Origin of the sequence: Leclercia sp. Colony189 (genome assembly GCF_009740165.1) — a bacterium.
Classification (GTDB): domain Bacteria; phylum Pseudomonadota; class Gammaproteobacteria; order Enterobacterales; family Enterobacteriaceae; genus Enterobacter.
The window spans coordinates 3266166-3496851 of sequence record NZ_CP046557.1 but is presented as its reverse complement, the minus strand read 5'-3'; the positions used below and the strand labels follow the sequence as shown (position 1 = coordinate 3496851).

204 protein-coding genes, 7 tRNA genes and 1 other RNA gene (2 of these 212 only partly in view) are annotated in these 230686 nt (G+C 57.0%); 129 read left to right on the top strand and 83 right to left on the bottom strand.

The window, feature by feature from the left end; all coding sequences use genetic code 11:
• The 9 genes from rodZ to GNG29_RS16600 all read left to right on the top strand — a co-directional run.
• On the top strand, positions 1 to 229 hold the 3' portion of the coding sequence (rodZ, locus tag GNG29_RS16640) for a cytoskeleton protein RodZ (RefSeq protein ID WP_156655027.1). It extends 779 nt beyond the left edge of the window; the window shows 229 of its 1008 coding nt (coding positions 780-1008); its start codon lies off the left edge, out of view; the stop codon is at positions 227 to 229.
• 30 nt (positions 230 to 259) lie between these two features.
• On the top strand, positions 260 to 1378 hold the full coding sequence (gene ispG / locus GNG29_RS16635; RefSeq protein ID WP_103824628.1) for a flavodoxin-dependent (E)-4-hydroxy-3-methylbut-2-enyl-diphosphate synthase: 1119 nt from the start codon (positions 260 to 262) through the stop codon (positions 1376 to 1378).
• A 91-nt stretch (positions 1379 to 1469) separates the two neighbouring features.
• Positions 1470 to 2744: a histidine--tRNA ligase gene (gene hisS, locus GNG29_RS16630; protein WP_103180708.1), complete on the top strand. Its 1275-nt coding sequence runs from the start codon at positions 1470 to 1472 to the stop codon at positions 2742 to 2744.
• 13 nt (positions 2745 to 2757) lie between these two features.
• Positions 2758 to 3378 carry a YfgM family protein gene (locus tag GNG29_RS16625; protein WP_103180707.1) on the top strand — a complete coding sequence of 207 codons (621 nt, stop codon included), beginning with the start codon at positions 2758 to 2760 and terminating at the stop codon, positions 3376 to 3378.
• 10 nt (positions 3379 to 3388) lie between these two features.
• A complete protein-coding gene (gene bamB / locus GNG29_RS16620) occupies positions 3389 to 4567 on the top strand; it encodes an outer membrane protein assembly factor BamB (protein WP_103180706.1) in 1179 nt (392 codons plus the stop codon).
• 110 nt (positions 4568 to 4677) lie between these two features.
• Positions 4678 to 6150 carry a ribosome biogenesis GTPase Der gene (der, locus tag GNG29_RS16615; protein WP_103181122.1) on the top strand — a complete coding sequence of 491 codons (1473 nt, stop codon included), beginning with the start codon at positions 4678 to 4680 and terminating at the stop codon, positions 6148 to 6150.
• Between the two features lie 300 nt (positions 6151 to 6450).
• Positions 6451 to 8004 carry a peptide MFS transporter gene (locus GNG29_RS16610; RefSeq protein ID WP_103180705.1) on the top strand — a complete coding sequence of 518 codons (1554 nt, stop codon included), beginning with the start codon at positions 6451 to 6453 and terminating at the stop codon, positions 8002 to 8004.
• Positions 8005 to 8065: 61 nt separating this feature from the next.
• Positions 8066 to 9103 carry a Gfo/Idh/MocA family oxidoreductase gene (locus GNG29_RS16605; RefSeq protein WP_103180704.1) on the top strand — a complete coding sequence of 346 codons (1038 nt, stop codon included), beginning with the start codon at positions 8066 to 8068 and terminating at the stop codon, positions 9101 to 9103.
• A gap of 52 nt (positions 9104 to 9155) precedes the next feature.
• Positions 9156 to 9377, top strand: a complete 222-nt coding sequence (locus GNG29_RS16600; protein ID WP_103180703.1) for a zinc ribbon domain-containing protein — start codon at positions 9156 to 9158, stop codon at positions 9375 to 9377.
• Here the strand turns inward: GNG29_RS16600 and GNG29_RS16595 are convergent.
• Both GNG29_RS16595 and GNG29_RS16590 read right to left on the bottom strand, forming a co-directional pair.
• Positions 9374 to 9724, bottom strand: a complete 351-nt coding sequence (locus GNG29_RS16595) for a protealysin inhibitor emfourin (RefSeq protein ID WP_103180702.1) — start codon at positions 9722 to 9724, stop codon at positions 9374 to 9376. The genes GNG29_RS16600 and GNG29_RS16595 overlap by 4 nt on opposite strands.
• A complete protein-coding gene (locus tag GNG29_RS16590) occupies positions 9725 to 10744 on the bottom strand; it encodes a M4 family metallopeptidase (protein ID WP_156655026.1) in 1020 nt (339 codons plus the stop codon).
• Between the two features lie 155 nt (positions 10745 to 10899).
• On the opposite strand from GNG29_RS16590, the gene GNG29_RS16585 reads away from it, so the two are divergent.
• Positions 10900 to 12030, top strand: a complete 1131-nt coding sequence (locus GNG29_RS16585) for an MFS transporter (RefSeq protein ID WP_156655025.1) — start codon at positions 10900 to 10902, stop codon at positions 12028 to 12030.
• A gap of 5 nt (positions 12031 to 12035) precedes the next feature.
• Here the strand turns inward: GNG29_RS16585 and xseA are convergent, their stop codons facing one another.
• Entirely contained in the window at positions 12036 to 13409 is a 1374-nt protein-coding gene (gene xseA / locus GNG29_RS16580) for an exodeoxyribonuclease VII large subunit (protein WP_156655024.1), read from the bottom strand.
• A gap of 159 nt (positions 13410 to 13568) precedes the next feature.
• Here xseA and guaB point away from each other — a divergent pair, with 159 nt between their 5' ends.
• The gene (gene guaB / locus GNG29_RS16575; RefSeq protein ID WP_156239545.1) at positions 13569 to 15035 is read left to right on the top strand and encodes an IMP dehydrogenase; all 1467 of its coding nucleotides are present in this window, start codon (positions 13569 to 13571) and stop codon (positions 15033 to 15035) included.
• 63 nt (positions 15036 to 15098) lie between these two features.
• Complete coding sequence (guaA, locus tag GNG29_RS16570; protein ID WP_103180698.1) at positions 15099 to 16676, top strand: glutamine-hydrolyzing GMP synthase; 1578 nt, start codon at positions 15099 to 15101, stop codon at positions 16674 to 16676.
• A gap of 61 nt (positions 16677 to 16737) precedes the next feature.
• On the opposite strand, the gene GNG29_RS16565 is transcribed toward guaA, so the two are convergent.
• The 3 genes from GNG29_RS16565 to GNG29_RS16555 are packed head-to-tail and all read right to left on the bottom strand — an operon-like array spanning position 16738 to position 18245.
• A complete protein-coding gene (locus GNG29_RS16565; RefSeq protein WP_156655023.1) occupies positions 16738 to 17484 on the bottom strand; it encodes an alpha/beta fold hydrolase in 747 nt (248 codons plus the stop codon).
• A gap of 9 nt (positions 17485 to 17493) precedes the next feature.
• Complete coding sequence (locus GNG29_RS16560) at positions 17494 to 17748, bottom strand: DUF1471 domain-containing protein (RefSeq protein WP_156655022.1); 255 nt, start codon at positions 17746 to 17748, stop codon at positions 17494 to 17496.
• Positions 17749 to 17783: 35 nt separating this feature from the next.
• A complete protein-coding gene (locus GNG29_RS16555; RefSeq protein WP_156655021.1) occupies positions 17784 to 18245 on the bottom strand; it encodes a DUF6130 family protein in 462 nt (153 codons plus the stop codon).
• A gap of 220 nt (positions 18246 to 18465) precedes the next feature.
• On the opposite strand from GNG29_RS16555, the gene GNG29_RS16550 reads away from it, so the two are divergent.
• Positions 18466 to 19191 carry an SDR family oxidoreductase gene (locus GNG29_RS16550; protein WP_156655020.1) on the top strand — a complete coding sequence of 242 codons (726 nt, stop codon included), beginning with the start codon at positions 18466 to 18468 and terminating at the stop codon, positions 19189 to 19191.
• Here the strand turns inward: GNG29_RS16550 and GNG29_RS16545 are convergent.
• Positions 19188 to 20369, bottom strand: coding sequence for an MFS transporter (locus tag GNG29_RS16545; protein WP_156655019.1), 1182 nt, complete (start codon positions 20367 to 20369; stop codon positions 19188 to 19190). The two genes, GNG29_RS16550 and GNG29_RS16545, sit on opposite strands and share 4 nt — an antisense overlap.
• A gap of 98 nt (positions 20370 to 20467) precedes the next feature.
• Here GNG29_RS16545 and GNG29_RS16540 point away from each other — a divergent pair, with 98 nt between their 5' ends.
• Positions 20468 to 21352: a LysR family transcriptional regulator gene (locus GNG29_RS16540; protein WP_103180693.1), complete on the top strand. Its 885-nt coding sequence runs from the start codon at positions 20468 to 20470 to the stop codon at positions 21350 to 21352.
• A 27-nt stretch (positions 21353 to 21379) separates the two neighbouring features.
• On the opposite strand, the gene GNG29_RS16535 is transcribed toward GNG29_RS16540, so the two are convergent.
• A complete protein-coding gene (locus tag GNG29_RS16535; RefSeq protein ID WP_103180692.1) occupies positions 21380 to 21586 on the bottom strand; it encodes a YfgG family protein in 207 nt (68 codons plus the stop codon).
• Between the two features lie 346 nt (positions 21587 to 21932).
• Between GNG29_RS16535 and GNG29_RS16530 the strand changes: the two genes are divergently transcribed.
• Complete coding sequence (locus GNG29_RS16530) at positions 21933 to 24173, top strand: EAL domain-containing protein (RefSeq protein ID WP_156655506.1); 2241 nt, start codon at positions 21933 to 21935, stop codon at positions 24171 to 24173.
• Between the two features lie 8 nt (positions 24174 to 24181).
• Here GNG29_RS16530 and ppx read toward each other — a convergent pair whose 3' ends face one another.
• The 4 genes from ppx to purM form a co-directional block, all read right to left on the bottom strand.
• Positions 24182 to 25723, bottom strand: coding sequence for an exopolyphosphatase (ppx, locus tag GNG29_RS16525; RefSeq protein WP_103180690.1), 1542 nt, complete (start codon positions 25721 to 25723; stop codon positions 24182 to 24184).
• Between the two features lie 3 nt (positions 25724 to 25726).
• Positions 25727 to 27787 carry a polyphosphate kinase 1 gene (gene ppk1, locus GNG29_RS16520; RefSeq protein WP_103180689.1) on the bottom strand — a complete coding sequence of 687 codons (2061 nt, stop codon included), beginning with the start codon at positions 27785 to 27787 and terminating at the stop codon, positions 25727 to 25729.
• Between the two features lie 193 nt (positions 27788 to 27980).
• The gene (purN, locus tag GNG29_RS16515) at positions 27981 to 28622 is read right to left on the bottom strand and encodes a phosphoribosylglycinamide formyltransferase (protein WP_156655018.1); all 642 of its coding nucleotides are present in this window, start codon (positions 28620 to 28622) and stop codon (positions 27981 to 27983) included.
• Positions 28619 to 29656: a phosphoribosylformylglycinamidine cyclo-ligase gene (purM, locus tag GNG29_RS16510; RefSeq protein WP_103180687.1), complete on the bottom strand. Its 1038-nt coding sequence runs from the start codon at positions 29654 to 29656 to the stop codon at positions 28619 to 28621. The genes purN and purM overlap by 4 nt, the downstream gene beginning before the upstream one ends.
• 278 nt (positions 29657 to 29934) lie before the next feature.
• Between purM and GNG29_RS16505 the strand changes: the two genes are divergently transcribed.
• From GNG29_RS16505 to GNG29_RS16490, 4 genes are all read left to right on the top strand, one after another.
• Positions 29935 to 31365 carry a 6-phospho-beta-glucosidase gene (locus tag GNG29_RS16505; protein WP_103180686.1) on the top strand — a complete coding sequence of 477 codons (1431 nt, stop codon included), beginning with the start codon at positions 29935 to 29937 and terminating at the stop codon, positions 31363 to 31365.
• A 256-nt stretch (positions 31366 to 31621) separates the two neighbouring features.
• Positions 31622 to 32248 carry a uracil phosphoribosyltransferase gene (gene upp, locus GNG29_RS16500; RefSeq protein ID WP_032613066.1) on the top strand — a complete coding sequence of 209 codons (627 nt, stop codon included), beginning with the start codon at positions 31622 to 31624 and terminating at the stop codon, positions 32246 to 32248.
• A gap of 94 nt (positions 32249 to 32342) precedes the next feature.
• On the top strand, positions 32343 to 33632 hold the full coding sequence (gene uraA / locus GNG29_RS16495) for a uracil permease (RefSeq protein WP_156655017.1): 1290 nt from the start codon (positions 32343 to 32345) through the stop codon (positions 33630 to 33632).
• A gap of 95 nt (positions 33633 to 33727) precedes the next feature.
• Positions 33728 to 34429, top strand: coding sequence for a DnaA inactivator Hda (locus GNG29_RS16490; RefSeq protein WP_214422612.1), 702 nt, complete (start codon positions 33728 to 33730; stop codon positions 34427 to 34429).
• A gap of 32 nt (positions 34430 to 34461) precedes the next feature.
• Here the strand turns inward: GNG29_RS16490 and arsC are convergent, their stop codons facing one another.
• Together arsC and bepA are read right to left on the bottom strand one after the other, a co-directional pair.
• Positions 34462 to 34821 carry an arsenate reductase (glutaredoxin) gene (gene arsC, locus GNG29_RS16485; RefSeq protein ID WP_103180683.1) on the bottom strand — a complete coding sequence of 120 codons (360 nt, stop codon included), beginning with the start codon at positions 34819 to 34821 and terminating at the stop codon, positions 34462 to 34464.
• Between the two features lie 11 nt (positions 34822 to 34832).
• On the bottom strand, positions 34833 to 36296 hold the full coding sequence (gene bepA / locus GNG29_RS16480; protein ID WP_103180682.1) for a beta-barrel assembly-enhancing protease: 1464 nt from the start codon (positions 36294 to 36296) through the stop codon (positions 34833 to 34835).
• A 222-nt stretch (positions 36297 to 36518) separates the two neighbouring features.
• On the opposite strand from bepA, the gene GNG29_RS16475 reads away from it, so the two are divergent.
• Positions 36519 to 37580 (top strand): AI-2E family transporter, encoded by a 1062-nt coding sequence (locus tag GNG29_RS16475; RefSeq protein ID WP_103180681.1) that lies wholly within the window; start codon positions 36519 to 36521, stop codon positions 37578 to 37580.
• 95 nt (positions 37581 to 37675) lie between these two features.
• Here the strand turns inward: GNG29_RS16475 and bcp are convergent, their stop codons facing one another.
• Together bcp and GNG29_RS16465 are read right to left on the bottom strand one after the other, a co-directional pair.
• Positions 37676 to 38146, bottom strand: a complete 471-nt coding sequence (bcp, locus tag GNG29_RS16470; protein ID WP_039029687.1) for a thioredoxin-dependent thiol peroxidase — start codon at positions 38144 to 38146, stop codon at positions 37676 to 37678.
• Positions 38146 to 38715, bottom strand: coding sequence for a glycine cleavage system transcriptional repressor (locus tag GNG29_RS16465; protein WP_197431813.1), 570 nt, complete (start codon positions 38713 to 38715; stop codon positions 38146 to 38148). The genes bcp and GNG29_RS16465 overlap by 1 nt, the downstream gene beginning before the upstream one ends.
• A 145-nt stretch (positions 38716 to 38860) precedes the next feature.
• On the opposite strand from GNG29_RS16465, the gene dapA reads away from it, so the two are divergent.
• The 6 genes from dapA to ypfH all read left to right on the top strand — a co-directional run bounded on the left by dapA (position 38861) and on the right by ypfH (position 45388).
• A complete protein-coding gene (dapA, locus tag GNG29_RS16460; RefSeq protein WP_103180679.1) occupies positions 38861 to 39739 on the top strand; it encodes a 4-hydroxy-tetrahydrodipicolinate synthase in 879 nt (292 codons plus the stop codon).
• Between the two features lie 16 nt (positions 39740 to 39755).
• Positions 39756 to 40790, top strand: coding sequence for an outer membrane protein assembly factor BamC (gene bamC, locus GNG29_RS16455; protein WP_103180678.1), 1035 nt, complete (start codon positions 39756 to 39758; stop codon positions 40788 to 40790).
• 109 nt (positions 40791 to 40899) lie between these two features.
• Positions 40900 to 41613 (top strand): phosphoribosylaminoimidazolesuccinocarboxamide synthase, encoded by a 714-nt coding sequence (purC, locus tag GNG29_RS16450; RefSeq protein ID WP_103180677.1) that lies wholly within the window; start codon positions 40900 to 40902, stop codon positions 41611 to 41613.
• A gap of 126 nt (positions 41614 to 41739) precedes the next feature.
• The gene (locus GNG29_RS16445) at positions 41740 to 42603 is read left to right on the top strand and encodes a neutral zinc metallopeptidase (protein ID WP_156655015.1); all 864 of its coding nucleotides are present in this window, start codon (positions 41740 to 41742) and stop codon (positions 42601 to 42603) included.
• Between the two features lie 15 nt (positions 42604 to 42618).
• Positions 42619 to 44619, top strand: coding sequence for a tRNA(Met) cytidine acetyltransferase TmcA (locus GNG29_RS16440; RefSeq protein WP_409201140.1), 2001 nt, complete (start codon positions 42619 to 42621; stop codon positions 44617 to 44619).
• A 73-nt stretch (positions 44620 to 44692) separates the two neighbouring features.
• Complete coding sequence (ypfH, locus tag GNG29_RS16435) at positions 44693 to 45388, top strand: esterase (protein ID WP_103180674.1); 696 nt, start codon at positions 44693 to 44695, stop codon at positions 45386 to 45388.
• Positions 45389 to 45426: 38 nt separating this feature from the next.
• Here ypfH and GNG29_RS16430 read toward each other — a convergent pair whose 3' ends face one another.
• From GNG29_RS16430 to GNG29_RS16420, 3 genes are read right to left on the bottom strand one after another with little or no spacing between them, the layout of a single operon-like run.
• Positions 45427 to 45624, bottom strand: a complete 198-nt coding sequence (locus GNG29_RS16430) for a YpfN family protein (RefSeq protein ID WP_039029679.1) — start codon at positions 45622 to 45624, stop codon at positions 45427 to 45429.
• A 26-nt stretch (positions 45625 to 45650) separates the two neighbouring features.
• Positions 45651 to 46778, bottom strand: coding sequence for a succinyl-diaminopimelate desuccinylase (gene dapE, locus GNG29_RS16425; protein ID WP_156655013.1), 1128 nt, complete (start codon positions 46776 to 46778; stop codon positions 45651 to 45653).
• Between the two features lie 3 nt (positions 46779 to 46781).
• Positions 46782 to 47138, bottom strand: coding sequence for an ArsC family reductase (locus GNG29_RS16420; protein ID WP_103180672.1), 357 nt, complete (start codon positions 47136 to 47138; stop codon positions 46782 to 46784).
• 389 nt (positions 47139 to 47527) lie between these two features.
• On the opposite strand from GNG29_RS16420, the gene ypfM reads away from it, so the two are divergent.
• Positions 47528 to 47587, top strand: coding sequence for a protein YpfM (gene ypfM / locus GNG29_RS16415; RefSeq protein ID WP_015572204.1), 60 nt, complete (start codon positions 47528 to 47530; stop codon positions 47585 to 47587).
• A 107-nt stretch (positions 47588 to 47694) separates the two neighbouring features.
• On the opposite strand, the gene acrD is transcribed toward ypfM, so the two are convergent.
• On the bottom strand, positions 47695 to 50808 hold the full coding sequence (acrD, locus tag GNG29_RS16410) for a multidrug efflux RND transporter permease AcrD (protein ID WP_156655012.1): 3114 nt from the start codon (positions 50806 to 50808) through the stop codon (positions 47695 to 47697).
• 199 nt (positions 50809 to 51007) lie between these two features.
• Complete coding sequence (gene narQ, locus GNG29_RS16405; protein WP_156655011.1) at positions 51008 to 52702, bottom strand: nitrate/nitrite two-component system sensor histidine kinase NarQ; 1695 nt, start codon at positions 52700 to 52702, stop codon at positions 51008 to 51010.
• A 197-nt stretch (positions 52703 to 52899) separates the two neighbouring features.
• Here narQ and aegA point away from each other — a divergent pair, with 197 nt between their 5' ends.
• The 3 genes from aegA (at position 52900) to GNG29_RS16390 (ending at position 56671) form a co-directional block, all read left to right on the top strand.
• On the top strand, positions 52900 to 54861 hold the full coding sequence (aegA, locus tag GNG29_RS16400; protein WP_156655010.1) for a formate-dependent uric acid utilization protein AegA: 1962 nt from the start codon (positions 52900 to 52902) through the stop codon (positions 54859 to 54861).
• A gap of 65 nt (positions 54862 to 54926) precedes the next feature.
• Entirely contained in the window at positions 54927 to 55502 is a 576-nt protein-coding gene (gene nudK, locus GNG29_RS16395) for a GDP-mannose pyrophosphatase NudK (protein WP_103181120.1), read from the top strand.
• A gap of 125 nt (positions 55503 to 55627) precedes the next feature.
• A complete protein-coding gene (locus GNG29_RS16390; RefSeq protein ID WP_103180668.1) occupies positions 55628 to 56671 on the top strand; it encodes a DUF1176 domain-containing protein in 1044 nt (347 codons plus the stop codon).
• Positions 56672 to 56757: 86 nt separating this feature from the next.
• On the opposite strand, the gene tkt is transcribed toward GNG29_RS16390, so the two are convergent.
• A complete protein-coding gene (gene tkt, locus GNG29_RS16385) occupies positions 56758 to 58746 on the bottom strand; it encodes a transketolase (protein ID WP_103180667.1) in 1989 nt (662 codons plus the stop codon).
• 19 nt (positions 58747 to 58765) lie between these two features.
• Complete coding sequence (gene tal, locus GNG29_RS16380) at positions 58766 to 59716, bottom strand: transaldolase (protein ID WP_103180666.1); 951 nt, start codon at positions 59714 to 59716, stop codon at positions 58766 to 58768.
• Between the two features lie 290 nt (positions 59717 to 60006).
• On the opposite strand from tal, the gene maeB reads away from it, so the two are divergent.
• Positions 60007 to 62286 (top strand): NADP-dependent oxaloacetate-decarboxylating malate dehydrogenase, encoded by a 2280-nt coding sequence (gene maeB / locus GNG29_RS16375; RefSeq protein ID WP_156655009.1) that lies wholly within the window; start codon positions 60007 to 60009, stop codon positions 62284 to 62286.
• A 69-nt stretch (positions 62287 to 62355) separates the two neighbouring features.
• Here the strand turns inward: maeB and hemF are convergent, their stop codons facing one another.
• Together hemF and amiA are read right to left on the bottom strand one after the other, a co-directional pair.
• Entirely contained in the window at positions 62356 to 63255 is a 900-nt protein-coding gene (gene hemF / locus GNG29_RS16370; protein WP_103180663.1) for an oxygen-dependent coproporphyrinogen oxidase, read from the bottom strand.
• Positions 63255 to 64130, bottom strand: coding sequence for an N-acetylmuramoyl-L-alanine amidase AmiA (gene amiA / locus GNG29_RS16365; RefSeq protein ID WP_103180661.1), 876 nt, complete (start codon positions 64128 to 64130; stop codon positions 63255 to 63257). The genes hemF and amiA overlap by 1 nt, the downstream gene beginning before the upstream one ends.
• Positions 64131 to 64342: 212 nt before the next feature.
• On the opposite strand from amiA, the gene GNG29_RS16360 reads away from it, so the two are divergent.
• The 10 genes from GNG29_RS16360 (at position 64343) to pdxK (ending at position 72686) form a co-directional block, all read left to right on the top strand.
• Positions 64343 to 64768: a GNAT family acetyltransferase gene (locus GNG29_RS16360; protein ID WP_032613000.1), complete on the top strand. Its 426-nt coding sequence runs from the start codon at positions 64343 to 64345 to the stop codon at positions 64766 to 64768.
• Positions 64755 to 65204 (top strand): DUF2919 domain-containing protein, encoded by a 450-nt coding sequence (locus tag GNG29_RS16355; RefSeq protein ID WP_103180659.1) that lies wholly within the window; start codon positions 64755 to 64757, stop codon positions 65202 to 65204. Before GNG29_RS16360 ends, GNG29_RS16355 begins: the two co-directional genes overlap by 14 nt.
• 62 nt (positions 65205 to 65266) lie before the next feature.
• On the top strand, positions 65267 to 65842 hold the full coding sequence (locus tag GNG29_RS16350; RefSeq protein ID WP_156655007.1) for an RpoE-regulated lipoprotein: 576 nt from the start codon (positions 65267 to 65269) through the stop codon (positions 65840 to 65842).
• Between the two features lie 93 nt (positions 65843 to 65935).
• Positions 65936 to 66835 (top strand): Dyp-type peroxidase, encoded by a 900-nt coding sequence (locus GNG29_RS16345; RefSeq protein ID WP_156655005.1) that lies wholly within the window; start codon positions 65936 to 65938, stop codon positions 66833 to 66835.
• 174 nt (positions 66836 to 67009) lie between these two features.
• Positions 67010 to 68026: a sulfate ABC transporter substrate-binding protein gene (locus GNG29_RS16340; protein WP_103180653.1), complete on the top strand. Its 1017-nt coding sequence runs from the start codon at positions 67010 to 67012 to the stop codon at positions 68024 to 68026.
• The gene (gene cysT / locus GNG29_RS16335; RefSeq protein ID WP_103180651.1) at positions 68026 to 68859 is read left to right on the top strand and encodes a sulfate/thiosulfate ABC transporter permease CysT; all 834 of its coding nucleotides are present in this window, start codon (positions 68026 to 68028) and stop codon (positions 68857 to 68859) included. The genes GNG29_RS16340 and cysT overlap by 1 nt, the downstream gene beginning before the upstream one ends.
• Complete coding sequence (gene cysW / locus GNG29_RS16330; RefSeq protein ID WP_103180649.1) at positions 68859 to 69734, top strand: sulfate/thiosulfate ABC transporter permease CysW; 876 nt, start codon at positions 68859 to 68861, stop codon at positions 69732 to 69734. The genes cysT and cysW overlap by 1 nt, the downstream gene beginning before the upstream one ends.
• Positions 69724 to 70818 (top strand): sulfate/thiosulfate ABC transporter ATP-binding protein CysA, encoded by a 1095-nt coding sequence (cysA, locus tag GNG29_RS16325; RefSeq protein WP_103180647.1) that lies wholly within the window; start codon positions 69724 to 69726, stop codon positions 70816 to 70818. Before cysW ends, cysA begins: the two co-directional genes overlap by 11 nt.
• Before the next feature lie 114 nt (positions 70819 to 70932).
• Complete coding sequence (gene cysM / locus GNG29_RS16320) at positions 70933 to 71844, top strand: cysteine synthase CysM (protein WP_103180645.1); 912 nt, start codon at positions 70933 to 70935, stop codon at positions 71842 to 71844.
• A gap of 5 nt (positions 71845 to 71849) precedes the next feature.
• Positions 71850 to 72686, top strand: coding sequence for a pyridoxine/pyridoxal/pyridoxamine kinase (gene pdxK / locus GNG29_RS16315; protein ID WP_156655003.1), 837 nt, complete (start codon positions 71850 to 71852; stop codon positions 72684 to 72686).
• A 48-nt stretch (positions 72687 to 72734) separates the two neighbouring features.
• Here pdxK and crr read toward each other — a convergent pair whose 3' ends face one another.
• From crr to cysZ, 5 genes are all read right to left on the bottom strand, one after another.
• Positions 72735 to 73238, bottom strand: a complete 504-nt coding sequence (gene crr / locus GNG29_RS16310) for a PTS glucose transporter subunit IIA (RefSeq protein ID WP_039029658.1) — start codon at positions 73236 to 73238, stop codon at positions 72735 to 72737.
• A 43-nt stretch (positions 73239 to 73281) separates the two neighbouring features.
• The gene (ptsI, locus tag GNG29_RS16305; RefSeq protein ID WP_103824678.1) at positions 73282 to 75009 is read right to left on the bottom strand and encodes a phosphoenolpyruvate-protein phosphotransferase PtsI; all 1728 of its coding nucleotides are present in this window, start codon (positions 75007 to 75009) and stop codon (positions 73282 to 73284) included.
• A gap of 44 nt (positions 75010 to 75053) precedes the next feature.
• On the bottom strand, positions 75054 to 75311 hold the full coding sequence (ptsH, locus tag GNG29_RS16300) for a phosphocarrier protein Hpr (RefSeq protein WP_000487600.1): 258 nt from the start codon (positions 75309 to 75311) through the stop codon (positions 75054 to 75056).
• Between the two features lie 379 nt (positions 75312 to 75690).
• Positions 75691 to 76662 (bottom strand): cysteine synthase A, encoded by a 972-nt coding sequence (gene cysK / locus GNG29_RS16295; RefSeq protein WP_039029656.1) that lies wholly within the window; start codon positions 76660 to 76662, stop codon positions 75691 to 75693.
• Between the two features lie 154 nt (positions 76663 to 76816).
• A complete protein-coding gene (gene cysZ, locus GNG29_RS16290; protein WP_103180640.1) occupies positions 76817 to 77578 on the bottom strand; it encodes a sulfate transporter CysZ in 762 nt (253 codons plus the stop codon).
• 230 nt (positions 77579 to 77808) lie between these two features.
• Between cysZ and zipA the strand changes: the two genes are divergently transcribed.
• The 3 genes from zipA to GNG29_RS16275 all read left to right on the top strand — a co-directional run bounded on the left by zipA (position 77809) and on the right by GNG29_RS16275 (position 81123).
• A complete protein-coding gene (gene zipA / locus GNG29_RS16285) occupies positions 77809 to 78822 on the top strand; it encodes a cell division protein ZipA (protein ID WP_103180639.1) in 1014 nt (337 codons plus the stop codon).
• Between the two features lie 68 nt (positions 78823 to 78890).
• On the top strand, positions 78891 to 80906 hold the full coding sequence (gene ligA, locus GNG29_RS16280; protein ID WP_103180637.1) for an NAD-dependent DNA ligase LigA: 2016 nt from the start codon (positions 78891 to 78893) through the stop codon (positions 80904 to 80906).
• Between the two features lies 1 nt (position 80907).
• On the top strand, positions 80908 to 81123 hold the full coding sequence (locus GNG29_RS16275; protein WP_103180635.1) for a DUF3820 family protein: 216 nt from the start codon (positions 80908 to 80910) through the stop codon (positions 81121 to 81123).
• Here the strand turns inward: GNG29_RS16275 and GNG29_RS16270 are convergent.
• On the bottom strand, positions 81120 to 82118 hold the full coding sequence (locus GNG29_RS16270; protein ID WP_156655001.1) for a bile acid:sodium symporter family protein: 999 nt from the start codon (positions 82116 to 82118) through the stop codon (positions 81120 to 81122). The two genes, GNG29_RS16275 and GNG29_RS16270, sit on opposite strands and share 4 nt — an antisense overlap.
• A gap of 89 nt (positions 82119 to 82207) precedes the next feature.
• Here GNG29_RS16270 and GNG29_RS16265 point away from each other — a divergent pair, with 89 nt between their 5' ends.
• Positions 82208 to 83143, top strand: coding sequence for a LysR family transcriptional regulator (locus tag GNG29_RS16265; RefSeq protein ID WP_103180632.1), 936 nt, complete (start codon positions 82208 to 82210; stop codon positions 83141 to 83143).
• Here the strand turns inward: GNG29_RS16265 and GNG29_RS16260 are convergent.
• The 6 genes from GNG29_RS16260 to GNG29_RS16235 all read right to left on the bottom strand — a co-directional run bounded on the left by GNG29_RS16260 (position 83140) and on the right by GNG29_RS16235 (position 84167).
• A complete protein-coding gene (locus tag GNG29_RS16260) occupies positions 83140 to 83481 on the bottom strand; it encodes a FlxA-like family protein (RefSeq protein ID WP_103791325.1) in 342 nt (113 codons plus the stop codon). The two genes, GNG29_RS16265 and GNG29_RS16260, sit on opposite strands and share 4 nt — an antisense overlap.
• A gap of 132 nt (positions 83482 to 83613) precedes the next feature.
• Positions 83614 to 83738, bottom strand: a non-coding RNA gene (locus GNG29_RS16255) — RtT sRNA.
• 29 nt (positions 83739 to 83767) lie between these two features.
• Positions 83768 to 83843, bottom strand: a tRNA-Lys gene (locus GNG29_RS16250).
• 4 nt (positions 83844 to 83847) lie between these two features.
• Positions 83848 to 83923 (bottom strand) — tRNA-Val (locus GNG29_RS16245).
• Between the two features lie 48 nt (positions 83924 to 83971).
• Positions 83972 to 84047, bottom strand: a tRNA-Val gene (locus GNG29_RS16240).
• A gap of 44 nt (positions 84048 to 84091) precedes the next feature.
• Positions 84092 to 84167, bottom strand: a tRNA-Val gene (locus GNG29_RS16235).
• A gap of 257 nt (positions 84168 to 84424) precedes the next feature.
• Between GNG29_RS16235 and gltX the strand changes: the two genes are divergently transcribed.
• Positions 84425 to 85840, top strand: coding sequence for a glutamate--tRNA ligase (gene gltX, locus GNG29_RS16230; protein ID WP_156655000.1), 1416 nt, complete (start codon positions 84425 to 84427; stop codon positions 85838 to 85840).
• A gap of 42 nt (positions 85841 to 85882) precedes the next feature.
• Here the strand turns inward: gltX and GNG29_RS16225 are convergent, their stop codons facing one another.
• Complete coding sequence (locus GNG29_RS16225) at positions 85883 to 86278, bottom strand: YfeC-like transcriptional regulator (RefSeq protein WP_103180628.1); 396 nt, start codon at positions 86276 to 86278, stop codon at positions 85883 to 85885.
• 1 nt (position 86279) lies between these two features.
• A complete protein-coding gene (locus GNG29_RS16220) occupies positions 86280 to 86639 on the bottom strand; it encodes a YfeC-like transcriptional regulator (RefSeq protein ID WP_103180626.1) in 360 nt (119 codons plus the stop codon).
• A gap of 220 nt (positions 86640 to 86859) precedes the next feature.
• Between GNG29_RS16220 and GNG29_RS16215 the strand changes: the two genes are divergently transcribed.
• The 3 genes from GNG29_RS16215 (at position 86860) to GNG29_RS16205 (ending at position 89447) form a co-directional block, all read left to right on the top strand.
• Positions 86860 to 86935, top strand: a tRNA-Ala gene (locus GNG29_RS16215).
• A gap of 41 nt (positions 86936 to 86976) precedes the next feature.
• Positions 86977 to 87052, top strand: a tRNA-Ala gene (locus GNG29_RS16210).
• 208 nt (positions 87053 to 87260) lie between these two features.
• The gene (locus GNG29_RS16205) at positions 87261 to 89447 is read left to right on the top strand and encodes an EAL domain-containing protein (RefSeq protein ID WP_156654998.1); all 2187 of its coding nucleotides are present in this window, start codon (positions 87261 to 87263) and stop codon (positions 89445 to 89447) included.
• Between the two features lie 46 nt (positions 89448 to 89493).
• On the opposite strand, the gene GNG29_RS16200 is transcribed toward GNG29_RS16205, so the two are convergent.
• Positions 89494 to 90681 (bottom strand): NupC/NupG family nucleoside CNT transporter, encoded by a 1188-nt coding sequence (locus GNG29_RS16200; RefSeq protein ID WP_103180623.1) that lies wholly within the window; start codon positions 90679 to 90681, stop codon positions 89494 to 89496.
• 342 nt (positions 90682 to 91023) lie between these two features.
• On the opposite strand from GNG29_RS16200, the gene GNG29_RS16195 reads away from it, so the two are divergent.
• Entirely contained in the window at positions 91024 to 92265 is a 1242-nt protein-coding gene (locus GNG29_RS16195; RefSeq protein WP_103180621.1) for an Nramp family divalent metal transporter, read from the top strand.
• Between the two features lie 29 nt (positions 92266 to 92294).
• Here GNG29_RS16195 and ypeC read toward each other — a convergent pair whose 3' ends face one another.
• Entirely contained in the window at positions 92295 to 92639 is a 345-nt protein-coding gene (gene ypeC, locus GNG29_RS16190; protein ID WP_103180619.1) for a DUF2502 domain-containing protein YpeC, read from the bottom strand.
• Between the two features lie 126 nt (positions 92640 to 92765).
• Positions 92766 to 93764, bottom strand: coding sequence for an L-glyceraldehyde 3-phosphate reductase (gene mgrA, locus GNG29_RS16185; RefSeq protein WP_103180618.1), 999 nt, complete (start codon positions 93762 to 93764; stop codon positions 92766 to 92768).
• Between the two features lie 184 nt (positions 93765 to 93948).
• On the opposite strand from mgrA, the gene ipdC reads away from it, so the two are divergent.
• Complete coding sequence (gene ipdC / locus GNG29_RS16180; RefSeq protein WP_156654996.1) at positions 93949 to 95604, top strand: indolepyruvate decarboxylase; 1656 nt, start codon at positions 93949 to 93951, stop codon at positions 95602 to 95604.
• On the opposite strand, the gene GNG29_RS16175 is transcribed toward ipdC, so the two are convergent.
• Entirely contained in the window at positions 95605 to 96840 is a 1236-nt protein-coding gene (locus GNG29_RS16175; protein WP_103180614.1) for an ion channel protein, read from the bottom strand.
• Between the two features lie 204 nt (positions 96841 to 97044).
• On the opposite strand from GNG29_RS16175, the gene glk reads away from it, so the two are divergent.
• On the top strand, positions 97045 to 98010 hold the full coding sequence (gene glk / locus GNG29_RS16170) for a glucokinase (RefSeq protein ID WP_103180613.1): 966 nt from the start codon (positions 97045 to 97047) through the stop codon (positions 98008 to 98010).
• 41 nt (positions 98011 to 98051) lie between these two features.
• Here the strand turns inward: glk and GNG29_RS16165 are convergent, their stop codons facing one another.
• Positions 98052 to 98789 (bottom strand): LytTR family DNA-binding domain-containing protein, encoded by a 738-nt coding sequence (locus GNG29_RS16165; RefSeq protein ID WP_103180611.1) that lies wholly within the window; start codon positions 98787 to 98789, stop codon positions 98052 to 98054.
• Positions 98790 to 98801: 12 nt separating this feature from the next.
• A complete protein-coding gene (locus GNG29_RS16160; RefSeq protein ID WP_156654994.1) occupies positions 98802 to 100499 on the bottom strand; it encodes a sensor histidine kinase in 1698 nt (565 codons plus the stop codon).
• A 387-nt stretch (positions 100500 to 100886) separates the two neighbouring features.
• Between GNG29_RS16160 and alaC the strand changes: the two genes are divergently transcribed.
• Positions 100887 to 102128: an alanine transaminase gene (alaC, locus tag GNG29_RS16155; protein ID WP_156654992.1), complete on the top strand. Its 1242-nt coding sequence runs from the start codon at positions 100887 to 100889 to the stop codon at positions 102126 to 102128.
• A 55-nt stretch (positions 102129 to 102183) separates the two neighbouring features.
• Here alaC and ypdK read toward each other — a convergent pair whose 3' ends face one another.
• The 6 genes from ypdK to GNG29_RS16125 form a co-directional block, all read right to left on the bottom strand.
• Positions 102184 to 102264, bottom strand: coding sequence for a membrane protein YpdK (gene ypdK / locus GNG29_RS23535; RefSeq protein WP_197080173.1), 81 nt, complete (start codon positions 102262 to 102264; stop codon positions 102184 to 102186).
• 349 nt (positions 102265 to 102613) lie between these two features.
• Positions 102614 to 103534 carry a kdo(2)-lipid IV(A) palmitoleoyltransferase gene (gene lpxP / locus GNG29_RS16145; RefSeq protein WP_103180605.1) on the bottom strand — a complete coding sequence of 307 codons (921 nt, stop codon included), beginning with the start codon at positions 103532 to 103534 and terminating at the stop codon, positions 102614 to 102616.
• Positions 103535 to 103784: 250 nt separating this feature from the next.
• Positions 103785 to 105227 (bottom strand): hypothetical protein, encoded by a 1443-nt coding sequence (locus tag GNG29_RS16140; RefSeq protein ID WP_156654990.1) that lies wholly within the window; start codon positions 105225 to 105227, stop codon positions 103785 to 103787.
• Entirely contained in the window at positions 105224 to 105568 is a 345-nt protein-coding gene (locus GNG29_RS16135) for a hypothetical protein (protein ID WP_156654988.1), read from the bottom strand. The genes GNG29_RS16140 and GNG29_RS16135 overlap by 4 nt, the downstream gene beginning before the upstream one ends.
• A 94-nt stretch (positions 105569 to 105662) precedes the next feature.
• A complete protein-coding gene (locus GNG29_RS16130; protein WP_156654986.1) occupies positions 105663 to 108995 on the bottom strand; it encodes a CapA family protein in 3333 nt (1110 codons plus the stop codon).
• A 24-nt stretch (positions 108996 to 109019) separates the two neighbouring features.
• Positions 109020 to 109898 carry a S9 family peptidase gene (locus GNG29_RS16125; RefSeq protein ID WP_231736532.1) on the bottom strand — a complete coding sequence of 293 codons (879 nt, stop codon included), beginning with the start codon at positions 109896 to 109898 and terminating at the stop codon, positions 109020 to 109022.
• A 116-nt stretch (positions 109899 to 110014) separates the two neighbouring features.
• Between GNG29_RS16125 and GNG29_RS16120 the strand changes: the two genes are divergently transcribed.
• The 6 genes from GNG29_RS16120 to GNG29_RS23215 all read left to right on the top strand — a co-directional run bounded on the left by GNG29_RS16120 (position 110015) and on the right by GNG29_RS23215 (position 118644).
• Entirely contained in the window at positions 110015 to 111676 is a 1662-nt protein-coding gene (locus tag GNG29_RS16120) for a Mur ligase (RefSeq protein WP_156654984.1), read from the top strand.
• A gap of 8 nt (positions 111677 to 111684) precedes the next feature.
• A complete protein-coding gene (gene lapG, locus GNG29_RS16115) occupies positions 111685 to 112377 on the top strand; it encodes a cysteine protease LapG (protein ID WP_103180595.1) in 693 nt (230 codons plus the stop codon).
• Between the two features lie 9 nt (positions 112378 to 112386).
• On the top strand, positions 112387 to 114333 hold the full coding sequence (gene lapD, locus GNG29_RS16110) for a cyclic di-GMP receptor LapD (protein ID WP_156654982.1): 1947 nt from the start codon (positions 112387 to 112389) through the stop codon (positions 114331 to 114333).
• 26 nt (positions 114334 to 114359) lie between these two features.
• Entirely contained in the window at positions 114360 to 114701 is a 342-nt protein-coding gene (locus tag GNG29_RS16105) for a tryptophan synthase subunit beta (protein ID WP_156654981.1), read from the top strand.
• Positions 114702 to 114976: 275 nt separating this feature from the next.
• The gene (locus GNG29_RS16100; RefSeq protein WP_156654979.1) at positions 114977 to 116329 is read left to right on the top strand and encodes a retention module-containing protein; all 1353 of its coding nucleotides are present in this window, start codon (positions 114977 to 114979) and stop codon (positions 116327 to 116329) included.
• Positions 116239 to 118644 carry a hypothetical protein gene (locus GNG29_RS23215; RefSeq protein WP_197431811.1) on the top strand — a complete coding sequence of 802 codons (2406 nt, stop codon included), beginning with the start codon at positions 116239 to 116241 and terminating at the stop codon, positions 118642 to 118644. The genes GNG29_RS16100 and GNG29_RS23215 overlap by 91 nt, the downstream gene beginning before the upstream one ends.
• Here the strand turns inward: GNG29_RS23215 and GNG29_RS23210 are convergent.
• Complete coding sequence (locus tag GNG29_RS23210) at positions 118641 to 118781, bottom strand: hypothetical protein (protein ID WP_197431810.1); 141 nt, start codon at positions 118779 to 118781, stop codon at positions 118641 to 118643. The genes GNG29_RS23215 and GNG29_RS23210 overlap by 4 nt on opposite strands.
• Here GNG29_RS23210 and GNG29_RS23205 point away from each other — a divergent pair.
• The 4 genes from GNG29_RS23205 to GNG29_RS16080 all read left to right on the top strand — a co-directional run bounded on the left by GNG29_RS23205 (position 118758) and on the right by GNG29_RS16080 (position 125248).
• Positions 118758 to 120092 (top strand): hypothetical protein, encoded by a 1335-nt coding sequence (locus GNG29_RS23205; RefSeq protein WP_197431809.1) that lies wholly within the window; start codon positions 118758 to 118760, stop codon positions 120090 to 120092. The two genes, GNG29_RS23210 and GNG29_RS23205, sit on opposite strands and share 24 nt — an antisense overlap.
• Positions 120093 to 120258: 166 nt before the next feature.
• Positions 120259 to 121608 carry a TolC family outer membrane protein gene (locus GNG29_RS16090; RefSeq protein WP_156654977.1) on the top strand — a complete coding sequence of 450 codons (1350 nt, stop codon included), beginning with the start codon at positions 120259 to 120261 and terminating at the stop codon, positions 121606 to 121608.
• A gap of 138 nt (positions 121609 to 121746) precedes the next feature.
• A complete protein-coding gene (locus GNG29_RS16085) occupies positions 121747 to 123897 on the top strand; it encodes a type I secretion system permease/ATPase (protein WP_156655504.1) in 2151 nt (716 codons plus the stop codon).
• Positions 123884 to 125248 (top strand): HlyD family type I secretion periplasmic adaptor subunit, encoded by a 1365-nt coding sequence (locus GNG29_RS16080; protein ID WP_156654976.1) that lies wholly within the window; start codon positions 123884 to 123886, stop codon positions 125246 to 125248. The genes GNG29_RS16085 and GNG29_RS16080 overlap by 14 nt, the downstream gene beginning before the upstream one ends.
• 45 nt (positions 125249 to 125293) lie before the next feature.
• Here the strand turns inward: GNG29_RS16080 and GNG29_RS16075 are convergent, their stop codons facing one another.
• Together GNG29_RS16075 and GNG29_RS16070 are read right to left on the bottom strand one after the other, a co-directional pair.
• The gene (locus GNG29_RS16075) at positions 125294 to 125833 is read right to left on the bottom strand and encodes a DUF2058 domain-containing protein (protein WP_156654974.1); all 540 of its coding nucleotides are present in this window, start codon (positions 125831 to 125833) and stop codon (positions 125294 to 125296) included.
• 34 nt (positions 125834 to 125867) lie between these two features.
• On the bottom strand, positions 125868 to 126404 hold the full coding sequence (locus tag GNG29_RS16070; protein ID WP_156654972.1) for a cysteine hydrolase family protein: 537 nt from the start codon (positions 126402 to 126404) through the stop codon (positions 125868 to 125870).
• 220 nt (positions 126405 to 126624) lie between these two features.
• Here GNG29_RS16070 and GNG29_RS16065 point away from each other — a divergent pair, with 220 nt between their 5' ends.
• Positions 126625 to 128517, top strand: coding sequence for a flagellin (locus GNG29_RS16065; protein WP_197431807.1), 1893 nt, complete (start codon positions 126625 to 126627; stop codon positions 128515 to 128517).
• Between the two features lie 40 nt (positions 128518 to 128557).
• On the opposite strand, the gene GNG29_RS16060 is transcribed toward GNG29_RS16065, so the two are convergent.
• The 3 genes from GNG29_RS16060 to GNG29_RS16050 all read right to left on the bottom strand — a co-directional run bounded on the left by GNG29_RS16060 (position 128558) and on the right by GNG29_RS16050 (position 130019).
• On the bottom strand, positions 128558 to 128779 hold the full coding sequence (locus GNG29_RS16060) for a hypothetical protein (protein ID WP_103180578.1): 222 nt from the start codon (positions 128777 to 128779) through the stop codon (positions 128558 to 128560).
• A gap of 163 nt (positions 128780 to 128942) precedes the next feature.
• Positions 128943 to 129014 (bottom strand) — tRNA-Arg (locus tag GNG29_RS16055).
• A 75-nt stretch (positions 129015 to 129089) separates the two neighbouring features.
• Complete coding sequence (locus tag GNG29_RS16050; protein WP_156654969.1) at positions 129090 to 130019, bottom strand: formate/nitrite transporter family protein; 930 nt, start codon at positions 130017 to 130019, stop codon at positions 129090 to 129092.
• Between the two features lie 315 nt (positions 130020 to 130334).
• Between GNG29_RS16050 and mlaA the strand changes: the two genes are divergently transcribed.
• A complete protein-coding gene (mlaA, locus tag GNG29_RS16045) occupies positions 130335 to 131087 on the top strand; it encodes a phospholipid-binding lipoprotein MlaA (RefSeq protein WP_103180550.1) in 753 nt (250 codons plus the stop codon).
• A 46-nt stretch (positions 131088 to 131133) separates the two neighbouring features.
• Here mlaA and fadL read toward each other — a convergent pair whose 3' ends face one another.
• Entirely contained in the window at positions 131134 to 132456 is a 1323-nt protein-coding gene (gene fadL, locus GNG29_RS16040; RefSeq protein ID WP_168192031.1) for a long-chain fatty acid transporter FadL, read from the bottom strand.
• 371 nt (positions 132457 to 132827) lie between these two features.
• Here fadL and GNG29_RS16035 point away from each other — a divergent pair, with 371 nt between their 5' ends.
• The 4 genes from GNG29_RS16035 to sixA all read left to right on the top strand — a co-directional run bounded on the left by GNG29_RS16035 (position 132828) and on the right by sixA (position 137420).
• Positions 132828 to 133112, top strand: a complete 285-nt coding sequence (locus GNG29_RS16035) for a YfcZ/YiiS family protein (protein ID WP_103180546.1) — start codon at positions 132828 to 132830, stop codon at positions 133110 to 133112.
• A 155-nt stretch (positions 133113 to 133267) separates the two neighbouring features.
• Complete coding sequence (gene fadI / locus GNG29_RS16030) at positions 133268 to 134578, top strand: acetyl-CoA C-acyltransferase FadI (RefSeq protein ID WP_103180544.1); 1311 nt, start codon at positions 133268 to 133270, stop codon at positions 134576 to 134578.
• Positions 134578 to 136725 (top strand): fatty acid oxidation complex subunit alpha FadJ, encoded by a 2148-nt coding sequence (fadJ, locus tag GNG29_RS16025; RefSeq protein ID WP_156654967.1) that lies wholly within the window; start codon positions 134578 to 134580, stop codon positions 136723 to 136725. The genes fadI and fadJ overlap by 1 nt, the downstream gene beginning before the upstream one ends.
• Before the next feature lie 209 nt (positions 136726 to 136934).
• Positions 136935 to 137420: a phosphohistidine phosphatase SixA gene (sixA, locus tag GNG29_RS16020; RefSeq protein WP_156654965.1), complete on the top strand. Its 486-nt coding sequence runs from the start codon at positions 136935 to 136937 to the stop codon at positions 137418 to 137420.
• A 46-nt stretch (positions 137421 to 137466) separates the two neighbouring features.
• Here the strand turns inward: sixA and smrB are convergent, their stop codons facing one another.
• On the bottom strand, positions 137467 to 138018 hold the full coding sequence (gene smrB, locus GNG29_RS16015; RefSeq protein WP_103825178.1) for an endonuclease SmrB: 552 nt from the start codon (positions 138016 to 138018) through the stop codon (positions 137467 to 137469).
• 157 nt (positions 138019 to 138175) lie between these two features.
• Between smrB and prmB the strand changes: the two genes are divergently transcribed.
• The 6 genes from prmB (at position 138176) to GNG29_RS15985 (ending at position 142742) form a co-directional block, all read left to right on the top strand.
• Positions 138176 to 139108 carry a 50S ribosomal protein L3 N(5)-glutamine methyltransferase gene (gene prmB, locus GNG29_RS16010; protein WP_103180537.1) on the top strand — a complete coding sequence of 311 codons (933 nt, stop codon included), beginning with the start codon at positions 138176 to 138178 and terminating at the stop codon, positions 139106 to 139108.
• 76 nt (positions 139109 to 139184) lie between these two features.
• Entirely contained in the window at positions 139185 to 140270 is a 1086-nt protein-coding gene (gene aroC / locus GNG29_RS16005; RefSeq protein WP_103180536.1) for a chorismate synthase, read from the top strand.
• 2 nt (positions 140271 to 140272) lie between these two features.
• Positions 140273 to 141097: a penicillin-insensitive murein endopeptidase gene (gene mepA, locus GNG29_RS16000; protein ID WP_103180534.1), complete on the top strand. Its 825-nt coding sequence runs from the start codon at positions 140273 to 140275 to the stop codon at positions 141095 to 141097.
• Positions 141097 to 141906, top strand: coding sequence for a sulfite exporter TauE/SafE family protein (locus tag GNG29_RS15995; protein WP_103180532.1), 810 nt, complete (start codon positions 141097 to 141099; stop codon positions 141904 to 141906). Before mepA ends, GNG29_RS15995 begins: the two co-directional genes overlap by 1 nt.
• On the top strand, positions 141906 to 142454 hold the full coding sequence (locus tag GNG29_RS15990; protein ID WP_103180530.1) for an elongation factor P hydroxylase: 549 nt from the start codon (positions 141906 to 141908) through the stop codon (positions 142452 to 142454). The genes GNG29_RS15995 and GNG29_RS15990 overlap by 1 nt, the downstream gene beginning before the upstream one ends.
• Before the next feature lie 9 nt (positions 142455 to 142463).
• Positions 142464 to 142742, top strand: a complete 279-nt coding sequence (locus tag GNG29_RS15985) for a YfcL family protein (RefSeq protein WP_103180529.1) — start codon at positions 142464 to 142466, stop codon at positions 142740 to 142742.
• Positions 142743 to 142777: 35 nt separating this feature from the next.
• Here GNG29_RS15985 and mnmC read toward each other — a convergent pair whose 3' ends face one another.
• Entirely contained in the window at positions 142778 to 144781 is a 2004-nt protein-coding gene (gene mnmC / locus GNG29_RS15980; RefSeq protein WP_168192030.1) for a bifunctional tRNA (5-methylaminomethyl-2-thiouridine)(34)-methyltransferase MnmD/FAD-dependent 5-carboxymethylaminomethyl-2-thiouridine(34) oxidoreductase MnmC, read from the bottom strand.
• 157 nt (positions 144782 to 144938) lie between these two features.
• Here mnmC and fabB point away from each other — a divergent pair, with 157 nt between their 5' ends.
• Both fabB and GNG29_RS15970 read left to right on the top strand, forming a co-directional pair.
• Positions 144939 to 146156, top strand: a complete 1218-nt coding sequence (gene fabB / locus GNG29_RS15975; protein ID WP_103180525.1) for a beta-ketoacyl-ACP synthase I — start codon at positions 144939 to 144941, stop codon at positions 146154 to 146156.
• Positions 146157 to 146224: 68 nt separating this feature from the next.
• Positions 146225 to 147403 carry an MFS transporter gene (locus GNG29_RS15970; protein ID WP_156654963.1) on the top strand — a complete coding sequence of 393 codons (1179 nt, stop codon included), beginning with the start codon at positions 146225 to 146227 and terminating at the stop codon, positions 147401 to 147403.
• Between the two features lie 90 nt (positions 147404 to 147493).
• On the opposite strand, the gene flk is transcribed toward GNG29_RS15970, so the two are convergent.
• The gene (gene flk / locus GNG29_RS15965) at positions 147494 to 148498 is read right to left on the bottom strand and encodes a flagella biosynthesis regulator Flk (RefSeq protein ID WP_103180522.1); all 1005 of its coding nucleotides are present in this window, start codon (positions 148496 to 148498) and stop codon (positions 147494 to 147496) included.
• A 114-nt stretch (positions 148499 to 148612) separates the two neighbouring features.
• Here flk and pdxB point away from each other — a divergent pair, with 114 nt between their 5' ends.
• The 15 genes from pdxB to hisP all read left to right on the top strand — a co-directional run bounded on the left by pdxB (position 148613) and on the right by hisP (position 162671).
• Positions 148613 to 149749, top strand: a complete 1137-nt coding sequence (pdxB, locus tag GNG29_RS15960; RefSeq protein WP_103180521.1) for a 4-phosphoerythronate dehydrogenase PdxB — start codon at positions 148613 to 148615, stop codon at positions 149747 to 149749.
• Between the two features lie 67 nt (positions 149750 to 149816).
• The gene (locus tag GNG29_RS15955; protein WP_103180518.1) at positions 149817 to 150830 is read left to right on the top strand and encodes an aspartate-semialdehyde dehydrogenase; all 1014 of its coding nucleotides are present in this window, start codon (positions 149817 to 149819) and stop codon (positions 150828 to 150830) included.
• Positions 150830 to 151642 carry a tRNA pseudouridine(38-40) synthase TruA gene (gene truA, locus GNG29_RS15950; protein ID WP_103180516.1) on the top strand — a complete coding sequence of 271 codons (813 nt, stop codon included), beginning with the start codon at positions 150830 to 150832 and terminating at the stop codon, positions 151640 to 151642. The genes GNG29_RS15955 and truA overlap by 1 nt, the downstream gene beginning before the upstream one ends.
• A 28-nt stretch (positions 151643 to 151670) precedes the next feature.
• Positions 151671 to 152330, top strand: a complete 660-nt coding sequence (locus tag GNG29_RS15945; RefSeq protein ID WP_103180515.1) for a DedA family protein — start codon at positions 151671 to 151673, stop codon at positions 152328 to 152330.
• A gap of 142 nt (positions 152331 to 152472) precedes the next feature.
• Positions 152473 to 153378 carry an acetyl-CoA carboxylase, carboxyltransferase subunit beta gene (gene accD / locus GNG29_RS15940; RefSeq protein WP_103180513.1) on the top strand — a complete coding sequence of 302 codons (906 nt, stop codon included), beginning with the start codon at positions 152473 to 152475 and terminating at the stop codon, positions 153376 to 153378.
• A 68-nt stretch (positions 153379 to 153446) separates the two neighbouring features.
• Positions 153447 to 154715, top strand: coding sequence for a bifunctional tetrahydrofolate synthase/dihydrofolate synthase (gene folC / locus GNG29_RS15935; RefSeq protein WP_103180511.1), 1269 nt, complete (start codon positions 153447 to 153449; stop codon positions 154713 to 154715).
• The gene (gene dedD / locus GNG29_RS15930) at positions 154705 to 155409 is read left to right on the top strand and encodes a cell division protein DedD (protein WP_103181115.1); all 705 of its coding nucleotides are present in this window, start codon (positions 154705 to 154707) and stop codon (positions 155407 to 155409) included. Before folC ends, dedD begins: the two co-directional genes overlap by 11 nt.
• Before the next feature lie 197 nt (positions 155410 to 155606).
• Positions 155607 to 156095 (top strand): colicin V production protein, encoded by a 489-nt coding sequence (gene cvpA / locus GNG29_RS15925; RefSeq protein ID WP_039030950.1) that lies wholly within the window; start codon positions 155607 to 155609, stop codon positions 156093 to 156095.
• A 33-nt stretch (positions 156096 to 156128) separates the two neighbouring features.
• A complete protein-coding gene (purF, locus tag GNG29_RS15920; protein WP_103180507.1) occupies positions 156129 to 157646 on the top strand; it encodes an amidophosphoribosyltransferase in 1518 nt (505 codons plus the stop codon).
• 89 nt (positions 157647 to 157735) lie between these two features.
• Positions 157736 to 158305, top strand: a complete 570-nt coding sequence (locus GNG29_RS15915) for a UbiX family flavin prenyltransferase (RefSeq protein ID WP_156654961.1) — start codon at positions 157736 to 157738, stop codon at positions 158303 to 158305.
• Between the two features lie 297 nt (positions 158306 to 158602).
• Positions 158603 to 159385: a lysine/arginine/ornithine ABC transporter substrate-binding protein ArgT gene (gene argT / locus GNG29_RS15910; RefSeq protein WP_103180503.1), complete on the top strand. Its 783-nt coding sequence runs from the start codon at positions 158603 to 158605 to the stop codon at positions 159383 to 159385.
• A 241-nt stretch (positions 159386 to 159626) separates the two neighbouring features.
• Positions 159627 to 160409 carry a histidine ABC transporter substrate-binding protein HisJ gene (hisJ, locus tag GNG29_RS15905; protein ID WP_156654959.1) on the top strand — a complete coding sequence of 261 codons (783 nt, stop codon included), beginning with the start codon at positions 159627 to 159629 and terminating at the stop codon, positions 160407 to 160409.
• 83 nt (positions 160410 to 160492) lie between these two features.
• A complete protein-coding gene (locus tag GNG29_RS15900) occupies positions 160493 to 161179 on the top strand; it encodes a histidine ABC transporter permease HisQ (RefSeq protein WP_156654958.1) in 687 nt (228 codons plus the stop codon).
• A complete protein-coding gene (gene hisM, locus GNG29_RS15895) occupies positions 161176 to 161889 on the top strand; it encodes a histidine ABC transporter permease HisM (protein WP_103180499.1) in 714 nt (237 codons plus the stop codon). Before GNG29_RS15900 ends, hisM begins: the two co-directional genes overlap by 4 nt.
• A gap of 8 nt (positions 161890 to 161897) precedes the next feature.
• Positions 161898 to 162671 carry a histidine ABC transporter ATP-binding protein HisP gene (gene hisP, locus GNG29_RS15890; RefSeq protein WP_103181114.1) on the top strand — a complete coding sequence of 258 codons (774 nt, stop codon included), beginning with the start codon at positions 161898 to 161900 and terminating at the stop codon, positions 162669 to 162671.
• 74 nt (positions 162672 to 162745) lie between these two features.
• Here hisP and GNG29_RS15885 read toward each other — a convergent pair whose 3' ends face one another.
• The 4 genes from GNG29_RS15885 to yfcG are packed head-to-tail and all read right to left on the bottom strand — an operon-like array spanning position 162746 to position 165267.
• On the bottom strand, positions 162746 to 163255 hold the full coding sequence (locus GNG29_RS15885) for a GNAT family N-acetyltransferase (RefSeq protein WP_156654956.1): 510 nt from the start codon (positions 163253 to 163255) through the stop codon (positions 162746 to 162748).
• 55 nt (positions 163256 to 163310) lie between these two features.
• A complete protein-coding gene (locus tag GNG29_RS15880) occupies positions 163311 to 164204 on the bottom strand; it encodes a TIGR01777 family oxidoreductase (RefSeq protein WP_103180495.1) in 894 nt (297 codons plus the stop codon).
• Between the two features lie 19 nt (positions 164205 to 164223).
• On the bottom strand, positions 164224 to 164586 hold the full coding sequence (gene folX, locus GNG29_RS15875; RefSeq protein ID WP_103180493.1) for a dihydroneopterin triphosphate 2'-epimerase: 363 nt from the start codon (positions 164584 to 164586) through the stop codon (positions 164224 to 164226).
• Positions 164587 to 164637: 51 nt separating this feature from the next.
• Positions 164638 to 165267: a GSH-dependent disulfide bond oxidoreductase gene (gene yfcG / locus GNG29_RS15870; RefSeq protein ID WP_103180492.1), complete on the bottom strand. Its 630-nt coding sequence runs from the start codon at positions 165265 to 165267 to the stop codon at positions 164638 to 164640.
• Positions 165268 to 165410: 143 nt separating this feature from the next.
• On the opposite strand from yfcG, the gene yfcF reads away from it, so the two are divergent.
• The 3 genes from yfcF to yfcD are packed head-to-tail and all read left to right on the top strand — an operon-like array spanning position 165411 to position 167260.
• Positions 165411 to 166055, top strand: a complete 645-nt coding sequence (gene yfcF, locus GNG29_RS15865; RefSeq protein ID WP_103180490.1) for a glutathione transferase — start codon at positions 165411 to 165413, stop codon at positions 166053 to 166055.
• Between the two features lie 55 nt (positions 166056 to 166110).
• The gene (gene yfcE, locus GNG29_RS15860; protein ID WP_139156355.1) at positions 166111 to 166662 is read left to right on the top strand and encodes a phosphodiesterase; all 552 of its coding nucleotides are present in this window, start codon (positions 166111 to 166113) and stop codon (positions 166660 to 166662) included.
• 55 nt (positions 166663 to 166717) lie between these two features.
• Positions 166718 to 167260, top strand: coding sequence for an NUDIX hydrolase YfcD (gene yfcD, locus GNG29_RS15855; protein ID WP_103180487.1), 543 nt, complete (start codon positions 166718 to 166720; stop codon positions 167258 to 167260).
• A 54-nt stretch (positions 167261 to 167314) separates the two neighbouring features.
• On the opposite strand, the gene pta is transcribed toward yfcD, so the two are convergent.
• On the bottom strand, positions 167315 to 169453 hold the full coding sequence (pta, locus tag GNG29_RS15850; protein WP_103180485.1) for a phosphate acetyltransferase: 2139 nt from the start codon (positions 169451 to 169453) through the stop codon (positions 167315 to 167317).
• A gap of 76 nt (positions 169454 to 169529) precedes the next feature.
• The gene (gene ackA, locus GNG29_RS15845; protein ID WP_114386044.1) at positions 169530 to 170732 is read right to left on the bottom strand and encodes an acetate kinase; all 1203 of its coding nucleotides are present in this window, start codon (positions 170730 to 170732) and stop codon (positions 169530 to 169532) included.
• Between the two features lie 336 nt (positions 170733 to 171068).
• On the opposite strand from ackA, the gene yfbV reads away from it, so the two are divergent.
• The 4 genes from yfbV to GNG29_RS15825 all read left to right on the top strand — a co-directional run bounded on the left by yfbV (position 171069) and on the right by GNG29_RS15825 (position 174691).
• Positions 171069 to 171524: a terminus macrodomain insulation protein YfbV gene (gene yfbV, locus GNG29_RS15840; RefSeq protein WP_103180482.1), complete on the top strand. Its 456-nt coding sequence runs from the start codon at positions 171069 to 171071 to the stop codon at positions 171522 to 171524.
• Between the two features lie 91 nt (positions 171525 to 171615).
• Positions 171616 to 172110 carry a YfbU family protein gene (locus GNG29_RS15835; RefSeq protein ID WP_103180480.1) on the top strand — a complete coding sequence of 165 codons (495 nt, stop codon included), beginning with the start codon at positions 171616 to 171618 and terminating at the stop codon, positions 172108 to 172110.
• A gap of 11 nt (positions 172111 to 172121) precedes the next feature.
• Positions 172122 to 172781: a sugar phosphatase gene (locus GNG29_RS15830; RefSeq protein WP_156654955.1), complete on the top strand. Its 660-nt coding sequence runs from the start codon at positions 172122 to 172124 to the stop codon at positions 172779 to 172781.
• Positions 172782 to 172858: 77 nt separating this feature from the next.
• Positions 172859 to 174691 carry an SLC13 family permease gene (locus GNG29_RS15825; RefSeq protein ID WP_156654953.1) on the top strand — a complete coding sequence of 611 codons (1833 nt, stop codon included), beginning with the start codon at positions 172859 to 172861 and terminating at the stop codon, positions 174689 to 174691.
• A gap of 75 nt (positions 174692 to 174766) precedes the next feature.
• On the opposite strand, the gene yfbR is transcribed toward GNG29_RS15825, so the two are convergent.
• Together yfbR and GNG29_RS15815 are read right to left on the bottom strand one after the other, a co-directional pair.
• On the bottom strand, positions 174767 to 175366 hold the full coding sequence (yfbR, locus tag GNG29_RS15820) for a 5'-deoxynucleotidase (protein ID WP_103180476.1): 600 nt from the start codon (positions 175364 to 175366) through the stop codon (positions 174767 to 174769).
• 93 nt (positions 175367 to 175459) lie between these two features.
• Positions 175460 to 176674: a pyridoxal phosphate-dependent aminotransferase gene (locus tag GNG29_RS15815; protein WP_103180475.1), complete on the bottom strand. Its 1215-nt coding sequence runs from the start codon at positions 176672 to 176674 to the stop codon at positions 175460 to 175462.
• A gap of 947 nt (positions 176675 to 177621) precedes the next feature.
• Here GNG29_RS15815 and lrhA point away from each other — a divergent pair.
• From lrhA to nuoN, 14 genes are all read left to right on the top strand, one after another.
• Positions 177622 to 178560 (top strand): transcriptional regulator LrhA, encoded by a 939-nt coding sequence (gene lrhA, locus GNG29_RS15810; protein WP_103180474.1) that lies wholly within the window; start codon positions 177622 to 177624, stop codon positions 178558 to 178560.
• 630 nt (positions 178561 to 179190) lie between these two features.
• The gene (gene nuoA, locus GNG29_RS15805; protein ID WP_103825145.1) at positions 179191 to 179631 is read left to right on the top strand and encodes an NADH-quinone oxidoreductase subunit NuoA; all 441 of its coding nucleotides are present in this window, start codon (positions 179191 to 179193) and stop codon (positions 179629 to 179631) included.
• A 15-nt stretch (positions 179632 to 179646) separates the two neighbouring features.
• Positions 179647 to 180321, top strand: a complete 675-nt coding sequence (nuoB, locus tag GNG29_RS15800; protein ID WP_003861482.1) for an NADH-quinone oxidoreductase subunit NuoB — start codon at positions 179647 to 179649, stop codon at positions 180319 to 180321.
• An 89-nt stretch (positions 180322 to 180410) separates the two neighbouring features.
• Positions 180411 to 182213, top strand: coding sequence for an NADH-quinone oxidoreductase subunit C/D (gene nuoC / locus GNG29_RS15795; protein ID WP_103180472.1), 1803 nt, complete (start codon positions 180411 to 180413; stop codon positions 182211 to 182213).
• A 2-nt stretch (positions 182214 to 182215) separates the two neighbouring features.
• Positions 182216 to 182716 carry an NADH-quinone oxidoreductase subunit NuoE gene (gene nuoE / locus GNG29_RS15790; protein ID WP_014170998.1) on the top strand — a complete coding sequence of 167 codons (501 nt, stop codon included), beginning with the start codon at positions 182216 to 182218 and terminating at the stop codon, positions 182714 to 182716.
• Complete coding sequence (gene nuoF / locus GNG29_RS15785) at positions 182713 to 184050, top strand: NADH-quinone oxidoreductase subunit NuoF (RefSeq protein WP_103180470.1); 1338 nt, start codon at positions 182713 to 182715, stop codon at positions 184048 to 184050. Before nuoE ends, nuoF begins: the two co-directional genes overlap by 4 nt.
• A gap of 54 nt (positions 184051 to 184104) precedes the next feature.
• A complete protein-coding gene (gene nuoG / locus GNG29_RS15780) occupies positions 184105 to 186828 on the top strand; it encodes an NADH-quinone oxidoreductase subunit NuoG (RefSeq protein WP_139156354.1) in 2724 nt (907 codons plus the stop codon).
• Complete coding sequence (gene nuoH, locus GNG29_RS15775; RefSeq protein WP_039030977.1) at positions 186825 to 187802, top strand: NADH-quinone oxidoreductase subunit NuoH; 978 nt, start codon at positions 186825 to 186827, stop codon at positions 187800 to 187802. Before nuoG ends, nuoH begins: the two co-directional genes overlap by 4 nt.
• A 14-nt stretch (positions 187803 to 187816) precedes the next feature.
• The gene (nuoI, locus tag GNG29_RS15770; protein ID WP_103180465.1) at positions 187817 to 188359 is read left to right on the top strand and encodes an NADH-quinone oxidoreductase subunit NuoI; all 543 of its coding nucleotides are present in this window, start codon (positions 187817 to 187819) and stop codon (positions 188357 to 188359) included.
• A gap of 11 nt (positions 188360 to 188370) precedes the next feature.
• Entirely contained in the window at positions 188371 to 188925 is a 555-nt protein-coding gene (nuoJ, locus tag GNG29_RS15765) for an NADH-quinone oxidoreductase subunit J (protein WP_103180463.1), read from the top strand.
• The gene (gene nuoK, locus GNG29_RS15760; protein WP_049841347.1) at positions 188922 to 189224 is read left to right on the top strand and encodes an NADH-quinone oxidoreductase subunit NuoK; all 303 of its coding nucleotides are present in this window, start codon (positions 188922 to 188924) and stop codon (positions 189222 to 189224) included. The genes nuoJ and nuoK overlap by 4 nt, the downstream gene beginning before the upstream one ends.
• Positions 189221 to 191062, top strand: coding sequence for an NADH-quinone oxidoreductase subunit L (gene nuoL, locus GNG29_RS15755; protein ID WP_156654951.1), 1842 nt, complete (start codon positions 189221 to 189223; stop codon positions 191060 to 191062). Before nuoK ends, nuoL begins: the two co-directional genes overlap by 4 nt.
• A gap of 76 nt (positions 191063 to 191138) precedes the next feature.
• Positions 191139 to 192668, top strand: a complete 1530-nt coding sequence (gene nuoM, locus GNG29_RS15750; RefSeq protein WP_156654950.1) for an NADH-quinone oxidoreductase subunit M — start codon at positions 191139 to 191141, stop codon at positions 192666 to 192668.
• A 6-nt stretch (positions 192669 to 192674) separates the two neighbouring features.
• On the top strand, positions 192675 to 194132 hold the full coding sequence (gene nuoN / locus GNG29_RS15745) for an NADH-quinone oxidoreductase subunit NuoN (protein ID WP_103180457.1): 1458 nt from the start codon (positions 192675 to 192677) through the stop codon (positions 194130 to 194132).
• 109 nt (positions 194133 to 194241) lie between these two features.
• Here nuoN and GNG29_RS15740 read toward each other — a convergent pair whose 3' ends face one another.
• Together GNG29_RS15740 and rnz are read right to left on the bottom strand one after the other, a co-directional pair.
• Positions 194242 to 195246, bottom strand: a complete 1005-nt coding sequence (locus GNG29_RS15740) for a chemotaxis protein (RefSeq protein WP_103180456.1) — start codon at positions 195244 to 195246, stop codon at positions 194242 to 194244.
• Positions 195247 to 195312: 66 nt separating this feature from the next.
• The gene (gene rnz / locus GNG29_RS15735; RefSeq protein ID WP_103180454.1) at positions 195313 to 196230 is read right to left on the bottom strand and encodes a ribonuclease Z; all 918 of its coding nucleotides are present in this window, start codon (positions 196228 to 196230) and stop codon (positions 195313 to 195315) included.
• Between the two features lie 73 nt (positions 196231 to 196303).
• Here rnz and GNG29_RS15730 point away from each other — a divergent pair, with 73 nt between their 5' ends.
• The 8 genes from GNG29_RS15730 to menE all read left to right on the top strand — a co-directional run bounded on the left by GNG29_RS15730 (position 196304) and on the right by menE (position 204236).
• Positions 196304 to 196765 carry a GNAT family N-acetyltransferase gene (locus GNG29_RS15730; protein WP_103180452.1) on the top strand — a complete coding sequence of 154 codons (462 nt, stop codon included), beginning with the start codon at positions 196304 to 196306 and terminating at the stop codon, positions 196763 to 196765.
• A 62-nt stretch (positions 196766 to 196827) separates the two neighbouring features.
• Positions 196828 to 197133, top strand: a complete 306-nt coding sequence (elaB, locus tag GNG29_RS15725) for a stress response protein ElaB (RefSeq protein ID WP_103180450.1) — start codon at positions 196828 to 196830, stop codon at positions 197131 to 197133.
• 98 nt (positions 197134 to 197231) lie between these two features.
• Positions 197232 to 198527, top strand: a complete 1296-nt coding sequence (gene menF / locus GNG29_RS15720; protein WP_156654948.1) for an isochorismate synthase MenF — start codon at positions 197232 to 197234, stop codon at positions 198525 to 198527.
• Positions 198528 to 198615: 88 nt separating this feature from the next.
• The gene (gene menD, locus GNG29_RS15715; RefSeq protein WP_103180447.1) at positions 198616 to 200286 is read left to right on the top strand and encodes a 2-succinyl-5-enolpyruvyl-6-hydroxy-3-cyclohexene-1-carboxylic-acid synthase; all 1671 of its coding nucleotides are present in this window, start codon (positions 198616 to 198618) and stop codon (positions 200284 to 200286) included.
• Positions 200283 to 201059 (top strand): 2-succinyl-6-hydroxy-2,4-cyclohexadiene-1-carboxylate synthase, encoded by a 777-nt coding sequence (gene menH / locus GNG29_RS15710; protein ID WP_156654947.1) that lies wholly within the window; start codon positions 200283 to 200285, stop codon positions 201057 to 201059. Before menD ends, menH begins: the two co-directional genes overlap by 4 nt.
• On the top strand, positions 201056 to 201913 hold the full coding sequence (gene menB / locus GNG29_RS15705; protein ID WP_156654946.1) for a 1,4-dihydroxy-2-naphthoyl-CoA synthase: 858 nt from the start codon (positions 201056 to 201058) through the stop codon (positions 201911 to 201913). The genes menH and menB overlap by 4 nt, the downstream gene beginning before the upstream one ends.
• Positions 201913 to 202878 (top strand): o-succinylbenzoate synthase, encoded by a 966-nt coding sequence (gene menC, locus GNG29_RS15700; RefSeq protein ID WP_156654945.1) that lies wholly within the window; start codon positions 201913 to 201915, stop codon positions 202876 to 202878. The genes menB and menC overlap by 1 nt, the downstream gene beginning before the upstream one ends.
• The gene (menE, locus tag GNG29_RS15695; protein ID WP_156654944.1) at positions 202875 to 204236 is read left to right on the top strand and encodes an o-succinylbenzoate--CoA ligase; all 1362 of its coding nucleotides are present in this window, start codon (positions 202875 to 202877) and stop codon (positions 204234 to 204236) included. Before menC ends, menE begins: the two co-directional genes overlap by 4 nt.
• On the opposite strand, the gene GNG29_RS15690 is transcribed toward menE, so the two are convergent.
• Genes GNG29_RS15690 through GNG29_RS15680 form a run of 3 tightly spaced genes read right to left on the bottom strand, consistent with a single transcriptional unit; the run spans position 204237 to position 207186 of the window.
• Positions 204237 to 205751 (bottom strand): tripartite tricarboxylate transporter permease, encoded by a 1515-nt coding sequence (locus GNG29_RS15690; RefSeq protein WP_103180438.1) that lies wholly within the window; start codon positions 205749 to 205751, stop codon positions 204237 to 204239.
• Positions 205752 to 205762: 11 nt separating this feature from the next.
• Positions 205763 to 206194: a tripartite tricarboxylate transporter TctB family protein gene (locus GNG29_RS15685; protein ID WP_103180436.1), complete on the bottom strand. Its 432-nt coding sequence runs from the start codon at positions 206192 to 206194 to the stop codon at positions 205763 to 205765.
• 11 nt (positions 206195 to 206205) lie between these two features.
• Complete coding sequence (locus GNG29_RS15680; RefSeq protein WP_114314389.1) at positions 206206 to 207186, bottom strand: tripartite tricarboxylate transporter substrate binding protein; 981 nt, start codon at positions 207184 to 207186, stop codon at positions 206206 to 206208.
• A 149-nt stretch (positions 207187 to 207335) separates the two neighbouring features.
• Here GNG29_RS15680 and tctD point away from each other — a divergent pair, with 149 nt between their 5' ends.
• The 4 genes from tctD (at position 207336) to GNG29_RS15660 (ending at position 211367) form a co-directional block, all read left to right on the top strand.
• The gene (gene tctD / locus GNG29_RS15675; protein WP_103180432.1) at positions 207336 to 208010 is read left to right on the top strand and encodes a transcriptional regulator TctD; all 675 of its coding nucleotides are present in this window, start codon (positions 207336 to 207338) and stop codon (positions 208008 to 208010) included.
• Positions 207997 to 209406 carry a sensor histidine kinase gene (locus tag GNG29_RS15670; RefSeq protein ID WP_103180430.1) on the top strand — a complete coding sequence of 470 codons (1410 nt, stop codon included), beginning with the start codon at positions 207997 to 207999 and terminating at the stop codon, positions 209404 to 209406. The genes tctD and GNG29_RS15670 overlap by 14 nt, the downstream gene beginning before the upstream one ends.
• Before the next feature lie 128 nt (positions 209407 to 209534).
• Entirely contained in the window at positions 209535 to 210074 is a 540-nt protein-coding gene (locus GNG29_RS15665; protein ID WP_103180429.1) for a YfaZ family outer membrane protein, read from the top strand.
• A gap of 93 nt (positions 210075 to 210167) precedes the next feature.
• Entirely contained in the window at positions 210168 to 211367 is a 1200-nt protein-coding gene (locus GNG29_RS15660; protein ID WP_103180427.1) for a nicotinamide mononucleotide deamidase-related protein YfaY, read from the top strand.
• 32 nt (positions 211368 to 211399) lie between these two features.
• Here the strand turns inward: GNG29_RS15660 and glpC are convergent, their stop codons facing one another.
• From glpC to glpA, 3 genes are read right to left on the bottom strand one after another with little or no spacing between them, the layout of a single operon-like run.
• The gene (gene glpC, locus GNG29_RS15655) at positions 211400 to 212590 is read right to left on the bottom strand and encodes an anaerobic glycerol-3-phosphate dehydrogenase subunit GlpC (protein ID WP_156654943.1); all 1191 of its coding nucleotides are present in this window, start codon (positions 212588 to 212590) and stop codon (positions 211400 to 211402) included.
• Positions 212587 to 213804: a glycerol-3-phosphate dehydrogenase subunit GlpB gene (glpB, locus tag GNG29_RS15650; RefSeq protein ID WP_156654941.1), complete on the bottom strand. Its 1218-nt coding sequence runs from the start codon at positions 213802 to 213804 to the stop codon at positions 212587 to 212589. The genes glpC and glpB overlap by 4 nt, the downstream gene beginning before the upstream one ends.
• Positions 213794 to 215422: an anaerobic glycerol-3-phosphate dehydrogenase subunit A gene (gene glpA / locus GNG29_RS15645; RefSeq protein ID WP_156654939.1), complete on the bottom strand. Its 1629-nt coding sequence runs from the start codon at positions 215420 to 215422 to the stop codon at positions 213794 to 213796. The genes glpB and glpA overlap by 11 nt, the downstream gene beginning before the upstream one ends.
• A 250-nt stretch (positions 215423 to 215672) precedes the next feature.
• Here glpA and glpT point away from each other — a divergent pair, with 250 nt between their 5' ends.
• Entirely contained in the window at positions 215673 to 217025 is a 1353-nt protein-coding gene (gene glpT, locus GNG29_RS15640; protein WP_156654937.1) for a glycerol-3-phosphate transporter, read from the top strand.
• 11 nt (positions 217026 to 217036) lie between these two features.
• Positions 217037 to 218098, top strand: a complete 1062-nt coding sequence (glpQ, locus tag GNG29_RS15635; RefSeq protein WP_103180418.1) for a glycerophosphodiester phosphodiesterase — start codon at positions 217037 to 217039, stop codon at positions 218096 to 218098.
• 83 nt (positions 218099 to 218181) lie between these two features.
• Here glpQ and yfaE read toward each other — a convergent pair whose 3' ends face one another.
• From yfaE to ubiG, 4 genes are all read right to left on the bottom strand, one after another.
• Positions 218182 to 218436, bottom strand: a complete 255-nt coding sequence (yfaE, locus tag GNG29_RS15630) for a class I ribonucleotide reductase maintenance protein YfaE (RefSeq protein ID WP_103180417.1) — start codon at positions 218434 to 218436, stop codon at positions 218182 to 218184.
• A complete protein-coding gene (nrdB, locus tag GNG29_RS15625; protein ID WP_103180415.1) occupies positions 218436 to 219566 on the bottom strand; it encodes a class Ia ribonucleoside-diphosphate reductase subunit beta in 1131 nt (376 codons plus the stop codon). The genes yfaE and nrdB overlap by 1 nt, the downstream gene beginning before the upstream one ends.
• A gap of 81 nt (positions 219567 to 219647) precedes the next feature.
• Positions 219648 to 221933 carry a class 1a ribonucleoside-diphosphate reductase subunit alpha gene (nrdA, locus tag GNG29_RS15620; protein ID WP_103180414.1) on the bottom strand — a complete coding sequence of 762 codons (2286 nt, stop codon included), beginning with the start codon at positions 221931 to 221933 and terminating at the stop codon, positions 219648 to 219650.
• A gap of 327 nt (positions 221934 to 222260) precedes the next feature.
• The gene (ubiG, locus tag GNG29_RS15615) at positions 222261 to 222995 is read right to left on the bottom strand and encodes a bifunctional 2-polyprenyl-6-hydroxyphenol methylase/3-demethylubiquinol 3-O-methyltransferase UbiG (RefSeq protein WP_156654935.1); all 735 of its coding nucleotides are present in this window, start codon (positions 222993 to 222995) and stop codon (positions 222261 to 222263) included.
• 132 nt (positions 222996 to 223127) lie between these two features.
• Between ubiG and gyrA the strand changes: the two genes are divergently transcribed.
• Together gyrA and rcsC are read left to right on the top strand one after the other, a co-directional pair.
• Positions 223128 to 225764 (top strand): DNA topoisomerase (ATP-hydrolyzing) subunit A, encoded by a 2637-nt coding sequence (gyrA, locus tag GNG29_RS15610; protein ID WP_103180409.1) that lies wholly within the window; start codon positions 223128 to 223130, stop codon positions 225762 to 225764.
• Between the two features lie 143 nt (positions 225765 to 225907).
• Positions 225908 to 228754, top strand: coding sequence for a two-component system sensor histidine kinase RcsC (gene rcsC, locus GNG29_RS15605; protein WP_156654933.1), 2847 nt, complete (start codon positions 225908 to 225910; stop codon positions 228752 to 228754).
• Positions 228755 to 228864: 110 nt separating this feature from the next.
• Here the strand turns inward: rcsC and rcsB are convergent, their stop codons facing one another.
• Together rcsB and rcsD are read right to left on the bottom strand one after the other, a co-directional pair.
• A complete protein-coding gene (gene rcsB / locus GNG29_RS15600) occupies positions 228865 to 229515 on the bottom strand; it encodes a response regulator transcription factor RcsB (protein ID WP_032612710.1) in 651 nt (216 codons plus the stop codon).
• 16 nt (positions 229516 to 229531) lie between these two features.
• Positions 229532 to 230686: the final stretch of a phosphotransferase RcsD gene (gene rcsD, locus GNG29_RS15595; RefSeq protein WP_103180405.1), read on the bottom strand. The gene runs 1518 nt beyond the window's last position; the window shows 1155 of its 2673 coding nt (coding positions 1519-2673); its start codon lies off the right edge, out of view; it ends in the stop codon at positions 229532 to 229534.

Sequence of the window (230686 nt, the reverse complement as noted above, 5' to 3'; positions counted from 1 at the left end):
CTGCTGGCTGGAAGTGACCGATGCGACGGGCAAAAAGCTGTTCAGCGGTCTGCAGCGTAAAGACGGTAATTTAAACCTGACAGGCCAGGCGCCGTACAAACTCAAGATTGGTGCTCCGGCTGCGGTCCAGATCCAGTTCCAGGGTAAACCTGTCGATCTGAGCCGTTTTATCAGAACTAACCAGGTTGCGCGTCTGACCGTAAATGCCGAACAATCAGCAGCACAGTAAGTAACGGACAGGCAACGCGGGAGATTTTTCATGCATAACCAGGCTCCTATTCCACGTAGAAAATCGAAACGTATTTACGTCGGAAATGTGCCAATCGGCGATGGTGCCCCCATCGCCGTTCAGTCGATGACCAACACCCGCACCACGGATGTGGAAGCGACGGTCAATCAGATCAAAGCGTTAGAACGCGTAGGTGCGGACATTGTTCGCGTTTCCGTGCCAACGATGGATGCGGCAGAAGCATTCAAACTCATCAAGCAGCAGGTCTCTGTTCCGCTGGTTGCCGATATTCACTTCGATTACCGCATCGCGCTGAAAGTGGCGGAATACGGTGTCGATTGTCTGCGTATCAACCCCGGCAATATCGGCAGCGAAGAGCGTATTCGTGCGGTGGTGGATTGCGCCCGCGATAAAAACATCCCCATCCGTATCGGCGTAAACGCCGGTTCTCTGGAAAAAGATCTGCAGGAAAAGTATGGCGAACCGACGCCGCAGGCGCTGCTGGAATCGGCCATGCGTCATGTGGATCATCTCGATCGCCTGAACTTCGATCAATTCAAAGTCAGCGTGAAAGCCTCTGATGTTTTCCTTGCCGTTGAATCCTATCGTCTGCTTGCGAAGCAGATCGATCAGCCGCTGCACCTGGGGATCACCGAAGCCGGTGGCGCGCGCAGTGGGGCGGTGAAGTCAGCCATTGGCCTCGGCCTGCTGCTGAACGAAGGCATTGGCGATACCCTGCGCGTCTCGCTGGCCGCCGATCCGGTCGAAGAGATTAAAGTCGGTTTCGATATTCTGAAATCCCTGCGTATCCGCTCCCGTGGCATCAACTTTATCGCCTGCCCGACCTGTTCGCGTCAGGAGTTTGATGTCATCGGTACCGTGAATGCCCTTGAGCAGCGTCTGGAAGATATCATCACCCCAATGGATGTCTCGATTATCGGCTGCGTGGTAAACGGTCCGGGTGAAGCGCTGGTGTCAACGCTTGGTGTAACGGGCGGCAACAAGAAAAGTGGTCTCTATGAAGATGGCGTTCGCAAAGATCGTCTGGATAATAGCGACATGATCGATCAGCTTGAAGCCCGAATCCGCGCCAAAGCGACCATGCTTGATGAAGCGCAGCGCATCAGCGTGCACCAGGTCGAAAAATAACGTGATGGGAAGCGGTATGCTTCCTGTGTATGATTGAACCCTTCGGTTATGAACCCCAGGGTTCATTTTTGTCTATAGAAAGAGAACAAACGTGGCAAAGAATATTCAAGCCATTCGCGGCATGAACGATTATCTGCCTGCCGAGACCGCCATCTGGCAGCGCATTGAAGGCACCCTGAAGCAGGTGCTCGGCAGCTACGGTTACAGCGAAATCCGTTTGCCGATTGTAGAGCAGACCCCGTTATTCAAGCGCGCTATCGGCGAAGTGACCGATGTGGTTGAAAAAGAGATGTATACCTTTGAGGATCGTAACGGCGACAGCCTGACTTTACGTCCGGAAGGTACGGCGGGCTGTGTTCGCGCCGGCATCGAGCATGGTCTCCTGTACAATCAGGAGCAACGCCTGTGGTATATCGGCCCGATGTTCCGCCACGAACGTCCGCAGAAGGGCCGCTACCGCCAGTTTAACCAGCTGGGTGTCGAAGCCTTTGGCCTGCAGGGGCCGGATATCGACGCTGAGCTGATCATGCTTACCGCGCGCTGGTGGCGTGCGCTGGGCATCGCTGAACATGTTACGCTGGAGCTGAACTCTATCGGTTCTCTTGAAGCGCGCGCGAACTACCGCGATGCGCTGGTGGCCTTCCTGGAACTGCACAAAGAGAAGCTGGACGAAGACTGCAAACGTCGTATGTACAGCAACCCGCTGCGCGTGCTGGACTCCAAGAACCCGGACGTGCAGGCGCTGCTGAACGATGCGCCTGCGCTGGGTGATTACCTGGATGACGACTCCCGCGAACACTTTGCTGGTCTGTGCAAACTGCTGGAAGCTGCTGGTATTACCTATACGGTTAACCAGCGCCTGGTACGTGGCCTGGATTACTATAACCGCACCGTCTTTGAGTGGGTCACTACCAGCCTGGGTTCCCAGGGGACTGTCTGTGCCGGTGGCCGTTATGACGGTCTGGTTGAGCAGTTAGGCGGTCGCCCAGCACCTGCCGTTGGCTTCGCCATGGGCCTTGAGCGACTTGTTTTGTTAGTTCAGGCAGTTAATCCGGAATTTAAAGCCGATCCTGTTGTCGATATATACCTGGTAGCCTCAGGCGCGGAAACGCAGTCTGCGGCAATGCAGCTTGCCGAACGCGTGCGCGATGCGCTCCCGGAGGCTAAGCTGATGACCAACCACGGCGGCGGCAACTTTAAAAAACAGTTCGCCCGTGCCGATAAGTGGGGCGCGCGTATCGCACTGGTACTTGGCGAGTCAGAAGTGGCTAACGGCGAAGTGGTAGTGAAAGATCTGCGCTCTGGTGAGCAAACAACGGTAACGCAGGACGGCGTTGCGGCGCACTTGCGCACTCTACTGGGCTAAGGAGAAGGACTGCGTGGAAATTTACGAGAACGAAAACGACCAGGTTGATGCACTTAAACGCTTCTTTGCTGAAAACGGCAAAGCCCTGGCTGTTGGGGTCATTTTAGGTGTTGGCGCCCTGGTGGGCTGGCGTTACTGGAACAATCATCAGGTCGACTCTGCCCGTGGTTCTTCCTTACAGTATGAAAATACCGTTAGCGCAATCCGCGCCGATCAGCCACAAACGCTGGCGGCGGCAGAGAAATTTGCCGCAGACAACAAAAACACCTACGGTGCGCTGGCTTCCCTGGAAGTGGCTCAGCAGTTTGTTGATAAAAATGAACTGGACAAAGCGGCAGCCCAGCTGCAGCAGGGTCTGGCATCAGCAAGCGACGATAATCTGAAAGCGGTTATCAACCTGCGTCTCGCCCGTATTCAGGTTCAGCAGAAAAAAACTGACGACGCGCTGAAAACGCTGGACAGCGTTAAAGGTGAAGGTTACGCCGCCATTGTTGCCGACCTGCGTGGCGAAGCATTGCTGAGCAAAGGCGACAAACAGGGCGCGCGCAGCGCGTGGGAAGCGGGCGTGAAAAGTAACGCCTCGCCAGCGCTGAGCGAAATGCTGCAGATGAAAATAAATAATTTGTCCGTCTGAGAGGGACCCGATGCAATTGCGTAAATTACTTCTGCCAGGACTGCTTTCCGTTACGTTATTGAGCGGCTGTTCACTGTTCAGCGGTGAAGAAGATGTCGTGACCATGTCGCCACTGCCGACGGTTGAAAACCAGTTTGAACCTTCTACCGCCTGGAGCACCTCCGTGGGCGACGGGATTGGTGATTTCTACTCTAACCTGCATCCGGCTTCTGCGGACGGCGTTGTCTATGCGGCTGACCGTAAAGGCACGGTGAAAGCCCTGAATGCCGACGACGGCAAAGAAGTGTGGTCGGTTAACCTCGCAGAAAAAAGCGGCTGGCTGTCACGCACGCCTGCGCTGCTCTCCGGTGGTGTAACGGTCGCCGGTGGCCATGTCTATATCGGCAGCGAGAAGGCACAGGTCTATGCTCTTAACGCCAGCGATGGCTCCATTGCCTGGCAGACCCGCGTGGCGGGCGAATCGCTCTCTCGTCCGGTCGTCAGCGACGGCATGGTGCTGGTGCATACCGCAAACGGTCAGCTGCAGGCGCTGAATGAAACTGACGGCGCGGTGAAATGGACCGTGAACCTGGATATGCCTGCGCTCTCCCTACGCGGCGAATCGGCTCCGGCTACCGCGTTTGGCGCCGCCATTGTCGGCGGTGATAACGGTCGCGTTAGCGCCGTACTGATGCAGCAAGGTCAGCTGATCTGGCAGCAGCGTATCTCTCAGGCTACCGGTCCGACCGAAATCGACCGTCTGAGCGACGTCGATACCACGCCGGTTATCGTGAATGGCGTTGTGTATGCGCTGGCCTATAACGGCAACCTGACCGCGATGGATCTGCGTAGTGGTCAAATCATGTGGAAACGTGAGCTGGGCTCGGTGAACGATTTCATCGTTGACGGCAACCGCATCTACCTGGTCGATCAGAACGATCGCGTGCTGGCCCTGAGCACTGAAGGCGGCGTGACGCTGTGGACGCAAAGCGATCTGCTGCACCGTCTGCTGACCGCGCCGGCACTCTATAACGGCAGCCTGGTGGTGGGTGATAGCGAAGGCTATATGCACTGGATTGACCCGAGCAACGGTCGTTTTGTCGCGCAGGAGAAGGTCGACAGTTCCGGCTTCCTGACCGAGCCGGTATCGGTTGACGGTAAACTGCTGATCCAGGCAAAAGACGGCACGCTGTACGCGATCACGCGTTAATCACCGCGGTTGTAGTATACTCAACGGCTCCTGTTGCTTCAGGGGCCGTTTTGATTTTTTAAAAAACGCCGCAAATGCGACGTGATATCGAATTTTATGAGGCTTTAAACATGGTACCTGTGGTCGCGCTTGTCGGGCGCCCGAACGTTGGAAAATCCACTCTTTTTAACCGTTTAACACGCACCCGTGATGCGCTGGTTGCGGATTTCCCGGGGCTCACGCGTGACCGTAAGTACGGTCGTGCAGAAGTGGAAGGTCGTGAGTTTATCTGTATCGATACCGGTGGTATCGACGGTACAGAGGACGGCGTGGAAACCCGCATGGCGGAGCAATCCCTGCTGGCGATCGAAGAGGCCGATATCGTGCTGTTTATGGTCGATGCGCGCGCGGGCCTGATGCCTGCCGACTCGGCTATTGCCAAGCATCTGCGCTCACGTGAAAAAGCAACGTTCCTGGTGGCGAACAAAACTGACGGTATCGATGCCGACCAGGCGATGGCCGATTTCTGGTCATTAGGCCTGGGTGATATCTACCCGATCGCCGCCTCTCACGGTCGTGGCGTGACCAGCCTGCTGGAAACCGCGCTGCTGCCGTTTGTTGATGAGATCAACCCGCCAGAAGAGGTGGATGAAGACGCGGAATACTGGGCGCAGTTTGAAGAGAGCGAAGAGGGCGAAGAAGAGCCTGAAGACGACTTCAATCCACAGGATCTGCCGATCAAGCTGGCGATTGTGGGCCGTCCAAACGTCGGTAAGTCAACGCTTACTAACCGTATTCTCGGTGAAGACCGCGTGGTGGTCTACGACATGCCGGGCACGACCCGTGACAGCATCTACATCCCGATGCAGCGCGACGAGCGTGAATATGTGCTGATCGACACCGCGGGCGTGCGTAAGCGCGGCAAAATCACCGATGTAGTGGAAAAATTCTCGGTAATCAAAACCCTGCAGGCGATTGAAGACGCCAACGTGGTGATGCTGGTTATCGATGCCCGTGAAGGCATCTCCGATCAGGATCTCTCCCTGCTCGGCTTTATCCTCAACAGTGGGCGCTCACTCGTTATCGTCGTCAACAAGTGGGATGGCCTGAGCAATGAAGTGCGTGAGCAGGTGAAAGAGACCCTCGACTTCCGTCTGGGCTTTATCGACTTTGCTCGTGTGCATTTCATCTCTGCCCTGCACGGTAGCGGCGTCGGCAACCTGTTTGAATCCGTACGCGAAGCCTACGACAGCTCTACCCGCCGTGTCGGTACCGCGATGCTGACCCGCATCATGACCATGGCGGCAGAAGACCACCAGCCACCGCTGGTGCGTGGTCGTCGCGTGAAGCTGAAGTATGCGCACGCCGGTGGTTATAACCCACCGATCGTGGTGATTCACGGTAACCAGGTGAAGGATCTGCCGGACTCCTACAAACGTTACCTGATGAACTACTTCCGCAAATCGCTGGACGTAATGGGTACGCCGATCCGTATCCAGTTCAAGGAAGGGGATAACCCGTTTGCTAACAAACGCAACACCCTGACGCCGAACCAGATGCGTAAACGTAAGCGTTTGATTAAACACATCAAGAAAAGCAAATAATCTTTGCTGCTCTGCCAAAAAACCCGCGCCTGTCGCGGGTTTTTTTATGCCTGACAGGAACGAATAATTATTGATGTGATGTCAATCACTATTCATGTTTATCCAACATAAAATCTAAGAAATAAGATGATTGTCGAACTTTCATCTTTTGGTGGTGCACCAGGGGCTGGACAAAAGTTGCTTCAGGTTATCAAATGGTTAAATAACATTTCGCCGGATGTAAAAAAGCCACCCGAATGCTAACGGGACGGCTGACTTCCGGTGCTAACAAGTACGACGACACATCATCTCGGGAGAATTATGCAATCCTCTGTTAATAAAAACGAAAGCCGAACTTTCTTCGGCCATCCTTATCCGCTCGGCGCGCTGTTCTTCACGGAGATGTGGGAGCGCTTCTCGTTTTACGGTATCCGTCCGCTGCTGATCCTCTTTATGGCGGCCACCGTCTATGATGGCGGCATGGGGCTGGCGCGTGAAAATGCCTCCGCTATCGTCGGTATCTTCGCCGGAACCATGTACCTGGCCGCACTGCCGGGCGGCTGGCTGGCGGATAACTGGCTCGGCCAGCAAAGAGCGGTCTGGTACGGTTCGATCCTGATTGCGCTCGGCCACCTGTCGATTGCGCTTTCTGCGGTGATGGGTAACAACCTGTTCTTTATCGGCCTGATGTTTATTGTCCTTGGTTCGGGCCTGTTTAAAACCTGTATCTCGGTAATGGTCGGCACCCTGTATAAGAAAGGCGATGCGCGTCGTGACGGCGGCTTCTCGCTGTTCTATATGGGCATCAACATGGGGTCATTTATCGCGCCGCTGATCTCCGGCTGGTTGATTAAATCCCACGGCTGGCACTGGGGCTTTGGTATCGGCGGCATCGGGATGCTGGTGGCGCTGGTCATCTTCCGCCTGTTTGCCGTACCGGCCATGAAACGCTATGACAGTGAAGTGGGGCTGGACTCCACCTGGAACAGCCCGGTTGCGAAGAAAAACGGTGTCGGCGGCTGGCTGCTGGCACTGGCAGTGGGTATTGCGATTATTGTTACCCTGATTGCTCAGGGCGTGATTGTCATTAACCCGGTCGCCGTGGCCAGCGTGCTGGTGTATGTGATTGCCGCCTCTGTGGCGCTCTACTTCATCTGGCTGTTTGCCTTTGCCGGCCTGAACCGGAAAGAGCGCGCCAGACTGCTGGTCTGCTTTATTCTGCTGGTCTCTGCGGCCTTCTTCTGGTCTGCGTTCGAGCAAAAGCCGACCTCGTTCAATCTGTTTGCGAACGACTACACCAATCGCATGATCGGCGATTTTGAAATCCCGGCCGTGTGGTTCCAGTCAATTAACGCCCTGTTTATTATTCTGCTGGCGCCGGTCTTTAGCTGGGCCTGGCCTAAACTGGCGCAAAACAATATTCGTCCGAGCAGCATCACCAAGTTCGTGATCGGTATTCTGTGCGCGGCAGGGGGCTTTGGCCTGATGATGCTGGCGGCGCAGAATGTCCTCAGTAACGGTGGGGCGGGTGTCTCCCCATTCTGGCTGGTGGGCAGTATTCTGATGCTGACCCTCGGTGAACTGTGCCTGAGCCCGATTGGTCTGGCGACCATGACCCTGCTGGCCCCGGAAAGAATGCGCGGTCAGATGATGGGGCTGTGGTTCTGCGCCAGCGCGCTGGGCAACCTGGCGGCGGGCCTGATTGGCGGGCACGTGAAGGCCGACCAGCTGGATATGCTGCCGGACCTCTTCGCGCGCTGCTCCATTGCCCTGCTGATTTGTGCCGCTGTTCTGACGGTGCTCATTGTTCCGGTGCGTCGTATGCTGGAAAATGCGCAAACGAAAAGTGAGCCGAAACCCGTAACCAACGCCTGAATCTGACCTTTCCTGGCCGGGGCGGTGTTACGCCCCGGCAATGCAACGAAAGAGGTAACAGATGCAGATTGGATTTGTCGGGCTTGGCGCGGTGGTTGAAACCGCCTACCTGCCCGCACTACAAAATACCTTTGGTGATTCACTCCACTCTCTGGGGTTTGATATCCAGCCCGCAAAGACCCTTGCAGGCATCACCCGATCTCCTGCGCTCGACGACCTCCTTGCCCGCCCCCTCGATACGCTTTTTATCACGACCTCATCACTACACCATCTGGATGTGCTTGAGCAGGCGCTGGCCTCCTCCATATCGAGGATTGTGGTCGAAAAACCGATTGTCGCCACGCTTGCCCAGGCCGAAAAACTGACATCGCTGCTGGCGAGGCCGGAGGCGGCCTCCCGGGTGCTGGCGCTCGATCACTGGATGGCGCGCATTCATCTGATACGTCTGGGGCTGATCGGCTCCTTCTCTGACATCGTCAGGATCGAGGGCTTTTTGCAGGAGCCGAGCGGGTTTAACGCGGCGGGGGAACCTGTCGCGCTTAACTTTGCCACCGGCGAGCCGGATACCCGGACGCTTCGCCACCCGGATGGGGTGATCCTCGATATCGGCACGCACGTACTGGCGATGATGCGCGAAACGGTGCGCTATCTGGGCGGCAGTGGGGATCTGGCCTTGCAGGTGGTGACCGCCAGAGATCGGCTGGGGCGCGATATCGCTAAAGGCGACCTGACCACCGCGGAAGGCGAGGCGCATCTTCAGGGGCAGATTAGCGGCGTGCCGGTGGATATCTGGCTCAACAAATATGCGGGGCCGAGCGGCGGGCAAAAAGGGCTGCGGCTCTATCTGCGTGACGGCCGTATCCTCAGCCACGACCGGCGCGGAGCGGAAGATGTGCTGGAGCTCATTGATAAGGGGCAGGTTGTTCAGAGCTGGCGTTTTGGCGGCACGATTTACGCCCACTGTCTGGCGGAGCATATCCTGGGGGAGCAGAGCCTGTTTGAACGTGCCCCGCAGGAGGTGAGCCGCACAACGCAACGTCGGCTGGAGGAAGTAACATGCCTGCTGACATTACAGCAACAGCTACGTGGCCCCCACTGAGCGCATCGTGTTAAAATCAACAGCGTACTGAATATCCTTTCAAGGAGTCATCATGTCGATTACCTGCCCGGATTGCCATGCGGAGATTGAACCGCAAAACGGCGTGGCGCATTGTGAAAACTGCAACCAGGATATTGCCCTGGAAGCGCGCTGCCCGGAGTGCCATAAGCCGCTCGAGGTGTTAAAAGCCTGCGGTGCGGTGGACTATTTCTGCCAGAACGGCCACGGCCTGATCTCGAAAAAGCGCGTTGAGTTCGTCCTGCCCGGCGCTTAATCGCAGACGCAGTCTTCGCCCTTACGCCACAAATCTACCAGCGAGGGCGGGGCTTCCTGTTCCGGCACCAGCAGGATCACGTCGGTATACTGCGCCTGGTTGTGCCGGGTCCAGACGATCTGGATGCGAAAATAGCGCTGATCCCCGCGCCCCGGTGATGATGCCTGGCCGGGCGGCTGGCCAAGGTTCAGCGCCTGGTCGAGGATCGCTACCACCCGCTGGCGCTGCTGCTCGTTCAGTTCCGAGAGGGCGATACGCCGCAGGCCGCTCAGCTTAGGAATAAAAGCGACGCCGCCCTCGCGGGCCAGCTCAACCACGGCGTCATCCGTCAGTTCCGGGATCTGCATTTACAGTACTCCTGTGCTCTTCCAGGCCTGTTCAATGGCTGCCGCCACGTCGCCGCCGGCGCGTTTCTCTCCGTGATAGATGGTCAGCCGTGCAAAGGCGGCAAAATCTGCGTCCTGCGCCAGGTTGCGATCGCACACCGTATCGTACCAGGCGTAGCCAGCCTTTTCCCAGGCATAGCCCCCAATGGCGGTGGCCGCCAGGTAAAAGGCGCGGTTAGGGATGCCGGAGTTCAGATGAACGCCGCCATTGTCCTCACGGGTTTTAATGAAATCATCCATATGCCCCGGCTGCGGATCTTTGCCCAGCAGTGGATCGTCGTAGGCGCTGCCCGGCTCGGACATGGAACGCAGAGCCTTGCCGTTAACGCCCTCTGCCAGCAGGCCTTCGCCAATCAGCCAGTCGGCCTTATCGGCGGTTTGCTTAAGATGATACTGCTTCACCAGCGCACCAAAAACGTCAGATAACGACTCGTTCAGCGCCCCGGACTGTTCAAAGTAGATAAGCCCGGCTTCGGTTTCGGTGACGCCGTGGCTCAGCTCGTGGGCGACCACGTCGATGGCGATGGTAAAGCGGTTAAAAATCTCACCGTCCCCGTCGCCAAAGACCATCTGCTGCCCGTTCCAGAAGGCGTTCTGATACTCCCGGCCATAATGCACGGTACCGGTGAGGATTAGCCCTTTGTTATCGAGGGAGTCACGCTGATAGTTTTTCCAGAAAAAATCATGGGTGATGCCCAGATAATCGTAGGCTTCGTCCACCGCCACGTCGCCGTTAGAGCGTTGCCCCTCATAGCGCACCTGGGTGCCCGGCAGCTCCTGGGTCTGCCTGGCGTCGTAAATGTCCCGCTCCAGCTGCCCGGGTCTGTTCACGTGCGGTGCGACAGGTTTGCCCGGCATATGGGCCATCAGCGTCTGGACATGGGTCAGGGTCTGGCGAGCGCAGCGCTGCTGCGGCTCAGAGCCGCTCTCAATAATACGGCGAAGGATATAGGGCGGGATCACACTATAGATTCGGGTCATGCGTCTCTCCTGTTATGGCAATGCCGAAAAAAGCAACAGCTTAAGTGTATGCCATCGCAGCAAAACGGCAGGCAAGTCGGACAAATCGCGGGGCGAAAAAGTGGCGCACCCGGCGCGCAGGGTTTAGGTTTTAACGACCCAACGCGAGGAACGGCATGAAGAAAAACCTGGCTCTGGCCATCACAGGATTTACCTTGATCGCTATCACCTATGGGATGGCGCGCTTTTCATGGGGCATCATGTTGCCGGATATCCGGCAGGCTATCCCTTTCTCGCCGCAGGCCGCGGGCCTGATTGCCGCCTGCAGCTACGGGGCCTATTGCCTGTCGGTTTTTTTCGCCTCGTCTCTCACTGAGCGCTTCGGGCCGCGCTTGCCGGCGGTTCTGGCGGCCTTAACGGCGGCGGCCGGGCTGCTGATTCTGGCGTTCGCCCCTTCGCCGCCGGTGCTGGCCGTGGGCCTGTTCATTGCTGGCCTCAGTTCGGGGCTGGCGTCTCCCGCCCTGGCAGGGGCCGTAAGCATCGGGGTTAACCCCGAGCGGCAAACTCAGGTGAACACCATTATCAATGCCGGGACCAGCGGTGGCATCATTCTGTCGGTGCCGGTGCTGTTTTTTGTGCCGGGAGGCTGGCGGGTTGCCTGCGCGATCTTTGCCCTGCTGGCGTTAGCCTCTCTTCTTCCCGTCTGGCGCTATCTGCCCCGCGCGGGAAGGGCGGGCGAAACGACCCCGGGCTGGCGCAGCCTGATGCATAAACCGGGGATGATTCGGCTCTCCGCTATTGCGCTGGTCAGCGGCATCGCCAGCGCCGCCTGGTGGAGCTTTGGCCCCGAGCTTTTGCAGCGCCATACCAGTCTGGAGGACGCCGCCACCAACATCCTGTGGCTGGTGAGCGGCGGGGCTGGGGTGGCCGCCGTATTTACCGGCAGCCTGGCGAAACGCATCGGCATGCGCGGGGTTTATCGCGGATCGCAGATCTTTATGGCGGGGTCGCTGATTGCCCTGGCCTTCAGCAAGGGCTTTGCCTGGTGGCTGGTACCGGTGGTGGCGATGAGCGGGGCGGGATATGTGATTTTATCCGGCGTGCTGCTGGTTCAGGGGGCGCGGGTCGCGGAGCCTTCGCCTGCGGCCGGGGTCAGCGTTGCCTTTCTGATGCTGGCGGTCGGGCAGATTATCGGCTCGGTGCTCTTTGGCCAGCTGTATGGATTTGTCGGCGCGGCGTGGGCGCTGCTGGCCTTCTCCGCGTTATCGCTGGCGATGGTGATGGTGAGTCCCGCCCCCCGGAATTAACCGCGTCAGGCCTTTTTGCGGGCGCGGGTTTTCCTGGCCGGCGTCACGCCTTTCACTTCGCTTTCCACCCAGCCGTCTGACAGGCGGGTAGTAAGCACATCCCCCGCTTTAACCTGTTTCGTCTGCTTCAGCACTTTGCCGTCGGTTGCCGTGGTCACGCTGTAGCCGCGCGCCAGGGTTGAGAGCGGGCTGACGGCTTCCAGGTGGGTGACCGCATTACCAAAACGCTCGCGGGTGCTGCTCAGGCGGGCACGCAGATTCTCCGCAAGGCGATACTCCAGCTGCTGAATGCGGGTTTGCGCGCGGTAAATACGCGGCTGCGGGTTGTGCTGGTTCAGGCGCTGGGTAACGCGCTGCTGGCGTTGCACCGCCCGTTTAAGCTGACTATCCACCGCCACGTTCATCCGCTGGCGCAGACGTTCCAGCACGGTTTGCTGGCGCGCCAGGCGCAGCTGCGGGTGCTGCTGTTGCAGACGATGATGAAGCTGGGTAAAGCGACGGGTGCGGTTGGCGAGGAAATAGTCCATCGCCATCTCCAGCCGTTGCTGGCCGTTTTGCAGCTGGCGCAGCAGCTCGAGCTGATTACGGCTCACCATCTCTGCCGCAGCGGACGGTGTGGGGGCCCGCAGGTCAGCAACAAAATCGGCGATAGTGACGTCAGTTTCATGGCCGACGGCGCTGACTACCGGGATCCGGCTGGCAAAAATTGCCCGCGCCACCCGTTCGTCGTTAAAGCTCCAGAGATCCTCCAGCGAGCCACCGCCGCGCCCGACAATCAGCACATCACACTCCTGACGGGCGTTAGCAAGCGCAATGGCGCGGACAATTTGACCCGGCGCATCATCGCCTTGCACCGCGGTCGGATAGATAACGACCGGCAGGGAAGGGTCGCGGCGTTTCAGGACGTGCAGAATGTCATGCAGCGCGGCGCCGGTTTTCGAGGTGATCACCCCCACGCAGTGGGCGGGGGAGGGGAGGGGCTGTTTGTACTGCTGATCGAACAGGCCCTCAGCGGAAAGCGCCGCTTTCAGCTGCTCATATTTTTGCTGAAGAAGCCCTTCCCCCGCAGGCTGCATGCTCTCAACGATAATCTGATAATCACCGCGCGGCTCGTACAGCGTGATACTGGCGCGAACCAACACCTGCTGCCCGTGCTGCGGACGGAAGGTCACCCGGCGGTTGCTGTTGCGGAACATCGCGCAGCGCACCTGAGCGGTATTGTCCTTCAGGGTGAAGTACCAGTGACCGGACGCCGGCTGGGTGAAATTGGAGATCTCTCCGCTGATCCACACCTGGCCTATTTCCTGCTCAAGCAGCAAGCGGACCGTCTGATTCAGGCGGCTAACAGTATAAATTGAGGGGGACTGGGAGGATAACATGTGAGCGGGATCAAATTCTAAATCAGCAGGTTATTCAGTCGATAGTAACCTGATAAGAGGCAATCGCAAGCATTATTTATAAAAAAGTGTGGATGCAATCGGTTACGCTCTGTATAATGCCACGGCAATATTTAACCACCCAGGTCAGAGATATTGCCCATGCTACGTATTGCTAAAGAAGCACTGACGTTTGACGACGTCCTCCTCGTTCCCGCTCATTCCACCGTTCTGCCGAATACTGCCGACCTCAGCACGCAGTTAACCAAGACCATTCGCCTGAACATTCCTATGCTCTCCGCGGCAATGGACACCGTGACGGAAGCGCGCCTGGCTATCGCCCTGGCTCAGGAAGGCGGCATTGGCTTTATTCATAAAAACATGTCTATCGAGCGTCAGGCGGAAGAAGTTCGCCGCGTGAAGAAACATGAATCTGGCATCGTTACCGACCCACAAACCGTTCTGCCAACCACCACCCTGCACGAAGTGAAAGCGCTGACCGAGCGTAATGGTTTTGCAGGCTATCCGGTTGTCACCTCCGATAACGAACTGGTGGGCATCATCACTGGCCGTGACGTGCGTTTCGTCACCGACCTGAACCAGCCAGTCAGCGTTTACATGACCCCGAAAGAGCGTCTGGTCACCGTGCGTGAGGGTGAATCCCGCGACGTGGTCTTCGCAAAAATGCACGAAAAACGCGTTGAAAAAGCGCTGGTTGTGGACGACAGCTTCCACCTGCGCGGCATGATCACCGTTAAAGACTTCCAGAAAGCAGAACGTAAACCGAACGCCTGTAAAGACGAGCATGGCCGTCTGCGCGTTGGCGCGGCGGTGGGCGCAGGTGCGGGCAACGAAGAGCGCGTTGATGCGCTGGTTGCGGCGGGCGTTGACGTGCTGCTGATCGACTCCTCTCATGGCCACTCCGAAGGCGTTCTCCAGCGTATTCGTGAGACCCGTGCAAAATACCCTGACCTGCAGATCATCGGCGGTAACGTGGCAACCGGCGCGGGCGCGCGTGCCCTGGCTGAAGCGGGCTGTAGCGCAGTGAAAGTGGGTATCGGCCCAGGCTCCATCTGTACCACCCGTATCGTGACCGGCGTGGGCGTTCCGCAGATCACTGCGGTATCCGACGCGGTAGAAGCGCTGGAAGGCACCGGTATTCCGGTTATCGCTGACGGCGGTATCCGTTTCTCTGGCGATATCGCGAAAGCGATCGCGGCCGGTGCGGCAGCGGTAATGGTGGGTTCCATGCTGGCCGGTACCGAAGAGTCTCCGGGCGAAATCGAACTGTTCCAGGGTCGTTCTTATAAATCTTACCGTGGAATGGGCTCTCTGGGCGCGATGTCCAAAGGCTCCTCCGACCGCTACTTCCAGACCGACAACGCTGCTGACAAACTGGTGCCGGAAGGTATCGAAGGCCGCGTGGCCTATAAAGGCTACCTGAAAGAGATCATCCACCAGCAGATGGGCGGCCTGCGCTCCTGTATGGGCCTGACCGGCTGTGGTACTATTGACCTGTTACGTACCAAAGCGGAATTTGTGCGTATCAGCGGTGCGGGTATCCAGGAAAGTCACGTTCACGACGTGACCATCACCAAAGAGTCCCCGAACTACCGCATGGGCTCCTGATAAATTTCCACGCCCGGCTATAAGCCGGGCGATTTTGTTTCACTTGCCTCGGAATTAGCGTCAATGACGGAAAATATTCATAAACATCGCATTCTCATTCTGGATTTCGGTTCGCAGTACACTCAGCTGGTGGCACGTCGCGTACGTGAGCTGGGCGTTTACTGTGAACTGTGGGCGTGGGATGTCACGGAAGCACAGATTCGCGAATTCAACCCAAGCGGTATCATTCTCTCTGGCGGCCCGGAAAGCACCACCGAAGAGAACAGCCCGCGCGCGCCGCAGTATGTATTCGAAGCCGGTGTGCCGGTGTTCGGCGTCTGCTACGGCATGCAGACCATGGCGATGCAGCTGGGTGGCCATGTAGAGGGCTCCAACGAGCGTGAGTTCGGCTATGCACAGGTTGAAGTACAGACCGACAGCGCCCTGATCCGCGGTATCGAAGACTCCCTGACCGCCGACGGCAAAGCGCTGCTCGACGTCTGGATGAGTCACGGCGACAAAGTCACCGCTATCCCGTCCGACTTCGTGACCGTTGCCAGCACCGAGAGCTGCCCGTTTGCCATCATGGCGAACGAAGAGAAGCGCTTCTACGGCGTGCAGTTCCACCCGGAAGTGACCCACACCCGTCAGGGCCTGCGCATGCTGGAGCGTTTTGTCATCGACATCTGCCAGTGTGAAGCGCTGTGGACGCCAGCAAAAATCATCGACGACGCCGTGGAGCGTATCCGCCAGCAGGTGGGTGACGACAAAGTGATCCTCGGTCTGTCCGGCGGCGTTGACTCCTCCGTGACCGCGATGCTGCTGCACCGCGCCATCGGCAAAAACCTGACCTGCGTCTTCGTCGACAACGGTCTGCTGCGCCTGAACGAAGCCCAGCAGGTGATGGACATGTTCGGCGACCACTTCGGTCTGAACATCGTTCACGTGGAAGGCGAGCAGCGCTTCCTCGACGCGCTGGCGGGTGAAAACGATCCGGAAGCCAAACGTAAAATCATTGGCCGCGTCTTCGTTGAAGTGTTCGATGAAGAAGCGCTGAAGCTGGAAGATGTGAAGTGGCTGGCGCAGGGCACCATCTACCCTGACGTGATCGAATCCGCGGCATCCGCCACCGGTAAAGCACACGTCATCAAATCTCACCACAACGTGGGCGGCCTGCCGAAAGAGATGAAGATGGGTCTGGTTGAGCCGCTGCGCGAGCTGTTCAAAGACGAAGTGCGTAAGATCGGTCTGGAGCTGGGTCTGCCGTATGACATGCTCTACCGTCATCCGTTCCCGGGGCCGGGTCTGGGCGTGCGCGTGCTGGGCGAAGTGAAGAAAGAGTACTGTGACCTGCTGCGTCGTGCGGACGCGATCTTCATTGAAGAGCTGCACAAAGCTGACCTGTACAACAAAGTGAGCCAGGCGTTCACCGTCTTCCTGCCGGTTCGCTCTGTAGGCGTAATGGGCGATGGCCGTAAGTATGACTGGGTTGTCTCCCTGCGTGCGGTGGAGACCATCGACTTTATGACTGCCCACTGGGCGCACCTGCCGTATGACTTCCTGGGCCGCGTATCCAACCGTATTATCAACGAAGTGAACGGTATTTCCCGCGTGGTGTATGACATCAGCGGTAAGCCACCGGCGACGATCGAGTGGGAATAAATCCCGCCTGTTAAGCGCATATAAATCAAGCCCGCATCGTGCGGGCTTTTTTTCGCTGGCCTCATTTCACCGCTTGCTCAATCACCCGGGCAATCTCCCTGGGATGACTCACCATCGACACATGGCTTGCCGCTACCTCGCTGGTTTTCGCATCAATCGCTTTCGCCATTGCCCGCTCCAGATCCGGGTTGATCATCCGGTCACTCTTGCTGACCACATACCAGCTCGGCTTATCGTGCCAGGCCGCATGCGTGACCTTTTCTGCAAAAGCCTCTGCGCGGATCGGGCCCTGGGTGGCGACCAGTGTGCTTTGCTCGGCCGCATTAATGTCCGGGGCAAAGTCCTGACGTACCGATTTGGCAGGCAAATAGAGAAAACCGTCCGCGGTTTTGGCGATGCCTGCGCTGCCCGGTGGGGCAGGGTAGCTCCCCGCCAGATCCGCCGTCGACTGGCCCGAGTCCGGGGCAAACGCCGCCACGTAAACCAGCGCTTTGACCCGCGCATCGTTACCCGCCTCGCTTATCACCGTGCCGCCCCAGGAGTGGCCTACCAGCACCACATCCCTGTGGGCCCGTGCGATGGCGCGCTGGGTTGCGGCGACATCCTCTTTCAGCGAGGTGAGCGGCAGCTGAACGGCAATGACCTCGGTATGCTGGTGTTGCAGCTTGTCGATCACGCGGTTCCAGCTGCTGCCGTCGGCAAACGCGCCGTGCACCAGAACGACGGTTTTATTATTCGCCAGCGCGGAGCCGCTGGCGGCGGCCAGCAGCAGGCCCACCGCAACGGTATGGATAGAGACTTTTTTCATGGTTACGCCTCAGCGATAAATATCGGCGGTGCCGGACAGGGTGTTGTTCCCCCCGGCGGAGGTAATACGAAACGCGCTGGCGCCCGCTTTATCGGCTTTGGCCTGCAGTTTTGCCTCCAGATCCGCCAGCGACGTCGCACCGCTGCTGTCGGAAACGGTGCCAATCTTTTGCTCTCCCTGAGGCTGGTTAATTTCCTGGGCGGCGAAAGCGGAAGAGGTCATTGCGGCAGTGAAGGTCAGGACAGCAATCAGTAATGTTTTCATGGTTTAAATCCTCAAAAATAGGTCAGGGGTTGCGTTCAGTGCATAATCGCGGCATGCGGCGGCACGGTAAATTCAATGGTTTTACGATCAACAGGTTTATGAGTTGGGTCAGCGAGAATAAGGGTCACCTTGTGATGACCTGCGGGTAGCCCCACCAGAATGATCGGTTCACCGCTGGCGTCGGCCCAGTGCCAGGGATTGTCATCCACGATGACGTGGATATGGCCGATGCGCGGCGTCACTTTCAACGCCTCAGGCCCGAACACCGGTTCAATGCGCATGTTCTCTGCGCGGTATTGAATAAAGACCGCGCCTTTACTTAGCGGGCCCGCCAGCGGCGGATCCACAATCAGCTTCGCCGGAGGCTGGGGCTGTTCGAGCGGTGCTACGGCAGCAGGGCCATTCACCTCCGCCGCACTAAGCCCGCTTAACGGTGCGGCCCAGGTACAGCCTGATGACAAGGCGAACAGCGTGAGCAGGACATTTCGATGCATCATCCGGGTATCTCCTCTTCAGGTAATCAGTGACGACAGATACAGAAAACCATTTTTATGTATCGGGTCTGTTTGCTGTGGGCGGCTTTTTTGTATGGCTGCGTAAGCAGGGCGGCGTGGATACAGTGCGATACATTCCGCGCATGCGCAGGGGAGTTTCTGCTGGCAGGGTGTCTGCAGAGGCACCCGGCTGGGTGCTCAAGCCAACAGGAGAATGACCATCATGAATCACGAAAAAGTAGCGTTGATTTTCGGCGGGGCACGCGGGATCGGAGCGGCCACTGCGGCGCGACTGGCGCGCGAGGGCTACCGGGTTGCCATTACATGGGTATCCCGCCCGGATCGGGCGCAGGCGCTGGTCTCAACCATTGAACAACAGGGCGGTCAGGCGATAGCCATTGAAGCCGACAGCGCAGATGCGGCAGCAATCCAGGCGGCAGTGGATACGACGCTGCGCCGCTACGGCAGGCTGGATGTCGCGGTGGTGAACGCGGGTGTGCTTCGCCCTGGAACGATTGAGGAGTATGCCCTGGCGGATCTGGACGCCACGCTGTCGGTCAACGTACGCGGCGTCTTCCTCGCCATTCAGGCGGCGGTGAAGCCGATGACGGAAGGGGGGAGAATTATCACCATCGGCAGCAATACCGCCGTGCGTACCGGGCATGCGGGCAGCAGCGTTTATGCCATGAGCAAAGCGGCGGTGGCATCGATGGTGCAGAACCTCGCTCTGGATCTGGCGCCACGGCGCATCACCATTAACAACATTCAGCCAGGGCCTGTTGCCACCGATATGACCGCCGGGATGGCGGAGCAGATCGTCGGTAGCATCCCGTTGCAAAGAATGGGCGAGCCGGACGAAATCGCCTCGCTGGCGTCCTGGCTTGCCGGGGCGTCATCCGGCTACATGACCGGGGCAAGCCTGACCATTGACGGCGGATTTGTTCTTTAGTCACTCAGGGCAGGGATGCCCTGGCCCCCACGCGCGGCCTGTCCCTTCACCATCGCCACCGCCAGCCCGGCAATCACCAGCGTCAGCCCCCACGACAGCCACATCGCCCCCATCGTCCCTAAAGCCCGGTTCAGCCACGCATAGGCCAGCGGAGAAGCCGCCGCCATCAGCTGGGCCGGGATCAGCAGCACGCCGGTGCGTCTGGCGTACTCTTCAGGGGCAAACAGCTGCAACGGCAGCGTGGCTTTGACGATGGTCACCAGCCCGTTAATCGCCCCGTAGCCCAGCACAAAACCGGCGGCTGACCAGAGCCAGAGCGTACTGCAGAGCCCCAGCAGAAAGCAGACCGGCATGGCAAGCGCGGTGAGCAGCGTCAGGCGCAGCGGAGTCAGTCCCGCTCCGGCCACCACCTCCAGGAACCGCGCCCCGGTCTGCCCAATTCCCCATAACATGCCGACGGCAACCGGCAGCCCGACGCTGGCGATAAATTCCGGCAGATGGGTCGAGGTGCCGTTAGAGACAAAGGTGATCAGCGCGATAAACGCGGCGTACAGCCAGCCGTTGCGCCGATCCTCTCCCCCGGCAGGGGCGGCGGGTTTGTTGGCTAGAGGGTGAGTTTGATTGGGTAGCGACAGGGTTAACGCGGCGCTCAGCAGGCCGAACAGGGCATAGATCAGCAGCGCTTCACGCCAGTACATGACCATGAGCAGTGCCTCTCCCAGCGGCCAGAAGACCACCGAGGCCAGCCCGCCCGCCAGCGTCACGCGGGAGATCGTTCGCCGCGCCTGCTGACCGTAGAGATTCACCAGTGCCGCAAACAGCGCGTCGTACAGCGACAGGCGCATACCGATGCCAGTTAACACCCAGGCGCCGTACCAGGTCATAAGCGAGTGCGTGTAAGCCATGAGCAGACAACTCAAGGCGATCAGCAGGGAGCCGGTCATCACCACGCGCTGGCCGCCGATCCACGCCAGTAAGCGGGCGACAAACGGCGAGAGGGCAGCCATCACCAGCATGGCGAGCGTCAGGCCCGAGTAGATTTGCGCTGACGACCAGCCGGTATCCGCCGTCATCGCCCGGGCAAAGGTGCCGGGCATATAAAAAGAGATCCCCCAGTTGATAAGCTGGTTACAGCCGGCAGTGAGGGAGAGGGCGCGGGGCAGGGCAGGGTTTTTCATTATCTTTCATTCCATCAGGGCGTTATGCTGAGCATATCGGTTGCATCAGGACCCTGGCAGGCCGGTGCATTTATGGCTCCTATAAGAGAAACTTTGTGATGACGACGCTGAATCTGGGACAGCTGGCGACCTTTCGTCTGGTGGTGCAGCGGGGCAGTTTTTCTGCCGCGGCGGATCTGCTGGGACTTTCGCAACCGGCCGTCAGTCTGCAGATCCGCCAGCTGGAGCAGTTTCTGCAGGCGCGATTAATCGAGCGAACCGGACGGGGGATTAAAGCCACCGCGGCGGGGCTCACGTTACTTACGCACGGCGAGCGCATCGAGCAGGCGGTGGATGAGGCGATACGCGCGATAGGGGCCTTCAGCCATGAGGTGAGCGGCACCATTACCCTCGGAATGGGTGCCACGGCCTGCATCCATCTGCTGCCACCTCTGTTGCAGCAGCTGCGTCAGGATCATCCCCTGCTGCGGGTTGGCGTCACCACCGGCAATACCCTTGAGATTGTTCGCGCTATCGAGGAGAACCGTCTCGATCTGGGGCTGGTGACACTCCCGGCTGCCGGGTCTGCGCTTTCGATCGCACCGGTGATGAATGAGGAGTTTGTCTATATCGCCGCCGGGGAAGAGCAGAGGCAGTTCGGCATGCTGACCGCTGAGCATCTACAGGATCGACCCTTTATCGCCTTTAGTGCGGGAAGCAGTACGCGTACGGTCATCGACGCCTGGTTCCAGGCAAGCGGCGTGGAGGTGCAGCCGGTGATGCAGTCCGGCAGCATCGAAGCGATCAAGCGTATGGTTCGTGTCGGGCTGGGGTACAGCATTATTCCCCGCATGGCGGTCGCCTGCGCGCAGGACAGACAGGGATTATGCGTACAATCGCTTACGCCGGTATTACAGCGCCAGCTGGCTATTGTTATGCGTCAGGACAAAATACTGAGCAAAGGAATGAGCGAAATTATTCGTTTATTACAAACAACAGAATAATTAAATTAACCAATAAAAACCAAACGATTAATTAATTGTCGATGTGGAACGCCCGGCATAATCGACAGAGAGGCTGGATTGCTGGGCCTGTTTTTTCTCCTGATGGTGATACCAGGCACCTATAGAGGAATAGACGAAACGGCCAAGGAAAAAGAAGAAGCTGATTAGCAGTATGATACGCGTCATCCGAGTGTTAAACCGATGTCGTCTTCGCATACGTGTGGCCTGACTCACTGTTGTTTTCCTGATAATACCCTGCGGGCGGTACGCCATTAAGGCATACGGGCGGGCAGGGGTCAATTAATCGTAATGTAAAATTGCGTCAACAACTCACTCACTTAATGTTATGTATAATAATTAACTTATTTACGCCATTGATAATTAGCACAAAAGTGTGGTCAAAAAATGTGAATCTAATTGAGCGATATTAATATTTTTGATTTAAGTCAAATGTCACCCGCCGTTGCTAATTAAAATCTTTTATTCCCTTCGTGTAATCGTTATTCGATGCGCGGCAACAGTGTCAGGTTGGATGCCTGTCTGAATTACCCCCGGGATCAGCGGGTTTACTATGGCATCTATGACTATTTTCACTTTATACAAAAAATACAAAGATCGCTGGTGGGCGCTGCCGATGCTTCTGCCGATCGTGCTGCTGCCCATTGCGCGCTTAGCTACTACCTACACCCAGGTTGAGGGGAGTCTGGTGGTGCTCTACTATATGCCGCTGGCGTTGTTACTCGCGCTCATGCTGTTTTATGGAATGGCGGCAGTGCCGGGCATTATGGTTGCGCTCTTCCTGCACTATTATCCCTCGATTGGCGACTACGAAACGGCGATTGCCATTGCGCATTTCCTGATCCCTATAACTCTCAGTTGGGGCGGATATCGGGTCTTCACACCCCGACGTAATATGACTGCCTATGGCGACGCACGGCTTATCGCGCAACGGATGTTCTGGCAGATGTTCTGCCCGGCCACGATTTTTCTCCTGCTATTTCAGTTCGCGGTTTACCTCGGCGTTTACCAGACGCGGTTTGACCTGGCCGGTATCAGTACTCCCGGGATCCGCTCGCTGATTAACTATCAGGGGTTACTGGTTGGCTGCCTGACAGGGGTGCCCTTCAGCTATGTGATCATCCGCATCCTCCGTCATCCCCGCTATCTGCGCAGCCTGATATCGCAGATTAGGAGCCAGATAGACCGCAAAGTGTCGCTGGCAGAAGCCCTATTATGGGTGTTGATCAACAGTGCCTTACTGGCCCTGCTGTTATGGCCGATTAACGAAAACAGCAGCATCTTCAGTACCAACTATACGCTGTCGCTGCTGATGCCGGTCATGCTGTGGGGATCGATGCGCTTCGGTTATAAGCTGATGTCTCTGATCTGGACCCCAGTGCTGATCGTCTCTATTCACTATTTTTACCGCTATATCCCCTGGTCACAGGGATACGATATTCAGCTCACCATTACCTCCTCCAGTTATCTGGTCTTTACCTTCGTGGTGGTCTATATGGCAGTACTGGCGACACGTCAGCGGGCCATCAATATTCGTGCCAGACGGCTGGCGTTTCTCGACCCGGTGGTGCACATGCCAAACCTGCGGGCGCTCAATCGTGCCCTGGGCAAAAAGCCCTGGTCGGTGCTCTGTTTCTTGCGCATCCCTGAACTGGAAGTTTTGGGGCGTAACTATGGCGTATTGCTGCGCATCCAGTACAAACAGAAGCTGGCCGCCTGGCTGAATGATTATCTGCAGCCGGATGAGTGCATCTATCAACTCTCGGGTCACGATTTAGTGTTGCGTTTAAATACCGAGCTGCACCAATCCCGTATTGAAGAGCTGGATCTGCACATCAAACGCTTTCGCTTTATCTGGGATGGGATGCCGCTGCAGCCGCAGGTGGGGGTCAGTTACTGCTATGTGCGTTCACCGGTGGTGCATATCTATCTGCTGCTGGGTGAGCTGAGTACCATTGCGGATCTCTCTCTTGCGACCAACCACCCGGAAAACCTGCAGCAGCGGGGCGCAATCAACCTGCAGCGCGGTCTGAAAGACAAGGTTGCGATGATGAATCGCGTGCAGCGGGCGCTGGAAAAAGATGAGTTTACCCTGCTGGCGCAGCCCGTACAGGGCATCCGCGGCGATAGCTATCACGAGATACTGCTCCGCCTGCAAAATGGTGATGCCGGGCTGATCTCGCCCGATATCTTTTTGCCCGTTGCCATGGAGTTTGGCCTTTCGTCGCGAATTGATCTGCTGGTGCTGGAGAAGACGCTTCAGTTTATGGCGAAGAATCGCGAAACGCTCCCGGGGCAGCGGTTCGCCATTAACCTTTCGCCAACGTCCGTTTGCCGGGCCCAGCTGCCGCTTGAGGTCAGCCGAATGTTGCAAAAATATGCCATTGAGAGCTGGCAGCTCATCTTCGAGATCACCGAAAGCAGCAGCTTCGGCAACGCCGGGCTGGCGATGCAGACCGTCAACCATCTGCAGCAGATGGGGTGCCGGATTGCCATTGATGATTTTGGTACCGGCTACGCCAGCTATGCGCGCTTGAAAAACGTGGATGCCGATATTCTGAAGATCGACGGCAGCTTTATTCGTAACATCGTCAGCAATAGTCTGGATTACCAGATTGTCGCTTCGATCTGTCATCTTGCGCGGATGAAAAAGATGCTGGTGGTGGCGGAGTATGTTGAAAGCGAAGAGATCCGCCATGCGGCTGAAGCGCTGGGCATTGACTATTTTCAGGGCTATTTGATTGGCAAACCTGTGCCGCTGGAGAGTCTGCTTAGGGGTGAGGCGCTCGGTATGAGCGCCTGACGGGAAGATTACGCGGCGACGTGCGGGGAGTGCTCTTCTTCAATTTTCAGGCACCAGCCGGTGACGGCGCTCCAGTACTGTTGCTCTTTTTCCAGATCCAGCAAGACCAGCGCATTCTGGCTAAACCAGTCATGCGGGAAACTCAGCGTCCAGTGGTTATCGTCCGTGGTGAGCGTCAGCGTAGGTGGCGTCGTCGTCGCCTGGCGCTGGTTGTTCAGCAGCACGCCCAGACGTAACAGCTGGATCAGCGGCAGGAACTGTTTTTTCTTGAACAGCGTAAAGCGCGGCAGCTCATCCAGCTTAACGGCTTTACGATGATAGCGCACCAGCGAGGCCATCATGGTCTGCTGCTCCTGGTTGAAGCCTGGCAGGTCGCTGTGTTGCAGAATGTAGGCCGAATGGCGGTGCATCCCGCTGTGGTTGATATTGAGCCCCACTTCATGCAGCATCGCCGCCCATTTGAGCAGAGCCGCCAGCTGCGGATGCGCCAGTTTCGGGTTCTGGGCTTCCCACTGCTCATACATTTGGGTCGTGGTTTCCAGCACGCGTCTGGCCTGTTCGCGGTCAATATTGTACTGGTTGGCCAGGCTCTGCGCGGTGCGGCTGCGAATATCCTGATGACGGAAACGGCCTTCCATCTCATAGAGTACCCCTTCGCGCAGCGCGCCGTCGGAAAGACGCAGCTCGCGGATCGCCAGCGCATCGAACACGCCACACAGGATCGCCAGACCCGGCACAAACACCGCTTTGCGCTCTTCGGAGAGACCCGGCAGGCTGAGGGCGGTAAAGCTCTTATGCTTGAGCACCTCTTCCATCAGCCTGGTCAGACGCTCAGGGGTAATAAAGCCATCTTTTTCGCCCATCTCCACCAGCACTTCGTGTGCCGCTTTGATCGTACCCGAGGCGCCAAGCGCCACGTTCCAGCCCTGCAGACGGTATTGCCAGGCGAGGGACTCCAGCTTCTGTACCGCGGCCATCCGCGCGCGCTGGAAGTTCTCCCGGCTGATCGCCCCGCCGGGGAAATAGAGTTGGGCAAAGCTGACGCAGCCCATCCGGCGGCTTTCGACCAGATGCGGCTCAAAGTTTTCGCCGATCACCAGCTCCGTCGAGCCGCCGCCAATATCAATCACCAGCTTGCGGCCTTTTTCAGGTTGCGTATGTTCCACGCCCATAAAAATCAGACGGGCTTCTTCGTTACCCGAAATGATTTCGATAGGGTAGGGGATCACCTTTTCCGCGCGCTTTAAAAATTCCGTCGCGTTTGCGGCCTGGCGCAGGGTATGCGTTCCGACAATGCAGACGCTCGACGGGGTGAAACCCTGCAGGCGTTCGGCAAACAGCGACAGGCAGTTCAGCCCGCGCTCCATCGCCTCTTCGCTGAGCATATTGTTCGCATCCAGGCCGTCAGCCAGGTGCACACGCTGCTTCAGACGACCGATGATCTGCATTGCGCCATCCACCTCACGGGCGATGACCATGTGGAAGCTGTTAGAACCAAGGTCGACCGCAGCAAACTCCTGCGGTCGTGGGGTCTTATCGTTTATCGGCATAGGTTAATCGGATTGCTCGAGTGATTTTATATAGTCGTAAATCGCCAGCTGTGCCCGTACTTTACGGCGATTGCCGCGCGGCACATAGCGGTTACTCAGTTCTTTATCGACATAACGTGCTTTTACAGTATCACTTAACAACAGGTCGATAATATCAAGAATTTGTTGCTTCAGCCGCGGATCGAGCAGCGGTGCCGCCACTTCAATCCGGTAATCGATGTTTCGCGTCATCCAGTCGGCGGAAGAGAGGTAGACGCGTTTATCGCCGCCATTCTCAAAAATATAGATCCGATCGTGCTCAAGATAGCGATCGACGATGCTGATGACGCGAATATTTTCACTGATGCCCTCAAGATCGGGGATCAGCGAGCACATGCCGCGGATCAGCAGATTAACCTGAACTCCCGAACTGGAGGCGGCATACAGGCGATCCACCAGTCCTTTATCGACCAGGTTGTTGAGCTTAAGCGTAATGCCGGCCGGCTGGCCGTTTTGCGCGTTGGCGATCTCGCGGTCGATCATGTCATACAGCAGACGACGGGAGTTCTGCGGGGAGACCAGCAGATAGTCGAAATTAACCGGACGATAGGGGTTTTCAATAAAGTTGAAGACCCGACGCACCTCGTTGGTGATCCGCGCATCGGCGGTCAACAGCGAGTAGTCGGTATAGATGCGCGCGGTCTTCTCGTTGAAGTTACCGGTGCCGATGTGGGCATAACGCACCACATCATCACCCTCTTTACGGGAGATGAGGAACAGCTTGGCGTGGATCTTCAACCCAGGGGCCGAGAAGATCACGTGTACGCCCGCTTCGGTCAGACGACGGGCCCAGTGGATGTTGGCCTCTTCATCGAAACGCGCCTGCAACTCCACCACCACGGTCACTTTTTTGCCGTTGTGGGCAGCGTGGATCATCGCATCGATAATGCGGGAATCTTTCGCCACGCGGTAGATGTTGATTTTAATCGCCAGCACGTTGGGGTCGAACGACGCCTGACGCATCAGCTCCAGCACATGCTCAAAGGTGTGGTACGGATAGTAGAGCAGGACATCGCGCTCGCGAATGGCGTCGAAGCCGTTACGGAACTTATCAAACCAGATATGGCGCAGGCGGGGCAGCGGCTTGTTCACCAGGTTGGCCTTGCCGACGTTTGGGAAGCCGATAAAGTCTTTGAAATTGTGATAGCGACCGCCCGGCACAATGGAGTCATAGCGGGAGATGGTCAGCTTTTCGCGCAGCATATCAACCATGGCATCAGGCATATCGCGCTGATAGACAAAGCGCACCGGCTCCGCCGTCAGACGCTGCTTAAGGCTGGATGACATCAGCTCCATCAGGCTGGCCTCCATCTCGTGCACCAGGTCATACTCGGCATCGCGGGTCATCTTCATGGAATAGGCGTTCAGCGCATCGTAGTCGAAGAAGCCTTTGAAGATATCGTCCAGGCAGTAGCGCAGGATGTTATCCAGCAGGATCATCGGCTTGCGGCGGCGCGGCGTTTCCGGTGGCAGGTTGACGAAGCGCGGCACCTTGTCTGACGGGATTTCCAGCAGCGCATAGCGGATGCTGTCGCCGCGGATAATCTCCACCGCCAGATAGGTGTAGTCATCTTTCAGGAACTGCACCAGATCGGTTTCGCGGTTAATCAGAATCGGGGTGATGTGCTGGCGCAGATACTGTTTGAAATAGTGACGCAGCCAGCTCTGCTGGTTAACCGAGAGCTGACGCTCGTTAATCAGGAAGATTTGATTACGCGCCATCTCCAGCAGCAGTTCGTTATACAGGCTGTCAAATTCCTGGTCGGCTTTCAGTACCCGGGACTGGATCTTGCCAAGCAGATGACGCGAATTCGAGTTTAAACCCTGCTCTTCGCTAATGATGATTCGACGCTTCAGTTCAGCGAAACGTACCTTATAGAATTCATCCAGATTATTGGAGTAAATCCCCAGAAAACGCATGCGCTCAATCAGCGGGTTACTTTTGTCGGCCGCTTCCTGAAGCACGCGCTCGTTGAACGCTAACCAGCTTAGCTCTTTCTCGATGTATAACTTTTCCTGACCCATTACTACTCACACTCCAGTTCAATCACAGGACGTGGTAAATCCGTCTCGCCTTTATTATGGCGAGCATTTCCACAATATGTCCAACTGTGTCAGAAAAGTATGACAGTTAAATTTTTTCTTGAGGGATAATAGAGAGTTGGCGGGGCAAAAGGTGCTGTAGGCCGGGTAAGCGATAGCGCCACCCGGCAAAAGTTTACTCTTCCGCCGCGTGACCTTGCGGGGGTAACGGCGCGCCATCCAGCCAGGCGGCGCCGTCGCGCATTTCAAGACGGCCTTCAACGAACCAGCTCACCACCAGCGGGTAGATAGCGTGCTCCTGAGCCTGCACCCGGGCGGTCACCTCCTCTTCACTGTCGCCTTCAAACACCGGCACTTTCGCCTGCAGGATCACCGGGCCGCCGTCCAGTTCGTCAGTAACGAAATGGACCGAGGTGCCGTGCTCCTCATCGCCGTTGTCCAGCACCTGACGGTGGGTATTCAGGCCAGGATATTTAGGCAGCAGGGAGGGGTGGATATTGAGCAGACGTCCGGCATAGTGCGCGACAAACGCCGGGCTTAAGATCCGCATGTAGCCGGCCAGCACCACCACATCCGGGGCGTAGGCGTCAATCTCCTGCACCAATTCGCGGTCAAACGCCTCGCGGCTGGCAAACTGGGCAGCGCTGAGCGCATGCGTGGCAATGCCCGCGAGGCGGGCACGCTCAAGGCCGTATGCATCGGCCTTGTTACTGAATACTGCGCGGAGGGTGCCGTTGATCTTCTTCTGTTTGCAGGCATCGATGATAGCCTGCAAATTACTTCCGTTACCGGAAATGAGCACCACTATATTTTTCATTCAATGACCACACGCTGTTCGGAATCAGATGCTTTGATGATACCGATTTTCCACGCGTTTTCACCTTTCGCCTGCAGCAGCGCCAGGGCATTGTCCACTTCGCTTGCCGGCAAGGCGATAACCATCCCCACGCCGCAGTTGAAGGTGCGATACATCTCATGATCGCTGACGTTACCGGCATCCTGCAGCCAGTTAAATACCGCAGGCCACTGCCAGGAGGATGCGTCGATCACCGCCTGGGTGTTATCCGGCAGGACGCGCGGAATGTTTTCCCAGAAGCCGCCGCCGGTCAGGTGGGCAATCGCGTGAACGTCCACATTCTCAATCAGCTCCAGAATGGATTTCACGTAGATGCGGGTCGGTTCGAGCAGGTGATCGGCCAGCGGTTTACCTTCCAGCTCGGTGGTGAGAGGGTCGCAGCCGCTCACTTCAACAATTTTGCGCACCAGGGAGTAGCCGTTAGAGTGCGGGCCACTGGAGCCCAGCGCAATCAGCACGTCGCCGTCGGCCACTTTGCTGCCGTCAATGATCTCTGATTTTTCGACAACGCCCACGCAGAAGCCAGCCACGTCGTAATCGTCGCCGTGGTACATGCCCGGCATTTCAGCGGTTTCACCGCCGACCAGTGCACAGCCTGACTGCAAACAGCCTTCTGCGATACCGCTGATGACGCTGGCTGCGGTGTCGACGTCCAGCTTGCCGGTCGCGTAGTAGTCGAGGAAGAACAGCGGCTCAGCGCCCTGAACCACCAGGTCGTTCACGCACATCGCAACCAGGTCAACGCCGATGGTGTCGTGGCGTTTCAGATCCATCGCCAGACGCAGCTTGGTGCCCACGCCGTCGGTGCCTGAGACCAGAACCGGTTCACGGTATTTTTGCGGCAGCGCGCACAGTGCGCCGAATCCTCCCAGACCTCCCATCACTTCCGGGCGGCGGGTTTTTTTAACTACCCCTTTGATACGGTCAACCAGCGCATTACCTGCGTCAATATCTACACCGGCATCTTTGTAGCTGAGAGAAGTTTTGTTGGTCACGGCTCAAGTCCCCACGCGATTGCATTGCGATATAAGAAAAATCGGCGCAATTCTAACAGTCCAGGCAAACGTTTGCGAGCCCATTCTGCAACAGAAAAATGTGCGCCTGAAAATTGAGTAAAAATCGACTCTTAGCATACAAACATGAACCCGTTCACGAAAATGAAACCGGGTACATTCTTATTCTTGCAACCCTGCCACTGAATGCACATCATTTCACTGAAACCGGTTTCTGTACTCTTTTTTGCCGATAATTAACGCTGAATGAGGGATATTGCATGTCAGGATTCAAAGAGGGTTTTCTGTGGGGCGGCGCAGTGGCGGCGCATCAACTTGAAGGCGGCTGGCAGGAGGGCGGGAAGGGCACGAGCGTGGCAGATGTGATGACCGCTGGCGCCCACGGCGTCCCCCGCGAAATTACCGACGGCGTACTGCCGGGCAAAAACTACCCCAACCATGAAGCCATCGATTTCTATCACCGGTATAAAGATGACATCCAGCTGTTCGCGGAAATGGGCTTTAAATGTTTCCGCACCTCCATAGCCTGGACGCGTATTTTCCCGAAAGGCGATGAACAGCAGCCTAACGAGGCGGGGCTCCAGTTTTATGACGATCTGTTTGATGAGTGCCTGAAGCATGGCATCGAGCCGGTGATCACCCTCTCGCACTTCGAAATGCCTTATCACCTGGTGAAAGAGTACGGCGGCTGGCGTAACCGCAAACTGATCGACTTCTTTGTGCGCTTTGCCAGCGTGGTATTCGAGCGCTATCAGCACAAAGTGAAATACTGGATGACCTTTAACGAGATCAACAACCAGGCCAACTTCCACGAAGATTTCGCCCCGTTTACCAACTCCGGGCTGAAGTACCAGCCGGGTGAAGATCGCGAGCCGGTGATGTTCCAGGCGGCGCACTATGAGCTGGTCGCCAGTGCCCTGGCGGTAAAAGCCGGACGCGACATCAACCCGTCCCTGAAAATTGGCTGCATGATCGCCATGTGTCCGATCTATCCCCTGACCTGCGCCCCGAACGACATGATGATGGCGATGAATGCCATGCACCGCCGCTACTGGTTCACCGATGTGCACGTGCGCGGCGCCTATCCGCAGCATCTTCTGAACTACTTTGCCCGTCGCGGTTTTGCGCTGGATATCACCGAAGAGGATAAAGCGGCGCTGAAACAGGGCTGCGTGGATTACATCGGCTTCAGCTACTACATGTCGTTTGCCACCAAAGCCACGGAGGACAACCCGCAGCTCGACTACGACGAAAGCAAAAGCCTGGTCTCCAACCCCTATGTGCAGAAATCGGACTGGGGCTGGCAGATTGATCCGGTGGGGCTGCGTTACTCCCTGAACTGGTTCTGGGATCACTACCAGCTGCCGCTGTTTATTGTCGAGAACGGGTTTGGCGCCATCGACGTGTTGGAGAGTGACGGCACGGTCAATGACCAGTACCGCATTGACTATCTCAGCGCCCATATCCGTGAGATGAAAAAAGCGGTGGTGGAAGATGGCGTGGATCTGATGGGCTATACCCCGTGGGGCTGTATCGATCTGGTCTCTGCCGGAACGGGCGAGATGAAAAAACGCTATGGCTTTATCTATGTTGATAAAGACAACGAAGGCAACGGCACGCTGAATCGCAGCAAGAAGAGGTCGTTCGCCTGGTATCAGAAGGTGATCGCCAGCAACGGCGAGTCGCTTTAAACGCCCACTGCCGGGTGGCGGCTTCGCCTTACCCGGCCTACAAAACCGTAGGCCCGTGCAAGCGCAGCACCGCCGGGCGAAAATCCGCACAAAAGCCGGCGATCCCCCGCCGGTTTTTTTTGTCTCTTTTATACTCTCTGACAGCCTCTAATTCACTTTGGTTGATCCCGGTCAAGCAAGATGGGTATGGTGCTATCCGAAAAAAGCGGTATAATCCGGCGATTTTTTTGTGGCTGCCACCCGAAGGAGAAAGAGAATGAAGATTGTGGAAGTGAAACACCCACTCGTTAAACACAAGCTGGGCCTGATGCGTGAGCATGACATCAGCACTAAGCGCTTTCGTGAACTGGCCTCTGAAGTTGGCAGCTTACTGACCTATGAAGCAACCTCCGATCTGGAAACCGAAACTGTGACCATCGAAGGCTGGAACGGCCCGGTACAGGTTGAGCAGATCAAAGGCAAAAAAATTACCGTTGTGCCAATCCTGCGCGCAGGTCTGGGCATGATGGAAGGGGTGCTGGAGCACGTTCCGAGCGCGCGTATCAGCGTGGTTGGCATCTACCGTAACGAAGAGACGCTGGAGCCGGTGCCCTATTTCCAGAAGCTGGTCTCCAATATCGACGAGCGTATGGCGCTGGTCGTTGACCCGATGCTGGCCACCGGTGGCTCCATGATCGCCACCATCGACCTGCTGAAAAACGCGGGCTGCAGCAGCATCAAAGTATTGGTACTGGTTGCCGCGCCGGAAGGCATTGCTGCGCTGGAAAAAGCGCACCCGGACGTTGAACTGTACACCGCCTCTGTCGATCAGGGCCTGAACGAGCACGGGTACATCATCCCGGGACTCGGCGATGCCGGCGATAAGATTTTTGGTACTAAATAAGTGAATAACGAAAAAGAAGCCGACTTTGATAGTCGGCTTTTTTTTGAATAAAAAACCCAACCGCTTAAAACAAACAACACTTGAGGAAGATTCTATGACGCGCCGTGCTATCGGGGTGAGTGAAAGACCGCCACTTTTGCAGACAATCCCGCTTAGTTTGCAGCACCTGTTTGCGATGTTTGGTGCAACCGTGCTGGTGCCAATCCTGTTCCACATTAACCCGGCCACCGTGCTGCTGTTTAACGGCATCGGTACGCTGCTTTATCTCTTTATTTGTAAAGGTAAGATTCCGGCCTACCTGGGCTCCAGCTTTGCCTTTATCTCCCCGGTCTTGCTGTTGTTGCCGTTAGGCTATGAAGTGGCGCTGGGTGGTTTCATTATGTGCGGCGTGCTGTTCTGTCTGGTGGCTTTCATTGTGAAGAAAGCGGGGACCGGCTGGCTGGATGTGATGTTCCCCCCTGCGGCGATGGGCGCAATCGTTGCCGTCATCGGTCTTGAATTAGCCGGTGTGGCCGCAAACATGGCGGGCCTGCTGCCTGCCGACGGGCAATCCCCGGATACTAAAACCATTACTATCTCGCTGGTCACGCTGGGCGTGACGGTCTTTGGCTCCGTGTTGTTCCGCGGTTTTATGGCAATTATCCCGATCCTGATCGGCGTACTGGCTGGCTATGCGCTCTCCTTTGCGATGGGCGTTGTGGATACCACCCCGATTGCCCAGGCCCACTGGTTCGCGCTGCCAACCTTCTACACCCCGCGCTTTGAGTGGTTTGCCATCTTCACCATTCTGCCTGCGGCGCTGGTGGTGATTGCCGAGCACGTCGGTCACCTGGTGGTGACGGCGAATATCGTCAAGCGCGACCTGATCCGCGACCCGGGTCTGCACCGCTCAATGTTTGCCAACGGCTTCTCAACCATCATCTCCGGTTTCTTCGGCTCCACGCCAAACACCACCTATGGTGAGAATATCGGCGTGATGGCTATTACCCGCGTCTACAGCACCTGGGTTATCGGCGGTGCGGCGATTTTCGCCATCCTGCTCTCCTGCGTCGGTAAGCTGTCGGCGGCTATCCAGATTATCCCGGTTCCGGTGATGGGCGGTGTTTCGCTGCTGCTGTACGGGGTGATTGGCGCCTCCGGTATTCGCGTTCTGATCGACTCAAAAGTTGACTACAGCAAAGCGCAAAACCTGATCCTGACCTCGGTGATCCTGATTATCGGCGTCAGTGGTGCCAAGGTGCACATTGGCGCCGCCGAGCTGAAAGGCATGGCGCTGGCCACCATCGTCGGTATCGGTCTGGCCCTGATCTTCAAGCTGATCTCCGTTCTGCGCCCGGAAGAGGTGGTGCTGGACGCCGAAGAGAGCGAAAAAGTCTCGCATTGATCCTGCAACCGGGTGGCCGATCCGCCCGGTTCTCTCCCCGCTTGTTCCGTGTTAAACTCTGGGCCGATTCCGAGTAAGACCTGGTTGAGGTATTTCTGAACGCACCGGCACAGCTCTCTTTGCCACTTTATCTTCCCGACGACGAAACTTTCGCGAGTTTCTGGCCGGGTGATAACCCCTCTTTACTGGCTGCACTGCAAAACGTGTTGCGCCAGGAGCACAGCGGTTACATCTATATCTGGTCACGCGAAGGCGCGGGGCGCAGCCATCTGCTGCACGCCGCCTGTGCTGAACTTTCTCAGCGCGGGGATGCGGTCGGCTATGTGCCGCTGGATAAACGCACCTGGTTTGTGCCGGAGGTGCTCGATGGAATGGAACAGCTGTCGCTGGTCTGCATCGACAATATCGAATGCGTGGCGGGGGATGAGCTGTGGGAGATGGCGATTTTCAATCTCTATAACCGCATTCTGGAGTCGGGGAAGACCCGGCTGCTGATTACCGGCGATCGACCGCCGCGTCAGCTGAATCTCGGGCTGGCCGATCTGGCTTCGCGTCTCGACTGGGGACAAATCTACAAATTACAGCCGCTTTCCGATGAAGATAAGCTGCAGGCTTTGCAGCTGCGGGCGCGGTTACGGGGATTTGAACTGCCGGAAGATGTGGGACGTTTTCTGCTAAAACGTTTAGATCGCGAGATGCGTACGCTGTTTATGACGCTCGATCAGCTGGATAAGGCATCCATCACCGCCCAGCGGAAGCTCACCATTCCTTTTGTGAAAGACATTCTCAATCTGTAGGCCCGGCGCACGCGCTACCGGGCCATTCCTGCTTACTTCACAATCTCAAGCACCTGCTCAGGCGGGCGGCCAATCCGGGCCTGGCCGTTGGCCACCACAATCGGGCGCTCAATCAGCTTCGGATGCTCCACCATCGCCTGAATTAACTCATCTTCACTGAGCGCGCTGTCTGCCAGACGCAACTCTCTGTAAAGCTCCTCTTTCTGGCGCATTAACGCTCTGGCGCTGGTCATTCCCAACTGGGCGAGCAGCGTGCGGAGGGTGTCGGCATCCGGCGGCGTATCCAGATAGAGCACCACCTGCGGCTCAACGTCGTTGGCTTTCAGCAGGTTCAGGGTTTCGCGGCTCTTTGAGCAGCGAGGGTTATGGTAGATCGTAACCGCGTCAGACATCTTTTCTCCTTTTACATCTTTTCATACGCGCGATAGCGCTGCTGCAGCTGGCGCAACTGATCGATACGGGCATCGTAACGGGCCTGTTGCAGGCTGCCGAGTTTCACCTGCGAGCTGGCGCTGCTCAGCAGGGAGATGGCCTGATCCAGACGTCCGGCCAGGGCATAACCTTCGGCGCGGGCAGCCAGCTCCTGATCGCGATGGCCGAGCGCGGCTTCCGCCTGGGCCAGCAGATCCCAGCCGTTAGGATCATCTTTATTATTGAAGGTGTAGCGGTTGAGAATGGGCGCGGCTTCCTGCGGCTGTCCACCCTGTAAGTAAGCATTCGCCAGGTTGAGTTGCAGGACCGGGTTATTGCGCAGGTCACGGGCGCCTTTCAGACGGTTGATCGCATCCTGGGCTTTTTTCTGCCCTAAGTCGATGTCAGTTGCCAGATCAAGATACCAGGCATTGTTGGCCTCTGCGGCCAGCAGCGGCTGCAGGTTTTTGCGCGCCTCGTCATAATTGCTGGCCTCCATTGCCTGTAAGGCACGGCCATACCGGGCGGCACGCTGTTCACGCACGTTGCCTTTATTCAGGGCATCGAGCAGATCGTTGGTCAGCTGGTTGCGCCCCGAGTTGTACATGCCGAGGGTTCTGACCTTCGCCATATAGAAATCTTCTGAGGACTGCGCCACCACCGGACGCATCTGGTTGGCGCGGTTGCGGGCATCCGAGAGACGGCTTTCCGGCAGGGGGTGAGTCAGCAGAATTTCCGGCGGACGCGAGGAGTAGCGCGCCCGGTCGAGTAACTTTTCGAGGAAGTTCGGCATCGCCTGCGGGTCGAACCCGGAGCGTTGCAGTACCTGAATACCGATGCGGTCCGCTTCCTGTTCATTTTGCTGGGTAAAGCTGATCATCCCCTGACGGGTGCCGGCCAGGGTACCGGTCAGCGCGGCCATACCCGCTTGCGGGCTCGCCATCGCCAGCAGGATAGAGCCCAGTGCGCCCACCCAGGTGAGCGGGGCGCTGCGCTTCTGATCTTCCATCGCGCGCGCCAGGTGACGCTGGGTGACGTGAGAAATTTCGTGCGCCATTACCGAGGCCAGCTGGCTTTCGTTGTCGGCATAGCGGAATAACGCCGAGTGCAGCACCACGTTGCCGCCGAAGAAGGCGAAGGCGTTGATCTCGTCGTTATTGATCAAATAGAAGTGGAAAGGGGTCTTTACCGAATCCGCGTGGGAGACAAGGCGCATCCCCAGCGAATTGATGTACTGCACCAGCAATGGATCGTTGATCAACGGCGCACTGCCGCGCAGCTGGCGCACGTAGAAATCGCCCATTTGCATCTCCTGACCAATGGAGAGCGTGCTTCCTGCCGAGGTGCCCATATCCGGCAATGCGTCTGCAGAGTCAGCGAAGGCTGGCATCATCTGGCCAGCGGTCAGCGCAGCGATGAGCGTCGCAACCAACGTTTTTTTCAACTGCCTGAACATAACCTCTGTCCTGTCTGGTGGGTGTGCTAATTTGACCGAAGAACCCGCATATCGTTCATCTGCGGCTGCTCTGCAAGTGTATGCGCCTCAGGGCGATAAGAAAATCCCTCTTTTCAGGCTTTTGCGTTTTGTGACGGAGCAAGAAAAAGCGAAAGTCTTTTCATTAACTCTTCGATACAATTCACTCTTTACGTTCCGCCAATATCTTCAGGGAAGGGTTGAATGCTCGAGTTATTAATGCAGTGGTACCGCCGACGTTTTAGCGATCCTGAGGCCATTGCTTTGCTGATTATTCTGGTTGCCGGTTTTGGCATCCTCTTCTTCTTTAGCGGGCTGCTGGCGCCGCTACTGGTGGCAATCGTGCTCGCCTATTTACTGGAGTGGCCTACCGTCCGGCTGGAAAATATTGGCTGTTCCCGCCGCTGGGCCAGCATCATCGTGCTGGTCTTTTTTGTCGGCATCCTGATGGTGATGTCCTTTGTAGTATTGCCGATCGCCTGGCAGCAGGGGATCAATCTCATCCGCGATATGCCGGGGATGCTCAGCAAACTCTCTGACTTTGCCGCCACCCTGCCGCGCCGCTATCCGGCCCTGATGGATGCGGGCATCATTGATGCCATGGCTGAGAACATGCGCACCCGCATCATGACGATGGGGGATACGGTGGTCAAATTCTCCCTCGCGTCGCTGGTGGGGCTGCTGACGCTGGCGGTCTATCTGGTGCTGGTGCCGCTGATGGTCTTCTTCCTGGTCAAGGACAAAGATCAGATGCTTAACGCGGTGCGCCGCGTCCTGCCGCGTAACCGTGGGCTGGCAGGGCAGGTGTGGAAGGAGATGAACCAGCAGATCACCAACTACATTCGCGGCAAAGTGCTGGAGATGATTGTCGTTGGGGTTGCCACCTGGATTGGCTTCTTAATCTTCGGCCTGAACTACTCGCTACTGCTGGCGGTGCTGGTAGGCTTCTCGGTGCTGATTCCCTATATCGGGGCGTTTGTGGTCACCATTCCGGTAGTGGGCGTGGCGCTCTTCCAGTTTGGTCTTGGCACCGAGTTCTGGAGCTGTTTCGTCGTCTATCTGATTATTCAGGGGCTGGACGGAAACCTGCTGGTTCCGGTGCTGTTCTCGGAAGCGGTAAACCTGCACCCACTCGTCATTATTCTGTCGGTAGTAATTTTTGGCGGATTGTGGGGATTCTGGGGAGTCTTCTTCGCGATCCCGCTGGCCACGCTGGTTAAAGCGGTGGTGCATGCCTGGCCGGATGTGCCGGCAGTGGAGGAGTAGGCTGTTGCCCGGCGGCGCTAACGCTTGCACGGGCCTATGGATTTTGTAGGCCGGGTAAGCGTAGCGCCACCCGGCCAAACAAGCGAAGAGCCAAATCAGGCGTTCGCTTTCACCCATTCCAGCACCACATCGTGGTGATTGCTGGTTTTGAAGTCATCAAACACGTGTTCAACTTTGCCGTCAGCGTCGATCAGGAAGCTGATGCGGTGGATACCGTCATAGGTTTTACCCATAAAGGTTTTCTCACCCCAGACGCCAAACGCGTTGCAAACCTGGTGATCTTCGTCAGAAAGCAGCGTGAAGTTAAGCAGCTCTTTTTCGGCGAAACGAGACAGTTTTTCCGGTTTGTCGGTGCTGATACCCAGCACTTCGACGCCGGCGGTTTTCAACTCGTCCATGTTATCGCGTAAGCCGCAGGCTTGTACGGTACAGCCTGGGGTCATGGCTTTCGGGTAGAAATAGACCAGTACACGCTGTCCCTGGAAGTCGGTCAAATTTACTTGCTCACCGTCTTGATCGGGCAAGCTAAATTTCGGTGCGATGTCACCGGCTTTCAGTGGATTCATTACTCAACTCCATCCTGTTCATGCTGGGAATAATTGACGACGTTAATACTGCCTTGCGCATTCAGTTCTGTACAGAGGGCTTTGAACGCTTGCTCGATATTTGAGGCATCCCGCGACGCCGGGCTGTGGGCGGTGATCTGAATAAACAGTTTCGGCACGGCGTCATCTTTGCCCGGTTGCGTCCGCGAGACCAGCTCGGCGATATTCATCTGGTGGCTGTCAAACAGGGCGGTAAAGCGTTCGATTAAATGCGGGGAGTCAGTCACTTCCACCTGGACCCAGACGGTAGCCGGCAGGGCAGGCTGCGGGCGCGCGGTGGTGCGCTTCATCACGATCAGCAGATCCAGCTCTGCGCCTTTTAACGGCAGGGTCGATTCAATCAGGGTAATCGCATTCCACGACCCGGAAAGCAGCATGATGAAAGTAAACTCTTCACCCAGCATCGCCAGGCGGCTGTCTTCGATGTTGCAGCCGCAGCTACTGACGTGGCGGGTGATGGTGTTCACGATCCCCGGCCTGTCGGCACCCAGCGCAGTAATAACCAGGTAATGTTGTGATGAGGTTGTCAAACCTGTTCTTCCTTTGCTTGGTTTAGTCTTTCTAAGGAAAGCATAAAAAAAACCGGCATACAATAACCTGGAGGTCTCACGTCGCTTGCTTTTATTACAGCACCAAACGTACCATTGAGGCTCTTGTAAGCACAGAGGATGGCCCATGTTCACGGGAAGTATTGTCGCGCTTGTAACACCGATGGATGAGAAAGGTAATGTCTGCCGGTCAAGCCTGAAGAAACTGATTGATTATCATGTCGCCAGCGGAACCTCGGCGATTGTTTCGGTAGGAACTACCGGTGAGTCTGCTACGTTGAGCCACGAAGAGCATGGCGAAGTGGTGTTGATGACCCTTGAACTGGCTGACGGGCGTATCCCGGTTATCGCTGGTACAGGTGCCAACGCCACGGCTGAAGCCATCAGTCTGACCCAGCGCTTCAACGACAGTGGTGTGGTGGGATGCCTGACGGTAACCCCATACTACAACCGTCCTACCCAGGAAGGTCTGTTCCAGCATTTCAAAGCCATCGCTGAACATACTGACTTGCCACAAATTCTGTATAATGTGCCGTCGCGCACTGGCTGCGATATGCTGCCAGAAACGGTAGGCCGCCTCGCGAAAGTAAAAAATATTATCGGTATTAAAGAGGCGACCGGGAACTTAAGCCGCGTTCATCAGATCAAAGAGCTGGTTTCAGACGACTTTATTCTGCTGAGTGGCGATGATGCGACCTCGCTGGACTTTATGCAGCTCGGCGGCCACGGCGTGATTTCCGTGACCTCTAACGTTGCAGCCCGCGATATGGCTGAAATGTGTAAACTGGCTGCGGCTGGTCATTTCCAGGAAGCGCGTGTGATTAACCAGCGTCTGATGCCGCTGCACAACAAATTATTTGTCGAACCCAATCCAATCCCAGTGAAATGGGCATGTAAGGAGTTGGGACTTGTAGCGACCGATACGCTGCGTCTGCCAATGACCCCGATTACCGACCACGGTCGTGAAACGGTCACTGCGGCGCTGAAGCATGCCGGTCTGCTGTAAAGTTTAGGGAGATTTGATGGCTTACTCAGTACAGAAGTCGCGCCTGGTGAAGGTTGCGGGTGTTTCGCTTGTTATGCTGCTCGCGGCCTGTAGCTCAGATTCACGCTACAAGCGCCAGGTGAGCGGTGACGAATCCTATCTGGATGCTGCGCCGCTTGCTGAACTTCATGCACCTGCTGGCATGATCCTGCCCATTCAGAATGGCGACTACAACATTCCGGTTGCCAACGGTAGCGGCGCGGTAGGCAAAGCGCTTGATATTCGTCCGCCAGCACAGCCTCTGGCGCTGGTAAGCGGGGCGCGTACTCAGTTCACCGGCGATACCGCGACGCTGCAGGTTGAGAGCGCGCGCAATGCCGGGCTGTGGCCGCAGGTGGTGAGCGTACTTCAGTCGAAGAACTACGCGATTACCCAGCGCGACGATGCCAGCCAGACGCTGACGACAGACTGGATCGAATGGAGCCGTCTGGATGAAGACCAGCAGTACCGTGGGCGCTATCAAGTCTCTGTTAAACCTCAGGGTTATCAGCAGGCGGTGGTGGTTAAACTCATCAACCTGGAGCAGGCGGGCAAACCGGTTGCCGACGCGGCATCCATGCAGCGTTACAGCACCGAACTGCTTAACGTGATTGCTGCGGGTCTTGATAAGAGCGCCACCGACGCGGCGAATGCTGCTCAGAACCGTAATGGTGCCACCTTCGACGTGCAGAGCGCTGCCGACGATACCGGTCTGCCAATGCTGGTAGTGCGTGGTCCGTTCAACCAGGTCTGGCAGCGTCTGCCTTCCACCCTTGAGCGTGTCGGCATGAAAGTCACCGACAGCACCCGCTCAACCGGCAGCATGACGCTCACCTACAAACCGCTCTCTGACAGCAGCTGGGAAGAGCTGGGCGTACGCGATCCGGGTCTGGCTTCGGGCGATTACAAACTTCAGGTCGGCGATCTGGACAACCGTAGCAGCCTGCAGTTTATCGATCCGAAAGGCCATACGCTGACCCAGTCGCAGAATGATGCGCTGGTCGCTGTCCTTCAGGCGGCATTCAGCAAGTAAAAAAAGGGGCTGGTTAATCCAGCCCTTTTAATTTTCGTGCTACGCAAACGTGTGCGTGGCATAATATCTCCAGTTTTGAACACAAATCATCACACCAGGAGTAATGAAGATGCAGAAGCAAGCTGAGTTGTATCGTGGCAAAGCGAAAACCGTATACAGCACCGAAAACCCGGATCTGTTGGTGCTCGAGTTCCGCAATGATACGTCAGCAGGAGATGGCGCGCGCATTGAGCAGTTTGACCGTAAAGGCATGGTGAACAACAAGTTCAACCACTTCATTATGAGCAAGCTCGAAGAGGCGGGTATCCCGACGCAGATGGAAGCGTTACTGTCCGATACAGAGTGTCTGGTGAAGAAGCTGGACATGGTGCCGGTTGAATGTGTCGTCCGTAACCGCGCCGCGGGCTCCCTGGTGAAGCGTCTGGGCATCGAAGAGGGCATGGAGCTGAACCCACCGCTGTTCGACCTGTTCCTGAAAAACGACGCCATGCACGACCCGATGGTCAACGAATCTTACTGCGAAACCTTTGGCTGGGTGAGCAAAGAGAATCTGGCGCGTATGCAGGAGCTGACCTTCAAAGCCAATGACGTGCTGAAGAAGCTCTTTGACGACGCGGGCCTCATTCTGGTCGACTTCAAACTGGAATTCGGATTGTATAAAGGTGAGGTGGTGCTGGGTGATGAATTCTCCCCGGACGGCAGCCGCCTGTGGGACAAAGAGACCCTGGATAAAATGGACAAAGACCGCTTCCGCCAAAGCCTGGGCGGCCTGATTGAAGCGTACGAAGCCGTTGCTCACCGTCTGGGTGTTAAACTCGATTAATCCTGCCCTACCTGCCAGAGGAGCACAGCCTCCTCTGGCATCTCACTCCTGTTTCCTGTGGTAATCTTGCTTCGAAGCGCCTACGATCATACCTGTTATCAAGATGATATTTTTCGAGGTGGGATTATGCGCTGGCAAGGGCGTCGCGAAAGTGACAATGTGGATGACAGACGCAGCAGTAGGGGCCCGTCAATGGGCGGCCCGGGATTTCGCCTGCCGGGAGGCAAGGGCGGCATTATTATTTTGCTGGTGGTCGTGGTGGCGGGCTACTACGGGGTCGACCTGAGCGGGCTGTTAACCGGGCAACCGATTCAGCAACAGCAGCAGGCAACGCGCTCCATCAGCCCGAGCGAAGACGAGGCGGCGAAATTTACGTCGGTCATTCTCGCCACCACGGAAGATACCTGGGGCCAGCTGTTTGAAAAAATGGGCCGTACCTACCAGCAACCGAAGCTGGTGATGTATCGCGGCGCCACCCGCACCGGCTGCGGCACCGGACAATCGGTCATGGGTCCGTTCTACTGTCCTGCTGACTCTACCGTCTATATCGATCTCTCCTTCTACGATGACATGAAACATAAGCTGGGCGCCGACGGCGACTTTGCCCAGGGCTATGTTATCGCCCATGAAGTCGGCCATCACGTGCAAAAACTGCTCGGGATTGAACCTAAAGTGCGTCAGCTGCAGCAGAATGCCAGCGAGAAAGAGGTGAATGCCCTGTCGGTACGCATGGAACTGCAGGCCGACTGCTTTGCCGGCGTCTGGGGTCACAAGATGCAGCAGGAGGGCGTGCTGGAGGCGGGCGATCTGGAAGAGGCCCTCAACGCGGCCCACGCCATTGGCGATGACCGTTTGCAACAGCAAAGTCAGGGCCATGTCGTGCCAGACAGCTTTACGCACGGTACGTCAGAACAGCGCTATAACTGGTTCAAAAAGGGCTTTGACGGCGGCGATCCGGCACAGTGCAATACCTTCGGCAAGGCGCTGTAATTTTCAATGTCAGGGATGAATTTATCAGGCCTGCCTGAACAACTGGCGCGGGAAGGGCACCGGCGGCTGCTGGTGCTGAGCGGGGATGAAACCTGGACGCAGCAGCAGGCGCGGCTGTTGAAAGAGGAGTATCCCGGGGAGTGGCTGTGGATTGGCGCTGATGCCCCGCAGCCGCCATCCTGCGCGCCCCAGGCGCTGCATCGGCTGCTGGGCCGTGAGTTTCTTCACGCTATCTTCGACGCCCGGCACGGCTTCGACGTCTCGGCCTTTGCTGCCGTGGCGGGCACCCTGCGAGCCGGCAGTCTACTGGTTTTACTCACACCCGACCTGACGCATTGGCCAAAGATTCCCGACCAGGATTCGCTGCGCTGGAGCGACAGGCCAGAGCCCATCCCTACGCCGCGCTTTATTGACCGCTTCTGCCGCCACATCCTGGGCGATCCGCAGGTGTTACGCTGGCAGCAGGGCGAGCCTTTTATGCTTACGCCAACGCCACCCGCACCCGACTGGCATCCAGCCAGCGGCGAGCCCCAGAGCGAGCAGGCTGCGATACTGGACCAGCTCATTACCATGCCTGAAGGCGTCGCCGCCGTCACCGCTCCACGCGGGCGCGGCAAGTCGGCGCTGGCGGGCATGCTGTTGCATCGCATTATGGGCAACGCCATTGTCACCGCTCCCGCCAGGGCGGCGACCGACGTCATTGCCCGTTTCGGCGGTGAGCGCTATCGCTTTATGGCCCCTGACGCGCTGCTGGCCCCGGACGAACATGCCGACTGGTTGATCGTTGATGAGGCGGCGGCCATTCCCGGCCCGCTGCTGGAGCGGCTGGTGACGCGCTTCCCCCGGGTCCTGCTTACCACCACGGTGCAGGGCTATGAGGGCACCGGCAGGGGGTTCCTGCTGAAGTTCTGCGCCCGTTTTGCCGGGCTGCGTTACTTCACCCTCTCCACCCCGGTGCGCTGGGCGTCAGGCTGCCCGCTGGAGCGCCTTATCGCCCAGGTGCTGCTGTTTGATGATGAGCCCGACGACAGCATCCCGCTGGGGGAGATCGGCTACGCAACCCTGGAGCAGGAGGCCTGGAACCGCGCCCCTGCGCTCCCGGCGGCGGTCTATAAACTGCTTTGCGCGGCCCACTACCGGACATCCCCCCTCGATCTGCGACGCATGATGGATGCCCCCGGACAGCATTTTGCCGTCGCCCGGGCAGGGGAGAGCGTCTGCGGCGCGCTGTGGCTGGTGGAGGAGGGAGGCTTAAGCCCGGCGCTCAGCCAGGCGGTATGGGCGGGCTACCGGCGTCCGCGCGGTAATCTGGTGGCGCAATCTTTGGCGGCACACGGGGGCTCGCCCCTGGCGGCAACGCTGAGCGCGAGACGGGTGACCCGCGTAGCCGTTCATCCTGCCCGCCAGCGCGAAGGCATTGGCCGGGCGCTGGTGGCCGCGGCCTGCCAGCAGACGAGCCTCGACTACCTTTCTGTGAGCTTTGGTTACACCGACGCGCTCTGGCGTTTCTGGCAGCGCTGCGGTTTTGTGCTGGTGCGCATGGGGAGCCACCGGGAGGCCAGCAGCGGCTGCTTCACGGCGATGGCACTCCTGCCGCTTAGCCCGGCGGGGCAGGCGCTGTGTCAGCGCGAGCATCAGCGGCTCTGTCGTGATGCCGCAGTGATTGAACGCATGAACGGAGAAAAGATCCCGGTAGAGCCCGCGGGTGAGTCTACCCTTAATGATGATGACTGGCTGGAGCTGGCCGGATTTGCTTTTGCGCATCGCCCCCTCACGGCGTCGTTTGCCAGTCTGACGCGCCTGCTGCGGTCAACGGTTCTGCCCCTGGCAGGCTTGCGGGGCAAAATCGAGCAGGACCGGGACGACGGCGCTCTGAGCCAGAGTCTGGGGCTGAACGGGCGCAAAGCGTTACTGAATTATCTGCGCAGCGAGGCGGGCCAGGCGCTGGCGCAGCTGGACAGTCAGCGCTGTCAGGAGCTGAAGCAGACGGTTTTGCAATGGCAATTTTTTCAATAACTTCATCAGTAAACTGGCATGTTCATTCTGCCTGTCAGGCGTAGAATCCCGCTTACCCATTAAGGAGACTGCCATGAAACATGACCATTTTGTTGTCCAGAGCCCCGCTATGCCAGCCAAACAGCTTTTGCTGCTGTTTCATGGCGTTGGCGACAACCCGGTCAATATGGGGGAGATTGGCCGCTGGTTTGCACCCCTGTTTCCTGACGCGCTAGTGGTGAGCGTGGGCGCTCCGGAGCCTTGCGGCCCGAACGGCCGTCAGTGGTTTTCCGTGCAGGGCGTGACCGAAGAGAGCCGTCAGGAGCGCGTGGATGCCATCATGCCGGCCTTTGTCGAAACGGTGCGTTACTGGCAGCAGCAAAGCGGTGTGAAGGCGGATGCCACGGCGCTGATCGGTTTTTCCCAGGGAGCGATTATGGCGCTGGAGAGCATAAAAGCGGAGCCAGGCCTGGTCTCGCGGGTAATTGCTTTCAATGGCCGCTATGCGACCTTGCCCGGACAGGCGACCACCAGAACCACTATTCATCTGATCCACGGCGGGGACGATCGCGTGATTGAGCTCTCCCATGCGGTTGCTGCCCAGGAGGCGCTGATCCGCGCGGGCGGTGATGTGACGCTGGATATTGTCGACGATCTGGGGCACGCCATTGACGATCGCAGCATGCAGTTTGCGCTGGATCACCTGCGTTTTACCGTGCCGAAACGTTACTTCGATGAAGCGCTCAGCGGCGGCAAGCCCAATGATGACGACATCGTGGAGTTCTTTTAGCGGATAACCCTCTCCCCGCCGGGGGAGAGGGGCAGGCATTACTTCTTCTGGTCTTTCTTCGGCCAGTCGTCTTCATCATCCCACTTGTCGTTAAAGTCACGATGTGGGGGGAGTTCAGGTTTGTTGGCGAGGAATTTCTTATGGTCAACGCGCTTGAGATCCTTGATCACATTCAGCAGTACGCCTACCAGAAAAACCAGTACCAGGATCCACCAGTATTTAGCCAGCCAGTCCATTCGCTTATCCTTCTTTGGGGCAACCGTCAGGCGACAAGTTGCTCCATGATACGTTGATACATACGGGCCAGCAGTTGCAAATCAGCGGCATTCACGCATTCATTGATTTTATGAATCGTGGCATTCACCGGCCCAAGTTCGACCACCTGTGCACCCATGCGGGCAATAAAGCGTCCGTCAGAGGTACCGCCTGTGGTCAGCAGTTGCGGTTTAATTTCATTATAGTGCGCGATGGCGTTAACTACCGCATCCACCAGTTTGCCGCGCCCGGTCAGGAACGGCTGGCCCGAAAGCCACCAGTCGATGCTGTAGCGCAGCTGGTGTTTCTCCAGCAGGGCCACGACGCGGGCTTTGATCATCTCATCCGTCAGCTCGGTGCTGAAGCGGAAGTTGAACTGCACAAACAGATCGCCAGGGATCACGTTGTTGCTGCCGGTACCGGCCTGAATGTTGGCGATCTGCATGCTGGTCGGTGGGAAATATTCATTGCCTTTATCCCACTCAATGCCAACCAGTTCCTCGAGCATCGGCGCGGCGCGGTGCACCGGGTTATCGGCCAGATGCGGATAAGCCACGTGACCCTGGACGCCGTGAATGGTCAGGTTGCAGGTGATAGAGCCGCGACGGCCATTTTTCACCACGTCGCCCACCATTTCGGTGCTGGACGGCTCGCCCACCAGGCAGTAATCCAGACGTTCATTACGGGCCATCAGCGTTTCAACCACCTTCACGGTGCCGTTTTTAGCGCTGGCCTCTTCATCAGAGGTGATTAAAAACGCCAGGCGGCCTTTATGGTTCGGGTATTGCGCCACGAAACGTTCGGCGGCAACCACCATCGCTGCCAGCGATCCTTTCATATCTGCCGCGCCACGACCAAAGAGCATGCCGTCGCGGATGGTCGGTTCGAAAGGAGGGTTGATCCAGCGATCGGCATCACCGGCGGGTACCACATCGGTATGTCCGGCAAATGCCAGGGTTTCACCCTGGCCGCGCCAGGCCCAGAAATTTTGCGTGTCGCCAAAATCCATCGGTTCGACGGTAAAACCAATCGCCCGCAGGCGTTCGATCATCAGAGCCTGACAACCCGCATCATCAGGGCTCAGGGAGGGGCGGCGAATAAGCTGCTGAGTCAGCTCAATGACCGGGCATGACATAGACTACACCTCAATAAAATAGGTTTGGTATTGATTTTCGTTGAAACCCAGCAGCATAGGCTTACCGGGCGCCCAGAGCAATGGGCGTTTGATGATTGCGGGCATTTCCACCATTAATGCGGCTGCGCTGTCGGCATTGTTGATGCTGGCCCGCACACTTTCATCCAGTTTGCGCCAGGTGGTGCCGCGCGTGTTGAGCAGCGCCTCCCAGCCGAGCTCAGCAATAAATTTCTGCATCAAATCAGCATCAATACCGTCGGCGCGATAGTCGTGAAAACGGTACTCAATGTTGTTGTGCTCCAGCCAGCGGCGGGCTTTTTTAATGGTGTCGCAATTTTTAATGCCATACAGGGTGATCATGGTGAATCCTTTTGTCTTAAAAGTGGTCAGTTGCTCAGTAATTTCGATGAGTAAACGTTTGTGGAAATATAACACATTTGTTTTATTACCTTATTGAATATTCAGCAGCGTGACAAATTGCACTTAAGTCCTGAATATAATTTCATCTTTATTGCATAGAGCGCTGATAGCCAAAAATGCATTTAAGAACAGCTACAAAGTTATTTTCCCGGCCCTGATTAAGGTTATTTCAAAATATTGCAGTTGGTCACATAAAATTTAACGCGAAGAGCCCATAGTATCTACAAGCCAGTCGTACCAACGGGGGTAGAGCAGTATCACTGATTAAAAACTCTTCACAATGATGATATATTCTCGTAGAATGGCCGATAATAATAAGAGAGGTAGTTATGATTGAACGTGAACTGGGGAACTGGAAAGATTTTATCGAAGGCATGCTTCGTAAATGACATTCAGCAAGTAACGCAAGAGCACTTAATTTTCTAAATAATAAAAGTGTGAAAATTAACACACAAAAAAGGCGGCCGGTAAGGACGCCTTTTTTATTATCAAGATCTTATTTCTGTTTTTCCTTTAACGGAAAACGTCGCCGTACCAGCACAAAGAACAGCGGAACAAAGTAAATGGCGAGAACAGTGGCCGAAATCATCCCGCCCATCACCCCGGTACCCACCGCATGCTGACTGCTGGAGCCCGCGCCAGAGCTGGTGGCCATCGGCAGAACGCCAAACACAAACGCCAGCGAGGTCATCAGGATGGGGCGCAGGCGCTGGCGACAGGCTTCCAGGGTGGCGGCCATCAGCTCCTGACCTTTTTCATTCATCTCGTTGGCGAACTCGACAATCAGAATGGCGTTCTTCGCCGACAGACCGATGACCGTTAACAGCCCTACCTGGAAATAGACATCATTTTCCAGGCCGCGCATCCAGGTGGCGAGCAGGGCGCCGATAACCCCCAGCGGCACCACCAGCATCACCGAGAATGGCACCGACCAGCTCTCATACAGCGCGGCCAGACAGAGGAATACCACCAGCAGCGACAGGGCATACAGCGCCGGAGCCTGGGCTCCCGAGAGGCGTTCCTGATAGGACATGGCGGTCCACTCGAGACCAAATCCGGCAGGCAGCTGCCGCACCAGATTTTCCATCACATCCATCGCGGTTCCGGTACTGACGCCCGGCGCGGCTTCACCGACAATCTCCACCGCGGCGTAGCCGTTGTAGCGCTCCAGGCGCGGCGAGCCCGTCTCCCAGCGCGAGGTGGCAAAGGCCGAGAAGGGCACCATGCCGCCCTCTTTATTGCGCACGTACCACAGGTTGATATCGTCCGGCAACATGCGGTATTTGGCCGCCGCCTGCACGTAGACCTTTTTCACGCGGCCACGATCCATAAAGTCGTTCACGTAGCTCGAACCCCACGCGGTTTGCAGGGTGTCGTTGATATCATCGATGGAGACGCCCAGCGCCTGGGCTTTACGCTGATCGATATCGATCTGCATCTGCGGGCTATCGTCCAGACCGTTGTGACGCACGCGGGTCAGGGAAGGTTCTTCTCCGGCCAGCTCCAGCAGACGGTCGCGGGCGGCCATCAGCGCATCATGTCCGGCCCCGGCGTGATCCTGCAGCTCCATATCAAAGCCCGCCGAACTGCCGAGCCCGCTGATGGCGGGTGGGCTGCTGGCAAAGACCCGCGCCTCTTTAATGCGGCTGAAGGCTTTGGTGGCGCGCTCGATAATGGCAAACGAGCTGCCGGTTGTGGCATCGCGCTCATCCCAGTCTTTCAGACGGACAAACATACGCGCCACGTTCTGTCCGTTCCCGCCCGGGCCGGAGCCGACGGTGGCAAAGACCGACAGCACGTTGTCTTTCTCCTGATTAAAGAAGTACGACTCTACCTGCTGCACTACCTTCAGAGTCTGCTGCTGGGTCGAGCCGCTCGGTAACTGCACGGAGGTAATAAACATGCCCCGGTCTTCAAGCGGCAGGAACGAGGTGGGCAGCCGCAGGAACATGAAAACCATGCCCCCCAGCAGCAGAATGTAGATCAGCATCCAGCGCAGACTGCGATGCAGAACCCGTCCCACACCCGCCTCATAGCGCGCCGCGTTGCGGTTAAACATGCGGTTGAACCAGCCAAAGAAGCCTTTCTGACCGTGGTGTTCACCTTTATGCAGGGGTTTAAGCAGGGTGGCGCACAGCGCCGGAGTGAGGATCATCGCCACCAGCACCGACAGCACCATCGCCGCCACGATGGTGATTGAGAACTGACGGTAGATCGCCCCGGTGGTACCGCCAAAGAAGGCCATCGGCACAAACACTGCCGACAACACCATGGCGATACCCACCAGCGCGCCCTGGATCTGCTTCATCGATTTACGCGTCGCTTCCCGGGGCGAGAGTCCCTCTTCGCTCATGATACGTTCAACGTTCTCCACCACCACGATGGCATCATCCACCAGCAGGCCTATCGCCAGCACCATCGCAAACATGGTAAGGGTGTTGATGCTGTAGCCAAAGGCGTAGAGCACCGTGAAGGTGCCCATCAACACTACCGGAACGGCGATGGTGGGGATTAATGTTGCGCGGAAGTTTTGCAGGAACAGGTACATGACTAAAAACACCAGCGCGATGGCTTCGAGCAGGGTTTTCACCACATCCTCAATAGAAGCCTTCACGAACGAGGTGGTCTCGTAGGCGATTTTGTACTCCAGCCCGTGCGGGAAGTAGTGCGACAGCTCGTCGAGACGGTCGATAACCCGTTCTGCGGTGGCCATCTCGTTGGCGCCGGAAGCCAGCTTAACCCCCAGCCCGGAGGCCGCCTTGCCGTTAAAGCGGCTCAGGTAATCATACTTCTCGGCCCCCATCTCCACGGTGGCGACATCCCCCAGGCGCACCTCGGAGCCATCCTGATTGACACGCAGGGTGATGTCGCGGAACTGCTGGGGCGTTTGCAACAGCGACTGGGAGTTAATGGTGGCATTCAGTGCCTGTTTATCCACGGACGGCGTGCCCCCCAACTGACCCACCGCAATCTGGGCGTTCTGCGATTCAATGGCGTCGGTGACATCTTTCACGGTCATCTGGAAGCTGTTGAGCTTCGCCGGGTCGAGCCAGATGCGCATGGAGTACTGCGACCCGTAGGCGTCGATATCCCCCACGCCGTTGATACGGCTCAGCGGATCCTGAATATTACTGGCGACATAGTCGGCGATATCCTGCTTATCCATTGAACCGTCAGTGGAGACAAAGGCGATGGTCAGGATGTTGGTATCGCCGGTTTTACGCACCGTCACGCCCTGGTTTTGCACCGCCTGCGGCAGCTTACGCAAGGCTGACTGAAGCTGGTTTTGCACCTGCTGCACCGCTTCATCCGGGTCGGCGCCCGCGGTAAAGCTGAGCGTTATCGACGCCTGGCCGGTGGCGCTGCTCTGGGAGGACATGTACATCAGGTTGTCGAGGCCCGTCATATTCTGTTCAATCACCTGGGTAACGGTGTTCTCCAGAGTTTGTGCGGATGCCCCCGGATAGTTAGCCGTGATCCGCACGTTAGGTGGGGCCAGATCCGGGTACTGCTCAACAGGGAGAGAAAAAATAGCCAGCGTGCCGGTCAGGCACAATAAAATTGCCAGCACCCAGGCAAAAATGGGGCGATCGATGAAAAAATTCGCCATTAAAATAGGACCTCGTTTTGCTGCGCGTCGTCATTGTAGATAGCCCGCTTCACTCTAGCGGCAAGGGGGATGTCAAACGTGGAGAAATAAAGGAGATAATGTAAATTATCATGCGCTTTTTCCGCGCCATCGCCCTGGTGCAGCGGTGAGTATTGTTCATCTGCGTGGCTGACAGGCGATCCCCCGCCTGTTTTTACCGTTATTTACCCTCGGTTGCGGTCGAAGAACAAAAGCGCACGCTGACCTGGGTACCGCCAGCTGGCGGCTGTGAGAAGCTCAGGGTTCCCCCCAGCCGGTCGGCACGTTCACGCATAATGTTCAGACCGTAGTGGCCCGGAGGTTCGCTGGCATCACCAATGCCGATGCCGTTATCGCAAATTGTCACCGTGTGCTTGCCATCCGGGGCGGTGATGCAGCAGACCGTGATGTCGCTGGCCTGCGCATGCTTGATGGCGTTCAGTACCGCCTCCCGGACAATCTGCAACAGGTGGACCTGCATCTGTGCATCCAGCGCCAGAGACGAAAGCTGGCAGTCGAGAGTCAGCCGCGCAGCGGTCTGTTTTTGTAAGTCATCCAGCATCTCCTGCAACGCAGCCGGCAGATTGGCCTGGTTCAGCGTCAGGCGGAAGGTGGTAAGCAGCTCGCGCAGCTGGCGGTAGGCGGCATTCAGTGCCTGGGAAAAATCGGTAATGATCCCCTGCGCCGTTTCGTTTTCTTCCGGCACCGCATGTTTGAGCAGCGTCAGCTGGATCCGCAGATAAGAGAGCACTTGCGCCAGCGAATCATGCAGTTCGCGAGCAATAGTGGCGCGCTCCTCCATCAACAGCAGCTGGTGATAGTGCTTCTGCGCCTGGTTGGAAAAGAGGCCGCGGCCAAGCATCGTCGCCACGCTTTTCATCAGCGGCATCGGGACGGGGCGCTGCGCGCTTTGCCAGCGCAGCTCACCGAAGCGGGTCTCCATCATCACTACCGGCAGCACCTGGGTGTCGAGATGCAGTGCGGCTTCACCCTCCTGCATCTGCCAGCCGTCGCTGGTGTGCAGGGCCAGATACGTGATCCCGGTATATTCGCAAACAATGTGCAGGATGTGGCGGAAGCAGTGACTGTCAATCTTGTCGGTGTTCAACGCCTGGGAGCAGGTAAACAGCATCTCCAGCTGCTGGTGGGCTTCGTGCAGGTGGTGCGTCTTCTCTTCAACCGAAATCTCCAGCGAGCGGTACAGGGTGTGCAGCTCCGCCGACATATGGTTAAAGGTGCGGGAGAGCAGGCCAAGCTCATTGGAGAGATCGGTATTCGGCACCGGGGTATCAAAATGACCTTGTTCAATGCGCAAACTGGAGGTGACCAGGTGATTGAGCGGGGCGACAACCTGCTGGCGGATGCGGCGGAGGGTGACAAACACCAGCAGAAAAATACTGGCCCCACCGGCAAAGGAGATGGCGAAGACCAGGGTGATCTTACGTTCGGCATAGTGCTGCAGGGAGAGGACAAAGGCGTCGATACGCGCCACATACTCGTCCATCTGCGCCTGATACCAGGCGTAATCACCCTGAGCGAGTTTCTGATCCACCGCCTGCCACCGGATCTGCAGCTGGCGATAGCGCTGCTTAACCTCGTCCGGGACATACCAGCTGTTCAGGGTTTGCAGGGCAGGGGCGTCCAGGGTTTGTTGCCAGATCCGGCGATGAGGCACCAGGTCGACGCTGCCCCGCTGAATGTCGTAACCCAGGCGATAGCTCTGCATCCGTAACGAACCGGCCAGGTTGATGGCTTCAGCATCACGCTGGCCGCTGGCGAGCGTAAACAGCGCAATCGCGCTGGTCAGCAGCGACAGGGCAATGATGGAGAAAAAGGCCCGGGCAAGGCTGCGTGAAACAGGTTGTTTAACTCTCACCGGTCGCGTCCTGATAAGCATTTGTGCAAGGGAATGAAACGTAATTTCACCCGCGCTGAAATAAATTGATCTGATACAGGTTCAGGCGAAATATTTTCCGTTCCTGGGCAAATGAACATTGCCTGTTACCGTTGCGGTGGGTAAATACACTATTCCGTTAAAAGAATAAGGTTATCAGGGCCAGCAAGGGAACCGTCATGAACCGTTTTATTATGGCAAATAGCCAGCAATGTATTGGATGCTATGCCTGCGAGGTCGCTTGCGTCATGGCACATAATAATGAGCAACATGCCCTCAGCCAGCGCCATTTTACCCCGCGCATCACCGTGGTCAAAGAGGGCACTAAACAGAGCGCCGTAACCTGCCACCACTGTGAAAACGCCCCCTGCGCCCAGAGCTGCCCGAACGGGGCCATCAGCCGCATGCATGACAGTGTACAGGTGGATCAGCGCAAATGTATCGGCTGTAAAGCCTGTGTGGTTGCCTGCCCGTTTGGCACCATCGAGATTGTCACTACACCGCTGGCGGCTACCGCTCAGAAGTGCGATCTCTGCCTTGAGCGTCCGCAGGGGCCCGCCTGTGTGGCGAACTGCCCGGCGGATGCCCTGTCGTTGGTGACGCCCGATAACCTGAACCAGCTGGCTCGCGCCCGGCAACTGCGCACGGCGCGCCATGAGGCCCAGCCGTGGCAGACCCGGGCGGCGAGCGTGACCAGAACAGGTAGCAAACGCGAGCAGCTGGCAGCTACGCCCGCGCGTGGCGAGCCGGATAAGCTCACCCCTGAGGCGCGGGCGGGTAATTTCAACGAAATCTATCTGCCGTTCCGTCCGGCGCAGGCGAAGCGGGAAGCCGACCGATGCCTTACCTGCGGCGAGCACTCGGTATGCGAATGGACCTGCCCGCTGCACAATCATATCCCCCAGTGGATCGAACGGGTGAAAGCGGGGGATATCGCTGGGGCGGTCGAGCTCTCTCACCAGACCAACTGCCTGCCGGAAGTAACAGGCCGGGTCTGCCCGCAGGACAAACTGTGCGAAGGCGCCTGCACGGTGCGCGACGTGGCCGGGTCGGTGACCATTGGCAACATCGAACGCTATATCTCCGACCAGGCGCTGGCGAAAGGCTGGCGACCGGACCTGAGCCACGTTACGCCGGTCAATAAGCAGGTGGCCATCATCGGCGCTGGGCCCGCCGGGCTGGCGTGCGCTGACGCGTTGATCCGTCGCGGCGTCAGCGTCACGGTCTTTGACCGCCACCCGGAAATTGGCGGCCTGCTCACCTTCGGTATTCCGGCCTTTAAGCTGGATAAATCCCTGCTGGCCCGCCGCCGGGAGATCTTCACCGCCATGGGCATCCGCTTCGAACTGAACTGCGAGGTGGGTAAAGATATCCCGCTGGCGCAGCTGCTCAGCGAGTACGATGCCCTCTTTGTCGGGGTGGGAACCTATCGCTCAATGAAAGCGGGTATTCCCAATGAAGATGCGCCGGGCGTTTACGATGCGCTGCCGTTCCTGGTGGGCAATACCCGTCAGCTGATGGGGCTGCCGCCGTCGGTGGAAGAGCCCTTCGTCGATACCGCCGGACTCAACGTCGTGGTGCTGGGTGGCGGCGATACGGCGATGGACTGTGTGCGCACCGCTCTGCGCCACGGAGCGGCGAATGTCACCTGCGCCTATCGCCGGGATGAGGCCAATATGCCGGGCTCGAAAAAAGAGGTTAAAAACGCCAGAGAAGAGGGCGCGACCTTTGAGTTTAACGTCCAGCCGGTGGAGCTCACCCTCGATGACGCCGGGCGGGTCAACGGCATCCGCCTGCTGCGCACCCGGCTGGGTGAGCCGGATGCGCAGGGACGCCGTCGTCCGGAGCCCATCGAGGGCAGCGAGTTTGTGATGCCTGCCGGGGCGGTGATTATGGCCTTTGGCTTTAACCCGCATGCGATGCCCTGGCTACAGGCGCAGGGGGTTGAGGTGGATGACTGGGGCAGGATTGCGGCAAGCGTGGAATCGCGCTATCGCTACCAGACCAGCAACCCGCAGATATTTGCCGGTGGCGACGCGGTGCGGGGAGCCGATCTGGTGGTAACGGCGATGGCGGAAGGGCGACACGCCGCCCTGGGGATCGCCGACTGGCTTGGGGTCGCTTCTCCCACCGAACATTAACCCGACGGGCGACAAGGCGGGTTTCGCAGCGTAGTATGGCCAGTATTGAGCGCAACGGAGCCCGTATTACCGTGAAAATTGAATTAATTAAAGACAAGTGCCTTTCGGATAACTATTTCATCCTGCGCAACCTGACCTACGATCTGACGCGGCGTAACGGTGAGGTGGTGCGCCACAAACGCGAAGTTTACGATCGGGGTAACGGTGCCACGGTCCTGCTTTACAACCGTGAGAAGCAGAGCGTGGTGTTGATTCGCCAGTTCCGCATTGCCACTTGGGTGAATGGCAACCCCGACGGGCGCCTGATTGAAACCTGTGCCGGACTGCTGGATAACGATGAGCCGGAAGTGTGCATTCGCAAAGAGGCGATTGAAGAGACCGGCTTTGTCGTCGGCGAGGCACGCAAAGTTTTTGAGCTCTATATGTCTCCGGGCGGCGTAACGGAAATCGTCCATTTCTTCGTGGCGGAATACAGCGACGCCCGGCGCGCCGGAGAGGGCGGGGGCATCGAAGATGAGGAGATCGAGGTGCTGGAGCTGCCCTTTGCTCAGGCATTATCGATGATACAATCGGGTGAAATACGGGACGGCAAAACGGTGATATTATTACAGTATTTGCAAAGTTCCGGGTTAATGGCTTGATCTTGTTGCCGTTAATAAGATGTATTCAGAATAAATCTATCCGATAAATCTGATTGAGCAACCCCGGTCTGAGCAGGAAGATACGCTCTGTCTGTTCAGCTATTGCTTCCGGGATCCTGCTATTCATGCGTCACTGCCTTTTACTTGTTTTCATGCTCAGCGTGCTGCCCGCGACGTTAGCCCGGGCAGCACCTGCACAGCGGTCGTTTATCGACTGGCAGGTGACCTGCAACAACCAGAACTTTTGCATCGCCCGTAATACCGGCGAACATCACGGGCTGGTGATGACCTTAAGCCGCAGCGCGGGTGCAAAAACTGACGCGCTGCTGCGCATCGATCTCGGTGGGCTGGCAACGCCCGATCCTAAACAGCCCGCCATTGCTCCCCGCTTGCTGCTCGACGGCGAGCCGTTGCAGCTTGGCCCCCCGCACTGGCAAATCACCCCCTGGCGTCTGACGACCGACCATGCCGCCACCATTACTGCCCTGCTGACTACGCTTCAGCAAAAAAGGGTCATCACGCTCGCTGGTGGCAAGCAGGTCATCTCCCTGGATGGGATGAAAGAGGCGCTACAGTTTATTGATGCCCAGCAAAAGCGTGGCGGAAGCGAAACCGCGTGGATCAACAAAGGGGCGCAACCCCCGCTGAGCGTACCGCCCGCACCGGCGCTAAAAGAGGTGGCCGTGGTAAACCCGACGCCGACGCCGCTCACTCGCGAGGAGCGCAGCGATCTGCTCGACTATGGCACCTGGCGTATCAACAACAGCCAGTGTTCACTTGACCCGGCGCGTCGTGAAGTGCGGGTCACCGCCCTGACGGATGACAAAGCGCTGCTGATGGTTGGCTGCGAGGCGGGGGCGTACAACACCGTCGATTTGGCCTGGCTGGTCTCACGCAAAAAGCCGTTTGCTTCCCATGCGGTACGTCTGCGCCTGCCGTTTGTTCCCGCCAGCGACAGCAGCGAGATGGAGTTAATGAACGCCAGTTTTGATGAGAAGAGCCGCGAGCTGACAACCCTTGCGCTGGGACGCGGGATTGCCGACTGCGGTATCCAGACGCGCTGGCGTTTTACCGGTCAGCGCTTCCGTCTGGTACGGTATGCGGAAGAGCCAAGCTGTGATAACTGGCATGGGCCGGATGCATGGCCGACGTTGTGGATAACGCGCTAAAATGCCGGGTGGCGCTGCGCTAACCCGGCCCACGGATGACGTTAACCTTCCAGGCCCGGCAAGCACAGCGCCGCCGGGCAAACCCCTTACAGTAAGGCCTGCGCCTTCTCGACCACATTCTCCACCGTAAAGCCGAAGAACGGGAACAGCTTCTCGGCCGGGGCGGATTCACCGTAGCCGGTCATGCCGACAATCTTCCCTTTCAGCCCGACATATTTGTACCAGTAGTCCGCGATACCCGCTTCCACCGCCACACGGGCCGTCACGTCTGATGGCAGCACCGACTCGCGGTACTCTTCATCCTGAGCATCAAAGATATCCGTTGAAGGCAGCGACACCACCCGTACTGCATGGCCTTCGGCGGTGAGCTTCTCCGCCGCCTTGACGGTGATCTCCATCTCCGAACCGGTCGCAATCAAAATCAGATCCGGCTTGCCGCCGCTGTCTTTCAGGATATACCCCCCGCGGGCAATATTTTTCACCTGTTCCGGGGTACGCTCGATCTGCGCCAGGTTCTGGCGGGAGAGGATCAGCGCCGTCGGGCCGTTGTGGCGCTCTATCGCCAGCTTCCAGCCGACAGCGGCTTCAACCTGATCGCACGGTCGCCAGGTGCTGAAGTTCGGCGTCAGACGCAGGCTGGCCAGCTGTTCCACCGCCTGGTGAGTTGGGCCATCTTCCCCCAGACCGATGGAGTCGTGGGTATAAACCATGATTTGCCGGGCCTTCATCAGTGCCGCCATACGCGCGGCGTTACGCGCATACTCCACAAACATCAGGAAGGTGGCGGTATAAGGCACAAACCCGCCGTGGTGGGCGATACCGTTGGCAATAGCGGTCATGCCGAACTCGCGCACCCCGTAGTGGATGTAGTTCCCGGCGATATCTTCCTTGAGCGAGGTCGAGCCCGACCAGATAGTCAGGTTACTCGGTGCCAGGTCCGCCGAGCCGCCGAGCAGCTCCGGCAGGATCGGGCCAATAGCGTTAAGGACGTTTTGCGAGGCCTTACGGGTGGCGATTTTCGCCGGATTAGCCTGTAAATTCTCAATCAGCGCCTGGGTGGTCTCTTCCCAGTTTTCAGGCAGGCCACCCCCCATGCGACGGCTGAACTCTGCCGCCAGCTCCGGATGGGCTTTCTGATAGGCAGCAAATTTGTCGTTCCAGGCCGCCTGCGCTTTTTCGCCCTCTTCACGGGCATCCCAGGCTTTGTAGATCTCTTTAGGGATCTCAAAGGCCGGGTATTTCCAGCCCAGCTTCTGCCGCGTCAGAGCTACTTCCTCTTCCCCCAGCGCCGCGCCGTGGGACTCTTCTTTGCCGGCTTTGTTCGGGGAACCAAATCCGATGACCGTGCGACAGATTATCAGCGACGGTTTATCGGTTACGCTTTGCGCTTCCTGAATGGCCGCTTTCAGTGCCTCTGGATCGTGGCCGTCAATCTCATGCACCACGTGCCAGTTATAGGCCTCAAAGCGTTTGGCCGTGTCGTCGGTGAACCAACCCTCGGTTTCGCCGTCGATGGAGATGCCGTTGTGATCGTAGAAGCCGATCAGCTTGCCCAGGCCCAGCGTGCCCGCCAGGGAACAGACCTCGTGCGAGATCCCCTCCATCAGACAGCCATCGCCCATAAAGACATAGGTATGGTGATCGACAATCTCATGTCCCGGCTGGTTAAACTGCGCCGCCAGCGTGCGCTCGGCAATCGCCAGCCCGACCGCATTCGCCAGCCCCTGACCGAGCGGCCCGGTGGTGGTTTCAACCCCTGGCGTATAACCCAGTTCCGGGTGCCCCGGCGTTTTTGAGTGCAGCTGACGGAAGTTTTTCAACTCCTCAAGCGGCAGGTTATAGCCGGAGAGGTGCAGCAGGCTATAAAGCAGCATCGAGGCGTGACCGTTAGAGAGAATAAAGCGGTCGCGGTCATACCACGTCGGATCGTTAGGGTTATGTTTCAGGAAGTCGTTCCACAACACTTCGGCAATATCGGCCATGCCCATCGGCGCGCCTGGGTGACCGGAATTGGCTTTTTGCACGGCATCCATGCTGAGGGCGCGAATGGCATTGGCTAACTCTTTACGGGACATAGTTCACTCCATGGCAAGGTTACAGTTTGGCGGCAAGCAGATCTTCGAGTTTGCGCTGGTCGACCGCAAAAAGACGGATCCCTTCTGACAGCTTCTCGACCGCCATGGCGTCCTGATTATGCTCCCAGCGGAATTCGGCTTCGGTCATGGGTTTGGGTTTTGGCAGCACCGTGGAGGAGGGCACCAGACGGCGAATAACCGGCTCATCTTTCTCCTGCAACTCTTTCAGCAGGTTAGGGGAGATGGTCAGGCGGTCGCAGCCGGTGAGGGCCAGGATCTGTTCGGTCCGGCGGAAGCTGGCGCCCATCACGATGGTTTCGTAGCGGTGTTGCTTATAGTAATCGTAGATATTGCGAACGGATTTTACGCCGGGATCCTCATCCACCACATAGGGGTCCATCGGCTGGCGGGCCTGATACCAGTCGTAGATACGCCCGACGAACGGTGAAACCAGATGCACCCCGGCTTCGGCGCAGGCACGCGCCTGAGCGAAGGAGAAGAGCAGGGTCAGGTTACAGTTGATCCCCTCTTTCTCCAGCACTTCGGCCGCGCGGATCCCCTCCCAGGTGGAGGCCAGCTTGATCAGAATGCGCGATTTCTCCACATCCTGCTCCTCGTAGAGCTGCACAATCTGCCGCGCTTTGGCGATGCTCTTCTCCTGGTCGAACGACAGCCGGGCGTCCACTTCGGTAGAGACGCGCCCCGGAATACTTTTCAGAATTTCGCTACCGATATTCACCGCCAGTTTGTCGCTGGCCTCGGCAACCTGTTGCTCTTTGGTCTTCCCGCGGGCTTTACCAAACGTAATAGCGTCGTCAATCAGGTGCGAGAAGTGCTCAAGCCCGGCGGCTTTCAGCAGCAGCGACGGGTTGGTGGTCGCATCCTGGGGTTGATAATGGCGAATAGACTCGATATCACCGCTGTCAGCCACGACTGTGGTGAATTGTTTGATGCCGTCTAGTTGGTTCATAAATGATGACTCCTTGAAAATAAAAGAGTTGGTGGAGTGTGTTAGATCACACTTCTGCGAAATTCGCGATGGACTTAACAAAAAAGCATAGCAGACGGACATGGTCTTGCTTCGCTGGGCAGGTAACATGATTGTTATAAATTGATAACAATTTTTGTTTTTGGATAGTGAGACTTTGGCACCCTTCAAAGTTTGAACCGCGGTCAGCAGCGATACTATCCGCCACCCTGGGTGAACTCAGACCATAACAACATCACCCATTTTGAACGACACGTGAAAGGAACCTTACAATGGACGATCAGTTGAAACAGAGTGCCCTCGATTTTCATGAATTCCCTGTACCCGGCAAAATTCAGGTCTCCCCCACCAAGCCTCTCGCCACCCAGCGCGACCTGGCGTTAGCCTACTCGCCGGGCGTGGCCGCGCCCTGTCTTGAAATCGAAAAAGATCCGCTGGCGGCCTACAAATACACCGCCCGCGGCAACCTGGTGGCGGTGATCTCCAACGGCACCGCGGTGCTGGGGCTGGGGAATATCGGAGCGCTGGCCGGTAAACCGGTGATGGAAGGCAAGGGCGTACTGTTTAAGAAATTTGCCGGTATCGACGTGTTCGATATTGAAGTGGATGAGCTCGACCCGGATAAATTTATCAACGTGGTGGCCGCGCTGGAGCCGACCTTTGGCGGCATCAACCTTGAGGACATCAAAGCGCCGGAATGTTTCTACATCGAGCAGAAACTGCGCGAGCGGATGAACATTCCGGTATTCCACGACGACCAGCACGGAACCGCCATCATCAGCACCGCCGCTATCCTCAATGGCCTGCGGGTGGTGGAGAAAAACCTCTCTGACGTGCGCATGGTGGTCTCCGGTGCGGGTGCGGCAGCTATCGCCTGTATGAACCTGCTGGTGGCGCTGGGGATGCAGAAGCACAACATTGTGGTCTGCGACTCCAAAGGCGTTATTTATAAAGGCCGCGAAGCCAATATGGCGGAGACCAAAGCTGCCTACGCCGTGGAGGATGACGGCAGGCGCACTCTGGCAGAGGTGGTGGAGGGCGCAGATATCTTCCTTGGCTGCTCGGGCCCGAAAGTGCTGAACGAAGAGATGGTGATGAAGATGGCGCGCGCGCCGTTAATCCTCGCCCTGGCCAACCCGGAGCCGGAGATCCTGCCCCCGCTGGCGAAAGCGGTACGCCCGGATGCCATTATCTGTACCGGTCGTTCAGACTACCCAAACCAGGTGAACAACGTTCTCTGCTTCCCGTTCATCTTCCGCGGGGCGCTGGACGTCGGCGCGACCGCCATCAACGAAGAGATGAAGCTGGCAGCGGTTCACGCCATTGCCGAGCTGGCCCATGCGGAGCAGAGCGAAGTGGTGGCCTCCGCCTATGGCGATCAGGATCTGAGCTTTGGCCCGGATTACATTATTCCGAAGCCGTTCGATCCGCGTCTAATTGTCAAAATTGCGCCAGCGGTGGCGAAAGCGGCGATGGATTCCGGCGTGGCAACACGCCCGATCGCCGACTTTGATGCCTACGTCGATAAACTCACCGAATTCGTCTACAAAACCAACCTGTTCATGAAGCCGATCTTCTCCCAGGCGCGCGCGGACGCAAAACGCGTGGTGCTGGCGGAAGGGGAGGAGGCGCGCGTCCTGCACGCCACTCAGGAGCTGGTAAGCCTGGGGCTGGCGAAGCCGATCCTGATTGGTCGTCCGAGCGTGATCGAGATGCGTATCCAGAAGCTGGGTCTGCAGATCAAGCCAGGCGTCGATTTCGAGATCGTCAACAATGAATCCGATCCACGCTTCAAGGAGTACTGGAGCGAGTACTACAGCATCATGAAGCGCCGGGGGATCACCCAGGAGCAGGCGCAGCGGGCGGTGATCGGCAACACCACGGTGATCGGGGCGATCATGGTGCACCGCGGTGAAGCCGACGCGCTGATCTGCGGCACCATCGGTGAGTACCATGAGCACTTCAGCGTGGTGCAGGAGATCTTCGGCTATCGCGACAACGTGCATACTGCCGGGGCGATGAATGCGCTGCTGCTGCCAAGCGGTAACACCTTTATTGCCGATACCTACGTTAACGACGATCCGACCCCGGAACAGCTGGCGGAAATTACGGTGATGGCGGCGGAAACGGTGCGTCGCTTCGGTATCGAACCGAAGGTGGCGCTGCTGTCGCACTCCAACTTTGGCTCATCCAAATCGGCTGCCGCCTGCAAAATGCGCCAGACGCTGGCGCTGGTGCGCGAGCGCGCGCCGGAGCTGATGATCGACGGGGAGATGCATGGCGATGCCGCGCTGGTGGAGAGCATCCGTAACGAGCGGATGCCGGACAGCCCGCTGAAAGGCTCTGCCAACGTACTGATCATGCCGAACGTGGAAGCGGCGCGTATCAGCTACAACCTGCTGCGCGTCTCCAGTTCAGAAGGGGTGACCGTCGGGCCGGTGTTGATGGGGGTGGCGAAACCGGTGCATGTATTAACCCCGATTGCCTCGGTGCGCCGTATCGTGAACATGGTGGCGCTGGCGGTGGTTGAGGCGCAGACGCAGCCGCTGTAGTGGGTAAGTGTCGGGTGGCACTTTCGCTTACCCGACCTGTAGGTCGGGCAAGCGCAGCGCTGCCTGGGGTTAAACCCAGTCGCGAACCTTAATAAAATCCTTCAGGGCAGCCTCCGGGCTGCCTTCTTTTGGCTCATAGCTGTACTCCCAGCGCACCAGCGGCGGCATCGACATCAGAATCGACTCCGTGCGCCCGCCGGTTTGCAGACCGAACAGCGTCCCGCGGTCCCAGACCAGGTTAAACTCCACGTAGCGCCCGCGGCGATAGAGCTGGAACTCGCGCTCGCGCACCCCGTAATTGTGGTTTTTCCGCCGCTCGACAATCGGCAGGTACGCATCGGTATAGCCCTTGCCCACAGCCTGCATAAAGCGGAACGCGGTATCAAAATCGGGGGTGTTGAGATCGTCAAAGAACAGCCCGCCAATGCCGCGCTGCTCGTCGCGATGCTTCAGGTAAAAATAGTCGTCGCACCACTTCTTGTATTTCGGATAGACCTCGTCGCCAAAAGGCTGACACAGATCGCGGGCGGTCTGGTGCCAGTGCACCGCGTCCTCTTCAAAGCCGTAATAAGGCGTTAAGTCGAAGCCGCCACCGAACCACCACACCGGCTCAGCACCCGGTTTTTCGGCGATAAAAAAGCGCACATTAGCGTGGCTGGTCGGTACAAAGGGGTTATGCGGGTGCACCACCAGCGAGACGCCCATTGCCTCAAAGCTGCGGCCTGCCAGCTCCGGGCGGTGCGCGGTGGCCGAGGCGGGCATCGCGTCGCCGTGGACGTGGGAGAAGTTAACCCCGGCCTGCTCGAAGACGCCGCCGTTGCGCAGTACGCGGCTGCGTCCGCCGCCACCGGCCTCGCGCTGCCACTCGTCCTGCTGGAATTCACCGCCATCGACGGCGCTCAGTTTCTGGCAAATGTCATCCTGCAGTTGCAGCAGAAAGGTTTTAACCAGCTGTGCATTGGGTTTCATCAACGTTTCCTGGAGTGCGCTTTCTGGTTATCGAACCAGTTAAAGTAACTGATAATGCCGGAGGCAATCGCGTTGGCGATCTTCTGGCGAAACGCCGTCGTGCCGAGCAGACGCTCCTCTTCCGGGTTGGTAATAAAAGAGGTTTCCACCAGTACTGATGGGATCGACGGCGATTTCAACACCACAAACGCCGCCTGCTCGGTGCCTTTACTGTGCAGACGGTGTACCGGCTTAATCTTCTTCAGAATATGCGAGCCGAGCGTCAGGCTGTTTTTGATGGTATCCGTCTGAACAAGGTCAAACAGCACCTGCTGCAGGAGATGATCTTTGTCGGTGGTTTTCTTTCCGGCCACTTCATCCGCGCGGTTTTCCCGGTCGGAGAGGTATTTTGCCATGGCGCTACTGGCGCCGCGGTTGGAGAGGGCAAATACCGATGCCCCCGCCGCCGACGGGTTAGTAAAGCCGTCGGCATGTATCGACATAAACAGATCCGCGCCGTGCTTGTGGGCGATCTCCACGCGGTCGTACAGCGGAATGAAGGTGTCGCCGGTGCGGGTCAGGCGGGCGTCAATGCCGTTGTTGCGTAAAATCGACCGGACATTTTTTGCAATTGCCAGCACAACGTGTTTTTCTTTCGATCCGTTTCTGCCAATGGCGCCGGTATCAATGCCGCCGTGACCCGGATCGAGCATCACCAGACGCTTCGCGCCGGGTTTTTTGGTTTTGGGTTTACTGTGTCCGTTACTGGTTTTGAGCGTGCTCTCGTCTTTTGCCTGAGCCTGCTTTGCGATGCCCGTTAACGTTAAGGCCGCCAGCCCCGCTTTGAGAACCTGACGACGCGATGTGAGTGCTTTTAATGGTTTGAATGTGCTCATGCGGCCTGAATTGTAAAAATTGGGGTCCTGGTGTTATATCGTATCGTCTTTTCCGTTACGACAGTCCATGTGGCGAATTGTTTTACTTTTCATTTCAATACGTGACAAAGTGCCATTATGCCAAATTTTCAGGCGTTTTTCGCGGGATATTGGCGAAAGCGGGCGTTCGCGTCATAATCACTGTTTTTGAACCCAAAAAGGCGGTTAATACCATGGAGATACGTGTTTTTCGCCAGGCAGACTTCGAAGAGGTGATCACTCTCTGGGAGCGCTGCGAGCTCCTGCGACCGTGGAACGATCCGGAGATGGACATCGAGCGCAAGCTCAATCATGACGTCAGCCTGTTTTTGGTGGCGGAGGTGAACGGCGAAGTGGTAGGCACCGTAATGGGCGGCTACGACGGGCATCGCGGCTCGGCGTACTATCTGGGCGTGCACCCGGAGTTTCGCGGGCGTGGTATCGCCAACGCGCTGCTCAATCGTCTGGAAAAGAAACTGATCGCCCGCGGCTGTCCAAAAATTCAGATCATGGTGCGGGAAGATAACGACATGGTACTGGGTATGTACGAGCGTCTTAACTATGAACATGCCGACGTGCTGACGCTGGGCAAGCGCCTGATAGAAGATGAAGAGTATTGATTTTCACCCGGGCGACTATGACAGCTATGGCCGGGTACGCCTGCCGTTTCTGTTCTGGTGCGTGCTGCTCCTTCAGGCGCGCACCTGGGTGCTGTTCGTGCTGGCTGGCGCCTCCCGGGATCAGGGCAACACGCTGCTGAGCCTGTTTTATCCCGATCGCAATAACTTCTGGCTCGGGCTGCTGCCGGGGCTCCCGGCAGTAGTTGCCTTTTTACTGAGCGGGCGGCGTCATCTCTGGCCGCGCCTGTGGCGTGCGCTGCACGGGCTGCTTATCCTTGCCCAGGGTGTGTTGCTGTGCTGGCAGCCGCTGCTGTGGCTGAACGGCGAAGCCCTGAGCGGCCCAGGCATTGCGCTGGTGGTGGCCGATATTGTGGCGCTGCTGTGGCTGCTGACCCATCCCCGTCTGCGCGCCTGTTTCACCCCCGAGAAAGATTAAACGGCACTTTTTAGCGATGCTGTACTCCAACAAGCGTTCAAATAACCAGAAAGGAACTCCCGATGAAATCGCTGCGTTTACTGTTATGTGCCCTCCCCGTTGTCCTGACGGGCTGCTCAACGCTTTCCGCCGTTAACTGGTCTGCGGCTTATCCCTGGAACTGGTTCGGCTCATCCAGCGATGTGACTGAGCAGGGGGTGGGCAACCTCACCGCCGCCACGCCGCTGGAACAGAGCGCCATCGAATCGGCATTAGGCGGTGATTACCGGCTGCGCAGCGGCATGAAAACCGAGAACGGCAACATTGTGCACTATTACGAAGCACTGAAAGATGACCAACTGGCCCTGGTGATTAACGGTAATAAAGAGACGGTGACGCGCATCGAGGTGCTGGATAGCGACATCGAAACTGACACTGGGGTGAAGATCGGTACTCCGTTCAGCGACCTCTATCAGAAAGCCTACGGCAACTGCGCGAGCGCCCCTGCAGAAGAGGGGGTGGCGGTAGAGTGCAAGGCGGAAGGCAGCCAGCATATCAGCTATGAGTTCAGCGGAACCTGGAATGGCCCGCAAGGGTTAATGCCCTCTGACGACACCCTGAAAAACTGGAAAGTCAGCAAAATTATCTGGCAGCAGTAAATTGCGCCTGGACAAGCCGCCTCGCTGAAAAAGCGGGTATAATCGCCGCCAACCATGCCACGACTTCGTGGCATCTTTTTTTCAGGAGGAGCGATGTCTCAGGTTCAGAGTGGCATTTTGCCAGAACATTGCCGCGCGGCGATTTGGATCGAAGCCAATGTCAAAGGGGATGTTGATGCCCTGCGTGCGGCCAGCAAAGTCTTTATTGATAACGTGGCCACCTTCCAGGCCAAATTCCCGGATGCCCACTGCGGCGCAGTGGTGGCATTTGGTCACAACGTCTGGCGTCAGCTGAGCGGCGGAGAAGGGGCCGAAGAGTTGAAAGACTTTGTCCCTTACGGTAAAGGTCTGGCTCCGGCCACCCAGTACGACGTGCTGATCCATATTCTCTCTCTGCGTCACGACGTGAACTTCTCCATCGCCCAGGCTGCGATGGCTGCCTTTGGCGACTGCGTTGAAGTAAAAGAAGAGATCCACGGTTTCCGCTGGGTGGAAGAGCGCGATCTGAGTGGCTTTGTTGACGGCACCGAAAATCCGGCAGGGGACGAGATCCGTCGTGAAGTCGCGGTGATCAAAGAGGGCGTGGACGCGGGCGGCAGTTACGTCTTCGTCCAGCGCTGGGAGCACAACCTCAAACAGCTCAACCGCATGAGCGTACACGACCAGGAGATGATGATTGGCCGCACCAAAGAGGCCAATGAAGAGATCGACGGCGACGATCGCCCGGCGACCTCTCACCTGAGCCGTGTGGATCTGAAAGAGGATGGCAAAGGGCTGAAGATTGTCCGCCAGAGCCTGCCGTATGGTACCGCCAGCGGCATACACGGCCTCTACTTCTGCGCCTACTGCGCGCGTCTGTATAACATTGAACAGCAGCTGCTGAGCATGTTTGGCGATACCGACGGCAAGCGCGACGCGATGCTGCGTTTCACCAAACCGGTGACCGGCGGCTACTACTTTGCGCCATCCATCGAGCGTCTGCTGGCATTATAAAACGGCACTCCTTTCACAGGCCGGGCAAGCGTAAGCGCCACCCGGCACTTTTCCCGCACCCTTATTCCCTTTTCTGCTTCCAAATCACTAAACGGTATATAAAACCGTTACTCCTTTAGTACGCGTTATAAATATCATGACCCTGAGAAAAACATCACATCTTAAGGGTGCGCAATGGCCATTACTGTACTGAAAAAAGGATCTCTGGTGCTGGCAGCTTCAGTGTTGCTGGTCGCGCAGGCGCAGGCAACCGAGCTGCTGAACAGCTCCTATGATGTCTCGCGCGAGCTGTTTGCCGCCCTGAACCCGCCCTTCGAACAGCAGTGGGCGAAAGAGAATAACGGCGATAAGCTGACCATTAAGCAGTCTCATGCCGGCTCGTCGAAACAGGCGCTGGCCATTCTGCAGGGGCTGAAGGCCGATGTGGTCACCTATAACCAGGTCACTGATGTGCAGATCCTGCACGATAAAGGCAAGCTGATCCCGGCCAACTGGCAGAGCCGTCTGCCGAACAACAGCTCGCCGTTCTACTCAACCATGGGCTTCCTGGTACGTAAGGGCAACCCAAAGAACATCCACGACTGGAACGACCTGGTGCGTTCTGACGTGAAGCTGATCTTCCCGAACCCGAAAACCTCCGGCAACGCCCGTTACACTTACCTGGCCGCCTGGGGCGCCGCAGACAAAGCGGACGGCAACGATAAAGCCAAAACTGAACAGTTCATGACCCAGTTCCTGAAAAACGTTGAAGTGTTTGATACCGGCGGTCGCGGTGCCACCACCACCTTCGCGGAACGCGGTCTGGGCGATGTGCTGATCAGCTTTGAATCGGAAGTGAACAACATCCGTAAGCAGTACGAAGCCCAGGGCTTTGAAGTGGTTATCCCGAAAACCAACGTTCTGGCGGAGTTCCCGGTAGCGTGGGTGGATAAAAATATCGAAGCCAACGGCACGGAGAAGGCGGCAAAAGCCTATCTCAACTATCTCTACAGCCCGCAGGCGCAGACGGTGATCACCGATTACTACTATCGCGTGAATAACCCGGACGTGATGAACAAGCTGAAAGACAAATTCCCGCAGACCGAGCTGTTCCGCGTGGAAGAGCACTTTGGTGCCTGGCCTGAGGTGATGAAAACCCATTTCGCCAGCGGCGGTGAGTTAGACAAACTGTTGGCGGCGGGGCGTAAGTAATGTTTGCAGTTTCCTCCAGACGTGTGCTGCCGGGCTTTACCTTAAGCCTCGGGACCAGCCTGCTGTTCGTCTGTCTCATTTTGTTATTACCGCTCAGCGCGCTGGTGGTCCAGCTCTCTGAGATGAGCTGGTCCCAGTACTGGGAGGTGATCAGCAATCCGCAGGTGGTGGCGGCCTATAAAGTGACGCTGCTGTCGGCGTTTGTCGCCTCCCTGTTTAACGGCGTGTTCGGCCTGCTGATGGCGTGGATCTTAACTCGCTACCGTTTTCCGGGCCGCACGCTGCTGGATGCGCTGATGGATTTACCCTTCGCGCTGCCCACCGCGGTGGCGGGCCTGACTCTGGCCTCGCTGTTTTCCGTCAACGGTTTTTACGGCGAGTGGCTGGCGAAGTTTGATATCAAAGTGACCTATACCTGGCTCGGCATTGCGGTGGCGATGGCCTTTACCAGCATCCCGTTTGTGGTGCGAACCGTGCAGCCGGTACTGGAAGAGTTAGGCCCGGAATATGAAGAGGCGGCAGAAACGCTGGGCGCAACGCGCTGGCAGAGCTTCCGCAAGGTGGTACTGCCTGAGCTTTCTCCGGCCCTGCTGGCGGGCGTGGCGCTGTCGTTCACCCGCAGCCTCGGTGAGTTTGGCGCGGTGATTTTTATCGCCGGTAACATCGCGTGGAAAACCGAAGTGACCTCGCTGATGATTTTTGTTCGCCTGCAGGAGTTTGATTACCCGGCGGCGAGCGCCATTGCCTCGGTGATCCTGGCGGCATCGCTGCTGCTGCTGTTCTCGATTAACACTCTGCAAAGTCGCTTTGGTCGACGCGTGGTAGGTCACTGATGGCGGAAATCACTCAATTGAAACGCTACGACGCTCCCCGTATCAACTGGGGAAAATGGGTGCTGATTGGCACCGGCGTGCTGGTATCGGCCTTCATTCTGGTCGTGCCGATGGTCTATATCTTTGTCCAGGCGTTCAGTAAAGGGATTATGCCCGCGCTGCACAATCTGGCCGACCCGGACATGCTGCATGCCATCTGGCTGACGGTAATGATTGCGCTTATCACCGTGCCGGTGAACCTGGTGTTCGGTGTTCTGCTGGCCTGGCTGGTCACCCGCTTTAACTTCCCGGGCCGCCAGCTGCTGCTGACCCTGCTGGACATTCCATTTGCGGTTTCACCGGTGGTGGCCGGTCTGGTCTATCTGCTCTTCTACGGCTCCAACGGCCCGCTGGGCGGCTGGCTGGATGAGCATAACCTGCAGATCATGTTCGCCTGGCCGGGCATGGTGCTGGTTACGATATTTGTCACCTGTCCGTTTGTGGTACGTGAGCTGGTGCCGGTGATGTTAAGCCAGGGCAGCAACGAAGACGAAGCGGCGGTGCTGCTGGGCGCATCCGGCTGGCAGATGTTCCGCCGCGTCACCCTGCCGAATATCCGCTGGGCGCTGCTCTATGGCGTAGTGTTGACGAACGCCCGTGCAATTGGCGAGTTCGGGGCCGTTTCTGTTGTATCCGGCTCCATTCGCGGTGAAACCCTGTCGCTGCCGTTACAGATTGAACTGCTGCAGCAGGACTACAACACCATCGGCTCCTTTACCGCCGCAGCGTTGCTGACGCTGATGGCTATTTTGACCCTGTTTTTGAAGAGTGTGGTGCAGTGGCGTTTAGAGAATCAGGAAAAACGTCAGCATCAGGAGGGAAATCATGAGCATTGAGATTGCCAATATTAAGAAGTCTTTTGGTCGCACCCAGGTGCTGAATGATATCTCGCTGGATATCCCTTCCGGACAAATGGTGGCGCTGCTGGGGCCGTCTGGCTCCGGTAAAACCACGCTGCTGCGTATCATCGCCGGTCTCGAGCATCAGACCAGCGGGCACATCCGCTTCCACGGCACTGACGTGAGCCGCCTGCATGCCCGCGACCGTAAAGTGGGCTTTGTGTTCCAGCATTACGCCCTGTTCCGCCACATGACGGTGTTCGATAACATCGCCTTTGGCCTGACGGTGCTGCCGCGTCGTGAACGTCCGGACGCCGCCACCATCAAGGCGAAAGTTACCAAACTGCTGGAGATGGTGCAGCTGGCTCACCTGGCTGATCGTTATCCGGCGCAGCTCTCCGGCGGCCAGAAACAGCGTGTGGCCCTGGCGCGCGCCCTCGCCGTTGAGCCGCAAATCCTGCTGCTGGATGAACCCTTTGGCGCGCTGGATGCGCAGGTGCGTAAAGAGCTTCGCCGCTGGCTGCGTCAGCTGCATGAGGAGCTGAAATTCACCAGCGTCTTCGTGACCCACGATCAGGAAGAGGCGATGGAAGTGGCCGACCGGGTGGTGGTAATGAGCCAGGGGAATATCGAACAGGTTGATGAGCCTGAGCAGCTCTGGCGTGAACCGGCGACCCGCTTCGTGCTGGAGTTTATGGGTGAAGTGAACCGACTGCACGGCAATATCCGCGGCGGCCAGTTCCATGTCGGGGCCCACCGCTGGCCGCTGGGTTACACCCCTGGCTATCAGGGGCCGGTCGATCTCTTCCTGCGTCCGTGGGAAGTGGATGTCAGCCGTCGCACCAGTCTCGACTCGCCGCTGCCGGTCCAGGTGCTGGAAGCCAGCCCGAAAGGTCATTACACCCAACTGGTCGTCCAGCCGCTGGGCTGGTACAACGAACCGCTGACGGTGGTGATGCGCGACGAGGAGCCGCCGCACCGCGGTGAACGCCTGTTTGTCGGCCTGCAACATGCGCGCATTTACCATGATAAGGATCGCATCGAGACGCGGGGAGATCTTGCTCTGGCGGAATCTGCCTGATAGGTTAACGCCACGTAGTTTTGCCGGGTGGCGCTGCGCTTACCCGGCCTACGATATGCTCTGTGTAGGCCCGGTAAGCGTCAGCGCCACCGGGCTTTTTATTGGACAGCGGTCATGAACACATTAGAACAAACCATCGGCAACACCCCTCTGATCAAGCTGCAACGGATGGGGCCGGATAACGGCAGCGAAATCTGGATCAAACTGGAAGGCAACAACCCGGCGGGTTCGGTGAAGGATCGTGCCGCGCTGTCGATGATTGTCCAGGCGGAAAAGCGCGGTGAAATCAAGCCCGGCGATGTGCTGATCGAGGCGACCAGCGGGAACACCGGCATTGCGCTGGCCATGATCGCCGCCCTCAAAGGCTATCGCATGAAGCTGCTGATGCCGGACAACATGAGCCAGGAGCGCCGTGCCGCGATGCGGGCCTATGGTGCCGAGTTAATTCTGGTCAGTAAAGAGCAGGGTATGGAGGGGGCTCGCGATCTGGCCCTTGAGATGGCGAACCGGGGCGAAGGTAAGCTGCTGGATCAATTCAACAACCCCGATAACCCCTATGCCCATTACACCACCACCGGCCCGGAGATCTGGCAGCAGACCGAAGGCCGCATCACCCATTTTGTCTCCAGCATGGGAACCACGGGCACCATCACCGGCGTCTCCCGTTTTCTGCGTGAGCAGGAAAAAGCGGTCACCATTGTTGGCCTGCAACCGGAAGAGGGGAGCAGCATCCCGGGTATTCGCCGCTGGCCTGCGGAGTACATGCCGGGCATTTTTAATGCTCAGCTTGTGGACCAGGTGCTGGATATTCACCAGCGCGAGGCGGAAAATACCATGCGTGAACTGGCCGTGCGCGAAGGTGTCTTTTGCGGCGTCAGTTCAGGAGGCGCGGTAGCGGGCGCCCTGCGCATTGCACAGGCGGTGCCGGGCGCGGTGGTGGTGGCGATCGTCTGCGATCGCGGCGATCGCTATCTCTCTACCGGCGTGTTTGGTGAAGAGAGCTATGCGCAGGGCGCAGGGATCTAAAGGCGATGGAGATGATTTTATTCCGGGATAAAACCCGGGCGCAGCAGAGCGATATTGTGGCGGTTCAGTCGCAGGTGGTGTACGGCAGCGTGGGTAACAGCATTGCGGTGCCTAATATTCGCCAGCATCGCCTCAACGTGACGGCGATACCAACCGTGCTGTTCAGTAATACCCCCCACTACGACACCTTTTACGGTGGGGTGATCCCCGACGAGTGGTTCAGCGGCTACCTGCAGGCGCTGGAAGAGCGGGACATTTTGCGGGAGCTGAAAGCGGTCACCACCGGCTACATGGGCAGCGCCAGCCAGATTATCCTGCTGGCGAACTGGCTGCGCACGATTAAGGCACAGCATCCGAATCTCTTTATCCTGGTGGACCCGGTCATTGGCGACACCGACAGCGGAACCTACGTTAAACCCGAAATCCCGGAAGCCTACCGTCAGCATCTGCTGCCGCTGGCGCAGGGGATTACGCCCAATGTCTACGAGCTGGAAGTGCTCAGTGGCAAATCGTGTCGGGATAACGCCAGCGCCATTGCCGCGGCAAAAGGGCTACTTTCTGATACGCTGCAGTGGGTAGCGATTACCAGCGCCCCGGTGGCCGGTGACGCTGACGCTATTCATGTGGTGTTGGTATCCCATGACGAGGTGACAATCAGCACCCATCCCCGCGTCAACGTCGATCTTAAAGGTACTGGCGATCTGTTCTGTTCAGAGCTTGTCAGCGCGCTGGTGCAGAATGAGAGTGTGGCGGCGGCGATAAACCGGGCAGGGGAGAGGGTGACGCAGGTCATGCAGTACACTCAGGAAAAAGGGTACGACGAGCTGGTTTTACCCCTCTGACAAACAAAAATGGCGCCCGAAGGCGCCATTTTTCTGTGCGGTCAAAAATTACTTTTTGATGCGGATAACCGGGGTTTCACCCACGGTGACGCTGCCGGACAGTTTAATCAGCTCTTTGATTTCGTCCATGTTGGAGATAACAACCGGCGTCAGGGTAGACTTGGCTTTCTCTTCCAGCAGTGGCAGATCGAATTCAATCACCGGATCGCCAACTTTAACGCGCTGGCCTTCTTCAGCGATACGCTTGAAGCCTTCGCCTTTCAGTTCAACAGTGTCGATACCGAAGTGAACGAACAGCTCAATACCGCTATCGGATTCGATAGAGAATGCATGGTTGGTTTCAAAAATCTTACCAATCGTGCCGTCAACCGGTGCAACCATTTTGTTACCGGTTGGTTTGATAGCAATGCCATCACCAACGATTTTCTCAGCAAATACGACATCTGGCACGTCTTCGATGTTGACGATCTCACCAGACAGCGGAGCAACAATCTCAATAGTTCCGGTGTCGTTATTGCCTTTGTCACCGAATAGTTTACTAAATAAACCCATTAGACTTCTCTCCTAAGCAGTAATTTGGGCCGCATCTCGTGGATTAGCAGATTGTTTTTTCTTCAATGAACTTGTTAACCAGCGTCATTAACTCGTCCGTTGTCGGTTGAGCAAGAGCCTGCTCTGCTAACACCTTCGCATCTTCGAAGTTCGTGTTACGGATAATCTTCTTGATGCGCGGGATGGAAATGGCGCTCATAGAGAATTCGTCCAGACCCATACCCAGCAACAGAAGTGTAGCACGTTCATCGCCTGCAAGCTCACCACACATGCCTGTCCACTTACCTTCTGCATGAGAAGCATCAATAACTTGCTTGATCAAGTTCAGTACGGACGGGGACATTGGCTGGTAAAGATGTGAAATCATATCATTACCACGGTCAACTGCCAGGGTGTACTGGGTTAAATCGTTGGTACCAATACTAAAGAAGTCCACTTCTTTGGCTAAATGACGGGCAATCGTCGCGGCAGCAGGGGTTTCTACCATCACGCCAACTTCGATAGCTTCGTCGAATGCTTTACCTTCGTCGCGCAGTTCCTGTTTGAAGATTTCGATCTCTTTCTTCAGTGAACGCACCTCTTCAACAGAGATGATCATCGGGAACATGATGCGCAGTTTACCGAAAGCGGAGGCGCGCAGGATAGCGCGGACCTGGTCGCGCAGGATCTCTTTACGATCCATTGCGATACGCACGGCACGCCAGCCCAGGAACGGGTTCTCTTCTTTCGGGAAGTTCATGTACGGCAGCTCTTTGTCGCCGCCGATGTCCATGGTACGGACGATAACGGCCTGGGAGCCACAGGCTTCAGCAACCGCTTTATAGGCAGCGAACTGCTCTTCTTCGGTTGGCAGGGCGTCACGGTCCATGAACAGGAATTCAGTACGATAGAGACCGACACCTTCCGCGCCGTTGCGCTCAGCGCCATCGACGTCGCGTACGGTACCGATGTTTGCGCACACTTCTACCTGATGACCATCCAGCGTAATAGCAGGCAGATCTTTCAGCTTAGCGAGTTCCGCTTTTTCAGTCGCAACCTGCTCCTGAACGGTACGCAGTTTTTCGATCTCTTCGTTAGTTGGGTTGACGTAAACCACGTTGTTTACGGCATCCAGAATCAGATAATCGTCGTTTTTCACCTGTGCGGTCACGCTACCGGTACCCACGATGGCTGGCAGCTCCAGAGAACGCGCCATGATAGAGGTGTGGGAGGTACGGCCACCCGCGTCGGTGATGAAACCCAGCACCTTGTTCAGGTTCAGCTGTGCGGTTTCTGACGGGGTCAGGTCGGCAGCAACCAGGATGACTTCATCCTGAATCGCGCTCAGATCGATAATGGCAAGGCCAAGGATGTTGCGCAGCAGGCGCTTACCGATATCACGCACGTCAGCCGCGCGTTCTTTCAGGTATTCATCGTCCAGCTCTTCCAGGGCAGATGCCTGACCTTCGATAACTTCATGCGCAGCGGCATCCGCTGTCATGCCTTTATCTTTAATCAGGGCTATGATTTCCTGCTCAAGCTCCTCATCTTCGAGCAACATAATGTGCCCTTCGAAGATGGCTTCTTTTTCTTCACCGAAAGTTTCGCCAGCTTTAGTTTTGATCGCTTCCAGTTGCGCAGATGCTTTTGCACGGCCACTCAGAAAACGTTCAACTTCCTGATTTACCTTATCAGCAGAAATTTTTTTCCGGTCGATGACGATCTCGTCTTCTTTCAACAGAAGTGCTTTGCCGAAAGCGATACCCGGGGATGCTAAAATGCCTGAAATCATAACCCTACCTTACTTGTGACTGATATTTAAAAGAACCCGGATACTTACTCGAGCTCAGCCATCAGTTTAACCAGATGCTCAACTGCTTTCTGCTCGTCTTCGCCTTCCGCGGAGATGGTCACAACGGTGCCCTGAGTCAGACCCAGAGTCTGCAGTTTGAACAGGCTTTTTGCGCTTGCGCTTTTGCCGTTGGAAGTCACAGTGATCTCAGAAGTGAAGCCTTTTGCTTCTTTAACAAACTGAGCAGCAGGGCGGGTGTGCAGACCGTTCGGAGCGGTAATGGTAACTTCTTGCTGGAACATTGTATTTCCCCAACTTATTGGTTTAGTGTTGTGGAACTAAAGTCTAGCCTGGCGGCAGGACTTTAGCCTGTATTGTTAGCACCGGCTTAACGGCACGAGGCACAAATGTGTCAAACGTATTCCGGCACTGGCATGTCAGGCTGCTGACGTCTCGCTCGACATTAAACATTATGCCGCGAAAGCAAGACTTGAACCAAATCATAAAATCGATTCAGCAGCGCGAATTCCTGGATCGATTAATTTCGTGCTTCAAAATAATTGTCAGCTTAAATACCAGAGCCAACGGGGTTGAGCAATGCCGGAAGAGATAAAAGTTTGAAGCAGGCCACAAAAAAGCACCCAGTTGGGTGCTTTTTTACGCGATATTTACATTCTGGCACTACTGTTGCAGTTCTTTTTCAGTGAAGAGATCGGCAAACAGGGCAGTACTTAAATAACGCTCACCCGACGATGGAAGAATAACCACGATGTTCTTATTGGTAAAGGTTTCATCCTCGAGTAATTTCAACGCGGCGGCTACGGCAGCACCGGAGGAGATACCCGCCAGAATACCCTCTTCTTCCATCAGGCGGCGCGCGGTAGAAATGGCTTCATCGTTGGTGATAGCCACAACTTTATCAATCAGTTTCAGATCCAGGTTGCCCGGAATAAAGCCCGCGCCGATACCCTGAATCTTATGCGGGCCCGGCTTCAGTTCTTCTCCGGCCAGCGCCTGGGCAATGACTGGAGAGTCGGTTGGCTCAACGGCAACGGTAATAAGGTCTTTTTTACCTTTTGTACCTTTAATATAACGGCTCACGCCCGTCAGCGTACCGCCGGTACCCACACCAGAGATAAAGACATCAACCTGACCGTCGGTATCTTCCCAGATCTCCGGACCGGTGGTCTTCTCGTGGATTTCCGGGTTAGCCGGGTTGCTGAACTGCTGCAGCAGCAGGTATTTAGCCGGATCGCTGGCCACAATTTCTTCTGCTTTCTGAATAGCGCCTTTCATGCCTTTTGCGCCTTCGGTTAAGACCAGATTTGCGCCCAGGGCCTTCAGCAGTTTACGACGCTCAATACTCATGGTTTCTGGCATGGTCAGCGTCAGCTTATAACCGCGCGCGGCGGCAACGTAGGCCAGCGCGATACCGGTGTTACCGCTGGTTGGTTCAACCAGCTCAACGCCCGGTTTCAGTACGCCACGCTTTTCCGCATCCCAAATCATGTTGGCACCGATACGGCATTTTACGCTGAAGCTTGGGTTACGAGATTCTACCTTCGCCAGGATGCGTCCATTACCGATACGGTTCAGTCGAACCAGGGGCGTGTGACCGATAGTCAGCGAGTTATCTTCAAAAATCTTACTCATGGCCTGTCCTTAACTGTTTGAAATTGGGATACCGTCCCAGCATACCTGTTGCATAGGTAGGGGGAAGTAAGGAAATCGCATATCTATATGCTGCATAGAAATAATGGGGATCAGTATGGAATAAGGGGCGGCATAAGCCACCCCTCTTTTTAACTTATTTCCACAAAGCGTGTTTGTCGCGATAACAATCCACCCACATCGCCGTCGCGCCGCACACCGCTACCGGCATGATGAAAAGGTTAAGGAACGGAATCATGGTGAACAGGCTGGTCAGCGCGCCAAACTGCATATTGGCCATCTTACGGCTGCGCAGGGCGGTGCGCATCTCTTTGAAGGGCACCTTATGGTTATCAAAGGGATAGTCGCAATACTGGATGGCCAGCATCCACGCACTGAACAGGAACCAGAGTACCGGCGCTACGGTCTGTCCGATGCCGGGAATAAAATAGAGGAGCAGCAGCACGATGGCGCGGGGCAGATACCATGCCAGCTTTTGCCATTCGCGTTTCATAATGCGCGGCAGATCTTTCATGATCCCCAGCACGCCGGTGTCCGGCGGCGTGGCGCCCGTCAGCCGCGCTTCCAGCTGTTCGGCGAGCAGACCGTTAAAGGGCGCGGCGATCCAGTTGGCGAGCGTCGAGAAAAAGTAGCCAAACACCAGCAGCACCGAAACGATCGCAATCGGCCATAGTAGATAGCTCAGCCATTGCAGCCAGTCGGGGACATGGCTCATGAGCGCCGGGATCCAGCTGTCCAGACGGGTAAAGAGCCACCAGAAGGCGCCCCCCATCAGCAGAACGTTGATCAGCAGAGGCAGGATCACAAAGCGTCTGATGCCGGGCAGGGAAACCAGTTTCCAGCCCTGCGAAAAGTACCAGACGCCGCTGCGTGAAGGGGAAGATGTCGATGAAACCATAACCAGGTTGAGCTCCTTTTATCACAACCAGTGAAATTGCCTGCCTATATTAGCCAGTTGCGGCACGTTGACCAGTTCGGAAATGTTCGAAAAAACAGCAAAAAGCACGATTTAACTCATCTTTATGCTGCGAATGCTCTGCACGCACTTGCACTTGACGTAATCGGCAAATACTCTTAGTGAGTAAATGTTTGCCGTGGTGGCAAGGTGTTAGAACAACAGAGAATATAATGATGCAGGATTTGCGTCTGATATTAATCATTGTTGGCGCGATCGCCATAATCGCTTTACTGGTACATGGTTTCTGGACCAGCCGTAAAGAGCGCTCTTCTATGTTTCGCGATCGCCCACTGAAGCGCATGAAGTCTACCCGTGACGACGATAGCGATGAGGATATCGACGACATGGAAGATGAGGGTGTGGGTGAAGTACGCGTTCATCGGGCCAATACTGCGCCCGGCGCAGGCCATGGGGAGCATGAAGCGCCTCGTCAGCCTCCGCAGCATCAGTACCAGCCGCCTTACGCATCTGCACAGCCACGTCCCGCTGCGCCGCAACCCGTGGCCGAACCGGTACGCCAGCCGCAGCCGCAGCAGCATGAACCTGTGCGACAGCAGCCCGTGCCGCAGCAGCATGAACCTGTGCGTCAGCAGCCGGTGCCGCAGCCGCAATATGCCGCGCAGCCTGAACCACAGCCGCAGCCACAACCTGTCGTACAGCAGGCGCCGCAGCCTGTTGCGCCAGCGCCGCAACCAGCCCCAGCGCCGGTTTCAGAGCCGGAGCCGGTTGTCGAGGCCGCGCCAGTAGCTGAAAAACCACAGCGTAAAGAGACGGTGATTGTCATGAGCGTTGCGGCTCACCAGGGCACCACCCTGAATGGCGATGTGCTGCTTAACAGCATTCATCAGGCGGGCTTTAAATTTGGCGATATGAATATCTTCCATCGCCACCTCAGCCCTGACGGCAGCGGCCCTTCGCTGTTCAGCCTGGCGAATATGGTTAATCCGGGAACCTTCGATCCGGAGATGACCGGCGATTTCACGACGCCGGGCATTACCATCTTTATGCAGGTGCCCTCGTATGGCGATGAACTGCAAAACTTTAAGCTGATGCTGCAGTCCGCTCAGCATATTGCCGATGAAGTGGGCGGTATGGTGCTCGACGATCAGCGTCGAATGATGACGCCGCAGAAACTGCGCGAATATCAGGACCGCATCCGCGAAGTGAAAGAAGCTAACGCGTAAACATTCGCGTTTGTTTCACACCTCCTCAACCCCCGCCTGTCGGGGGTTTTTCTCATTAATGGTGCGACATGGACTCAATCGAACAACAACTCACCGAACTGCGAACCACGCTTCGCCACCATGAATATCTCTATCATGTGATGGATGCGCCGGAAGTGCCGGACGCGGAGTATGACCGTCTGATGCGTGAGCTGCGCGAGCTTGAAGCGCAGCACCCCGAGTTAATCACACCGGACTCGCCAACTCAGCGCGTCGGGGCGGCACCGCTGGCCTTTTTCAGCCAGGTCCGTCATGAAGTGCCGATGCTGTCGCTGGATAACGTCTTTGATGAAGAGAGCTTCCTCGCCTTCAACAAACGCGTCCAGGATCGCCTGAAGCATACCGATGCCCTGAGCTGGTGCTGCGAGCTGAAGCTGGATGGGCTGGCCGTCAGCATTCTGTACGAAAATGGCGTGATGATCCGCGCGGCCACCCGCGGCGATGGCACCACTGGCGAGGACATTACCGCCAATGTGCGTACCATCCGCGCCATTCCGCTCAAATTACATGGCGAGAACATTCCGGCACGTCTCGAAGTGCGCGGCGAAGTTTTCCTGCCCCAGGCGGGATTTGAAAAAATCAACGAAGAGGCGCGTCGTACCGGCGGCAAAATCTTCGCTAACCCCCGCAATGCCGCCGCCGGATCGCTGCGCCAGCTTGACCCGCGTATTACCGCGAAGCGCCCGCTAACGTTCTTCTGCTATGGGGTCGGCATCCTGGAAGGGGGCGAGCTGCCTGATACCCATCTGGGCCGTTTGCTGCAGTTTAAAGCCTGGGGGCTGCCGGTCAGCAACCGGGTGCAGCTGTGCGACTCGCCGGAGGCCGTGCTGGCGTTTTATCGTCAGGTCGAAGCCAATCGTCCGACGCTGGGCTTCGATATCGACGGGGTGGTGATCAAAGTCAACTCTCTCGCGCTGCAGGAACAGCTTGGCTTTGTTGCCCGTGCGCCGCGCTGGGCGGTAGCCTTTAAGTTCCCGGCGCAGGAGCAGATGACCTTTGTGCGCGACGTTGAGTTCCAGGTGGGCCGTACCGGGGCGATAACGCCGGTGGCGCGTCTGGAGCCGGTTCAGGTGGCCGGGGTACTGGTCAGCAATGCAACCCTGCACAACGCCGATGAGATCGACCGGCTGGGGCTGCGAATTGGCGATAAAGTGGTGATCCGCCGTGCCGGGGATGTGATCCCGCAGGTGGTGAACGTAGTGGAATCAGAGCGTCCTGACGATACGCGCCCCGTTGAGTTCCCGACCCACTGTCCGGTGTGCGGGTCCGACGTTGAGCGCGTCGAAGGAGAGGCCGTAGCCCGCTGTACCGGCGGTTTAGTCTGCGGTGCCCAGCGCAAAGAGTCCCTGAAACATTTCGTCTCCCGCCGGGCGATGGATGTTGACGGTATGGGCGACAAAATTATCGACCAACTGGTAGAGAAAGAGTATGTCCATACGCCAGCCGATCTGTTCCGCCTGACGCCCGGTAAGCTGACCGGGCTGGATCGCATGGGGCCTAAATCTGCCCAGAATGTGGCCGACGCGCTGGAAAAGGCCAAAGAGACCACCTTTGCCCGTTTCCTCTACGCACTGGGGATCCGTGAAGTGGGCGAGGCGACGGCGGCGGGGCTGGCGGGCTATTTCGGTACGCTGGAGGCGCTGGAAAAGGCGACGATCGACGAACTGCAAAAGGTGCCGGACGTTGGCATCGTGGTTGCTACCCACGTCTTTAACTTCTTCTCGGAAGAGAGCAACCGCGACGTTATCGGCCAGCTGCTTAACGAAGGGATTCGCTGGCCTGCGCCGGTGGCGATCAACGCCGACGAGATCGACAGCCCGTTTGCCGGCAAAACCGTGGTGCTGACCGGCAGCCTGAGCCAGCTTTCACGCGATGATGCTAAAGCGCGTCTGACGGCGCTGGGGGCGAAGGTGGCCGGCAGCGTGTCGAAGAAAACCGACCTGGTGATTGCCGGTGAAGCGGCGGGCTCTAAACTTGCCAAAGCGCAGGAGCTGGGCATTACGGTCATCGACGAAGCCGAAATGCTACGTCTGTTGGGAGAGTAACGTGGATAAAGCGCAGCTTATTGAGATTGCCAACACCGAAATGCCGTTCGGCAAGTATAAAGGCCGTCGGCTGATTGACTTGCCGGAAGAGTATTTGCTGTGGTTTGCCCGTAAGGATGAATTTCCTGCCGGGCATCTGGGTGAGCTGATGGCCTTAACGTTGCTGATTAAAACCGAAGGGCTGACCCAGCTGGTTCAGCCCCTGAGACGTCCTTAAACTTTTGCCGCGCGGGCCTGCTCCCGGGCCTGCAACTCATCGGTCTGGCGACGGTAGCGACGCGCCAGCACCGCACAGATCATCAGCTGCAGCTGGTGGAAGATCATCAGCGGCAGCACCATCATCCCAACCACCGAGGCTGGAAACAGTATATTGGCCATCGGGATGCCGTTAGCCAGGCTCTTTTTCGAGCCACAGAAGACAATGGTGATTTCGTCAGCTTTGTTAAACCCAAAGCGGCGGGCGGCAAAGACGTTGATGGCAATGATAATCGCCAGTAGCACCAGGCTGACCACCACGATAAACAGCAGCGATCCGACTCCAACCTTATGCCAGATGCCATGCACCACGGCTTCGCTGAACGCAGAATAGACCACCAGCAAAATCGATGACTGATCGGTTTTGGCGATCCACTTCTTATGTTTCGCCACAAATGCCCCGGTCCAGGGGCGGGAAAGATGTCCCAGCACAAACGGCAGCAGCAGCTGCAGCATGATTTTGCCCACCTGCTCCAGACTGCCCTCCGCGCCATGTATATTCATCACCAGCCCCACCAGCAGCGGCGAAAGGAAAATTCCCAACAGGCTGGAGGCGGAGGCTGAACAGACCGCAGCCGCCACGTTGCCGCCCGCCATGGAGGTAAAGGCGATGGCCGACTGCACCGTAGCTGGCAAAATGCAGAGATAGAGGAAACCGGTATAGAGCGCCGGGTCGACGTTGACCGGTGCCCACCAGGCAAACAGCACGCCCAGGACCGGGAAAACAACAAAGGTGCTGCACATTACCCACAGGTGCAGTCGCCAGTGACTGCCGCCCGCGATAATCGCTTCACGGGAGAGTTTTGCCCCATGCATAAAGAACAGCAGGGCGATGGCGGCAGTGGTTAAGCCTTCAAAGAAGGGGACAAAACCGCCGCGAGCCGGGAAGAAGGAGGCGAGCAGAACCACGACGATAAGAATAAGGGTGAACGGATCAAGAATGCGCAAAAGTTTCATAAATACTCCTGAAAACAGATAACGCTATTGTGCTTAACTCCGTTTGAGAAATAAAATTGATTTATTGCATCAATTTATGAGTAAAACAGATGAATTACTCTCTGCGGCAACTTCGTATATTTGTTACCGTCGCGCAGGCGAAAAGTTTCAGCCGCGCGGGGACGATGATCGGCCTGAGCCAGTCGGCGGTGAGCCATAGCGTGAAAGAGCTGGAGTTACAGACCGGCGTGCGGCTTATCGACCGCACCACCCGTGAGGTGGTGTTAACAGAGGCGGGGCAACAGCTGGCCGCGCGTCTGGAAAGATTGCTGGATGAACTTACCAGCACGCTACGGGATGCAGGCAGAGTAGGGCAACAGCTCTCCGGAACAGTAAGGGTTGCCGCCAGCCAGACCATTTCGGCGCATTTAATTCCACACTGTATCGCGCAAAGTAATCATCAGTATCCGGATATCAATTTTGTGCTCCATGACCGGCCGCAGCAGTGGGTTCTGGAGAGCATCCGCCTGGGAGAGGTGGATTTCGGTATCGTTATCGATCCGGGGCCGGTTAGCGATCTGGAGTGTGAAGAGGTGCTCTCTGAGCCTTTCTTATTGCTGTGCCGTGACGACGATCCCCTTGCTGCTCTGGAGGAGGTGACGTGGCAGTCGCTTCAGGGTGCCAAACTGGTGTTACAGGATTACGCCTCTGGCAGTCGGCCACTCATTGATGCGGCTCTGGCAGAGCAGCAGGTAAGGGCGACGATTGTGCAGGAGATTGGTCATCCCGCCACGCTCTTTCCAATGGTGGAAGCCGGAATCGGAATTAGCGTGCTGCCCGCGCTGGCGCTCCCGTTGCCGCAGGGGAGTCGACTGACGGTAAAACGTTTCACTCCAATCATCGAACGGAAGCTGATGCTGGTTCGTCGAAAGAATCGCTCACTTTCGGGGGCCGCCCAGGCATTGTGGGAAGTGGTACGCATGCAGGCGAAGCGGCTGACGCAGGCCCGCATACGCGATCCGCTTTTTAACCCAGAAAACCGTTAAACGTAGATATCAATCTGGTGTTCAGCGGAAGGGGAGTTAACGCCTTCCACTTTAGCCTGCTGTTTATCCTGCTTCTGCTGAGCTTCTTCTGCCTGGCGGCGCTGCAACTGCTGGAGCTGAGCCTGCAACATTTTGATTTGGTTCTGCAGCAGCTCCTGCTGCTTTTTTTTCTCTTCCGCCGAGCCGCTGCCGTTGGCGACCTCTTTCAGCTGTTTGGTCAGTTTAGTGATTTGTGAGGTGAGGCGGCTGATTTGCGACGCAAGGTCATTGCCGGCGGAACTGCTGCTGCCGCTGCTTTGGGTTTGTACGGACGGGGTGGATGTCTGAATGGTTGTCATGACGATAGTCTCTTGCCTAAAAAAGAGATATCGGCAGAAAATTGAAGGGCTTGAGAATAGCTACCTGAAGAGGTAGTAAGCGCATTAATATCGCAGATAGCAAAAAGGCGCCTTTAGGGCGCCTTTTTACATTGGTGGGTCGTGCAGGATGACTCGCTTCGCTCGCCCTTCGGGCCGTCGCCGCAGGCGGCTCCGTTGACTCACTGCGTTCGTCCCGAACCTGCGCAGGTTCGAATCGTTAATATCGCATATAGCAAAAAGGCGCCTTTAGGGCGCCTTTTTACATTGGTGGGTCGTGCAGGATTCGAACCTGCGACCAATTGATTAAAAGTCAACTGCTCTACCAACTGAGCTAACGACCCGAAGTGGTGGGTGATGACGGGATCGAACCGCCGACCCCCTCCTTGTAAGGGAGGTGCTCTCCCAGCTGAGCTAATCACCCACTTCGGTACTTCATTTACTACTGCAAGAAATCCAGCTGGCGAGAAAGTGGTGGGTGATGACGGGATCGAACCGCCGACCCCCTCCTTGTAAGGGAGGTGCTCTCCCAGCTGAGCTAATCACCCACTTCTCAATTTCTTGCTACACGGCGGAGACTACATAAAGTAGTTGGTGGGTGATGACGGGTTCGAACCGCCGACCCCCTCCTTGTAAGGGAGGTGCTCTCCCAGCTGAGCTAATCACCCCCGCTGTGTGGAGTCGCATTATAGGGAGAGTTGAAAATGAGTCAACGCCTTTTCTTAAGATTTTGTTCGTTCGTCGTAAAATTAAACAAAACGATCGCAAAACCGCCTGTGGTGCATGATTTCTAAACAAAAACGGCTACAGAGAACGATCTGACAGTAACAAGATTGAGGAATCAGGCTGGAGTGATAGAATATTGCCCACTTTAGTTTCCAGGATATGCCGGTTGTCGGCATCTTTATCACTGTAAGGCCACTTCATGAAAATCAAAACTCGCTTCGCGCCAAGCCCGACAGGCTACCTGCACGTCGGCGGTGCGCGTACTGCTCTCTATTCCTGGCTGTTTGCTCGCAACCAGGGCGGTGAGTTTGTGCTGCGTATCGAAGATACCGATCTCGAACGCTCCACGCCGGAAGCAATCGAAGCCATTATGGATGGTATGAACTGGCTCAATCTGGATTGGGACGAAGGCCCCTATTTCCAGACTAAACGTTTTGATCGCTACAACGCCGTAATTGATGACATGCTTGAAGCGGGCACTGCATATAAGTGCTACTGCTCGAAAGAGCGCCTGGAAGCGCTGCGTGAAGAGCAGATGGCGAATAACGAAAAACCACGTTACGACGGTTGCTGCCGCCATGACCATTCACATCACGCTGCGGATGAACCGTGCGTAGTGCGTTTCGCTAACCCGCAGGAAGGTTCAGTCATTTTTGACGATCAGATCCGCGGCCCGATCGAATTCAGCAACCAGGAGCTGGACGATCTGATTATCCGCCGTACCGATGGTTCACCAACCTATAACTTCTGCGTCGTGGTGGATGACTGGGATATGGCGATCACCCACGTGGTGCGTGGCGAAGACCATATCAACAACACCCCACGTCAGATCAACATCCTTAAAGCGCTGAATGCGCCGGTACCGGTTTACGCCCACGTCTCTATGATCAACGGTGACGACGGTAAAAAACTGTCTAAACGCCACGGTGCAGTCAGCGTCATGCAGTACCGTGACGACGGCTACCTGCCGGAAGCGCTGCTGAACTACCTGGTGCGTCTGGGCTGGTCCCATGGCGATCAGGAGATCTTTAGCCGCGAAGAGATGATCCAGCTCTTCTCCCTGAGTGCGGTGGGTAAGTCTGCAAGTGCGTTCAATACCGATAAACTGCTGTGGCTGAACCACCACTACATCAATACCCTGCCGCCAGAGTATGTTGCGACCCAGCTGCAGTGGCACATTGAGCAGGCAAATATTGATACCCGCAACGGTCCACAGCTTGCCGATTTGATCAAACTGCTGGGTGAACGCTGTAAGACCCTGAAAGAGATCGCGGAAAACTGCCGCTACTTCTATGAGGAGTATGACGAGTTTGATGCTGATGCGGCGAAGAAGCACCTGCGTCCGGTTGCGCGTCAGCCGCTGGAAGTGGTTCGCGACAAGCTGGCAGCCATTACCGACTGGAGCGCTGAGAATGTGCATCATGCCATTCAGGCGACAGCGGATGAGCTGGAAGTCGGTATGGGTAAAGTGGGTATGCCGCTGCGTGTGGCGGTCACCGGTGCGGGTCAGTCTCCGGCACTGGACGTTACCGTACACGCCATTGGCAAAACCCGTAGCGTGGCGCGCATCAACAGAGCGCTGGCGTTTATTGCTGAACGCGAAAGCCAGCAGTAACCAGAACGTAAAAAATAAAACGGCAGGTTTCCCTGCCGTTTTTTATTGCGCTGACTGATGAATGTTCAGCCGCACCAGAAAACCCTCTATTCCCTCGCGCGCCAGCAAAACGGCCAGCCGCTCCTGCTCAGGTGGGGTCATCTTCTCCAGTGCATCCGTAATCTGCCGCAGCACGGCAACGGGTTGCCCATTACCATAGCTGGCCGAGGTCTCCGCCAACTGAAAGAGGGCCTGCCGTTTACGAATGGCGGGGATGTTCATGATGTGCTCGCGTACCTGCGCATCTATATGAATCAGGCGCGCCCGCCCACCTTTTACGCCGTTAATGCCTTCCGTTTTCCAGCCATTATTGCGCACCCAACGGTTGACGGTTTGCCTGGCGACGCCCAGCGTTTCCGCAAGCTCCTCGGTGGTCATTTTGCTACGTAATCTTTTCATATCAGTTCTGATCGCGGATCCCTAAACGTTGTAACAAACCGGTAATCCCTTCCCGGAGTAATAAAGAGGTCAATTGTTTCTGCTCTGTGGGTGTCATTTCATTGGCCAGCGTAATCAGCAGGGCCTGTAGCGAGTTCTCAGGGTAGATCTCCGGCGATGCGGCCACATCCGGGGCTCTGCGTGCGTTGCGGATAAACTCCCGAACTTTCTCATTCACATGGACCAGACGTGCTTTACCGCCCTGGACGCCGGGTTTTGGCGATGTGGACCAACCCTCTTTCCGCACCCACTTATTGATGGTCTGTCGGCTATAGCCAGTGAGTCGGGCCAACTCTTCTGGCGTCATTCGTTCCTTGATCATGCAATTTCCTGAGTAAGAGTGTGGTTAATTAGTGAGTCATTTTATAACACCCTTTTACTGGAAAACGTGACAAGATTAACTCATGGCTGCGAGCACTCTCGCAATGTGATTCATTTGCATGAATTTTCAGCGATTGAACCAGAGTGTGAGAATTTGCCGTTGACACTCAGCAATGGAATTCATATGATGCCGCCCGTCAACACGACACGCTTTACGCGATGGGGCTATAGCTCAGCTGGGAGAGCGCTTGCATGGCATGCAAGAGGTCAGCGGTTCGATCCCGCTTAGCTCCACCAAACTCTGAACCCAACAGAGTCTGGTGCGTAAAGAATACTGTGGGGCTATAGCTCAGCTGGGAGAGCGCTTGCATGGCATGCAAGAGGTCAGCGGTTCGATCCCGCTTAGCTCCACCAAAATATTAACCCTCGCCAGACGGCGGGGGTTTTTTTATGCCCGCGATACCGTTTCCTGTCTCTCCTCGTAATTCTGTAAATAAATCTTATTCAGGTTTACTCCTGAGCAGGAAATGCTATTTCCTGGACCTTAAGTTGAATCACCTGCATAAAGAAATTATTATTATTGTGAATTTAATAACGCCAGATAAACTGTTTAATAAAATTAATGAATATTAAGTTTACTATTGACGTAAAGCGCTTCTCGCTCGCTCTGGTGTTATGTCTGGTTGTCATTCCTTTCTCCCGCCTTATTTCACCGAAGTCTGTTATTGATGGTTTTGAAGTTTATCTGGCATGGATGCCGCTGAGCGTCATGCTGGCGATGATACTCTTATTTGGTCGTCAGGCTATTCTTCCAATCATCATCAGTTTTGCCATCATTAACGAATGGAATTTAGATTTAACGCCAGGGCAGGTTGCTATCTTATTATTTTGTCAGGTATTTAGTACGCTGGTGGTCTGTGGGATCCTGCGATGGCAACTTGGAACGTGCTGGCGTTATCACGTACCCAATCGCTTTATCGGCGCGCGCATTTTCTGGCTGGGATTTATCCTGCCGCTAGCCACCAAACTCTCAATGTATCTGGCCGGTTATTTATGTGATTTTCCGATTACCCTTGCGAATTTCTCCGACCGCGGCTCGGTTATTTACCATATAGTCGATATTCAAAGCCTGATTTGTGCGGTTCTGATTTTTACCATGCTGTTCTATTATCCCTTAAGGATGATTATCAATCCCCATTATGCGCGCGCTTTCTGGCGGCGCAATATTCATAATTCATTTTCATTTCGCAACAGGTTATTTACATCCGCATTACTTCTCACGCTTGTTGCTTTCCTTTTGCTGCTCTGTGTACCTTTTACCTCCGATATCATTGCAGGCTACCTGGTTCCCGTCATATTCATTTTATTCACCTTAGGGGTCAGTCGATTTCGCTATCCTTTCATCGCGTTGGGCTGGGCGCTAAGCGCTTTGCTGCTGCTTACCTACAACAGCAATTTTCTACAGGGCGTACAGAACGGTTATTCACTGGCGTTTGTGCTGTCGGTGCTGATCTCCTTCGCAATTTGTCTGGCTTATATGTCCCGCATTTTTCAGCGCAGTCAATGGCTCAAACGTGGCTGGCAGGAGAGGGCGCTGGTCGATCCATTAACCGGGCTGCGTAATCTGCGCGCGCTGGAATGCTTTATGAAGGGCAACAGGGATATCACCCTGTGCTGTTTACGCATGGACAACCTGGAGTTTCTGAGCCGTCATTACGGCCTGATGATGCGCGTGCAGTGTAAACGGGACATTATTCGCCAGCTGCAGCCGTTGCTGATGGTCAACGAACAGGTTTTTCAAATCCCGGGTAATGAGCTGGTGGTGGTGCTTAGCGGCCCGGAAACCGGAGCGCGCCTGCAGCACATTACTGATTATCTCAACAGCCGCAAAATTTACTGGAACAATATCGGCATGGATATTGAGTTTGGCGGCGCCTGGGGCGGTGTGGAATCTAACGGGGGTGAGAGCCTGTACCACACGCTGGGCCAGCTAAGCTGGCTGGCAGAAAAGGCCTGCTCGGCGAATCAGGTTCTGTCGTTGAATAACAGCTTTGAGACGGTTTCGGGCCAGACGACGGAGCGTGTGCTGATGCTGAGCCGGATCAAACGCGCTCTGGATGAGGGGGGGCTGCGTCTGTATGCACAACCCATTCAGAGAGCCGATGGCGTGGGCTACCATGAAATCCTCTCGCGACTGGAGAGCGAGGGCGAACTCCTTACGCCCGACAGATTTCTGCCCCTGGTGGCGCAATTTAACCTGAGCCGACGCTTCGATATCAGCGTGGTTGAAGCACTGCTGGTATGGCTGCAGGATCATCCTGCACAGGGGTGCTGCGCGCGTTTCTCGGTGAATCTGATGCCGTTAACGCTGATGCAAAAAGAGGTTGCGTCAGAGATCATTGCACTGTTTGAACGCTACAGCGTGAAGCCGCAGACGGTTATTATTGAGGTGACCGAAGAGCAGGCGTTCTCCAATTCGGAAGTCAGTATCGCTAACATTCAGCAGCTGCGTCAGTATGGCTTTAAAATTGCTATCGACGACTTCGGTACCGGGTACGCCAATTACGAACGACTCAAGCGCCTGCAGGCGGATATCATCAAGATCGACGGCTGCTTTGTGAAGGATATTTGCAGCGACAGCATGGATGCGATGATTGTGAAATCCATCTGTAACCTGGCAAAGACCCGGTCGCTGTGCGTGGTGGCGGAGTTTGTCGAAACGGAAGCGCAGCGGGAAAAGTTGCTCGCCTCGGGAGTGGACTATTTACAGGGATATCTGATCGGCAAACCGCAACCGCTCACTGAATGACAGACGAAAAAAAACCGGGGTGTTATCCCCGGTTTTTTTATGCTGATTACAGTACCAGTGCAGCGATGGACGCTGACAGGACGCTGACCAGCGTAGAACCGTAGACCAGTTTCAGACCAAAGCGGGAAACCACGTTACCTTGCTCTTCGTTCAGGCCTTTAATCGCACCGGCGATGATACCGATGGAAGAGAAGTTAGCGAATGAAACCAGGAAGACGGAGAGAATGCCTTCGGCGCGCGGGGAGAGGCTACCGGCGATTTTCTGCAGATCCATCATCGCGACGAATTCGTTAGAAACCAGTTTGGTCGCCATAATACTGCCCACCTGCAGCGCTTCGCTGGCTGGCACACCCATCACCCAGGCTACCGGGTAGAAGATGTAACCCAGAATCCCCTGGAAGGAGATACCCAGTACGGCAGCAAACAGGGCATTCAGCGCGGAGATCAGGGCGATAAAGCCGATCAGCATCGCGGCAACAATCACCGCCACTTTGAAGCCTGCCAGGATGTATTCACCCAGCATTTCGAAGAAGCTCTGACCTTCGTGCAGATTCGCCATCTGCAAATTCTCTTCACTTTCGTCCACGCGGTACGGGTTAATCAGTGACAGAACGATAAAGGTGCTGAACATGTTCAGTACCAGCGCAGCCACCACATATTTAGGCTCAAGCATGGTCATATACGCGCCCACGATAGACATGGAAACGGTAGACATTGCCGTTGCCGCCATGGTGTACATGCGGTTGCGGGACATTTTGCTAAGGATATCTTTATAGGCGATAAAGTTCTCAGACTGACCGAGGATCAGGGAACTTACGGCGTTGAAAGATTCCAGTTTGCCCATGCCGTTCACTTTAGACAGCACGGTACCAATAGCGCGGATGACAATCGGCAGAATGCGAATGTGCTGCAGGATACCGATCAGGGCAGAGATAAAGACGATTGGGCACAACACTTTCAGGAAGAAGAATGCCAGACCTTCATCGTTCATTTTACCGAACACGAAGTTGGTTCCTTCATTAGCGAATCCGAGCAGTTTTTCAAACATCTCGGAGAAGCCTTTTACAAAGCCCAGCCCCACGTCTGAGTTCAGGAAGAACCAGGCGAGCAATACTTCAATAACAAGTAACTGAATGACATAGCGAATGCGGATCTTTTTGCGATCGCTGCTGACCAGCAACGCAAGCACGGCAACGACAACAAGTGCCAGGACAAAATGTAGGACGCGGTCCATATTTGCTCCAAATATGAGGCAGGTTTAATTTCGCTGCACATTCTATGAAACAAGCGTAAAGAAAACGAGATCAAAGCCACACTATCGTTGAGTCCTGTGACGAGTTTCAAAAATAGTGACATACGATACATTTTTGTTATGTTATGTAAATGAGTTAAAAGTTAAGTTTGTGTGCTACGCTTCACAAAGGCGCGTGCTTCTGCCCGCTATCTATACTTCATTCCAGCCTGCTAATTGTTCTTCGCTATCACTGCAATCACGATAATCCTTTTAAATGAACTTGATAATCATTCGCATTTTGATAGCATTTAACATAGCAAAGGCTATATTACTGAGGCAAAAATGAGCAACAGTCGCGTTGATGAGAGTAGCAGTGGTAGGGCTGCACGCAAAATGCGGTTCGCATTGATGGGACCTGCGTTTATTGCCGCCATTGGCTATATCGATCCCGGTAATTTTGCGACCAACATCCAGGCCGGAGCCAGTTTCGGCTACAAACTCTTGTGGGTGGTGGTCTGGGCCAACCTGATGGCGATGATGATCCAGGTGCTGTCAGCAAAACTGGGCATTGCCACCGGTAAAAATCTCGCGGAGCAGATCCGCGACCACTATCCGCGTCCGCTGGTCTGGTTCTACTGGGTGCAGGCGGAGATTATTGCCATGGCGACCGACCTGGCAGAATTTATCGGCGCGGCGATCGGCTTTAAGCTGATCCTCGGCGTATCGCTGTTGCAGGGCGCGGTATTAACCGGTATCGCCACCTTCCTTATTCTGATGCTGCAACGACGCGGGCAGAAACCGCTGGAGAAAGTAATTGGCGGCCTGCTGCTGTTTGTGGCGGCAGCCTACATTGTTGAGCTCATCTTCTCCCAGCCGGATCTGGTTCAACTGGGTAAAGGAATGGCGATCCCAAGTCTGCCTACCACCGAAGCGGTGTTCCTTGCGGCCGGGGTACTGGGCGCGACCATTATGCCGCACGTGATCTATCTGCACTCCTCGCTGACCCAGAACCTGCATGGCGGTTCCCGGCATGAGCGCTACTCCGCGACAAAGTGGGACGTCGCCATCGCTATGACCATTGCCGGGTTTGTTAACCTGGCGATGATGGCCACCGCCGCAGCGGCATTCCATTTCAACGGCCATACCGGCGTCGCCGATCTGGATCAGGCGTACCTGACGCTGGAACCGCTGCTGAGTCACGCGGCGGCGACCATTTTTGGCCTGAGCCTGGTGGCAGCGGGTCTCTCTTCCACCGTGGTAGGCACGCTGGCAGGGCAGGTGGTGATGCAGGGATTTGTGCGCTTCCACATTCCTTTATGGGTGCGCCGTTCGATCACGATGCTGCCGTCGTTTGTGGTGATCCTGATGGGACTGGATCCGACCCGCATTCTGGTGATGAGCCAGGTGCTGCTCAGTTTTGGTATTGCGCTGGCGTTGGTGCCGCTGCTGGTGTTCACCAGTGACAAGAAGCTGATGGGCGATCTGGTTAACAGTAAGGCGGTGAGACGGACGGGGTGGGCGATCGTGGTTCTGGTGGTGGCGCTGAATCTGTGGCTACTTATCGGGACCGCATTGGGATTGTAAAAAAGGCGCCGGAAGGCGCCTTTTTCGTATCAGTGACGGTGACCGTGCCCGCCATGACCATGACCACGACCGCGTGGGCCTCGATGATCGTCACGATCGCTCCAGCCTGCGCGGTAGCCACGCTCATAGGCTTTGCGTTTATCCCAGCCACGATGGTAGCCGTTATCATGTCTGTGCCAGCGGTTGCCGCGCCATTCATAATGTCGGCGCCAGTAGTCGCGGTCACGCCAGCCGCCGCCATCCCAGTAGTTACCATAATTATCACGATCGCCAATTTGTAATTTTATGGATGGCAACAGGGTGATTTCGCCAGCATTAGCGACCAGCGGGGCTGAAGCCAGTAATACTGCTGCAAGAATCAGAGACCTGAACATGGTTTTTCTCCTTCACGATCGGAGCCGTAATCGGCTTGTTAACGCAATATTAAGGGGCGGTAAAGCCCCGGATAATCGCTTTAACTCCTAATTCAGAAGGCGTAGCACTTTTTGCTAAAAGCGCTTTTAATTTACACTATTCAGAATTCCGTCGATTTCGTTCAGTTCCTCAGGCGTGAAGTGACGGTTCGCCAGCATTCCCACAGCATCATCAATTTGCGCCGTTTTGCTGGCGCCAATCAGCACCGAGGTGACGGCCTCCTGATGTAATACCCAGGCCAGCGCCATCTGCGATAGCTTCTGGTTGCGGCGTTCCGCCAGGGCGTTAAGCTGACGCACTTTCGCCAGCTTCTCTTCGGTGAGCTGATCCGGATTGAGGAACCGGCTTCCGCTGGCGGCGCGGGAATCTGCCGGAATACCGTTAAGATAGCGGTCGGTCAGCTGGCCCCCGGCGAGCGGCGAAAAGGCGATGCAGCCCACCCCTTTATCCTTCAGGACGCCCAGTAAGCCCGCTTCCGGGGTGCGTTCAAACATCGAATATTTCGGCTGATGGATAAGGCAGGGCGTGCCTAAATCATCGAGGATCTCAATGGCCTGGCGAGCCAGCTCTGCCGGATAGTTGGATAGCCCAACGTACAGTGCCTTGCCCTGGCGCACGATGTGGTCTAACGCTTTCATCGTCTCTTTCAACGGCGTTTCCGGGTCCGGACGGTGATGATAGAAGATATCGACATACTCCAGGCCCATCCGTTTCAGGCTCTGATCGAGGCTGGCAATCAGATACTTACGCGAGCCCCAGTCGCCGTAAGGGCCCTCCCACATGGTATAGCCCGCCTTGGTCGAGATGATGAGTTCATCGCGCCAGGCGCTGAAATCTTCCTGCAAGATTCGTCCAAAGTTACGTTCTGCGGAACCCGGCGGTGGACCGTAGTTATTGGCAAGGTCGAAGTGCGTAATCCCCACATCGAAGGCACGATGTAAAAGTTGACGGCTGTTTTCGATCAATGTGGCGTCGCCAAAGTTGTGCCACAGCCCCAGGGAGATGGCAGGGAGCTTAAGACCACTTTGCCCGCATCGTTGATAATTCATTGACTGGTAACGGTTTTGATTCGCCTGATAAACCATGAGTCTTGCCCCTCTGCGTCAGAATGTCATTCAGTGTATACGTTTACACTAAACGTCAGGCAGGCAGATTACCTCGCGAAAATACGTAAAGCATTATTTCCATGGGCAGTTTATCGCCATTCCTGGACAGCTATCACGCTTCTTCAATACTCAAACTGAAGTCAACATTATAAGGATAACTGTCATGCAAACCCCCTACACCGTCGCCGATTACCTGCTGGACCGTCTTACAGATTGTGGTGCCGATCATCTGTTTGGCGTGCCGGGCGACTACAATCTGCAGTTTCTCGATCACGTTATCGCCAGCCCGGATATTGGCTGGGTAGGTTGTGCCAACGAATTAAATGCGGCCTATGCCGCCGATGGATATGCGCGCTGCAAAGGGTTTGCTGCGCTGCTGACAACGTTCGGGGTAGGCGAGCTCAGCGCCATGAACGGTATCGCGGGCAGTTTCGCCGAGCATGTGCCGGTTCTGCATATCGTGGGTGCCCCGGGCAGCGCCTCGCAGAAAAAAGGGGAGCTACTGCACCATACGCTCGGTGACGGTGAGTTTCGTCATTTCTATAAGATGAGTGAGCCCGTTACCGTCGCCCAGGCGCACCTGACCGAACAAAATGCCTGCTATGAAATCGACCGGGTCCTGACCCAGATGCTTCGGGAGCGCCGTCCGGGCTATATTATGCTGCCTGCCGATGTGGCAAAAAAACCGGCCACGCCGCCTGTGAGCACGCTCATGAACCCTCTTTATGAGAGCGACAGTTTCCGTCTTGACGCCTTCCGCCAGGCGGCAGAAAAACGGCTGGCCGCGAGCGATCGCACCGCGCTGCTGGCCGACTTCCTGGTCCTGCGTTATGGCCTGAAAAATCAGCTGCAACGCTGGGTGGACCAAACGCCCATCGCCCACGCCACCATGCTGATGGGGAAAGGGATTTTTGACGAGCGCAAACCCGGTTTTGCTGGCACCTACAGCGGCTCCGCCAGCGCAGCCGAGGTTAACGAGGCCATTGAAGGCGCCGATACCGTGATCTGCGTGGGTACGCGCTTTACCGATACGCTTACCGCAGGCTTCACCCACAAACTTACCCATCAGCAGACTATTGATGTTCAGCCGCATGCCTCGCGCATAGGCGATGTCTGGTACACCGGGATCCCCATGACCCAGGCCATTGAGGTACTTTCCAGCCTCTGCCATCAGTATGCCCAAACCGGCAATACGCCTCGCCCGGCGAGACAGCTTCATGCGGTTCATCCCGGTTCGTTAACCCAGGACAGCTTCTGGAAAACGCTGCAAACCTATATTCGTCCGGGGGACATTATTCTCGCCGACCAGGGAACCTCGGCCTTTGGGGCTGGCGCGCTGCGTCTGCCGGATGAGGTAAATTTTATCGTGCAGCCGATCTGGGGATCGATTGGCTACACCCTGGCCGCCGCCTACGGTGCACAGACCGCCTGCCCGGATCGTCGCGTGATTGCCATTACCGGCGACGGCGCGGCGCAGCTCACTATCCAGGAGCTGGGCTCCATGCTGCGGGACAAGCAGCGCCCGGTGATCATGGTGCTGAATAACGAAGGGTACACGGTGGAGCGCGCCATTCATGGTCCGAACCAGCGCTATAACGACATAGCGCTGTGGAACTGGACGCAGATCCCGCAGGCGCTCAGCCTGGATTGTCAGGCCGAGTGCTGGCGGGTGAGCGAGACGGTGCAGCTGGAAGAGGTGCTGGAGAGAGTCGCGCACCCACAACGGCTGTCATTGATTGAGGTGATGTTGCCGAAAGCCGACGTTCCGCCGCTGCTGAGCGGCATTATCCAGGCGCTGGAAGCACGCAAAAGCGCCTGATTATTTCTCATCGTTCCATGCAGCCATCATCGGTCTGCCCGCCAGCAGCAGCCAGGCGGGCAGCATCACAATACAGAGCAGCGGCAGCAGGGTGGTGTCCGGCACCACCACTGCCGCCATAAACAGGCTTAGCCACGCATCCCGGGTGACAACCAGCACCAGCCCCATAATCGAACAGGAGATGGTGATCGCCAGGGGAACCGCCTCTACATGTTCATGCAACATCAACCCCAGCGCCGCGCCGACAAACACCGCCGGGAAAATGCGCCCGCCGCGAAAACCGCAGGCCGCAGCCACTACCAGCGCCGCCAGTTTTATCAGCGCAAAGAGCAGATAATCCGACACGCTGAAGATCTGGCTGAAGGCCATCTGCTGCATCTCATCCAGGCCCTTAAACAGGGTGATATTGCCCCCGATTGCCCCAAGGATCCCCAGAATAAATCCGCCTGCGCCAAGAATAAGTACCGGGTGCTTCAGACGATGCATCAGACGGTGCAGGCGCGGCAGACACCAGACCGCCACCATCCCCAGCGCGATGGCGAAGGCGGCGACGATCGCGCCGCTGAAAATATCCACCATCTGCATCTGACTGTAGTGGGCAACGGGCAGTGAGAAGTGAGGATGAAAAAAGAGGCTGGTGGTCAGGGCTCCGGCGGCGGCGGATAAGAGCGGGGCGAACAGACGATCCCAGAGCGGGATCTCCGTGTTGCCGCTCAGGGTCTGGGAAAAAATCAGCGCCGCCGCGACAGGTGTGCCGAACAGCGCCCCGATGGTGCCGGCAGAGGCGAGAATGGTCCAGTCAAGGGCGTTTACCCGGGGGAAGGCCCGCGCCCCTATGGCGACGGCCAGGGCGATATTCACCGCCATCACAGGATGCTCAGGCCCAAGGCTGACGCCGCCCGCCAGACCAATAATCAGGGCGATAATCAACCCGGGCAGGGCAGCGGCATTGACCGGCGCGCCAATCAACGGCTCAGTGGCTGGATCTGGCCCGGCATGGCCCGGGCTGTAGCGTATCACCACTCCTACAGCGATACCGGTAAGCGTCAGGATTAAAATAACCCATACCGGCGAGCTTGCGTTAAGGCCGAGGGAAGCCGGTAATGAGGTCCACAAAACCGACTGCAGCACGGAGGCGACCTTCATGATCACAATCAGGATCAGGCTGGATGCAACGCCAATAATCAGCGCAGGAGGGGCCAGCAGCAGCATCGTTCTGGCTCGCGGATGGAGCATGATGATTTCCTTGTTAAAAATAGCTGTCTGTACTTTGCACGTTCAGCCTTATGGCAATAGTGCAAATGGTGCTGAAACGGTAAAGTTATTCTGTGATGAAGATCGATAATCCTGGGGTGCTTTTATCCAGGTCGTTGTTGTTCACGGGCCTTGAATTTAGAGTGTGCCAAACAGTTATTTTGACTTTAGCGGAGCAGTAGAAGAATGACAAAGTATGCTTTGGTAGGTGATGTAGGGGGGACTAACGCGCGTCTGGCGTTATGTGACGTCAACACCGGCGAAATCTCCCGCGCCAAAACCTATTCCGGGCTGGATTACCCCAGCCTGGAAGCGGTGGTTCGTGTCTATCTGACGGAGCATGATGTCAGCGTTGAGGATGGCTGTATCGCCATTGCCTGCCCGATTACCGGCGACTGGGTGGCGATGACCAACCACACCTGGGCATTCTCTGTCGCCGAAATGAAGGCCAACCTCGGCTTTGCCCATCTGGAAATTATTAACGACTTTACCGCGGTATCGATGGCGATCCCGATGTTAAAGCCGGAGCATCTGATCCAGTTCGGCGGCACCGAGCCGGTTGAAGGTAAGCCCATTGCCGTCTACGGCGCTGGCACTGGCCTGGGGGTTTCCCATCTGGTACATGTCGACAAGCGCTGGATCAGCCTGCCGGGTGAAGGCGGACATGTCGATTTCGCCCCAAACAGCGAAGAAGAGGGCATTATCCTCGAAGAGCTGCGCGCGGAGATCGGCCACGTCTCGGCGGAGCGGGTGCTCTCGGGTCCGGGCCTGGTGAACCTCTACCGGGCGATTGTGAAATCCGATGGCCGTCTGCCGGAGAATCTACAGCCGAAAGATGTGACCGAACGCGCGCTGGAAGATAGCTGCACCGACTGCCGTCGCGCGCTGTCGCTCTTCTGCGTCATCATGGGGCGTTTTGGCGGCAACCTGGCGCTGAACCTGAGCACCTTTGGTGGGGTCTATATCGCGGGCGGGATCGTACCGCGCTTCCTCGACTTCTTTAAATCCTCCGGTTTCCGCGGCGGGTTTGAAGACAAGGGGCGCTTCCGCGATTATGTCCGGGATATTCCGGTGTACCTGATTGTACATGACAATCCGGGTCTGCTGGGCTCGGGCGCGCATCTGCGCCAGACCCTGGGCCAGGTACTGTAATGGCTCTTCCCCGGTGACGTCTGTTCACCGGGGCATTCCCCTCACAGGTGCATCAGCTGGCGAAACTCTTTCACCTTGCTGCGACTCACCGGCACCTGAAAATCGAGATCCTTCAGCCGTAGAATGTAGGTGTTGTTGAACCAGGGTTCGATCTCGCGGATCTTGTTCAGATTGACGCAAAAAGAGCGATGGCAACGGAAGAAGTGGCTCGCCGGCAGCTTGCTGCAAAATTCGGTGATGTTCATCGGCATGACGAACGACTCGCGGCGTGTGTAGACGAAGGTCATCTTCTCATGCGCTTCGGCATAATAGATATCGTTCATCGGCGTCACGATGATGCGTTCATCCTTGATCAAATTGATCGTGTCATTTTCGCGCATGACCGGTGAGGCCGCGACCTGTTCCGCGCCGGACTGCTGGTGCCAGGCGTGTTCCAGCTTCTGCAGCATGCTGACAATCCGCGACTCCTGGTACGGCTTAAGAATATAGTCGAACGCTTCCAGCTCGAAGGCCTCCACCGCATGCTCTTTCCACGCGGTGACAAAGACAATAAACGGTTTACTGGCAAACTGGCTGATGTTTTGCGCCAGCAGTACCCCGTCCAGAGAGGGAATATTGATATCCAGAAATATGGCGTCTACCCGGTTGTGCTGCAGAAATTTCAGCACGTCCAGACCATCCTCAAAGGTGCCGACGATCTCCATCTGGCTGTGTTCTTTAATCAGCCAACTCAGCTCCTGTTGGGCGAGTATTTCATCTTCCACAATGATGACTTTCATGCGTCACTCCCTCTAAGGCAACAACAACGTCTGGGCATGAACGGCGGCGCGTTCGTTAGGAACATAAAACGCGATCTCGGTACCCGGCTCAAGGCGGCGAATGTGTAGCCCTTCACCATAGAGCAGCTTAACGCGGTGATGGACATTGAGCAGACCAATTTTATTGCCGGGCATCTCATTCGACTCCACCCGTTCAATCACTTTCGGGTCGATCCCGTGGCCGGTGTCGCGCACCGCCACCCGCACGCGGTTACCGCATTCGGCCACGCTGATGGTGACCACCCCTTTACCCTTACGCGGCTGAATGCCGTGGACAATGGCATTCTCCACCAGCGGCTGGATCAGCAGGCTCGGGATCACGCAGTTCACCTCTTCATCGATGTCATAGATGACGGTAAGCTTATCGCCAAACCGCGCCTGTTCGATGGCGATGTAATCTTTGATCTGATAAAGCTCTTTTTTGATGTCGATCTGCTCGTCGTCTTTCAACTCAATGTTGTAGCGCAGATAGCGCGACAGATTGAAGATCAACTGGCGGGCGGTGTCCGGATTCAGGCGGATCGACGAGGAGATGGCGTTCAGCGCATTGAACAGAAAATGGGGGTTAATTTTACTCTGCAGGGCGCGCAGCTCTGCCTTGTTTGCCATCTCCCGCAGCTGCTCGGCACGGGAGACCTCCAGCTGGGTAGAGATAATCTGTGACAGCCCGACCGCCATCTCCTGTAAGGTCGATGTGATCTGGTGCGCGTGGCAGTAGTAAATTTTTAGCGTGCCGGTGACTACCCCTTTTTCCCACAGCGGTATCACAAGCATAGAGTGGATCTCCGGGGTGCGGTGAGCCTCATCGTTATTCTTAATGATGATCTTGCCGCCGCTGATTGCCTGGCGGGTGGTGGGGCTGATGGTATCATCATTATCCCGGTAGTTTGCTTCACCCACGCCCACGTAGGCCAGCACCCGGTCAATATTGGTGATGGCCACCGCATCGGCGTCGATGTCGCGGCGGATGATATCGCACACCTGGCGCAGCGATTCAGCGTTAATGTCGCGAAACAGCGGCAGCGTCTTATTGGCAATATCCAGCGCCAGCTTGGCCTGCCGGGCGGCGCTGGCCTCTTTTTCGCCTTCCACACTCTGCACCAGCAGCACGATAAAGCCCACGCAGACGCTACCGAGGATCATCGGAATACCAATTTTTGAGACGATATCCAGCCCCAGCGCCGTGGTGGGGGCCCACGCCACCACCAGGATCATGGTCAGGGTTTCGCAGAGCATGCCGGCGATGATACCCGCTTTCCAGTGCTGTTTCTTAGGGACTTTGCGGTTGATCGCCCCCGACAGCACGCCAGCGATAATGCTGGTGATCAGGCAAGGAACCGCCGTCACGCCGCCGATATCAATCAGGTAACGGTGGGTCCCGGCAATGAGGCCCGTGATGATCCCGACCCATGGGCCAAACAGGATCCCGCCAGACATCACGGCGATGATCCGCACATTAACCAGGGAACCTTCCACCGGTACCCCGGACCAGGTACTGAACAGGGCAAACATCGAAAAGATCGCAGTGACCGCCAGCAGTTCCCGGGGCGAGTGGGCAGACTTATGCAGCAGCTCGCGGAACAGGCGGATGCGAATGAGGAAAAAGAGGCAAATCAGCATTAACGCCGCGCGATCGAACACCGCCAGCAGCATATTGAATATTTCGTGCACGGGTAAACCTGGGAAAAGAGGAAAGAACCATGATAAAAAACCTGACGCTCAATGACCAGCCATCCCGCTCTTTTATAAAATGGGGATAAACCACGTTAATCAAAGGGGATTGTATCTAAGGTCGCCTGAGCGGGCAGAAAAGCTAAAAAGCCACCCGGAAGTCGTAACTGTAATGATATTAAAATGTTAATAAAAAGGTATTAATAATACCTCTTTTCTTTTTTGCTTCCGTTTTTTGCCTCAGCAGAGTTCCTGTTTTAGCGCTACGCTTTTTTTTATTTCTTCCCCCCTCGACAAGGCGAATTTTTTCAGGTTATTTTCTAAGCACGCCACATCCGTGGCGACGTCGCTCGGACGGTCCGGGCGCTAACGTAATCTGAGGAATTTATGGCTGACTCCAGTCCTGAACGCCGTTTTTCGCGTATCGATCGTCTTCCCCCGTATGTGTTTAACATTACTGCTGAATTGAAAATGGCTGCGCGCCGGCGCGGCGAAGACATTATCGATTTCAGTATGGGTAATCCGGACGGCGCTACGCCGCCCCATATCGTGGAAAAACTCTGCACCGTCGCCCAGCGCCCGGACACGCATGGTTACTCAACCTCTAAAGGGATTCCGCGTTTACGCCGCGCCATTTCGCGCTGGTATCAGGAACGCTATCAGGTGGAGATCGACCCTGAGAGCGAAGCCATTGTCACCATCGGTTCAAAAGAGGGGCTGGCGCATCTGATGCTGGCGACGCTGGACCATGGCGACACGGTGCTGGTGCCGAACCCCAGCTACCCGATCCATATTTACGGTGCGGTCATTGCCGGTGCGCAGGTGCGCTCTGTGCCGCTGGTTGAAGGCGTCGACTTTTTTAACGAGCTGGAGCGCGCCATCCGGGAAAGCTATCCGAAGCCGAAGATGATGATCCTCGGTTTTCCTTCCAACCCGACCGCCCAGTGCGTGGAACTCGACTTCTTTGAGAAAGTGGTGGCCCTGGCGAAGCGCTACGACGTGCTTGTGGTGCATGACCTGGCCTACGCCGATATCGTGTATGACGGCTGGAAAGCGCCGTCGATCATGCAGGTACCCGGCGCGCGCGACGTTGCGGTGGAGTTTTTCACCCTGTCGAAAAGCTACAACATGGCGGGCTGGCGTATCGGCTTTATGGTCGGTAACAAGACGCTGGTCAACGCGCTGGCACGTATCAAAAGCTACCACGACTACGGCACCTTTACCCCGTTGCAGGTAGCGGCCATTGCTGCGCTGGAAGGCGATCAGCAGTGTGTGAAGGACATTGCCGCCCAGTATAAACGCCGTCGCGATGTGCTGGTCAAAGGGCTGCATGAGGCGGGCTGGATGGTGGAGATGCCTAAAGCTTCGATGTACGTCTGGGCGAAGATCCCGGACGCCTACGCCGCGATGGGATCGCTGGAGTTTGCCAAAAAACTCCTCCAGGATGCGAAGGTGTGCGTCTCCCCGGGGATTGGCTTTGGTGACTACGGCGATACGCACGTGCGTTTCGCGCTGATTGAGAACAGCGATCGTATCCGTCAGGCGGTGAGGGGCATTAAAAGCATGTTCCGCGCCGACGGATTACTGCCCCAGGTAACAAAGCCGATTCCAGAGCAGGCGGGTCAGTAACCCCAAAAAAAACAGGCGCCTTGGGCGCCTGTTTTTTTGACTACATTTTCTTTGCTCAGTTCATCATCAGGGCAAACGTACCGACCCATGCGAACAAAATCACTGAAAAACCCATAAAGAAATATTTCACGTTCATCGCTCCGCGTATTTCGTGATACGCAATAAAAATAGAGTCCAACTGAGTATAGAGAGGTGAAGTCAGGCCGGGGCGGAAATGAGAATTATCCCGTTTCAGCGACGACTCCAGCTCAGAATTCTGTGCTTTCAGGTAGCCAGACGGCGCTAATGTACGCTTAAATTTCAGGAGTGACAAGAGGCATTTTTCTAAATAATTTCCACGACTTACGAGTGTCGTGGAACGGCGACAGTTTAATTTCGGCGGGTAATAAATTGTCGTTCGGCAAGATAGCGTGCTAACGATAAACCTGAGTGATTACAGGTGATTGAAAAGGTTAGTTTCTAAAAGAAACTAACCTTCAACGGGGTTAAAGATAGAGGGAAGCGTGCCCCACAGGACGCGTTTTAAAACGGCGATGCACCCATAAATACTGTTCCGGCGCACGCATGATCTCGCTCTCGATCACCCTGTTGATGTAAGCCGCGGCGGCCGCCTCTTCCTGAGGATAGTTCTCCATCTCCGGCATGATAAACAGGCGATAACCGCTTTTATCGTCTTTTCTGACCATGGTGACCGTCAGCATCACCGACTTTGAAAGACGGTGAATCACAAATGTGCCGTTAGTGGTGGCCACCTCCTTTACCGCGAAGAAGGGGGCGAAGCTGCTGCCATTGCGGCCATAGTCCTGGTCCGGAGCAAACCAGACCGCTTCGCCTTTTTTCAGGGCGCTGACCAGCCCGCGTAAATTATTGCGGCTGATCATCGCCTTATTTGAACGCATGCGCCCGCACGTCTGCACCCACTCCATCAGGGCGCTGTTATGTGGACGATAAGTGGCCATCATCGGCTGGCACAACCCCATCACCCGGCCACCCAGCTCCAGCGACGTAAAGTGAACGCCGATCACCATCACCCCGCAGTTTTTTGCCTGCGCGCGCTGCAAATTTTCCAGGCCTTCAACGTCAAACCACTTACGTACCCGCGAGTCCGGCCAGAACCAGGCCATCCCCGTTTCCAGTAACGCCATGCCGATAGATTTAAAATTTTCACTAATGAGATGATCACGCTCTTCAGGGGAGAGCGCCGGAAAACAGAGTTCGAGGTTCCTGCGAGCGATAGATTCACGGCGCTTCAGAAAACGACGCGAAAGACTTCCGAGGCTGGCACCGAGCCAGCGTAGCGCCGGATAAGGAAGTTGCACGAGCAGCCAGAGGACACCCAGACCAAACCATGTAAACCAGTAACGCGGGTGCAGAAGCGTGCGCGTGAATTTGCATTGAGACAAGATAAAACGACCTTTATGGAGAGTATATTGGTAGCCCCAGACTGGCGCTACGCCGGAATGCTATTAAGACCTGCGTTAATACTATTGGTTCATGGTGATTACCGTATATGCCCAAGGTCTGAAAAAAGGCTGTCGGCGCTGGGCGGCGTAATGTAGCACTGATATATCTTAACTGCTAACACTACTTTTTGCGCAAAAAATAACCCACAAAAGGGCTCAAACCGGGGCTATTTTTATCCACATTCAAACGCGATTAGTCAGGCTTTCCATATCCAAAATCAAAGCCGAACAGCACGTTCTGGCGTATGGCATGATTCAGCGGATAGCTGTAACTCTGCCCGATGCTGACCGTATGGATCGCCCGCAACAGCGTGCCGCCGCTGAGGGGTGAGGGGGTATTGGTGATCGCCACTTCCGCTCCCTGCAATGCGTGCCGCAGCGACTGATAGGCCGGAGAAGCCGTAATACTGTTATTGGTCACGCTGCACAGGCCGAGCAGCAGGCAGATTAACAGCACCGGGAAGATCAGCGGATGGCGGTTAAGCAGGCGAACGGGCCGCCAGGCGGTAACAGAAAGCAGGGCGGCACTTAACGGCAGAAGCAGCAGATAGAGCAGTTTTGCCAGGTGGGTGAGGGCGCCGAGCAGGGAGAACATCAGCGCAATGGGAGGAACAATCACCGCCCGCGCCGCATCCTCGCCCCGTTTTTCATTTGCTCCGCCCGTGCCGTAGCTGGCCAGCGCAGCCTGCAGGCGGGGGAGTTGCTGTTGCACGGCGTAGTCAAGATGGGGAGCCTGCAGCGCCAGGGCGAACTGTTTCAGGGCGTCCTCTTTCGGATATTCAGGCTGCACCCGGGTTTGCAGCGGCAGGGCCAGCTTTTCCCGCAGCCTTTTCTGCACCGGGTCCAGCATAAAAAATGTCTCCCAGTCGAGGCGGGCCGGGATTGTCACCCCATGATAGAGCCCATTTTTCTGCGTAACGCTGGTATAGTCGAGATAGTCCTGATAAATCTCTGCGCGCGCGGCCAGCCAGAGTTTGTAATAGCCGAGGAGCCCGCCCTCCTGAACGCTGATGCTGTCGCGCAGGTTTTGCGCCGCCTCTCGCTCAAGCAGTTCGTGATAGCGGCTGACCGAACTCATAAGTAGCGGCAGCATCGCCAGAAACGCTTTCCCGGATGGGCTGGTCCAGGTTTCGCGCTGACTGCCATCGTCATCAAGCGGGATCCCCTCCAGCGTCTGGTGCCCGTCAATTAAAGACTGCTGATAGAGCTGCGCCAGCATCGACTTCTGGCGAAACTCGCCGGTACTTTGGGCGACCTGGCGCTCAATAACCCGCTCCACCGTTTGCCATGTCACCACGCCGGTGAGCAGACAGAGCGAGAACACCATGCCTGCCACCCAGGGGGCGGGAAAGGCAATGCCGCGTTTTTTCAGCCAGGCGTTCGCTGCCAGCACCAGCTGAAACATCAGCAGCGCGGCGGCGATAGCGGTTAAAGCCCGGCCATAACGCTCCATATTGTGGATGTCATCGGGGGTGGAGAGACTTCCCACCAGATCGAGCAGGCGCGAGTTAAAGGCCAGCTCGCAGATGAGATAGGTGAGGGTGAGGAGAATAACCACTGCGTTTTGCCACAGCGGCAGCGTAGGGCGCTTAATATCGGCCCGGTTTTCCAGTTCACCGAGAGCGCGTTCCGTCATGATTTCAGCTCCAGGCTGGTCTGACGGGTGATCGCAGGTTGCCAGATCTGCTCCGGCAACGAGTTATCCAGCACCGGCATGACCCGGGGCGCGGGCGGTTCGGCGGCTTTATCCTGAGGCCGTTTTTTTACTCTTACGGGCGGCGCAGGGGACGCTTCTGGCGCGTTCAGGAACGATTCAGGTGCGCTATACGCGGGCTGCACAGGCGCAGGGCGAACATATTTCGGCGCTACACGCGCCCGGCTGGGATTCTTATCATGGCTAGCACAACCGCTTACGCTCAGAAGCAGCGTTAACAACACCACCCCGCAGCGGGGCATTTTTTGCAGTAGCACGCTCATCAGTTTGTCCTGACTCTGTCGCACAGCGGAGTGAAGTCTTTTAAATGTAATCGGGAATTTTAATTCAGGTAGTTGTATCGCTTAAAAATTCTGCTTACCTCCCGGCCAGGTGCGCCAGCGGCATGATCAGCCTGCATTCACCCTCCTCACTGACGGCGCGCCAGCCCGCATCGGACGTCTCTTCCTGGGTAATGGGCATGCCCTGCGCGGTAAGCTGCGCGATCAGATCCGCAAATTCCGCCCCGGTCACCGGGCGGGGCTGCCAGAAAGTCTGTTTATTGTCGGTCAGGATCGGCAGAAGCGCGATCTGCGGCTGCGGATTGCCAAGCAGCAGGCGGACGATAAAACCATACGGCGGCACGCCGCGCGACTGGTATTCACCGTTACTGTTAAACACCCCGTTGCCGATGCTGTAGACCACCAGACTTTCGCCCTGTTTTACCGCCTCGCCTGCCATGTGCGGCCCGGAGCCGATAATCAGGTCGGCTCCGGCCTCGCAGAGACGCTGCGCCAGCGCCCGCTGTCCCACCGTTGTCCACTGGTAATCTAGCCCCCAGTGAGCGAGCACGATAGTGGTGGCTGGCCGGGGGCGTGCTTTCTCCAGACGCAGCTGTTCAGCCAGGCCGCCGCTCAGGCAGGCGACCCCTGCCCGACGTGGGCGGGCATAAAAGGCGCAATCCTGCTCCATGTAGCGCCGGTACCAGTAGGCGCTGAAAATCTTGTACTGTCTGTCGCCCACCGTCAGCACCAGCGGAGCGTGGGCCTGCTGCGCATTGCGTCCGGCGCCGATGCAGGCAATGCCGCCGCCGCCAAACGCCGCCAGGGTGCTCTCCAGCCCAGGCAGTCCGGCATCCATGGCGTGATTATTGCCAAGGGCCACCGCGTCGATACCCTGTTTACGCAGGGCGGTAACCGAGGCGACCGGATCCCCGGTCAGGCAGAACGGCTTTCGGCCTTCCAGACTGGCGCGCAGATCGGTGGCGAGGGCCGCCTCAAAGTTGGCAAGAGTGAAGTCGCTACCGCGCAGCAGGGGGGCGATGCCCAGAAAGCTGTGATCGTAGCCGTAACGTTGCAGGGCATCATCCAGACCCCGCGCCTGGCGCTTGCGGGTATACCACTCGCCAAAGTAGGTGTCGCCCAACAAGGTGAGGGTCGCCACAGGTTTGTCGATGTGCCGTTCGACGGGCACCGGTGCCGGCACTGCGCCATCAACTCCGGCCAGGAGCCCATCCAGCAGATAGTCGAGATGAAAGGCGTCATCCGCCCCGGCAGCGCAGGCCAGCCAGAGTTCGCCTGCGATCCACTGCAACGCAACGCCCCAGCGTCCGGCGCAGAATTGTCCCCATGCGCTGCCGTTGCTGTGCAGGTTGCCGCTTTTACGGTAGACCCGCTCGCCGATGGCCGCCTCGTGCTCACCCAGCCACGTAAGCCAGTGCGGGTAGCGCAGCTGGAAATGGTGCATCAGCCTGGCGATATCCGTAAGCGTGGTGCGCTGGCCGGGGCGGGGCCGACCGGAGACGTTATTGATATGGGTGTGGCGCATCTCCAGCTGGTCGACAAGGCTGCGCAGCGCCTTCAACGCCTCCGCGCTGCTGCCGGCCAGCGTTTCCGCCAGATGAATGGCGGCGTCGCAGGCGTTGTGGATGAGCATCCCCTGCACCAGCGATTTCACGGTTGCCGTGCTCCCCCGTTGCAGGCCAAGAGCCGGATTGCCCTGCAGAACGTGGGCAGCGATGCCGTGCATCTCAACAGGCGTATCAAGGTCTATTTTTTTCGCCAGCAGCCGTTCTGCCAGGCAGACGGCCAGCAGCAGCTGGCTCAAGTACGTGGGGGCAAACGCGCTGTCACCCTGCTCAGACAGCCGGGTTTCGCCGGTGGTAAGATTCATCAGCAGGCGGGCGGTTTGCCCTTTTGCCAGGGCTGGCGACGCGGTAAGTCGGCGCTTCAACAGGCCGACAACCCGCCTGAAGTCGGAATTACGCACGCTCCCTTTGACCAGCACGATATCGCCGTCGCGCAACGCTGGCGCAGCGGCTTCCACCAGCGCTTCTGCGGTGCTGAAATGACCGCTACGAACCTCCTCCGGCAGGGCGTCGTGCAGGGCACACATCTCGTCACCGTGCAGAAATGCCTGCTGACAGCCAGCCGCCAGCAGGGGCTGCGCCAGCGAGCGGTGGATGGCGGCGGACCGATCCCCGAGGTTGATGATCCGCCCCAGCAGGGCGATCACACGGCCGCCCCCTTCCTGCGCTCGCTGAGCGGCCACCTCAAACGCGTTGAGCATCGAGAGGTATTCGGCGTTATAACTGTCGTCAATCAGGGTGACAGCCCCGCCGCCCGGCAGCGGCAGCGCGGAAATGCCCATATGTTGATCATCGCTGCGCCAGGTTTCGAGGCTGGCCACGATCTCCGCCAGGCTCACCCCGAGCAGATCGGCGGCGATAAGCGAGGCCACCGAGTTAAGCGCGGCGCCTTTGCCTGGCACAGCCAGCCGGTAATTCAGGCTCTGCTGACGGAGGCTGAGCGTGATCAGGCTCCCGTTGGCATTCTGGGTAAACGCCGTGATCCGCACGTCAGCGTCGGCATCAAACCCGTAGCTGATGATGCGGGCACCGTCACGGGTGACGCTCGCAGCCACGGTGTCATAGCTGGCCATATCACGGTTTAAAATGGCGTAACCACCCGGAATAAGACCGTGACTGATGCGCGCTTTAAAGCGGGCCACATCGTCGAGAGAGGTCACGCTCCTGCCCACCTGGGTGAGGCCGATCTCGGTAATAATGACGATATGCGATTTGATACGCGGGCCGATCCCGCCGTTGCGCATCCACAGAGCAGAGATCGCCACCTCCAGCACCACCGCCTGCGGATTGCAGACTGCACGCGCCAGCGTGATGGAGGCCCCCGTGCGGGTGTTATGGTTTCCGCGGCTCGCCACTATCGACATATGCTTTGTCAGGATGCTGTTGAGCATCTCTTTGGTCGAGGTTTTGCCTACCGTACCGGTGATCGCCACCAGCTTACCGTCCAGTCGCCGCCGGGCTTCTTCTGCAAGCCAAAGCAGGGCCTGATAGCTGTTGCCCACCACCAGTTGAGGGAAGTCTGGCGGGAGATCTTCAAGGCGTCGCTGGACGATGGCCCCGCAGTAACGAGAGGCGTGGCGGGAAAGCGAAAGATGAGTATCATCCCAGCCAGCGTAAACTCCGGTGTTGCCGGAGCCCTTGTGCCAGGTGTCGGGATCGATGGCGACAAACAGACAGGGATGGCCAGGCTGCGCCTTATCATGAAAAAGGACAATGTCAGTGGCGCACCAGCCTGCATCCGGGCGATTGTACCAGACGCTACCGGGTAGTTTTTCGAGTTCGGCAGCGGTCCATCCCGGGGCTTGCGTCTCTGCGCGTGGCTGGCGGGGCGGTTTCTGGCTCATATTTTTATTCCTGCTTTTTTGGGCTTATCCGCGTAGCGGACAAAGGCGAATGGCGTTGATACCGGCATTCCCCGTCAAATTATGAAATTGCGGCGGTCTGGCGGGGCGTTCGAGCAGTTCTACCCGGTGGCCATGTTCCCGCAGCGCATCCGCGAATCGCGCCTGCAGATCGAACGGCGTATTGCGATCCTGCGGGTTGCCGATCACCAGGATCAACCGGAAGGGATCGGCGGCGATCCCGCTGATGTGGTCGAGGGGATCCCACGGGTGAGGGAGGCCGGTGCCGTCCAGTGCAGGCGCCGGGGCTTCGCCACGCTGCTGACGCAGGCGCTGCGCCCGCTCGAGTATTCCCCAGGCGCCGGAAGTAAGCACCGCGCAGGCGATGTCCCGGCGGCCGGTAGTCAACAGCGCCGAAGCGGCGGTGGCGCCTCCGCTGTGTCCGCTGAGAATAAAGCGCTGGATACCATAGCGGGCCTTGATAGCATTGAGGGCGGCATCGATAGCCTGGAACTCTTCCGCCTGACGACGGCGGTAATGGTTGCCGCTGGAGCCGTAGGTGCCGGGGCGGGCGATAATAATGGTCGGCAACCCGGTCTGGCGTAGGATCGCCCGTGCCTGACGGCGTTGGTCGGCGGCGGTGTTACCGGGAATGGTTTCGGGTGGACGCTTTATCAGCGAGACGCGGTCGCCTTTTAACATCACCACCGCCAGCGGGGCAGCCTGGAGATTTCCGGCGCTGAAATAGCGCATACAGGCGTTGCCTTGAGGGTAGTGTACCCACACGGCCTCGTCGCCGACCGGGCAGTGCTGTCGGGAGGCTGGCTGGTTCCACAGCAGCGGCGTCTCAGCGTAAGCGAAAACGCTGATTAGCAGCAGGATCCATACCGCGAAACATCGACTCACACCACCGCCCCGGAAGAAACAATAGACATACAGAATACACAACTTGTCATACATAATGGTATTATCTGGTTAGGATTTTTCTGACAGGGTTTCTTCAGGCGTTATCAGGAGTAAAAATGCCGCTCAGCCAATTACTGGCGCAAACCCGCCCGGCGATGGAATTGCTGGACGTCGCGCCCAAACCGCCGATTTGCCCCGCCTGGGCGATCTTTTTTAGTGCTTCCGATGGTCAAAGCCGTGCGCATATTGTGCAGGGCTCTGGCGACAGCTTCGATCAGGCCTGGCAGCAGGGCGTAGAGGCGCTGCTGCAGTGGCAGCAAAAGAGTGGGGCGGTGGTTTGCTGGCTGCGCGTTGACCTTGTGGATCAGGTGCAGGCCCTGCGCTGGGATAACCTGCAAGCCCGCTTAGCCAAGACCAAACGCAACTATTTTCGCTTCGGCATCAGCCTGGACCCAGCGTTTCGCTACGCGATGCTGGAGCAGGAGATTGCCGCCAACGCGCTGCTCTATCATGGCGATCACGGCGTTGCCACGCCCAATGCCACTAATCTGGCCCATTTTTCCCGCCGTCGCTTCGGCGCTGTGCTGAGCTGGCCGGAGGAGCCTGACCAGACGCTCTGGCGCTTCACCACCCGGGCGCTGTTTTGCGACGGCGAGCAGTTGTTACCCATCGAATCGACCGGGCGTAACAGCGGCTACCGCCAGCTACCCGACTGGCAGGCGACGGCGCTTGAGCCGATGATCGCCTCCGCCACCGACTACCTTGCCCGGCAGATCGCCCCCTCCGGGCGCTATCAGTACGGCTGGTTCCCCTGTTTCGACCGCGCCATTCCCACCTATAACGCCTTGCGCCACGCCAGCTCCACCTATGCACTGCTCGAAGGATGGGAAGTGACGCAGCAGCCTGAACAGTTCGCGGCAATCGAGCGGGCACTCAACGACCTCTGCGCCAGCTTTATTCGTACTTACCGGCTACCGGACGGCAGCGACGCCGATTTCCTGGTCGATACCGGGGATGAGATTAAGCTTGGCGGCAATGCGGTGTGTATTCTGGCGATGGCGAAATACAGCGAGCTGACCGGTGATGATCGGTATCTGGAACCGATGGCGCGGCTGGCGAACGGGATCGGCTTTATGCAGGATCCACAGACGGGCGGGTTTGTTCACGTGCTGAACGCAGGGGATCTGTCGCTGAAGGCGGCGCACCGCATTATCTATTACGACGGTGAGGCGGCGTTTGCGCTGATGCGTCTTTACGGACTGACTAAAGCGCCGCGCTGGCTGGCAATGGTCGAACGGGCGATGGATCATTTTATTGTGCAGAAGCACTGGCAGGCACACGATCACTGGCTCAGCTACTGCGTCAACGAGCTGACGTGCTACCAGCCGCTGGAGCGCTATTACCAGTTTGGGCTGGATAACGTGCGCGATCATCTCGACTTCGTTCAGAACCGCGTCACCACTTATCCTACGCTGCTTGAGTTGATGATGGCGGCCTCACGGATGATCGCGCGGCTTGAGACATCGCCGCATAAACATCTGCTGGCGGGCTTCGACATGGCGGTGTTCAACCAGGCGCTGGAGAGCCGCGCCCGCTATCTGGCAAACGGCTTTTTCTGGCCGGAACTGGCGATGTTCTTTAAAAACCCGCCGCGCATCGTCGGCAGCTTTTTTATTCGTCACCACAGCTATCGCGTGCGAATCGACGATGTTGAACACTACCTTTCCGGCTATGTCGCGTACCGTAAGCGCTGGCTGGCCCGGTCAGGCGAGCAGTAAGTTACGTCATGCGGCTTTATCCTTCTCTTCTGGTGAGCTGTCGACGCTGGCTGTCGCTCTGGCTGGTGCTGCTGCTGGTTATCTCCCCCGGACTCGGCGCCGGGTGGGATTTCAGCGCCATCAGCACCCGTACCGAACGGCTGTATGGCCCGGCTACCCCCGCCGCCCGGCAGCGGATTGATGAGTGGGCAGCGTTGCTTAAACAGCCGTCGCAGGGCACGATCCATGACACCTTAAACCGGGTTAACCAGTTTTTTAACGCCCGGATGGCGTTTCGCGATGATATCGTCGTCTGGAAGCAGCAGGATTACTGGGCAACGCCAATTGAGTTTTTACGTCAGGGGGCAGGGGACTGCGAGGACTTTGCGCTGGCGAAATATTTCACCCTGCGCGAAATGGGCGTGCCGGCGAACCAGTTACGTATTACCTATGTTAAAGCACTCGAACTGAATCAGGCGCACATGGTGGTGACATGGTATTCCACCCCCACGGCGATCCCACTGGTTCTGGATAACCTGAAAACCGCCATCTTGCCTGCTACACAGCGTACCGATCTGCTTCCGGTGTATGCGTTTAACGGCGAAGGGCTGTGGCTGCCGCAATCTGGCGGCAACAAACGCGTGGGTGACAGCAAACGGCTCTCCCGCTGGCAGGATCTTCTCACCCGTATGCGTGCAGAAGGATTTGTAATTCATGAATAGGATAGGGCCATGTCTCTTTATAAACAGCTACTGATTGGCATCTGTTTATTTACGCTCGTCATTTTCTGCGGCAACTTTTTCGTTACCCTGGAAAGCTCACGGGAGCAGTACCGCAATCAGCTTAGCGCCCACGCGCAGGACGCGGCGACGGCGCTGGGGGTGTCGCTGACCACCCATATCGACGATCCGGCCATGACCGAGCTGATGGTGAACTCCATCTTCGACAGCGGCTATTTCTATCGCATTCGCGTGATCGACATTAAAACCAATAAACCGATTATCGAGCGCAGCGACGTACCCCAGAGCACCCGTGTACCGCACTGGTTTGTGCGGCTGGTGAACCTCAGCCCAGGCGAAGGCGATGCCATTGTGATGCGGGGCTGGACGCAGGTTGCCCGGGTAGAAGTGGTCAGCCATCCGATGTTCGCCCTGGCCCGCCTGTGGAACAGTATCGTTGCCAGCTTTTTGTGGCTGATCGGCTGTAGCCTGCTGTTTGTGCTGGCAGCCACCCTGCTGTTGAACCGCATTCTGCGCCCGCTTAACTATATTGCCGGACAGGCGATGGCCATCTGCCGCCGCGAGTTTCTTAATATACAGGCGCTGCCAAAAACGCCTGAGCTGCGCCGGGTGGTGGACGCCACCAACATGATGGTGACCCAGCTCAAGGTGTTATTCAGCGAGCAGGCCCGGCGTACCGAAGCGCTGCGCCAGGAGGCCTATCACGACAGCCTGACCGGCCTGAGCAACCGCCGGGCGTTTGATATGCAGCTCCAGTCACGCCTGAGTGATGAAGAGAACGCCGCCGGCCACATTATGCTGCTGCGGGTGCAGGATCTGATGGGGCTTAACCACCGTCTGGGTGGGGCGAAATCCGATCAGCTGCTGGTGGCCGTGGCGGATATTCTGAGCGGCCTGCAGCGCAACTATTTCCACAACGAGGGGTTTGTAGCCCGCGTGCGCGGCGGGGAGTTTGCCATTATCGCCCCGCAGATCCTGGGCCAGGAGCTCGATAATCTGCGCAACACCCTCAGCACCCAGCTGAAGGCGCTGTCTGAGATGGGCATGAGCGACGTGACGCCGGTGGCGCATTTTGCCCTGGTGCCGTTTAACCCAGGCGATACGCCCCAGGCAGTACTGGCTCAGGCGGATCAGGCGCTGGCAAGAGCCGAAACCGAAATGCGCATCTTTGCGACGCCCGATACCGCATCGGCCACCGAGAGCGAAGACGATCATCACAGCTGGTACACCCGTCTGGACGCGGTGCTGACAAGCGGCGACTTTGCGCTCTTTTCACAGCCGGTCTACGCCTGCAACAGCGCGCGTGAGGTGCTGCATCATAAGATCCTCGCGCGAATTAAAACCCCGGAGGGGGAGCTGGTGCCTGCCGGACGCTTTATGCCGTGGATCCACCGGCTCAATCTCAGCCGCCGCATGGACATTGTGATGCTCCAGCAGACCCTAAGTGAACTGGCAAAATCACCGCGTCCGCTGGCGCTGAGCATCAGCGGGGCCAGCGTCGCGGATGACCAGAGCCTGAATGCCCTGTTGCAGCCGCTGAAAAGCGCGCCGCAGCTGGCAACCTGGCTGATCTTTGAGCTGGATGAGAATGAGTTGCCCGATGTCGAGCGGGTGAACGTTCTGGTCAGCCGTCTGAAGGCGTTGGGTTGTCGTCTGGGGATCCAGCATTTTGGTGGACGCTTCCACCTTATCGGCAATTTACCGCAATGGGGTCTGGCCTGGATTAAGGTTGATGGCAGTTATATTCGCGATATAGACAGCGAAGCCGATAAAAAACTGTTTATTGAGGCTATTTACTGGGCCGCCCGTCAGATAAATCTTCCCTTAATTGCCGAACGAGTAGAAACTGCGGGCGAGCTGGCGATCCTTGAAAAAATGGGGCTGTATGGCGCAATGGGACGCTATTTTGCTGATGCCAGTACGCTGGGCGGAAATTAACCTCACAGGCTATACAGAGGCTGAATATGTATTACGTAGAACGCGATACAGAAAGACGAATAATTCGGGTGGAGTTGACACCTTTTCCCGCAATGACAGAACAGCACGATCTCTGTACGCCCGAGATTGACGAGTGGTTGCGCCAGCGTGATATCCGCGAAGCCACGCTGTATCAGCTGCGGCAAAGCGACCTTGAGATGGTGCGTGTGCTTGAGGATCTGATCGAGGTTCTGATGAGTAAAGGGGTTATCACCATTACTGACCTGCCGCCTGCCGCACAGGCCAAACTCACCAGCCGTGCGCAGGCGCGTCGCTCGCTGAGTGGTCTGGAAGGGTTAATCGCGGATGAGGACGAGGGGCTTATTTAGCCTCTTTTGCGTACCGGGATTAATCAACAATTAATAGGGGGATATTTCCCTGGCTCCCTATTTTGATAGTACAGATCTTTTTAGTTTCCTGTTTATTCATGGCATCTATTAATATAGCGCCCTGATCCGTATCTGCATCAATAAATCTGGTGCATAAAGGCGTATTGTAGTCATAGTTGCACAGCATATTACTAATACAGATTAAATACTCTTTTAGCATTCTAAGCCTGACAAATGGATGAATTGGGCAAGAAAAAGATTGAGGGAGACAATATATGAGTGGCGTATCCGGGATTGTCAAAGCAGTAATCGGGCAGGTATTTGCCGTCAGCCCTGACGGCAGTAAGCGTTTGCTGACCGAAGGCGACCGCGTTCTCGAAGGAGAACACGTCCAGACGGGAGCGGCTGGCGCAATTACCTTATCTTTGCCGGATGGCAAACAACTGGATCTGGGGCGTGACAGTCAGTGGGACAGCTCAGGGCATATAGTGGCAGAGGCCACGGCGACCCAGCAGCAGGACGTGGCAGCCATCCAGCAGGCTATTGCCGACGGGCAGGACCCGACGCAAACCCTGGAAGCGACAGCAGCTGGTCCGCAATCCGGTAATTCTGGCGGCGAGCCAGGCGGCAGCGGCGGCGGGTCACATACCCACGTCGTGCTCGATCTTACCGGCGAAATTGTTGATCCCACTGCGGGTTACCCAACGATCGGCCTGGATTTCCCCGATGATGAGCCCCCGGAAGAATTAACGCTGCTCGATATTGATGATTCAGATGCTGATGCGGATGCTGACGCGGATGCGGATGCCGACGCGGATGCAGATGCCGATTCGGACGCTGACGCGGATGCCGATGCTGACGCAGATGCGGACGCTGATTCTGATTCTGATTCTGATTCCGATGCTGATGCTGATGCTGATGCCGATGCCGATGCCGATGCAGATTCTGACGCCGACGCCGACGCGGATTCCGATTCTGATGCGGATGCGGATGCTGATGCGGATGCGGATGCGGATGCGGATGCGGATGCCGATGCAGATGCAGATGCTGATGCTGATGCGGATGCGGATGCGGATGCGGATGCCGATGCAGATGCAGATGCCGATTCTGATGCAGACGCGGATGCCGATGCGGATTCTGACTCCGACGCGGACGCCGATGCCGATGCAGATGCTGATGCCGATTCTGATTCTGATGCAGACGCAGACGCCGATGCTGATGCTGATGCGGATGCGGATGCGGATGCGGATGCGGATGCGGATGCGGATGCGGACGCCGACGCTGATGCCGATGCGGATGCAGATGCAGATGCGGATGCAGATGCGGACGCCGACGCCGACGCCGACGCTGATGCTGATGCTGATGCGGATGCCGATTCTGATGCAGATGCGGACGCCGACGCCGACGCAGATGCGGACTCTGATGCCGACGCGGATGCCGATGCTGATGCTGATGCTGATGCGGATTCTGACGCTGATGCTGATGCTGATGCGGATGCTGATGCGGACGCCGACGCCGACGCGCGATGCGGATGCGGATGCCGATGCCGATGCCGATGCGGATGCGGATGCGGATGCCGATGCGGATGCCGATGCGGACGCCGATGCAGATGCGGACGCCGACGCTGATGCGGATGCGGATGCCGACGCGGATGCGGATGCAGATGCAGATGCAGATGCGGACTCTGATGCCGACGCGGATGCCGATGCCGATGCGGATTCTGATGCCGACGCTGATGCCGACGCTGATGCCGATGCCGATGCCGATGCCGACGCGGATGCCGATGCCGATGCCGATGCGGATTCTGATGCGGATTCTGACGCTGATGCAGACGCGGATGCCGATGCGGATTCTGACTCCGACGCGGACGCCGATGCCGATGCAGATGCTGATGCCGATTCTGATTCTGATTCTGATGCAGACGCCGACGCTGATGCTGATGCTGATGCGGATGCCGATTCTGATGCAGATGCGGACGCCGACGCCGACGCAGATGCGGACGCTGATGCCGACGCGGATGCCGATGCTGATGCTGATGCCGACGCGGATGCCGATGCTGATGCTGATGCTGATGCTGATGCGGATTCTGACGCTGATGCTGATGCGGATGCTGATGCGGACGCCGACGCCGATGCCGATGCGGATGCGGATGCGGATGCGGATGCCGATGCGGATTCTGATGCCGATGCGGATGCCGATGCGGACGCCGATGCAGATGCGGACGCCGACGCGGATGCGGATGCGGATGCAGATGCAGATGCAGATGCAGATGCTGACGCTGACGCTGACGCTGACGCTGACGCTGACGCTGATGCGGACGCTGATGCCGATGCGGACGCTGATGCCGATGCGGATTCTGATGCCGATGCCGATGCTGATGCTGATGCTGACGCTGACGCTGATGCGGACGCTGATGCCGATGCGGACGCTGATGCCGATGCGGATTCTGATGCCGATGCGGATTCTGATGCGGATTCTGACGCTGATGCTGATGCTGATGCGGATGCCGACGCGGATGCCGACGCTGATTCCGATGCAGATGCAGATGCAGATGCAGATGCGGATGCCGATTCTGATGCAGATGCGGACGCCGATGCCGATGCAGATGCAGATGCAGATGCGGACTCTGATGCCGACGCGGATGCCGATGCCGATGCGGATTCTGATGCCGATGCGGATTCTGATGCCGATGCCGATGCCGACGCTGACGCTGATTCTGATTCCGATGCGGATGCCGATGCTGATGCAGACGCCGATTCTGATTCCGATGCGGACGCAGATGCAGACGCCGATGCGGATTCCGATGCCGATGCCGACGCGGATGCCGATGCCGATGCCGACGCGGATGCCGATGCCGATGCCGATGCGGATTCTGATGCGGATTCTGACGCTGATGCAGACGCGGATGCCGATGCGGATTCTGACTCCGACGCGGACGCCGATGCAGATGCTGATGCCGATTCTGATTCTGATTCTGATGCAGACGCAGACGCCGACGCTGATGCTGATGCGGATGCCGATTCTGATGCAGATGCGGACGCCGACGCCGACGCAGATGCGGACGCTGATGCCGACGCGGATGCCGATGCTGATGCTGATGCTGATGCTGATGCGGATTCTGACGCTGATGCAGATGCGGACGCCGACGCCGATGCCGATGCGGATGCGGATGCCGATGCGGATTCTGATGCCGATGCGGATGCCGATGCGGACGCCGATGCAGATGCGGACGCCGACGCTGATGCGGATGCGGATGCGGATGCGGACGCTGATGCCGACGCTGATGCCGACGCCGATGCCGATGCTGATGCTGATGCTGATGCTGATGCTGATGCTGATGCTGATGCTGATGCTGATGCTGATGCCGATGCTGATGCTGATGCTGATGCCGATGCCGATGCCGATGCCGATGCGGATGCGGATGCAGATGCCGATTCCGATGCAGATGCAGATGCAGATGCAGATGCAGACGCCGATGCCGATGCGGATTCCGATGCAGATGCGGATGCAGACGCTGATGCGGATGCTGATGCCGACGCTGATTCTGATGCCGACGCTGATGCCGATGCGGACGCTGATGCCGACGCCGATGCCGATGCGGATGCGGATGCAGACGCTGATGCGGATGCTGATGCCGACGCTGATTCTGATGCCGACGCTGATGCCGACGCCGATGCCGATGCGGATGCCGATGCAGATGCAGACGCCGATTCAGATGCGGATGCCGATGCCGACGCGGATGCGGACGCCGATGCCGATGCGGACGCCGATGCAGATGCCGATGCGGATGCGGATGCGGATGCGGATGCGGATGCGGATGCGGATGCCGATTCTGATGCTGATGCTGATGCTGATGCCGACGCGGATGCGGATTCTGACGCCGATGCCGATGCAGATTCTGACGCTGATGCAGATGCTGATTCCGACGCCGACGTCAAACTAACCGTTACCGTCACTCCAGGCAGTAAGACGACCGAGACGACAGATGACCAGATCATCCACGTTAATGGCGGCAGCGGCGATCCTAACGGTTACGACATCCAGAACGGCGTGATTGTGGCGATCGGCAGCAACGTACATGTCTGGCTGACTCCGGATAGCCCGGACGGTAAGATCCAGGGCGACTTCGTGCCGAAGGCCGACAGCCCGGATCAGATCCACTACTACAACAGCCAGGGTAACGCCAATGCCAATAACGGCGACAAGACCTACACCGATATCTTTGTGGTCGGTGACCATACGGGTGGCTATTACCAGCAGGGTGACTGGCCGCAGGATCGCTATGAATTCCGACCGCTCAACGGCATCACTGGCAACCAGGGCTTACCTCAGAGCAGCGTGGGTAAGGACTATATCTTTGTTCAGGGGAATGAGGCTGACTACACCGTTACCGGTGTCGACCATCCACAGAATGGTAAAAACAACGATATAGATAACCTGCATGTGGTTGATAACGAGACCGGGAAGTCACCGTTCCAGAATGCCAACGGCATTGAAGGGGTGGTATTTGGTGACGGACCCTCTTCTGAGCTCGGTGGCAATACCACCGTCAGCTACACGGTGACGCTGAATCTGGATGTCAATCTCGAAAGCTCAGACAGCAGCGATCACCTTAACAGCATCACCCTGAGCGGTATCCCGGAAAACGCGACCTTCACCGGCAACTATGCGAGCGTCAGTTACAACGCCGAAGAGAAGAGCTACACCCTGACCTTTGACAACGACACCTCGCACTTCAACGGCCAGGTGAGCGTTGAACTGCCGGACGGTCAGAGCGATTTCGGGGAGATCGGGCTGAAAGTGGACTCTACCGCCGTCGATCAACACGAAACCGACTTCACCGTTGACGGGAAAGAGGGCGGAACGTTTGTCAGCGAAAGCCACGGTGGAGAAGAGCACGCCGATGATAACGTTGACGATCCCCCTCTGATGGCTGACCACAGCGTTGAGGAGAATCATGTTGAAAGCGACAGTGAAGAGAATCACAAGCAGACGAGCAGCCTGACGGCTGATGAGCATGACGCCGACCACACTCTGGCGAACGGGGATCACGCCGCATCATTAATCGATGACGACAACCTGATGCTCAATACCAACAGTGTGGATAACAACGGCACACCAACGGTCGATAATGCGCAGAGCGAAAACCTCACGCTCCAGAGTACGGATCAGGAGGAGCAGCTGAACTTTAGCGATCTCATTCATGATGAAGAGCATAACGATCTCAGCACGCTGATCCAGGCGGGGCCGCAGAGCGACACGGTGGAGGGCCCGGCGGAGGTCGAGCATGTCCCTGCTGAAGGTGGTGAGATCGCCGGAACGGAGGGGTATGACGCGGGTAACGACACGATGCTCGACAGCCTGATCGCCAAACCGGAAGAGCACGCCTGACTGGCGTCGCGCAGGGCTGGTCTGGCCTGCGCGGCAAACATTATTCAGGACAGACGAGGGATCCCGTCTGTCCGCAAAATCGCAGGGTACATTTTTCCCCTCTCTCTGATGGGGTTTCTCTGGTGAATATTGACCAATAATCAAGGGATATGAAGGAAAAAATAAGATGAAACAGTATAGTCAGTTCGTTATAGGGGCTACCCTGGCGCTGAGCGCCACATATAGCCAGGCCACGACCCTGGAACAGGCCGTGAAAGAGAGCCTGTTATGGCATCCGGAAGTTAACGCCTCGGTAAACAGCCGCTATTCCGCCGATCAGGATCTCCGCGCCGCCAAGGGTGGCTATCTCCCGACCCTGGATCTCACCGCCGGTACCGGCTGGGAGCAAACCGATAACGCCAGCACGCGCGGGGCAGGCGATCATCTGCGTGATTTGCACCGCAGCGAGTCCGCCATCAATCTGCGCCAGAACGTCTTCAACGGTTTTGCCACTACCAGCGAAGTCGACCGCCAGAAAGCGACGGTCAACTCCCGCGCCTGGACGGTAATGAATACCAGCGAATCTACGGCATTGCAGGCGATCCAGACCTATCTCGACGTGCTGATGCGCCAGAAGATGGTGGCGCTGGCAGAAGATAACCTTAAGAATCACGAGCGGGTGTTCGATCAGATCCGCCTGCGTACCGAGCAGGGGGTGGGGCGTCAGGCCGATTTCGAGCAGGCCCAGGCTCGTCTGGCACAGGCGCGCAACAACCTGCTGACCGAGCAAACTAACCTCGAAGACGCCCGCGCCAACTACCAGAGTATCACCGGCCAAGAGCCTGACACTCTCGTCATGCCCGCCAAAATCGCGGTACCCGCCTCGCTGGAGGCCGCGCGGACCGTCATGCTGGCAAACAACCCGCTGCTGAAACAGGCCGATGCCGATGTGGAAGCGACCCGCCAGCAGTACGAGGCGGCAAAATCGCGATTTTATCCGGATGTGAACGTTGAAGTTGGCCGTACCATGGATAACAACATCGATGGAACCCGCGGTCACAGCCAGGAGTGGCAGGCGATGCTGCGCATGCGCTACAACCTCTATAACGGCGGCAGCGACCAGGCAACGATCACCTCTTACGCCTACAAAATGAAAGAGGCGCAGGATGTGAAAAACAACGCCCAGCGTCAGTTGAACGAAGATCTCCGTCTGGCCTGGAACGCCCTGAAAAACGCCGGGCAGCAGGTGCCGATCGCCAAAGAGTATGCCGATCGCAGCGTGCAGGTGCGTAGCGCCTACCAGGAGCAGTTCAGCCTTGGCGACCGGACCTTGCTCGATATGCTGGACAGTGAAAACGAGGTGTTCAGCGCCCAGCGCCGCTACGTCGAGCTGCAGTTTGTCGACATGTTTACCACCTACCGCATCAGCGCCCGTACCGGCGAACTGCTTAAGAGCCTGAATATTCAGCCGCCGACGGCAGCGGAGCCGCTCACGCAAGCGAAATCTTCCCAGGCAGAACTGCCTGAATTAAAGTAAGACGCCCTGAGAGGCTGACGGGGTTGTTGCTGGCAGAGATAACGGCAACAACCCTCTCTTTTTTTATCTGCGGTTCCCGTCCGCAGAACACTGAGGCAGAGAATGACGCCTGATATTGACTCCTCTGATCGCATCGAGATGGCCCCGCAGGCGCAGGGCAGGCTGGATCCGCGGCAAAGCCATGACGATCCCCTGCTGGATGCGCTGATGATCGTCTGTAAATTGCATAACATAGGCACCAGCCGCAACGTCCTGACCGCGGGGTTGCCGCTGGCAGCCCACACCCTGACGACAGAGACCTTCCCCCGCGCCGCCGGACGGGCCGGGCTCAAGGCGCGGGTGGTGCAGCGTGGGCTTGAAAACATCACCGCGCTCTCTCTGCCCGCCATTCTCCTGCTGAAGAACAATCAGGCCGCGGTGCTGATTGGTTGGGATGCGCAGCAGCGCGTCCGGCTGCTGCCCAGTGAAACGGAGGGCGGTGAGATCACCGTGTCGCCAGAGACGCTGGCGGAGAATTACAGCGGCCGGGTGATTTTTATCTCTCCGGAGCATGAGTTTGATGCCCAGCCGACGGCCACTCTGCCGCGTACCAAAGCCTGGTTCCAGGATACGCTCAAACTGTCGAAATCCCTCTACCTGGATGCGGTGGTCGCCAGTTTCCTCGTCAACCTGGTGGCGCTCAGCGCCCCGCTGTTTGTGATGAACGTCTATGACCGGGTGGTGCCCAATCAGGCCACCGCCACGCTGTGGGTGCTGGCGATTGGCATCAGCATTGCCTTTGTGTTCGACTTTGTACTGAAGATCCTGCGGGGAATTTGCCTCGATCTGGCGGGCAAAAAAACCGACCTCGTGGTCTCCTCGGCGCTGTTCGAGCGGCTGCTGGGGATGAAGATGAAGCTCCGCCCGCAGCGGGTGGGCAGCTTTGCGCAGAATTTCCAGGAGTTCCAGTCGATTCGTGATTTTCTGTCGTCGCTGACGCTGACCGCCTTTATCGATCTCCCCTTTACCCTGCTGATCCTGCTGGTGATTGGCATCATTGGCGGCCCGCTGGTGTTTATCCCGCTGCTCGCTTATCCGCTGGCGCTGCTGGTGAACTGGTTGATCCAGCGTCCGCTGATGTCGCGGGTCAGGAAGACCTATCAGCTCTCCAACGAACGCCAGGCGATGCTGGTGGAGACACTCACCGGCCTGGATGCCATCAAAATCAACAACGCCCAGAGCGAGCGTCAGTATCAGTGGGAGCACCTCACCGGTCAGCTGAGCAAGCTGGAACTGCGGGTGAAGTCGCTCTCCTATGTGGCGGTGAACTTTACTGCCTGGCTGCAGCAGTTCAGCGGCGTGGCCCTGATCGTGGCCGGGGTCTACATCATTATCGGCGGCAACCTGAGCATGGGCGGGCTGATTGCCTGCTATCTGCTGCACCGTCGCGCCATGATGCCCATCGGCCAGCTGTGTAGCCTCATCACCCGCTACCAGCGCGCGCGAATGACCAAGGCCACCATCGACCGGATGATGGATCTTGAGCAGGAGGTGCAGGACGACGAAGTGCCGCTGAAGCGGGAAACCCTCTCCGGCGCCATTGAGCTGCGCGATGTGACCTTTATCTATCCCGGCAATCAGTATGCCTCGCTCAGCAACGTCTCGCTGACGATCCAGCCCGGGGAGAAGGTGGGGATCATCGGCCGCAGTGGGTCCGGGAAAAGCTCGCTGGCGAAACTGCTGGTCGGGTTTTACCAGCCGGACAGCGGGAATGTGCTGATCGACGGCATCGATGCCCGTCAGATCGATGTTCACGACCTGCGGCACAACATCGGCTACGCGCCGCAGGATATTCATCTGTTCAGCGGCACCCTGCGGGAGAACCTGGTGTATGGCGCCAGCTACGTTGATGACGAGACGATGCTGCGGGTGGCTACCCTGACCGGGGTGCACGAGTTTGCCCGTCGTCACCCCTCCGGTTACAACATGCAGGTGGGTGAGCGGGGAATGAGCCTTTCCGGCGGCCAGCGGCAGGCTGTCGCCCTGGCGCGGGCGCTACTGCTCGACCCGCCGGTGTTGTTAATGGACGAACCCACCAGTTCGATGGATAACACCAGCGAAGATTTGATCAAAAAGGCGCTCGTACCGGTGATTGCCAACAAAACGCTGCTGATGGTCACCCATCGTGCGTCGCTGCTGACGCTGGTGGATCGTCTGATTATTGTCGACAACGGCAAAATCATTGCCGATGGCCCGAAAGAGAGCGTCATGAGTGCGCTGAAGAAGGGACAAATTCATGCGAATCGTTGAGACGCTTAGCCGCCTGATGAGCTGGCTGTCAGGAGATAAACAGCCCGCACCGTTTACCACCAACGAGGTCAACAAAGCGTTGCTGGATGATGCCCCCCGGGTGGTGCGCGTCACGCTATGGGCTATCTTCGCCTTCTTTATCGCCATGATCCTCTGGGCATCGCTGGCCAGCATTGACGAAGTGACGCGCGGGGAAGGGCGGGCGATCCCCTCATCACGTCTGCAGAAAGTGCAGAACCTTGAGGGTGGGATCGTGGCCGAAGTCTTTGTGCATGAAGGCGAGGTGGTGAAAGCCGGCGCGCCGCTGCTGCGTCTGGATGATACCCAGTTTCGTTCCAACGCCGGGGAGAGCGAAGCCGACCGGCTGGCGCTGCAGGCGCGCATCCAGCGTCTGACCGCGCAGCTGAACGATGCCACAACCCTGACCCTGGCGCCGGAGATAGTGAAGAAGGCGCCGGAGATCGCCAGCGGTGAGATGGAACTCTTCGCCAGCGTCAACAAACGTATTCAGAGCGAACTGGCGGGGCTCAACGAACAGCTGGTGCAGAAGAAGCAGGAGCTGCTCGACTTCCAGGGCAAAGCCAGCCAGTACCGTCGTAGCCTGGGGCTGCAACAGCAGGAGGTCGCCATGTCTGAACCGCTGGTGGCGAAAGGGGCGATCTCCAAAGTCGAAGTGCTCCGCCTGCGTCGTGGCGTGGTAGAAACCCAGGGACAGCTCGACTCCGTGACCCTTGCCATTCCCCGGGCGGAAGCGGCCATCAAGGAGATTGAGAGCAAAGTCAGCGAAACGCGCGGGCGTTATCGCAGCGAGGCGCTGGGGCAGCTCAACGAGGCGCGAACCGATCTCAGCAAGATAGAGGCATCGGGCAAGGCGATTTCCGACCGGGTGAACCGTACCCTGGTCACTTCGCCGGTGCGCGGCGTGGTGCAACAGCTGATGGTCAACACCATCGGCGGCGTGATCCAGCCGGGCAACGACCTGGTGGAGATTGTGCCGCTGGACGACAAGCTGCTGGTGGAGGCCAAAATCCGCCCGCAGGACATTGCGTTTTTACGTCCGGGCCAGGAAGCAACGGTGAAGTTCACCGCCTACGACTACACCATCTATGGTGGCCTTAAAGGGACGCTGGAGCAGATCAGCCCTGATACGGTAACCGACAAAGACGGGAAAAGATTTTACGTGATTCGCCTGCGCACCGATAAAAACCATCTCGGCACGGATGAAAAGCCGCTGTTAATTATTCCGGGGATGGTGGCGTCGGTGGATATTATTACCGGTAAGAAAACGGTGATGGCCTATCTGCTGAAACCGATTCTGCGCGCCAGAGCGGAGGCGTTCCACGAACGCTAATAAGTATGGAGAAAGGCCACCTCGCCGGGAGGTGGCCTTTAAGTGTTACCACATCAAATCGTCAGGCACGACAAAATCGCCGTACGGATCGTCTTCATCCTTCGCTTCCTGCGTCAGTTCACCGCTGAAGACGATATAGCTCGCATCACGCTGGATAATTTTATTCGCCACAACGGCAGGGATGATGGCGTATTCGCTCTCGCGACCCGCTTCAGCAACCAGACGCGCAATCGCCAGACGGCCATTGATCAGCTGTTTTTGCGTGATTTTATCCACAGTGATTTTTTTAATCAGATTGCCGTCGGTGAAGTTAAAGCCGATATCGCCTTTGGCAATGACGATGCGGTTCATCTCAATCAACTGCTTGATCTGCGCCTTATACTCTTTTGCCAGCGTCGCCTGCTTTTGCTGTTCGCTAAGCTCTTTGTCGCGCTCAATTTGCGCCTGCTTATTCACTTCTACCGCTTCCCGGGCCTCACGCGCCTGGACGCGGGACTTTTTGGCGGTGCGCTGCACTTTTTCCAGCTTTTTACTGCTGACTAAGCCAGCTTTCAGCATCTGCTCTTGTAGTGTGAGTTTGGTCATCGTCGTTTCTGAAATCTGTCAAATGATGGGCAGATTATACCTGTAATTCCACTGCAGGGATAACCTGGGCAAAATCGGCCGCAAGCAGCGCAAGGGTGACATCATGAATGACTTTTGCGCTGAGCTGAGCTTGACTCAGTTCAAAGCTGATTACCGCATCTTTTAGCACCGTCATCTTTAATCCAAGGTCGGCACCCATCCTGACGGTGGAGTTAACGCAAAATCCGGCCACCGCGCCAGTGACAACAACCTCTGAAATTTGCGCATCCTGAAGATAATCCAGTAATCCCGTTGAGCTGAACGCGGAGGAGGTGTGTTTGATAAAGACCGGTTCGTTCGCTGATTCTTCAAAGGCGTCCAGGGGTAAGCTGGAGGAGGAGCTGGGATGGAAAAGCGAGCCCTGTTCAGGCGTCTGGTGGCGAACGTGGATGACGGGAAGGCCTGATTTTCTGAATTTTTCAATTACAGAGGTCATGTTTTCAATGCTGTTATGCGGGAAGTAATCCACGCCCTGCTGAATTCTCTCTGTGACAAAATTCTGCATATCGATGATGAGTAGTGCTTTTGGCATGTAATCCTCCTTAAACCTCGCCACTGGCAGGGTTATTATCGGTTTTTGGGCATCTTCTTAACGCTGGAACGCATTAACATATTCGCAATTATGCGCCACGCCCCCTACCAAATTTGGTTAAGGCTCAAATAAATCATCAACTAATCTACTGTACGACCGATAACAGCTTCAGAGAAACCTGTATCGGTATATCGAAATGCTGAGCCTAAAAACTAACCTGATGGCGTTAACGCTGCGGGGTCAATCTGCAAAAAACACCTCTGCCCTGGAGCAGTCTATCCGCAATTTGTCTTCCGGCATGCGTATCAATAGCGCGAAGGACAATGCGGCCAACCAGGCGATTGCTAACCGCATGACCAGCCAGCAAAATGGGCTGCAGCAGGCGCAGCGGAATGCTGGTGATGGCTTGTCGATGATTCAGACGGCCGAAGGCGCAATGGATGAAATTAACAATCGTTTGCAGCGTATTCGCGAGCTTACAGTCAAAGGGCTCAGTGAATCCAATACCCTGGTGGATGCCGATACCATTCAGGCCGAAATCAACTTAAATCTTAAAGAGATCGACCGCCTGAACGGCGCTGTCGACTTTAACGGCATCAATCTGTTGAATGGCAGTGCGGGTACCGTCGGTTTTCAGGTCGGCACCCGGGATAATGAAAAAATCTCCCTCGATTTATCGAAAAATTTCAGCGTAGAGAGTATCGGCCTGAAGGATTTCGTTATTCGTGGCATCAGCGGTAAGGTTTCAGATATCAATCAGGTTTCTGGAAATGCCAGTAATATCGACCTGAACAGCGGTAATGTCAGCGTAACCTGGTATCCGACGGGCTCATACAACTCGCCGCAATTGGTGCGAAACGCCACTGATGGCCGGTATTACATTCAGGACACGGGAGCCGACGGCAAGCCAGCTTATTATCAGGCCACCACGGCCGCAAGCTGGGATACCGCCAGCGGAACCGGAACTGTAAATATCAGTGCCACCAATGGAACGCCTCTCTACAGCAGCGTCACCCAGCTAAATAGCCGGACCATTACTTCGGTGAGCTATATCGATACCAACGGGGGAATGTTAAGCAATAGTCCCGCGCCGTCATTAAGAGAATCAAACGGTCAGTATTATATTGAGCAGGATGATTTCTATTATCCTGCAACCCTGAGCTACGGTTCATCGGGTGCCGTCACCGCACAAATGACCAGCACCACGGCAAAACTGGATACGGATTTCGCTACGCTTCCGGCTGTCGTAACGACTACGCCCAATATTGATGCCACGACCGCAGCATTGAGCTTCAGGGATGCGAGTAATAATCCGCTTTCCGGCTCCAGTTCCCGACTCCTGAAGTCGGGCAGCCAGTACATTATGGAAGTGGATGATGGCAATGGTAATTTTAACTATTACACTGCCTCAGTAACGACCACGACTGACGGTACGAACAGTTCGCTTGTGGTGACGGCGAATAACGCTACCAGTCTGAATAATTTCTCTGATGTGAATCAGGTCAGCGGGTCGTCAAGGGTCACGATGGATCCTGCGAAGGTCAACGTGCGTTATACCGATGCCAAAGGTAATATCTCCAACGATGTGCTGCGCCTGGACGCGGACGGTAATTACTACATGGATGTGGTGAACGGCACTGAGACAAAAAAAGCCACTCTGGTTTTGACTGATGAGAATCCTGCCCGTTTCCTGCTAAAAACGCTGAATGGTCTGGGGGATCTCCAGATCTACTACCAGGCGTCTTTTAGTGCCTCTACGGATGCGGCGACCAACTACACGACCCTGAATATCGCTGAAGTCGGCGATGAGATCCGCCTGAAAAATCCTGAGAACCCTCTGGCCGCGCTCGATAATGCCATTAAACAGGTTGATGAAAGACGCAGCACGCTGGGCGCTGTGGCGAACCGGTTGGAGTCCACGCAAAATCTCCAGGCGACAATGTCTGTTGCGGTCAGTGCGTCCCGCTCGCGGATTGAAGATGCGGACTATGCCGCGGAAGTGTCCAGTATGGCCCGGGCGCAGATGCTCCAGGAAACGTTCGCCTCGTTAATGACCAAAGCCAACCAGACGTCACAGGTAGTGTTGTCACTGCTGAATGATTCGATGAAATAACATCTGGTGAGAGCCCCGAGCTTTCGGGGCTCCGTAACGCTTAGCGAATGACGTTACCGCGCTGTACGCAATGCCCATCGTTGCAGTTAACGGCATCTACCCTGGCGGCACGGTGATTTCTTGCCTGCGCGGTAACCGTTGCAGCCGCTACCGGGTGGGCGGAATTTGCGACCACGGCTGCGCGTTCTACAGGGTGAAACACAACCCCAGCAAAGGCTGAGCATGGGGCGATTAAAGCCAGTGCGATCAGGATCTTTTTCATCAACTTCTCCGTTCAATTTTGTATTACCTGGTAAGCCAGGGATACGTTCTGATGGCGGGAGAGTACATTACAGCAACCCGTTAAGTTGTGTTTATGGGTGCTATTGAACAGAAAGTAACTTACGAAGTTGCGGGAAAAAATGGTAAATCTGACGGCAGGAAAGTGTCCCCTGCAGGAATCGAACCTGCAACTAGCCCTTAGGAGGGGCTCGTTATATCCATTTAACTAAGGGGACAAAGCGGCACGAGTATAACGTCATTTATACAATGCGTTAAGCGCGTGACCGCCTGACTGCTTAAAGTGTCGCCACTCACACCGCTTTTTTATCTTCTTCCGCTTCCTCCTGCTGGGCCTTAAGCTCGGCTTTGCGCTTATTCGACATATCGTTACGGATTTGCGCATGGCTCAGCAAGGCAAAAATAAAGGTGCCGCCGCAGATATTGCCTGCCAGAGTAGGGATCGCGAAGGGCCAGAAAAACTCGCTCCAGTGAATGGTGCCGTTAAAGACCAGATATAAAATCTCTACCGTACCCACCACGATATGAGTGGTATCGGCCAGAGCGATAAGCCAGGTCATCAAAATAATGACCACGATTTTCGCTGAACCGGCCGCCGGGAACATCCAGACCATGGTGGCGACAATCCAGCCGGAGATGATCGCGTTGGCGAACATCTCTGCCGGGCTGTTTTCCATGACTCCCATCCCGATTTTCACAAAGGCGTCGCGGGTGGGCTCATCAAATATCGGCATAAACTCGAACGCCCAGGCGGCGACACCGGTACCGATAATATTGCCGAGCAGTACCACGCTCCACAGGCGCATCAGCAGGCCGAAATTGCCCCAGGTTGGGCTTTGCATCACCGGCAGTACGGCGGTGACGGTATTCTCGGTGAAGAGCTGCTGGCGCGCCATAATCACGATGATAAAGCCAAAGGTGTATCCGAGGTTTTCGATGATTATCCCGCCGGGTACCCCTTCAAGCTCGACATGAAAAATCCCTTTTGCCAGCAGGGAAGCGCCCATCGATAATCCGGCGGCAATGGCCGACCAGAACAGCGCCATGGCGTCGCGCTCCAGCTCCTTTTCACCATCCTGGCGAATATGTTCGTGGATTGCCATTGCACGTGAGGGCAGGCGATCCTCGTCAACCTCAATCTTCTTTCCCCGGCGATTCTCCTCGCTTTCAACTTCCAGCTCTTCGGTATGGTTATCAATTTTTTCTTCTTTTAGCTCGTCCATCGCAATGCTCCATAGGTTGCAGATACCTTTAAGCGTAGCGCTTTTTCTCCCGCCGCCCGTGGGGAAGCTCTTAAATTCCTGTAATGGCAATAAAGGCGATACATCGCTGGCAAAGGCCGTATAAAATTGCCAGCCAAACGAAAACCTAAAGCCAGGCTATTCTGAGATCATACCAGAGAGTGTTTATTGCCCCGATTTGTGGTCGTAGACATCAGTAAACGCGCTGATACAATCACTTACACGTTTACAGACAGAGCGCGAAAGCGCCATGACGGATGGCTTTTGCTGATAGCCATACTTAACAGGGAGAAAGATATGAAACTTCGGCTGTCGGTGGTTGCGTTGAGCACCACGTTGCTGATGGGCTGCGCCAGCTCTGGCGAGCAGCAGGGGCGCTCCGATCCTCTGGAAGGATTTAACCGCACCATGTACAACTTCAACTACAACGTGCTGGATCCGTATGTGGTGCGTCCGGTTGCGGTGGCATGGCGGGATTATGTTCCACAGCCTGCCCGTAACGGGCTGAGCAACTTCACCAGCAACCTCGAAGAGCCAGCGGTGATGGCGAACTACTTCCTGCAGGGCGATCCCTATCAGGGGATGGTCCACTTTACCCGCTTCTTCCTGAACACCCTGTTAGGTATGGGTGGCTTTATTGACGTTGCCGGGATGGCGAATCCGAAGCTGCAGCGCGAACAGCCGCACCGCTTCGGTAGTACGCTGGGTCACTACAATGTGGGTTACGGCCCGTACGTGCATCTGCCGTTCTACGGTAGCTTCACGTTGCGTGATGACGGCGGTGATATGGTCGATACGCTCTATCCGGTGCTGTCGTGGCTGACCTGGCCGCTGTCGGTGGGTAAATGGACGCTGGAAGGGGTGGAGACGCGCGCGCAACTGCTGGATTCAGACGGTCTGCTGCGTCAGTCTTCCGATCCGTATCTCATGGTGCGTGAAGCGTACTTCCAGAATCACGACTTCATTGCTAACGGCGGTAAGCTGAAACCGGAAGATAACCCGAACGCCAAAGCGATCGAGAATGAACTCTCCGAGATTGATGCGGAATAAAAAAGAAAAGGTGAGCGCGAGGCTCACCTTTTTTATCCCTGCGTGATTAGAACGCGTAGTTGAAGTTCATGCCATAGAGCCAGGCTTTACCTTCAGAAGAGAACTCATACGGACCTTCCTGGAACGTCACTTTCTGACCATGCATATAAGAGACACCCGCATCGATGGAGGCATCTTTGTTGAATGCATAGGTCGCACCGGCGCTCAGCCAGAAGCGATCCTGATCCGGAATGGAGATAGAGCGTTTGTCTGCCGGAACCGGGCTGTCATCGAAGGCAATACCGGTACGGAATGTCCAGTTATCGTCCATGTAGTAGGTGGTACCCAGAGCGATGCGGTAAGCATCACGGAAGCTTTCGTCTTTATAGAAGAGCGTATCACCGCCGCTGTTAGTCGCTTTCAGCTCCTGGAACTGGCTCCAGCTCGTGTAGGTCAGGCTATAGTGGATGGCCCATTGCGGCGCGACTCTGTTATAACCGGACAGTTCCCACATCTCAGGTAAATTCAGGGTCAGAGAACCGCCAGTGGTGCGGCCATCCGTCCCCATTGGCAGACCAAAGTTGCCGAGGATCTGGTTATAGGCTGAAGGCAGGCTGCTCTTATAGTCGCCATCGAAATCGATTTTCACTTCAGAGCGGTAGGTCAAGCCATACCGGTTGTTCTTATCGATTTCATACAGAATACCGGCGTTCCAGCCAAAGCCCCACTCATCACCTTTCAGGTAGGCAATCTGGGTATCTCCCGGGATCCCTGCGACCTGTCGTGCCAGAGCCGGAGGTAATGCCCCGGAGCCTGCAACGATGCGACCCAGGTCACCCGCGTAGCGCTCAATTTTCGCTTTCGCATAGACCGCATCAAAGCCAACACCGAAACTCCAGTGATTATCCAGGCGATAAGCACCGCTCAGGTTCAGGTTGAGGGTCTCCAGGTCGGTGGTACCGCCGTATGCCCCTGCTGCGTAGTTGTTATTGAACTCGGTCGCCAGTCCGTAGTTAGAGGTGACGGATGCGCCCCAGCCGAATTGATCGTTGATTGGTGCGACAAAGTGCAGGTTTGGCACCCATGCTGTTGGCGCGATGTTATCCGCATTCAGGCTTGCGCCCGTTCGCGAGCGTCCGGAGATATCCACGTCAGGGTCAACAAAGATGGCACCTGCGGAGAAGGTGGGACGATCAAACATCATGATCAGGGCAGGGTTACGGCTCGCGTTCCCTGCGTCATCAGCGATAGCACCTTCCCCGGAATAGGCGCGGCCCAGGCCTGAGGAAGAGAACTCATTCAACTGAAAGCCCGCTGACCAGGCGGAGGTGGAGACGATTGCCACTGCGACTGCCAGCGCAGTTTTTTTGAACAGGGTTTTCTGGCTCATGACCATAACCTCATTGAGTTATTTTTATTCAATTTTTGTTACATACCGTAACAGGAGCGCGAAGTGTAGGGTCTGTGGTAACACTTAGAAATCAGACCAGTGGCGAGAGTATAGGTCTGACCAGATAGAATGTTGCAAGGGTGTTTATGAATATTTACCGATATGTTTTTCGAAACGGGATCTGGTTGGCAAAATTGTGACCAGTTCGCGTCCTCCTAATGGGTGATTTTTGTTTTAGATCATTTTTACTTGTGATATTGCTCACTTACCCGGTTTAAAGCCATTAACAACTGGAGCCGCTCCCGCCCGGCGCGTAAAATATCAGCATCGTGTTTATCTCGCGCCATGCGCGAATGAAGAGGAAATCTACTATGAGTAAATGCAGTGCTGATGAAACCCCGGTTTGCTGCTGTATGGATGTGGGCACCATTGTGGACAACACGGATTGCACCGCCTCTTACAGCCGTGAGTTTACCCGCCGTGCCGACGCCGAAGAGACGCTGGCCGCGCTGACCGAAAAAGCCCGCGGCGTGGAGTCTGAACCGTGTGCAATCAACGCCAACTTCACTGAAGTGGAAGGTGGCGTTCGTCTGGACATCGACTTCGTGTTCAGCTGCGAAGCAGAATCCCTGATTTTTCAACTCGGTCTGCGTTAATCCCTTCCCGCGCCTCCCTTCCGGGAGGCGTTTCGTCTCCTCTCTGTGTGTTCGCTCGCAATTTTTCCTCTCCCCGATTGGCTAATGTAAAAATTTAGTTAAGACTGTTATCAGGTCAGACCACTTTGCGCATTTGTTATTCACAGGGGAGCGTTATGAGTCAGGCATTACCGCTAATCACCCGTCAGGGGGATCGCATTGCCATTGTCAGTGGATTACGCACGCCATTTGCCCGTCAGGCGACGGCGTATCATGGCGTACCTGCCGTCGATCTGGGAAAAATGGTTGTAGGGGAGCTGCTGGCTCGCAGCGAAATCCCGCCCGAGGTGATTGAACAGTTGGTCTTTGGCCAGGTCGTGCAAATGCCGGAAGCGCCGAATATCGCCCGTGAAATCGTGCTTGGCACCGGAATGAATGTCCACACCGATGCTTACAGCGTCAGCCGTGCCTGCGCCACCAGCTTTCAGGCAGTGGCGAACGTGGCAGAAAGCCTGATAACCGGTACCATTCGCGTCGGGATAGCCGGGGGTGCCGACTCCTCCTCAGTTCTGCCGATTGGCGTCAGCAAAAAGCTCGCGCGTGTGCTGGTGGACGTCAACAAGGCCCGCACCACCGGGCAGCGGCTGTCACTGTTCTCGCGCCTGCGTCTGCGCGATCTCCTTCCTGTTCCCCCCGCCGTGGCGGAATACTCCACCGGGCTGCGAATGGGGGATACCGCCGAGCAGATGGCGAAAACCTATGGCATCACCCGTGAGCAGCAGGATGCCCTGGCGCACCGCTCGCATCAGCGCGCCGCAGAAGCCTGGGCAGAAGGCAAGCTGGCGGAGGAGGTGATGACCGCCTACACCCCACCATTCCGCGAACCGCTAAGCCAGGATAACAATATTCGCGGCACCTCTACGCTGGCGGATTATGCGAAACTGCGTCCGGCATTCGACCGCAAACATGGCACCGTCACGGCGGCGAACAGCACGCCGTTAACCGACGGCGCGGCAGCGGTGATCCTGATGACCGAATCCCGCGCCAGAGAGCTGGGCCTGAAGCCGCTCGGCTATCTGCGCAGCTATGCCTTTACCGCCATTGATGTCTGGCAGGATATGCTGCTGGGGCCGGCCTGGTCCACGCCGCTGGCGCTGGAGCGCGCCGGACTGACGATGGGCGATCTGACGCTCATCGACATGCATGAAGCCTTTGCCGCGCAAACCCTGGCCAACCTGCAACTGCTGGCAAGCGATCGTTTTGCCCGGGATGTGCTGGGCCGCGCCCACGCCACCGGCGAAGTGGACGAAAGCAAATTTAACGTGCTGGGGGGCTCCATTGCGTATGGCCACCCCTTTGCCGCGACCGGGGCGAGGATGATCACCCAGACGCTGCATGAGTTGCGCCGTCGCGGCGGTGGGTTTGGACTGGTCACCGCCTGTGCTGCGGGTGGCCTGGGTGCCGCAATGGTTCTGGAGGTAGAGTAATGGAGATGACAACGGCATTCACCCTGGACGTGCGTCCGGACAACGTGGCGGTCGTCACCATTGACGCCCCAGGCGAAAAGATGAATACCCTGAAAGCGGAGTTTGGCGGTCAGGTTCGCGCTATCCTCAAACAGGTGCGAGAAAACAAAGCCTTGCGCGGGCTGGTATTTATCTCGGCCAAGCCGGATAACTTTATCGCCGGGGCCGATATCAACATGATTGCCCGCGCTGAAAGCGCCCAGGAAGCGGAAGATCTGGCCCGTCAGGGGCAGCAGATCATGGCCGAAATTCACGCCCTGACCATTCCGGTGATTGCGGCGATCAACGGCGCCTGTCTCGGCGGCGGCCTGGAGCTGGCGCTAGCCTGCCACGGACGAATTTGTACCGACGACGCCAAAACGGTGCTGGGCCTGCCGGAGGTGCAGCTTGGCTTACTGCCGGGCTCAGGCGGCACCCAGCGCCTGCCGCGACTGGTGGGCGTCAGCACGGCGCTGGAGATGATCCTCGCCGGCAAACAGCTGCGTCCGCGTCAGGCCCTGAAAGTCGGGCTGGTAGATGAGGTGGTTCCGCATTCCATTCTGCTGGAGGCCGCCGTGGCGCGCGCGCTGAAAGGCAAACCCGATAGCCGTCGCTTACCGGTGCGCGAGCGCGTACTGGCAGGGCCGCTGGGCCGTGCGCTGCTGTTTAAAATGGTGGCGAACAAAACCGAGCAAAAAACCCAGGGCAACTACCCGGCGACAAAACGCATTCTTGAGGTTATCCATACCGGTCTGACTCAGGGCAGCAGCAGCGGCTATGCTGCAGAAGCGAAAGCCTTTGGCGAGCTGGCGATGACGCCGCAGTCTCAGGCGCTGCGCAGCATCTTTTTTGCCAGCACCGACGTGAAGAAAGATCCCGGCAGCGAAGCCGAGCCTGCGCCGCTGGCGTCAATTGGCGTGCTGGGCGGTGGCCTGATGGGGGGCGGGATCGCCTTCGTCAGCGCCAGCAAAGGCAAATTACCCGTGCGGATCAAAGACATCAATCCGAAAGGGATCAACCACGCCCTGCAGTACAGCTGGCAGCTGCTTGATAAAAAGGTCAAACGCCGCCATATCAATGCCAGCGAGCGCGATCGCGAGCTGGCGCTGATCTCCGGCACCACTGACTACAGCGGATTCCGTCATCGCGATGTGGTGATTGAGGCAGTATTTGAAGACCTGGCGCTGAAACAGCAGATGGTGGCCGAGGTCGAAGCGAACTGTGCGCCGCACACCATTTTTGCCTCTAATACCTCCTCATTGCCTATCGGCGATATTGCGGCCCAGGCCGCGCGCCCTGAGCAGGTGATTGGGCTGCATTTCTTTAGTCCGGTAGAAAAAATGCCTCTGGTGGAGGTTATCCCCCATGCCGGAACCAGCCCGCAGACCATTGCCACCGTCGTTAAGCTGGCAAAAATGCAGGGCAAAACGCCGGTGGTGGTGGCTGATAAAGCCGGGTTCTACGTCAACCGCATTCTGGCCCCCTATATCAACGAGGCTATGCGCCTGCTGACCGAAGGCGAAAAGGTCGAGCATATCGATAATGCGCTGGTGAAGTTTGGTTTCCCCGTCGGCCCAATCCAACTTTTGGATGAGGTGGGAATCGATACCGGCACTAAAATTATACCTGTGCTGGAAAGCGCTTATGGAGAACGGTTTAGCGCGCCCGCAAACATTGTTTCTGCAATTTTGAATGACGATCGCAAAGGCAGAAAAAATGGCCGCGGTTTCTATCTTTACGAGCCAAAAGGGCGTAAAAGCAAGAAGCGGGTAGACCCGGCGATTTATGGGCTTATTAAGCCAGGCGGCGAGGGCAAACTCTCTGCGACACAGTGCGCGGAACGCTGCGTGATGATGATGCTCAACGAAGCGGCGCGCTGCTTTGGTGAGAAGGTTATTAAAAATGGTCGAGATGGCGACATTGGCGCCGTCTTTGGCATTGGTTTCCCACCTTTCCTGGGTGGCCCGTTCCGCTATATGGATAGCGTAGGTGCGGGTGAAGTTGTTGCGATTTTACAACGACTGGCTGTGCAATATGGGCCGCGGTTTACACCGTGTGACACATTATTGCAGATGGCGGATCAGGGGCTGCGATTTTGGCCAGCAAAGGAAACTGACCTTGTAAATTAAGGTCAAATAAGAGTAAATCCGCCGTTGAAGGGGCTGGTCCTGTCTAATTTGTAAACAGACATTGACTATACTTACGCCGTTGAGGTAAAAAACAGCGTTTCATTCAACGGATGGATCAGGCACAATGCCCGGCCATCGGGTTTTTACCTCGTTAAGTGTTCACGCGGGGTAATAACACCGGTGATCCTGGTCAACAAAAGCGGTGCAATATGCAAGTTTTTATCATGCGTCACGGTGACGCGGCACTTGATGCTGCCAGTGACTCTGTACGTCCTCTGACGCCTTGCGGCTGTGACGAGTCCCGTCAAATGGCTACCTGGTTGAAAGGGCAAAAAGTGGATATTGAACGTGTCCTCGTCAGCCCGTTCTTACGCGCTGAACAGACGCTGGATGTGGTAGGGGAGTGTATGAACCTGCCAGCCAATGTCGATGTTCTGCCAGAGCTTACCCCGTGCGGCGACGTGGGTCTTGTCAGTGCCTATCTTCAGGCGCTGTGCAATGAAGGTGTCACCTCTGCGCTGGTAATTTCCCATCTGCCGTTAGTCGGCTATCTGGTGGCTGAACTCTGCCCGGGCGAAACGCCGCCAATGTTCAGCACCTCTGCCATTGCCAACGTTACCCTCTCTGAAACGGGTGCTGGCGTCTTCAACTGGCAGATGAGCCCCTGCAATCTGAAGATGGCGAAAGCTATCTGATGTAAAACGGACCCAGGCGGGTAGCATCCAGCCACCCGCCTGCCTCTCAGGGGAGCTCAGGCGGTTGCCACTCTTCCACTTCAATTAACACCAGCAAGGCGGCATCACCGCCATACTCTTTCGGTGCCTGATGAAATGCCATCACGTGTGGATGCTGAGCCAGCCACAGTGGGGTTTGCTGCTTGAGAATATGTTTGCCGTGGCCGTGCATCACGCAGGCGCAAAAAACATGTTCGCGACGGCAGGCGGCAATCAGCGCGCCCAGCTCCTGTTTCGCCTGCATCTGGGTTAGCCCGTGCAGATCGAGGAACAGCTCCGGCGAATAATCTCCCCGACGCAGTTTTTTCAGCTCGAAATGGCTGACGTCCGCGCGCACATATTTCACCGCACCTTCCGTATTTAGCAGCGGCTGAAACTCGTCGGAAAAGTAGTGGCTGGCGTCGGCCTGCTCCTGAATCAGCCGTTTTACCGGAACTTCACTCACTTTTTTGCGCTGCGGGCGGTGGACAATGGTGTCCTGCTTGATTTGACGCGTGCCGGTCATTAACTGACGAAACAGCGTTTGATCCTCCTCGCTGAGCGATATTTTCTTTTTCATGGGGTCGTCTCATCTCTTATTTCCGACAGTGTACCTGACTCACTGCGCGGCAAAACGCATTTTTTCAATGCCGGCGGCGGCTGACAATGCTGATTTATCGCCGTCTTCATGGCACACTAGCCGCCGAAAATTTAGCGAGCATGCCCTGGAGAACATAGTGGATAAAATTTTTGTCGATGAAGCGGTGAATGAGCTGCAAACCATTCAGGACATGTTGCGTTGGGCGGTCAGCCGTTTCAGCGCGGCCAATATCTGGTACGGCCATGGTACCGACAACCCATGGGACGAGGCGGTACAGCTGGTTTTGCCATCCCTCTATCTGCCGCTGGATATTCCGGAAGATATGCGCGCAGCCCGCCTGACCTCCAGCGAAAAACACCGCATCGTTGAGCGCGTGATCCGTCGCGTTAACGAGCGCATTCCGGTGGCCTACCTCACCAACAAAGCCTGGTTCTGCGGCCATGAGTTTTTTGTCGATGAACGCGTGCTGGTGCCGCGCTCGCCGATTGGTGAGCTGATCAACAACCAGTTCGCCGGCCTGATTGACCATCAGCCTGAGCATATCCTGGATATGTGTACCGGCAGCGGCTGCATCGCCATTGCCTGCGCGTACGCCTTCCCGGAAGCAGAAGTGGATGCTGTCGATATCTCTCCTGATGCGCTGGCGGTAGCGGAACACAATATTGAAGAGCACGGTCTGATCCATCATGTCACGCCGATCCGTTCCGATCTGTTCCGTGACCTGCCAAAAGTGCAGTACGACCTGATTGTGACCAATCCGCCGTACGTTGACGCAGAAGATATGTCAGACCTGCCAAACGAATACCGTCACGAGCCAGAGCTGGGCCTGGCTTCCGGCTCCGACGGCCTGAAGCTGACCCGCCGCATTCTGGCCTGTGCGCCGGATTATCTCACCGACAACGGCATTCTGATTTGTGAAGTCGGTAACAGCATGGTACATCTGATGGAGCAATATCCGGATGTGCCGTTCACCTGGCTCGAGTTCGACAACGGTGGGGACGGCGTCTTCATGCTGACCAAAGCGCAGCTTCTCGCCGCGCGCGAACACTTCAGCATCTACAAAGATTAATCCAACGGGCTTCGGCCCGTTTCACATTGCGCAAACACAGAAAGCTCAAACACAGAACAACGAAAACGGAGCCGTGATGGCAGGAAACAGTATTGGACAATTATTCCGTGTGACGACGTTTGGTGAGTCCCACGGGCTGGCGCTGGGCTGTATCGTCGATGGCGTACCGCCAGGCATCGAACTGACTGAAGCCGATTTACAGCACGATCTCGACCGACGCCGTCCAGGCACGTCACGCTACACCACCCAGCGCCGCGAGCCGGATCAGGTCAAAATTCTGTCAGGCGTCTTTGAAGGACGCACCACCGGCACCAGCATCGGCCTGTTGATTGAGAATACCGATCAGCGTTCCCAGGACTACGGCGCCATTAAGGATGTGTTCCGTCCGGGCCACGCCGACTATACCTACGAGCAGAAATATGGTTTTCGCGACTATCGCGGCGGCGGACGCTCCTCCGCCCGTGAAACCGCCATGCGCGTCGCGGCAGGGGCCATTGCCAAAAAATACCTCGCACAGAAGTTTGGTATCACCATTCGCGGCTGCCTGACCCAGATGGGCGACATCCCGCTGGCGATCGCCGACTGGGAGCAGGTTGAGCAGAACCCGTTCTTCTGCGCCGACGCCTCGAAGCTGGAAGCGCTTGATGAACTGATGCGCGCCCTGAAGAAAGAGGGCGACTCCATTGGCGCCAAAGTCACCGTGGTGGCTGACGGCGTACCGCCGGGCTGGGGCGAGCCGGTCTTTGACCGCCTTGATGCTGATATCGCCCATGCGATGATGAGCATCAATGCGGTAAAAGGGGTGGAGATTGGCGACGGTTTTGACGTGGTTCAGCTTCGTGGCAGCCAGAACCGGGACGAGATCACAGCCCAGGGCTTCCAGAGCAATCACGCGGGCGGCATTTTAGGCGGCATCAGCAGCGGGCAGCAGATTATCGCCAACATTGCGCTGAAACCAACCTCCAGCATTACCGTGCCGGGCCACACCATTAACCGCTCTGGTGAAGAAGTTGAGATGATCACCAAAGGACGTCACGATCCCTGCGTCGGGATCCGCGCAGTGCCGATCGCCGAAGCGATGCTGGCGATCGTGCTGATGGATCACTTCCTGCGCCAGCGCGCGCAGAATGCGGATGTGACGACCACCATTCCACGCTGGTAACCATGAAAAAAACCGCAATTGCTCTGCTGGCGCTGCTTGCCAGTGGAGCCGCTCTGGCGGCAACGCCATGGCAAAAAATCACCCATCCGGTGGCAGGCAGCGCGCAGTCCATTGGTGCGTTCTCTAATGGCTGTATCGTTGGTGCGCAGGAACTTCCTCTGCAGTCGGATACGTATCAGGTGATGCGTACCGACCAGCGCCGCTACTTCGGCCACCCGGACCTGGTGCTGTTTATTCAGCGTCTGGGTAACCAGGTGCATAACCTGGGGCTCGGTACGATGCTGATTGGCGATATGGGGATGCCGGCAGGCGGACGCTTTAACGGCGGCCACGCCAGCCACCAGACAGGGCTGGATGTCGATATCTTCCTCCAGCTGCCGAAAACGCGCTGGTCATCCTCGCAACTGCTGAAGCCGCAGGCCCTCGATCTGGTCTCCAGCGATGGCAAGCGGGTGGTGCCGTCGCGCTGGTCGCCAGAGGTCTCCAGCATGATCAAGCTGGCGGCGGAAGATAACGACGTCACGCGTATCTTCGTTAACCCGGCCATCAAGCAGCAGCTATGCGAAGATGCCGGAACCGACCGCGACTGGCTGCGCAAAGTGCGGCCGTGGTTCCAGCACCGCGCGCACATGCACGTGCGCCTGCGATGCCCGGCGAACAGCCTCGAGTGTGAAGATCAACCGTTACCGCCGCCAGGCGATGGCTGCGGCGCGGAATTACAAAGCTGGTTTGAGCCAGCGAAACCTGGACCCACCAAGCCTGAGAAGAAGACACCGCCTCCGTTGCCGCCTTCCTGCCAGGCGCTACTGGATGAGCATGCCCTGTGATGGACCAATTTGCTGAGTTGTTTATGGTGTCGCCGCTGATGCTGGTGGCGCTGTTTTTTATCGCCATGCTGGCCGGGTTTATTGATGCCCTGGCCGGTGGCGGCGGGTTACTGACGGTTCCGGCCCTGCTGGCGGCGGGCATGAGCCCGGCCCAGGCGCTAGCGACCAACAAATTGCAGGCGTGTGGCGGATCGTTATCCGCCTCGCTCTATTTTATCCGCCGCAAGGTGGTGAGCCTCGCCGATCAGAAGCTCAACATTCTGATGACCTTTATCGGCTCTACCAGCGGGGCGCTGCTGGTTCAGCACGTGCAGTCCGATATTTTGCGCCAGATTTTGCCGATTCTCGTCATCTGCATTGGTCTCTATTTTTTACTGATGCCGAAACTGGGTGAAGAGGACAGGCAGCGCCGCCTGCACGGTCTGCCGTTTGCGCTGATCGCGGGCGGTTGCGTCGGCTTTTATGACGGCTTCTTCGGGCCCGGGGCCGGGTCGTTTTACGCCCTGGCGTTTGTCACGCTGGCCGGTTTTAACCTCGCCAAATCCACCGCCCATGCGAAAGTGCTGAACGCCACCTCTAACGTCGGTGGCCTGCTGCTCTTTATCATCGGCGGGAAGGTGATTTGGGCGACAGGCTTTGTGATGATGGCCGGACAATTTCTGGGCGCGCGGGCAGGTTCGCGCCTGGTGTTAAGCAAAGGGCAACAGCTCATCCGTCCGATGATTGTCATTGTCTCGGCCGTCATGAGTGCCAAACTTCTTTATGACAGCCACGGACAGGAGATCCTCCACTGGTTGGGGATGAACTAATGAACAGTACGCATAAATATGAACAGCTGATTGAGATCTTCGACGGCTGTTTTGCTGATGATTTTAATACCCGTCTGATTAAAGGCGACGACGAACCGATCTATCTTCCTGCTGATGCAGAGCTACCGTACAACCGGATCGTCTTTGCCCACGGCTTTTACGCCAGCGGTCTGCATGAAATATCCCACTGGTGCATTGCCGGTAAAGCGCGCCGCGAGCTGGTGGACTTTGGCTACTGGTACTGCCCGGACGGGCGTGACGCCGCGACCCAGGGGCAATTTGAAGATGTGGAAGTGAAACCCCAGGCGCTGGAATGGCTCTTCTGCGTGGCGGCAGGATTTCCGTTCAACGTCAGCTGCGACAATCTCGAAGGCGACTTCGAGCCAGACCGTATTGTCTTCCAGCGCCGCGTGCACGCGCAGGTGATGGAGTATCTTGAGAAAGGCATCCCGGAACGTCCGGCGCGCTTGATCAAGGCTTTACAGAATTATTACCACACGCCGGACATCACGGCGGAACACTTCCCGTGGCCGGAAGATCTTAACTGAGGAAAGAAGATGATCGCAGAATTTGAATCACGCATTCTGGCGTTAATTGATGACATGGTGGAGCACGCCAGTGACGATGAACTGTTTGCCAGCGGTTATCTGCGTGGTCACCTGACGCTGGCCGTCGCCGAACTGGAAGCCGGTGACGACCACTCTGCGGACGCGGTGCATGCTGAAGTTTCCCGCAGCCTGGAAAAAGCGATTCTGGCCGGCGAACTCTCTCCGCGCGACCAGTCATTAGTGCTGGGGATGTGGGAAACCTTGTTTCAGAAAGCCAGCCTGAACTAATCGGTAATCGCCCGGTGGCGCTACGCTTACCGGGCCTACGCTTTCACCCTTTTCCCCTTCAACAACTTTCTCACCCATAACCGGTTCGGATTGAGCGCGGCCAGCGTGTGGCTGTCCAGCGGGATCGGCTCGTTACTCATCTGGGCGGCAAGAACCTCCGCCGTCAGCGGCGCCGTACAGAGCCCGCGGGAGCCCAGCCCGCCCAGCATAAACAAATTCCGGAACGCCGGGGCGCTGACCGCCTGGGATGTGTTGCTGGCGAGATCCTGATAAGCCGTCAGCGTGGCTTCATAGTCCGGTACCGCACCCGTCATCGGCAGATGATCGCGGGTGGCGCAGCGAATGCCGTTGCGCGCCTCGCCTGCGCTGACATCCACCTCACGCGCCCATGCCGCCTGCGGCAAACAGTCGAGCAGACGCTGGCGATTATGCTGCTGGTCCTCATCGCTGTACCGCGGCTCGGTCTGGCCGCGATGATAGCTTGCGCCGATGCAATGCTGGCCGTTGGCTGGATTTTGCGGGGTCAGATACCCGTCGTAGCAGAGCACCTGACGTAGCTGGCTCAGCCGCGGTGCCGCCGGGATATGGCTCACCTGACCGCCCACCGGGTAGACCGGCAGTGGTGCGGTCTGGCTGAACTGGCTGATGCCGTGTCCGTTCGCCAGCACCACGCTGCCATGCTGCGCCTGCTCACCGTCGGCAAACTGCAACATCCACCTGGCGTCGGTCTGGGCCAGCGACGTTACCTTGCGGCCATAGCGCACCTGCAGGCCCAGAGTTTGCGCCAGCGCGATCGCCGCTGCGGTAAGCTGCGCCGGGCACAGCCAGCCGCCGAGCGGATACTGGATCCCGCCGCAGCCGGTGGGCACCCCGGTGCTCTCCGCCACCTGTTGGGCGTTCACCGCCACCGCAATCTGCTCGGGCAGGCCCAGAGCCAGCATCTGGTCGATTTTTTTCTGGTTCTTTTCATCCCAGCCCAGCTGGGTGACGCCGCACCAGGCATGATCAAAGGCCACCGGCAGGGTGTCGTACAGGCGGCGGGCAAAGGTGAACGCCGCCGGGAAAAACTGGCTCAGTGCAGCATCCTGGGCGCTGAGCAGGGGATAGAGCGCCCCCTGACGATTGCCGGAGGCGCCCGCTGCCGGGGCATCGTCGGCGCAGTAGAGCGTCACCTGCCAGCCACGGCGCAGCAGCGCCAGCGACAGTAGCGCGCTGGCAATCCCGCCGCCCACCACGGCGGTTTCGCGCCCGTCGCTGGCCGGACGGGCAAACCACGGGGTGCGGGCAGGGGAGGGGCAATCCTGCTCCATCACCCCGACAAGCATTTCGCGCTTGCGGCCAAAGCCTTTGGTTTTTTTCATGGTGAAGCCCGCTTCCTGCAGGCCACGACGGACAAAACCGGCGCAGGTGAAGGTGGCGAGCGTGCCACCGGGCCGCGCCAGACGCGCCATGGCGGCAAACAGCTCTGGGGTCCACATATCCGGGTTTTTGGCCGGGGCAAAGCCGTCGAGGAACCAGGCGTCAACCTGCTGGTTCAGGGAGTCATCCAGCTTATCGGTGAGTTCGTTAATATCCCCCAGCCAGATATCGAGCGTGACGCGCCCGCCGTCCAGCAGCAAACGATGGCAGCCTGCGATAGGCAGCGGCCACTGGGCCTGAAGCTGTTCTGCCCAGGGGGCTAATTCCGGCCAGTGCTGGTGGGCCAGACGGAGATCGTCGGCGGCCAGCGGGTACTTCTCAAAACTGATGAAATGTAACCTTTGCAGGGTAGCGTCAGGGTGTGCCGCACGAAAGCGATCGAACGCTTGCCAGAGGGTAAGAAAATTCAGCCCGGTGCCAAAGCCGCTTTCGGCCACCACAAAGAGATCGCGGGGATGCAGCGGAAAACGGGAATTTAGCTGATTTCCCTCGAGGAAAACATAACGCGTCTCCTCCAGTCCGTTATCATTAGAGAAGTAGACATCGTCAAAATCTCGGGAAACAGGTGTACCCTCAGCATTGAATTCGAGGTTGGCGGGTTGTATAGCGTTTTGTTTCACGTAAGTTACTCGTCTGACAGGCTGTGCCGCGATCTTAACGATGTGCGTCTGATGGTGCAAATTTCCACAGAAATTGGCTGATCGGACTTGTTCGGCGTACAAGTGTACGCTATTGTGCGACTCGAAACTTAAATAGTGCGACTTACAGAGGTATTGAATGAAACGTGCAGTGATTACTGGCTTGGGCATCGTTTCCAGCATCGGTAATAACCAGCAGGAAGTCCTGGCATCTCTGCGTGAAGGACGCTCCGGGATCACCTTCTCTGAAGAGTTTAAAGATTCCGGTATGCGTAGCCACGTATGGGGTAATGTAAAACTGGACACCACGGGCATGATCGATCGCAAAGTGGTCCGTTTCATGAACGATGCCTCCATCTACGCCTATCTCTCTATGCAGGAAGCGATTGCTGACGCTGGCCTGAGCGAAGAGGTTTATCAGAACAACCCGCGTGTGGGTCTGATTGCTGGCTCCGGCGGCTCCTCTAAAGCGCAGGTGTTTGGTGCCGACGCGATGCGCAGCCCGCGCGGCCTGAAAGCGGTGGGTCCATATGTGGTGACCAAAGCGATGGGTTCAGCGGTTTCCGCTTGCCTGGCAACCCCGTTCAAAATTCACGGCGTAAACTACTCCATCAGCTCCGCTTGTGCGACCTCCGCGCACTGTATCGGTAACGCGGTAGAGCAGATCCAGCTGGGTAAACAGGACATCGTGTTTGCTGGCGGCGGCGAAGAGCTGGGCTGGGAAATGGCCTGTGAGTTCGATGCGATGGGCGCCCTGTCCACCAAATACAACGAATGCCCGGAAAAAGCCTCCCGTACCTATGATGCAAGCCGTGACGGCTTCGTTATCGCAGGCGGCGGCGGTATGGTCGTGGTTGAAGAGCTGGAACACGCGCTGGCCCGCGGTGCGCACATTTATGCTGAGATTGTGGGCTACGGCGCAACCTCTGACGGCGCAGACATGGTTGCTCCATCTGGCGAAGGCGCAGTGCGCTGCATGAAGATGGCGATGCACGGCGTTGATACCCCAATCGACTACCTGAACTCCCACGGTACCTCTACTCCGGTAGGCGACGTGAAAGAGCTGGGTGCTATCCGTGAAGTGTTCGGCGACAACAGCCCGGCTATCTCCGCCACCAAAGCCATGACCGGTCACTCCCTGGGTGCGGCTGGCGTGCAGGAAGCGATCTACTCCCTGCTGATGCTGGAAAACGGCTTTATCGCGCCGAGCATCAACATTGAAGAGATGGACGAGCAGGCCGCAGGTCTGAACATCGTGACTGAAACCACCGAGCGTGAACTGACTACCGTCATGTCCAACAGCTTTGGTTTCGGCGGCACCAACGCCACGCTGGTGATGCGTAAGCTGAAAGCATAAGCGTTTGAATGTATAGTAGAAGGGAGCCTGATGGCTCCCTTTTTTTATGCCTGAACATGGAGTTATGCATGACGGCCGTTACCACAGATAAACACGCCGCTTCCGGCAACGTCTCGCTGTTCCGTATCGCCTTTGCGGTATTCCTTACCTATATGACCGTCGGCCTGCCGTTGCCGGTGATCCCGCTGTTTGTGCACCAGGAGCTGGGCTATGGCAACACCATGGTCGGCATCGCCGTAGGTATTCAGTTTTTAGCCACGGTGCTAACCCGCGGCTATGCCGGACGGCTGGCGGATCAGCACGGCGCAAAACGCTCGGCGTTGCAGGGCATGTTCGCCTGCGGGCTGGCGGGTGGTGCATGGCTACTGGCCGCGCTGCTGCCGGTGGAGGCGGCCTGGAAATTCGCGCTGCTGGTGGCAGGGCGATTAATTCTCGGTTTTGGTGAAAGCCAGCTCCTGACCGGCACCCTGACATGGGGGATGGGGCTGGTCGGGCCTGCGCGTTCCGGCAAAGTGATGTCATGGAACGGAATGGCGATCTATGGTGCGCTGGCGGCAGGCGCGCCGCTGGGTCTTTTGATCAACAGTCAGTTGGGCTTTGCGGCGCTGGCCGTCACCACGATGGCACTGCCGCTGCTGGCCTGGGCGTTTAACGGCTCGGTGCGTAAAGTTCCGGCCCATAAAGGCGAACGACCTTCCCTGTGGAGCGTGGTGGGGCAGATCTGGCAGCCAGGCCTGGGCCTTGCGTTGCAGGGCGTTGGCTTCGCGGTGATTGGCACCTTCGTTTCGCTCTACTTTATGAGCCGCGGCTGGGCGATGGCCGGGTTTACGCTCACCGCTTTTGGCGGCGCGTTTGTCCTGATGCGGGTGCTGTTCGGCTGGATGCCGGATCGCTTTGGTGGCGTAAAGGTAGCGGTGGCGTCGCTGGTGATTGAAACCGTGGGTCTGGTGTTGCTCTGGCAGGCGCCGAGCGCGCCGGTAGCCCTGCTGGGGGCAGCCCTGACCGGCTGCGGCTGTTCGCTGATCTTCCCGGCGCTGGGTGTTGAAGTGGTTAAACGCGTTGCCCCGCAGGTGCGGGGCACGGCGCTGGGGGGCTACGCCGCCTTTCAGGATATCTCATACGGGATAACCGGGCCGCTGGCGGGGCTGTTAGCCACCTCGTTTGGCTATCCGTCGGTCTTCCTGGCAGGGGCCGTTTCAGCGGTGGTTGGGATTGTGGTGACGCTGGTGGCGTTTCGCCGGGGTTAGCTGTTTGTTGCCGGGTGGCGGCTGCGCCTTACCCGGCCTACAGTTCGTGCTTTTGTAGGCCCGGTAAGCGGAGCGCCACCGGGCAAAACATCAGGCGACCAGCCAGAAAATCGCCAGCGCAATGATTAAGGCGATCAACATCAGTCCGGGACGGGCAGACAGCGTTCTGAAGGTTTCCACTACCGGGGCAAAGAGCGGGCTGTAGATCGGCTGGATATTGCGCACTTCCGTCACGCCAGCTTCACGCTCGGTGCGGCGGACGAAGATCTCGTTGAGCAGATCCTGTACCTGGGCGGTAGTCAGCACCGTCTGCGGCGTCGCCTGCCAGTTCTGCCGGGCATAGTCCTGAATGCTGTCCCACTCCTGGGCCTCCAGCGGCTGTTTCAGCGCGGCCTGCAGGGTGTGCAGGGTTGGCGCGCTTTGCGTGCTCAGCGTCTGGCGTGCCTGTAGCCAGGTGGCAAGGTGGGTAAACTGCCTGGCCGGGATTAACTCTCCCGCTTTCACCCCCGACAGTTCCAGCATCGACTGCCAGATGAGCTTGGTCGGCTCGCCCGTGGCGGCGGCAAGTTTGGTCACCATCTGCTTCAGCGTATTGTGTTCGGCTGGCAGCAGCGGGCGCTCCGTGGCCGGGCGCTGCTGTGGCTGCGGAATATTGAGCTGATTATTTTGCAGCAGCGTCAGCACCGTTTTGAGCTGATCGGGCGTCAGCTGGTTCAGGGCGGTCTGGCCATACTGCTGGCGAATAAAATCGCTGGCCGCCTGGCGGTTATTGCCCTGAGTCAGCAGCTCCGTCAACTGGGAGACCATCTGCCGGGTGGTGTGGTTTTGCTGGGCGGTGTTCAGGCGCTGGTTGAGGTTTTGCTCCGCAGCAGGGAAGTGGCGCGACAGCATGGGCGCATCACTCTTTAATCCCAGATCGTGTTTCACTCCGGCCCACACCTCCGCATTCTGCTGCGACGTCAGAGCGATTAACCGGGTGATCAGACGTTCCAGTACAGTGCGTTGCTGTGTGGAGAGGGGCTGTTCGCCCGCGACGTGGGATGGACGCGGGCCATCACCCGGAGGTTGTGGCGGCGTACCTGAAATGGGCTGCATCGGCAAAAAATCCTTAAAGTCGTTACTCATCGTTAACCAGGTTTACGTATATGCCTGGCGGCCAGATTATGGCACACTTGACAGGTTTTCTTCCTCTCAAACAGGTACTCAGACGTGAAAATCCTCGTTGATGAAAATATGCCTTACGCCCGCGAGCTGTTCAGCCGCCTGGGTGAGGTTAAGGCCGTTCCTGGACGTCCCATTCCGCTCGCCGAGCTGACTGATGCCGATGCCCTGATGGTGCGCTCGGTAACCAAAGTGAATGAGGCGCTGCTGTCTGGCAAAGGGATCAAATTTGTCGGCACGGCAACCGCAGGAACCGATCATGTGGATGACGCGTGGCTGAAGCAGGCCGGGATTGGCTTTTCCGCCGCACCGGGCTGTAACGCTATTGCCGTCGTGGAGTATGTTTTCTCCTCTCTGCTGATGCTGGCCGAGCGTGACGGGTTTACGCTCACCAGCCGGACCGTAGGCATTGTCGGTGTCGGTAACGTCGGCAGCCGCCTGCAAAAGCGCCTTGAGGCGTTAGGTATCCGCACGCTGCTGTGCGATCCGCCCCGCGCTGACCGTGGCGATGAAGGGGATTTCCGCAGCCTGGATGAGCTGGTGGCCGAGTGTGACGTGCTCACCTTCCATACGCCGCTATTTAAAGACGGGCCGTATAAAACGCGCCATCTGGCAGACGACGCTCTGATTAGCCGCCTGAAGCCGGGCACCATCCTGATTAATGCCTGCCGTGGCCCGGTGGTGGACAACGCGGCCCTGCTGCAGCGCCTGGAAACTGGTCAGGATCTGAGCGTGGTGCTGGACGTGTGGGAGCCGGAGCCGGATCTCAACGTGGCCCTGCTGGACAAAGTGGATATCGGTACCGCGCATATCGCGGGTTACACCCTCGAAGGTAAAGCCCGCGGCACCACCCAGGTGTTTGAGGCGTATAGCGCGTTTATCGGCAAATCCCAGCAGGTGGCGCTGGATACCCTGCTGCCAACCCCGGATTTTGGCCGCATCACCCTGCACGGCCCGCTGGATCAGGGAACGCTGAAAAGGCTGGTGCATTTAGTGTATGATGTGCGCCGCGATGACGCACTGCTGCGAAAAGTAGCGGGTATACCGGGTGAGTTTGACAAGCTGCGTAAGCATTACGTTGAGCGCCGCGAATGGTCCTCTCTGTATGTGATGTGTGATGATCCTGCTGCGGCGTCGCTGCTGCATAAGCTGGGTTTCAACGCCGTTCATCACCCGGTTCGTTAATGTCTTCTTAATGCTCCCTGGCGGATACCCCGCCAGGGACGCTTTTTTATTTCTGGAGTAAACCACCATGTCTGAAGGCTGGAACATTGCCATACTGGGCGCAACGGGCGCCGTGGGCGAAGCCCTGTTCGAAACCCTTGCTGAGCGTCAGTTCCCGGTGGGCGACATCTATGCCCTGGCGCGTAATGAGAGCGCGGGCGAGCACCTGCGCTTTGCGGGTAAATCTGTCATGGTTCAGGATGCGGCTGAGTTCGACTGGACCCAGGCGCAGCTGGCCTTTTTCGCGGCCGGGGTCGAGGCTTCCGCCGCGTATATTGAAGAGGCCACCAACGCAGGCTGTCTGGTCATTGATTTAAGCGGCCTGTTTGCCCTTGAACCGGACGTGCCGCTGGTGGTGCCGGAGGTGAACCCCTTCGTGCTGGCCGACTACCGCAACCGTAACATCATCGCCGTCCCGGACAGCCTGACCAGCCAGCTGCTTAGCGCCCTGAAACCGCTCATCGACGAAGGTGGCTTGTCCCGTATCGCCGTAACCAGCCTGATGTCAGTCTCTGCCCGCGGTAAAAAAGCGGTGGATGCCCTGGCAGGGCAGAGCGCGAAGCTGCTGAATGGTATTCCGGTGGACGAAGAGGATTTCTTTGGCCGTCAGCTGGCGTTCAACATGCTGCCGCTGCTGCCGGATCGTGAAGGCAGCGTGCGCGAAGAGCGCCGTATCATCGATGAAGTGCGTAAGATCCTGCAGGACGACGGACTGATGATCTCCGCCAACTGTGTGCAGTCGCCGGTGTTCTACGGCCATGCCCAGATGGTGAGCTTTGAAGCCATGCGTCCGCTGGCTGCGGAAGAGGCGCGCGATGCCTTTGGCCGCGGCGAAGATATTGAGCTGTCTGAAGAGCGCGAGTTCCCGACCCAGGTGGGCGACGCAACGGGCAACGCGCGTCTCTCCATTGGCTGTGTACGTAACGATTACGGTATGCCGGAGCAGATCCAGTTCTGGTCGGTCGCCGATAACGTGCGTTTCGGCGGCGCGCTGATGGCGGTGAAAATCGCTGAAAAACTGGTGCAGGAGTATCTCTACTGATGTCTGAAGTGGAGCAAAAGCCCGTTCATAAGATTGCCCTCGGCATTGAGTACGATGGCAGTAAATATTATGGCTGGCAGCGTCAGAATGAGGTGCGCAGCGTCCAGGAAAAGCTGGAAAAAGCGCTCTCTCAGGTGGCGAATGAGCCCATCAATGTCCTGTGCGCGGGGCGTACCGACGCCGGTGTCCATGGTACGGGGCAGGTGGTGCATTTTGAAACCACCGCAGTGCGTAAAGACGCGGCCTGGACGCTGGGGGTAAATGCGAATTTGCCTGGTGACATCGCGGTACGTTGGGTCAAAAATGTGCCGGATGATTTTCATGCGCGGTTCAGCGCCACCGCGCGCCGCTACCGCTATATCATCTATAACCAGCGTCTTCGTCCGGCGGTGTTAGGCCAGGGCGTCACCCATTTTTACGAGCCGCTGGATGCCGATCGCATGCACCGCGCGGCGCAGGCATTGATTGGCGAAAACGACTTCACCTCGTTCCGTGCCGTGCAGTGCCAGTCTCGCACGCCGTGGCGCAACGTGATGCACATTAACGTCAGTCGGCATGGCGCGTATGTGGTGGTGGATATCAAAGCGAATGCCTTTGTTCATCATATGGTCAGGAATATTACAGGCAGCCTGATGGAAGTAGGCGCCGGACACCAGCCGGAGAGCTGGATTGCAGAGTTGCTGGCGGCGAAGGACAGAACGCTGGCGGCAGCAACGGCGAAAGCGGAAGGGCTCTATCTGGTCTCGGTCGATTACCCGGATCGGTTTGACCTTCCAAAACCGCCAATGGGCCCGCTGTTCTTAGCGGACTGATAGCCGTGGCAATAAAGGTTTAGACAATATGGATTTAATTCGCTTTCTGATCGATTTCATTCTGCATATCGATGTGCACCTGGCAGAGCTGGTCGCTGATTATGGCGTCTGGGTGTATGCCATTCTGTTCCTGATCCTGTTTTGCGAAACCGGGCTGGTGGTGACGCCCTTCTTGCCGGGCGATTCGCTGCTGTTCGTGGCGGGTGCGCTGGCGTCGCTGGAGACCAACGACCTTAACGTTCACCTGATGGTGGTGTTAATGCTGATTGCCGCCATCCTTGGCGATGCGGTGAACTACACTATAGGGCGGCTGTTCGGCGAGCGGTTATTTAGTAACCCGGACTCGAAGATTTTCCGTCGCAGCTATCTCGATAAAACCCATGCGTTTTATGAGAAACACGGCGGTAAGACCATCATTCTCGCGCGCTTTGTGCCCATCGTCAGAACCTTTGCCCCGTTTGTTGCGGGTATGGGTCATATGTCGTACCGTCAGTTCGCGCTCTATAACGTCACCGGTGCGCTGCTGTGGGTGCTGAGCTTTACCTACGCGGGCTATTTCTTCGGGACCATTCCTATGATCCAGGAAAACCTTAAGTTGCTGATCGTAGGGATTATTGTGGTTTCCATTCTGCCGGGCGTTATCGAAGTGATTCGTCACCGTCGCGCGGCGGCAAAACAAGTAAAATAAAGGCACGACTGCGGTTCGACCACTTTTTTATCCAAAGTTTCGGGCTGTTATGTTTTAATGTGCAACATTCATGGTCTGCCGGGGGCAAAAATGGCATTATGCGCCCCTTGCAGCAAACCTGGTTCAGGCAGAAAGGTTATCAATGAGCTGGATTGAACGAATTAAAAGCAATATCACCCCAACCCGCAAAGCGAGTATTCCTGAAGGGGTGTGGACTAAATGTGACAGCTGTGGCCAGGTCCTGTACCGCGCCGAACTGGAGCGTAATCTCGAAGTTTGTCCGAAGTGCGATCACCACATGCGTATGTCGGCGCGTAACCGCCTGCATAGCCTGCTGGATGAAGGTTCTCTGGTTGAACTGGGTAGCGAGCTTGAGCCGAAAGATGTGCTGAAGTTCCGTGACTCCAAGAAATACAAAGACCGTCTGGCCTCTGCGCAAAAAGAGACCGGCGAGAAAGATGCCCTGGTGGTGATGAAAGGCACCCTGCACGAGATGCCGGTTGTCGCGGCGGCGTTTGAGTTCTCCTTTATGGGCGGCTCAATGGGCTCCGTAGTGGGCGCGCGCTTCGTGCGTGCCGTTGAGCAGGCGCTGGAAGACAACTGTCCGCTGATCTGCTTCTCCGCCTCCGGTGGTGCCCGTATGCAGGAAGCGCTGATGTCGCTGATGCAGATGGCAAAAACCTCCGCAGCGCTGGCGAAAATGCAGGAGCGCGGTCTGCCGTACATCTCCGTGCTGACCGACCCAACCATGGGCGGCGTATCGGCAAGTTTTGCGATGCTGGGCGATCTGAACATCGCTGAACCGAAAGCGCTGATCGGCTTTGCCGGCCCGCGCGTTATTGAACAAACGGTACGTGAAAAGCTGCCGCCGGGCTTCCAGCGCAGTGAGTTCCTTATCGAGAAAGGCGCTATCGACATGATCGTTCGCCGTCCGGAAATGCGCCTGAAACTGGCCAGCATTCTGGCGAAGCTGATGAATCTGCCGTCGCCGAGCCCGGATGAGCCGCGCGAAGGCGCGGTGGTACCGGATCAGGAACCCGAGGCCTGATAACTGAAAAGGGCAGGGCCAGTGGCGCTGCCCTTTTGCTTTCTAACCGTAACTGAAAAGCGCGCAACATGGAAAATACTACTCTTCCCCAAGCCACGTCGCCTCTGGCCGCGTGGCTTTCTTATCTGGAAAACCTGCACAGTAAAGCCATCGACATGGGACTTGAGCGCGTCAGCCAGGTCGCGGCGCGCCTTGATGTTCTGAAACCGGCTCCCTTTGTCTTCACCGTGGCGGGTACCAACGGCAAAGGCACCACCTGCCGCACCCTGGAAGCGATGCTGATGGCGGCAGGCTACAAAGTAGGGGTCTACAGCTCACCTCATCTGGTGCGCTATACCGAGCGCGTGCGGGTACAGAATGCGGAGCTGGCTGAATCCGCGCACACCGCCTCGTTTGCGGAGATCGAAGCCGCGCGCGGCGATATTTCGCTGACCTATTTTGAATATGGCACCCTGTCGGCGCTGTGGCTCTTTAAGCAGGCGCAGCTGGACGTGGTGATCCTCGAGGTCGGGTTAGGCGGACGTCTGGATGCCACTAATATTGTCGACCCGGATGTGGCGGTAATCACCAGCATCGCGCTGGATCATACCGACTGGCTGGGGCCCGATCGCGAGAGCATTGGCCGTGAAAAAGCCGGTATTTTCCGCCCGGGCAAACCGGCTATCGTCGGCGAACCCGATATGCCGCACACTATTGCTGACGTGGCGCAGGAGAAAGGGGCGCTGTTGCAGCGCCGTGACGTCGACTGGCGCTACAGCGTGACGGAAAGCGGCTGGCGCTTTGAAGACGCGGCGGGCGCGCTGGATAACCTGCCGCTGCCGCAGGTACCGCAGCCGAATGCTGCGACGGCGCTGGCCGCACTGCGCGCCAGTGGTCTGGCGGTAGAGGAGCAGGCGATGCGCGACGGCATTCAGCATGCGATTCTGCCGGGGCGTTTCCAGATAGTCAGCGAATCACCGCGTCTGATTCTGGATGTGGCGCATAACCCCCATGCCGCGGCTTATCTCGCAGGACGTCTCAAATTATTGCCAAAAACCGGGCGCGTGCTGGCGGTTATCGGTATGCTTCATGATAAAGATATTGGCGGCACGCTGGCCTGCATGGAGAGTGTGGTCGATAGCTGGTATTGTGCCCCTCTGGAAGGCCCACGCGGGGCGACTGCCGAACAGTTAATGGCGCATCTCGGCGCAGGGCAGCGCTTTGATAGCGTGGCGCAGGCCTGGCGGGCGGCGATGGCCGATGCCAGACCAGAAGATACCGTGCTGGTGTGTGGTTCGTTCCACACGGTGGCACATGTCATGGACGTAATGGATGCGGGGAGAACCGGTGGCAAGTAAGTTTCAGAACCGTTTAGCAGGCACCATTGTGCTGGTGGCGCTGGGGGTGATTATTCTCCCCGGGCTGCTTGATGGACAGAAAAAACATTATCAGGATGAGTTTGCGGCGATCCCGCTGGTGCCGAAACCGGGCGATCGGGATGAGCCGGACATGCTCCCGGCAACACAGGCTCTGCCTGCACAGCCACCAGAAGGGGCGGCTGAAGAGGTGCGCGCGGGCGATGCCGCGGCGCCATCGTTAGATCCGGCGCGTCTGGCAGCTGGAAACAACAACGAGCTGGATCCCGTTCCGGCGCCGGTTGAGCAGTATGCGCCAAAACCGGTGCAAAAACCGAAACCGGTTGAGAAGCCGCAGCCGAAACCGCAGCGCGATAACACCAGCCAGCAGCTGGCGGCGGCGACAGAAACCCCACCGGCCAAACCGGCGGCAGAAGAGAAACCGGCCCCGACCGGTAAAGCCTACGTTGTGCAGCTCGGTGCCCTGAAAAACGCCGATAAGGTCAACGAGGTGGTGGCCAAACTCCGTGGTGCGGGGTATCGCGTTTACACTTCACCTACCACACCGGTACAGGGTAAAATCACCCGTATTCTCGTAGGGCCGGATGCGTCGAGAGACAAGCTGAAGGGATCGCTTGGAGAGCTGAATAAACTCTCTGGTTTGAGCGGCGTGGTGATGAATTACAGCGTGAACTGAGGGTTTCTCTCGTTTACGGGATAAGGCAAAAACAGGCGCAGCAGATTGCCTGAGAAGGTGACCCGCCTGGGGCGCTGAATATTTTTTCAGCGCTTTTTTTATTTACGCGCGGGAAGGAAATCCCTACGCAAACGTTTTCTTTTTCTGTTAGAATTCGCCCCGAACTGGATGACAGGGCGTTTGATCGTGGGACACATATGGTCTGGATTGATTACGCCATCATTGCGGTGATAGGTTTTTCCTGTCTGGTTAGCCTGATCCGTGGCTTTGTTCGTGAAGCGTTATCGCTGGTAACCTGGGGCTGTGCCTTCTTTGTTGCCAGTCATTACTACACTTACCTGTCTGTCTGGTTCACGGGCTTTGAAGATGAACTGGTTCGAAATGGGATTGCCATCGCGGTGCTGTTTATCGCGACGCTGATTGTCGGCGCCATTGTTAACTACGTGATTGGCCAGCTGGTCGAGAAAACCGGGTTGTCAGGAACGGACAGGGTGCTGGGGATCTGTTTCGGGGCGTTGCGAGGCGCGCTGATTGTTGCCGCGATACTATTCTTCCTTGATACCTTTACCGGGTTCTCAAAAAGTGAAGACTGGCAGAAATCGCAGCTTATCCCGCAGTTCAGCTTCATCATCAGATGGTTCTTTGACTATCTGCAAAGCTCGTCGAGTTTTTTGCCCAGGGCATAAACCCTGAGATGTGGCTTAACGAGGAAATGACGAATGTGCGGTATTGTCGGTATCGCCGGTTTCATGCCGGTAAACCAGTCTATTTATGACGCATTATCGGTGCTCCAGCACCGTGGGCAGGATGCTGCGGGTATCATCACCATTGATGCACACAACTGCTTCCGTTTACGTAAGGCCAACGGCCTGGTAAACGATGTGTTCGAAGCCCGCCATATGCAGCGTCTTCAAGGCAACATGGGTATTGGTCACGTTCGTTACCCGACTGCTGGCAGTTCCAGCGCCTCTGAAGCTCAGCCGTTCTACGTTAACTCGCCGTATGGCATCACGCTTGCCCACAACGGCAACCTGACCAATGCTCACGAGCTGCGTAAGAAGCTGTTTGAAGAGAAGCGTCGTCACATTAACACCACTTCTGACTCTGAAATCCTGCTCAACGTCTTTGCCAGCGAGCTGGATAACTTCCGCCACTATCCGCTGGAAGCTGACAACATTTTTGCCGCGGTAGCCGCCACTAACCGCCTGATCCGTGGCGCTTATGCCTGCGTCGCGATGATTATCGGCCACGGTATGGTCGCCTTCCGCGATCCTAACGGCATCCGCCCGCTGGTGCTGGGCAAGCGCGATATTGGCGATGGCCGCACCGAGTATATGGTCGCCTCCGAAAGCGTGGCGCTGGATACCCTGGGCTTTGAGTTCCTGCGTGACGTCGCACCTGGCGAAGCGGTCTACATCACCGAGAAAGGCCAGCTGTTTACCCGTCAGTGCGCAGAGAATCCGGTCAGCAATCCGTGCCTGTTCGAGTACGTCTACTTCGCTCGCCCGGACTCTTTCATCGACAAAATCTCCGTCTACAGCGCCCGCGTCAATATGGGAACCAAGCTCGGCGAGAAGATTGCCCGCGAGTGGGAAGACCTGGATATCGACGTGGTGATCCCTATCCCGGAAACCTCCTGCGATATCGCCCTGGAGATGGCGCGTATTCTGGGTAAACCTTACCGCCAGGGATTCGTGAAGAACCGCTACGTTGGCCGCACCTTTATCATGCCGGGCCAGCAGCTGCGCCGTAAATCGGTGCGCCGCAAGCTGAATGCCAACCGCGCCGAGTTCCGCGATAAGAACGTGCTGCTGGTGGATGACTCCATCGTGCGCGGCACCACCTCTGAGCAGATTATCGAGATGGCCCGTGAAGCGGGTGCGAAGAAGGTCTATCTGGCCTCTGCGGCACCGGAAATTCGCTTCCCGAACGTGTATGGCATCGATATGCCTACCGCCAACGAGCTGATTGCCCACGGTCGTGAAGTGGATGAGATCCGCCAGATCATCGGTGCCGACGGCCTGATTTTCCAGGATCTGAACGATCTGATCGACGCGGTGCGCGCCGAGAACCCGGATATTCAGCAGTTCGAGTGCTCGGTGTTTAACGGTATCTACGTCACCAAAGATGTGGATCAGGGCTACCTGGACTACCTCGATTCACTGCGCAACGACGACGCGAAAGCCGTCCAGCTGGCGAACGATCTCGAAAGTTTAGAGATGCATAACGAAGGTTAAGCACTATCGCAGGCGAGGGCATCTGCCCTCGCTTGCAACTCCCGCCAAAATCCTGCACAGTCAGCCCTGTAACAGCAAGGGCGAACATCATGAAACGATTAATTGTAGGGATCTCAGGGGCCAGCGGCGCGATTTACGGTGTCCGTTTGTTGCAGGTATTGCGCGACGTCGCCGAGGTTGAAACGCATCTGGTGATGAGCCAGGCTGCGCGTCAGACCCTCTCTCTCGAAACCGATTACTCCCTGCGTGACGTTCAGGCGCTGGCCGATGTGGTGCATGACGCGCGCGATATCGCCGCCAGCATCTCCTCCGGGTCGTTTAAAACGGCGGGCATGGTGATCCTGCCCTGTTCCATCAAAACTCTCTCTGGCATCGTCAACAGTTATACCGATACGCTGGTGACCCGTGCGGCCGATGTGATATTAAAAGAGCGTCGCCCGCTGGTATTGTGCGTGCGCGAAACCCCGCTGCATCTGGGCCATCTACGCCTGATGACCCAGGCCGCTGAACTGGGGGCGGTGATCATGCCGCCGGTGCCGGCGTTTTATCACCGTCCGCAAAGCCTGGATGATGTGATTAATCAGACCGTAAACCGGGTGCTCGATCAGTTCGACATTGACCTGCCGGACGTTCTCTTTACCCGCTGGCAGGGCGCCTGACGGTAAGGCTGTTCTGCCAGAGTGCATTTCACCGCAACGTGCCCTGTTTCAGGGCAATTCTGCAACAGCGATCATATCCTCAACATTTAATTCCTTTTTTCCTTTCCAGGCACTGCGGTTCGTTTGGCAGACCTGCTATCTTTCACCATTAAGGCAATCCTGCAACCTTTCATTAACATATTTAACGCCGTAATTTTGCGTTATCTGCAATATGGCATAAGACCTGCATGAGATTGCCTGCAACAACACACAACACAATCTATTACATAAGAAAATCACGACACTTGAGGGTAATGTATGAAGAAGACGGTTCTGGCTCTGTCTTTGCTGGTGGGATTAAGCGCTGCGGCAAGCAGCTTTGCGGCGCTCCCACAGAACGTACGTATCGGTACAGACGCAACCTATGCCCCGTTCTCATCGAAAGATGCGAAGGGGGATTTCGTTGGGTTTGATATCGACCTGGGAAATGAGATGTGCAAACGCATGTCCGTGAAATGTACCTGGGTGGGCAGCGACTTCGACGCGCTGATCCCGTCTCTGAAAGCCAAGAAGATTGACGCGATCATCTCCTCGCTCTCGATTACCGAAAAGCGTCAGCAGGAGATCGCCTTCTCTGAGAAACTTTACGCGGCGGATTCACGTCTGATTGCGGCGAAAGGCTCCCCAATCCAGCCAACCATTGACTCGCTGAAAGGCAAGCATGTAGGCGTTCTGCAGGGCTCAACGCAGGAAGGCTATGCGAACGCCAACTGGCGTGAGAAGGGCGTGGATGTAGTGGCGTACCAGAACCAGGATCTGATCTATTCCGATCTGGCGGCAGGGCGTCTGGATGCGGCTTTCCAGGATGAAGTCGCCGCGAGCGAAGGCTTCCTGAAACAACCGGCGGGCAAAGAGTTTGCCTTTGCTGGCCCGTCAGTCAAAGACAAAAAATATTTCGGCGACGGCACCGGGATCGGCCTGCGTAAAGACGATGCCGAGCTGAAGGCGGCCTTTGACAAAGCTTTCACTGAACTGCGTAAAGACGGTACCTACGACAAACTGGCGAAGAAATACTTCGACTTCAATGTTTACGGCGACTAACCGGAACTGACGGGTGCGCACCATAATGGCTCCCCGTTATGGTGCGACAATGGCCTTTGCGAACCAGGATGGTGCAAATCGTGCGCTGTGTTGGTTATAAAGTGAATAGTTAAGCACTCGCAATGCACTTTTTCGCGCTTGCCGGGCATAATCTTTTGCCTTGCCGCGGCGATTAGTGGCACATTAAAGGCGCCCCGTCGGCGTTAAAATCCCGTAAGAAGACAGTCTGTTGAGGATAGATATGAAAAAACTGGTTTTGTCACTTTCTCTGGCTCTGGCCTTTTCCAGCGCTACCGCGGCATTTGCAGCAATTCCGCAAAAAGTTCGTATTGGTATTGACCCGACTTATGCCCCCTTCGAATCGAAGAATGCGCAGGGTGAACTGGTAGGTTTTGATATCGATTTGGCTAAAGAGCTGTGCAAACGTATCAAAACAGAGTGTACCTTCGTTGAAAACCCACTGGATGCGCTGATCCCTTCGCTGAAAGCGAAAAAAATTGATGCCATTATGTCTTCCCTCTCTATCACCGAAAAACGCCAGCAGGAGATTGCCTTTACCGACAAGCTTTATGCAGCGGACTCGCGTCTGGTGGTAGCGAAATCTTCCGATATTCAGCCAACCCTTGAATCCCTGAAAGGTAAACGTGTGGGCGTGCTGCAGGGCACCACTCAGGAGACCTTCGGCAACGAGCACTGGGCACCGAAAGGAATTGAAATCGTCTCTTACCAGGGCCAGGAGAATATCTACGCTGACCTGACTGCGGGCCGTATTGACGCCGCCTTCCAGGATGAAGTGGCAGCCAGCGAAGGCTTCCTGAAACAGCCGGTTGGTAAAGATTACAAGTTTGGCGGTCCGTCCATCAAGGATGAGAAACTCTTCGGCGTGGGCACCGGTATGGGTCTGCGTAAAGAGGATAACGAACTGCGTGAAGCGCTGAACAAAGCCTTTGCTGAAATGCGCGCCGACGGCACTTACGAAAAACTGGCGAAGAAATACTTCGACTTTGATGTCTACGGTGGTTAATCCCTCCACTTAATAACGTGCGGCCCCTTCCGTCCAGGGAGGGGAAAAGACACGGCTACACCACTCACGACAGGGCAGGCGGTATGCTGTACGGATTTTCTGGCGTAATTTTACAAGGCGCATTGGTCACCCTTGAACTGGCTCTCAGTTCAGTGGTGCTGGCCGTGTTGATAGGCCTTGCAGGCGCGGGCGCGAAGCTCTCTGCGAATCGGGCGATGGCGCTGCTGTTTGAGGGCTATACCACCCTGATCCGCGGTGTGCCTGACCTGGTGCTGATGCTGCTGATCTTCTACGGTCTGCAAATCGCCCTTAACGGCATTACGGATGCCATCGGTATGGTGCAGATTGATATCGATCCGATGGTGGCCGGTATCATCACCCTGGGCTTTATCTATGGCGCCTATTTTACCGAAACCTTCCGCGGGGCCTATCTCGCGGTGCCGAAAGGGCATATCGAAGCGGCTACGGCCTTCGGGTTTACCTCCTCACAGACGTTTCGCCGCATTATGTTTCCGGCCATGATGCGCTTTGCGCTGCCGGGAATTGGTAACAACTGGCAGGTTATCCTCAAAGCAACGGCGCTGGTCTCCTTACTGGGGCTGGAAGATGTGGTAAAAGCCACGCAGCTTGCAGGCAAAAGCACCTGGGAGCCGTTCTACTTCGCGATTGTCTGCGGGGTGATTTATCTGGTGTTTACCACCGTCTCCAATGGCGTGCTGCTCCTGCTCGAACGGCGCTATTCCGTGGGTGTGAAGAGGGCTGACCTGTGATCGAAATTATTCAGGAATACTGGAAATCCCTGCTGTGGACCGACGGATACCGTTTTACCGGTGTGGCGATCACCCTCTGGCTGCTGATTTCTTCTGTGGTAATGGGCGGGATCCTGGCGATTTTCCTCGCCATTGGCCGCGTCTCCAGCAACAAATATATTCGCTTCCCCATCTGGCTGTTTACCTACGTGTTCCGCGGTACGCCGCTCTATGTGCAGCTGCTGGTCTTCTACTCCGGGATGTACACGCTGGAAATCGTCAAAGGCACCGAGATGCTGAACGCGTTCTTCCGTAGCGGGCTGAACTGTACCGTGCTGGCATTAACGCTCAACACCTGCGCCTACACCACCGAGATCTTTGCCGGCGCGATCCGCTCCGTGCCGCACGGTGAAATTGAGGCGGCGCGGGCGTATGGCTTCTCTTCGGTGAAGCTCTATCGCTGCATTATTCTGCCGTCGGCGCTGCGTATTGCGCTGCCTGCCTACAGCAACGAAGTGATTTTAATGCTGCACTCCACCGCGCTGGCCTTTACCGCTACCGTGCCGGATCTGCTGAAGATTGCCCGTGATATTAACTCGGCGACCTATCAGCCCTTTACCGCCTTCGGGATCGCGGCAGTGCTCTATTTAATCATCTCTTATGTCCTGATTAGCCTGTTCCGCAAAGCGGAAAAACGCTGGTTGCAGCATGTCAAACCTTCGACGCACTGAGAATGAAGATGGCTGAGAACAAATTAAACGTTATCGATTTGCACAAACGCTACGGCGAACATGAAGTGCTGAAAGGGGTGTCGCTGCAGGCTAATGCGGGCGATGTGATCAGTATTATCGGCTCCTCAGGGTCGGGTAAAAGTACCTTCCTGCGCTGCATTAACTTTCTTGAAAAGCCGAGTGCCGGCTCGATTGTGGTCAGCGGTGAGAACATCAATCTGGTGCAGGACAAAGACGGTCAGCTGAAGGTGGCGGATAAACACCAGCTTCGTCTGCTGCGTACTCGTCTGACGATGGTGTTCCAGCACTTTAACCTTTGGAGTCACATGACGGTGCTGGAGAACGTCATGGAAGCGCCGGTGCAGGTGCTGGGCTTAAGCAAGCAGGAAGCCCGTACCCGGGCGGAGAAATACCTGGCGAAAGTGGGTATCGACGAACGCCAGCAGATGAAATACCCGGTGCATCTCTCCGGCGGTCAGCAGCAGCGTGTCTCTATCGCCCGTGCGCTGGCGATGGAGCCGGAAGTGTTGCTCTTTGACGAACCTACCTCCGCGCTCGATCCCGAGCTGGTGGGGGAAGTGCTGCGCATCATGCAGCAGCTCGCTGAAGAGGGGAAAACCATGGTGGTGGTAACTCACGAGATGGGCTTTGCCCGTAACGTCTCCAACCACGTGATTTTCCTCCATCAGGGCGTAATCGAAGAGCAGGGGCATCCGGATGAGGTGCTGGCCAACCCGAAGAGCCCGCGTCTGCAGCAGTTCCTTAAGGGATCGTTGAAGTAGTTTGTTGCCCGGTGGCGCTACGCTTACCGGGCCTACAAAACCGTAGGCCGGGCAAACGCAGTGCCGCCCGGCATTCAGGCCGCACTTACCTCCAGTCGGTACACCCAGTCGTCATACCGCACGCCGTTAATCTCATATGCCTGCTCAAGTACCTGGGTGCGCATGAAACCCGCTTTCTCTAACACCCGCACCGATCCGCCGTTGTCCGCCAGCACATATGCGTTAATCGCTTTTACGCCCACCCGGATAAACGCATATTCACACACGGCACGCAGCGCCTCGCAGGCTATTCCCTGGCCCTGGGCGGCGGCAATCACGGTGTAACCAATATCGGCCTCTTCAGGGTAGTGGGAGCTGATTTGCAGGCCAATATCCCCGAGCGGGGTGGCATCATCATGGACGCGGATCACAAAGGTGTGCGGGGCGGTAAGACGGGCGGCAAACAGGCGTCGGATCTCTTTTTCCGGGGCGATCGCGGCCATATAGCGCATGATCTCCGGCGCTTCACGCAGCCTGTGGAAAAAAGGCCAGTCGGCGGGCTCAAAAGGGGAGAGCGTCAGCCGGGGAGTGGTAATGGTTGCCATCAAAGCGCCTTGAACAGGGAGCGAAGATAACAAATTAACATCTGACAGGGTAAATTTAACCTACCACATCTCCCAGGGCCTCTTCTAAGTCATACCACCTGAAAGCAAAGCCGGAGGCTTCCAGGCGCTTCGGCAGCGCGCGCTGGCCGCCCAGCACCAGCACGGAGGATTCCCCCATCAGCAGCCGGATAGCGGTGGCGGGCGCGCGAACTACGGCAGGGCGATGCACCGCATGGCCCAGGGCATGGGCAAACTGCTCGTTACGCACCGGGTAGGGGGAGACCATATTGAACGGGCCGCGCAGATCGTTATCCAGCAGCCAGAGAATGCCGTTGACCATATCGTCGATATGGATCCACGCCAGGTACTGACGCCCGTTACCGACCGGGCCGCCAAGACCCAGCTTAAATACCGGCAGCATTTTTCCGAGAATCCCGCCTTTGGGGGCCAGCACCACGCCGGTGCGCAACAGGCATACGCGGGTCTTTTCGCTCTGGGCACCGCAGGCAATCTGCTCCCAGCGGGCGCACAGCTTATGGGTAAATTCATTGTGCGGCGGCTCCTCTTCGGTCACCACCACCTCGCCTAAATCGCCGTAATAACCTGAAGCCGAACCGGAGATAAAGACCGAGGGCGGCGTGTCGCTGGCCTTAACCATATCGACCAGCCGCTGGGTGATGTTCCAGCGACTGTTGCACAGACGCTGTTTATGCTCTTTTGTCCAGCGCTTGTCGGCGATGGGCTCGCCTGCAAGATTGATGACGGCATCAAAGCCGTTGAGATCCTGGTGCTCCGTCAGCCCTTTCCAGATATCGATGCCGGAGCCGAGTAGCTGACGCGCCTTCTCAGGGCTACGCGTGACTACGGTCAGCTCATGGCCCAATACCTGCAAACGTGGGATTAAATGCCGGCCAATCAGGCCGGTGCCGCCGGTTACCAGGATTTTCATACCACCTCCAGGGTTGCGCTTAGCGTTGCCAGCTTAACGTCATCGAGACGGAGTCGGCGTAGCGCAGCGCGTGAAGTTTATCGATCTCGACTTCAGCATAGGTGACCCAGTGATGTTCGCGTGCGATATCCAGCACATCCTGAGTTAATTTTTCCAGCAAAGAGAAACGGTTATTCTCCACCAGATGAATAATGCTTTTGGTAATGGTGCGATAGTTCAGCGCATCATTAATGTCTTCACTGGCGCGGGCTTTGTCTGCCGGATAGTGGATCGTCACGTTAATAACGATATCCTGGCGATTAGCACGCTCCTCCTCTTTGATTCCAATAAAGGTGCGCAGGCGTAAATTTTTAATACGAATAATTGCGTCTTGCTGGGACATTGCAGGCTTCCTCCGTGTCATTATCGACACCATAATACATGAGGAAAGCGTTTATATCTGCTGCGCTTTTTGCATTGCACGCTCGGTTGCCGGGCGGGTGCGGATACGTTCAAACCAGTTGTTTACCGCAGGCCATGATGCCAGGTCGACACGATGGTTTTCATGGGTGTTGACCCACGGCCAGCAGGCGATATCCGCGATGCTGTAGTGTTCGCCTCCCAGCCACGGCGATTTTTCCAGACGCTTGTTCAGGACGTTATAGAGCCGCTGCGTTTCGACCTGGAAACGTTCGATGGCATAGGCGATAGGCTGTGGCGCAGCATGGTTAAAGTGGTAGTTCTGACCAATCATCGGCCCCAGGCCGCCAACCTGCCAGAAGAGCCACTGCAGCGTGACGTGGCGTTCGCGTAATTCCCCGCTCAGTAGCTTGCCGGTTTTCTCTGCCAGATAGAGCAATATTTCGCCAGACTCAAACAGGCTCAGCGGGGTACCGCCATCCTCCGGATCGCGATCGACAATCGCCGGAATTTTATTGTTGGGGGAAATGGCGAGAAACTCGGGGCGGAACTGTTCGCCTTTGCTGATATTGACCGGCAGGATGCGGTAGTCCAGCTGGGCCTCTTCCAGAAAAAGAGTGATCTTATGCCCGTTGGGCGTCGGGGCGTAGTAAAGGTCAATCATCGCAACTCCTGTCATAGCGCTTTTTTCTACATAGATCGAGTATAGGTGGTGATGATAAATCGTGAGTTTTCATCAAGTGACAGCCGGGGCAGGAGGTTATATTTTGGATATCTACCCATCACGCGAAGCCTTATGAGGACGTTATGAGCCAACCTGCGATTACCCTGTGGTCAGATGCCGACTATTTTTCACCCTATGTGATGAGCGTGTACGTCGCGCTGGCCGAAAAGGGATTGCCCTTTGCCCTGAAAACCATCGACCTCAGCCGGGGGGAGAACCGTCAGCCGCAGTGGCGGGGCTATGGGCTGACCCGTCGCGTGCCGCTCCTTGAAGTGGACGGGTTTGAACTCAGCGAATCCTCCGCGATTACCGAATATCTGGAAGAGCGTTTTGCGCCGCCGGAATGGGAGCGGATCTATCCGCTCGATCTGCAAAAACGCGCCCGCGCGCGTCAGATACAGGCGTGGCTGCGCAGCGATCTGATGCCCATCCGTGAAGAACGTTCTACCGACGTGGTATTTGCCGGGGTGAAAAAACCGGCCCTGAGCGAAACTGCCCAGCGCACGGCAAGCCAGCTGATTGATACCGCCACCTCGCTTCTGGCCCACGGCAATCAGAATTTATTCGGGGAATGGTGCATTGCGGATAGCGATCTGGCGCTGATGCTCAACCGCCTGGTGCTCAATGGTGATGACGTACCACAACAGCTGGTGGATTACGCCAGCTTCCAGTGGCAGCGCGCCTCGGTGCAGCGTTATGTGGCGCTTTCAGCGAAGCGGGCTGGCTGATAAGGCCTGCTGATTCAGGTATGATGGGGCGGCTTTTCACTACAAGGAGTCACTGATGAAGCTGATGTTTGCATCGGACATTCACGGCTCGCTACCGGCGACCGAAAAAGTGCTTTCGCTGTTTAACCAGAGCGGGGCGCAATGGCTGGTGGTCCTCGGCGATGTGCTGAATCACGGCCCGCGCAATCCGCTACCCGAAGGCTATGCCCCCGCTGAGGTTGCAGAGCGGCTTAATGCTTTTGCCTCGCGCATTATTGCCGTGCGGGGCAACTGTGACAGCGAAGTCGACCAGATGTTACTGCACTTTCCCATCACCGCCCCGTGGCAGCAGATCTTGCTGGAGGACTGCCGTCTCTTTATCACCCACGGCCATCTGTTTGGTCCGGATAATCTGCCCGCGCTGAATGCTGGCGATGTCCTGGTTTATGGTCATACTCATATTCCGGTGGTCGGGAAGAAGGGCGACATTATTCATTTCAATCCTGGCTCCGTCAGCCTGCCTAAAGGCGGGTTTCCACCCAGCTATGGGATGCTGGAAGAGGGCCATTTGTGCGTTATGACGCTGAATGACAGCCAGGTTATTGCAGAGTCCAGGATTAATCCGTAACTTACTCCTCAACAGTAAACGCGCCGTGAGAGCGCTATAAAGAGAAGGTTTCCCGATGGTGGAGCAGAGTCATTTGGCAAGTACTGAGTGGGTAGATATAGTCAGCGAAGACAATGAAGTCATCGCCCAGGCGAGCCGCGAGCAGATGCGCGCGCAGCGCCTTCGCCATCGCGCGACCTATATCGTGGTGCATGATGGTATGGGCAATATCCTGGTGCAGCGCCGTACCGAAACGAAAGACTTCATGCCCGGCATGCTCGATGCAACGGCCGGCGGTGTGGTGCAGGCCGATGAGCTGTTACTTGACTCCGCCCGCCGTGAAGCGGAAGAGGAGCTGGGGATTGCCGGTGTGCCGTTTGCCGAACACGGTCAGTTCTACTTTGAAGACAGCCACTGCCGCGTCTGGGGAGGCCTCTTCAGCTGCGTCTCCCACGGCCCGTTTGCGCTGCAGGAAGAAGAGGTCAGCGAAGTCTTCTGGATGACCCCGACGGAGATCACCGCCCGTTGCGATGACTTCACGCCTGATTCGTTAAAAGCGCTGGCGCTGTGGATGAGCCGCAATGCCAACAACGAACCGGCTAAGCAAGAAGAAGCGTAACGGTGATAATAAAAAAGGCGACCCTGGGGTCGCCTTTTTACGTTTGGCAGCAGCTTACTGCTGTGAAGCCTGGATCGCAGTGAGGGCGATGGTGTAGACGATATCGTCTACCAGCGCGCCACGAGACAGGTCGTTCACTGGCTTGCGCATACCCTGCAGCATCGGCCCGATGGAGATCAGGTCGGCAGAACGCTGTACCGCTTTGTAAGTGGTGTTACCGGTGTTCAGATCCGGGAAGATGAACACGGTAGCGCGACCAGCAACCGGCGAGTTAGGCGCTTTAGATTTGGCAACGTCAGCCATAACTGCGGCGTCATACTGCAGCGGGCCATCGATAACCAGATCCGGGCGTTTTTCCTGCGCCAGACGGGTGGCTTCACGTACTTTCTCTACATCGCTACCTGCACCAGAGTTACCGGTGGAGTAGGAGAGCATCGCAACGCGCGGCTCGATACCGAACGCAATCGCGGAGTCAGCGGACTGAATCGCGATCTCTGCCAGCTGTTCAGCGGTTGGATCCGGGTTGATCGCACAGTCACCGTAAACGTAAACCTGTTCCGGCAGCAGCATGAAGAACACGGATGAAACCAGAGAGCTACCTGGCGCAGTTTTGATCAGCTGCAGCGGCGGACGAATGGTGTTCGCGGTGGTGTGAACAGCCCCGGAAACCAGGCCATCAACTTCGTCCTGCTCCAGCATCAGGGTACCGAGAACCACGTTGTCTTCCAGCTGTTCGCGGGCAACGGCTTCGGTCATACCCTTGCTCTTACGCAGCTCAACCAGACGGGCAACATAGCTTTCGCGCACCACTTCCGGATCCACGATTTCGATACCCGCACCCAGCTCAACGCCCTGGGACGCCGCGACGCGGGTGATCTCATCCGGATTACCCAGCAGCACACAGGTGGCGATACCGCGCTCGGCACAGATTGCCGCGGCTTTAACGGTACGTGGTTCGTCGCCTTCAGGCAGAACAACGCGTTTGCCCGCTTTACGCGCCAGCTCGGTGAGCTGATAACGGAAGGCTGGTGGAGAGAGACGACGGCTGCGCTCGGAGGTCGCGGTCAGAGATTCAATCCAGTCAGGATTGATGCAACCGGCAACGTATTCCTGCACTTTCTCGATACGCTGATGGTCGTCAGCCGGCACTTCCAGGTTAAAGCTCTGCAGGCTCAGGGAGGTCTGCCAGGTGTTGGTGTTCACCATGAAGACCGGCAGGCCGGTGGCAAATGCGCGTTCGCACAGTTTGCTGACGCGTGGGTCCATTTCATAGGCACCGGTCAGCAGGATCGCACCGATCTCCACGCCGTTCATTGCGGCCAGACAGGCTGCAACCAGCACGTCAGGACGGTCAGCGGAGGTAACCAGCAGGGAACCTGCACGGAAGTGCTCCAGCATGTGCGGAATGCTACGCGCACAGAAAGTCACGGACTTCACGCGACGGGTATTGATATCGCCTTCGTTCACGATAGTGGCGTTCAGGTGACGCGCCATGTCGATAGCACGAGTGGCGATCAGATCGAAGCTCCACTGCACCGCGCCCAGCACTGGAAGCGGGCTGAATTCCTGCAGCTTAGCCGGATCGATTTTCACGATTTTTGCTTTGGACGAGTCGTCGAAAATTTCGGACAGGTCAGGGCGGGTACGGCCTTGCTCATCAACCGGTGCGTTCAGTTTGTTAACAATCACGCCGGTGATGTTGCTGTTTTTCGCGCCGCCGAAGCTGCTGCGGGTCAGCTCTATACGCTCTTTCAGCTGTTCCGGGGTATCGGTACCCTGGGACATCACAAACACGATTTCCGCGTTCAGCGTCTTGGCGATTTCAAAGTTCAGAGACTGGGCAAACTGATGCTTGCGCGTCGGAACCAGGCCTTCTACCAGTACCACTTCCGCATCCTGGGCGTTAGCGTGGTAGTTAGCGATGATCTCTTCCATCAGCACATCTTTCTGGTTGCTGGAGAGCAGAGACTCAACGTGGCTCATCTTCAGCGGTTCAGCGGCTGGCAGGTTAGAGTTTGCACGAACAATAGTGGTGGTCTGGTCTGGTGCGTCGCCACCAGCACGTGGTTGAGCGATTGGCTTAAACACGCTCAGACGAACGCCTTTGCGTTCCATCGCACGGATAACACCGAGGCTGACGCTGGTCAGGCCTACGCTGGTTCCGGTCGGGATCAGCATAATAGTACGGGACACGATTTATCCTCTTTCGTTACCGCCGAAAACGGGCGGGCTTCAAAACAGCACCGCCAGCATTGCTGGCGGTGGGGAATCAGGCAGTCAGACGGCTCGCGTCTTGCGCGATGACCAGCTCTTCATTGGTTGGGATAACCATTGCGAGCGTGGTGCCTTCTTTGTTGATGAAGCCAGACTTACCGAAGCGCGCGGCCAGGTTACGTTCATGGTCAACATCAAAGCCCAGCACGCCCAGTTTGCCCAGGGAGAGTTCGCGCACCATTGCCGCGTTCTCACCGATACCGCCGGTGAAGACCACGCCATCCAGACGACCGTCCATCAGCGCAGTGTAAGAGCCGATGTACTTGGCCAGACGGTGGCAGTAAACATCCATTGCACGTTTCGCGTCTTCTTTCTCGGCGTAGTTGTCTTCAACGTAACGGCAGTCGCTGGTCACTTCGGTCAGACCCAGCAGGCCAGACTCTTTGGTCAGCATCTTGTTGATATCTTCTACGCTCATACCCAGGGTATCGTGCAGGTGGAAGATGATCGCTGGATCGATATCACCGGAGCGGGTGCCCATGACCAGGCCTTCCAGCGGGGTCAGACCCATGGAGGTATCAACACATTTGCCGTTACGGATAGCAGAAACAGAACCGCCGTTGCCCAGGTGGCAAGTGATGATGTTCACTTCTTCTACCGGCTTGTTCAGCATTTTTGCTGCTTCTTGCGTGACGTAGAAGTGGCTGGTGCCGTGTGCGCCATAGCGACGAACGCCGTGCTCTTTGTACAGTTTATACGGCAGGGCATAGAGGTAAGACTCTTCCGGCATGGTCTGATGGAACGCGGTATCAAATACGGCCACGTTCTTGTCTTTCAGCTGCGGGAAGGCTTTCAGTGCTTCAGCGATACCGATCAGGTGAGCCGGGTTATGCAGCGGTGCAAAAGAGGCTGAGTCTTTAATACCCTGAATAACGCTGTCATCGATGACCACAGATTTGGTGTACTTCTCGCCACCATGAACGATACGGTGACCAATTGCGGTCAGCTGGGCGGACAGTTCCGGTTTTTGTGCCAGAATAGTGTTAACGATAAAGTTCAGCGCTTCGCTGTGAGCGGCGCCTGCACCTAAAGCCGCTTCCTGTTTGCTGCCGTCCATTTTCCACTTCAGACGTGCTTCAGGGAGATGGAAACATTCGGCCAAACCAGAAAGGTACTCTTCACCGTTGAGCGCATCGATGATGGCGAATTTCAGGGAAGAGCTACCGCAGTTCAGAACCAGTACTAACTTACTCGACATGGAAGTACCTATTATTGATACGTGGCTAAAAAAACGTCAGTGAGTCAAGGATCGTAGCGCAAGATATCGCTGACATTTATGATTAACATCATGCCTGAAGGACATTCTGGCATGACGAAAAGAATACATATGATTTTATGCCATTTTGCGCATTTTTCCGGCAATGGCATAATGTGCGATAATTTGACGAGTGAACGTTCCTCGTCTAAGGCCTTTGCAGGCCGGCACAGGATACCCGATACTGGGTAGCGCTGACAAAAGTTTTTGAACGTTGTCATGAGCAGTTGTGGTTTTGCACGAATTTTTTAAATTTTATATGTGAAGTTGAGGTAAGCCATGTCGACACCCGAGAATCCATCCGTGAGCTTTTTTAGCCTGTTTCGCCGGGGACAGCACTATGCAAAGACGTGGCCACTGGAAAAGCGCCTGGCGCCCGTCTTTATTGAAAACCGGGTGATCCGCGCCACCCGTCACGCTATTCGCCTGATGCCGCCTCTCGCGGTCTTTACTCTGTGCTGGCAGATTGCGCTGGGCGGACAGCTTGGTCCTGCTGTTGCTACCGCGCTGTTTGCCCTGAGTCTGCCGATGCAGGGGCTGTGGTGGCTCGGCAAACGCTCGGTCACACCGCTGCCGCCATCCGTGTTGTCCTGGTTCTATGAGGTGCGCGGCAAATTGCAGGATGCTGGTCAGGCGCTCGCGCCGGTAGAGGGAAAACCCGATTATCAGGCGCTGGCTGATACGCTGAAGCGGGCATTCAAGCAACTTGATAAAACATTCCTCGATGACTTGTGATTGATCATCGAAACGATGACCAAAAGAAGGCACAGTAACCCACCGTTACCGTGTCTTTTTTAAAGCTGCCATGCGCAACAGGAGTCGAAAGATGGAAATGACCCACGCTCAACGTCTGATTTTGTCCAATCAGTACAAAATGATGACTATGCTTGATCCCGACAACGCAGAGCGCTATCGCCGCTTGCAGACTATCATCGAACGTGGCTTTGGTTTACAGATGCGCGAGCTGGATCGCGACTTTGGCGAACTGAAAGAAGAGACCTGCCGCATCGTCATCGACATCATGGAGATGTATCACGCCCTGCATGTCTCCTGGACCAACCTGAAAGATGCCCAGAGCATCGACGAACGTCGTGTCACCTTCCTGGGTTTTGATGCGGCCACTGAATCCCGTTACCTGAGCTATGTCCGCTTTATGGTCAATGTCGAAGGACGCTATACCCATTTCGATGCCGGTACGCATGGCTTTAATGCCCAGACCCCGATGTGGGAAAAATATCAGCGCATGCTCAGCGTATGGCACGCTTGTCCTCGCCAATACCACCTGAGCAGTAACGAGATCCAACAAATTATTAATGCCTGACGGAGGTAGATGTGCAGTGTAAAGGTTTTCTGTTTGATCTGGACGGTACGCTGGTCGATTCGCTACCGGTTGTAGAACGCTCCTGGTGCCGTTGGGCCGACAGACATGGCATCGACCATCAGGACGTACTGAATTTTATCCATGGCAAACAGGCCATAACCTCTTTACGGCACTTTCTCCAGGGAAAAAGTGAAGCGGAAATTCAGGCGGAGTTCAGCTGGCTTGAGCAGGTCGAGGCCACCGATACCGACGGTATTACCGCGCTGCCGGGGGCCCAGGCGCTGCTCACCCATCTGAATGAATCGGCGATCCCCTGGGCTATCGTCACCTCCGGTTCGGTTCCTGTGGCTCATGCGCGTCATAAAGCGGCAGGCCTGCCGCTGCCGGAAGTCTTTATCACCGCGGAGCGGGTCAAGCGCGGCAAGCCGGAGCCTGATGCCTTTTTACTGGGCGCGGAGCTGCTGGGGCTGGCGCCTGAAGCGTGTGTGGTGGTAGAAGATGCCGCAGCCGGCGTGCTGGCGGGACTCAATGCCGGAAGCCACGTCATTGCCGTCAATGTCCCCGCTAACTCGCCGCGTCTGGATGAGGCGGATTTTGTGCTTACCACGCTGGAGGCACTCGCCGTCAGCCGCGAGCCCGACGGGAATGTAACAGTCACCCGGAAAATGTAATCACATGATTTAGCCCCACATTGCTGGGGCTTTTTTATGGCACTATCTGACGCACTCTTTTCTGACAAGGATCTGTTGTGAACGGTGAACTCATCTGGGTGTTAAGCCTGCTTCTTATCGCCATTCTTCTTTTTGCAACCGGCAAAATCCGCATGGATGCTGTGGCGCTGCTGGTGATCGTCGCTTTTGTGCTGAGCGGCACCTTAACCCTCCCGGAAGCCTTTTCAGGCTTTAGCGATCCCAACGTGATTCTCATTGCCGCCCTGTTTATCATCGGCGACGGCCTGGTGCGGACCGGCGTGGCAACCAGCATGGGTACCTGGCTGGTGAGCGTGGCGGGCAACAGCGAGACCAAAATGCTGGTCTTTTTGATGCTCACCGTGGCCGGACTCGGGGCCTTTATGAGCTCCACCGGTGTGGTGGCTATTTTCATTCCTGTGGTGTTGAGCGTCTCCATGCGCATGCAGATTTCGCCGTCGCGCCTGATGATGCCGCTGAGCTTTGCCGGCCTTATCAGCGGCATGATGACGCTGGTGGCGACCCCGCCAAACCTGGTGGTAAACAGTGAACTGCTGCGTGAAGGCCTGGACGGTTTCAGCTTCTTCAGCGTGACGCCGCTGGGGCTGGTTGTCCTGGTGATGGGCATTGTCTATATGCTGTTGACCCGCTTTGCCCTGAAAAGCGAAAAGCAGGATAAAACCCGCGACGGCTGGAAGCGCCGCACGTTTCGCGATCTGATCAAAGAGTATCGCCTCACCGGGCGGGCCCGCCGTCTGGCGATCCGCCCCGGTTCACCGCTGATTGGGCAGCGTCTGGATGATTTAAAACTCCGCGAACGCTACGGGGCCAACGTCATCGGCGTGGAGCGCTGGCGCCGTTTTCGTCGGGTTATCGTCAACGTAAACGGTGTATCGGAGTTTCGCGCCCGTGACGTGTTGCTCATTGATATGTCTTCGGCAGAGGTCGATCTGCGTGAATTTTGCAGCGAACAGCTGCTGGAGCCGATGGTCCTGCGCGGGGAGTACTTCTCCGATCAGGCGCTGGATGTGGGGATGGCCGAGGTCTCGCTGATCCCTGAGTCGGAGCTGCTCGGCAAAACCATTCGCGAAATCGGCTTTCGTACCCGGTACGGTCTGAACGTCGTGGGGTTAAAGCGCGACGGCGAGGCGATGAACGGCTCGGTGGTGGATGAGCCCCTTCAACTGGGGGATATCTTCCTGGTGGTGGGTAACTGGAAGCTGATTACCCAGCTGGGGCAGAGAGGGCGAGACTTTGTGGTGCTCAACCTGCCTGTCGAGGTCAGCGATGCATCCCCTGCCCACAGCCAGGCACCGCACGCCATTTTTTGTCTGGTGCTGATGGTCGCTCTGATGCTGACCGACGAAATCCCCAATCCGGTGGCGGCGATCATTGCCTGTCTGCTGATGGGGAAATTCCGCTGTATTGACGCTGAAAGCGCTTACAAAGCGATTCACTGGCCGAGCATCATTTTGATCGTCGGCATGATGCCCTTTGCGCTGGCGCTGCAAAAAACTGGCGGTGTCGATTTAGTGGTGAAAGGTCTGATGGAGCTCGGCGGCGGCTATGGCCCATACATGATGCTGATGTGCCTGTTTGTTATGTGCGCCACGATCGGACTGTTTATCTCCAATACCGCGACCGCTGTGTTGATGGCGCCCATTGCGCTGGCGATGGCGAAATCGATGGGAGTCTCACCTTATCCGTTCGCCATGATGGTGACGATGGCCGCTTCCGCAGCATTTATGACGCCGGTGTCGTCACCGGTTAACACCCTGGTGCTGGGGCCGGGAAGATACAGCTTTAGCGATTTCGTTAAGCTTGGCGTGCCCTTCACGATCCTGGTGATGGTGGTGTGCGTAGTGATGATCCCGATGTTGTTCCCGTTCTGACAGTTTTGCCCGGCGGCGCTAAGCTTGCTGCCTGGAAACCGTAGGCCCGGCAAGCGAAGCGCCGCCGGGCATAACTCACAACGGCGAATCTTGGCTAATCTCATCCAGCGAGAGCTGGAAGCTCGGGACAAACACCTCCATGAAGTAGTCCATCTCCTCGCTACGGCGCGCTTCGAGCGTCTTCTCCAGACGCGTTTTCGCCAGTAAAAACTCGTGATTGCCGGCAGAGAGCTCTTCCAGACACTTCAGGTAGGCGCACAGCGCATCGGCCTGCTTCACAATGAAGTGCTCCTCTTCGCTATAGCTCTGCTCGTCTATTAACGGGGCAAAAATATCGCGAAGCTCGTCCGGCACCATGTCGACCAGCTTCTGCTGGGCGATTTTTTCAATCGCCTTGTACTCCTGGGCGATTTGCGAGTTGAAGTATTTTACCGGCGTGGGCAGATCGCCCGTCAGCACTTCTGAAGCATCGTGGTACATAGCCAGCAGCGCGATACGTTCGGCGTTTAGCTGACCATTGAACTTACGGTTTTTGATGGCGGCCAGCGCGTGGGCGACCATCGCTACCTGCAGGCTGTGTTCGGAAACGTTCTCGGTGCGCACATTGCGCATCAGCGGCCAGCGGTTGATCAGTTTCAGTCGGGAAAGATGGGCGAAGAAATGACTCTGACTCATAAGTTACCTTAAATCTGCACAGCGACAGGTTTCATTGTGAGGGGAGGGGCGGTGAGATGCAAATCGGGCTGCCTGTGGCAGCCCGATTATCGTTTACTGATGGTATCCGGAGAGGAAGCGTCCGAACCGGCTGATGGCCATCTCCAGCTCATCTTCACGCGGCAGCGTTACGATGCGAACATGGTCCGGCCACGGCCAGTTAAATGCCGTTCCCTGTACCAGCAACACTTTTTCCTGCAGCAGGAAGTCGAGCACCATCTTCTGATCGTCAAAGATGTTGAAGCGTTTGATGTCGATTTTCGGGAACATATAGAGGGCGCCGTTTGGCTTCACGCAGGAGACGCCCGGAATATCGTTGATCAGCTCCCACGCGCGCTGCCGCTGCTCATACAGTCGCCCGCCTGGCACGATAAATTCGCTGATGCTCTGATAGCCACCCAGTGCGGTCTGGATCGCATGCTGGGCCGGAACGTTGGCGCACAGACGCATGGAGGCCAGCATCTCAAGGCCTTCGATATAGCCTCTGGCGTGTTTCTTCGGCCCGTTCAGCACCATCCAGCCCTGGCGGAAGCCCGCAACACGATAGGTCTTTGACAGGCCGTTAAAGGTGACGGTCAACAGATCCGGCGCCAGCGCGGCAATAGAGTGGTGCTGCGCGGCGTCATACAGAATTTTGTCGTAGATCTCATCCGCGAAGATGATCAGATTATGCTGGCGGGCCAGCTCGACGATCTCCAGCAGCAGCTCTTTGGAATAGACGGCGCCGGTGGGGTTGTTCGGGTTGATGATGACGATCCCGCGGGTGCGCGGCGTAATTTTGGCGCGAATATCATCCAGGTCCGGGAACCAGTCAGCCGATTCGTCACACAGGTAGTGCACCGCTTTACCGCTGGAGAGGGACACGGCCGCAGTCCAGAGCGGGTAGTCCGGAGCGGGAACCAGCATTTCGTCTCCGCTGTTCAGCAGGGCCTGCATCGCCTGGACAATCAGCTCGGAAACACCGTTACCAATGTAGATATCTTCTACAGTCACATCGCGCATACCCTGCGCCTGATAGTGCTGCATGATCGCTTTTCGCGCAGAGTAGAGACCTTTGGAGTCGCTGTAGCCTTGCGCCGTCGGCAGGTTGCGAATCACATCAACCAGAATTTCATCCGGTGCATCAAAACCAAATGGCGCCGGGTTGCCGATATTGAGCTTAAGTACTTTATTACCTTCTTCTTCGAGACGCTTTGCCTCTTTAAGAACCGGGCCACGAATGTCATAACAAACGTTATCTAACTTGCTGGATTTTTCGATGGGTGACATGAATCTTTGACCTTTTCACTGTTATTGCGACGTCCTGCCGTGGAAGTCAGCACGAAACAATGTACTCCTCGAACGCCCGATTTTGAAGCGTTGGCAGAAGAAGATTTTGTGCATTGCTGCCGCTTTGCCCTGAATCTTTTAACTCTTTTTTAATGGGTTAATCACTTTAACGTATGTATTTTTGGTTTTTGTTGGTGTTTTGTCCTGTTGTGGGTGTTTTAATATGGATTTTACACTGTAAAAAAGGGGTGAATTGAGCGGCTTGCGCTGGTGGTGCTACAGTTTCCTGTAGTGATTTTTCGTAAAAGCTGAATGAAACTCACTGGTATTCGCTTTCCTGCCTTTTTATATTAACGTTGCTCATGTGAAATTAATGTTAAGTATTATTAATCATTAAGTCCGGTTTCAATTATTGTTTATTTCTAAATAAAGACGAAATCGCAACTTTCGTTAATATTAATAAAATTAGTTTAGCTAGTTACCATTCAGGTTAAATCAAAGGATTTGCAATAAGGCTTATAAAGAAAAAGGTTTTAGGGTAAGATGTATGCCGGGTTTAGCGATGAAAGATAACAGGTCACAGCAGGCCTTGATGCCTGGACCTTTAATAGTTTATTGTAATTGCTGGAATTATCTCTGCCTTGAGAAGTTAAGCGATACCATTGCCGCTCAACCTGTACTGCGATAAAGTTAACGTTGGATATGCATCTTCTTTAATCGAATTTACATCATCCGGCAAATACCTATATATCTCGAACGATTTTGAGAATAAAAATAACGTCAGATAAGTTGTTTCTGACCACTGATATAACCAGCACAATTACATTATGCAGGCCCCTGCCAGACCGGGACGTCAGCGGATTTCGTTCAGAAGGAACTGTATTACTTTTACGCACACAGCTTAAACCCGGGGCAGCTCCGTACGAGCAACCTGTAAGTGAAAAGATATGATTAATGCAAATCGTCCGATACTGAATCTCGACCTCGATCTGCTGAGAACCTTTGTGGCGGTCGCCGATCTGAACACCTTTGCTGCTGCTGCGGCGGCAGTTTGCCGTACCCAGTCCGCAGTAAGCCAACAAATGCAACGACTGGAACAACTGGTCGGTAAAGAGCTTTTTGCCCGTCATGGCCGCAATAAGCTGTTAACGGAGCATGGTATTCAGCTCCTGGGTTACGCCAGAAAAATCCTGCGCTTCAATGATGAAGCATGTTCATCATTAATGTTTAGCAACCTGCAGGGTGTCTTAACATTAGGCGCCTCTGACGAGTCGGCCGACACCATTCTGCCGTTCCTGCTCAATCGCATCAGTTCGGTTTACCCGAAACTTGCTCTTGATGTCAGAGTGAAACGCAACGCCTTTATGGTTGATATGTTGCAGGAGCAGGAGGTCGATCTGGTGGTGACCACCCATCGTACCAGCCAGTTCGAATGTCTGACGCTGCGCACCTCGCCGACACACTGGTACTGCGCCGCCGAGTTCACGCTGCAGCGCGGCGAGCCGGTGCCGTTAGTCCTGCTGGACGATCCCAGCCCGTTCCGCGACGTTGTGCTGGCTACGCTCAATGCTGCCAATGTCCCATGGCGAATGGCCTATGTCGCCTCCACGCTGCCTGCGATCCGCGCCGCGGTAAAAGCGGGGCTCGGCGTAACGGCACGCCCGGTGGAGATGATGAGCCCCGATTTGCGTGTGTTAGGCAAAGCGGACGGATTGCCCGCGCTGCCGGATACGGAATATCTGTTGTGCCATAATCCGGCCAGTAACAACGAGCTTGCGCAGACCATCTTTAGCACCATGGATGATTACCATAACCCCTGGCAGTACAATACAGTGACTCAACAAGGAGGGGATGACTCGGTAATCATTGAAAGTGATTTCGAGTAAAAGGGTCCCTAATAATCTGATAACAATTCGTCCAGACGATAACGAACCACTGCTGCTGCCTCTGCGCACAGTGGTTCTTTTTTTGCATGAGATTCCAGGGATTTGATTTAAGTCATTGCTAATTTTGTGTTTTATCAATCTGATAGATATCCTGCCTTTCTCCAAAACCCCGCTATACTTGTTCTTTCTAATGTCAATGGGCATGTTAAAAAAGCAGCAAAGATGTTGCTGTTTTTTTGATTGAATTAACAAAAGCGTGTCACAGATCAAGAAAATACTCCTCTTTGGGGGGAGGAATCGACGGCAAATCCTGTCAAAATAGGCGGGTAATCTTTGTATTAGTTCATTACGGACACGATTCAACACCCCCACGCAGGTACGCGCCTCACACTTAATGAGGGTAAAGGGCATTAAATGTTAATGAAGTTCGATCAATGTAATTTAATGTGAAGAAACTTTTGTTAAAGTTGACAAAAGGTTATAGAAAGGAGTAAAAAACCACATCATTTTGCTGTCTATGTCTCATTTTCGACAGTTAGTGTACGGTTATTTGTTCCTCCCCATGAATCGATGTGATGCCCATCTGCCAGAAAGAGCAGTGTTTCAGGTATCACTTTTGATGAGTAAGCAATGAGTATGTCAACATCCACAGAAGTCATCGCTCATCACTGGGCATTCGCAATCTTTCTTATCGTTGCCATTGGCCTGTGCTGCCTGATGCTAGTCGGCGGCTGGTTCCTGGGCGGTCGCGCCCGCGCAAGGCACAAAAACACTCCATTCGAATCGGGTATCGATTCGGTAGGTACCGCGCGTTTACGCCTGTCTGCCAAGTTCTATCTGGTAGCCATGTTCTTCGTCATTTTCGACGTGGAAGCGCTTTACCTGTTCGCATGGTCGACCTCCATTCGTGAGAGTGGCTGGGTAGGCTTTGTCGAGGCCGCAATTTTCATTTTAGTGTTACTGGCCGGTCTGGTTTATCTGGTGCGTATTGGCGCGCTGGACTGGACACCTGCACGTTCACGCCGTGAACGTATCAACCCGGAAAACAGTATCCCTAATCGTCAGCAGTAACAGCGAGGCAATAAGATGGATTATACGCTCACCCGCATAGATCCTAACGGTGAGAATGACCGTTACCCCCTGCAAAAGCAGGAGATCGTAACCGACCCCCTGGAGCAAGAAGTCAACAAAAGCGTGTACATGGGCAAGCTCGAGCATGCCATGCACGATATGGTCAACTGGGGTCGTAAGAACTCCATCTGGCCATACAACTTTGGCCTTTCTTGCTGCTACGTTGAAATGGTGACGTCATTCACTGCGGTGCATGACGTTGCGCGTTTTGGTGCGGAAGTACTGCGTGCATCTCCGCGTCAGGCTGACCTGATGGTGGTAGCGGGCACCTGCTTTACCAAAATGGCACCGGTCATTCAGCGTCTGTACGACCAGATGCTCGAGCCAAAATGGGTTATCTCCATGGGCGCTTGTGCCAACTCTGGCGGCATGTACGACATCTATTCCGTCGTACAAGGCGTAGATAAGTTTATCCCGGTTGACGTTTATATCCCGGGCTGCCCACCGCGTCCGGAAGCCTACATGCAGGCGCTGATGCTGTTGCAGGAGTCGATTGGCAAAGAACGCCGCCCGCTCTCCTGGGTTGTGGGTGACCAGGGCGTGTACCGCGCTAACATGCAGTCTGAGCGCGAGCGTAAACGCGGTGAACGTATCGCAGTGACCAATCTGCGGACACCAGACGAAATTTAATTTGCGCCTGTGGGCATGGAGATAACCTTCGCATATCACTATTCAAATAGCGCGAAGCCACGCCCAACAGTCACCACGGACCTTTTGCAATGGTGAACACTATGACCGACTTAACCGCGCAAGACGCCGCCTGGCAAACACGGGATCATCTGGATGACCCGGTCATCGGCGAACTGCGCAACCGTTTTGGGCCGGATGCCTTTACTGTTCAGGCCACCCGCACCGGGGTACCCGTTGTTTGGGTGAAGCGTGAGCAGTTACTGGAAGTGGTTGATTTCCTCAAGAAACTGCCTAAACCTTACGTCATGCTGTTTGACTTACACGGCATGGACGAACGTCTGCGTACTCACCGCCAGGGTTTACCCGCGGCGGATTTTTCCGTTTTCTACCACCTGATCTCAATAGACCGCAACACGGATATCATGCTCAAGGTGGCATTGTCTGAAAACGACATGCATCTGCCGACGATCACCAAACTCTTCCCGAACGCTAACTGGTATGAGCGTGAAACTTGGGAAATGTTTGGCATGACCTTCGATGGCCACCCGCATCTGACGCGCATTATGATGCCGCAGACCTGGACCGGCCACCCGCTACGTAAAGACTACCCGGCGCGCGCCACCGAATTCGACCCGTTTGAGCTGACCAAAGCCAAGCAGGATCTGGAGATGGAAGCGCTGACCTTCAAGCCGGAAGACTGGGGCATGAAGCGCAGCACCGACAACGAGGACTTCATGTTCCTCAACCTCGGTCCAAACCACCCCTCCGCGCACGGTGCGTTCCGTATTATTCTGCAGCTTGATGGTGAAGAGATCGTCGACTGCGTGCCAGACATCGGCTACCACCACCGTGGTGCCGAGAAGATGGGTGAGCGTCAATCCTGGCACAGCTACATTCCGTACACCGACCGTATCGAGTACCTCGGCGGCTGCGTAAACGAAATGCCGTACGTGCTGGCCGTTGAGAAACTGGCAGGCATCACCGTGCCGGATCGCGTTAACGTGATTCGCGTTATGCTCTCTGAACTGTTCCGTATCAACAGCCACCTGCTCTACATCTCCACCTTCATTCAGGACGTCGGCGCGATGACCCCGGTCTTCTTCGCCTTTACCGACCGTCAAAAGATTTACGATCTGGTGGAAGCGATCACCGGTTTCCGTATGCACCCGGCCTGGTTCCGTATTGGCGGCGTCGCGCATGACCTGCCGCGCGGCTGGGATCGTCTGCTGCGTGAATTCCTCGACTGGATGCCGAAGCGTCTGGCCTCTTACGAGAAAGCCGCGCTGCGTAACTCCATCCTGAAGGGCCGTTCCCAGGGCGTTGCTGCCTATGGCGCGAAAGAGGCGCTGGAGTGGGGCACCACCGGTGCTGGCCTGCGCGCCACCGGTATCGATTTCGACGTGCGTAAAGCGCGTCCTTACTCTGGCTATGAAAACTTCGACTTTGAAGTGCCGCTGGGCGGCGGTGTTTCCGACTGCTACACCCGCGTGATGCTGAAAGTGGAAGAGCTGCGCCAGAGCCTGCGCATCCTTGAGCAGTGCCTCAACAACATGCCGGAAGGCCCGTTCAAGGCGGATCACCCGCTGACCACGCCGCCACCGAAAGAGCGCACGCTGCAGCATATCGAAACCCTGATCACGCACTTCCTGCAGGTTTCCTGGGGTCCGGTTATGCCGGCGCAAGAATCCTTCCAGATGATTGAAGCGACCAAGGGTATCAACAGTTACTACCTGACCAGCGACGGCAGCACCATGAGCTACCGTACCCGTGTACGTACGCCAAGCTTCCCGCACCTGCAGCAGATCCCGTCAGCCATTCGCGGCAGTCTGGTCTCTGACCTGATTGTGTATCTGGGTAGTATCGATTTTGTTATGTCAGATGTGGACCGCTAATTATGCACGAGAATCAACAACCACAAACCGAGGCTTTTGAGCTGAGTGAAGCAGAGCGTGCCGCCATTGAGCACGAGATGCACCACTACGAAGACCCGCGTGCGGCGTCCATTGAAGCGCTGAAAATCGTACAGAAACAGCGTGGTTGGGTGCCGGATGGCGCGATCTATGAGATTGCAAAAGTGCTGGGTATTCCGGCGAGTGACGTCGAAGGCGTGGCTACGTTCTACAGCCAGATCTTCCGTCAGCCGGTAGGCCGTCACGTGATCCGCTACTGCGACAGCGTGGTATGCCATATCACTGGTTATCAGGGCATTCAGGCTGCGATTGAGAAGAAGCTCAATATCAAGCCGGGCCAGACCACCTTTGACGGTCGTTTTACCCTGCTGCCAACCTGCTGCCTGGGTAACTGCGACAAGGGGCCGACCATGATGATTGATGAGGACACTCACAGTTATCTGACGCCGGAAGCCATTCCTGACCTGCTGGAGCAGTACAAATGAAAACTGTAATTCGTACTGCTGAGACGCATCCGCTGACCTGGCGTCTGCGTGATGACAAACAGCCGGTATGGCTCGAAGAGTACCAGAGCAAAAACGGCTATGCCGGGGCGCGTAAAGCCCTCTCCGGCATGGCGCCGGATGAGATCGTTAACGCGGTTAAAGACGCTGGCCTGAAAGGGCGCGGTGGCGCAGGCTTTTCCACCGGTCTGAAGTGGAGCCTGATGCCAAAAGACGAATCCATGAACATCCGTTACCTGCTGTGTAATGCCGATGAGATGGAGCCGGGCACCTATAAAGACCGCCTGCTGATGGAGCAGCTGCCGCACCTGCTGGTGGAAGGCATGCTGATCTCCGCCTTCGCCCTGAAAGCCTATCGCGGCTACATCTTCCTGCGCGGCGAGTACATCGAAGCGGCAGAGAACCTGCGTCGCGCGATTGCCGAGGCGACCGAAGCGGGCCTGCTTGGCAAAAACATTCTCGGCACCGGGTTTGATTTCGAGCTGTTCGTGCACACCGGGGCAGGGCGTTATATCTGCGGGGAAGAGACCGCGCTGATTAACTCTCTGGAAGGGCGTCGCGCCAACCCGCGCTCCAAGCCGCCATTCCCGGCGAGCTCAGGCGTATGGGGTAAACCGACCTGCGTGAACAACGTCGAAACCCTGTGTAACGTTCCGGCTATCCTCGCCAACGGCGTGGAGTGGTATCAGGGCATCTCCTCAAGTAAAGATGCCGGTACCAAGCTGATGGGCTTCTCCGGCCGCGTGAAAAACCCTGGCGTCTGGGAACTGCCGTTCGGCACCACCGCCCGTGAAATTCTTGAAGACTACGCCGGCGGTATGCGTGATGGCCTGAAATTCAAAGCCTGGCAGCCGGGTGGGGCAGGGACAGACTTCCTGACCGAAGCGCACCTTGACCTGCCGATGGAATTCGAAAGCATTGGTAAAGCAGGCAGCCGTCTGGGTACGGCGCTGGCGATGGCCGTCGACCACGAGATTGGCATGGTGTCGCTGGTGCGTAACCTGGAAGAGTTCTTTGCCCGCGAGTCCTGCGGCTGGTGTACGCCGTGCCGCGACGGTCTGCCGTGGAGCGTGAAGATCCTGCGTGCTATTGAGCGTGGCGAAGGCCAGCCTGGCGATATCGAGACACTTGAGCAACTGTGTCGATTCCTGGGCCCAGGTAAAACCTTCTGTGCGCATGCGCCAGGTGCGGTTGAGCCGCTGCAGAGCGCGATTAAGTATTTCCGCGACGAATTCGAAGCAGGCATCAAGCAGCCGTTCAGCAATACCCATTCAATCAATGGGATTCAGCCGAACCTGCTGAAAGCGCGCTGGTAAAAACAGAATTTTGATTAACGCTCGGTTTCGACCGAGACAACTGGAAGCATGCTAATGGCTACGATTCATGTAGACGGCAAAGAATATGAGGTCAACGGGGCGGACAACCTGCTGGAAGCTTGTCTGTCTCTCGGCCTTGATATTCCGTATTTTTGCTGGCATCCGGCGCTGGGGAGCGTCGGTGCTTGCCGCCAGTGTGCGGTGAAGCAATATCAAAACGCGGAAGACACGCGTGGTCGCCTGGTAATGTCCTGTATGACGCCAGCCGCCGAAGGTACCTTTATTTCTATCGACGATGCGGAAGCCAAAGAGTTCCGCGAAAGCGTGGTGGAGTGGTTGATGACCAACCACCCGCACGACTGTCCGGTCTGTGAAGAGGGCGGTAACTGCCACCTTCAGGATATGACCGTGATGACCGGGCACAGCTTCCGTCGTTACCGTTTCACCAAGCGTACCCACCGTAACCAGGATCTGGGGCCGTTCATCTCTCACGAAATGAACCGCTGCATCGCCTGCTACCGCTGCGTGCGTTACTACAAAGACTACGCGGATGGTCAGGATCTGGGCGTCTATGGCGCGCATGACAACGTCTACTTCGGTCGTCCGGAAGACGGTACGCTTGAGAGCGAATTCTCCGGTAACCTGGTAGAGATCTGCCCGACCGGCGTCTTCACCGATAAAACTCACTCCGAGCGTTACAACCGTAAGTGGGACATGCAGTTTGCGCCAAGCATCTGCCAGCAGTGTTCGCTGGGCTGTAACACCAGCCCGGGTGAACGTTACGGCGAACTGCGTCGTATCGAAAACCGTTACAACGGTACTGTTAACCACTACTTCCTCTGCGACCGCGGTCGTTTCGGCTATGGCTATGTGAACCTGAAAGACCGTCCGCGTCGTCCGGTTCAGCGCCGTGGCGATGACTTCATCACCCTGAACGCTGAACAGGCGATGCAGGGCGCGGCGGATATTCTGCGCCAGTCGAAGAAAGTGATCGGTATCGGCTCCCCGCGCGCCAGCATCGAAAGCAACTTCGCGCTGCGCGAGCTGGTGGGTGCGGATAACTTCTACACCGGTATCGCCCAGGGCGAGCAGGAACGTCTGCAGCTGGTGCTGAAAGTGCTGCGCGAAGGCGGTATCCATACCCCGGCGCTGCGCGAAATCGAATCCTATGATGCGGTACTGGTATTGGGCGAAGATTTGACCCAGACCGGCGCTCGCGCAGCCCTGGCGGTTCGTCAGGCGGTGAAAGGGAAAGCGCGTGAAATGGCAGCGGCACAGAAAGTGGCTGACTGGCAGATCGCGGCTATCCTCAACATCGGTCAGCGCGCGAAGCATCCGCTGTTCGTGACCAACGTTGATGACACCCGTCTCGACGACATCGCCGCCTGGACCTACCGCGCGCCGGTGGAAGATCAGGCCCGTCTCGGCTTTGCTATTGCTAACGGCCTGGACAGCAGTGCCCCGGCCGTTGAGCTGGATCGCGATCTGCAGAACAAAGTTGACGTTATCGTGCAGGCGCTGGCCGGTGCGAAGAAACCCCTGATTATCTCCGGTACCAACGCCGGCAGCAGCGAGATCATTGAAGCGGCAGCGAACGTGGCCAAAGCGCTGAAAGGCCGTGGCGCCGACGTTGGCGTAACCATGATTGCCCGTGCGGTAAACAGCATTGGTCTGGGTATGATCGGCGGCGGCTCTCTGGAAGAGGCGCTGAGTGAACTGGAATCTGGCTCTGCGGATGCCGTTGTCGTACTTGAAAACGATCTTCACCGCCATGCTTCTGCCGCACGCGTAGATGCTGCGCTCTCTAAGGCGCCGCTGGTGATGGTTATCGACCATCAGCGCACCGCCATTATGGACAAAGCGCACCTGGTGCTCTCTGCGGCAAGCTTCGCGGAAAGCGACGGGACGGTGATTAACAACGAAGGCCGCGCCCAGCGCTTCTTCCAAGTTTATGACCCGGCCTACTACGACAATACCACCCTGATGCTGGAAAGCTGGCGCTGGCTGCACTCCCTGCACAGCACCGTGCTGAGCCGTGAGGTGGACTGGACGCAGCTCGACCACGTGATCGACGCCGTTATTGAAAAGCTGCCGCAGCTGGCAGGCATCAAAGATGCGGCGCCGGAAGCGAGCTTCCGTATTCGCGGCCAGAAACTGGCGCGTGAACCGCATCGCTACAGTGGCCGTACTGCAATGCGCGCCAATATCAGCGTACACGAACCGCGTCAGCCGCAGGATAAAGACACCATGTTCGCCTTCTCGATGGAAGGGAACAACCAGCCGTCTGCGCCACGTTCGCAGATCCCATTCGCATGGGCGCCAGGCTGGAACTCCCCGCAGGCATGGAACAAGTTCCAGGCTGAAGTGGGTGGTTCTCTGCGCCACGGCGATCCGGGCGTACGCCTGATTGAAGCCAGCGAAACCGGTCTGGCGTTCTTCTCCACCGTTCCGGCACGCTTCCAGGCAGAAGAGGGTAACTGGCGTATTGCGCCGTACTACCATCTGTTTGGTAGCGACGAGCTGTCACAGCGTTCCCCGGTCTTCCAGACCCGCATGCCGCAGCCTTACATCAAGCTCAACCCGGCAGACGCCGCGAAGCTTGGCGTCAACGCGGGCGCGAACATCAGCTTTAGCTATGAAGGCCAGACAATCAGCCTGCCGCTGATTATCTCTGAAGGTCTGACAGCAGGGCAGGTGGGTCTGCCGATGGGTATGCCTGGCATCGCCCCGGTGCTGGCCGGCGCGCGTCTTGATAACCTGCAGGAGGCAAAAGCATGAGTTGGTTAACGCCGGATCTTATCGATATCCTGCTGAGCATCCTGAAAGCGGTTGTTATCCTGCTGGTGGTGGTCACCTGCGGTGCGTTCATGAGCTTTGGTGAACGTCGTCTGCTCGGTCTGTTCCAGAACCGTTACGGACCGAACCGCGTGGGCTGGGGTGGTTCACTCCAGCTGGTCGCGGACATGATCAAGATGTTCTTCAAAGAGGACTGGATCCCGCGCTTCTCGGATCGCGTGATCTTTACTCTGGCACCGATGATCGCCTTTACCTCGCTGCTGCTGGCGTTTGCTATCGTTCCGGTCAGCCCGACCTGGGTGGTCGCTGATTTGAACATCGGCATTCTGTTCTTCCTGATGATGGCAGGTCTCGCGGTTTACGCGGTACTGTTTGCAGGCTGGTCCAGTAACAACAAATACTCCCTGCTGGGTGCGATGCGTGCGTCTGCGCAGACGCTCAGCTACGAAGTGTTCCTGGGTCTCTCCCTGATGGGCGTGGTGGCGCAGGCCGGTTCATTCAACATGACCGACATCGTCAACAACCAGGCCGACATCTGGAACGTTATCCCGCAGTTCTTTGGTTTTGTTACCTTTGCTATCGCCGGTGTGGCAGTGTGTCACCGCCACCCGTTTGACCAGCCAGAAGCCGAGCAGGAACTGGCTGACGGTTACCACATTGAATATTCCGGTATGAAGTTCGGTCTGTTTTTCGTGGGCGAGTACATCGGTATCGTCACCATTTCCGCATTGATGGTCACGCTGTTCTTTGGTGGCTGGCATGGCCCGTTCTTACCGCCGTTCATCTGGTTCGCGCTGAAAACCGCGTTCTTCATGATGATGTTCATTTTGATTCGCGCTGCATTACCACGTCCGCGTTATGACCAGGTAATGTCCTTCGGCTGGAAAGTGTGCCTGCCGCTGACGCTCGTCAACTTGTTGGTAACGGCGGCTGTCATTCTTTGGCAGCAGCCATAAGGGGCTTTGAGATCATGACCTTAAAAGAATTATTGGTAGGTTTCGGCACCCAGGTACGCAGTATCTGGATGATCGGCCTGCACGCGTTTTCTAAACGCGAAACCCGGATGTATCCGGAAGAACCGGTATATCTGCCGCCGCGCTACCGTGGCCGTATCGTGCTGACGCGCGATCCGGACGGTTCGGAGCGCTGCGTTGCCTGTAACCTGTGTGCGGTAGCCTGTCCGGTAGGCTGTATCTCTCTGCAGAAAGCAGAGACGGTGGACGGTCGCTGGTACCCTGAGTTCTTCCGCATTAACTTCTCACGCTGCATCTTCTGCGGCCTGTGTGAAGAAGCGTGCCCGACCACGGCGATTCAGTTGACCCCCGATTTCGAACTGGGTGAATTCAAACGTCAGGATCTGGTGTACGAGAAAGAGGATCTGCTGATTTCCGGTCCGGGCAAATACCCGGAATATAACTTCTACCGGATGGCGGGTATGGCAATCGACGGCAAAGATAAGGGCGAAGCAGAGAACGAAGCCAAGCCTATCGACGTCAAGAGCCTGTTACCGTAAGGAGAGGGGCAATGGAATTCGCTTTTTATATCTGTGGCCTGATCGCCATCCTGGCTACGCTGCGAGTGATTACGCACACCAACCCGGTGCATGCGCTGCTCTATTTAATCATTTCGCTGCTGGCTATTTCCGGGGTGTTCTTTGCGCTGGGCGCACACTTTGCCGGTGCGCTTGAAATCATCGTTTACGCCGGGGCCATCATGGTTCTGTTCGTCTTCGTGGTGATGATGCTGAACCTGGGCGGCTCTGAGATCGAGCAGGAACGTCAGTGGCTGCAACCGCAGGTGTGGATTGGCCCGGCAATTCTGTCGGCCATCATGCTGGCGGTGATCGTTTACGCCATTCTGGGTGTGAACGACCAGGGTATCGACGGCACGCCAATCAGCGCCAAAGCGGTGGGTGTCACCCTGTTTGGGCCATACGTACTGGCGGTGGAACTGGCCTCGATGCTGCTGCTGGCAGGCCTGGTCGTTGCTTTCCACGTGGGTCGCGAAGAGCGCATGGGTGAAGTGCTGAGCAACCGTAAGGACGACAGCGCGAAAAGAAAAACGGAGGATCACGCATGATCCCTTTACAACACGGACTGATCCTCGCCGCGATTTTATTCGTGCTGGGCTTAACCGGTCTGGTTATCCGCCGCAATCTGCTGTTTATGCTGATTGGCCTGGAGATCATGATCAACGCTTCCGCGCTGGCCTTTGTGGTTGCCGGTAGCTACTGGGGCCAGACCGATGGTCAGGTGATGTACATTCTCGCTATCAGCCTCGCGGCTGCGGAAGCGAGTATTGGCCTGGCGCTGTTGCTGCAGCTCCATCGTCGCCGCCAGAACCTGAACATCGATTCAGTAAGTGAGTTGCGTGGATGAACATGCTTGCCTTAACCATTATTTTTCCGCTGATTGGCTTCCTGCTGCTGTCGTTCTCACGCGGCCGCTGGTCTGAGAATCTCTCTGCGACCATCGGCATGGGCTCTGTGGGCCTGGCCGCACTGGTCACAGCGTATGCGGGGATCGACTTCTTTAATAACGGACGTCAGGCTTTCAGCGTTCCACTCTGGACCTGGATGTCGGTGGGTGATTTCAACATCGGTTTTAATCTGGTGCTGGATGGCCTCTCTCTGACCATGCTCTCCGTGGTCACCGGTGTCGGCTTCCTGATCCATATGTTCGCCTCCTGGTATATGCGCGGTGAAGAGGGTTACTCCCGCTTCTTCGCCTACACCAACCTGTTTATCGCCAGCATGGTGGTACTGGTGCTGGCGGATAACCTGCTGCTGATGTACCTCGGCTGGGAAGGGGTGGGTCTCTGCTCTTACCTGCTGATCGGGTTCTACTACACCGATCCGAAGAATGGCGCAGCGGCCATGAAAGCGTTCGTTGTGACCCGTGTGGGTGACGTCTTCCTCGCCTTCGCGCTGTTCATTCTCTACAACGAGCTGGGCACGCTGAACTTCCGCGAGATGGTGGAACTGGCACCGGCGCACTTCGAAGCCGGCAACAATATGCTGTGGTGGGCAACCCTGATGCTGCTGGGTGGCGCTGTGGGTAAATCTGCACAGCTGCCGTTGCAGACCTGGCTTGCCGACGCGATGGCGGGTCCAACCCCTGTCTCCGCGCTGATCCACGCCGCCACCATGGTGACCGCCGGTGTTTACCTGATTGCGCGTACCCATGGCCTGTTCCTGATGACTCCGGAAATTCTGCATCTGGTGGGTATCGTCGGTGCGGTGACGCTGGTGCTGGCAGGCTTTGCCGCGCTGGTCCAGACCGACATCAAACGCGTTCTCGCTTACTCCACCATGAGCCAGATTGGCTATATGTTCCTGGCGCTGGGCGTACAGGCGTGGGACGCGGCGATTTTCCATCTGATGACGCACGCGTTCTTTAAAGCGCTGCTGTTCCTCTCGTCCGGTTCGGTGATCCTGGCCTGCCACCACGAGCAGAACATCTTCAAAATGGGCGGACTGCGTAAGTCCATCCCGCTGGTTTACGTCTGCTTCCTGGTGGGCGGCGCGGCGTTGGCGGCACTGCCGCTGATCACCGCGGGCTTCTTCAGTAAGGACGAAATCCTGGCGGGGGCCATGGCGAACGGGCATATCAATCTGATGGTTGCGGGTCTGGTCGGTGCGTTTATGACCTCCCTGTATACCTTCCGTATGATTTTCATCGTCTTCCACGGTAAAGAACAAATTCACGCTCACGCAGGGAAGGGGATTACCCACCACCTGCCGCTGATTGTGCTGCTGGTACTCTCCACCTTCGTTGGCGCGATGATTGTGCCACCGCTGCAGGGCGTACTGCCAGACACCACCGAGCTTGAGCACGGTCGCGTTCTGACGCTTGAAATCACCTCCGGTGTGGTCGCTATCGCGGGTATCCTGATTGCGGCATGGCTGTGGCTGGGCAAACGTACCCTGGTCACCTCGGTTGCCAACAGTGCGCCGGGCCGTCTGCTGGGCACCTGGTGGTATAACGCGTGGGGCTTCGACTGGCTGTACGACATGATCTTCGTGAAACCGTTCCTCGGCATTGCGTGGCTTATCAAACGCGATCCGCTGAACGCGGTAATGAACATCCCGGCCATCCTTTCCCGCCTGGCAGGTAAAGGCCTGCTGTTCAGCGAGAACGGGTATCTGCGCTGGTATGTAGCGTCCATGAGCATCGGCGCGGTTGTGGTGCTGGCGCTGCTGATGGTATTGCGTTGATCGTTAAGTGAATTTTATTCGAATTCGTTGAAAATCAGGCCCCTTCTGGGGGCCTTAAAAAGGAATGCAAATCGCCATGTTACTACCCTGGCTAATATTAATTCCCTTTATCGGTGGGTTCCTGTGCTGGCAGACCGAACGCTTTGGCGTGAAGATGCCGCGCTGGATTGCGCTGATCACCATGGGATTGACGCTCGCGCTCGGTCTGCAACTCTGGTTGCAGGGCGGCTATTCACTGACCCAGTCTGCGGGCATTCCGCAGTGGCAGTCTGAATTTATTCTGCCGTGGATCCCGCGTTTCGGTATCACCATCCATCTGGCGATTGATGGTCTGTCGCTGCTGATGGTGGTGCTGACCGGTCTGCTCGGCGTTCTGGCGGTGCTTTGCTCCTGGCGAGAAATCGAAAAATACCAAGGCTTCTTCCACCTGAACCTGATGTGGATCCTGGGCGGCGTGATCGGCGTGTTCCTTGCCATCGACATGTTCCTCTTCTTCTTCTTCTGGGAGATGATGCTGGTGCCGATGTACTTCCTGATCGCGCTGTGGGGCCATAAGGCATCCGACGGTAAAACGCGTATCACGGCGGCCACCAAGTTCTTCATCTATACCCAGGCGAGTGGTCTGGTGATGTTGATTGCCATCCTGGCGCTGGTCTTCGTGCACTACAACGCGACCGGCGTCTGGACCTTCAACTATCAGGACCTGCTGAAGACCCCAATGTCCCACGGCGTAGAATACCTGCTGATGCTGGGCTTCTTCATTGCGTTTGCGGTGAAGATGCCGGTGGTGCCGCTGCACGGCTGGCTGCCAGATGCGCACTCCCAGGCACCAACGGCGGGTTCCGTTGACCTGGCGGGTATCCTGCTGAAAACCGCGGCCTACGGTCTGCTGCGTTTCGCGCTGCCGCTGTTCCCGAATGCCTCCGCAGAGTTTGCGCCGATTGCCATGTGGCTCGGTGTGATCGGTATCTTCTACGGTGCCTGGATGGCCTTCACGCAGTACGACATCAAGCGTCTGATTGCCTACACCTCCGTTTCCCACATGGGCTTCGTGCTGATTGCTATCTACACCGGCAGCCAGCTGGCCTACCAGGGCGCGGTGATCCAGATGATTGCCCACGGTCTCTCCGCAGCCGGTCTCTTCATCCTGTGTGGTCAGCTGTACGAACGTCTGCACACCCGTGACATGCGTCAGATGGGTGGTCTGTGGAGCAAAATTAAGTGGCTGCCAGCGATGTCGATGTTCTTCGCGGTTGCCACGCTGGGGATGCCGGGGACCGGTAACTTCGTTGGCGAATTTATGATCCTGTTCGGCAGCTTCAAGGTGGTACCGATGATTACCGTCATCTCCACCTTCGGTCTGGTGTTCGCCTCCGTTTACTCGCTGGCGATGCTGCACCGCGCTTACTTCGGTAAAGCGAAGAGTGAGATCGCTGCCAAAGAACTGCCGGGGATGTCGCTGCGCGAGCTGTTCATCATCCTGCTGCTGGTCGTACTGCTGGTGCTGCTGGGCTTCTTCCCGCAGCCGATTCTGGATACCTCGCACTCCGCGATGGGTAATATCCAGCAGTGGTTTGTTAATTCTGCTTCTACTACAAGGCCGTAAATCGCCATGACAATAACTCCACAACAACTGATTGCGCTGCTACCGCTGCTGATCGTCGGATTGACGGTGGTGGTTGTGATGCTCTCCATTGCGTGGCGACGCAATCACTTCCTGAATGCCACGCTGGCGGTTCTGGGTCTGAACGCTGCGTTAGTCTCCCTCTGGTTTGTTGGCCAGGCGGGGGCGATGGACGTCACGCCGCTGATGCGCGTTGATGGCTTCGCCATGCTCTACACCGGGCTGGTGCTGTTAGCCAGTCTGGCGACCTGCACCTTTGCCTACCCGTGGCTGGAAGGGTACAACGACAACAGAGAAGAGTTTTACCTGCTGGTTCTGATTGCGGCCCTGGGCGGCATTCTGCTGGCGAATGCCAACCATCTGGCGGCGCTGTTCCTCGGTATTGAGCTGATCTCGCTGCCGCTGTTCGGCCTGATTGGTTATGCCTTCCGCCAGAAGCGCTCTCTGGAAGCGAGTATCAAGTATACGATCCTGTCTGCTGCTGCTTCGTCCTTCCTGCTGTTTGGTATTGCGCTGCTCTACGCTCAGTCCGGTAACCTCTCATTTGAAGCGCTCGGCAAGAGCCTCGGCGACGGCATGCTGCATGAGCCGCTGCTGCTGGCGGGTCTGGGCATGATGATTGTTGGCCTCGGCTTTAAACTCTCTCTGGTGCCGTTCCACCTGTGGACGCCAGACGTCTACCAGGGTGCGCCAGCGCCGGTATCCACCTTCCTGGCGACGGCGAGCAAGATCGCTATCTTCGGGGTGGTGATGCGTCTGTTCCTCTACGCCCCGGTGGGTGACAGCGAAGCGGTTCGCGTAGTGCTGGGCGTGATCGCCTTTGTCTCCATCATCTTCGGTAACCTGATGGCGCTGAGCCAGACCAACATCAAGCGTCTGCTCGGTTACTCCTCCATCTCCCACCTCGGCTATCTGATGGTGGCGCTGATTGCCCTGCAGAGCGGTCAGATGTCCATGGAGACCGTGGGTGTCTACCTGGCCGGTTACCTGTTCAGCAGCCTCGGCGCCTTCGGCGTGGTGAGCCTGATGTCCAGCCCGTACCGTGGCCCGGATGCCGACTCGCTCTTCTCCTACCGTGGTCTGTTCTGGCACCGTCCGATCCTCTCCGCGGTGATGACCGTGATGATGCTCTCGCTGGCAGGTATCCCGATGACGCTCGGCTTTATCGGGAAGTTCTATGTGCTGGCAGTGGGTGTGCAGGCCGGTCTGTGGTGGCTGACGGCGGGTGTCGTTATCGGCTCCGCGATTGGTCTCTACTACTACCTGCGCGTTGCCGTGAGCCTCTACCTGAGTGCGCCTCAGCAGCTCAACCGCGATGCGCCAGGCAACTGGCAGTACAGCGCCGGCGGTATTGTGGTGCTCATCTCCGCGCTGCTGGTGCTGATCTTCGGTATCTATCCGCAGCCGCTGATCACCATCGTGCAGCATGCGATGCCGCTGATGTAAAAATGGCAGAAAAAAAAACCCGCTTCGGCGGGTTTTTTTATTGCCGGGTGGCGCTGCGCTTACCCGGCCTACAAAACCGTAGGCCCGTGCAAGCGAAGCGCCGCCGGGCTTAAGCCAGCTGCTTACGGCTAATCAGCGGCCCGTCGATTTTCTTGTTGGCGCGCTCCAGCACCTCTTCAATCACCGATGACAGCTCGTTCAGCTCGAACTTCGCCACGTATCCATCGGCTTTCACCTTGCGGATATGATCTTCGTTGGCGTTACCGGACAGGGAAGAGTGGATCACCACCGGAATATCCTTCAGGATGGCGTCGGTTTTGATTTTGCGCGTCAGGGTAAAGCCATCCATCTCCGGCATCTCAAGGTCGGTCAGCACCAGCGAGATCTTATCGGTAATGGGCACCCCTTCCGCCTGGGCCTGCGCGGCCAGCACGCCGATCTTCTCCCAGGCCTCTTTGCCGGTGATATGCAGCTGCGCCGGGATCTGCATCGCCTGCAGCCCTTTTTCCAGCATTGAGCGCGCCACTTTGGAGTCTTCTGCCACAATCGCCACCGCACCCGGCTTGATATTGAATTTGGTGATTTTCAGATCGGTAGCATGCAGGTCGTGGTTAGCCGGAGTGATGTCATAGAGGATCTGCTCAACGTCCAGCACCATCGCCAGATCGTTGGTATCCGTCTTCTCATCCAGACAGGCGATACTGGTGATATAGCGTCCGCTGACCGCGGTTTCCGCCGCATGCACCTGCTTCCAGTCCAGGCGCATGATATTTTCGACCGACTCCACGGCAAACGCCTGGACGCTACGGGCATACTCGGTGATCAGCAAAATGTTCAGCCCCGTCGTTGGCTTGCAGCCTGCCACCGCGGCCAGGTCGATAACCGGGATCACCTGATCGCGAATATTAACCATACCCATCAGGGGCGACTTCATCCCCGCCGGTTTGGTGAACGAGGGCATGGGCACAATCTCGCGAAGCTTAAAGACGTTGATGCCGAACAGCTCAGATTTGTTTTCATTCATTGAGCGGCCAAGACGAAACAGCAGCAGCTCAAATCGGTTCGACAGAGTAAGATTTGCCCTGTCATCAATGTCTTTCTGGAAGTTATCCATGTTTGCCCCTCAGTGAAAAATACCGGCCTGATAGGGTTATCGGCAGTTTCGGGGAAAACCAGAGCATTAAACGCGCACGGTAGCAAAATCTTCTGCCAGCTCGCTGGCAGCAAAGATGGCGCAACACTCCGCCAGCAGCATGGCGCAGCCTTCGGCGTCGTAACGGGAGCTGACGTGGGTGACGATCAGTTTTTTTACCTGCGCGTCGCGGGCAAGCCTGGCCGCCTGATGCGTGGAGCTGTGGCCGCGGCTATTGGCTTTCTCCTCCATCGCTACCTCCAGGGTGGCCTCATGCACCAGCAGATCGACGCCCTGAGCCAGCGCAAGGGCGTTGTCGCAGGGGGCGGTATCCCCGAAGAGGGCCAGCTTCTTACCCGGACGGGGCGGGGAGAGATACGCCGCGCCATTGATGGTTCGGCCATCTTCCAGGGTGACGCTTTCGCCGCGTTTTAGCTGCTGAAACAGCGGGCCGAAGGGCACTCCCGCGGCAATCAGCGCGGCACCGTCCAGCGCGCCGGGTTTATCCCGCTCTTCAATGCGAAAACCGTAACACTCCACGGGGTGATTGAGCGCCGCGGCGGTCACCGTGTAGGCATCATCTTTGAACACCACGCCCGGTTTGATCTCAATAATCTCGAGGGGATAATCCGTCCACGAGCCGCTGATCCGCAGGCTGGTTTCAACAAACTCCCGGATACCGGGCGGGCCGTAAATGGTCAGCGGCTGGATATTGCCTGCCATCGAGCGGCTGCAGAGCAGCCCCGGCAGGCCAAAAAGGTGGTCCCCGTGCAGGTGAGTAATGAAAATTTTATCCAGCTTGCCGGGATGCGCGGCGGTGCGCAGCAGCTGGTGCTGCGTGCCTTCGCCGCAGTCAAACATCCACAGCCCGCCGCGGGTGGGGTGCTGGAGATCCAGCAAAATTGAGGTGACGTTGCGCGTACGGGTCGGTACGCCAGCGGATGTTCCTAAAAAAAACAGCTCCATAATGCACTCAGCCTCTGCACCGGGGATGAAAAGTCATTAGTATAACGGCTCCCCTCACGATAAGGAGACCCCAATGATCCAGTGGCAAGATCTGCACCATAGCGAGCTGTCCGTTCCTGTGCTTTACGCCTTACTTCAACTGCGCTGTGAGGTGTTTGTCGTTGAGCAAACCTGCCCCTATCAGGACATTGACGGCGAAGACCTGGTGGGGGAGAACCGCCATATCCTCGGCTGGAAAGATAACCGGCTGGTGGCGTATGCGAGGATTCTGAAAAGTGACGACGATTTCTCCCCCGTTGTGATTGGCCGCGTGATTATCAGCCGCGAGGTGCGGGGCGAGAAGCTGGGCTATGCCCTGATGGAGCACGCGCTGCGTTCCTGCGAAAATAACTGGCCCGACAAGGCGTTATACCTCGGGGCGCAGGCGCATCTGCACACTTTTTATGCCCGTTTTGGCTTTGTGCAGGTGACGGATATCTACGACGAAGATGGCATTCCGCACGTGGGTATGGCAAAAGAGGTACAACAAGCGTAGCAGGCGGAATCGTCAAGCATTGTCTATAGTTACGGAACTGATGCAACCACATGGAGAACACTATGTCTTATCAATCATCGGATAACCATGTAGATGACGATCTGACCCTGCTGAGTGAAACCCTGGAGGAGGTCTTACGCTCTTCCGGCGATCCGGCCGATCAGAAATACATTGAGCTAAAAGCGCGTGCTGAGCAGGCTCTGCATGATGTGAAAACGCGCGTGGGTCATGCGTCCGATCAATACTATTACAAGGCCAAAAAAGCGGTCTATCGTGCGGATGATTATGTCCGTGAAAAGCCGTGGCAGGGGATTGGCGTAGGCGCCGCCGCCGGCCTGGTGTTGGGTATTTTACTCGCCCGCCGTTAACAACACAGCACGAACGCTTCTCCCTGCCAACTCGGGGTACTGCTTTTTCTGTTTAGTACCCCTTATAATGTGAGGTTTTTGAGCTGGGAGAAGTTCGCGTGCACTCGATTTCAACCGCGCTGAAAGGCCTTTGCCAACAATTAGCTGACGATTTTCCCGATACCCCAGGCCTGCATTATCTCGATGTCTCCTTTGCCCTCAACGACGCGTTTGATCCGCTCGGCTGGCTGAATGCCCAGCACATCTACCCGCAGTTCTACTGGCAGCAGCGCAATGGCGACGAAGAGTATGCTGCTCTCGGAGCGATAACGCATTTCTCCTCGTTATCCGTTGCCCGTCAGTTTTTAAAGCGTTATCCACACGCACCCGACCTGAGAGTGGTGGGCGTTAATGCCTTCGATCCAAAGCAGGGCAGCCTGTTCCTGCCGCGCCTTTTGTGGCAGCGCTTCGGCGGGACCGCAACGTTGCGCCTGGTGCTCTGGAGCGACACCTCCCTGAAAGCGGAGGCCCAGCGCGCGCGGGAGTTTATGCAGACTTTGGCGGAGAGCCAGCCTGTCGCCCCGGTCACGCAGGCGGTGGTGAGCGAAACGCATCTCCCTGACCGGGCCGGCTGGCTTCAGCTGATTACCCGGGCGACAGAGGCTATCGGCCGGGGGGCATTCGATAAAGTGGTGCTGGCCCGGGCGACAGATTTGCAGTTTAACGAGGCGGTAAACCCCGCCGCGCTGATGGCGGCCAGCCGGCAGGTCAACTTCCAGTGCTATCACTTCTTTATGCGCCCTGATGCCAGCCGGGCGTTTCTCGGCTCATCGCCGGAACGGCTGTGGCGGCGGCGCGGTTTGCTGCTGCGCACCGAAGCGCTGGCCGGTACCGTTGCCAGCCATCCGGACGATGCCCATGCCGCACGGCTGGGTAACTGGCTGATGACCGACGATAAAAACCAGCGGGAAAATATGCTGGTGGTTGAGGACATCTGCCAGCGCCTGCAGCGGGAAAACGGGGTGCTTGATGTCCTCCCGCCGCAAATCGTGCGCTTGCGGAAGGTTCAGCATTTACGCCGCTGCATCTGGACCGCGCTGCAACAGCCGGACGATGAACAGTGCCTGCTGCGCCTGCAGCCTACCGCGGCCGTTGCCGGTCTGCCGCGCCAGGCGGCGTGGGATTTCATCGCCCACAATGAACCCTTCGACCGGGAGTGGTATGCCGGTTCCGCCGGGTATCTCTCGTTAGCACAAAGCGAGTTCTGCGTGGCGCTGCGTTCGGCAAGCGTTGAGGAGAGCTGTGTTCGCCTGTATGCCGGGGCGGGGATCGTCAGCGGTTCTGACCCCGATCAGGAGTGGCAGGAGATTGAAAATAAAGCAGCCGGGCTGCGCTCTCTGCTCCTAAAGGATTAATACTGAGTCATACATTCCCGATTCATATCAAAATTACATCTTTCTCTATTATTTATACTACGTCGCAATATTGATACCGGACAATTCCATGTCAGTGAGTTCCTTTAACCGGCGCTGGGCGGCGGTGATCCTTGAAGCCCTGACCCGCCATGGCGTCAGGCATGTTTGCATTGCGCCCGGCTCGCGCTCAACGCCGTTGACCCTGGCCGCCGCCGAAAACCGCGCCTTTATTCATCACACCCATTTTGATGAGCGCGGTCTCGGCCATCTGGCGCTGGGGCTGGCAAAAGCCAGCCATGAGCCGGTGGCGGTGATTGTGACCTCCGGCACGGCGGTGGCTAACCTCTATCCCGCATTGATCGAAGCCGGTCTGACCGGTGAAAAACTGGTGCTGCTGACGGCAGATCGTCCTCCGGAGCTGATCGACTGCGGCGCCAATCAGGCCATTCGCCAGTCGGGGATTTTTGCCACCCATCCGACAGAAACCCTGTCGCTGCCGCGTCCGACCCGCGATATTCCCGCCCGCTGGCTGGTTTCGACGGTGGATAACGCCCTGGGCGGACTGCGTGCCGGGGCGCTGCACATCAACTGTCCGTTTGCCGAGCCGCTGTATGGCGAAATGGATGATACCGATCTTGAGTGGCAGCAGGCGCTGGGCGACTGGTGGCAGAGCGATAAACCCTGGCTGCGCGCTCCGGCGGCGCTTTCAAGCCCCCAACAGCGCGACTGGTTCTTCTGGCGGCAGAAACGCGGTGTGGTCATCGCGGGCAGGATGAGCGCCGAGGAAGGCAAGCAGGTAGCGCAGTGGGCGCAACGGCTTGGCTGGCCGCTGATTGGCGACGTGCTCTCCCAGACCGGCCAGCCGCTGCCGTGCGCGGATCTCTGGCTCGGCAACGCCAGAGCCGTGACCGAACTGGAGCAGGCGCAGATTGTGGTGCAGCTTGGCGGCAGCCTGACGGGTAAACGTCTTCTGCAGTGGCAGGCCACCTGCAGGCCGGAAGAGTACTGGCTGGTCGATTCCCGCGAAGGGCGGCTGGATCCCGCGCACCATCGTGGCCGTCGGCTGGTATCCAGCGTGGCCGAGTGGCTGGAGCTGCATCCGGCGGAAAAACGTGCCCCCTGGGCAACCGACATTCCTGAACTCTCTCGCCAGGCCTGGGAACTGACGGCGCAACACAGCGACGCATTCGGTGAAGCGCAGCTGGCCCACCGCATCCATCGCTATCTGCCCGAACAGGGGCAGTTGTTTGTGGGCAACAGCCTGGTGGTGCGTCTGATTGACGCTTTCTCCCGCCTGCCGGCGGGCTACCCGGTATTCAGTAACCGTGGCGCCAGCGGTATCGACGGGCTGATTTCAACCGCAGCAGGGGTTCAGCGCGCGAATGCCCGTTCGACGCTGGCGATCGTCGGCGATCTCTCGGCGCTGTACGATCTGAACGCGCTGGCGCTGCTTCGTCAGGCTTCGGCGCCCTTTGTGCTGCTGGTGATCAACAACAATGGCGGCCAGATATTCTCCCTGTTGCCGACGCCGCAGAGCGAACGGGAACGCTTTTATCTGATGCCGCAGAACGTGCAGTTTGAACATGCGGCGGCGATGTTCAGCCTCAAGTATCAGCGCCCGGAAAACTGGGCGGAGCTGGAGAGCGCGCTCAGCACGGCGTGGAGCAAACCCGGCACCACGCTAATCGAGGTGGTGGTAAACGACAGCGACGGGGCGCAGATGCTGCAAAACCTGCTGGCGCAGGTAAGCCATCTATGATCCTCGCGGGAACTCAGCGTAAAGGTCAGCCGGATAAGCCCTGGCTGGTTTTCCTGCACGGTTTTTCCGGCGATTGCCGCGAATGGCAGGTGTCAGGGGAGCGCCTGAGCGATTATTCCCGCCTCTATCTCGATCTGCCGGGACACGGAGAGTCGGCCTCCATTGTGGTGAGTGATTTCCATCATCTCAGCAACTTGCTCAATCGCACCCTGATTAGTTACAACATACTAAATTACTGGCTGGTGGGGTACTCCCTCGGCGGCCGCATTGCGATGTATCACGCCTGCCAGCGGCCCCCGGGGCTACAGGGGCTGATTGTGGAGGGGGCGCATCCGGGGTTGAGCGATGAACACGCGCGCGCGCGCCGTCGCGCCTCCGATGCGCAGTGGGCGGCACGCTTGCGCCATGAACCTCTGGCGTCGGTGTTTGCCGACTGGTATCAGCAGCCGGTATTTGCCTCGCTAACCCCCGCGCAGCGCGAACAGCTTGTCGCCCTGCGTAGCCAGAATAATGGTCCAGCTCTGGCCGCCATGCTCCAGGCGACGTCGCTTGCCGAACAAGCCGATTTACGCCCTGAGCTCGCCTCGTGCGCACTTCCTTTTTTCTATCTCTATGGCGAACAGGACCCTAAGTTTCGGGATATTGCCCGGCAGCTTACCGCCACCCGCCATGAAATTCCTCACGCCGGACATAACGCCCATCGGGAAAACCCCGCTGCGGTGGCTGAGCGTCTGGCCCAGATACTCCTTCTTTCAATTAAGGACACTCTATGATCTACCCTGATGAAAACATGCTCTATGCACCGGTGGAATGGCTGGACTGCTCCGAAGGCTATACCGACATTCGCTACCACAAGTCCACTGACGGCATCGCCAAAATCACCATTAACCGTCCAGAGGTGCGTAACGCGTTTCGCCCGTTAACCGTCAAAGAGATGATTCAGGCCCTGGCGGATGCGCGCTATGACGACAACATCGGCGTTATCGTCCTGACCGGGGAAGGTGAAAAAGCGTTCTGCTCCGGTGGCGATCAGAAAGTACGCGGTGACTACGGCGGATACCAGGACGATGCGGGTACCCATCACCTGAACGTGCTCGACTTCCAGCGTCAGATCCGCACCTCCCCGAAACCGGTTGTCGCAATGGTGGCGGGCTACTCCATCGGCGGTGGTCACGTGCTGCATATGATGTGCGATCTGACCATTGCCGCAGAGAACGCCATCTTCGGCCAGACCGGACCGAAAGTCGGCTCCTTCGACGGCGGCTGGGGTGCCTCTTATATGGCGCGCATTGTCGGTCAGAAAAAGGCGCGTGAAATCTGGTTCCTCTGCCGCCAGTATAACGCTCAGGAAGCACTGGATATGGGCCTGGTGAACACCGTGGTGCCGATTGCCGACCTCGAAAAAGAGACCGTGCGTTGGTGTCGTGAAATGCTGCAGAACAGTCCGATGGCGCTGCGCTGCCTGAAAGCGGCCCTGAACGCCGACTGCGACGGCCAGGCCGGTCTGCAAGAGCTGGCGGGTAACGCCACCATGCTCTTCTACATGACTGAAGAGGGTCAGGAAGGACGCAACGCGTTTAACGAGAAGCGCCAGCCGGACTTCAGCAAATACAAACGGAACCCGTAATGCGCAGCGCGCAGGTTTACCGCTGGCAGATACCGATGGACGCGGGCGTGGTGCTGCGTGAACGGCGGTTAAAAACCCGTGATGGCTTCTTCGTGCAACTGCAGCAGGGCGAAGGGCAGGGCTGGGGCGAGATTTCGCCTCTGCCGGGCTTTAGCCTGGAGTCGCTGGAGGAGGCGCAGGCTGCGCTGGTGGCATGGGTAGAGGAATGGCGTACAGGCCTGAATCCGCCGCTGCCCGACGTTCCTTCCGCCGCGTTCGGCATCAGTTGTGCGCTCGCGGAGCTCGACGGCAGCCTCCCTGATGAGGCCGATTACCGTGCCGCGCCGCTCTGTACCGGCGATCCGGATGAGCTGTTTGCACTGCTCAGCGCTATGCCCGGCGAGAAAGTGGCGAAAATCAAAGTCGGTCTTTACGAAGCGGTACGCGACGGCATGGTCGCTAACCTCTTGCTGGAGGCAATCCCCGATCTGCGCCTGCGTCTGGATGCCAACCGCGCCTGGACGCCGCTTAAGGCGCAGCAGTTCGCGAAGTACGTCAATCCGGCGTACCGCAGCCGCATCGCTTTTCTGGAAGAGCCGTGCAAAACCCGTGAGGATTCACGCGGCTTTGCCCGCGAAACCGGCATAGCCATCGCCTGGGACGAAAGCCTGCGCGAGGCGGACTTTGCCTTTACCGCCGAGCCGGGCGTCAGCGCCGTGGTCATAAAACCGACGCTAACGGGCAGTCTGGCGAAGGTGCGTGCCCAGGTGACGGCAGCGCATAGCGCAGGACTGACGGCGGTGATCAGCTCCTCCATCGAATCCAGCCTTGGGCTGACGCAGCTGGCGCGTATTGCCGCCTGGTTAACGCCCGACACCATCCCGGGGCTGGATACGTTAAACCTGATGCAAACCCAGCTTATTCGCCCGTGGCCGGGTAGCGCCCTGCCGTGCGCGGGCGTTGAGGCCCTGGAGCCGTTGCAATGAGTTTTAGTGACTGGCCGTGGCGGCACTGGCGCGAGCAGCGTGCTGATAAACCGGCTCTGCGTCTCAACGACGAGGTGCTGAGCTGGCAACAGCTCTGCACCCGCATCGACAATCTGGCTGCAGGGTTCCATCAGCAGGGCGTGGAGGCGGGGGACGGTGTGCTGCTGCTTGCCCATAATCATCCGCAGACTCTGCTCGCATGGCTGGCGCTGCTCCAGTGCGGCGCGCGTATTCTTCCCGTTAACCCTCAGCTCCCGCGCCCGCTGCTGGAGGTATTGCTTCTGCAAATGACGCTGCGTTTTGCGCTGGTGCTGGACGGTCACTATGACGGACTCGCCGCGCTTGGCATGCATGCACAGTCTGGCGAATACAGCGTGGCATGGCAGCCTGAGCGGCTGGCCTCAATGACGCTCACCTCCGGCTCTACCGGGCTGCCGAAAGCGGCCGTTCATACCTGCGGGGCGCATCTTGCCAGCGCTGAGGGTGTCCTCGCGCTGATGCCCTACGGCGAGGATGACGACTGGCTGCTTTCGCTGCCGCTGTTTCATGTCTCCGGGCAGGGGATCTTATGGCGCTGGCTGCAGGCCGGCGCGCGCTTAACCGTGCGCGAGAAGCAGCCGCTGGAGCAGGCCTTGCAGGGGTGTACCCATGCCTCGCTGGTGCCAACCCAGCTCTGGCGTCTGCTTAATACACACCAGCACATCGCGCTGAAAGCGGTACTCCTGGGCGGGGCCGCCATCCCCGTTGAGTTGACGCAACAGGCGCGCGCGCAGGGTATTTCTACGTTTTGTGGCTACGGCCTGACGGAGTTTGCCTCTACCGTCTGCGCGAAAGAGGCTGACGGTGAGCCGGACGTGGGCTGCGCATTGCCGGGCAGGGAGGTGCAGGTTGTTAACGGTGAAGTGTGGATCAGGGCGCAAAGCATGGCTTCAGGCTACTGGCGCGACGGCGCGCTGCTGCCGCTCACAAATTCTGAGGGCTGGTTTGCCACCCGCGATCGCGGGGAGCTGCATGAGGGTCGCCTGACGATCCTCGGTCGGATGGATAACCTCTTTTTCAGCGGAGGCGAGGGCATTCAGCCGGAGAGCCTTGAGCGGATTATCGCGACCCATCCGCACATCAGCCAGGTCTTTATTGTCCCGCTGAATGACGCCGAATTTGGTCAGCGTCCGGTGGCGGTAGTGGAGTGTGAACCGGGAACGGATTTCACCCGCTTCCCGGAGTGGGTACAGGGCAAAATGGCGCGATTTGAGCAGCCCGTGCACTGGCTGGTGCTGCCAGCAGAACTAAAAAATGGCGGGATTAAGATCTCCCGCCAGGCGTTAACACAGTGGGTGAATGCCCAACTGTCAGGGTAATTAGCCGATATCGGGCTGCGGCTTACGCTGACGGCGGCGAAACAGGCGCAGCACCGGCGGTACGACCACCACCACAATCGCCAGCGTCAGCAGGATCTTCGCCACGTTGCTGTCCCACAGAATGGAGACATTACCATTGCTGATGGACAGAGCGCGGCGCAGGTTCTGCTCCAGCATCTCACCCAGCACAAACCCTAAAATCAGCGGCGACATCGGGAAGTGCATTTTACGCAAGATGTAGCCGAACACCCCCAGCACCACCATCAGAATCAGGTCGAAGGTGGTGCTGTGTACTGCATACACCCCCACCGCCGAGACGGCCGCGATCGCGGGGACCAGGAACCACAGCGGAATGGTCAACATACGGGTGAACAGGCCAATCAGCGGGATGTTCATCACCAGCAGCATGACGTTAGCAATCAGCAGCGCCGCAATCAGACCCCAGACGATGTCCGGCTGTTCGGTAAACATCGCCGGTCCTGGGGTGATATTGTAGAGCGTCAGCGCCCCCATCATCACCGCCGTGGTACCGGAGCCGGGTACGCCGAGCGTCAGCATGGGAATAAACGAGCCGCAGGCCGAGGCATTGTTGGCCGCCTCAGGTGCGGCGACGCCGCGAATATCGCCTTTGCCAAAGCTGTCGCTGTTGCCGCTGAGCTTTTTCTCCGTCATGTAGGTGATGGCGCTGGCGATGGTTGCTCCGGCACCCGGCAGAATGCCGACAAAGAAACCAATCACCCCTGAACGCAGCGTAGTACCGATACACTGCGCGCCCTCTTTGGCGTTAAAGAGCATCCGGCCGGTTTTACGCACCAGCGTCTGCCCGCTGCTGGTATGTTCCAGCATCAGTAAGATCTCAGAGACAGAGAACAGACCAATCACGACCACGATAAACTGCACGCCGTCGGAGAGGTGAACGCTGTCGAAGGTAAAACGATAGACCCCGGTGTTGGCATCCACGCCGACGGTGGCTAACCCTAAGCCAATCAGCGCAGACAAAAACGATTTCAGTGGGTTTTGCGCCATCATGCTGCCGAGACAGGCAATGGCGAAGACCATCAGGGCAAAATACTCTGCCGGACCAAACGCCAGCGACCACTGGGCCAGCGCAGGCGCAAACAGAATGATGCCGCCAATGGCAATCAGCGAGCCAAAGAACGAACTGACGGCGGAAATAGACAGCGCCACGCCGCCGCGCCCCTGCCGCGCCATCGGGTAACCATCCAGCGCGGTCATAATGGCCGCCGCATCCCCGGGCACGTTGAGCAGTATTGACGAGATACGGCCGCCATATTCACAGCCGATGTAGACCGTCGCCAGCAGGATCAGCGCCGATTCCGCAGGCAGATGCAGGGCAAACGCCAGCGGGAGCAAAATAGCGACCCCGTTGATGGGCCCAAGTCCGGGCAGCAGACCGACGATCGTCCCGACGAAGCAGCCGATCAGGGCGATCACCAGGTTTTCCGGGGTCATCGCCACGGCGAACCCCTGTGAGAGGTAAATCCAGGTATCCATAGCGTGCTCCGTTAATTAAGCCAGGCGCCAAGCGGCAGCGTCACATCCAGCAGGCGGTCAAAGGCGTACCACAGGAAAATGCCCATCACCACACCCGAGATCCCCGCCGCAGGGAGGCTGGCGTTAAACAGCATGCCGATCACCATCGTCAGGATGGCGGTCGCCACCGGGAAGCCGAGCCATTCAAAGCCCCAGGCATACATCAGCAGCACAATGACCATCACCAACAGCCGCTGCAAAATGCGTCTGGGCGGCCACTCTACGGTATCCGGATGGCGTAACAGCATAGCCACCGAGCAAAGCAGCATCAGGCCGACAATGCCCATTGGAAAGGGGCGTGGCCCCACGGGTTCATAGCTGTATTCGCTGTGGATCTGCCAGGCGACGAACATCCCGCCAATGCAGAGCAACAACCAGATCCCGGCAAAAATGCGATCGCTCATAGCGCCTCCGGTTATTTGGCCAGGCCAAACGCTTTTGCCTTCTCGCGGTAGTCATTCACCTGTTTTTTGACATACTCGTCCAGCTGCTTACCGTTCAGGTTGAACTCAAACAGCCCGCGCAGATCGCGCTGCTTTTTAAATTCGTCTGTCTGCTGCAGTTTGTTAAAGTTGTCGACCCACCACTGGTATTCGGCATCGGTCACTTTTGGCCCGACAAAGAAGCCGCGGATAATCGGCCAGACGAGGTCATAACCCTGCTCTTTTGCAGTCGGCACGTTTGCCAGCTGTCCGGGCAGACGGTTTTCGGAGAAGACCGCCAGCACGCGGATTTTATCCCCGTTCAGGTAGGGCACCATTTCACTGAGGTCACCGGAAACTGCCTGCACGTGGTTGCCCATCAGCGCCGTCACTGGTTCACCGCCGCCCTCAAACGCCACGTAACGCATTTTGTGCGGATCCACTTTCGCCTGCTGCGCCAGCAGGGCGGCTTTCATCCAGTCCTGGCTGCCGATGGAGGCGCCTGCACCAATCACCACGCTGTTAGGGTCTTTTTCCATGGCGGTGAGCAAATCTTTCAGGGATTTCCACGGGGAATCTGCGCGCACGGCGATCATGCCGTAGTCGGTACCGACGGTGGCCAGCCAGCGCACGTCATCCACGCCGTAGCGGCCAAACTTGCCCTGGGAAAGGTTCAGCAGCGAGCCGCCGGAGAAGGCGACCACCGTGCCGGCTTCCGCCGGTCGTTGCGCGACGATCGCGTTATAGGCCACCGCGCCCACGCCGCCTGGCATGTAGGTTACACGCATCGGTTTTTCAATGGCCTTCGTCTCCAGCAGGCTGACCTGAATCAGCTTGCAGGTGAGATCAAAACCGCCGCCCGGTTTGGCCGGGGCGATACATTCGGTGCGGGACGGGGCGTCCTGGGCCTGGACAACAGAGGCACTCAACATTAATACGCTTGCAGCAACCGTTGAAAGTAATTGTTTTTTCATCGTTTATCCTCACGCCGGCGATCCGGGGGTACGGGTACGGGTTTTTTTCTGATTATGTGAACCACCTTGTAGCGGTTCCGTTGCGTGATTGTTAAAACAATAACCTTTCATTTCCCTTTCAACGCGACACCAACTTTACAGGATGTGATATGCGTCTCTTACTGGCGGAAGATAATCGTGAGCTGGCTCACTGGCTGGAGAAAGCGCTGGTGCAGGAAGGCTTTGCCGTAGACTGCGTTTCTGACGGGCGCGCTGCCGATCATCTGCTGCAGGGGGAAAACTACGCGGTGGCGATACTGGACATCGGTATGCCCGGTTTTGACGGCCTGGAGGTGGTGCACCGTTTACGAAAACGCGGCCAGACCTTGCCGGTGCTGTTTCTCACCGCACGCAGCAACGTGGCGGATCGGGTGAAAGGCCTGAACGCCGGGGCGGATGATTATCTGCCAAAACCGTTTGAGCTGGAGGAGCTGGACGCCAGGCTTCGCGCCCTGCTGCGCCGAAGCGAGGGGCGAACCCAGGAACGCCAGCGTCTTGGGGAGCTGGAGTATGACGACGACGGTTTTTTCCTGCTGCGCGATGAGCCGCTCTCGCTCACCCCGCGTGAACTGTCACTGCTGAAGGTGCTAATGCATCGCCGCACCCGGCCCGTCTCCCGCCAGCAGTTGTTCGATCAGGTGTTTAGCCTGAATGACGACGTCAGCCCCGAGAGTCTCGATCTCTACATTCATCGCCTGCGCAAAAAACTGACTGGCAGCGGGGTGCGGATCACCACCCTGCGCGGGCTGGGCTATGTGCTGGAGTGCGGCGATGAAGTGGGTTAAGCCTCAGTCGCTTTATCTGCAACTGCTGCTTTTTCTCGGCCTACCGCTGCTGTTGCTGTGGGGATTGTCGGCCTTTAACAGTTACGTCAGCGCCCTGCAGGCGGCGACCCAGGCGTACGACCGCACGCTGTTATCGTCGGCGCGTACCGTCTCTGAGCGGCTGGAGGTGCACAACGGCAAGCTGCTGGTCGATGTTCCCTGGGTGGTGCTCGACAGCTTCGAGCTGAACATGAACGATCGCCTCTATTACAAGGTGGTTGACCCGGAGGGGCGGGTGATCTCCGGCTATGACGATCTGCCGAATATGCCCCGCTCCACGTCGCGCACCACGCACTATCCCGCGCTGGCCTGGTTTTATCATACTGAGTATCGCGGCCAGGCGATCCGCGTGGCGAAGCTGCTCCAGCCAATTAACGAAGACAATGTTTCCGGTATGGCGGAGATCTACGTCGCCGAAACCTTGCAGTCGCGGCGCTATCTCGCCACACAGCTCCTGTTTTCATCGCTCGTTTCGCAGGGGCTGCTGGTGCTGCTGACGCTGGTCTTAACCGCCTGGCTGCTGCGCCGCGTGCTGCGCCCGATGCGTCAGCTCTCCTCGCTGATGGTGCGCCGTGAGCCAGGGCTGCTGGCCCCGCTGCCGGAGCTGCTGCCCTGGTCAGAAACGCGGCTGCTGATCGTGGCCTTTAACCGCTATATCGACAGATTACGCGGCGTGCTTTCCCGCCAGGAGCGTTTCAACGCCGATGCTTCTCATCAGCTCAAAACGCCGCTGGCGGTGCTCAAAACCCAGGTTTCCGTTGCCCTGACGCGAAACGATCCGGCCCTGTGGCAGGAGAGTTTACGCGCCATGAACGTGACGCTGGACAACACCATCGTCCTTACTGAACGGCTGTTGCAGTTCTCCACGGTGAAGCACAAAGAGCAGGGAGAGCGCCAGTTTGCCCCGGTGGATCTGGTTCAGGTGGTGCAGAACTGCTGCTTCTCCCGGCTGGCGCAGGCGCGCAGCAAGGGGATCGATTTAGGTTATGACGGCATTCAGCAATCCGTCATGATTGAAGGTGATGAGGTGCTGCTGGGCGAACTGTGTGCCAACCTGCTGGAGAATGCGATCAAATACACCCCGCAGCAGGGCATCGTCACCGTGTCTCTGCACACGGTTAACGACGCTGTTGAGCTGAGCGTGGAGGACAGCGGACCGGGAATTGCTGAAGATCAGATTTCCCAGGCCATGCTGCCGTTTCATCGGCTGGATAATGTAGGAGATGCCACCGGGTCCGGGATTGGGCTGGCGCTGGCCAACGATATCGCCCGCCTGCACCGCAGCCATCTTCAACTGATGGCCAGTGAAAATCTGGGCGGTCTGTGCGTCAAAATGCGCTTTTTATTGATGACGTAAATGTTGATATTATCAAATCGTTACAAACTAATTGTCCGACGCACACGGAGTCCATTGATCCCATAGCCAGTCAGGTTAAAATCTCGCGGTTTTGGATATCTGTGAACAAATTGTGCGGGATCACGACAATGAAAAAAGTGGCATTAATGGGCTTAGGCCTGATGTGTGTATCGGCAGCGGCCAACGCTATTTCCTTCAACGGCTCGGCGGGCGAGGACTATACCCACCTGGGCTTTGGTCTTGGCACGGATAGCGCAGGCCTGGCGATGACCGGCGGCTGGACGCATAACGACGACGATGGCGATGCGGCAAGCCTGGGCCTCGGTTTTAACGTTCCGCTTGGTCCATTCCTGGCGACCGTCGGCGGTAAAGGCATCTATACCAACCCGAACGACGGTGACGAAGGTTACGCGGCGGCAGTGGGCGGCGGTCTGCAGTGGAAAATTGGCGACAGCTTCGGCCTGTTCGGCGAGTATTACTACTCTCCGGACTCCCTCTCCAGCGGTATCGACAGCTATAAAGAAGCTAACGCGGGTGCGCGCTGGACCATCATGCGTCCGATTACCATCGAAGCGGGCTATCGTTATCTGAACCTGGCGGGCAAAGAGGGCAACCGCGACAACGCGCTGGCTGACGGCCCGTACGTGGGCGTCAGCGCAGGCTTCTAACCCCTCCGGCGCGGCGTCCGTCGCGCCAGTTTCTCTCCTCTCCGTGCCGGTGATTGCGCTATAGTGTTTTCACCATATAAGCGGGAGAACACAATGATTAACGTGGAGATGTTATCCACCGGCGACGAAGTGCTGCATGGACAGATTATTGATACCAATGCTGCCTGGCTTGCCGATCTTTTCTTTGAGCAAGGATTACCGTTAACGCGCCGCAATACCGTAGGCGACAGTCTTGAGTCGCTGGTGACTGTTCTGCGCGAGCGTAGCGAACACTGCGACGTGCTGATTGTGAACGGTGGGCTCGGCCCCACCGGCGACGATCTCAGCGCGCTGGCTGCCGCGACCGCCAAAGGCGAAGGGCTGGTGTTGCATGAGGCGTGGCTGGCCCAGATGGAGCGTTTCTTCTCCGAACGTGGCCGCGTGATGGCCCCCAGCAACCGCAAACAGGCTGAAATCCCGGCCAGCGCCGAACTGGTCGATAACCCGGTGGGTACCGCCTGCGGTTTCGCCGTTCAACTGAACCGCTGCCTGATGTTCTTCACGCCGGGTGTCCCGTCTGAATTTAAAGTGATGGTCGAACAGCAGATCCTGCCGCGCCTTCGTCAACGTTTTACCCTGCCTGAACCGCCAGTCTGCCTGCGCCTGACCACCTTTGGCCGCTCGGAAAGCGATCTGGCGCAGAGCCTCGATCACCTGCCGCTGCCACCGGGGGTATCCATGGGCTATCGCTCTTCCATGCCGATCATTGAACTCAAGCTGACCGGGCCTGCGACGCAGAAAGCGGCGATGCTGGCGCTCTGGCCGGAAGTGCAGCGCGTGGCGGGCGAAAGTCTTATTTTCGAGGGTACGGAAGGGCTACCAGCGCAGATTGCGAAGCATCTGCAGTCGCGCCAGCTGAGCGTTACCCTGAGCGAGCAGTTTACCGGTGGCCTGCTGGCGTTGCAGTTAAACCGGGCCAGTGCCCCACTGCTGGCCAGCGAAGTGGTGCCCTTCCAGCAGGAGACGCTGGCGCAGACGGCACGCTGGGCGTCAGAACGCCGGGTGAAACATTTTGCCGGTCTGGCGCTGTTTGTTGGGGGACTGGATGAAGAGTATCTCAATTTTGCGCTCGCCACGCCGGAAGGGACCCATGCCTTAAGAGTCAAAATGGGTATCAGCCGCCACAGCCTGGCGGTGCGTCAGGAGGTCTGCGCCATGATGGCGCTGAACATGCTGCGTCGCTGGCTGGCAGGTAAGGAGGTGGCCAGCGAGCACGGCTGGATCAACGTGGTGGAATCGCTGTTCGTTGAGTAACCGGTTTGCCGGGGCGGCGGCCCCGGCGATAGCTAACCCAACGCCTTCGCCAGCAGCGTGATGGGATGTTCGCAGCGCTTGCTGGTGGACATCTCTATCTGCCACTTGCAGGTTTCGCAGTCGGTCACCACGATATCGGCGCCGCTCTCCTCAATCTGGCGGAACAGCGGCGCGCCAATCGCCTGTGATGTTTCGTAATTTTCACGCTTAAAGCCGTACGTCCCCGCAATGCCGCAGCAGCGCGAATCCAGCACCGTCAGCGCCAGCCCCGGAATTAACCGCAACAGTTCCAGCGTGTAGAGCGACCAGCCCATTTTTTCCATATGGCAGGGCGTATGGTAGACCACTTTCAGGGGTAAGTTTTTCAGCGGTAACGTCTGCCCGCTGTCCAGCTTGCGCCACAGGAAACGCGTCGCCAGCTCAATCTTTTCGCGCAGGCCGGTATTGTCCACCTCCAGCAGGTGCGGATACTCATCGCGCAGCGTGAAGGTGCAGGTCGAGGAGGTGGCCAGCACCGGAATGCCTTTATCGATGATGGCCTCGCGCAGCGACGAGACGTTGCTTCTGGCCTGTTTGCGCGCTTTATCGGTAAACCCGTTGGCGATCAGCGGCACACCGCAGCACTTCTCCTTGCTCAGCAACTGCACGCCTGTACCCATGGCGTTCAGCACTTTCAGCAGATCTTTGCCCAACTGCGGGTGGTTGTAATTCACGTAGCAGCCATGGAAGAACGCCACCTGGTCGGCATACCGCGCCTGTTCTGCCGCTACGGATTTGTACCAGCGGCGGAAGGTGCCGTGGGAATATTTAGGCAGGCTGCGGTGATGGTCGATCTTTAGCGTGGCATCCAGCAGCTGGCGCACCGGTTTCAGCGAGGTCGCGGCGTTCACCAGCGGGGCAAACGGCGTGGAGACGCTGCCCATCAGGTCGGTATGGCTAAGAATGGCATCGCGCAGCGACGGTTTTTGCGTGCTATAGCGTGCCCGGGCGCGCTGAATAATGTCGCCGATTTTCACATCCGACGGGCAGGCGACTTCACAGCGTTTGCAGTTGATGCAGTATTTCAGCGCGTCATCGTACAGCGCGCCGTCCTTCAGACGCAGGCGCTCGCCGTCCGGTCCGGCCTGTTTCGGCCCGGGATAGCGCGGGTTAACGCCGCTGACCGGGCAGACGGTGGTGCAGACCGTGCATTTGATGCAGCTTTCAAAGCGGGTGTCGTTCATTGTTCAGCCTCCGTGTGCTGGCAAATCTGCTCTGCTACATAGAGCGCCGTTATGGCGCAGACGCCGCCGCCGCAGCCCTGGGCGATAGGATCGTATCCGCCCAAAAGCGAACCGATGGCGTAGAGATTTGGAACTGGCTTTCCGGAAAGTTGCGGATGCAGCTGGTTATCCACAATCACGCCGAACTGCTGCCAGGGCTGCGGGGAAAAGAAATCGCTCTGATACCAGTCCGCGCGGGAGGCACTCTGGCGCACATCCAGCCCCATAATCGCCTCGCGAATGCCCTTCCGGCTGCTCAGCAGACCGTTGCTAAAGAAACTGCCGCTTGCCAGCACCGCGTAACGCGTGCGAAGCGGAATATCCTCGTGATTGCGGGTCCAGATTTCGCTCACCGTGCCGTCTGTCAGGGTGATTTTTTTCACCTCATCGCCCGCCATCCACACGCCACCCTGGGCCACAAACTGGCGCTGAAGCTGGGTATGCAGGCGAATGCCGGGCACGGAAGGGGGAAGCGTCGACAGCAGGCCGAGCGAGCAGGGCAGGCGATCGGAGAGCCAGCACCACAGCCGGTTATCACCTAAGCCAAAGCAGGCTGGCATAAAGAGCGCATCGCATCCCTCTGCAAGCGGTTTGAGCGCCTCATACAGCAGCGGCCATTTCTCTTCGTTATCGAGCAAACGGGCAATATTCACCGCGCGGAACTCGCTGGGATTGTCGCGCAGGAGATCCAGCTCAGGAAGGTCAATCTCTGCCGTTTCAGCGTTGACCCCCTGGCGACTGAGCGAGGCCGCCGCCAGATGGGGCTGAAAATCCAGAAAACCGCTAATACCCACCACCCGCACGCGCGTGGCCTTGAATGGGGCAACGGGGACCTCTTCCGGGCTGAGCCAGGCGGCGCGCAGCGTACCGAGCGGCGTGACGCGCGCGTGATTTTGCCTGGCGCTCCCCTGCATACGTGCGCCACAATCAGCCAGCAGAGATTCGGCTTCCAGGGCAAAGCGGTCAATGTGCTGCGCGCCGATCAGGTGATAAGGATGCTCTGCCGGCAGTTTTTCGCGGTACGTTTCGTCCAGCAGATCCAGCGAGCCCGACGAGAAGTGCAGGGCGCTCTGGCCCCGGGTGATAATGGCGCAGCGCAGTCCCTGCTTCGTGAGTTTGATGCCACAGAGCAGACCCGCCAGCCCGCCGCCGACGATCGCCGTATCAAATTTCATCGCGTTGCTCCTTCTCCAGACCGCAAAGCCCCTGGTACACCCAGCGGGTAAATTCGCTTTCACGCAGGGCATCGCCCCAGGCGACAGGCTGAATGCCTTTCCAGCGCTCGTTTAAAAAATCGCTGAGCTGATCGAGCGACTGGGTGGCGGTGGTGGTATGAAAACGCTGCAACAGCCCGGCGGCACGGCAGGCACACAGCTCCCCCTGACAGGTGCCCATCCCGACGCGGGTGCGGCGGCGGAGATCGAGCAGGCTATTCACCATCAGATTCTCCACCGCGTATTGCACTTCCCCGGCGGTAACGGCCTCGCACTCGCATACCAGACTGCGGCTCAGCCGTCCTTCGCCCAGCCACAACGGCGTTCTGTCGCCATGGCGATAGACAGCCGAACCGCGCAGGGGGGCGGGCAGGGAGAGAATTTTTTGCACTGTTTTCTCGGTGGACTGGCGCGAGCCGGGCAGGGGCTGTTCCGCGGTCACGCACGGTTCGCTATTGCCCAGCTTGCGGCAGACGGCATCCGTCGCCCATTCGGCCATCAGACGGTAGGTCATCAATTTACCCCCGGTTATGGTGATGAAGCCGTCCAGCCCGTCGCGCGCGGCGTGGTCAAGCAGCACAATGCCACGGCTGACGTTGCGTCCGCTCGGATCGTCATCGCTGGCAACAAGCGGACGCACACCCGCGTAGGCGCGCAGGATACGGGTCTGGGCCATCACCGGCGCCAGTTTTTCTCCTTCGCGCAGCAGGATGTCGACCTCTTCTGCGGTGACCCGATTGAAATCAATCTCGCTGTAGTCAATGTGGGTGGAGGTGGTCCCGATTAGCGAGATGGTATCGCCCGGTACAAGGATATCTGCGTCAGACGGTTTGCGGCAGCGGTTGATGACATGGTTATTAATGCGGTGGTCGAGGATCAGCAGCGAGCCTTTGGCCGGAAACATGCGCACAGAGAGATCGGCGTATTCCGCGATGCGTTGCCCCCAGATCCCCGCCGCGTTGACCACCACGGCGGCATAGAGCTCGTGGTGTTCGTTGTAATGCGTATCCAGGACCTGCACACCTACGATGCGATGCCCCTCACGGATAAGCCCGGTGACCTGATGGCCGGTCAGGATCCGCGCGCTATGCTCGCGGGCGTCCAGCATGTTGGCCGCCGTCAGGCGAAACGGATCCACGGTGCCGTCCGGAACTTTCACCGCCCCGGTCAATGCTGGATTAACCGAAGGCTCGATGCGGCGCGCGAGGGCAGGATCAATGGCTTGCGCCTGAATGCCTGCGGCCTGGCAGGCGGTAATGAAGGTTGACTGAAAGGCGAGATCGTCTTCGGGAAGCGTAATAAACAGACCGTCGGTGGGCTCAATGCAGTGACGGGCAATGCGCCGGAGGATCTGGTTTTCGGCGATACATTCGCGGGCCGATTCGCCGTCGGTGACGGCGTAGCGGGCGCCGCTGTGCAGCAGACCATGATTGCGTCCGGTTGCGCCTGTTGCAATATCATGGCGCTCCAGAAGCGTGACGCTCAGCCCCCTGAGCGCGCAGTCGCGGGCGATGCCTGCGCCGGTCGCGCCCCCGCCAATGATAATCACATCGCTATAGCGTGGATCGTGAATTGTCATTGCCATCCCTCAGTGTTCGTTTTGTCTCATTTAGCCACATAAAAACTGTGGTTTGTTTGATATCGAACACAAACGAGCGAAATTCGAAAGTGAAACGTGATTTAATGCGCTTTTTTGCGCATTCTGTCATATTTCTGTAACAATCTGTGCGTTGATTCACAGTAACAATCACCGTGATTTCTTAACATCCCCGCCTCTCTAGCCGGGCGCGTGATGTCCGGTCACTTTTTGAAAGGCCACGGAGGCTGTTATGCTCAGTATTTTTAAACCTGCGCCACATCGGGCGCGACTGCCAGAGGCAGAGATAGACCCTCTCTACCGCCGTCTGCGTTGGCAAATCTTCATGGGGATTTTCTTTGGCTATGCGGCGTACTATCTGGTACGTAAAAACTTCGCACTCGCCATGCCCTACCTGGTGGAACAGGGCTTCTCACGCGGCGATCTTGGTTTCGCGCTGTCGGGGATCTCTATCGCCTACGGTTTTTCGAAATTCATTATGGGGTCAGTGTCGGATCGCTCGAATCCGCGCGTGTTCCTGCCCGCTGGCCTGATCCTGGCGGCAGCGGTCATGCTGTTTATGGGCTTTGTGCCGTGGGCGACCTCCAGCATCGCCATTATGTTTGTGCTGCTGTTCCTCTGCGGCTGGTTCCAGGGGATGGGGTGGCCACCGTGCGGACGCACTATGGTGCACTGGTGGTCGCAGAAAGAGCGCGGCGGTATCGTGTCGGTCTGGAACTGCGCCCATAACGTCGGGGGCGGGCTTCCACCGCTGCTGTTCCTGCTGGGGATGGCCTGGTTCAACGACTGGCACGCGGCGCTCTATATGCCAGCCTTTGGGGCAATCCTGGTAGCGATTATCGCCTTTGCGCTGATGCGCGACACGCCGCAGTCCTGCGGTTTGCCGCCGATTGAAGAGTATAAAAACGACTATCCGGATGATTACAGCGAGAAGCACGAAGAAGAGCTGACGGCAAAGCAGATCTTCATGAAGTACGTCTTGCCGAACAAACTGCTGTGGTACATCGCGGTAGCGAACGTGTTTGTTTACCTGCTGCGTTACGGCATCCTCGACTGGTCGCCGACCTACCTGAAAGAGGTGAAGCATTTTGCGCTGGATAAATCCTCCTGGGCCTACTTCCTCTACGAGTACGCCGGGATCCCGGGGACGCTGATTTGCGGCTGGATGTCGGACAAAGTGTTTAAGGGCAACCGTGGCGCGACGGGCGTCTTCTTTATGACCCTCGTGACCATTGCCACCGTCGTCTACTGGCTCAACCCGCCGGGCAACCCGGGCGTGGACATGGCCTGTATGATCGTCATCGGCTTCCTGATTTATGGCCCTGTTATGCTGATTGGTCTGCATGCCCTGGAACTGGCACCGAAAAAAGCGGCAGGCACGGCGGCAGGCTTTACCGGTCTGTTCGGCTACCTGGGCGGTTCGGTCGCGGCGAGCGCCATCGTAGGCTATACCGTTGACTTCTTCGGCTGGGACGGCGGCTTTATGGTGATGATCGGCGGCAGCGTGCTGGCGGTATTGCTGCTGATTGTTGTGATGATCGGTGAAAAACGTCACCACGCGGACGTGCTGGCGCGTCGTCAATAAGGAGCACTGCCATGAAATTCACGCAAATAGCGGCCGGTCTGTTGCTGGCGGGCCTGATGACCGGATCCGCCCTGGCGGCGGATAAAATCGTTATTGCCCATCGCGGCGCAAGCGGCTATCTGCCGGAGCATACGCTGCCGGCGAAAGCGATGGCCTATGCGCAGGGGGCCGATTATCTGGAGCAGGATCTGGTAATGACAAAGGACGACCAGCTGGTCGTCCTGCATGACCACTATCTTGACCGGGTGACCGATGTGGCGGAACGTTTCCCGGACCGCGCCCGTAAAGATGGCCGTTTTTATGCCATCGACTTCACCCTGGATGAAATCCGCTCTCTGAAGTTTACCGAGGGCTTCGAGATTGAAAACGGCAAGAAGGTGCAGGTTTATCCGGGACGTTTCCCGATGGGCAAATCTGAGTTCCGCATCCATACCTTCCAGGAAGAGATTGAGTTTGTTCAGGGGCTGAACCACTCGACGGGCAAAAATATCGGTATCTATCCGGAAATTAAAGCCCCGTGGTTCCATCACCAGGAAGGGAAGGATATCGCCGCGAAAACGCTGGAGGTGCTGAAGCAGTACGGCTACACCAGCAAGAAGGACAAAGTCTGGCTCCAGTGTTTTGACGCCGCGGAACTGAAGCGCATCAAAACCGAGCTGGAGCCAAAGATGGGGATGGATCTCAATCTGGTTCAGCTGATCGCCTATACCGACTGGAATGAAACCCAGGAGAAGCAGGCAGACGGCAAGTGGGTAAATTACAACTACGACTGGATGTTCAAACCGGGTGCGATGAAGCAGATCGCGCAGTACGCCGACGGGATCGGACCCGATTACCACATGCTGGTGGCGGAAGGTTCAACCCCGGGTCACGTGAAGCTAACGGCGATGGTGAAAGAGGCGCATGCCAGCAAGATGCAGGTGCATCCGTATACGGTGCGTGCTGACCAGTTGCCGCCGTACGCCACAGACGTGAATCAGCTTTACGAGGTGTTATATAAGCAGGCGGACGTGGACGGTTTGTTTACGGACTTCCCGGATAAAGCGGTGAGCTTTTTGAAGGATAAAGGCTGAAATTGCCGGGTGGTGGCTGCGCCTTACCCGGCCTATGGACTGCGGTTTTGTAGGCCGGGTAAGCGAAGCGCCACCCGGCACAATCACATCTCGATCTCTATATCCCCTTTCGCCCGGCAGCAGCAGGGCAAAATTTCACCGTCGTTGATGAAGGCCAGTGGTTCAGTTATCCAGTCAACCTGACCGGTCACCAGACGACAGCGGCAGGAGCCGCAATAGCCTTCGCGGCACTGGTATTCAACGGCAATCTGGTGGGATTCCAGCGCAATAAGCAGGGAGGGGTGCTCTTCCTGGCACAGAAGCTCTGTGCCAGAAAGACGAAGCGTTACGCGGCTCATCAGAGCTGGAAGTCGCTCAAATCGTCGGTGTTGACTTCGGAGTCAATCTGACCGACCAGGTAGGAGCTCACTTCCACCTCCTGCGGCGCCACCTGCACGTTGTCAGAGACCAGCCAGGTGTTGATCCACGGGATCGGGTTGGAGCGGGTCTGGAACGGCAGATCCAGGCCGACCGCCTGCATGCGGATGTTGGTGATGTACTCGACGTACTGGCAGAGAATATCTTTGTTCAGGCCGATCATGGAGCCGCCCTGGAACAGATACTCCGCCCACTCTTTCTCCTGCTGTGCCGCCTGGACAAACAGGTCATAGCTCTCCTGCTTGCACTCTTCCGCAATCTCGGCCATCTCCGGATCGTCCACGCCGCTGCGCAGCAGGTTCAGCATATGCTGGGTACCGGTCAAGTGCAGGGCTTCATCGCGGGCGATGAGGCGAATGATTTTGGCGTTGCCTTCCATCAGCTCGCGTTCCGCAAAGGCGAAGGAGCAGGCGAAGCTGACGTAGAAGCGGATCGCTTCCAGCGCGTTCACGCTCATCAGGCACAGGTAGAGCTTCTTCTTCAGCTCGCGCAGGCTCACGGTGACGGTTTTGCCGTTTACGGTGTGGGTGCCTTCACCCAGCAGGTGCCAGTAGCTGGTCATCTCGATCAGATCGTCGTAGAAGTGGGAGATGCCTTCCGCACGCTTCAGGATCTGTTCGTTGGTGACGATATCATCGAAGACAATCGCCGGATCGTTGACGATGTTACGGATGATGTGGGTATAGGAGCGGGAGTGGATCGTCTCGGAGAACGCCCACGTCTCGACCCAGGTCTCCAGCTCCGGGATGGAGATCAGCGGCAGCAATGCCACGTTCGGGCTGCGCCCCTGGATGGAGTCCAGCAGCGTCTGATACTTCAGGTTGCTGAGGAAAATGTGCTTTTCGTGTTCCGGCAGCGCCTGGAAATCGATGCGGTCGCGTGAAACGTCAACTTCTTCCGGACGCCAGAAGAAAGAGAGTTGCTTTTCAATCAGCTTTTCGAAGATGTCATATTTTTGCTGATCGTAGCGCGCCACGTTGACCGGCTGGCCGAAGAACATCGGCTCTTTGAGCTGGTCGTTTTTCGTCTGTGAAAAGGTGGTGTATGCCATGAGTGTGTCCTGTGAGAGATTTTGTAGATCGGGCAAACAAAATCGTAGGCCGGGTAAGCGTAGCGCCACCCGGCATTTACATTAAATCTTACATGCGCCGCTTTCGCAGCCATCATCCTGAATGGACGGGGCCAGATCGTCCTGCGCATCTTCCGCACCGTCGCGGGTGTTTTGATAGTACAGGGTCTTCACGCCAAATTTGTAGGCGGTGAGCAGGTCTTTCAGCAGCTGCTGCATCGGCACTTTTCCGGACGGGAAGCGTGACGGATCGTAGTTGGTGTTGGCAGAGATCGACTGATCGATAAATTTCTGCATAATCCCCACCAGTTGCAGGTAGCCGTCGTTATTTGGCATCTCCCACAGCAGCTCGTAGTTGTTTTTCAGCAGCTCATAATCCGGTACCACCTGGCGCAGGATCCCATCTTTCGACGCTTTGATGCTGACATGACCGCGCGGCGGCTCAATACCGTTGGTGGCGTTAGAGATCTGCGAGGAGGTCTCGGACGGCATCAGGGCAGAGAGCGTGGAGTTACGCAGGCCGTGGGTCTTGATGGATTCGCGCAGGCCTTCCCAGTCAAGATGCAGCGGCTCGTTGGCGATCGCATCCAGGTCTTTCTTATAGGTATCGATCGGCAAAATGCCTTTGGAATAGGTGGTTTCATTGAACCACGGGCAGGCGCCTTGCTCTTTCGCCAGCTCGTTCGAGGCTTTCAGCAGGTAGTACTGAATGGCTTCGAAGGTCTGGTGCGTCAGGTTATTAGCGCTGCCGTCGGAGTAGCGTTTGCCGTTTTTCGCCAGCCAGTAAGCATAGTTAATGACGCCAATACCCAGGGTACGACGACCCATTGCACCGCGTTTTGCCGCCGGGATTGGGTAATCCTGGTAATCCAGCAGCGCATCCAGGGCGCGAACCGCCAGCACCGCCAGCTCTTCCAGTTCGTCCAGGCTATTGATGGCGCCCAGGTTGAACGCGGAGAGCGTGCACAGGGCGATTTCGCCGTTTTCGTCGTTCACATCTTCCAGCGGTTTGGTCGGCAGGGCGATCTCCAGACACAGGTTGGACTGGCGCACTGGCGCAACGACCGGATCGAACGGGCTGTGGGTGTTGCAGTGATCGACGTTCTGAATGTAGATACGGCCGGTAGAGGCACGTTCCTGCATCATCAGGGAGAACAGTTCAACCGCTTTCACACGCTGTTTACGGATGCTGTCGTCTTTTTCATATTTGCTGTACAGACGCTCGAACTCATCCTGATCGGCAAAGAAGGCATCATACAGGCCCGGAACATCGGACGGGCTGAAGAGAGTAATATCTTCACCTTTCAGCAGACGGGTATACATCAGCTTGTTGATCTGTACGCCGTAGTCCATGTGACGCACGCGGTTGCCTTCCACGCCACGGTTGTTTTTCAGCACCAGCAGGCTTTCTACTTCCAGGTGCCACATTGGATAGAAGAGGGTAGCTGCACCGCCACGCACGCCGCCCTGAGAGCAGGATTTCACCGCGGTCTGGAAGTGTTTGTAGAACGGGATACAGCCGGTGTGGAACGCTTCACCGCCACGAATTGGGCTGCCCAGGGCACGAATGCGACCGGCGTTGATGCCGATACCGGCACGCTGGGAAACGTATTTCACAATGGCGCTGGAGGTCGCGTTGATGGAATCCAGGCTGTCGCCGCACTCGATCAGCACGCAGGAGCTGAACTGGCGGGTTGGGGTGCGAACGCCGGACATGATTGGCGTTGGCAGAGAAATCTTGAACGTGGAAACCGCATCGTAGAAACGCTTCACGTATTCCAGACGGGTTTCACGCGGGTAGTTCGAGAACAGGCAGGCCGCCACCAGAATGTAGAGGAACTGAGCGCTTTCGTAGATCTCGCCGGTCACGCGGTTCTGGACCAGGTATTTCCCTTCCAGCTGTTTCACCGCGGCGTAGGAGAAGTTCATATCACGCCAGTGATCGATGAACCCGTCCATCTGCTTGAACTCTTCTTCCGTGTAGTCTTCCAGCAGATGCGTGTCGTACTTGCCAAGCTCGACCATCTTCACGACATGATCGAACAGCGCTGGCGGCTCAAACTGACCGTAGGCTTTTTTACGCAGGTGGAAAATCGCCAGACGGGCAGCGAGGTACTGATAATCCGGCGCGTCGCGGGAGATGAGATCCGCCGCGGCTTTGATAATGGTTTCGTGGATATCAGACGTTTTGATGCCGTCATAGAACTGGATATGGGAGCGCAGTTCAACCTGGGAGATCGATACGTTATTCAGTCCTTCTGCTGCCCAGTCGAGAACTCGATGGATTTTGTCCAGATTGATACGCTCGGTGGTACCGTCGCGCTTTGTCACCAGCAGACTCTGATTCATGTGGGTTTTTACCTGTCCGTGAAAATGAAAATATCCCCCGCTTATCCACAGCCTTCTGTGGATAAATACTACATATAGGGGTTTTACAATAAGGATAACGCAAGATGGTGAGTATTCTAGTAAGGATTCTTTTGAGTACAAGAGTTGATTTTGAGGTTAAATTGAGGTTGTTAAAGCGTAAAAAAGCGTAAGTCCTCGTACCGTAAGGCCTGGAAGACATGTCAATATTCCAGAAAAAAAAATGAAAATTTGATCGACTGCTGATTTCTTCAACGGGCTGTCAAAAATGCGCAACAAACTGCTGCGCATTCGTCAGAAAAAGAGTAATTACTCTTGCTCTTTTTTGGCGGTGGTATGGAGCATGTAGTTAACGTCCACGCCTGGCGCCAGTTTGAATTTGTCGGTCAGGGGATTGTAGTGCAGGCCGGTCATATGCTGTTCTTTAAGCCAGGTGTTGTCGACCCAGCTCAGTAATTCTGCCGGCTTGATGAATTTTTTCACATCGTGCGTGCCTTTTGGCACCATTCGCAGCACGTACTCTGCGCCAACCACCGCCATCAGCCAGGCCTTGCCGTTGCGGTTGATGGTGGAGAAGAACACCTGACCGCCCGGCTTCACCAGCGCGGCACAGGCTTTCACCACCGATTGCGGATCGGGAACATGCTCCAGCATCTCCATGCAGGTGACGATGTCGTACTGGTGGGCGTGCTCCGCCGCATGGGCTTCAACCGTTTCCTGCACGTACTCCACCTGGATACCGCTCTCCAGCGCGTGCAGACGTGCTACCTGCAGTGGCTCGAAGCCCATATCCAGCCCGGTCACCGTGGCGCCTTCGCGCGCCATGCTCTCGGCCAGGATGCCGCCGCCGCACCCCACATCAAGCACTTTTTTACCGAACAGGCCGCCGGAACGCTCCGCGATATAGCCCAGGCGCAGAGGGTTAATGCGGTGCAGCGGTTTGAACTCACCTTCAAGATCCCACCAGCGCGAGGCCACGGCTTCAAATTTGGCGATCTCTTCGTGGTCGACGTTGTCAGCCATCGGGGATTTTTCCGCATTCATGGACGCTTTTACTCCGTAATTTAAAGACGAGGAAGTATATCAGGATAACAAAGCAAATTAGTTTAAACCTAAGCGGGTGTGTTATAATTTCCGACCTTTGAATCCGGGATACAGTAGAGGGATAGCGGTTAGATGAGCGACCTTGCGAGAGAAATTACACCGGTTAACATCGAGGAAGAGCTGAAGAGCTCCTATCTGGATTATGCGATGTCGGTCATTGTTGGCCGTGCGCTGCCGGATGTCCGCGATGGACTTAAGCCGGTACACCGTCGCGTACTATACGCCATGAACGTATTGGGCAATGACTGGAATAAAGCGTACAAAAAATCTGCCCGTGTCGTTGGTGACGTAATCGGTAAATACCATCCTCATGGTGATTCCGCGGTGTACGACACTATCGTCCGTATGGCGCAGCCGTTCTCGCTGCGTTACATGCTGGTTGATGGTCAGGGTAACTTCGGTTCTATCGACGGCGACTCCGCTGCGGCAATGCGTTATACGGAAATCCGCCTGGCGAAGATTGCCCATGAGCTGATGGCCGATCTGGAAAAAGAGACGGTAGATTTTGTCGACAACTATGACGGCACGGAAAAAATTCCTGACGTTATGCCGACGAAGATCCCTAACCTGCTGGTAAACGGTTCGTCCGGTATCGCCGTAGGTATGGCGACCAACATTCCGCCGCACAACATCACCGAAGTGATTAACGGCTGCCTGGCCTATATCGAGGATGAAGAGATCAGCATTGAAGGGCTGATGGAACACATCCCGGGCCCGGACTTCCCGACCGCCGCCATCATTAATGGCCGTCGCGGTATCGAAGAGGCCTACCGTACCGGTCGCGGCAAGATCTATATTCGTGCCCGCGCCGAAGTCGAAGCGGATGCCAAATCTGGCCGTGAGACCATTATCGTCCACGAAATTCCGTATCAGGTGAACAAAGCGCGCCTGATCGAGAAGATTGCCGAGCTGGTTAAAGAGAAACGTATTGAAGGTATCAGCGCGCTGCGTGATGAGTCTGACAAAGACGGCATGCGTATCGTGATTGAAATCAAACGTGACGCGGTAGGGGAAGTGGTGCTTAACAACCTCTATTCCCTGACTCAGCTTCAGGTCTCCTTCGGTATTAACATGGTGGCACTGCACCATGGTCAGCCGAAGATCATGAACCTGAAAGACATTCTGAGCGCGTTCGTGCGTCACCGCCGTGAAGTGGTGACCCGTCGGACTATTTTCGAACTGCGTAAAGCCCGCGATCGTGCGCACATCCTTGAAGCGCTGGCGGTGGCCCTGGCAAACATCGATCCGATCATCGAACTGATCCGTCGTGCGCCAACCCCTGCCGAAGCGAAAGCGGGCCTGATCGCCCAGCCGTGGGATCTGGGCAACGTCTCTGCGATGCTGGAACGTGCCGGTGACGATGCCGCGCGTCCTGAGTGGCTGGAGCCGCAGTACGGTATTCGCGAGGGCAAATACTGGCTGACCGAACAGCAGGCCCAGGCGATTCTGGATCTGCGTCTGCAGAAACTGACCGGCCTTGAGCATGAAAAACTGCTCGACGAGTACAAAGAGCTGCTGGAGCAGATCGCTGAGCTGCTGCATATCCTCGGCAGCGCCGATCGTCTGATGGAGGTGATCCGCGAGGAGCTGGAGCTGATCCGCGATCAGTTCGGCGACGAGCGTCGCACGGAAATTACCGCCAACTCCGCGGATATCAACATCGAAGACCTGATCAACCAGGAAGACGTTGTGGTTACCCTGTCTCACCAGGGCTACGTGAAGTACCAGCCGTTAACCGACTATGAAGCACAGCGTCGTGGCGGTAAGGGCAAATCAGCGGCACGTATTAAAGAAGAAGACTTTATCGACCGCCTGCTGGTGGCCAACACCCATGACACCATCCTCTGCTTCTCCAGCCGGGGCCGTCTGTACTGGATGAAGGTTTATCAGCTGCCGGAAGCGAGCCGTGGCGCCCGTGGACGTCCAATTGTCAACCTGCTGCCGCTGGAACAAAACGAACGTATTACGGCGATCCTGCCGGTTCGCGAGTACGCTGAAGGGGTGAACGTCTTTATGGCGACCGCCAGCGGTACGGTGAAGAAAACCGCCCTGACCGAGTTCAGCCGCCCACGTTCTGCCGGCATTATCGCCGTCAACCTGAACGAAGGCGATGAACTGATTGGCGTGGATCTGACCTCCGGCTCCGATGAAGTGATGCTCTTCTCTGCCGCCGGTAAAGTGGTGCGCTTCAAAGAGAACGCGGTGCGCGCCATGGGCCGTACGGCGACCGGTGTCCGCGGGATCAAACTGGCGGGCGAAGACAGCGTGGTCTCCCTGATTGTTCCACGTGGCGAAGGCGCAATCCTCACCGTCACCCAGAATGGTTACGGTAAGCGTACTGCCCAGGACGAATATCCAACCAAGTCCCGTGGCACGCAGGGCGTTATCTCGATTAAAGTCACCGAGCGCAACGGTTCCGTTGTGGGCGCGGTACAGGTCGATGATGCCGACCAGATCATGATGATTACCGATGCCGGTACGCTGGTGCGTACCCGTGTGTCGGAAATCAGCGTGGTCGGGCGTAACACCCAGGGTGTGATCCTCATCCGTACTGCGGAAGATGAAAACGTGGTGGGTCTGCAGCGTGTTGCTGAGCCAGTGGATGACGAAGAGCTCGATTCAATCGACGGTAGCGTGGCAGAAGGTGACGATGAAATCGCGCCGGAAGCGGAAATCGACGATGATGCGGCAGATGATGCCGAAGAGTAATCTCTTCTGACGACAAAGGGCCGGTTTCCGGCCCTTTTCTTTTGTCGCGGCGCTGAATTGCAGACAACCGAACGTTGCGACGGCGGCGATTTACCGCTACCTTAACCCATTCCTTGTCAACCTGACGGCGGAGCCTCGCCCCCTTGAAATACCTCGTCTCCTTTCGAACCACGCTGAAAGTTTCTCGCTATCTTTTTCGGGCGCTGGCGCTCCTGATTTGGGTGCTTATCGCGCTATTTTCGGTGTTTTACATCGTCAATGCGCTGCACCAGAAGGAGGCGGAGATCCGTCAGGAGTTTAACCTCAGCTTCGACCAGTCCCAGCGCTATATTCAGCGCACCGCGGACGTCATGAAGGAGCTCAAGTATATCGCCGAGAATCGTCTGACGGCGGAGAATGGCGTTCTGGCTATCCGCGGGCGCGACAGTAAGGCGGACGTTCCCAACTTTGAGCCGCTTTTCCCCGACTCTGACTGCTCGGCGATGGGCTCCGCATGGCGGGGATCGCTGGAGTCACTGGCCTGGTTTATGCGCTACTGGCGCGATAACTTCTCGGCAGCCTATGACCTGAACCGCGTCTTCCTGATTGGCAGCGAAAATCTCTGTATGGCCGATTTTGGCCTGCGCGATGTGCCGGTGGATCGTGACAGCGCGCTGAAAAGCCTGCACGAGCGGATCATCAAGTACCGTAACGCGCCGCAGGATGAACGCGGTAATAATCTGTTCTGGATAAGCCAGGGGCCGCGTTCAGGGGTAGGGTACTTCTATGCCCTGACGCCGGTCTATCTGGGCAACCGTCTGCAGGCGATGCTCGGTATCGAGCAGACTATCCGCATGGAGAACTTTTTCACCCCGGGTAATCTGCCGATGGGCGTCACCATTCTTGATGAAAATGGTCACTCTCTTATTTCGCTGGCCGGGCCGGAATCGCGGCTGAAGGTTGATCCTCGCTGGATGCAGGAGCGCTCATGGTTTGGTTACAGCGCCGGTTTTCGTGACCTGGTGTTGAAAAAAAGCCTGCCGCCTTCGTCGCTGAGCATTGTTTACTCCGTACCGGTGGATATGGTGCTGGAGCGTATTCGGATGCTGATCCTCAACTCGGTACTGCTGAACGTGCTGGTGGGGATTGCGCTATTTACCCTCGCGCGGATGTACGAGCGTAAAATCTTTATTCCGGCGGAGATCGATGCCCAGCGTCTTGAAGAGCATGAGCAGTTTAACCGTAAGATTGTTGCCTCTGCGCCGGTGGGGATCTGTATTTTACGCACCCTTGACGGGACCAACATCCTCAGTAACGAGCTGGCGCATAACTATCTCAATATGCTCACCCATGAGGACCGACAGCGGCTGACGCAGATTATCTGTGGGCAGCAGGTCAACTTCGTCGATGTCCTGACCAGTAACAACACCAACCTGCAGATAAGCTTTGTCCATTCGCGCTATCGCAATGAGAACGTGGCGATCTGCGTGCTGGTGGATGTCTCCGCGCGCGTCAAAATGGAAGAGTCATTGCAGGATATGGCCCAGTCCGCCGAACAGGCCAGCCAGTCGAAATCGATGTTCCTTGCTACCGTCAGTCACGAATTGCGTACTCCGCTCTACGGGATTATCGGTAACCTCGATCTGCTGCAGACCAAAGAGTTACCGCGTGGCGTTGACCGTCTGGTGACGGCGATGAACAACTCCTCCAGCCTGCTGCTGAAAATCATCAGCGACATTCTCGACTTCTCTAAAATCGAGTCCGAGCAGCTAAAAATTGAACCGCGCGAATTCTCGCCGCGCGAGGTGATGAACCATATCAGCGCCAACTACCTGCCGCTGGTGGTGCGTAAGCAGCTGGGGCTGTACTGCTTTATTGAGCCAGACGTGCCGCTAACGTTGCAGGGCGATCCGATGCGCCTGCAGCAGGTGATCTCCAACCTGCTCAGCAACGCCATTAAGTTCACCGATATGGGCTGCATTGTGATGCATGTCGCCAAAGCAGGGGACTACCTGAGCATTCGCGTGCGCGACACCGGGGTGGGGATCCCGGCAAAAGAGGTGGTCAAACTCTTCGACCCGTTCTTCCAGGTGGGGACGGGGGTTCAGCGCAACTTCCAGGGCACCGGGCTGGGGCTGGCGATCTGTGAAAAACTGATCAGCATGATGGACGGCGATATCTCGGTGGATACCGAACCGGGCATGGGCAGTCAGTTTACTATCCGTATTCCACTTTATGCGGCGCAGTCTCCGGGCAACATGCTGATTGAGGGATTAAGCGATAAACGCTGCTGGCTGGCGGTGAATAATGCCTCGCTGTATGCCTACCTGGAGTCTCTGCTGGGCTCATACGGCATTCGGGTGTCGCGCTACGCCGGCCAAACCCCGGACGCGGAAGATATGCTTCTCACCGACGATGAGCTGACGAAGCCGTGGCAGGGTAAAGCGGCGGTGATCTTCTGCCGGCGCCATATCGGTATCGCCCTGGAGCGTGCGCACGGCGAATGGGTGAACAGCGTGGCCTCGCCACATGAGCTGATTACGCTGCTGGCGCGCATCTATCGTGTGGAAATGGACAGCGCGGACGGAACAGCCTCGCTGCCGTCGCCGGAATCTGAGCAGTCGTTGAATGAGGATATGATGATCCTGGTGGTGGACGACCATCCGATTAACCGCCGCCTGCTGGCCGATCAGCTCGGCTCGCTGGGCTATCAGTGTAAAACGGCGAATGACGGCGTGGATGCCCTCAATGTGCTGAGCAAAAACCATATCGACATTGTCCTGAGTGATGTGAACATGCCGAATATGGACGGCTATCGCCTGACCCAGCGTATCCGTCAGCTCGGTCTGACGCTGCCGGTGGTGGGTGTCACCGCTAACGCGCTGGCAGAGGAGAAGCAGCGCTGTCTGGAATCGGGGATGGATAGCTGTCTTTCCAAGCCGGTAACGCTGGATGTCCTGAAACAGACGCTATCGGTATATGCGGAGCGGGTGAGAAGAGCGCGGGGATAAAAAAAGCCCAGAAATGGGCTTTTTTATTATTGCCGTGTGGCGCTGACGCTTACCCGGCCTACGCTACCTGTAGGCCCGTGCAAGCGAAGCGCCGCCGGGCATGTAGCTCATTACTCTTTATCCGCCGGACTCAGGGTCACGGAAGAGAGATAGTTCAGCAGGGCGATATCGTTCTCCACACCCAGCTTCATCATCGCCGATTTTTTCTGGCTACTGATGGTCTTGATACTGCGGTTCAGCTTCTTGGCAATTTCGGTTACCAGGAAACCTTCGGCAAACAGACGCAGGACTTCACTCTCTTTTGGCGACAGGCGTTTGTCACCGTAACCGCCGGCGCTGATTTTTTCCAGCAGGCGGGAGACGCTTTCCGGCGTGAATTTTTTCCCTTTCTGCAGCGCGGCCAGCGCTTTCGGCAGATCGGTCGGCGCGCCCTGTTTCAGGACGATGCCTTCGATATCGAGATCCAGAACCGCGCTTAAAATCGCCGGGTTATTGTTCATGGTCAGCACGATGATCGAAATGCTCGGGAAATGGCGCTTGATGTATTTGATCAGCGTAATCCCGTCACCGTACTTATCTCCAGGCATGGAAAGGTCGGTGATGAGCACGTGCGCATCAAGCTTAGGCAGGTTATTAATCAGTGCTGTGGAATCTTCAAATTCGCCAACTACATTCACCCACTCGATCTGTTCAAGTGATTTGCGAATACCGAACAGTACAATCGGATGGTCATCGGCAATAATTACGTTCATATTGTTCATGTATAGGGCTACCTTGCTACAGCAAGCTTTTGACGTAGGCGTCAATGTCGCTGATGTATTTTTCTATGCTGGCGGCATCTTTCTCACGAATAAGATGTTCCAGCGTTTCACATAATTGCTTGCCTGGAACCAGATTAAGCATGGCAAACACCCCTTTGAGCCGGTGTGCTGTCTGAGCCAGCGCCGCGAAGTCGTTCACGGCCGATTCAGTATACAACCTCTTAACATCATCTGGAACTGTGTCTACAAAGAGCGAATAATATCCGCTGGCATGAAGTTCAGCATTTTCATTGCCGCCCAGTGGGGATTCCGGGATCGTTTCCTGCGCCAGTTGCTCTTCTATTAGTTGTAGTACAGCTTCCTGCATAGCATTGCTCATATTAAAGTTGACGCGCACCTGGCCGGGGCCAATTTTCCGCACGCCTGGCTCATCATCGCTTAAAAGCAAGCCCGAGGCAGTAAGATTAGACGGATTATCTGTTAAAAAGAGATCATATTCTTGACTTGCCAGCCGTTCGTCCGGCGAGATACAGCTCGCACCCCAGTTTTCCAGCTGACGAACCACAATATTACGGATCTCATTTGAGGTCACATCCACCATTATTACCACATCATCCAGCAGGCGTTCATCCTCCTCCGCATCCTGCGGGCTGGCCGCCATTTTAACGTGAAGAGAGTAACGGGTGCCCAGCGACTCACGCGCTTTGATATTCAGATGGCCGCCAAGCTTACGCGCCAGCTGATCGCAGAGCCAGAAGGTGAGGGCATTGGCTTTGCCATAGTTGTCGCCCTGAGTCTCGTTGAGGAACGGGAAGTGCAGGTTATCAATTTCGCTGGCCGTCACCCCTTCGCCGGTATCCAGAATGCGGAAGGTGAGGCGGTCGTCAGCCGATTCATCGCTGCTCACTTCAAGGGTAATTTTGCCGATCTGGGTGGTAGTGACCGCGTACTGGATCAGCATCAGCAGAATGCGGCGCAGGGCGTCGCGGTCGCCATGACGCTCATCGTTCGCGCGCAGCGGATTGTTGATCAGCAGTTGAAGCCCTTTACGCTTGATGACTGGCAGTACCTCCGGCACCACTTCATCAATCAGATCCTGAATGGAAAACAGCGACGCCGTGCTCTTCCAGGTATCATTTTCCAGCATGTTGGCAAGCTGGATCTCATCCAC

What these genes read in the sequence shown, in the direction of transcription:
- ispG (WP_103824628.1), top strand. Translation starts at nt 260, where the DNA reads ATGCATAACCAGGCTCCTATTCCACGTAGAAAATCGAAACGTATTTAC.
- bamB (WP_103180706.1), top strand. Translation starts at nt 3,389, where the DNA reads ATGCAATTGCGTAAATTACTTCTGCCAGGACTGCTTTCCGTTACGTTA.
- der (WP_103181122.1), top strand. Translation starts at nt 4,678, where the DNA reads ATGGTACCTGTGGTCGCGCTTGTCGGGCGCCCGAACGTTGGAAAATCC.
- GNG29_RS16610 (WP_103180705.1), top strand. Translation starts at nt 6,451, where the DNA reads ATGCAATCCTCTGTTAATAAAAACGAAAGCCGAACTTTCTTCGGCCAT.
- GNG29_RS16605 (WP_103180704.1), top strand. Translation starts at nt 8,066, where the DNA reads ATGCAGATTGGATTTGTCGGGCTTGGCGCGGTGGTTGAAACCGCCTAC.
- GNG29_RS16600 (WP_103180703.1), top strand. Translation starts at nt 9,156, where the DNA reads ATGTCGATTACCTGCCCGGATTGCCATGCGGAGATTGAACCGCAAAAC.
- GNG29_RS16595 (WP_103180702.1), bottom strand. Translation starts at nt 9,724, where the DNA reads ATGCAGATCCCGGAACTGACGGATGACGCCGTGGTTGAGCTGGCCCGC.
- GNG29_RS16590 (WP_156655026.1), bottom strand. Translation starts at nt 10,744, where the DNA reads ATGACCCGAATCTATAGTGTGATCCCGCCCTATATCCTTCGCCGTATT.
- GNG29_RS16585 (WP_156655025.1), top strand. Translation starts at nt 10,900, where the DNA reads ATGAAGAAAAACCTGGCTCTGGCCATCACAGGATTTACCTTGATCGCT.
- xseA (WP_156655024.1), bottom strand. Translation starts at nt 13,409, where the DNA reads ATGTTATCCTCCCAGTCCCCCTCAATTTATACTGTTAGCCGCCTGAAT.
- guaB (WP_156239545.1), top strand. Translation starts at nt 13,569, where the DNA reads ATGCTACGTATTGCTAAAGAAGCACTGACGTTTGACGACGTCCTCCTC.
- guaA (WP_103180698.1), top strand. Translation starts at nt 15,099, where the DNA reads ATGACGGAAAATATTCATAAACATCGCATTCTCATTCTGGATTTCGGT.
- GNG29_RS16565 (WP_156655023.1), bottom strand. Translation starts at nt 17,484, where the DNA reads ATGAAAAAAGTCTCTATCCATACCGTTGCGGTGGGCCTGCTGCTGGCC.
- GNG29_RS16560 (WP_156655022.1), bottom strand. Translation starts at nt 17,748, where the DNA reads ATGAAAACATTACTGATTGCTGTCCTGACCTTCACTGCCGCAATGACC.
- GNG29_RS16555 (WP_156655021.1), bottom strand. Translation starts at nt 18,245, where the DNA reads ATGATGCATCGAAATGTCCTGCTCACGCTGTTCGCCTTGTCATCAGGC.
- GNG29_RS16550 (WP_156655020.1), top strand. Translation starts at nt 18,466, where the DNA reads ATGAATCACGAAAAAGTAGCGTTGATTTTCGGCGGGGCACGCGGGATC.
- GNG29_RS16545 (WP_156655019.1), bottom strand. Translation starts at nt 20,369, where the DNA reads ATGAAAAACCCTGCCCTGCCCCGCGCCCTCTCCCTCACTGCCGGCTGT.
- GNG29_RS16540 (WP_103180693.1), top strand. Translation starts at nt 20,468, where the DNA reads ATGACGACGCTGAATCTGGGACAGCTGGCGACCTTTCGTCTGGTGGTG.
- GNG29_RS16530 (WP_156655506.1), top strand. Translation starts at nt 21,933, where the DNA reads ATGACTATTTTCACTTTATACAAAAAATACAAAGATCGCTGGTGGGCG.
- ppx (WP_103180690.1), bottom strand. Translation starts at nt 25,723, where the DNA reads ATGCCGATAAACGATAAGACCCCACGACCGCAGGAGTTTGCTGCGGTC.
- ppk1 (WP_103180689.1), bottom strand. Translation starts at nt 27,787, where the DNA reads ATGGGTCAGGAAAAGTTATACATCGAGAAAGAGCTAAGCTGGTTAGCG.
- purN (WP_156655018.1), bottom strand. Translation starts at nt 28,622, where the DNA reads ATGAAAAATATAGTGGTGCTCATTTCCGGTAACGGAAGTAATTTGCAG.
- GNG29_RS16505 (WP_103180686.1), top strand. Translation starts at nt 29,935, where the DNA reads ATGTCAGGATTCAAAGAGGGTTTTCTGTGGGGCGGCGCAGTGGCGGCG.
- upp (WP_032613066.1), top strand. Translation starts at nt 31,622, where the DNA reads ATGAAGATTGTGGAAGTGAAACACCCACTCGTTAAACACAAGCTGGGC.
- uraA (WP_156655017.1), top strand. Translation starts at nt 32,343, where the DNA reads ATGACGCGCCGTGCTATCGGGGTGAGTGAAAGACCGCCACTTTTGCAG.
- arsC (WP_103180683.1), bottom strand. Translation starts at nt 34,821, where the DNA reads ATGTCTGACGCGGTTACGATCTACCATAACCCTCGCTGCTCAAAGAGC.
- bepA (WP_103180682.1), bottom strand. Translation starts at nt 36,296, where the DNA reads ATGTTCAGGCAGTTGAAAAAAACGTTGGTTGCGACGCTCATCGCTGCG.
- GNG29_RS16475 (WP_103180681.1), top strand. Translation starts at nt 36,519, where the DNA reads ATGCTCGAGTTATTAATGCAGTGGTACCGCCGACGTTTTAGCGATCCT.
- bcp (WP_039029687.1), bottom strand. Translation starts at nt 38,146, where the DNA reads ATGAATCCACTGAAAGCCGGTGACATCGCACCGAAATTTAGCTTGCCC.
- dapA (WP_103180679.1), top strand. Translation starts at nt 38,861, where the DNA reads ATGTTCACGGGAAGTATTGTCGCGCTTGTAACACCGATGGATGAGAAA.
- bamC (WP_103180678.1), top strand. Translation starts at nt 39,756, where the DNA reads ATGGCTTACTCAGTACAGAAGTCGCGCCTGGTGAAGGTTGCGGGTGTT.
- purC (WP_103180677.1), top strand. Translation starts at nt 40,900, where the DNA reads ATGCAGAAGCAAGCTGAGTTGTATCGTGGCAAAGCGAAAACCGTATAC.
- GNG29_RS16445 (WP_156655015.1), top strand. Translation starts at nt 41,740, where the DNA reads ATGCGCTGGCAAGGGCGTCGCGAAAGTGACAATGTGGATGACAGACGC.
- GNG29_RS16440 (WP_409201140.1), top strand. Translation starts at nt 42,619, where the DNA reads ATGAATTTATCAGGCCTGCCTGAACAACTGGCGCGGGAAGGGCACCGG.
- ypfH (WP_103180674.1), top strand. Translation starts at nt 44,693, where the DNA reads ATGAAACATGACCATTTTGTTGTCCAGAGCCCCGCTATGCCAGCCAAA.
- GNG29_RS16430 (WP_039029679.1), bottom strand. Translation starts at nt 45,624, where the DNA reads ATGGACTGGCTGGCTAAATACTGGTGGATCCTGGTACTGGTTTTTCTG.
- dapE (WP_156655013.1), bottom strand. Translation starts at nt 46,778, where the DNA reads ATGTCATGCCCGGTCATTGAGCTGACTCAGCAGCTTATTCGCCGCCCC.
- GNG29_RS16420 (WP_103180672.1), bottom strand. Translation starts at nt 47,138, where the DNA reads ATGATCACCCTGTATGGCATTAAAAATTGCGACACCATTAAAAAAGCC.
- acrD (WP_156655012.1), bottom strand. Translation starts at nt 50,808, where the DNA reads ATGGCGAATTTTTTCATCGATCGCCCCATTTTTGCCTGGGTGCTGGCA.
- aegA (WP_156655010.1), top strand. Translation starts at nt 52,900, where the DNA reads ATGAACCGTTTTATTATGGCAAATAGCCAGCAATGTATTGGATGCTAT.
- GNG29_RS16390 (WP_103180668.1), top strand. Translation starts at nt 55,628, where the DNA reads ATGCGTCACTGCCTTTTACTTGTTTTCATGCTCAGCGTGCTGCCCGCG.
- tkt (WP_103180667.1), bottom strand. Translation starts at nt 58,746, where the DNA reads ATGTCCCGTAAAGAGTTAGCCAATGCCATTCGCGCCCTCAGCATGGAT.
- tal (WP_103180666.1), bottom strand. Translation starts at nt 59,716, where the DNA reads ATGAACCAACTAGACGGCATCAAACAATTCACCACAGTCGTGGCTGAC.
- maeB (WP_156655009.1), top strand. Translation starts at nt 60,007, where the DNA reads ATGGACGATCAGTTGAAACAGAGTGCCCTCGATTTTCATGAATTCCCT.
- hemF (WP_103180663.1), bottom strand. Translation starts at nt 63,255, where the DNA reads ATGAAACCCAATGCACAGCTGGTTAAAACCTTTCTGCTGCAACTGCAG.
- amiA (WP_103180661.1), bottom strand. Translation starts at nt 64,130, where the DNA reads ATGAGCACATTCAAACCATTAAAAGCACTCACATCGCGTCGTCAGGTT.
- GNG29_RS16360 (WP_032613000.1), top strand. Translation starts at nt 64,343, where the DNA reads ATGGAGATACGTGTTTTTCGCCAGGCAGACTTCGAAGAGGTGATCACT.
- GNG29_RS16355 (WP_103180659.1), top strand. Translation starts at nt 64,755, where the DNA reads ATGAAGAGTATTGATTTTCACCCGGGCGACTATGACAGCTATGGCCGG.
- GNG29_RS16350 (WP_156655007.1), top strand. Translation starts at nt 65,267, where the DNA reads ATGAAATCGCTGCGTTTACTGTTATGTGCCCTCCCCGTTGTCCTGACG.
- GNG29_RS16345 (WP_156655005.1), top strand. Translation starts at nt 65,936, where the DNA reads ATGTCTCAGGTTCAGAGTGGCATTTTGCCAGAACATTGCCGCGCGGCG.
- GNG29_RS16340 (WP_103180653.1), top strand. Translation starts at nt 67,010, where the DNA reads ATGGCCATTACTGTACTGAAAAAAGGATCTCTGGTGCTGGCAGCTTCA.
- cysT (WP_103180651.1), top strand. Translation starts at nt 68,026, where the DNA reads ATGTTTGCAGTTTCCTCCAGACGTGTGCTGCCGGGCTTTACCTTAAGC.
- cysW (WP_103180649.1), top strand. Translation starts at nt 68,859, where the DNA reads ATGGCGGAAATCACTCAATTGAAACGCTACGACGCTCCCCGTATCAAC.
- cysA (WP_103180647.1), top strand. Translation starts at nt 69,724, where the DNA reads ATGAGCATTGAGATTGCCAATATTAAGAAGTCTTTTGGTCGCACCCAG.
- cysM (WP_103180645.1), top strand. Translation starts at nt 70,933, where the DNA reads ATGAACACATTAGAACAAACCATCGGCAACACCCCTCTGATCAAGCTG.
- pdxK (WP_156655003.1), top strand. Translation starts at nt 71,850, where the DNA reads ATGGAGATGATTTTATTCCGGGATAAAACCCGGGCGCAGCAGAGCGAT.
- crr (WP_039029658.1), bottom strand. Translation starts at nt 73,238, where the DNA reads ATGGGTTTATTTAGTAAACTATTCGGTGACAAAGGCAATAACGACACC.
- ptsI (WP_103824678.1), bottom strand. Translation starts at nt 75,009, where the DNA reads ATGATTTCAGGCATTTTAGCATCCCCGGGTATCGCTTTCGGCAAAGCA.
- ptsH (WP_000487600.1), bottom strand. Translation starts at nt 75,311, where the DNA reads ATGTTCCAGCAAGAAGTTACCATTACCGCTCCGAACGGTCTGCACACC.
- cysK (WP_039029656.1), bottom strand. Translation starts at nt 76,662, where the DNA reads ATGAGTAAGATTTTTGAAGATAACTCGCTGACTATCGGTCACACGCCC.
- cysZ (WP_103180640.1), bottom strand. Translation starts at nt 77,578, where the DNA reads ATGGTTTCATCGACATCTTCCCCTTCACGCAGCGGCGTCTGGTACTTT.
- zipA (WP_103180639.1), top strand. Translation starts at nt 77,809, where the DNA reads ATGATGCAGGATTTGCGTCTGATATTAATCATTGTTGGCGCGATCGCC.
- ligA (WP_103180637.1), top strand. Translation starts at nt 78,891, where the DNA reads ATGGACTCAATCGAACAACAACTCACCGAACTGCGAACCACGCTTCGC.
- GNG29_RS16270 (WP_156655001.1), bottom strand. Translation starts at nt 82,118, where the DNA reads ATGAAACTTTTGCGCATTCTTGATCCGTTCACCCTTATTCTTATCGTC.
- GNG29_RS16265 (WP_103180632.1), top strand. Translation starts at nt 82,208, where the DNA reads ATGAATTACTCTCTGCGGCAACTTCGTATATTTGTTACCGTCGCGCAG.
- GNG29_RS16260 (WP_103791325.1), bottom strand. Translation starts at nt 83,481, where the DNA reads ATGACAACCATTCAGACATCCACCCCGTCCGTACAAACCCAAAGCAGC.
- gltX (WP_156655000.1), top strand. Translation starts at nt 84,425, where the DNA reads ATGAAAATCAAAACTCGCTTCGCGCCAAGCCCGACAGGCTACCTGCAC.
- GNG29_RS16225 (WP_103180628.1), bottom strand. Translation starts at nt 86,278, where the DNA reads ATGAAAAGATTACGTAGCAAAATGACCACCGAGGAGCTTGCGGAAACG.
- GNG29_RS16220 (WP_103180626.1), bottom strand. Translation starts at nt 86,639, where the DNA reads ATGATCAAGGAACGAATGACGCCAGAAGAGTTGGCCCGACTCACTGGC.
- GNG29_RS16205 (WP_156654998.1), top strand. Translation starts at nt 87,261, where the DNA reads ATGAATATTAAGTTTACTATTGACGTAAAGCGCTTCTCGCTCGCTCTG.
- GNG29_RS16200 (WP_103180623.1), bottom strand. Translation starts at nt 90,681, where the DNA reads ATGGACCGCGTCCTACATTTTGTCCTGGCACTTGTTGTCGTTGCCGTG.
- GNG29_RS16195 (WP_103180621.1), top strand. Translation starts at nt 91,024, where the DNA reads ATGAGCAACAGTCGCGTTGATGAGAGTAGCAGTGGTAGGGCTGCACGC.
- ypeC (WP_103180619.1), bottom strand. Translation starts at nt 92,639, where the DNA reads ATGTTCAGGTCTCTGATTCTTGCAGCAGTATTACTGGCTTCAGCCCCG.
- mgrA (WP_103180618.1), bottom strand. Translation starts at nt 93,764, where the DNA reads ATGGTTTATCAGGCGAATCAAAACCGTTACCAGTCAATGAATTATCAA.
- ipdC (WP_156654996.1), top strand. Translation starts at nt 93,949, where the DNA reads ATGCAAACCCCCTACACCGTCGCCGATTACCTGCTGGACCGTCTTACA.
- GNG29_RS16175 (WP_103180614.1), bottom strand. Translation starts at nt 96,840, where the DNA reads ATGCTCCATCCGCGAGCCAGAACGATGCTGCTGCTGGCCCCTCCTGCG.
- glk (WP_103180613.1), top strand. Translation starts at nt 97,045, where the DNA reads ATGACAAAGTATGCTTTGGTAGGTGATGTAGGGGGGACTAACGCGCGT.
- GNG29_RS16165 (WP_103180611.1), bottom strand. Translation starts at nt 98,789, where the DNA reads ATGAAAGTCATCATTGTGGAAGATGAAATACTCGCCCAACAGGAGCTG.
- alaC (WP_156654992.1), top strand. Translation starts at nt 100,887, where the DNA reads ATGGCTGACTCCAGTCCTGAACGCCGTTTTTCGCGTATCGATCGTCTT.
- ypdK (WP_197080173.1), bottom strand. Translation starts at nt 102,264, where the DNA reads ATGAACGTGAAATATTTCTTTATGGGTTTTTCAGTGATTTTGTTCGCA.
- GNG29_RS16140 (WP_156654990.1), bottom strand. Translation starts at nt 105,227, where the DNA reads ATGACGGAACGCGCTCTCGGTGAACTGGAAAACCGGGCCGATATTAAG.
- GNG29_RS16135 (WP_156654988.1), bottom strand. Translation starts at nt 105,568, where the DNA reads ATGAGCGTGCTACTGCAAAAAATGCCCCGCTGCGGGGTGGTGTTGTTA.
- GNG29_RS16130 (WP_156654986.1), bottom strand. Translation starts at nt 108,995, where the DNA reads ATGAGCCAGAAACCGCCCCGCCAGCCACGCGCAGAGACGCAAGCCCCG.
- GNG29_RS16120 (WP_156654984.1), top strand. Translation starts at nt 110,015, where the DNA reads ATGCCGCTCAGCCAATTACTGGCGCAAACCCGCCCGGCGATGGAATTG.
- lapG (WP_103180595.1), top strand. Translation starts at nt 111,685, where the DNA reads ATGCGGCTTTATCCTTCTCTTCTGGTGAGCTGTCGACGCTGGCTGTCG.
- lapD (WP_156654982.1), top strand. Translation starts at nt 112,387, where the DNA reads ATGTCTCTTTATAAACAGCTACTGATTGGCATCTGTTTATTTACGCTC.
- GNG29_RS16105 (WP_156654981.1), top strand. Translation starts at nt 114,360, where the DNA reads ATGTATTACGTAGAACGCGATACAGAAAGACGAATAATTCGGGTGGAG.
- GNG29_RS16100 (WP_156654979.1), top strand. Translation starts at nt 114,977, where the DNA reads ATGAGTGGCGTATCCGGGATTGTCAAAGCAGTAATCGGGCAGGTATTT.
- GNG29_RS23215 (WP_197431811.1), top strand. Translation starts at nt 116,239, where the DNA reads ATGCCGATGCCGATGCCGATGCGGATGCGGATGCGGATGCCGATGCGG.
- GNG29_RS23210 (WP_197431810.1), bottom strand. Translation starts at nt 118,781, where the DNA reads ATGTACGTTGCTGCCGATCGCCACAATCACGCCGTTCTGGATGTCGTA.
- GNG29_RS16090 (WP_156654977.1), top strand. Translation starts at nt 120,259, where the DNA reads ATGAAACAGTATAGTCAGTTCGTTATAGGGGCTACCCTGGCGCTGAGC.
- GNG29_RS16085 (WP_156655504.1), top strand. Translation starts at nt 121,747, where the DNA reads ATGGCCCCGCAGGCGCAGGGCAGGCTGGATCCGCGGCAAAGCCATGAC.
- GNG29_RS16080 (WP_156654976.1), top strand. Translation starts at nt 123,884, where the DNA reads ATGCGAATCGTTGAGACGCTTAGCCGCCTGATGAGCTGGCTGTCAGGA.
- GNG29_RS16075 (WP_156654974.1), bottom strand. Translation starts at nt 125,833, where the DNA reads ATGACCAAACTCACACTACAAGAGCAGATGCTGAAAGCTGGCTTAGTC.
- GNG29_RS16070 (WP_156654972.1), bottom strand. Translation starts at nt 126,404, where the DNA reads ATGCCAAAAGCACTACTCATCATCGATATGCAGAATTTTGTCACAGAG.
- GNG29_RS16065 (WP_197431807.1), top strand. Translation starts at nt 126,625, where the DNA reads ATGGCGTTAACGCTGCGGGGTCAATCTGCAAAAAACACCTCTGCCCTG.
- GNG29_RS16060 (WP_103180578.1), bottom strand. Translation starts at nt 128,779, where the DNA reads ATGAAAAAGATCCTGATCGCACTGGCTTTAATCGCCCCATGCTCAGCC.
- GNG29_RS16050 (WP_156654969.1), bottom strand. Translation starts at nt 130,019, where the DNA reads ATGGACGAGCTAAAAGAAGAAAAAATTGATAACCATACCGAAGAGCTG.
- mlaA (WP_103180550.1), top strand. Translation starts at nt 130,335, where the DNA reads ATGAAACTTCGGCTGTCGGTGGTTGCGTTGAGCACCACGTTGCTGATG.
- fadL (WP_168192031.1), bottom strand. Translation starts at nt 132,456, where the DNA reads ATGAGCCAGAAAACCCTGTTCAAAAAAACTGCGCTGGCAGTCGCAGTG.
- GNG29_RS16035 (WP_103180546.1), top strand. Translation starts at nt 132,828, where the DNA reads ATGAGTAAATGCAGTGCTGATGAAACCCCGGTTTGCTGCTGTATGGAT.
- fadI (WP_103180544.1), top strand. Translation starts at nt 133,268, where the DNA reads ATGAGTCAGGCATTACCGCTAATCACCCGTCAGGGGGATCGCATTGCC.
- fadJ (WP_156654967.1), top strand. Translation starts at nt 134,578, where the DNA reads ATGGAGATGACAACGGCATTCACCCTGGACGTGCGTCCGGACAACGTG.
- sixA (WP_156654965.1), top strand. Translation starts at nt 136,935, where the DNA reads ATGCAAGTTTTTATCATGCGTCACGGTGACGCGGCACTTGATGCTGCC.
- smrB (WP_103825178.1), bottom strand. Translation starts at nt 138,018, where the DNA reads ATGAAAAAGAAAATATCGCTCAGCGAGGAGGATCAAACGCTGTTTCGT.
- aroC (WP_103180536.1), top strand. Translation starts at nt 139,185, where the DNA reads ATGGCAGGAAACAGTATTGGACAATTATTCCGTGTGACGACGTTTGGT.
- mepA (WP_103180534.1), top strand. Translation starts at nt 140,273, where the DNA reads ATGAAAAAAACCGCAATTGCTCTGCTGGCGCTGCTTGCCAGTGGAGCC.
- GNG29_RS15995 (WP_103180532.1), top strand. Translation starts at nt 141,097, where the DNA reads ATGGACCAATTTGCTGAGTTGTTTATGGTGTCGCCGCTGATGCTGGTG.
- GNG29_RS15990 (WP_103180530.1), top strand. Translation starts at nt 141,906, where the DNA reads ATGAACAGTACGCATAAATATGAACAGCTGATTGAGATCTTCGACGGC.
- GNG29_RS15985 (WP_103180529.1), top strand. Translation starts at nt 142,464, where the DNA reads ATGATCGCAGAATTTGAATCACGCATTCTGGCGTTAATTGATGACATG.
- fabB (WP_103180525.1), top strand. Translation starts at nt 144,939, where the DNA reads ATGAAACGTGCAGTGATTACTGGCTTGGGCATCGTTTCCAGCATCGGT.
- GNG29_RS15970 (WP_156654963.1), top strand. Translation starts at nt 146,225, where the DNA reads ATGACGGCCGTTACCACAGATAAACACGCCGCTTCCGGCAACGTCTCG.
- flk (WP_103180522.1), bottom strand. Translation starts at nt 148,498, where the DNA reads ATGCAGCCCATTTCAGGTACGCCGCCACAACCTCCGGGTGATGGCCCG.
- GNG29_RS15955 (WP_103180518.1), top strand. Translation starts at nt 149,817, where the DNA reads ATGTCTGAAGGCTGGAACATTGCCATACTGGGCGCAACGGGCGCCGTG.
- truA (WP_103180516.1), top strand. Translation starts at nt 150,830, where the DNA reads ATGTCTGAAGTGGAGCAAAAGCCCGTTCATAAGATTGCCCTCGGCATT.
- GNG29_RS15945 (WP_103180515.1), top strand. Translation starts at nt 151,671, where the DNA reads ATGGATTTAATTCGCTTTCTGATCGATTTCATTCTGCATATCGATGTG.
- accD (WP_103180513.1), top strand. Translation starts at nt 152,473, where the DNA reads ATGAGCTGGATTGAACGAATTAAAAGCAATATCACCCCAACCCGCAAA.
- folC (WP_103180511.1), top strand. Translation starts at nt 153,447, where the DNA reads ATGGAAAATACTACTCTTCCCCAAGCCACGTCGCCTCTGGCCGCGTGG.
- cvpA (WP_039030950.1), top strand. Translation starts at nt 155,607, where the DNA reads ATGGTCTGGATTGATTACGCCATCATTGCGGTGATAGGTTTTTCCTGT.
- purF (WP_103180507.1), top strand. Translation starts at nt 156,129, where the DNA reads ATGTGCGGTATTGTCGGTATCGCCGGTTTCATGCCGGTAAACCAGTCT.
- GNG29_RS15915 (WP_156654961.1), top strand. Translation starts at nt 157,736, where the DNA reads ATGAAACGATTAATTGTAGGGATCTCAGGGGCCAGCGGCGCGATTTAC.
- argT (WP_103180503.1), top strand. Translation starts at nt 158,603, where the DNA reads ATGAAGAAGACGGTTCTGGCTCTGTCTTTGCTGGTGGGATTAAGCGCT.
- hisJ (WP_156654959.1), top strand. Translation starts at nt 159,627, where the DNA reads ATGAAAAAACTGGTTTTGTCACTTTCTCTGGCTCTGGCCTTTTCCAGC.
- GNG29_RS15900 (WP_156654958.1), top strand. Translation starts at nt 160,493, where the DNA reads ATGCTGTACGGATTTTCTGGCGTAATTTTACAAGGCGCATTGGTCACC.
- hisP (WP_103181114.1), top strand. Translation starts at nt 161,898, where the DNA reads ATGGCTGAGAACAAATTAAACGTTATCGATTTGCACAAACGCTACGGC.
- GNG29_RS15885 (WP_156654956.1), bottom strand. Translation starts at nt 163,255, where the DNA reads ATGGCAACCATTACCACTCCCCGGCTGACGCTCTCCCCTTTTGAGCCC.
- GNG29_RS15880 (WP_103180495.1), bottom strand. Translation starts at nt 164,204, where the DNA reads ATGAAAATCCTGGTAACCGGCGGCACCGGCCTGATTGGCCGGCATTTA.
- folX (WP_103180493.1), bottom strand. Translation starts at nt 164,586, where the DNA reads ATGTCCCAGCAAGACGCAATTATTCGTATTAAAAATTTACGCCTGCGC.
- yfcG (WP_103180492.1), bottom strand. Translation starts at nt 165,267, where the DNA reads ATGATTGACCTTTACTACGCCCCGACGCCCAACGGGCATAAGATCACT.
- yfcF (WP_103180490.1), top strand. Translation starts at nt 165,411, where the DNA reads ATGAGCCAACCTGCGATTACCCTGTGGTCAGATGCCGACTATTTTTCA.
- yfcE (WP_139156355.1), top strand. Translation starts at nt 166,111, where the DNA reads ATGAAGCTGATGTTTGCATCGGACATTCACGGCTCGCTACCGGCGACC.
- yfcD (WP_103180487.1), top strand. Translation starts at nt 166,718, where the DNA reads ATGGTGGAGCAGAGTCATTTGGCAAGTACTGAGTGGGTAGATATAGTC.
- ackA (WP_114386044.1), bottom strand. Translation starts at nt 170,732, where the DNA reads ATGTCGAGTAAGTTAGTACTGGTTCTGAACTGCGGTAGCTCTTCCCTG.
- yfbV (WP_103180482.1), top strand. Translation starts at nt 171,069, where the DNA reads ATGTCGACACCCGAGAATCCATCCGTGAGCTTTTTTAGCCTGTTTCGC.
- GNG29_RS15835 (WP_103180480.1), top strand. Translation starts at nt 171,616, where the DNA reads ATGGAAATGACCCACGCTCAACGTCTGATTTTGTCCAATCAGTACAAA.
- yfbR (WP_103180476.1), bottom strand. Translation starts at nt 175,366, where the DNA reads ATGAGTCAGAGTCATTTCTTCGCCCATCTTTCCCGACTGAAACTGATC.
- GNG29_RS15815 (WP_103180475.1), bottom strand. Translation starts at nt 176,674, where the DNA reads ATGTCACCCATCGAAAAATCCAGCAAGTTAGATAACGTTTGTTATGAC.
- lrhA (WP_103180474.1), top strand. Translation starts at nt 177,622, where the DNA reads ATGATTAATGCAAATCGTCCGATACTGAATCTCGACCTCGATCTGCTG.
- nuoA (WP_103825145.1), top strand. Translation starts at nt 179,191, where the DNA reads ATGAGTATGTCAACATCCACAGAAGTCATCGCTCATCACTGGGCATTC.
- nuoB (WP_003861482.1), top strand. Translation starts at nt 179,647, where the DNA reads ATGGATTATACGCTCACCCGCATAGATCCTAACGGTGAGAATGACCGT.
- nuoC (WP_103180472.1), top strand. Translation starts at nt 180,411, where the DNA reads ATGGTGAACACTATGACCGACTTAACCGCGCAAGACGCCGCCTGGCAA.
- nuoE (WP_014170998.1), top strand. Translation starts at nt 182,216, where the DNA reads ATGCACGAGAATCAACAACCACAAACCGAGGCTTTTGAGCTGAGTGAA.
- nuoF (WP_103180470.1), top strand. Translation starts at nt 182,713, where the DNA reads ATGAAAACTGTAATTCGTACTGCTGAGACGCATCCGCTGACCTGGCGT.
- nuoG (WP_139156354.1), top strand. Translation starts at nt 184,105, where the DNA reads ATGGCTACGATTCATGTAGACGGCAAAGAATATGAGGTCAACGGGGCG.
- nuoH (WP_039030977.1), top strand. Translation starts at nt 186,825, where the DNA reads ATGAGTTGGTTAACGCCGGATCTTATCGATATCCTGCTGAGCATCCTG.
- nuoI (WP_103180465.1), top strand. Translation starts at nt 187,817, where the DNA reads ATGACCTTAAAAGAATTATTGGTAGGTTTCGGCACCCAGGTACGCAGT.
- nuoJ (WP_103180463.1), top strand. Translation starts at nt 188,371, where the DNA reads ATGGAATTCGCTTTTTATATCTGTGGCCTGATCGCCATCCTGGCTACG.
- nuoK (WP_049841347.1), top strand. Translation starts at nt 188,922, where the DNA reads ATGATCCCTTTACAACACGGACTGATCCTCGCCGCGATTTTATTCGTG.
- nuoL (WP_156654951.1), top strand. Translation starts at nt 189,221, where the DNA reads ATGAACATGCTTGCCTTAACCATTATTTTTCCGCTGATTGGCTTCCTG.
- nuoM (WP_156654950.1), top strand. Translation starts at nt 191,139, where the DNA reads ATGTTACTACCCTGGCTAATATTAATTCCCTTTATCGGTGGGTTCCTG.
- nuoN (WP_103180457.1), top strand. Translation starts at nt 192,675, where the DNA reads ATGACAATAACTCCACAACAACTGATTGCGCTGCTACCGCTGCTGATC.
- GNG29_RS15740 (WP_103180456.1), bottom strand. Translation starts at nt 195,246, where the DNA reads ATGGATAACTTCCAGAAAGACATTGATGACAGGGCAAATCTTACTCTG.
- rnz (WP_103180454.1), bottom strand. Translation starts at nt 196,230, where the DNA reads ATGGAGCTGTTTTTTTTAGGAACATCCGCTGGCGTACCGACCCGTACG.
- GNG29_RS15730 (WP_103180452.1), top strand. Translation starts at nt 196,304, where the DNA reads ATGATCCAGTGGCAAGATCTGCACCATAGCGAGCTGTCCGTTCCTGTG.
- elaB (WP_103180450.1), top strand. Translation starts at nt 196,828, where the DNA reads ATGTCTTATCAATCATCGGATAACCATGTAGATGACGATCTGACCCTG.
- menD (WP_103180447.1), top strand. Translation starts at nt 198,616, where the DNA reads ATGTCAGTGAGTTCCTTTAACCGGCGCTGGGCGGCGGTGATCCTTGAA.
- menH (WP_156654947.1), top strand. Translation starts at nt 200,283, where the DNA reads ATGATCCTCGCGGGAACTCAGCGTAAAGGTCAGCCGGATAAGCCCTGG.
- menB (WP_156654946.1), top strand. Translation starts at nt 201,056, where the DNA reads ATGATCTACCCTGATGAAAACATGCTCTATGCACCGGTGGAATGGCTG.
- menC (WP_156654945.1), top strand. Translation starts at nt 201,913, where the DNA reads ATGCGCAGCGCGCAGGTTTACCGCTGGCAGATACCGATGGACGCGGGC.
- menE (WP_156654944.1), top strand. Translation starts at nt 202,875, where the DNA reads ATGAGTTTTAGTGACTGGCCGTGGCGGCACTGGCGCGAGCAGCGTGCT.
- GNG29_RS15690 (WP_103180438.1), bottom strand. Translation starts at nt 205,751, where the DNA reads ATGGATACCTGGATTTACCTCTCACAGGGGTTCGCCGTGGCGATGACC.
- GNG29_RS15685 (WP_103180436.1), bottom strand. Translation starts at nt 206,194, where the DNA reads ATGAGCGATCGCATTTTTGCCGGGATCTGGTTGTTGCTCTGCATTGGC.
- GNG29_RS15680 (WP_114314389.1), bottom strand. Translation starts at nt 207,186, where the DNA reads ATGAAAAAACAATTACTTTCAACGGTTGCTGCAAGCGTATTAATGTTG.
- tctD (WP_103180432.1), top strand. Translation starts at nt 207,336, where the DNA reads ATGCGTCTCTTACTGGCGGAAGATAATCGTGAGCTGGCTCACTGGCTG.
- GNG29_RS15670 (WP_103180430.1), top strand. Translation starts at nt 207,997, where the DNA reads ATGAAGTGGGTTAAGCCTCAGTCGCTTTATCTGCAACTGCTGCTTTTT.
- GNG29_RS15665 (WP_103180429.1), top strand. Translation starts at nt 209,535, where the DNA reads ATGAAAAAAGTGGCATTAATGGGCTTAGGCCTGATGTGTGTATCGGCA.
- GNG29_RS15660 (WP_103180427.1), top strand. Translation starts at nt 210,168, where the DNA reads ATGATTAACGTGGAGATGTTATCCACCGGCGACGAAGTGCTGCATGGA.
- glpC (WP_156654943.1), bottom strand. Translation starts at nt 212,590, where the DNA reads ATGAACGACACCCGCTTTGAAAGCTGCATCAAATGCACGGTCTGCACC.
- glpB (WP_156654941.1), bottom strand. Translation starts at nt 213,804, where the DNA reads ATGAAATTTGATACGGCGATCGTCGGCGGCGGGCTGGCGGGTCTGCTC.
- glpA (WP_156654939.1), bottom strand. Translation starts at nt 215,422, where the DNA reads ATGACAATTCACGATCCACGCTATAGCGATGTGATTATCATTGGCGGG.
- glpT (WP_156654937.1), top strand. Translation starts at nt 215,673, where the DNA reads ATGCTCAGTATTTTTAAACCTGCGCCACATCGGGCGCGACTGCCAGAG.
- glpQ (WP_103180418.1), top strand. Translation starts at nt 217,037, where the DNA reads ATGAAATTCACGCAAATAGCGGCCGGTCTGTTGCTGGCGGGCCTGATG.
- yfaE (WP_103180417.1), bottom strand. Translation starts at nt 218,436, where the DNA reads ATGAGCCGCGTAACGCTTCGTCTTTCTGGCACAGAGCTTCTGTGCCAG.
- nrdB (WP_103180415.1), bottom strand. Translation starts at nt 219,566, where the DNA reads ATGGCATACACCACCTTTTCACAGACGAAAAACGACCAGCTCAAAGAG.
- nrdA (WP_103180414.1), bottom strand. Translation starts at nt 221,933, where the DNA reads ATGAATCAGAGTCTGCTGGTGACAAAGCGCGACGGTACCACCGAGCGT.
- ubiG (WP_156654935.1), bottom strand. Translation starts at nt 222,995, where the DNA reads ATGAATGCGGAAAAATCCCCGATGGCTGACAACGTCGACCACGAAGAG.
- gyrA (WP_103180409.1), top strand. Translation starts at nt 223,128, where the DNA reads ATGAGCGACCTTGCGAGAGAAATTACACCGGTTAACATCGAGGAAGAG.
- rcsB (WP_032612710.1), bottom strand. Translation starts at nt 229,515, where the DNA reads ATGAACAATATGAACGTAATTATTGCCGATGACCATCCGATTGTACTG.